This window comes from Bacillus sp. hwrm1, assembly GCF_040207805.1.
Lineage (GTDB): Bacteria > Bacillota > Bacilli > Bacillales > Bacillaceae > Bacillus > Bacillus velezensis.
Window position 1 is genome coordinate 575592 of sequence record NZ_CP157943.1, and the last position, 229177, is coordinate 804768.

Annotated in this window: 232 protein-coding genes, 1 tRNA gene, 1 other RNA gene, 3 pseudogenes, 1 riboswitch and 1 other annotated feature (2 of these 239 only partly in view); of the genes and pseudogenes, 165 read left to right on the forward strand and 72 right to left on the reverse strand. The window is 47.5% G+C overall.

Annotated features, from left to right (window positions below):
* Together ABK447_RS02955 and ABK447_RS02960 are read left to right on the forward strand one after the other, a co-directional pair.
* Positions 1 to 1206: the final stretch of a metallophosphoesterase gene (locus tag ABK447_RS02955; RefSeq protein WP_094031321.1), read on the forward strand. It extends 2664 nt beyond the left edge of the window; the window shows 1206 of its 3870 coding nt (coding positions 2665–3870); the start codon falls outside the window, past its left edge; the stop codon is at positions 1204 to 1206.
* Positions 1207 to 1362: 156 nt separating this feature from the next.
* Positions 1363 to 1938, forward strand: coding sequence for a TetR/AcrR family transcriptional regulator (locus tag ABK447_RS02960; protein ID WP_007614041.1), 576 nt, complete (start codon positions 1363 to 1365; stop codon positions 1936 to 1938).
* 144 nt (positions 1939 to 2082) lie between these two features.
* On the opposite strand, the gene ABK447_RS02965 is transcribed toward ABK447_RS02960, so the two are convergent.
* The 3 genes from ABK447_RS02965 to nagA are packed head-to-tail and all read right to left on the reverse strand — an operon-like array spanning position 2083 to position 4740.
* Positions 2083 to 2814: a GntR family transcriptional regulator gene (locus ABK447_RS02965; protein WP_012118554.1), complete on the reverse strand. Its 732-nt coding sequence runs from the start codon at positions 2812 to 2814 to the stop codon at positions 2083 to 2085.
* A 13-nt stretch (positions 2815 to 2827) separates the two neighbouring features.
* On the reverse strand, positions 2828 to 3553 hold the full coding sequence (nagB, locus tag ABK447_RS02970) for a glucosamine-6-phosphate deaminase (RefSeq protein WP_007407442.1): 726 nt from the start codon (positions 3551 to 3553) through the stop codon (positions 2828 to 2830).
* On the reverse strand, positions 3550 to 4740 hold the full coding sequence (nagA, locus tag ABK447_RS02975) for an N-acetylglucosamine-6-phosphate deacetylase (RefSeq protein WP_094031320.1): 1191 nt from the start codon (positions 4738 to 4740) through the stop codon (positions 3550 to 3552). The genes nagB and nagA overlap by 4 nt, the downstream gene beginning before the upstream one ends.
* A 169-nt stretch (positions 4741 to 4909) precedes the next feature.
* On the opposite strand from nagA, the gene hprK reads away from it, so the two are divergent.
* From hprK to ABK447_RS02995, 4 genes are read left to right on the forward strand one after another with little or no spacing between them, the layout of a single operon-like run.
* Positions 4910 to 5842: an HPr(Ser) kinase/phosphatase gene (hprK, locus tag ABK447_RS02980; RefSeq protein ID WP_013353746.1), complete on the forward strand. Its 933-nt coding sequence runs from the start codon at positions 4910 to 4912 to the stop codon at positions 5840 to 5842.
* Between the two features lie 14 nt (positions 5843 to 5856).
* Positions 5857 to 6672 carry a prolipoprotein diacylglyceryl transferase gene (gene lgt, locus ABK447_RS02985; protein ID WP_007407440.1) on the forward strand — a complete coding sequence of 272 codons (816 nt, stop codon included), beginning with the start codon at positions 5857 to 5859 and terminating at the stop codon, positions 6670 to 6672.
* A gap of 25 nt (positions 6673 to 6697) precedes the next feature.
* Positions 6698 to 7348, forward strand: a complete 651-nt coding sequence (gene ppaX, locus ABK447_RS02990) for a pyrophosphatase PpaX (RefSeq protein WP_007407439.1) — start codon at positions 6698 to 6700, stop codon at positions 7346 to 7348.
* Positions 7349 to 7351: 3 nt separating this feature from the next.
* A complete protein-coding gene (locus tag ABK447_RS02995) occupies positions 7352 to 7870 on the forward strand; it encodes a DapH/DapD/GlmU-related protein (RefSeq protein WP_007407438.1) in 519 nt (172 codons plus the stop codon).
* 16 nt (positions 7871 to 7886) lie between these two features.
* Here ABK447_RS02995 and ABK447_RS03000 read toward each other — a convergent pair whose 3' ends face one another.
* Positions 7887 to 8612: a C39 family peptidase gene (locus ABK447_RS03000; RefSeq protein WP_039063704.1), complete on the reverse strand. Its 726-nt coding sequence runs from the start codon at positions 8610 to 8612 to the stop codon at positions 7887 to 7889.
* 237 nt (positions 8613 to 8849) lie between these two features.
* Between ABK447_RS03000 and ABK447_RS03005 the strand changes: the two genes are divergently transcribed.
* From ABK447_RS03005 to ABK447_RS03100, 20 genes are all read left to right on the forward strand, one after another.
* Positions 8850 to 10022 carry an ATP phosphoribosyltransferase regulatory subunit gene (locus ABK447_RS03005; RefSeq protein WP_007407436.1) on the forward strand — a complete coding sequence of 391 codons (1173 nt, stop codon included), beginning with the start codon at positions 8850 to 8852 and terminating at the stop codon, positions 10020 to 10022.
* Positions 10015 to 10656: an ATP phosphoribosyltransferase gene (gene hisG / locus ABK447_RS03010; protein ID WP_012118547.1), complete on the forward strand. Its 642-nt coding sequence runs from the start codon at positions 10015 to 10017 to the stop codon at positions 10654 to 10656. The genes ABK447_RS03005 and hisG overlap by 8 nt, the downstream gene beginning before the upstream one ends.
* Positions 10653 to 11936, forward strand: a complete 1284-nt coding sequence (hisD, locus tag ABK447_RS03015) for a histidinol dehydrogenase (protein WP_094031319.1) — start codon at positions 10653 to 10655, stop codon at positions 11934 to 11936. The genes hisG and hisD overlap by 4 nt, the downstream gene beginning before the upstream one ends.
* Positions 11933 to 12517, forward strand: a complete 585-nt coding sequence (hisB, locus tag ABK447_RS03020; protein ID WP_007614023.1) for an imidazoleglycerol-phosphate dehydratase HisB — start codon at positions 11933 to 11935, stop codon at positions 12515 to 12517. Before hisD ends, hisB begins: the two co-directional genes overlap by 4 nt.
* Complete coding sequence (gene hisH, locus ABK447_RS03025; RefSeq protein ID WP_038464311.1) at positions 12518 to 13156, forward strand: imidazole glycerol phosphate synthase subunit HisH; 639 nt, start codon at positions 12518 to 12520, stop codon at positions 13154 to 13156. It abuts the gene before it with no gap.
* Positions 13153 to 13890 (forward strand): 1-(5-phosphoribosyl)-5-[(5-phosphoribosylamino)methylideneamino]imidazole-4-carboxamide isomerase, encoded by a 738-nt coding sequence (hisA, locus tag ABK447_RS03030; protein ID WP_012118544.1) that lies wholly within the window; start codon positions 13153 to 13155, stop codon positions 13888 to 13890. The genes hisH and hisA overlap by 4 nt, the downstream gene beginning before the upstream one ends.
* Positions 13887 to 14645 (forward strand): imidazole glycerol phosphate synthase subunit HisF, encoded by a 759-nt coding sequence (gene hisF / locus ABK447_RS03035; protein WP_007407430.1) that lies wholly within the window; start codon positions 13887 to 13889, stop codon positions 14643 to 14645. Before hisA ends, hisF begins: the two co-directional genes overlap by 4 nt.
* Complete coding sequence (gene hisIE / locus ABK447_RS03040; RefSeq protein ID WP_032876234.1) at positions 14642 to 15262, forward strand: bifunctional phosphoribosyl-AMP cyclohydrolase/phosphoribosyl-ATP diphosphatase HisIE; 621 nt, start codon at positions 14642 to 14644, stop codon at positions 15260 to 15262. The genes hisF and hisIE overlap by 4 nt, the downstream gene beginning before the upstream one ends.
* Positions 15263 to 15473: 211 nt before the next feature.
* On the forward strand, positions 15474 to 17243 hold the full coding sequence (locus ABK447_RS03045; RefSeq protein WP_007407428.1) for an ABC transporter ATP-binding protein: 1770 nt from the start codon (positions 15474 to 15476) through the stop codon (positions 17241 to 17243).
* A gap of 201 nt (positions 17244 to 17444) precedes the next feature.
* Complete coding sequence (locus ABK447_RS03050; RefSeq protein WP_012118540.1) at positions 17445 to 18122, forward strand: response regulator transcription factor; 678 nt, start codon at positions 17445 to 17447, stop codon at positions 18120 to 18122.
* Positions 18119 to 19180: a cell wall metabolism sensor histidine kinase WalK gene (locus ABK447_RS03055; RefSeq protein WP_007614006.1), complete on the forward strand. Its 1062-nt coding sequence runs from the start codon at positions 18119 to 18121 to the stop codon at positions 19178 to 19180. The genes ABK447_RS03050 and ABK447_RS03055 overlap by 4 nt, the downstream gene beginning before the upstream one ends.
* 115 nt (positions 19181 to 19295) lie before the next feature.
* Positions 19296 to 20750 carry a lipopolysaccharide assembly protein LapB gene (locus ABK447_RS03060; RefSeq protein WP_007407425.1) on the forward strand — a complete coding sequence of 485 codons (1455 nt, stop codon included), beginning with the start codon at positions 19296 to 19298 and terminating at the stop codon, positions 20748 to 20750.
* A gap of 397 nt (positions 20751 to 21147) precedes the next feature.
* The gene (locus ABK447_RS03065) at positions 21148 to 22560 is read left to right on the forward strand and encodes an NlpC/P60 family protein (RefSeq protein ID WP_007407424.1); all 1413 of its coding nucleotides are present in this window, start codon (positions 21148 to 21150) and stop codon (positions 22558 to 22560) included.
* 206 nt (positions 22561 to 22766) lie between these two features.
* The gene (trxB, locus tag ABK447_RS03070) at positions 22767 to 23717 is read left to right on the forward strand and encodes a thioredoxin-disulfide reductase (protein WP_007407423.1); all 951 of its coding nucleotides are present in this window, start codon (positions 22767 to 22769) and stop codon (positions 23715 to 23717) included.
* A 273-nt stretch (positions 23718 to 23990) separates the two neighbouring features.
* Entirely contained in the window at positions 23991 to 24458 is a 468-nt protein-coding gene (locus ABK447_RS03075; RefSeq protein ID WP_003151491.1) for an 8-oxo-dGTP diphosphatase, read from the forward strand.
* Between the two features lie 25 nt (positions 24459 to 24483).
* Positions 24484 to 25371 carry an RNase adapter RapZ gene (gene rapZ, locus ABK447_RS03080; RefSeq protein ID WP_012118535.1) on the forward strand — a complete coding sequence of 296 codons (888 nt, stop codon included), beginning with the start codon at positions 24484 to 24486 and terminating at the stop codon, positions 25369 to 25371.
* The gene (gene yvcK / locus ABK447_RS03085; protein ID WP_020956396.1) at positions 25368 to 26321 is read left to right on the forward strand and encodes a YvcK family protein; all 954 of its coding nucleotides are present in this window, start codon (positions 25368 to 25370) and stop codon (positions 26319 to 26321) included. The genes rapZ and yvcK overlap by 4 nt, the downstream gene beginning before the upstream one ends.
* Positions 26322 to 26347: 26 nt before the next feature.
* The gene (whiA, locus tag ABK447_RS03090; RefSeq protein WP_007407421.1) at positions 26348 to 27298 is read left to right on the forward strand and encodes a DNA-binding protein WhiA; all 951 of its coding nucleotides are present in this window, start codon (positions 26348 to 26350) and stop codon (positions 27296 to 27298) included.
* A 23-nt stretch (positions 27299 to 27321) separates the two neighbouring features.
* Positions 27322 to 27579: an HPr family phosphocarrier protein gene (locus ABK447_RS03095; RefSeq protein ID WP_003151495.1), complete on the forward strand. Its 258-nt coding sequence runs from the start codon at positions 27322 to 27324 to the stop codon at positions 27577 to 27579.
* Positions 27580 to 27603: 24 nt separating this feature from the next.
* Positions 27604 to 28350 (forward strand): arylamine N-acetyltransferase, encoded by a 747-nt coding sequence (locus ABK447_RS03100; protein ID WP_007407420.1) that lies wholly within the window; start codon positions 27604 to 27606, stop codon positions 28348 to 28350.
* Between the two features lie 61 nt (positions 28351 to 28411).
* Here ABK447_RS03100 and ABK447_RS03105 read toward each other — a convergent pair whose 3' ends face one another.
* Together ABK447_RS03105 and ABK447_RS03110 are read right to left on the reverse strand one after the other, a co-directional pair.
* Positions 28412 to 28801 (reverse strand): ribonuclease, encoded by a 390-nt coding sequence (locus ABK447_RS03105; protein WP_223204413.1) that lies wholly within the window; start codon positions 28799 to 28801, stop codon positions 28412 to 28414.
* 204 nt (positions 28802 to 29005) lie between these two features.
* Positions 29006 to 29971 (reverse strand): D-glycerate dehydrogenase, encoded by a 966-nt coding sequence (locus tag ABK447_RS03110; RefSeq protein ID WP_038464305.1) that lies wholly within the window; start codon positions 29969 to 29971, stop codon positions 29006 to 29008.
* Positions 29972 to 30371: 400 nt separating this feature from the next.
* On the opposite strand from ABK447_RS03110, the gene ABK447_RS03115 reads away from it, so the two are divergent.
* Complete coding sequence (locus ABK447_RS03115) at positions 30372 to 30953, forward strand: carbonic anhydrase (RefSeq protein ID WP_038464302.1); 582 nt, start codon at positions 30372 to 30374, stop codon at positions 30951 to 30953.
* A gap of 2 nt (positions 30954 to 30955) precedes the next feature.
* Positions 30956 to 32545, forward strand: coding sequence for a SulP family inorganic anion transporter (locus tag ABK447_RS03120; RefSeq protein WP_015240658.1), 1590 nt, complete (start codon positions 30956 to 30958; stop codon positions 32543 to 32545).
* 44 nt (positions 32546 to 32589) lie between these two features.
* Here the strand turns inward: ABK447_RS03120 and ABK447_RS03125 are convergent, their stop codons facing one another.
* Positions 32590 to 32910, reverse strand: a complete 321-nt coding sequence (locus tag ABK447_RS03125) for a MazG nucleotide pyrophosphohydrolase domain-containing protein (protein ID WP_003151506.1) — start codon at positions 32908 to 32910, stop codon at positions 32590 to 32592.
* Between the two features lie 115 nt (positions 32911 to 33025).
* Between ABK447_RS03125 and ABK447_RS03130 the strand changes: the two genes are divergently transcribed.
* Entirely contained in the window at positions 33026 to 33601 is a 576-nt protein-coding gene (locus ABK447_RS03130) for a TIGR00730 family Rossman fold protein (protein ID WP_015240657.1), read from the forward strand.
* Positions 33602 to 33843: 242 nt separating this feature from the next.
* Here ABK447_RS03130 and ABK447_RS03135 read toward each other — a convergent pair whose 3' ends face one another.
* Positions 33844 to 35220: an MFS transporter gene (locus ABK447_RS03135; RefSeq protein ID WP_025285334.1), complete on the reverse strand. Its 1377-nt coding sequence runs from the start codon at positions 35218 to 35220 to the stop codon at positions 33844 to 33846.
* A gap of 43 nt (positions 35221 to 35263) precedes the next feature.
* A complete protein-coding gene (locus tag ABK447_RS03140; protein WP_015418286.1) occupies positions 35264 to 36394 on the reverse strand; it encodes a 2-methylaconitate cis-trans isomerase PrpF family protein in 1131 nt (376 codons plus the stop codon).
* A 173-nt stretch (positions 36395 to 36567) separates the two neighbouring features.
* Here ABK447_RS03140 and ABK447_RS03145 point away from each other — a divergent pair, with 173 nt between their 5' ends.
* A complete protein-coding gene (locus tag ABK447_RS03145) occupies positions 36568 to 37428 on the forward strand; it encodes a LysR family transcriptional regulator (RefSeq protein WP_003151510.1) in 861 nt (286 codons plus the stop codon).
* Positions 37429 to 37471: 43 nt separating this feature from the next.
* On the opposite strand, the gene clpP is transcribed toward ABK447_RS03145, so the two are convergent.
* On the reverse strand, positions 37472 to 38068 hold the full coding sequence (gene clpP / locus ABK447_RS03150; RefSeq protein WP_003151513.1) for an ATP-dependent Clp endopeptidase proteolytic subunit ClpP: 597 nt from the start codon (positions 38066 to 38068) through the stop codon (positions 37472 to 37474).
* Between the two features lie 251 nt (positions 38069 to 38319).
* Positions 38320 to 39294 (reverse strand): LacI family DNA-binding transcriptional regulator, encoded by a 975-nt coding sequence (locus tag ABK447_RS03155; protein ID WP_038464299.1) that lies wholly within the window; start codon positions 39292 to 39294, stop codon positions 38320 to 38322.
* Positions 39295 to 39684: 390 nt separating this feature from the next.
* On the opposite strand from ABK447_RS03155, the gene ABK447_RS03160 reads away from it, so the two are divergent.
* The 3 genes from ABK447_RS03160 (at position 39685) to ABK447_RS03170 (ending at position 42692) form a co-directional block, all read left to right on the forward strand.
* Positions 39685 to 40917, forward strand: a complete 1233-nt coding sequence (locus ABK447_RS03160; RefSeq protein WP_038464296.1) for an MFS transporter — start codon at positions 39685 to 39687, stop codon at positions 40915 to 40917.
* Positions 40918 to 40931: 14 nt separating this feature from the next.
* Positions 40932 to 42401: a glycoside hydrolase family 32 protein gene (locus ABK447_RS03165; protein ID WP_038464293.1), complete on the forward strand. Its 1470-nt coding sequence runs from the start codon at positions 40932 to 40934 to the stop codon at positions 42399 to 42401.
* Between the two features lie 215 nt (positions 42402 to 42616).
* Positions 42617 to 42692 (forward strand) — tRNA-Arg (locus tag ABK447_RS03170).
* Positions 42693 to 42751: 59 nt separating this feature from the next.
* Here ABK447_RS03170 and ABK447_RS03175 read toward each other — a convergent pair.
* Positions 42752 to 43063, reverse strand: a complete 312-nt coding sequence (locus ABK447_RS03175) for a hypothetical protein (protein ID WP_025649315.1) — start codon at positions 43061 to 43063, stop codon at positions 42752 to 42754.
* Positions 43064 to 43079: 16 nt separating this feature from the next.
* On the reverse strand, positions 43080 to 44498 hold the full coding sequence (locus ABK447_RS03180) for a lipase (RefSeq protein ID WP_099320007.1): 1419 nt from the start codon (positions 44496 to 44498) through the stop codon (positions 43080 to 43082).
* 110 nt (positions 44499 to 44608) lie between these two features.
* Between ABK447_RS03180 and ABK447_RS03185 the strand changes: the two genes are divergently transcribed.
* Complete coding sequence (locus ABK447_RS03185) at positions 44609 to 44896, forward strand: DUF1433 domain-containing protein (RefSeq protein ID WP_017418857.1); 288 nt, start codon at positions 44609 to 44611, stop codon at positions 44894 to 44896.
* A gap of 272 nt (positions 44897 to 45168) precedes the next feature.
* Here the strand turns inward: ABK447_RS03185 and ABK447_RS03190 are convergent.
* Positions 45169 to 45570: pseudogene (locus ABK447_RS03190) on the reverse strand (lipase); the annotation flags it as partial.
* A 21-nt stretch (positions 45571 to 45591) separates the two neighbouring features.
* On the opposite strand from ABK447_RS03190, the gene ABK447_RS03195 reads away from it, so the two are divergent.
* Positions 45592 to 45906, forward strand: a complete 315-nt coding sequence (locus ABK447_RS03195) for a DUF1433 domain-containing protein (RefSeq protein WP_020954330.1) — start codon at positions 45592 to 45594, stop codon at positions 45904 to 45906.
* A gap of 180 nt (positions 45907 to 46086) precedes the next feature.
* Here ABK447_RS03195 and ABK447_RS03200 read toward each other — a convergent pair.
* Positions 46087 to 46197, reverse strand: a pseudogene (locus tag ABK447_RS03200) (sporulation transcription factor Spo0A); the annotation flags it as partial.
* A gap of 66 nt (positions 46198 to 46263) precedes the next feature.
* On the opposite strand from ABK447_RS03200, the gene ABK447_RS03205 reads away from it, so the two are divergent.
* The 3 genes from ABK447_RS03205 (at position 46264) to ABK447_RS03215 (ending at position 47871) form a co-directional block, all read left to right on the forward strand.
* The gene (locus ABK447_RS03205) at positions 46264 to 46614 is read left to right on the forward strand and encodes a DUF1433 domain-containing protein (protein WP_063636474.1); all 351 of its coding nucleotides are present in this window, start codon (positions 46264 to 46266) and stop codon (positions 46612 to 46614) included.
* 291 nt (positions 46615 to 46905) lie between these two features.
* Complete coding sequence (locus ABK447_RS03210; RefSeq protein ID WP_094031316.1) at positions 46906 to 47361, forward strand: DUF3237 domain-containing protein; 456 nt, start codon at positions 46906 to 46908, stop codon at positions 47359 to 47361.
* Positions 47362 to 47382: 21 nt separating this feature from the next.
* Positions 47383 to 47871: a phenolic acid decarboxylase gene (locus ABK447_RS03215; protein WP_033575180.1), complete on the forward strand. Its 489-nt coding sequence runs from the start codon at positions 47383 to 47385 to the stop codon at positions 47869 to 47871.
* A 41-nt stretch (positions 47872 to 47912) separates the two neighbouring features.
* Here the strand turns inward: ABK447_RS03215 and ABK447_RS03220 are convergent, their stop codons facing one another.
* Positions 47913 to 48431 carry a GNAT family N-acetyltransferase gene (locus ABK447_RS03220; protein WP_031378298.1) on the reverse strand — a complete coding sequence of 173 codons (519 nt, stop codon included), beginning with the start codon at positions 48429 to 48431 and terminating at the stop codon, positions 47913 to 47915.
* 133 nt (positions 48432 to 48564) lie between these two features.
* Between ABK447_RS03220 and ABK447_RS03225 the strand changes: the two genes are divergently transcribed.
* Together ABK447_RS03225 and ABK447_RS03230 are read left to right on the forward strand one after the other, a co-directional pair.
* On the forward strand, positions 48565 to 49194 hold the full coding sequence (locus tag ABK447_RS03225; protein ID WP_015418276.1) for a YitT family protein: 630 nt from the start codon (positions 48565 to 48567) through the stop codon (positions 49192 to 49194).
* Positions 49195 to 49273: 79 nt separating this feature from the next.
* Positions 49274 to 49804: a dihydrofolate reductase family protein gene (locus ABK447_RS03230; RefSeq protein WP_063636472.1), complete on the forward strand. Its 531-nt coding sequence runs from the start codon at positions 49274 to 49276 to the stop codon at positions 49802 to 49804.
* Positions 49805 to 49835: 31 nt separating this feature from the next.
* Here ABK447_RS03230 and ABK447_RS03235 read toward each other — a convergent pair whose 3' ends face one another.
* The 3 genes from ABK447_RS03235 to slrR form a co-directional block, all read right to left on the reverse strand.
* On the reverse strand, positions 49836 to 50036 hold the full coding sequence (locus tag ABK447_RS03235) for a hypothetical protein (RefSeq protein ID WP_063636471.1): 201 nt from the start codon (positions 50034 to 50036) through the stop codon (positions 49836 to 49838).
* A gap of 140 nt (positions 50037 to 50176) precedes the next feature.
* Positions 50177 to 51625 (reverse strand): carboxylesterase/lipase family protein, encoded by a 1449-nt coding sequence (locus ABK447_RS03240; protein WP_094031315.1) that lies wholly within the window; start codon positions 51623 to 51625, stop codon positions 50177 to 50179.
* 80 nt (positions 51626 to 51705) lie between these two features.
* Positions 51706 to 52161, reverse strand: coding sequence for an HTH-type transcriptional regulator SlrR (slrR, locus tag ABK447_RS03245; protein ID WP_003151541.1), 456 nt, complete (start codon positions 52159 to 52161; stop codon positions 51706 to 51708).
* A 243-nt stretch (positions 52162 to 52404) separates the two neighbouring features.
* On the opposite strand from slrR, the gene ABK447_RS03250 reads away from it, so the two are divergent.
* The 15 genes from ABK447_RS03250 (at position 52405) to ABK447_RS03320 (ending at position 68119) form a co-directional block, all read left to right on the forward strand.
* Positions 52405 to 53112 (forward strand): YveK family protein, encoded by a 708-nt coding sequence (locus ABK447_RS03250; protein WP_031378299.1) that lies wholly within the window; start codon positions 52405 to 52407, stop codon positions 53110 to 53112.
* Positions 53113 to 53117: 5 nt separating this feature from the next.
* Entirely contained in the window at positions 53118 to 53798 is a 681-nt protein-coding gene (locus tag ABK447_RS03255; protein WP_007407393.1) for a CpsD/CapB family tyrosine-protein kinase, read from the forward strand.
* A gap of 221 nt (positions 53799 to 54019) precedes the next feature.
* Positions 54020 to 55837, forward strand: coding sequence for a nucleoside-diphosphate sugar epimerase/dehydratase (locus ABK447_RS03260; RefSeq protein ID WP_172645820.1), 1818 nt, complete (start codon positions 54020 to 54022; stop codon positions 55835 to 55837).
* Between the two features lie 15 nt (positions 55838 to 55852).
* Positions 55853 to 56992, forward strand: coding sequence for a glycosyltransferase family 4 protein (locus tag ABK447_RS03265; protein WP_025285318.1), 1140 nt, complete (start codon positions 55853 to 55855; stop codon positions 56990 to 56992).
* A complete protein-coding gene (locus ABK447_RS03270) occupies positions 56989 to 57831 on the forward strand; it encodes a glycosyltransferase family 2 protein (RefSeq protein ID WP_012118512.1) in 843 nt (280 codons plus the stop codon). The genes ABK447_RS03265 and ABK447_RS03270 overlap by 4 nt, the downstream gene beginning before the upstream one ends.
* Positions 57824 to 58960 carry a glycosyltransferase family 1 protein gene (locus ABK447_RS03275; protein WP_094031314.1) on the forward strand — a complete coding sequence of 379 codons (1137 nt, stop codon included), beginning with the start codon at positions 57824 to 57826 and terminating at the stop codon, positions 58958 to 58960. The genes ABK447_RS03270 and ABK447_RS03275 overlap by 8 nt, the downstream gene beginning before the upstream one ends.
* A gap of 3 nt (positions 58961 to 58963) precedes the next feature.
* Positions 58964 to 60067 carry an EpsG family protein gene (locus tag ABK447_RS03280; RefSeq protein WP_032867035.1) on the forward strand — a complete coding sequence of 368 codons (1104 nt, stop codon included), beginning with the start codon at positions 58964 to 58966 and terminating at the stop codon, positions 60065 to 60067.
* Between the two features lie 18 nt (positions 60068 to 60085).
* On the forward strand, positions 60086 to 61123 hold the full coding sequence (locus ABK447_RS03285; RefSeq protein WP_025285316.1) for a glycosyltransferase family 2 protein: 1038 nt from the start codon (positions 60086 to 60088) through the stop codon (positions 61121 to 61123).
* 4 nt (positions 61124 to 61127) lie between these two features.
* Positions 61128 to 62204, forward strand: coding sequence for a polysaccharide pyruvyl transferase family protein (locus ABK447_RS03290; protein ID WP_017418869.1), 1077 nt, complete (start codon positions 61128 to 61130; stop codon positions 62202 to 62204).
* Positions 62201 to 63235, forward strand: coding sequence for a glycosyltransferase (locus ABK447_RS03295; protein ID WP_094031313.1), 1035 nt, complete (start codon positions 62201 to 62203; stop codon positions 63233 to 63235). Before ABK447_RS03290 ends, ABK447_RS03295 begins: the two co-directional genes overlap by 4 nt.
* Entirely contained in the window at positions 63232 to 64749 is a 1518-nt protein-coding gene (locus ABK447_RS03300) for an MATE family efflux transporter (protein ID WP_094031312.1), read from the forward strand. The genes ABK447_RS03295 and ABK447_RS03300 overlap by 4 nt, the downstream gene beginning before the upstream one ends.
* Positions 64746 to 65354, forward strand: a complete 609-nt coding sequence (locus ABK447_RS03305; RefSeq protein ID WP_094031311.1) for a sugar transferase — start codon at positions 64746 to 64748, stop codon at positions 65352 to 65354. The genes ABK447_RS03300 and ABK447_RS03305 overlap by 4 nt, the downstream gene beginning before the upstream one ends.
* Positions 65351 to 65998 carry an acetyltransferase gene (locus ABK447_RS03310; RefSeq protein WP_094031310.1) on the forward strand — a complete coding sequence of 216 codons (648 nt, stop codon included), beginning with the start codon at positions 65351 to 65353 and terminating at the stop codon, positions 65996 to 65998. Before ABK447_RS03305 ends, ABK447_RS03310 begins: the two co-directional genes overlap by 4 nt.
* A gap of 4 nt (positions 65999 to 66002) precedes the next feature.
* Positions 66003 to 67175 carry a DegT/DnrJ/EryC1/StrS aminotransferase family protein gene (locus tag ABK447_RS03315; RefSeq protein ID WP_100001624.1) on the forward strand — a complete coding sequence of 391 codons (1173 nt, stop codon included), beginning with the start codon at positions 66003 to 66005 and terminating at the stop codon, positions 67173 to 67175.
* Complete coding sequence (locus tag ABK447_RS03320) at positions 67154 to 68119, forward strand: polysaccharide pyruvyl transferase family protein (RefSeq protein WP_094032510.1); 966 nt, start codon at positions 67154 to 67156, stop codon at positions 68117 to 68119. The genes ABK447_RS03315 and ABK447_RS03320 overlap by 22 nt, the downstream gene beginning before the upstream one ends.
* Before the next feature lie 13 nt (positions 68120 to 68132).
* On the opposite strand, the gene yvfG is transcribed toward ABK447_RS03320, so the two are convergent.
* On the reverse strand, positions 68133 to 68351 hold the full coding sequence (yvfG, locus tag ABK447_RS03325) for a protein YvfG (RefSeq protein ID WP_003151570.1): 219 nt from the start codon (positions 68349 to 68351) through the stop codon (positions 68133 to 68135).
* 77 nt (positions 68352 to 68428) lie between these two features.
* Between yvfG and rpoN the strand changes: the two genes are divergently transcribed.
* The gene (rpoN, locus tag ABK447_RS03330) at positions 68429 to 69739 is read left to right on the forward strand and encodes an RNA polymerase factor sigma-54 (protein WP_232528642.1); all 1311 of its coding nucleotides are present in this window, start codon (positions 68429 to 68431) and stop codon (positions 69737 to 69739) included.
* A gap of 37 nt (positions 69740 to 69776) precedes the next feature.
* Here the strand turns inward: rpoN and lutP are convergent, their stop codons facing one another.
* The gene (lutP, locus tag ABK447_RS03335; RefSeq protein ID WP_015240628.1) at positions 69777 to 71453 is read right to left on the reverse strand and encodes an L-lactate permease LutP; all 1677 of its coding nucleotides are present in this window, start codon (positions 71451 to 71453) and stop codon (positions 69777 to 69779) included.
* Positions 71454 to 71658: 205 nt separating this feature from the next.
* Here lutP and ABK447_RS03340 point away from each other — a divergent pair, with 205 nt between their 5' ends.
* From ABK447_RS03340 to ABK447_RS03360, 5 genes are all read left to right on the forward strand, one after another.
* Positions 71659 to 72378 carry a FadR/GntR family transcriptional regulator gene (locus ABK447_RS03340; protein WP_015240627.1) on the forward strand — a complete coding sequence of 240 codons (720 nt, stop codon included), beginning with the start codon at positions 71659 to 71661 and terminating at the stop codon, positions 72376 to 72378.
* A gap of 30 nt (positions 72379 to 72408) precedes the next feature.
* Positions 72409 to 73599 carry a PLP-dependent aminotransferase family protein gene (locus ABK447_RS03345; protein ID WP_085342334.1) on the forward strand — a complete coding sequence of 397 codons (1191 nt, stop codon included), beginning with the start codon at positions 72409 to 72411 and terminating at the stop codon, positions 73597 to 73599.
* 183 nt (positions 73600 to 73782) lie between these two features.
* Positions 73783 to 74499 (forward strand): (Fe-S)-binding protein, encoded by a 717-nt coding sequence (locus ABK447_RS03350; protein WP_100001619.1) that lies wholly within the window; start codon positions 73783 to 73785, stop codon positions 74497 to 74499.
* A 27-nt stretch (positions 74500 to 74526) separates the two neighbouring features.
* Positions 74527 to 75957: a LutB/LldF family L-lactate oxidation iron-sulfur protein gene (locus ABK447_RS03355; RefSeq protein ID WP_349909488.1), complete on the forward strand. Its 1431-nt coding sequence runs from the start codon at positions 74527 to 74529 to the stop codon at positions 75955 to 75957.
* On the forward strand, positions 75957 to 76679 hold the full coding sequence (locus ABK447_RS03360) for a lactate utilization protein C (protein WP_015240625.1): 723 nt from the start codon (positions 75957 to 75959) through the stop codon (positions 76677 to 76679). The genes ABK447_RS03355 and ABK447_RS03360 overlap by 1 nt, the downstream gene beginning before the upstream one ends.
* A gap of 35 nt (positions 76680 to 76714) precedes the next feature.
* Here ABK447_RS03360 and ABK447_RS03365 read toward each other — a convergent pair whose 3' ends face one another.
* The 3 genes from ABK447_RS03365 to ABK447_RS03375 all read right to left on the reverse strand — a co-directional run bounded on the left by ABK447_RS03365 (position 76715) and on the right by ABK447_RS03375 (position 80644).
* Positions 76715 to 78043 carry a GntP family permease gene (locus ABK447_RS03365; protein ID WP_007407373.1) on the reverse strand — a complete coding sequence of 443 codons (1329 nt, stop codon included), beginning with the start codon at positions 78041 to 78043 and terminating at the stop codon, positions 76715 to 76717.
* 26 nt (positions 78044 to 78069) lie between these two features.
* Positions 78070 to 79614 (reverse strand): gluconokinase, encoded by a 1545-nt coding sequence (gntK, locus tag ABK447_RS03370; protein ID WP_094031307.1) that lies wholly within the window; start codon positions 79612 to 79614, stop codon positions 78070 to 78072.
* A 172-nt stretch (positions 79615 to 79786) separates the two neighbouring features.
* The gene (locus tag ABK447_RS03375) at positions 79787 to 80644 is read right to left on the reverse strand and encodes a MurR/RpiR family transcriptional regulator (protein WP_025285307.1); all 858 of its coding nucleotides are present in this window, start codon (positions 80642 to 80644) and stop codon (positions 79787 to 79789) included.
* Positions 80645 to 80718: 74 nt separating this feature from the next.
* Here ABK447_RS03375 and ABK447_RS03380 point away from each other — a divergent pair, with 74 nt between their 5' ends.
* From ABK447_RS03380 to ABK447_RS03395, 4 genes are all read left to right on the forward strand, one after another.
* Positions 80719 to 81072, forward strand: coding sequence for a hypothetical protein (locus tag ABK447_RS03380; RefSeq protein WP_124935044.1), 354 nt, complete (start codon positions 80719 to 80721; stop codon positions 81070 to 81072).
* A 74-nt stretch (positions 81073 to 81146) separates the two neighbouring features.
* A complete protein-coding gene (locus ABK447_RS03385) occupies positions 81147 to 82034 on the forward strand; it encodes a Cof-type HAD-IIB family hydrolase (protein ID WP_094031306.1) in 888 nt (295 codons plus the stop codon).
* Entirely contained in the window at positions 82031 to 82699 is a 669-nt protein-coding gene (locus ABK447_RS03390; protein ID WP_063094168.1) for a YitT family protein, read from the forward strand. The genes ABK447_RS03385 and ABK447_RS03390 overlap by 4 nt, the downstream gene beginning before the upstream one ends.
* A gap of 69 nt (positions 82700 to 82768) precedes the next feature.
* A complete protein-coding gene (locus tag ABK447_RS03395; protein WP_015240621.1) occupies positions 82769 to 83743 on the forward strand; it encodes a LacI family DNA-binding transcriptional regulator in 975 nt (324 codons plus the stop codon).
* 29 nt (positions 83744 to 83772) lie between these two features.
* Here the strand turns inward: ABK447_RS03395 and ABK447_RS03400 are convergent, their stop codons facing one another.
* A complete protein-coding gene (locus tag ABK447_RS03400; protein ID WP_094031305.1) occupies positions 83773 to 85080 on the reverse strand; it encodes an N-acetylglucosamine-6-phosphate deacetylase in 1308 nt (435 codons plus the stop codon).
* 632 nt (positions 85081 to 85712) lie between these two features.
* Positions 85713 to 85952 (forward strand) — a binding site (T-box leader).
* 62 nt (positions 85953 to 86014) lie between these two features.
* Between ABK447_RS03400 and ABK447_RS03405 the strand changes: the two genes are divergently transcribed.
* Entirely contained in the window at positions 86015 to 87355 is a 1341-nt protein-coding gene (locus ABK447_RS03405; protein WP_094031304.1) for an amino acid permease, read from the forward strand.
* A gap of 60 nt (positions 87356 to 87415) precedes the next feature.
* Here the strand turns inward: ABK447_RS03405 and ABK447_RS03410 are convergent.
* Together ABK447_RS03410 and ABK447_RS03415 are read right to left on the reverse strand one after the other, a co-directional pair.
* A protein-coding gene (locus tag ABK447_RS03410; RefSeq protein WP_094031235.1) for an IS3 family transposase occupies positions 87416 to 88566 on the reverse strand; the annotation gives its coding sequence in 2 pieces (ribosomal slippage) (positions 87416 to 88293 and positions 88293 to 88566; 1152 coding nt in all).
* A gap of 86 nt (positions 88567 to 88652) precedes the next feature.
* Complete coding sequence (locus tag ABK447_RS03415; protein ID WP_094031303.1) at positions 88653 to 89558, reverse strand: DMT family transporter; 906 nt, start codon at positions 89556 to 89558, stop codon at positions 88653 to 88655.
* Positions 89559 to 89655: 97 nt separating this feature from the next.
* Here ABK447_RS03415 and ABK447_RS03420 point away from each other — a divergent pair, with 97 nt between their 5' ends.
* Complete coding sequence (locus tag ABK447_RS03420; protein ID WP_094031302.1) at positions 89656 to 90534, forward strand: LysR family transcriptional regulator; 879 nt, start codon at positions 89656 to 89658, stop codon at positions 90532 to 90534.
* Positions 90535 to 90565: 31 nt separating this feature from the next.
* Here ABK447_RS03420 and ABK447_RS03425 read toward each other — a convergent pair whose 3' ends face one another.
* A complete protein-coding gene (locus ABK447_RS03425) occupies positions 90566 to 90955 on the reverse strand; it encodes a hypothetical protein (RefSeq protein ID WP_349909494.1) in 390 nt (129 codons plus the stop codon).
* Positions 90956 to 91249: 294 nt separating this feature from the next.
* Between ABK447_RS03425 and ABK447_RS03430 the strand changes: the two genes are divergently transcribed.
* The gene (locus tag ABK447_RS03430; protein WP_007409952.1) at positions 91250 to 92257 is read left to right on the forward strand and encodes an LLM class flavin-dependent oxidoreductase; all 1008 of its coding nucleotides are present in this window, start codon (positions 91250 to 91252) and stop codon (positions 92255 to 92257) included.
* Between the two features lie 35 nt (positions 92258 to 92292).
* On the opposite strand, the gene ABK447_RS03435 is transcribed toward ABK447_RS03430, so the two are convergent.
* Positions 92293 to 93381: a GntR family transcriptional regulator gene (locus ABK447_RS03435; RefSeq protein ID WP_007409953.1), complete on the reverse strand. Its 1089-nt coding sequence runs from the start codon at positions 93379 to 93381 to the stop codon at positions 92293 to 92295.
* A gap of 256 nt (positions 93382 to 93637) precedes the next feature.
* On the opposite strand from ABK447_RS03435, the gene ABK447_RS03440 reads away from it, so the two are divergent.
* From ABK447_RS03440 to ABK447_RS03520, 17 genes are all read left to right on the forward strand, one after another.
* On the forward strand, positions 93638 to 95032 hold the full coding sequence (locus ABK447_RS03440) for a sugar porter family MFS transporter (protein ID WP_003151605.1): 1395 nt from the start codon (positions 93638 to 93640) through the stop codon (positions 95030 to 95032).
* Positions 95033 to 95296: 264 nt separating this feature from the next.
* Positions 95297 to 96331 carry a gapA transcriptional regulator CggR gene (gene cggR, locus ABK447_RS03445; RefSeq protein ID WP_003151607.1) on the forward strand — a complete coding sequence of 345 codons (1035 nt, stop codon included), beginning with the start codon at positions 95297 to 95299 and terminating at the stop codon, positions 96329 to 96331.
* A gap of 33 nt (positions 96332 to 96364) precedes the next feature.
* A complete protein-coding gene (gene gap, locus ABK447_RS03450; protein ID WP_003151611.1) occupies positions 96365 to 97372 on the forward strand; it encodes a type I glyceraldehyde-3-phosphate dehydrogenase in 1008 nt (335 codons plus the stop codon).
* A gap of 321 nt (positions 97373 to 97693) precedes the next feature.
* Complete coding sequence (pgk, locus tag ABK447_RS03455) at positions 97694 to 98878, forward strand: phosphoglycerate kinase (protein WP_094031299.1); 1185 nt, start codon at positions 97694 to 97696, stop codon at positions 98876 to 98878.
* Positions 98879 to 98903: 25 nt separating this feature from the next.
* The gene (gene tpiA / locus ABK447_RS03460) at positions 98904 to 99665 is read left to right on the forward strand and encodes a triose-phosphate isomerase (RefSeq protein ID WP_003151618.1); all 762 of its coding nucleotides are present in this window, start codon (positions 98904 to 98906) and stop codon (positions 99663 to 99665) included.
* Positions 99658 to 101193: a 2,3-bisphosphoglycerate-independent phosphoglycerate mutase gene (gene gpmI / locus ABK447_RS03465; RefSeq protein WP_003151620.1), complete on the forward strand. Its 1536-nt coding sequence runs from the start codon at positions 99658 to 99660 to the stop codon at positions 101191 to 101193. Before tpiA ends, gpmI begins: the two co-directional genes overlap by 8 nt.
* Positions 101194 to 101220: 27 nt before the next feature.
* The gene (gene eno, locus ABK447_RS03470) at positions 101221 to 102513 is read left to right on the forward strand and encodes a phosphopyruvate hydratase (protein ID WP_007409956.1); all 1293 of its coding nucleotides are present in this window, start codon (positions 101221 to 101223) and stop codon (positions 102511 to 102513) included.
* 168 nt (positions 102514 to 102681) lie between these two features.
* Positions 102682 to 103962 (forward strand): M28 family peptidase, encoded by a 1281-nt coding sequence (locus ABK447_RS03475; protein ID WP_094031298.1) that lies wholly within the window; start codon positions 102682 to 102684, stop codon positions 103960 to 103962.
* Between the two features lie 265 nt (positions 103963 to 104227).
* Entirely contained in the window at positions 104228 to 105562 is a 1335-nt protein-coding gene (locus tag ABK447_RS03480; RefSeq protein WP_015240615.1) for a nucleotide sugar dehydrogenase, read from the forward strand.
* A gap of 48 nt (positions 105563 to 105610) precedes the next feature.
* On the forward strand, positions 105611 to 106741 hold the full coding sequence (locus ABK447_RS03485; protein ID WP_099320006.1) for a DegT/DnrJ/EryC1/StrS aminotransferase family protein: 1131 nt from the start codon (positions 105611 to 105613) through the stop codon (positions 106739 to 106741).
* Positions 106738 to 107667 (forward strand): NAD(P)-dependent oxidoreductase, encoded by a 930-nt coding sequence (locus tag ABK447_RS03490; protein ID WP_025285295.1) that lies wholly within the window; start codon positions 106738 to 106740, stop codon positions 107665 to 107667. Before ABK447_RS03485 ends, ABK447_RS03490 begins: the two co-directional genes overlap by 4 nt.
* Complete coding sequence (locus ABK447_RS03495; RefSeq protein ID WP_094031297.1) at positions 107633 to 108889, forward strand: aminotransferase class V-fold PLP-dependent enzyme; 1257 nt, start codon at positions 107633 to 107635, stop codon at positions 108887 to 108889. The genes ABK447_RS03490 and ABK447_RS03495 overlap by 35 nt, the downstream gene beginning before the upstream one ends.
* Positions 108890 to 108900: 11 nt before the next feature.
* Positions 108901 to 109782, forward strand: a complete 882-nt coding sequence (locus tag ABK447_RS03500) for a GNAT family N-acetyltransferase (protein ID WP_094031296.1) — start codon at positions 108901 to 108903, stop codon at positions 109780 to 109782.
* Positions 109755 to 110513 (forward strand): WbqC family protein, encoded by a 759-nt coding sequence (locus ABK447_RS03505; protein WP_094031295.1) that lies wholly within the window; start codon positions 109755 to 109757, stop codon positions 110511 to 110513. Before ABK447_RS03500 ends, ABK447_RS03505 begins: the two co-directional genes overlap by 28 nt.
* Positions 110476 to 111153 (forward strand): PIG-L deacetylase family protein, encoded by a 678-nt coding sequence (locus ABK447_RS03510; RefSeq protein ID WP_053574060.1) that lies wholly within the window; start codon positions 110476 to 110478, stop codon positions 111151 to 111153. The genes ABK447_RS03505 and ABK447_RS03510 overlap by 38 nt, the downstream gene beginning before the upstream one ends.
* 7 nt (positions 111154 to 111160) lie before the next feature.
* A complete protein-coding gene (locus ABK447_RS03515; protein ID WP_094031294.1) occupies positions 111161 to 112081 on the forward strand; it encodes a sugar phosphate isomerase/epimerase in 921 nt (306 codons plus the stop codon).
* Positions 112056 to 113291 carry an MFS transporter gene (locus tag ABK447_RS03520; RefSeq protein ID WP_094031293.1) on the forward strand — a complete coding sequence of 412 codons (1236 nt, stop codon included), beginning with the start codon at positions 112056 to 112058 and terminating at the stop codon, positions 113289 to 113291. The genes ABK447_RS03515 and ABK447_RS03520 overlap by 26 nt, the downstream gene beginning before the upstream one ends.
* Positions 113292 to 113334: 43 nt before the next feature.
* Here the strand turns inward: ABK447_RS03520 and ABK447_RS03525 are convergent, their stop codons facing one another.
* Positions 113335 to 113796, reverse strand: coding sequence for an N-acetyltransferase (locus ABK447_RS03525; protein ID WP_007409969.1), 462 nt, complete (start codon positions 113794 to 113796; stop codon positions 113335 to 113337).
* A 131-nt stretch (positions 113797 to 113927) separates the two neighbouring features.
* On the opposite strand from ABK447_RS03525, the gene ABK447_RS03530 reads away from it, so the two are divergent.
* On the forward strand, positions 113928 to 115718 hold the full coding sequence (locus ABK447_RS03530) for a zinc ribbon domain-containing protein (protein WP_052827860.1): 1791 nt from the start codon (positions 113928 to 113930) through the stop codon (positions 115716 to 115718).
* Between the two features lie 41 nt (positions 115719 to 115759).
* On the opposite strand, the gene ABK447_RS03535 is transcribed toward ABK447_RS03530, so the two are convergent.
* Positions 115760 to 116470: a hypothetical protein gene (locus ABK447_RS03535; protein WP_100001615.1), complete on the reverse strand. Its 711-nt coding sequence runs from the start codon at positions 116468 to 116470 to the stop codon at positions 115760 to 115762.
* A gap of 437 nt (positions 116471 to 116907) precedes the next feature.
* On the opposite strand from ABK447_RS03535, the gene ABK447_RS03540 reads away from it, so the two are divergent.
* The gene (locus ABK447_RS03540) at positions 116908 to 117540 is read left to right on the forward strand and encodes an NAAT family transporter (protein ID WP_007409973.1); all 633 of its coding nucleotides are present in this window, start codon (positions 116908 to 116910) and stop codon (positions 117538 to 117540) included.
* Between the two features lie 20 nt (positions 117541 to 117560).
* Here ABK447_RS03540 and ABK447_RS03545 read toward each other — a convergent pair whose 3' ends face one another.
* Positions 117561 to 118118, reverse strand: coding sequence for a GbsR/MarR family transcriptional regulator (locus ABK447_RS03545; protein WP_007409974.1), 558 nt, complete (start codon positions 118116 to 118118; stop codon positions 117561 to 117563).
* 260 nt (positions 118119 to 118378) lie between these two features.
* Between ABK447_RS03545 and opuCA the strand changes: the two genes are divergently transcribed.
* The 4 genes from opuCA to opuCD are packed head-to-tail and all read left to right on the forward strand — an operon-like array spanning position 118379 to position 121815.
* Entirely contained in the window at positions 118379 to 119518 is a 1140-nt protein-coding gene (gene opuCA / locus ABK447_RS03550) for an osmoprotectant ABC transporter ATP-binding protein OpuCA (protein ID WP_003151651.1), read from the forward strand.
* A 20-nt stretch (positions 119519 to 119538) separates the two neighbouring features.
* Complete coding sequence (locus ABK447_RS03555; RefSeq protein ID WP_003151654.1) at positions 119539 to 120192, forward strand: ABC transporter permease; 654 nt, start codon at positions 119539 to 119541, stop codon at positions 120190 to 120192.
* A 37-nt stretch (positions 120193 to 120229) separates the two neighbouring features.
* Complete coding sequence (gene opuCC, locus ABK447_RS03560; protein ID WP_094031897.1) at positions 120230 to 121123, forward strand: osmoprotectant ABC transporter substrate-binding lipoprotein OpuCC; 894 nt, start codon at positions 120230 to 120232, stop codon at positions 121121 to 121123.
* Between the two features lie 17 nt (positions 121124 to 121140).
* Positions 121141 to 121815 carry a glycine betaine/carnitine/choline/choline sulfate ABC transporter permease OpuCD gene (gene opuCD / locus ABK447_RS03565; RefSeq protein WP_012118473.1) on the forward strand — a complete coding sequence of 225 codons (675 nt, stop codon included), beginning with the start codon at positions 121141 to 121143 and terminating at the stop codon, positions 121813 to 121815.
* A gap of 33 nt (positions 121816 to 121848) precedes the next feature.
* On the opposite strand, the gene ABK447_RS03570 is transcribed toward opuCD, so the two are convergent.
* Positions 121849 to 122382: a GbsR/MarR family transcriptional regulator gene (locus tag ABK447_RS03570; protein WP_003151660.1), complete on the reverse strand. Its 534-nt coding sequence runs from the start codon at positions 122380 to 122382 to the stop codon at positions 121849 to 121851.
* A 285-nt stretch (positions 122383 to 122667) separates the two neighbouring features.
* On the opposite strand from ABK447_RS03570, the gene ABK447_RS03575 reads away from it, so the two are divergent.
* The 9 genes from ABK447_RS03575 (at position 122668) to ABK447_RS03615 (ending at position 130514) form a co-directional block, all read left to right on the forward strand.
* Positions 122668 to 123813 (forward strand): betaine/proline/choline family ABC transporter ATP-binding protein, encoded by a 1146-nt coding sequence (locus tag ABK447_RS03575; RefSeq protein ID WP_100001613.1) that lies wholly within the window; start codon positions 122668 to 122670, stop codon positions 123811 to 123813.
* 16 nt (positions 123814 to 123829) lie between these two features.
* The gene (locus tag ABK447_RS03580) at positions 123830 to 124483 is read left to right on the forward strand and encodes an ABC transporter permease (protein ID WP_007409977.1); all 654 of its coding nucleotides are present in this window, start codon (positions 123830 to 123832) and stop codon (positions 124481 to 124483) included.
* Between the two features lie 14 nt (positions 124484 to 124497).
* Positions 124498 to 125415, forward strand: coding sequence for an osmoprotectant ABC transporter substrate-binding protein (locus ABK447_RS03585; protein WP_015240602.1), 918 nt, complete (start codon positions 124498 to 124500; stop codon positions 125413 to 125415).
* Between the two features lie 18 nt (positions 125416 to 125433).
* The gene (locus tag ABK447_RS03590) at positions 125434 to 126111 is read left to right on the forward strand and encodes an ABC transporter permease (RefSeq protein ID WP_040238875.1); all 678 of its coding nucleotides are present in this window, start codon (positions 125434 to 125436) and stop codon (positions 126109 to 126111) included.
* A gap of 110 nt (positions 126112 to 126221) precedes the next feature.
* The gene (locus tag ABK447_RS03595) at positions 126222 to 126935 is read left to right on the forward strand and encodes a lantibiotic protection ABC transporter ATP-binding protein (RefSeq protein WP_003151665.1); all 714 of its coding nucleotides are present in this window, start codon (positions 126222 to 126224) and stop codon (positions 126933 to 126935) included.
* Positions 126932 to 127666 (forward strand): lantibiotic immunity ABC transporter MutE/EpiE family permease subunit, encoded by a 735-nt coding sequence (locus ABK447_RS03600; RefSeq protein ID WP_007409981.1) that lies wholly within the window; start codon positions 126932 to 126934, stop codon positions 127664 to 127666. The genes ABK447_RS03595 and ABK447_RS03600 overlap by 4 nt, the downstream gene beginning before the upstream one ends.
* A complete protein-coding gene (locus ABK447_RS03605) occupies positions 127663 to 128436 on the forward strand; it encodes a lantibiotic immunity ABC transporter MutG family permease subunit (RefSeq protein ID WP_060562562.1) in 774 nt (257 codons plus the stop codon). Before ABK447_RS03600 ends, ABK447_RS03605 begins: the two co-directional genes overlap by 4 nt.
* Before the next feature lie 21 nt (positions 128437 to 128457).
* Complete coding sequence (locus ABK447_RS03610; RefSeq protein WP_007613820.1) at positions 128458 to 129120, forward strand: response regulator transcription factor; 663 nt, start codon at positions 128458 to 128460, stop codon at positions 129118 to 129120.
* The gene (locus ABK447_RS03615; RefSeq protein WP_015387701.1) at positions 129111 to 130514 is read left to right on the forward strand and encodes a HAMP domain-containing sensor histidine kinase; all 1404 of its coding nucleotides are present in this window, start codon (positions 129111 to 129113) and stop codon (positions 130512 to 130514) included. The genes ABK447_RS03610 and ABK447_RS03615 overlap by 10 nt, the downstream gene beginning before the upstream one ends.
* 84 nt (positions 130515 to 130598) lie before the next feature.
* On the opposite strand, the gene ABK447_RS03620 is transcribed toward ABK447_RS03615, so the two are convergent.
* From ABK447_RS03620 to ABK447_RS03630, 3 genes are all read right to left on the reverse strand, one after another.
* Positions 130599 to 130916: a winged helix-turn-helix transcriptional regulator gene (locus ABK447_RS03620; RefSeq protein WP_003151672.1), complete on the reverse strand. Its 318-nt coding sequence runs from the start codon at positions 130914 to 130916 to the stop codon at positions 130599 to 130601.
* An 81-nt stretch (positions 130917 to 130997) separates the two neighbouring features.
* A complete protein-coding gene (locus tag ABK447_RS03625; RefSeq protein ID WP_069007388.1) occupies positions 130998 to 131429 on the reverse strand; it encodes a helix-turn-helix domain-containing protein in 432 nt (143 codons plus the stop codon).
* 24 nt (positions 131430 to 131453) lie between these two features.
* The gene (locus ABK447_RS03630) at positions 131454 to 131864 is read right to left on the reverse strand and encodes a helix-turn-helix domain-containing protein (protein WP_003151677.1); all 411 of its coding nucleotides are present in this window, start codon (positions 131862 to 131864) and stop codon (positions 131454 to 131456) included.
* Positions 131865 to 132059: 195 nt separating this feature from the next.
* Between ABK447_RS03630 and ABK447_RS03635 the strand changes: the two genes are divergently transcribed.
* The 8 genes from ABK447_RS03635 (at position 132060) to ABK447_RS03670 (ending at position 138242) form a co-directional block, all read left to right on the forward strand.
* Positions 132060 to 132245, forward strand: a complete 186-nt coding sequence (locus ABK447_RS03635; protein ID WP_087920807.1) for a helix-turn-helix transcriptional regulator — start codon at positions 132060 to 132062, stop codon at positions 132243 to 132245.
* Positions 132246 to 132368: 123 nt separating this feature from the next.
* A complete protein-coding gene (gene secG, locus ABK447_RS03640; protein WP_003151681.1) occupies positions 132369 to 132599 on the forward strand; it encodes a preprotein translocase subunit SecG in 231 nt (76 codons plus the stop codon).
* 118 nt (positions 132600 to 132717) lie between these two features.
* Positions 132718 to 133458, forward strand: coding sequence for a carboxylesterase (locus tag ABK447_RS03645; protein WP_007409986.1), 741 nt, complete (start codon positions 132718 to 132720; stop codon positions 133456 to 133458).
* An 18-nt stretch (positions 133459 to 133476) separates the two neighbouring features.
* Positions 133477 to 135810, forward strand: a complete 2334-nt coding sequence (gene rnr, locus ABK447_RS03650; RefSeq protein ID WP_025285276.1) for a ribonuclease R — start codon at positions 133477 to 133479, stop codon at positions 135808 to 135810.
* A 139-nt stretch (positions 135811 to 135949) separates the two neighbouring features.
* Positions 135950 to 136420 carry an SsrA-binding protein gene (gene smpB, locus ABK447_RS03655; RefSeq protein WP_003151688.1) on the forward strand — a complete coding sequence of 157 codons (471 nt, stop codon included), beginning with the start codon at positions 135950 to 135952 and terminating at the stop codon, positions 136418 to 136420.
* Positions 136421 to 136587: 167 nt separating this feature from the next.
* Positions 136588 to 136950, forward strand: a transfer-messenger RNA (tmRNA) gene (ssrA, locus tag ABK447_RS03660).
* Positions 136951 to 137027: 77 nt separating this feature from the next.
* Entirely contained in the window at positions 137028 to 137333 is a 306-nt protein-coding gene (locus ABK447_RS03665; RefSeq protein WP_100001611.1) for a barstar family protein, read from the forward strand.
* Positions 137334 to 137447: 114 nt separating this feature from the next.
* On the forward strand, positions 137448 to 138242 hold the full coding sequence (locus tag ABK447_RS03670; RefSeq protein ID WP_015418226.1) for an SDR family NAD(P)-dependent oxidoreductase: 795 nt from the start codon (positions 137448 to 137450) through the stop codon (positions 138240 to 138242).
* 51 nt (positions 138243 to 138293) lie between these two features.
* Here ABK447_RS03670 and ABK447_RS03675 read toward each other — a convergent pair whose 3' ends face one another.
* On the reverse strand, positions 138294 to 139175 hold the full coding sequence (locus tag ABK447_RS03675) for a LysR family transcriptional regulator (RefSeq protein WP_023357134.1): 882 nt from the start codon (positions 139173 to 139175) through the stop codon (positions 138294 to 138296).
* A gap of 151 nt (positions 139176 to 139326) precedes the next feature.
* On the opposite strand from ABK447_RS03675, the gene ABK447_RS03680 reads away from it, so the two are divergent.
* From ABK447_RS03680 to ABK447_RS03720, 9 genes are read left to right on the forward strand one after another with little or no spacing between them, the layout of a single operon-like run.
* Entirely contained in the window at positions 139327 to 139866 is a 540-nt protein-coding gene (locus tag ABK447_RS03680) for a GNAT family N-acetyltransferase (RefSeq protein ID WP_003151702.1), read from the forward strand.
* Positions 139863 to 140675 (forward strand): amino acid ABC transporter substrate-binding protein, encoded by an 813-nt coding sequence (locus ABK447_RS03685; RefSeq protein WP_069007348.1) that lies wholly within the window; start codon positions 139863 to 139865, stop codon positions 140673 to 140675. The genes ABK447_RS03680 and ABK447_RS03685 overlap by 4 nt, the downstream gene beginning before the upstream one ends.
* A gap of 25 nt (positions 140676 to 140700) precedes the next feature.
* Positions 140701 to 141513, forward strand: a complete 813-nt coding sequence (locus ABK447_RS03690) for an amino acid ABC transporter substrate-binding protein (protein ID WP_025285272.1) — start codon at positions 140701 to 140703, stop codon at positions 141511 to 141513.
* A gap of 22 nt (positions 141514 to 141535) precedes the next feature.
* A complete protein-coding gene (locus ABK447_RS03695) occupies positions 141536 to 142258 on the forward strand; it encodes an amino acid ABC transporter permease (RefSeq protein WP_007409997.1) in 723 nt (240 codons plus the stop codon).
* Positions 142259 to 142273: 15 nt separating this feature from the next.
* Entirely contained in the window at positions 142274 to 142981 is a 708-nt protein-coding gene (locus ABK447_RS03700; protein WP_094031287.1) for an amino acid ABC transporter permease, read from the forward strand.
* Entirely contained in the window at positions 142978 to 143757 is a 780-nt protein-coding gene (locus ABK447_RS03705; protein ID WP_094031286.1) for an amino acid ABC transporter ATP-binding protein, read from the forward strand. Before ABK447_RS03700 ends, ABK447_RS03705 begins: the two co-directional genes overlap by 4 nt.
* A complete protein-coding gene (locus tag ABK447_RS03710; RefSeq protein ID WP_012118455.1) occupies positions 143754 to 144761 on the forward strand; it encodes an LLM class flavin-dependent oxidoreductase in 1008 nt (335 codons plus the stop codon). The genes ABK447_RS03705 and ABK447_RS03710 overlap by 4 nt, the downstream gene beginning before the upstream one ends.
* An 11-nt stretch (positions 144762 to 144772) precedes the next feature.
* Positions 144773 to 145060 carry a glutaredoxin family protein gene (locus tag ABK447_RS03715; protein WP_012118454.1) on the forward strand — a complete coding sequence of 96 codons (288 nt, stop codon included), beginning with the start codon at positions 144773 to 144775 and terminating at the stop codon, positions 145058 to 145060.
* The gene (locus ABK447_RS03720; protein ID WP_094031285.1) at positions 145057 to 146385 is read left to right on the forward strand and encodes an LLM class flavin-dependent oxidoreductase; all 1329 of its coding nucleotides are present in this window, start codon (positions 145057 to 145059) and stop codon (positions 146383 to 146385) included. The genes ABK447_RS03715 and ABK447_RS03720 overlap by 4 nt, the downstream gene beginning before the upstream one ends.
* A 201-nt stretch (positions 146386 to 146586) precedes the next feature.
* On the opposite strand, the gene ABK447_RS03725 is transcribed toward ABK447_RS03720, so the two are convergent.
* The 3 genes from ABK447_RS03725 to ABK447_RS03735 are packed head-to-tail and all read right to left on the reverse strand — an operon-like array spanning position 146587 to position 149009.
* Positions 146587 to 147372: an amidohydrolase family protein gene (locus tag ABK447_RS03725; RefSeq protein WP_094031284.1), complete on the reverse strand. Its 786-nt coding sequence runs from the start codon at positions 147370 to 147372 to the stop codon at positions 146587 to 146589.
* Positions 147373 to 147375: 3 nt separating this feature from the next.
* Entirely contained in the window at positions 147376 to 147792 is a 417-nt protein-coding gene (locus ABK447_RS03730; protein ID WP_094031283.1) for a carboxymuconolactone decarboxylase family protein, read from the reverse strand.
* Entirely contained in the window at positions 147792 to 149009 is a 1218-nt protein-coding gene (locus ABK447_RS03735) for an MFS transporter (RefSeq protein ID WP_100001609.1), read from the reverse strand. The genes ABK447_RS03730 and ABK447_RS03735 overlap by 1 nt, the downstream gene beginning before the upstream one ends.
* Positions 149010 to 149112: 103 nt before the next feature.
* On the opposite strand from ABK447_RS03735, the gene ABK447_RS03740 reads away from it, so the two are divergent.
* Together ABK447_RS03740 and ABK447_RS03745 are read left to right on the forward strand one after the other, a co-directional pair.
* Entirely contained in the window at positions 149113 to 149964 is an 852-nt protein-coding gene (locus tag ABK447_RS03740) for a helix-turn-helix transcriptional regulator (RefSeq protein WP_094031281.1), read from the forward strand.
* A 303-nt stretch (positions 149965 to 150267) separates the two neighbouring features.
* Positions 150268 to 150903 (forward strand): FMN-dependent NADH-azoreductase, encoded by a 636-nt coding sequence (locus ABK447_RS03745; RefSeq protein WP_015240584.1) that lies wholly within the window; start codon positions 150268 to 150270, stop codon positions 150901 to 150903.
* A 44-nt stretch (positions 150904 to 150947) separates the two neighbouring features.
* On the opposite strand, the gene ABK447_RS03750 is transcribed toward ABK447_RS03745, so the two are convergent.
* Positions 150948 to 151988 (reverse strand): oxidoreductase, encoded by a 1041-nt coding sequence (locus ABK447_RS03750; RefSeq protein ID WP_059367827.1) that lies wholly within the window; start codon positions 151986 to 151988, stop codon positions 150948 to 150950.
* Positions 151989 to 152126: 138 nt separating this feature from the next.
* Here ABK447_RS03750 and csoR point away from each other — a divergent pair, with 138 nt between their 5' ends.
* The 6 genes from csoR (at position 152127) to ABK447_RS03780 (ending at position 158686) form a co-directional block, all read left to right on the forward strand.
* Entirely contained in the window at positions 152127 to 152432 is a 306-nt protein-coding gene (gene csoR / locus ABK447_RS03755) for a copper-sensing transcriptional repressor CsoR (protein WP_025285265.1), read from the forward strand.
* Positions 152433 to 152507: 75 nt separating this feature from the next.
* The gene (gene copZ / locus ABK447_RS03760) at positions 152508 to 152714 is read left to right on the forward strand and encodes a copper chaperone CopZ (protein ID WP_015240581.1); all 207 of its coding nucleotides are present in this window, start codon (positions 152508 to 152510) and stop codon (positions 152712 to 152714) included.
* Between the two features lie 83 nt (positions 152715 to 152797).
* Positions 152798 to 155227 carry a heavy metal translocating P-type ATPase gene (locus ABK447_RS03765; RefSeq protein ID WP_094031280.1) on the forward strand — a complete coding sequence of 810 codons (2430 nt, stop codon included), beginning with the start codon at positions 152798 to 152800 and terminating at the stop codon, positions 155225 to 155227.
* A 149-nt stretch (positions 155228 to 155376) separates the two neighbouring features.
* Positions 155377 to 157488 carry a heavy metal translocating P-type ATPase gene (locus tag ABK447_RS03770; RefSeq protein ID WP_094031279.1) on the forward strand — a complete coding sequence of 704 codons (2112 nt, stop codon included), beginning with the start codon at positions 155377 to 155379 and terminating at the stop codon, positions 157486 to 157488.
* 117 nt (positions 157489 to 157605) lie between these two features.
* Positions 157606 to 158277, forward strand: coding sequence for a DsbA family protein (locus ABK447_RS03775; protein WP_094031278.1), 672 nt, complete (start codon positions 157606 to 157608; stop codon positions 158275 to 158277).
* Complete coding sequence (locus tag ABK447_RS03780) at positions 158267 to 158686, forward strand: disulfide oxidoreductase (protein WP_007410015.1); 420 nt, start codon at positions 158267 to 158269, stop codon at positions 158684 to 158686. The genes ABK447_RS03775 and ABK447_RS03780 overlap by 11 nt, the downstream gene beginning before the upstream one ends.
* Before the next feature lie 33 nt (positions 158687 to 158719).
* Here the strand turns inward: ABK447_RS03780 and ABK447_RS03785 are convergent, their stop codons facing one another.
* Positions 158720 to 159520: a zinc-dependent metalloprotease gene (locus tag ABK447_RS03785; RefSeq protein WP_015418210.1), complete on the reverse strand. Its 801-nt coding sequence runs from the start codon at positions 159518 to 159520 to the stop codon at positions 158720 to 158722.
* A gap of 222 nt (positions 159521 to 159742) precedes the next feature.
* Between ABK447_RS03785 and ABK447_RS03790 the strand changes: the two genes are divergently transcribed.
* The 5 genes from ABK447_RS03790 (at position 159743) to ABK447_RS03810 (ending at position 168928) form a co-directional block, all read left to right on the forward strand.
* Positions 159743 to 160351, forward strand: a complete 609-nt coding sequence (locus tag ABK447_RS03790) for a trimeric intracellular cation channel family protein (protein WP_007410017.1) — start codon at positions 159743 to 159745, stop codon at positions 160349 to 160351.
* Positions 160352 to 160522: 171 nt separating this feature from the next.
* Complete coding sequence (gene helD, locus ABK447_RS03795; protein ID WP_025285261.1) at positions 160523 to 162838, forward strand: RNA polymerase recycling motor HelD; 2316 nt, start codon at positions 160523 to 160525, stop codon at positions 162836 to 162838.
* 174 nt (positions 162839 to 163012) lie between these two features.
* Complete coding sequence (locus ABK447_RS03800) at positions 163013 to 164821, forward strand: assimilatory sulfite reductase (NADPH) flavoprotein subunit (protein ID WP_007410019.1); 1809 nt, start codon at positions 163013 to 163015, stop codon at positions 164819 to 164821.
* Between the two features lie 27 nt (positions 164822 to 164848).
* On the forward strand, positions 164849 to 166564 hold the full coding sequence (gene cysI, locus ABK447_RS03805; RefSeq protein WP_094031277.1) for an assimilatory sulfite reductase (NADPH) hemoprotein subunit: 1716 nt from the start codon (positions 164849 to 164851) through the stop codon (positions 166562 to 166564).
* A 348-nt stretch (positions 166565 to 166912) separates the two neighbouring features.
* A complete protein-coding gene (locus tag ABK447_RS03810) occupies positions 166913 to 168928 on the forward strand; it encodes a Na+/H+ antiporter (protein ID WP_039253862.1) in 2016 nt (671 codons plus the stop codon).
* Between the two features lie 39 nt (positions 168929 to 168967).
* On the opposite strand, the gene ABK447_RS03815 is transcribed toward ABK447_RS03810, so the two are convergent.
* Positions 168968 to 169453 (reverse strand): hypothetical protein, encoded by a 486-nt coding sequence (locus ABK447_RS03815; protein ID WP_012118436.1) that lies wholly within the window; start codon positions 169451 to 169453, stop codon positions 168968 to 168970.
* 221 nt (positions 169454 to 169674) lie between these two features.
* On the opposite strand from ABK447_RS03815, the gene ABK447_RS03820 reads away from it, so the two are divergent.
* Positions 169675 to 170505: an aldo/keto reductase gene (locus tag ABK447_RS03820; protein WP_007410023.1), complete on the forward strand. Its 831-nt coding sequence runs from the start codon at positions 169675 to 169677 to the stop codon at positions 170503 to 170505.
* Between the two features lie 32 nt (positions 170506 to 170537).
* Here ABK447_RS03820 and ABK447_RS03825 read toward each other — a convergent pair whose 3' ends face one another.
* The 7 genes from ABK447_RS03825 to modA form a co-directional block, all read right to left on the reverse strand.
* Positions 170538 to 171683, reverse strand: coding sequence for an ABC transporter permease (locus ABK447_RS03825; protein ID WP_094031276.1), 1146 nt, complete (start codon positions 171681 to 171683; stop codon positions 170538 to 170540).
* A 1-nt stretch (position 171684) separates the two neighbouring features.
* On the reverse strand, positions 171685 to 172779 hold the full coding sequence (locus tag ABK447_RS03830; RefSeq protein ID WP_094031275.1) for an ABC transporter permease: 1095 nt from the start codon (positions 172777 to 172779) through the stop codon (positions 171685 to 171687).
* A gap of 23 nt (positions 172780 to 172802) precedes the next feature.
* Positions 172803 to 173738, reverse strand: a complete 936-nt coding sequence (locus ABK447_RS03835; protein ID WP_025285256.1) for an ABC transporter ATP-binding protein — start codon at positions 173736 to 173738, stop codon at positions 172803 to 172805.
* Positions 173739 to 173857: 119 nt separating this feature from the next.
* Positions 173858 to 174961 carry a sensor histidine kinase gene (locus ABK447_RS03840; RefSeq protein WP_179946982.1) on the reverse strand — a complete coding sequence of 368 codons (1104 nt, stop codon included), beginning with the start codon at positions 174959 to 174961 and terminating at the stop codon, positions 173858 to 173860.
* 5 nt (positions 174962 to 174966) lie between these two features.
* Positions 174967 to 175614 carry a response regulator transcription factor gene (locus ABK447_RS03845; RefSeq protein ID WP_012118431.1) on the reverse strand — a complete coding sequence of 216 codons (648 nt, stop codon included), beginning with the start codon at positions 175612 to 175614 and terminating at the stop codon, positions 174967 to 174969.
* A gap of 94 nt (positions 175615 to 175708) precedes the next feature.
* Positions 175709 to 176392, reverse strand: a complete 684-nt coding sequence (gene modB / locus ABK447_RS03850; protein WP_039063632.1) for a molybdate ABC transporter permease subunit — start codon at positions 176390 to 176392, stop codon at positions 175709 to 175711.
* Positions 176373 to 177170: a molybdate ABC transporter substrate-binding protein gene (modA, locus tag ABK447_RS03855; protein WP_025285253.1), complete on the reverse strand. Its 798-nt coding sequence runs from the start codon at positions 177168 to 177170 to the stop codon at positions 176373 to 176375. The genes modB and modA overlap by 20 nt, the downstream gene beginning before the upstream one ends.
* Before the next feature lie 117 nt (positions 177171 to 177287).
* On the opposite strand from modA, the gene ABK447_RS03860 reads away from it, so the two are divergent.
* The gene (locus ABK447_RS03860) at positions 177288 to 178214 is read left to right on the forward strand and encodes a substrate-binding domain-containing protein (RefSeq protein WP_043020702.1); all 927 of its coding nucleotides are present in this window, start codon (positions 177288 to 177290) and stop codon (positions 178212 to 178214) included.
* A 30-nt stretch (positions 178215 to 178244) separates the two neighbouring features.
* On the opposite strand, the gene ABK447_RS03865 is transcribed toward ABK447_RS03860, so the two are convergent.
* Positions 178245 to 180101 carry an LTA synthase family protein gene (locus ABK447_RS03865; protein ID WP_012118427.1) on the reverse strand — a complete coding sequence of 619 codons (1857 nt, stop codon included), beginning with the start codon at positions 180099 to 180101 and terminating at the stop codon, positions 178245 to 178247.
* Positions 180102 to 180142: 41 nt separating this feature from the next.
* Positions 180143 to 180625 (reverse strand): metal-dependent hydrolase, encoded by a 483-nt coding sequence (locus ABK447_RS03870; protein WP_003151759.1) that lies wholly within the window; start codon positions 180623 to 180625, stop codon positions 180143 to 180145.
* 183 nt (positions 180626 to 180808) lie between these two features.
* On the opposite strand from ABK447_RS03870, the gene sspJ reads away from it, so the two are divergent.
* Together sspJ and ABK447_RS03880 are read left to right on the forward strand one after the other, a co-directional pair.
* The gene (gene sspJ, locus ABK447_RS03875) at positions 180809 to 180949 is read left to right on the forward strand and encodes a small acid-soluble spore protein SspJ (RefSeq protein ID WP_007410034.1); all 141 of its coding nucleotides are present in this window, start codon (positions 180809 to 180811) and stop codon (positions 180947 to 180949) included.
* Positions 180950 to 181070: 121 nt separating this feature from the next.
* A riboswitch (Lysine riboswitch) is annotated at positions 181071 to 181251 on the forward strand.
* Positions 181252 to 181361: 110 nt separating this feature from the next.
* Positions 181362 to 182774 carry an amino acid permease gene (locus tag ABK447_RS03880; protein ID WP_007613722.1) on the forward strand — a complete coding sequence of 471 codons (1413 nt, stop codon included), beginning with the start codon at positions 181362 to 181364 and terminating at the stop codon, positions 182772 to 182774.
* A 173-nt stretch (positions 182775 to 182947) separates the two neighbouring features.
* Here ABK447_RS03880 and ABK447_RS03885 read toward each other — a convergent pair whose 3' ends face one another.
* A complete protein-coding gene (locus tag ABK447_RS03885; RefSeq protein ID WP_061890818.1) occupies positions 182948 to 183886 on the reverse strand; it encodes an iron-hydroxamate ABC transporter substrate-binding protein in 939 nt (312 codons plus the stop codon).
* A gap of 247 nt (positions 183887 to 184133) precedes the next feature.
* Here ABK447_RS03885 and ABK447_RS03890 point away from each other — a divergent pair, with 247 nt between their 5' ends.
* The 4 genes from ABK447_RS03890 to ABK447_RS03905 all read left to right on the forward strand — a co-directional run bounded on the left by ABK447_RS03890 (position 184134) and on the right by ABK447_RS03905 (position 188271).
* On the forward strand, positions 184134 to 185171 hold the full coding sequence (locus ABK447_RS03890; protein ID WP_029973587.1) for an iron ABC transporter permease: 1038 nt from the start codon (positions 184134 to 184136) through the stop codon (positions 185169 to 185171).
* A complete protein-coding gene (locus ABK447_RS03895; protein ID WP_020956329.1) occupies positions 185171 to 186181 on the forward strand; it encodes an iron ABC transporter permease in 1011 nt (336 codons plus the stop codon). The genes ABK447_RS03890 and ABK447_RS03895 overlap by 1 nt, the downstream gene beginning before the upstream one ends.
* 18 nt (positions 186182 to 186199) lie before the next feature.
* Complete coding sequence (locus ABK447_RS03900; RefSeq protein WP_007613715.1) at positions 186200 to 187003, forward strand: ABC transporter ATP-binding protein; 804 nt, start codon at positions 186200 to 186202, stop codon at positions 187001 to 187003.
* A gap of 117 nt (positions 187004 to 187120) precedes the next feature.
* A protein-coding gene (locus ABK447_RS03905) for an IS3 family transposase (RefSeq protein ID WP_094031235.1) occupies positions 187121 to 188271 on the forward strand; the annotation gives its coding sequence in 2 pieces (ribosomal slippage) (positions 187121 to 187394 and positions 187394 to 188271; 1152 coding nt in all).
* Between the two features lie 58 nt (positions 188272 to 188329).
* On the opposite strand, the gene ABK447_RS03910 is transcribed toward ABK447_RS03905, so the two are convergent.
* From ABK447_RS03910 to ABK447_RS03920, 3 genes are all read right to left on the reverse strand, one after another.
* Complete coding sequence (locus tag ABK447_RS03910; protein ID WP_012118421.1) at positions 188330 to 188752, reverse strand: regulatory YrvL family protein; 423 nt, start codon at positions 188750 to 188752, stop codon at positions 188330 to 188332.
* Positions 188753 to 188821: 69 nt separating this feature from the next.
* Entirely contained in the window at positions 188822 to 189982 is a 1161-nt protein-coding gene (locus ABK447_RS03915; RefSeq protein WP_069007335.1) for an oxalate decarboxylase family bicupin, read from the reverse strand.
* A gap of 117 nt (positions 189983 to 190099) precedes the next feature.
* Positions 190100 to 190255 (reverse strand): YvrJ family protein, encoded by a 156-nt coding sequence (locus ABK447_RS03920; RefSeq protein WP_012118419.1) that lies wholly within the window; start codon positions 190253 to 190255, stop codon positions 190100 to 190102.
* Positions 190256 to 190497: 242 nt separating this feature from the next.
* Here ABK447_RS03920 and ABK447_RS03925 point away from each other — a divergent pair, with 242 nt between their 5' ends.
* The 5 genes from ABK447_RS03925 (at position 190498) to ABK447_RS03945 (ending at position 194841) form a co-directional block, all read left to right on the forward strand.
* Positions 190498 to 191034 (forward strand): sigma-70 family RNA polymerase sigma factor, encoded by a 537-nt coding sequence (locus ABK447_RS03925; RefSeq protein WP_087920805.1) that lies wholly within the window; start codon positions 190498 to 190500, stop codon positions 191032 to 191034.
* Between the two features lie 44 nt (positions 191035 to 191078).
* Positions 191079 to 191267: a sigma-O factor regulator RsoA gene (gene rsoA, locus ABK447_RS03930; protein ID WP_178092050.1), complete on the forward strand. Its 189-nt coding sequence runs from the start codon at positions 191079 to 191081 to the stop codon at positions 191265 to 191267.
* Positions 191268 to 191440: 173 nt separating this feature from the next.
* A complete protein-coding gene (locus tag ABK447_RS03935) occupies positions 191441 to 192160 on the forward strand; it encodes a response regulator transcription factor (RefSeq protein WP_031378359.1) in 720 nt (239 codons plus the stop codon).
* Complete coding sequence (locus tag ABK447_RS03940) at positions 192157 to 193899, forward strand: HAMP domain-containing sensor histidine kinase (RefSeq protein ID WP_015418193.1); 1743 nt, start codon at positions 192157 to 192159, stop codon at positions 193897 to 193899. Before ABK447_RS03935 ends, ABK447_RS03940 begins: the two co-directional genes overlap by 4 nt.
* Before the next feature lie 63 nt (positions 193900 to 193962).
* A complete protein-coding gene (locus ABK447_RS03945; protein ID WP_094031270.1) occupies positions 193963 to 194841 on the forward strand; it encodes an SMP-30/gluconolactonase/LRE family protein in 879 nt (292 codons plus the stop codon).
* Positions 194842 to 194892: 51 nt separating this feature from the next.
* Here the strand turns inward: ABK447_RS03945 and ABK447_RS03950 are convergent, their stop codons facing one another.
* Positions 194893 to 195684 (reverse strand): SDR family NAD(P)-dependent oxidoreductase, encoded by a 792-nt coding sequence (locus ABK447_RS03950; protein WP_094031269.1) that lies wholly within the window; start codon positions 195682 to 195684, stop codon positions 194893 to 194895.
* A gap of 187 nt (positions 195685 to 195871) precedes the next feature.
* On the opposite strand from ABK447_RS03950, the gene ABK447_RS03955 reads away from it, so the two are divergent.
* The 11 genes from ABK447_RS03955 to ABK447_RS04005 all read left to right on the forward strand — a co-directional run bounded on the left by ABK447_RS03955 (position 195872) and on the right by ABK447_RS04005 (position 205707).
* On the forward strand, positions 195872 to 196816 hold the full coding sequence (locus tag ABK447_RS03955; RefSeq protein WP_012118415.1) for an ABC transporter substrate-binding protein: 945 nt from the start codon (positions 195872 to 195874) through the stop codon (positions 196814 to 196816).
* Complete coding sequence (locus tag ABK447_RS03960) at positions 196779 to 197825, forward strand: iron ABC transporter permease (protein WP_094031268.1); 1047 nt, start codon at positions 196779 to 196781, stop codon at positions 197823 to 197825. The genes ABK447_RS03955 and ABK447_RS03960 overlap by 38 nt, the downstream gene beginning before the upstream one ends.
* Positions 197822 to 199048, forward strand: coding sequence for an ATP-binding cassette domain-containing protein (locus tag ABK447_RS03965; protein WP_221664068.1), 1227 nt, complete (start codon positions 197822 to 197824; stop codon positions 199046 to 199048). Before ABK447_RS03960 ends, ABK447_RS03965 begins: the two co-directional genes overlap by 4 nt.
* Positions 199045 to 199614 carry a cob(I)yrinic acid a,c-diamide adenosyltransferase gene (locus ABK447_RS03970; RefSeq protein WP_007613687.1) on the forward strand — a complete coding sequence of 190 codons (570 nt, stop codon included), beginning with the start codon at positions 199045 to 199047 and terminating at the stop codon, positions 199612 to 199614. Before ABK447_RS03965 ends, ABK447_RS03970 begins: the two co-directional genes overlap by 4 nt.
* 164 nt (positions 199615 to 199778) lie before the next feature.
* Entirely contained in the window at positions 199779 to 201047 is a 1269-nt protein-coding gene (locus tag ABK447_RS03975) for an MFS transporter (RefSeq protein ID WP_094031266.1), read from the forward strand.
* 166 nt (positions 201048 to 201213) lie between these two features.
* Positions 201214 to 201594: a protein liaI gene (locus tag ABK447_RS03980; RefSeq protein WP_007410056.1), complete on the forward strand. Its 381-nt coding sequence runs from the start codon at positions 201214 to 201216 to the stop codon at positions 201592 to 201594.
* A 13-nt stretch (positions 201595 to 201607) separates the two neighbouring features.
* Complete coding sequence (liaH, locus tag ABK447_RS03985) at positions 201608 to 202285, forward strand: stress responsive protein LiaH (protein WP_053574092.1); 678 nt, start codon at positions 201608 to 201610, stop codon at positions 202283 to 202285.
* A 105-nt stretch (positions 202286 to 202390) separates the two neighbouring features.
* Entirely contained in the window at positions 202391 to 203260 is an 870-nt protein-coding gene (locus tag ABK447_RS03990; protein ID WP_060674109.1) for a DUF4097 domain-containing protein, read from the forward strand.
* Between the two features lie 26 nt (positions 203261 to 203286).
* Entirely contained in the window at positions 203287 to 204018 is a 732-nt protein-coding gene (gene liaF / locus ABK447_RS03995; protein ID WP_003151794.1) for a cell wall-active antibiotics response protein LiaF, read from the forward strand.
* A complete protein-coding gene (liaS, locus tag ABK447_RS04000; RefSeq protein WP_015418185.1) occupies positions 204015 to 205097 on the forward strand; it encodes a two-component system sensor histidine kinase LiaS in 1083 nt (360 codons plus the stop codon). The genes liaF and liaS overlap by 4 nt, the downstream gene beginning before the upstream one ends.
* On the forward strand, positions 205075 to 205707 hold the full coding sequence (locus ABK447_RS04005) for a response regulator transcription factor (RefSeq protein WP_007410060.1): 633 nt from the start codon (positions 205075 to 205077) through the stop codon (positions 205705 to 205707). Before liaS ends, ABK447_RS04005 begins: the two co-directional genes overlap by 23 nt.
* Before the next feature lie 42 nt (positions 205708 to 205749).
* Here the strand turns inward: ABK447_RS04005 and ABK447_RS04010 are convergent, their stop codons facing one another.
* The 3 genes from ABK447_RS04010 to ABK447_RS04020 are packed head-to-tail and all read right to left on the reverse strand — an operon-like array spanning position 205750 to position 209376.
* Positions 205750 to 206862 (reverse strand): Ger(x)C family spore germination protein, encoded by a 1113-nt coding sequence (locus tag ABK447_RS04010; RefSeq protein WP_040238897.1) that lies wholly within the window; start codon positions 206860 to 206862, stop codon positions 205750 to 205752.
* A complete protein-coding gene (locus ABK447_RS04015) occupies positions 206859 to 207959 on the reverse strand; it encodes a spore germination protein (protein ID WP_040238898.1) in 1101 nt (366 codons plus the stop codon). Before ABK447_RS04015 ends, ABK447_RS04010 begins: the two co-directional genes overlap by 4 nt.
* Positions 207934 to 209376: a spore germination protein gene (locus ABK447_RS04020; RefSeq protein ID WP_012118404.1), complete on the reverse strand. Its 1443-nt coding sequence runs from the start codon at positions 209374 to 209376 to the stop codon at positions 207934 to 207936. The genes ABK447_RS04015 and ABK447_RS04020 overlap by 26 nt, the downstream gene beginning before the upstream one ends.
* A gap of 116 nt (positions 209377 to 209492) precedes the next feature.
* On the opposite strand from ABK447_RS04020, the gene ABK447_RS04025 reads away from it, so the two are divergent.
* Both ABK447_RS04025 and fumC read left to right on the forward strand, forming a co-directional pair.
* Positions 209493 to 209678 (forward strand): YvzF family protein, encoded by a 186-nt coding sequence (locus tag ABK447_RS04025; RefSeq protein ID WP_003151806.1) that lies wholly within the window; start codon positions 209493 to 209495, stop codon positions 209676 to 209678.
* A 67-nt stretch (positions 209679 to 209745) separates the two neighbouring features.
* The gene (gene fumC, locus ABK447_RS04030; protein WP_007410064.1) at positions 209746 to 211134 is read left to right on the forward strand and encodes a class II fumarate hydratase; all 1389 of its coding nucleotides are present in this window, start codon (positions 209746 to 209748) and stop codon (positions 211132 to 211134) included.
* 36 nt (positions 211135 to 211170) lie between these two features.
* Here the strand turns inward: fumC and ABK447_RS04035 are convergent, their stop codons facing one another.
* On the reverse strand, positions 211171 to 212046 hold the full coding sequence (locus tag ABK447_RS04035; protein WP_025285243.1) for a TetR/AcrR family transcriptional regulator: 876 nt from the start codon (positions 212044 to 212046) through the stop codon (positions 211171 to 211173).
* 178 nt (positions 212047 to 212224) lie between these two features.
* On the opposite strand from ABK447_RS04035, the gene spxO reads away from it, so the two are divergent.
* Positions 212225 to 212389 (forward strand): anti-adapter protein SpxO, encoded by a 165-nt coding sequence (spxO, locus tag ABK447_RS04040; RefSeq protein WP_003151811.1) that lies wholly within the window; start codon positions 212225 to 212227, stop codon positions 212387 to 212389.
* 26 nt (positions 212390 to 212415) lie between these two features.
* On the opposite strand, the gene ABK447_RS04045 is transcribed toward spxO, so the two are convergent.
* Together ABK447_RS04045 and ABK447_RS04050 are read right to left on the reverse strand one after the other, a co-directional pair.
* Complete coding sequence (locus ABK447_RS04045) at positions 212416 to 213771, reverse strand: cell wall metabolism sensor histidine kinase WalK (RefSeq protein ID WP_007410068.1); 1356 nt, start codon at positions 213769 to 213771, stop codon at positions 212416 to 212418.
* Entirely contained in the window at positions 213768 to 214445 is a 678-nt protein-coding gene (locus ABK447_RS04050) for a response regulator transcription factor (protein WP_015240551.1), read from the reverse strand. The genes ABK447_RS04045 and ABK447_RS04050 overlap by 4 nt, the downstream gene beginning before the upstream one ends.
* A 276-nt stretch (positions 214446 to 214721) precedes the next feature.
* Between ABK447_RS04050 and ABK447_RS04055 the strand changes: the two genes are divergently transcribed.
* The gene (locus ABK447_RS04055; protein WP_038464264.1) at positions 214722 to 216083 is read left to right on the forward strand and encodes a S1C family serine protease; all 1362 of its coding nucleotides are present in this window, start codon (positions 214722 to 214724) and stop codon (positions 216081 to 216083) included.
* Between the two features lie 46 nt (positions 216084 to 216129).
* Here ABK447_RS04055 and ABK447_RS04060 read toward each other — a convergent pair whose 3' ends face one another.
* Positions 216130 to 216594: a Dps family protein gene (locus tag ABK447_RS04060; RefSeq protein WP_007410071.1), complete on the reverse strand. Its 465-nt coding sequence runs from the start codon at positions 216592 to 216594 to the stop codon at positions 216130 to 216132.
* An 89-nt stretch (positions 216595 to 216683) separates the two neighbouring features.
* On the reverse strand, positions 216684 to 217526 hold the full coding sequence (locus ABK447_RS04065; RefSeq protein ID WP_012118400.1) for an oxidoreductase: 843 nt from the start codon (positions 217524 to 217526) through the stop codon (positions 216684 to 216686).
* Positions 217527 to 217656: 130 nt separating this feature from the next.
* Between ABK447_RS04065 and ABK447_RS04070 the strand changes: the two genes are divergently transcribed.
* The 4 genes and pseudogenes from ABK447_RS04070 to ABK447_RS04085 all read left to right on the forward strand — a co-directional run bounded on the left by ABK447_RS04070 (position 217657) and on the right by ABK447_RS04085 (position 221243).
* Entirely contained in the window at positions 217657 to 219438 is a 1782-nt protein-coding gene (locus ABK447_RS04070) for a M3 family oligoendopeptidase (protein WP_038464261.1), read from the forward strand.
* Positions 219439 to 219556: 118 nt separating this feature from the next.
* The gene (locus ABK447_RS04075) at positions 219557 to 219994 is read left to right on the forward strand and encodes a YusW family protein (protein WP_012118398.1); all 438 of its coding nucleotides are present in this window, start codon (positions 219557 to 219559) and stop codon (positions 219992 to 219994) included.
* A gap of 154 nt (positions 219995 to 220148) precedes the next feature.
* On the forward strand, positions 220149 to 220973 hold the full coding sequence (locus tag ABK447_RS04080) for an ABC transporter ATP-binding protein (protein WP_012118397.1): 825 nt from the start codon (positions 220149 to 220151) through the stop codon (positions 220971 to 220973).
* A gap of 2 nt (positions 220974 to 220975) precedes the next feature.
* A pseudogene (locus tag ABK447_RS04085) lies at positions 220976 to 221243 on the forward strand (YusU family protein).
* Positions 221244 to 221436: 193 nt separating this feature from the next.
* On the opposite strand, the gene ABK447_RS04090 reads toward ABK447_RS04085, so the two are convergent.
* Both ABK447_RS04090 and ABK447_RS04095 read right to left on the reverse strand, forming a co-directional pair.
* Positions 221437 to 222477 (reverse strand): ketopantoate reductase family protein, encoded by a 1041-nt coding sequence (locus ABK447_RS04090; protein ID WP_025285238.1) that lies wholly within the window; start codon positions 222475 to 222477, stop codon positions 221437 to 221439.
* A 13-nt stretch (positions 222478 to 222490) separates the two neighbouring features.
* On the reverse strand, positions 222491 to 223237 hold the full coding sequence (locus ABK447_RS04095) for an acetoacetate decarboxylase (protein WP_012118395.1): 747 nt from the start codon (positions 223235 to 223237) through the stop codon (positions 222491 to 222493).
* 121 nt (positions 223238 to 223358) lie between these two features.
* Between ABK447_RS04095 and ABK447_RS04100 the strand changes: the two genes are divergently transcribed.
* Positions 223359 to 224246 carry a LysR family transcriptional regulator gene (locus tag ABK447_RS04100; RefSeq protein ID WP_015240544.1) on the forward strand — a complete coding sequence of 296 codons (888 nt, stop codon included), beginning with the start codon at positions 223359 to 223361 and terminating at the stop codon, positions 224244 to 224246.
* A gap of 115 nt (positions 224247 to 224361) precedes the next feature.
* Here ABK447_RS04100 and ABK447_RS04105 read toward each other — a convergent pair whose 3' ends face one another.
* From ABK447_RS04105 to ABK447_RS04120, 4 genes are all read right to left on the reverse strand, one after another.
* Positions 224362 to 225957 (reverse strand): MDR family MFS transporter, encoded by a 1596-nt coding sequence (locus tag ABK447_RS04105; RefSeq protein WP_007410079.1) that lies wholly within the window; start codon positions 225955 to 225957, stop codon positions 224362 to 224364.
* 20 nt (positions 225958 to 225977) lie between these two features.
* Positions 225978 to 226439 carry a MarR family winged helix-turn-helix transcriptional regulator gene (locus ABK447_RS04110; protein WP_003151828.1) on the reverse strand — a complete coding sequence of 154 codons (462 nt, stop codon included), beginning with the start codon at positions 226437 to 226439 and terminating at the stop codon, positions 225978 to 225980.
* Between the two features lie 138 nt (positions 226440 to 226577).
* A complete protein-coding gene (locus tag ABK447_RS04115) occupies positions 226578 to 226910 on the reverse strand; it encodes a spore coat protein (RefSeq protein WP_003151830.1) in 333 nt (110 codons plus the stop codon).
* Positions 226911 to 226921: 11 nt separating this feature from the next.
* Positions 226922 to 227179: a hypothetical protein gene (locus ABK447_RS04120; RefSeq protein WP_015418171.1), complete on the reverse strand. Its 258-nt coding sequence runs from the start codon at positions 227177 to 227179 to the stop codon at positions 226922 to 226924.
* Positions 227180 to 227268: 89 nt separating this feature from the next.
* Here ABK447_RS04120 and ABK447_RS04125 point away from each other — a divergent pair, with 89 nt between their 5' ends.
* On the forward strand, positions 227269 to 228177 hold the full coding sequence (locus ABK447_RS04125) for a proline dehydrogenase family protein (protein ID WP_038459767.1): 909 nt from the start codon (positions 227269 to 227271) through the stop codon (positions 228175 to 228177).
* A gap of 29 nt (positions 228178 to 228206) precedes the next feature.
* On the opposite strand, the gene ABK447_RS04130 is transcribed toward ABK447_RS04125, so the two are convergent.
* A complete protein-coding gene (locus ABK447_RS04130) occupies positions 228207 to 228347 on the reverse strand; it encodes a YuzL family protein (RefSeq protein ID WP_003151836.1) in 141 nt (46 codons plus the stop codon).
* 190 nt (positions 228348 to 228537) lie between these two features.
* Between ABK447_RS04130 and ABK447_RS04135 the strand changes: the two genes are divergently transcribed.
* Positions 228538 to 229177: the beginning of a 3-hydroxyacyl-CoA dehydrogenase/enoyl-CoA hydratase family protein gene (locus ABK447_RS04135; protein WP_038464257.1), read on the forward strand. 1730 nt of this gene lie beyond the right edge of the window; only the first 640 of its 2370 coding nucleotides appear in the window; the start codon lies at positions 228538 to 228540; its stop codon lies beyond the right edge, outside the window.

Here is a 229177-nt window from a genome sequence, read left to right on the forward strand (position 1 = left end):
TTTACATTAAAAGCCGCCGTTTCCGCAGCGGATGTGGTGAAGAACTCAAAAATGAATGTCATTGTACAGGATCAAATACCGGCTAAAGGCAATTACACGTTTGTCTGGATGTCGGATACACAGTATTACGCACAGGGGCACCCGCACATTTTTGACAAAATGACGGAGTGGATCAAAGAAAATAAGGAAAAGCACAATATTAAATATGTCTTTCATACCGGTGATATTGTCGATGATTCAATGGTGATGAAACAGTGGAAAAACGCCGATCACTCCATGCGGACGCTTGACAAGGCGGGGATTCCGTACGGAGTGCTTGCAGGCAATCATGACGTCGGTCATAAAGACGGCACATACCGAACCTTCGGGGATTTCTTCGGGAGCCGCCGGTTTGAACAGAACATGCATTACGGCGGATCATACAAAAATAACCGCGGGCATTATGATCTGCTGTCGGCAAGCGGGAACGATTTTATTATGATTTATATGGGCTGGGGCATTGCGGAACAAGAGATTGACTGGATCAATCAAGTGCTGAAGCGGTATCCGGACCGAACCGCCATCTTATGCTTTCATGAGTACTTGCTTGTGAGCGGAAATCGAAGCCCGATCGGGGAGACGATCTATCGAAAAGTCGTCAAGCCGAATCGCAATGTGGCGATGGTATTAAGCGGCCATTACCATAACGCCATGAAAAAAACCGATGCGCTTGACGATGACGGAGACGGAAAACCGGACCGCCTCGTCCACCAAATTCTGACCGACTACCAGGACGGTCCGGAAGGGGGGCAGGGCTTTATGCGCATGATGCAATTCGATCAGGCCGCCAATCAGGTTCACATGTTCTCCTACTCGCCGTACACGGATGACATCAATTACTATGACACCGATCTGTTCGCTGATAAAGACGAATTCTCAGCAGAAATGGATTTACAGCCGAAGAGGAAAAGGGTAGCGACCGATTATTTTGAATGCAACGTCTATACGAACGAACTGCTCGGTCATAAAAAACACGTAAAAAGCGGAAAAACCGCAAATTGGGTCTGGGACGGCCTGCAGCCTGATTCCGTTTATTACTGGTACACCGTCGTGAAGGACCCGTACAACGGCAAAACAATATCACCGCTGTGGATGTTCAAAACGGGAAATACGCCGTATCGCCCGGCTCCGGATCAGTTTGATTTCAGGCATGCCTCAAACCCATAACGAAAACATACAGCCTGCTGATCGTCAGAAGAAAATCTGACGGTCAGCAGGTTTTTTTCTGTAACATGCATGGCGGTACTAAGTGCTTTTGACTTTTTTATGTCCCTTTTCTATACTAAAATCGATTGGTTTTCGTAATATGCAGGAGGAAACATAATGAACAGTAAAACCGGGACAAAAGAAAGAATTATTCAAACCTCTGCATATCTTTTTCAGATTCAGGGATATCATGCGACTGGTTTGAATCAAATTATAAAAGAGAGCGGAGCACCCAGAGGGTCTGTGTATCATCACTTTCCAAACGGAAAAGCAGAACTCGCCATTGCGGCGATCAAATATACGGGAAGATGCGTTGAAAAGCAAATACAGAATAGTATGTCTCAATTCGCGGACCCTATAGAAGCGATTCAGCACTTTATTCATGTAACGGCTGAACAGTTTAATGACCCGCAGAATATTGAGGGCGTGCCGGTTGGATTGCTGGCGGGTGAGACCGCTCTGATCAATGAAACGTTAAGATGCACATGTGTTGAGGTGTTCAAGAAGTGGACGGATGTGTTTGCGGCAAAATTTCTTGAGCATGGGTTTGAACAAGAGGAAGCGGAGAAGCTCGGGGTGACAATCAACTCGATGATTGAAGGCGCAATCATGTTTTCGCTGGCTCATAAAAACAAAGAACCGCTGCTGCTGATTTCAAAGCAGGTTCCGTATATTGTCCAAAACAGAGGGTAGCATTTTATTACTCTTTCCTTTATAAAAATAGATACCAGAACCCCAGCCTCTCCGTTTTGACAGAGTCATAGAGAATATTCCCCGGCTTGATTTGAAAATGGCAGATCAAAAAAACATCTCCAACCCGTAACGGTTGGAGATGTTTCATTTCACCCTGTCCATATAGTGCACGAATGTGTAGCGGTCGCCTCTGTAGGCGGATTTGACGTGCTCAAAGGCAGTGCCGTCCTGCAGATAAGTGGTCCGCTTGATATAGAGGACGGGGGCGCCGGGCTGGATACCGAGCAGCTCAGCTTCTTCCTCGGAAGCGGCTCCCGGTTCAAGCTCTTGTTTTGCCCGTGAGATCGGCATCTGATTGTACGCTTCAATATGCTCATACATGGATGATTGAAAATGGGAGGCGTCCAGTTTTCCCGCCTTGTCAAACGGGATGTACGAGGCCTCGATCGCCATCGGGATATCATTTGCCAGCCGGACGCGGATGATTTTATGAAGCGTTGCCGGATAGCCGCATCCCAGGATAGAAGATAATTCTTCCGTCGCCTGAATCAGCTGGTATTCGGCAAGTCTGCTCCCCGGCTTCATGCCCCGGCTTCTCATATCTTCCGTAAAGCTTGTCAGCCCTTGAAGCGGCTGTTCCATCTTCAGTTTGCTGACGAACGTTCCCCGGCCTTTCTGCCTGTATAAAAATCCTTCATTCACCAGATTGGAAAGCGCCTGGCGGACCGTCATTCGGCTGATGCCGAATTGTTCGGCGTATTCCCGCTCCGACGGAAGCAGCGCATCCGCTTTCAGCTCGCCGTTTTTGATTTGTGTTTTTAATTGTTCCATAATCTGAAAGTAAATCGGAATCGGAGATTGTTTATCAATCTGCATAGGTCAAATCCTTTCAATCGCCGCCCGCAGCCTTTTCATCAATCAAGACCGTCACATCCGGATGCGCGTGCAGGGCGGAGGCGGGGAATGCTTCGCTGATGCGCCCGTCCAGAAGCTGCTTCACCGCTTGGGCCTTGCTTTTTCCGGATGCCATGATCAAAATCCGTTTGCCGGACAAAATCGTCCCGATCCCCATTGTCAGGGCTTTTACAGGGACTTGATCAATTGACGGAAAGTACCGCGCATTCGCCTGTCTTGTCTCTTCATTCAGCTCAACGACATGGGTTCGGGATTCAAATGGCGTCCCGGGTTCATTAAAGCCGATATGGCCGTTGTGTCCGATGCCTAAAAGCTGTATATCCGCTCCGCCGAGTGTTTGAATCAATCGGTCATATCGTCCGCATTCGGCATCAAGATCGTCTGCCCGTCCGTCAGGGAGAAAGTGGCGGTCCTTTCGGCTGTCGATATGTGCAAAAAAATGTGTATTCATATAATAATGATAGCTGTTTTTGTCCTCGGGAGAAAGCCCGGCGTATTCATCAAGGTTGATCGTCGTGACATTCCGGAATGACAAGTCTTCTGAGCGGTGCATCCGCACAAGTTCTTTGTATACGCCTTCAGGAGTGCCTCCCGTCGCAAGGCCGAGAACGGCATCCGGCTTTTGTTTCACTGTTTCAGCGATAATCGATGCGGCTTTTTCACTTAATTCTTCATAATGTCTGCATGTGATAACGTTCATGTCCAATCAGCCTCCCTTGAGATATATGCGGTGTTTCCGCGGCAAATCGTGGCCAGCACGCCGCACTGTCCGTCCGTCAGAACAACGTCGGCGTCTTTTCCTTCGGCGATGCTTCCTTTACGGTCGAATATGCCGAGGCGGCGGGCCGCATTTGCCGATGTCATATTTGCTATATCCAGCCATGAGCAGTTTGTAAACCTGCGCATGAGCGCCGCGCCTTCATTCATTTTTAAAATGGAACCGGCCAGCGTCCCGTCAGAGAGAAGCGCCGTGTCCCCGCGAACGGTGACTTTTTGTCCGCCGAATTCGTATTCTCCGTCCTTAAGCCCTTTTGCCCGCATGGAGTCTGTAATCATGATCAGGTTTTTGCTTCCTTTCGCCAAATAGGCAAGCTTAACGGCCAAAGGATGGGAATGAATGCCGTCAGTGATCAGCTCCGCCGTGATGCGGCCGCAGGCGAGAGCCGTACCGATGCCCCCCGGCTCACGATGATGAAAGGAGCTCATGGCGTTGAAGAGGTGCGTCATATGCACCGCCCCGGCATCCGCCGCTTTTTGTAAAAGCTCGGCTCCCGCGTCTGTGTGTCCCATTGACGGGATGATGTTTTGGTCTTTTAAATAACGGATCAGGCTGAAATCAGGATCTTCTTCCGGCGCAAGCGTCACGATTTTGATCAGCCCTCCCGAGAGCCGCTCCCATTTCTGAAAGAGCCCGGCATCAGCAGGAGTAATCCATTGTTTCGGCTGTGCTCCCGCCTTTCTCGGAGAGACAAACGGTCCTTCTAAATGAATGCCGATCAACTCAGCGCCTTTTTGGGCCTGCGGTGAGGAAGACGCCCATTTTTTGGCGTTGACGAGCGCTTTTTCAATGTTTTCGTGCTGCTGTGTGATCGTTGTCGCTAAAAAAGAGGTTGTTCCTTCTTCGGGCAGCCGGGCGGACATTGTATCAAGAGCTGCAACATCAGCATCCATCGTATCCGCGCCGTATCCGCCGTGAATATGAATATCAATCATTCCGGGAAGCGCATACGAGCCCGCGGGCGCCTTCCATTCCTTCTCATACGTTTCTTGCGGTCTTGTTTTCCCCGCGTAAGAAATGATGCCGTCCTTTATACCGAGAAAACCGTTTCGGATGATTTCTTCTTCTGTTACGATGTCCGCACCGCTGATTAACAAGCTTTCAGCCACTTTAAAACACGCCTTTCTTGTTAGTTGTTAGTTTTATTTTACTCTTTTTCAGACTAGTTATCTAGACCAGTTATGCCGGAATTGTATAAATCTGTTTTGGTTCAGACGGTAAAGTGATAAAATATAACTGTTCAAAGCTCGGAACATCCCAGAACAGGAGGAACATATCTTGGCAAAGGTTCGGACCAAAGACGTAATGGAGCAGTTCCATTTAGAATTGATCAGCGGAGAAGAAGGGATTAACCGCCCGATTACGATGAGTGATTTATCACGGCCCGGTATTGAAATCGCCGGCTATTTTACATATTACCCGAGAGAACGGGTGCAGCTTTTAGGAAAAACGGAGCTGTCATTTTTCGATCAGCTTCCTGAGGAGGATAAAAAACAGCGGATGGAATCGCTGTGCACCGATGTGACGCCGGCTATCATACTTTCCAGAGATATGCCGATCCCGCCGGAGCTTGTAGAAGCATCCGAGAAAAACGGCGTGCCTGTGCTCAGATCCCCTCTGAAAACAACCAGACTGTCAAGCCGGCTGACGAATTTTCTTGAGAGCCGTCTCGCGCCGACAACCGCCATTCACGGCGTGCTTGTGGATATATACGGCGTCGGTGTGCTCATAACGGGAAAAAGCGGCGTCGGTAAAAGTGAAACGGCGCTGGAGCTTGTCAAACGCGGCCATCGTCTTGTCGCGGATGACTGCGTCGAAATCCGGCAGGAGGATCAGGATACGCTCGTCGGGAATGCGCCTGATCTGATTGAGCATCTGCTTGAAATCAGGGGTCTCGGCATTATAAATGTCATGACGCTGTTCGGAGCGGGCGCCGTCAGAAGCAATAAAAGAATTACAATCGTCATGGACCTTGAGCTTTGGGAGCAAGGGAAGCAATACGACCGTCTCGGACTTGAAGAAGAAAAAATGAAAATCATTGATACGGAAATTACAAAACTGACCATTCCAGTCCGCCCTGGGCGAAATCTCGCCGTTATTATCGAAGTTGCGGCGATGAACTTCAGATTGAAGCGGATGGGCTTAAATGCTGCCGAGCAATTTACGAATAAGCTGGCGGATGTCATTGAAGACGGCGAACAAGACGAATAGGAGTTGGCAATAATATGAACGAAGCAGGAACACCAATCAATCCGATTGCCTTGCAGCTCGGGCCTTTATCCGTGCACTGGTACGGGATCATTATCGGCGCGGGTGCGTTATTAGGGCTTTGGATGGCCATGAGGGAGAGTGAAAAGCGGGGGCTGAAAAAGGACATTTTTATTGATCTTGTTCTTTTCGCCATCCCGATCGCAATCATATGCGCACGGGCATACTATGTGCTTTTCGAGTGGAGCTATTACTCGGAACACCCCGGGGAAATCATTAAAACCTGGAAAGGCGGCATCGCGATTCACGGCGGATTGATCGGCGCGATCGCGACGGGAATCGTCTTTTCAAAAGTAAGAGGCATCTCATTCTGGAAGCTGGCGGATATTGCCGCGCCGAGTATTCTGCTCGGCCAGGCCATCGGGCGCTGGGGAAACTTTATCAACCAGGAGGCTCACGGTGAAGCGGTCAGCCGGTCATTTTTGGAAAGTCTGCATCTTCCGGATTTCATCATTAATCAGATGTACATAGACGGACAATATTATCACCCGACGTTTTTGTATGAATCGCTGTGGAGTTTTGCGGGCGTCGTGATTCTGCTTCTGCTCCGCCGCGTGAACCTGCGCAGGGGCAATCTGTTTTTGACGTATGTGATCTGGTATTCGATCGGCAGATACTTTATTGAGGGAATGCGGACGGACAGCCTGATGCTTACGAGCCAGCTTCGGATCGCGCAGGTCATTTCCATTGTGCTGATTGTACTTGCGATTATTTTAATGATTTTCAGACGCATGAAGGGGTATGCCGATAAGCGGTATGCTGATACGGACTGACGCCTGAAATCGGAAAGGACATAAGATGACTGATAAACGTGTAACCGCCATTTTATTTGATCTCGACGGCACGCTGATTGACACGAATGAACTGATTATCGCTTCTTACCTTCATACGCTTGATCATTATTGCCCGGGGCAGTTTAAAAGGGAAGATGTGCTTCCATTTATCGGCCCGCCTCTGTATGAAACGTTTTCAGGCATTAATGCTGAAAAGTGCGATGAGATGATCTGCATGTACAGAGCATTCAACCATGAAAAGCACGATGAACTCGTCACGGAGTACGAAACGGTTTATGAAACGCTGGATGAATTGAAAAAAGCGGGCTATCAGCTTGGTATTGTCACCACAAAGCTGAGGGATACAGTCAATATGGGATTGAAGCTGACAGGCATCGGGGCGTTTTTCGATACTGTCGTCACGCTTGATGATGTTAAGCACCCGAAGCCTGACCCCGAACCTGTGCGGCTTGCTCTCAGCCGGCTTGGGTGCGATCCGTCGGAAGCCATAATGGTCGGTGACAATTATCACGATGTCATGGCGGGAAAAAACGCCGGCACGAAAACAGCCGGCGTCGCGTGGACGATTAAAGGCGCACAGACGCTTTCCGCCTATGAACCCGATTATATGCTCGAGAAAATGAGTGATTTATTGCACATCACCGGAGTGAAGTAATCCGTGAGAAAAACAGACCGCCATCCGGTTTCAGGTGCAAATTCATTGTGGCATGTTTATCAGACGGTTCCCTTTCTGAAGGTGATGAAAAATTTCATCATCATTCAGATCGCAAGGTATACGCCGTTTTTAAGCGTGAAAAACTGGCTGTACCGAACCTTTTTGAAAATGAATGTCGGAAAACAGACGTCATTCGCGCTGATGGTGATGCCGGATATCATGTTTCCCGAAAAAATCACTGTCGGAAAAAACAGCATCATCGGCTACAATACGACGATTTTGGCTCATGAATATTTAATACATGAGTACCGGACCGGTTTTGTCACAATCGGTGACGAGGTGATGATCGGGGCAAACACAACGATTCTGCCCGGCGTCACCATCGGGAGCGGAGCCGTTGTATCAGCCGGCACACTGGTGCACAAAGATGTCCCGGCCGGGGCGTTTGTCGGAGGAAATCCGATGCAGGTGATCTATACGGACGAAGAAATGAAAAAACGAATGGAAAACCCCGCTGATTAACGTCAGCGGGGTTTTTTTATGACTTGATCACAATGGCCTGGCTGCCCATCTGCTTCCAGGCTTTTTCGAATTCAGTCCGGTCTGTTTTTCTGTTTTTATAGCCGTAAGGATCATTGACGTATACATAATCGTGATCATAACCGGTGACGGCTACGCTATGCATGCTGAACGTAATGTCGATCTTTCCGTTCGGCGTATTCCAAGTCTGCATATTATCAACCGGCTTAAAGGATGTGGTGGTAATCACCCAGACCGGCCGCCCTTTTTCAAGCTGGCGGTACACTGAAGAAATGTCTTTTCCTGTCAGGTCATATACTTTGTTTCCCGCATATTCTTTGGCAAGTTTATCAATCGGCTCATGATAAACGCCTAAACCCGGGCCGTTTTCCATATCTCCGGCAAATCCTTCATTCGGATCTCCCTTCAGCCCGCTGCTGTATGTGAGCGGAACTTTATTGATTTTATCCGCCAATGTATTTTTTGATACATGATATCCGGCATTGTTCAAAATCATAGCAAGGCTTGTCACCTCACAGCCATTGTACAGTCTGGGAGAATCCATCTGTCTGTACAGAACGACATTCAGCGGTGACGCGCTCCCTTTTAACGGTGTTTTCTCATCAGGCTCGTCGGACTGCTGATTAAAAAAATTCAAATGAATATCGTTTGTATAGATGTTATACCCGAGATAGACAAGGATGGCTGTCAGAATCACCACACATAATGTTCCAAGCGTCTTCATTATTACTCTCCCTTGTTTCTGATGAAGCTATTCTATGTATTATAGCACTTCTGCTCAATATGATTCGATCGTTCCGATATGTTTACAGGTTTGTTCATTCTTTAGCCATGTTTATGGAAAAGAATAGGCGGACATTGGGCGTTGCAATTCATTCTTTTATCTGCTAACATATTATCATATTAGCGAACTAAAGGATTCGGAATTTTCCTTCAGACAAAGCGGAGGTGTAAAAGGCAAATGTTTATGTTTGAGAAACCGCATGGCATGAGAGATACGCTGCCCGGTTTATACGAAGCCAAGAAAAAAGTCCGTTCCACACTGACGGATTTAATTGATAAATGGGGTTATCAGTTTATGGAGACGCCGACCCTTGAATTTTATGAAACAGTAGGCGTCCAGTCAGCCATTGAAGAACAGCAGCTGTTTAAGCTTCTCGATCAGGACGGGAAAACGCTTGTGCTTCGGCCTGATATGACCGGACCGATTGCCAGGGTGGCGGCGTCTAAGCTGCACAAACACAATCATCCGCTCAGAGCGGGGTACGCGGCAAGCGTCTATCGCGCTCAAGAGCGGGAAGGCGGACGTCCGGCCGAATTCGAACAGGTCGGCGCGGAGCTGATCGGCGACGGATCAACAAGCGCGGACGCCGAGGTGATTGCGCTGGCGGCCGGCGCTTTGAAAAACGCGGGATTGCACCGGTTTAAAATCGCGATCGGCCATGCCGGACTCGCTGATGAGCTGTTTGTCGAGGTTCTGGGCAATGCTGAGCGGGCGGATGTTCTGCGGCGCTTTCTCTTTGAAAAGAATTACGTGGGATACAGGGAACATGTCAAATCGCTTCCGCTCTCTTCAATAGACAAAAGCCGGCTGCTCGCACTTCTGGAATTGCGAGGCGGGAAAGAGATCTGCGCCAAGGCGGAGGAGATCATCGGCATCTCCGGACAAAGCTTGATTCAGGAGCTGGAAGACCTGTGGGACATTCTTGAGGATTACGGATGTGCCGAGCATATTCGCCTTGATCTGAATATGGTAAGCCATATGAGTTATTACACGGGAATTTTATTCGAAGTGTATGCGGCAAATGTCGGTTTTGTCATCGGAAGCGGCGGACGCTATAACAATCTTCTCGGCCATTTCGGCAGTCCCGCTCCCGCCACGGGTTTCGGGCTCCGTATCGACAGGCTGATTGAAGCGCTCGGCATCCAGGAAGAAACTAGTGAAGCGGACGCCGTGATTTTCAGCAAGGAGCAGCGGGCGCAGGCCATTTTATTCGCGGAGGAAGAAAGGGCGAGAGGCAGAAAAGTCGTCCTGCAGGATCTGGCGGGCATTGAAAATATCGATCATATGACAAAATCATTTGCAAACGTCACATACTTTATCGGTGCCAGAAAGGAAGAGCAGAATGGGTAAGGTACTCACAATGGCAATGCCAAAAGGACGGATATTCGAAGAAGCGGCCGGGTTGCTGCGGCAGGCCGGGTACAGGCTGCCCGAGGAGTTTGAAGAATCGAGAAAGCTGATCATTGACGTTCCTGAAGAAAATCTCCGCTTTATTCTGGCAAAGCCGATGGATGTGACGACTTATGTCGAGCATGGCGTCGCTGATGCCGGTATTGCCGGAAAGGATGTCATGCTTGAGGAAGAGCGTGACGTGTATGAGGTGCTCGATCTGAAAATCAGCAAATGCCATCTCGCCGTTGCGGGGCTTCCCGGAGCGGATTGGAACGGAGTCGCCCCGAGGATTGCGACGAAATATCCGAATGTTGCGTCAAGTTATTTCAGAGAGCAGGGCGAGCAGGTGGAAATCATTAAGCTGAACGGTTCGATTGAATTGGCGCCTTTAATCGGGCTTGCTGACAGAATCGTAGATATCGTATCAACCGGGCGGACATTAAAAGAAAACGGTCTCGTTGAATCAGAACATATTTGTGACATCACATCGCGTTTTATCGTCAATCCGGTCAGCTACCGCATGAAGGATGATGTAATCGACGAAATGGCGGCCAGGCTGGCCAGGGTTGTGGAAGGAGAAACGGCACAATGAAAATAACCGCAGTAAATAGAAGCGAGCGGTTTTCACTGAAGCGTTCCATCGACAGCGGAACCGAAGAGCAGCGGAAAACCGTCAGGGGGATTATTGAAGACGTCAGACAAAACGGTGACAAAGCCGTTTTGGCCTATACAAAAACATTTGACGGCATCAGCCTGAACCAAATGGCCGTGAGTGCAGAGGAAGTCACCGAGGCGTACCGTCTGCTTGATGATCAGCTGCTGGAAGTGATCAGACAGGCGATTGCCAATATTAAAGAATATCACGAACGCCAGCTGCAATCTTCTTGGTTTTACCATCGCAAAGATGGCTCGATGCTCGGGCAGAAAATAACGGCGCTCGATTCCGCGGGCGTATACGTGCCGGGCGGGACGGCCGCTTATCCGTCTTCCGTTTTAATGAATGTCATCCCCGCTCTCGCTGCGGGAGTGGAACGGATCGTACTCGTCAGTCCTCCGGGAAAAGACGGCCGTCTTTCGCCGGGCGTTCTGGCGGCGGCGTCTGAGCTCGGCATAAAGGAAATTTACAAAGCGGGAGGCGCGCAGGCGATTGCCGCGCTCGCTTACGGAACCGAAACGATACAGCCTGTTGATAAGATCACGGGCCCCGGCAATATATTTGTAGCACTCGCGAAGCGCGAAGTCTTCGGCGTTGTGGATATTGACATGATTGCCGGGCCCAGTGAAATCGTGGTCCTGGCAGACGATACGGCGGTGCCCAAAGAAGTAGCCGCTGACCTGCTTTCACAGGCAGAACACGATACGCTCAGCTCAAGCGTGCTTGTCACCGACTCACGGAAGCTTGCCGAAGCCGTATCAGATGAGGTGAATAAACAGCTTCAGACGCTGCCGCGCAAAGAAATCGCCGAAGCGTCGATCAGGGATCACGGCCGCATTTATATTACGGAATCGATGGAAGAGGCAGTGGACACGGTGAATGCGCTGGCACCCGAGCATTTAGAAATCATGACGCATTCGCCGGAGGCTTTGCTTGGAAGCATCAGACACGCGGGGGCGATTTTCTTAGGGCGATACAGCGCTGAACCGGTCGGCGATTATTTTGCCGGACCGAATCACGTTTTGCCGACAAACGGAACGGCGCGGTTTTCAAGCCCGTTGAATGTAACAGATTTTCAAAAGAAATCGAGCATCATCTCATACAGCCGGAAGGCATTTGAAACGCACGCGGACAGCATTTCCGCCTTCGCGAGACTGGAAGGGCTTGAAGCGCACGCAAGATCGATTGAAGCGAGAAAACGGAGGAATGACCGATGAGAAAAGCGGAACGCGCCAGAACAACAAATGAGACCGATATTAAGCTGGCTTTCGAAATAGACGGAGAAGGAAAAGCCGACATCAGCACGGATGTGCCGTTTATGACTCATATGCTTGATTTGTTCACAAAGCACGGGCAATTCAATTTAACTGTTGACGCAAAAGGCGATACGGAGATAGATGATCACCATACGACTGAAGATATCGGCATCTGCTTAGGGCAGGCTTTTTTAGAGGCGCTCGGTGATAAAAAAGGCATCAAACGGTACGGATCAGCGCTGGTACCGATGGACGAAGCGCTCGCCCAAGTCGCCGTAGACCTGAGCAACCGGCCGCACCTTGAGATGCGCGCTGCATTTCCGCAAGCGAAAGTCGGAACGTTTGATACCGAGCTGGTACATGAATTCTTATGGAAACTGGCGCTGGAAGCGAGAATGAATCTGCACGTCATCGTTCATTACGGCACGAATACGCATCATATGATAGAAGCCGTGTTTAAGGCGCTTGGCAGAGCGCTGGACGAAGCGTCATCCATTGATCCGCGCGTCAAGGGTGTGCCGTCTACGAAAGGAATGCTGTAAATGATCGGTGTAATTGATTACGGTATGGGCAATTTATTCAGCGTGTCGAAGGCGCTGGAACGCGTCGGTGTCCCGTATGTCGTATCAGACCGGCCGGAAGAGCTTGAAAAAGCGGATGCTTTTATTCTCCCCGGTGTCGGATCATTCAGTGACGCCATGGACAATTTACGCCGCGCGAAGCTTGATCAATTCATACACCGTATGGTTGACGAGGGTAAGCTGCTCCTCGGCATCTGCCTCGGCATGCAGCTCATTTTCGAAGAAAGCACCGAAAACGGCTCTGCAAAAGGACTCGGTTTATTAGCCGGAAAAGCTGTGAGACTCAAAGACAGAGATGCCGAAGGAAACAAGCTGAAGGTGCCGCATATGGGCTGGAACCGGCTGACGTTTCACCAAACGTCTCCTTTGCTTTCGGAAGCGGAAGAAGGCTTCGTTTACTTTGTCCATTCCTATTATATAGACGGGATGGAAGACGGCGATCTTCTGGCAAGCGCTGAGTACGGCGTTCGTGTTCCGGCCGTCGTCGGGAAACGCAATGTCTTCGGTGCACAGTTTCACCCGGAAAAAAGCGGTACGGCCGGAATGGCGATCTTAACGCAATTTACAAAAATGGCAGCGGAACAGAAGGTGAAGAAATGAACGCTTTTACATTATATCCGGCAATCGATATGAGAAACGGCAAATGCGTCCGCCTCATCCAAGGCGATTACGGCAAGGAAACGATATACGGTGACTCTCCTTTAGACATGGCAGCGCAATTTGCACAAGAAGGTGCCGAATGGATTCATCTCGTGGACCTTGACGGCGCGAAAGCAGGCAGGAAAGTAAACGACAGGCATGTTCTTGACATTGCGCGGCAGCTTGATGCCAAAGTCGAGATCGGCGGCGGGATCCGTTCTGAAGCGGATGTATACGGTTATTTATCACAAGGTGTTGATCGCGTTATTCTCGGCAGCTCGGCCGTTTCCGATCCGGCATTTGTGAAGAGCATGCTGAAACAATACGGCGGCAAAATCGCGATCGGTCTTGATGCAAGGAACGGATATGTCTCGACGGAAGGCTGGCTGGAAACATCCTCGGTAAGAGCGGCCGATCTGGGCCGTGAATTGGCGGCCGAAGGAGCGGAAACCTTCATTTTCACGGATATTGCAACTGACGGCATGCTGTCAGGACCGAACATCGAAAGCACCGTTCAGCTCGCAAAAGCAACGGGAAAAACCGTCATCGCTTCAGGCGGAGTCAGCTCAGTCGCCGACCTCAAAGCACTGGCCCGCTTCAAAGACGCCGGCGTATCGGGAGCGATTATCGGAAAAGCGCTGTATACAAAACAATTTACATTGGCTGAAGCGCTCAGCGGGGTGAAGGACGCATGATCACGAAACGAATCATTCCGTGTCTCGATGTGAAAGAAGGCCGCGTCGTCAAAGGCATTCAATTTCTCGGGCTGAAAGATGCGGGCGATCCTGTCGAGCTGGCCGAAGCCTACGACAGGGAGGGTGCTGACGAACTTGTTTTTCTCGACATTTCCGCCTCTCACGAAGGCCGCAAGACGATGACAGACGTCGTAGAACAGGTTGCGGCAAAACTGGCGATTCCGTTTACGGTCGGCGGCGGAATCAATCAATTAAGCGATATGAAACGAATGCTTCGCGCCGGCGCTGATAAAGTATCCGTTAATACAGCGGCCGTCCTCCGCCCCGAGCTGATTACGGAAGGAGCGGATTTTTTCGGCTCGCAATGCATCGTCGCGGCGATTGACGCAAAGTATGATGAAGATTCGGATTGCTATAAAGTGTACACACACGGCGGCAGAAAGAAAACCGAGTGGGAAGTCACGGCCTGGGCAAAAGAAGCCGTCAGCCGGGGAGCGGGTGAAATCCTGCTGACAAGCATGGACGCAGACGGTGAGAAAACAGGCTTTAATCATACGCTCACACAGCTTGTCACACGTGCCGTCCCGGTGCCTGTCATTGCGTCAGGGGGAGCCGGCAGCGCGCGCCATATGCTTGAAGCCTTCACGATCGGTGAAGCGGACGCCGCGCTTGCAGCTTCCATTTTCCATTACAAAGAGACATCTATAAAAGAAGTGAAAGATTATATGAAGAAACACGGGGTGAATGTGAGATGAAACGGGCAGATGAACTGCGGTTTGACGAGGCCGGACTGATTCCCGCCATCGTGCAGGATGCGGCAAGCAAAGAAGTACTGACACTGGCTTATATGAATCGTGAATCCTACGAAAAAACGATAGAAACGAAAGAAACCTGGTTTTACAGCCGTTCACGCGGGGAGCTGTGGCATAAAGGAGCGACGTCGGGGAATACCCAAAAGGTGAAAGCCATCCGCTATGATTGCGATCAAGATGCCCTCATCGTGCTTGCGGAGCCCTCAGGACCCGCATGCCATAAGGGAAGTTACAGCTGCTTTTCTCCGGAAAAAGCGGATGCGCAGGATCGTTTCGGCATCTTAAATGAACTGGAAAGCGTAATCGCCAAACGGCAGGCGGAGATGCCTGACGGAGCCTACACAACGTATCTGTTTCGGGAAGGCGTCGATAAAATCCTCAAAAAAGTCGGCGAAGAAGCCGCAGAGGTTATTATCGCCGCGAAAAACCGGGACCATGAAGAATTAAAATGGGAAGCGGCGGATTTGCTGTATCATTTGCTCGTTCTTCTGCGTGAGCAGTCGCTTCCTTTGGACGATGTGCTTGACGTTCTTGCAAAACGCCATTCAGCATCTGAGTAAAACAAACCTCACGGAGAGATCCGTGAGGTTTTTAATCTGTCAAACTTAAACATTCAATTAAATATTCCTTATTTCCGCAACCGGAGGCAGATGAATTTGATAATATTGACTAATAGAGTTTATTTTGGTTTTTATCAAAAATATACGTTTTGTTCATATTCCGTTCATGCACATCCGTTATAGTATAAACAGTGATATAGGAGGAAAACATATGCCGAATAAACAACCAAAACCTAAAGGGAAATTCAGCTCATTCTTTTCATTAGTCAAAAAAACAAAACCATCATACGGTATGCTGGCCTTCGCGCTGTCTCTCAGTATTGTGACAACGCTTGTCAGCCTGCTGATTCCGCTGTTGACAAAGCAGCTCGTTGACGGCTTTTCCATGTCGTCGCTGTCAGGCGTGCAAATCGGAATCATCGCAGCCGTGTTTATCGTACAGGCCGCATTAAGCGCCTACGCCACCTACGCCCTGAACTACAGCGGCCAGAAAATCATCTCGGGACTGCGTGATTTGTTGTGGCAGAAATTAATTAAACTGCCCGTCTCTTATTTTGACAAAAACGCCACGGGAGAAACGATCAGCCGTGTCACCAATGACACAATGGTGGTAAAAGAGCTGATCACAAACAATATCAGCGGATTTATTACCGGAATCATTTCCGTTATCGGGTCACTGACGATCTTATTTTTCATGAACTGGAAGCTCACATTGCTCGTGCTGATCGTCGTGCCGCTGGCTGCGGTGATTTTAGTGCCGATCGGCCGGAAAATGTTTAAAATTTCTCGGGAAACACAGGATGAAACGGCGAGATTCACCGGATTATTAAACCACATCCTCCCGGAAATCAGGCTTGTAAAAGCGTCAAACGCTGAGGAAGCGGAATACGGACGCGGAAAAGCAGGCATCATGGCACTCTTTAAACTCGGGCTGCGTGAAGCGAAGGTGCAGTCGCTCGTAGGCCCGCTTATTACACTTGTATTAATGGCGGCGCTGGTCGCTGTCATCGGGTACGGCGGGATGCAGGTGTCATCCGGTGAATTGACAGCCGGCGCACTCGTTGCCTTTATCCTGTATTTGTTTCAGATCATTATGCCGATGGGCCAGATCACTTCATTTTTCACACAGCTTCAAAAATCCGTCGGTGCAACGGAACGGATGATTCATATTCTTGCAGAAAAAGAAGAAGATATCCAAACCGGAAAAGCCATTGAAAACGCAGATCAGCCGATTAAGCTTGAACAAGTCTCATTCGGCTACAAAACAGATCAAACCATCTTAAAAGACATTACGGCTACGATTGAAGCCGGCAAAGTCACCGCGATCGTCGGACCGAGCGGCGGCGGAAAAACAACGTTATTTAAGCTGCTTGAACGATTCTACAATCCGACTGCGGGCAGCATCCTGCTCGGAAATGAACCGATTGATGCGTATTCCCTTGAGTCATGGCGGGAGCATATCGGCTACGTGTCGCAAGAAAGCCCGTTAATGTCAGGCACCATCCGCGACAATATCTGCTACGGATTAAAACGCGAGGTGACCGATGAGGAACTGAGGCAAGCGGCTGACATGGCCTACGCTCTGCAATTTATTGAAGACTTACCGAAGAAATTTGAAACAGAGGTCGGTGAGCGGGGAATTATGCTGTCAGGCGGACAGCGCCAGCGCATCGCCATTGCCAGAGCGCTCCTTCGCAACCCGAGCATTCTGATGCTTGATGAAGCGACATCAAGTCTGGACAGCCAATCTGAAAAATGGGTGCAGCAGGCGCTGGAAGTTCTAATGGAAGGCCGCACCACCATCGTGATTGCCCACCGTTTATCCACGGTTGTGGATGCAGATCAGCTTCTCTTTGTCGAACAGGGTGAAATCACCGGACGGGGCACACACCATGAATTAATGGCATCCCATTCGCTGTACCGCGATTTTGCGGAGCAGCAGCTGAAGCTGAATGCCGACTTAGAAAACAAAGCTGTGTAAAGCAAGACTTTATGAATCAAAAGCAGCTGAAAAAGCTGCTTTTTATTTTGCAGCCGGAGTTCTGTTCATACGGGTGTACGGTCGGTAACGATGAAGAGCCAAGCCATAAGCGTGTATGCCGGTACAGGAGACAATGAAAAAATTCGTTTTATAGACATCATGTCGATTCATGAAAAGAAAAAAGCAGAAGGAGGGATTTTCATGGCTGTCATATTGGTTGCGGATGATGACCGCCATATCCGTGAGCTTGTCCGCCTTATGATGGAGCAGAGCGGTTTTGACGTCGCAGAAGCGGAAGACGGGGAAGCGGCGGTGCGGCTGATCGAATCAGCACCTATAGATCTCATCATACTGGATGTGATGATGCCGAAAATGGACGGGTTTGAAGTCAGTGAAGCCGTCCGCAGCTTTACGGACATTCCGATTTTGATGCTGACGGCAAAAGGCGAAACGCTGGACAAAGTGCAAGGTTTTACTTCAGGAGCGGATGATTATCTCGTCAAACCGTTTGAGCCGCTTGAGCTGGAAGCAAGGGTCAAAGCATTGCTGAAACGGTACCGGATCACCGCTGAAAAACTGCTGACCATCGGAACGGTCACATTAGATAAGCAATCCCGCACTGTAACGCGCGGCGGCGGAGCGGGATTGACATTGCCCCGGCGGGAATTTGAGCTTTTATTTAAGCTCGCCGGTTATCCGAATAAGACGTTTTCAAGAGAACAATTAATAGAAGATATTTGGGGCTTTGATTATGAAGGTGACGAGCGTACCGTTGATGTGCATATTAAAAGGCTGAGAGAACGGTTTCCGGAAAAAGACTATCCGTTTGCCATCCATACGGTGCGGGGGCTCGGGTATCGGTTTGTGGTGACAGGATGAAACGGATCTTCAGAACGGCTGGAAAAATCATCATCCTTCTCACCGTCACCGCATTCTTATGGCTGGCGGCTCACCTGATTGTTCAGGGATTCGGTCTCATATGGCCGATTTTGCTTGTGCCGTACGCCGAGCAGATTCTGACGCTTTGGCTTGTTTTCGGCCTGCTGTTCGTAACAATGTTTATTTTTTCAAAGTCAGCACGTGAAAGGCATCATGCGATCTGGGATTCGCTGACCGCCACGATCAAGCAAATGTCGAGCGGCAACTTCACAGCGGCCGCTTCCCGGAAAATGGAGAAGATTGAGCGGAACCATCCCGTGACGAAATTGGCTGATGAACTGTCGACACTCGCCGCGGAACTGAGTGAAATGGAAAAACTGAAACAAGAATTTATTTCGAACGTTTCCCATGAAATCCAAACCCCGCTCACTTCATTAAAGGGCTACGCGCATCTTCTGAAAAAACCGGATTTATCATATGAGGAGCGGGGGCGCTACTTACACATCATCGAAACAGAAACAGAACGATTATCAAAAATCAGTGAAAATCTGCTGAAGCTCACTGCGCTCGAACGCCAAACCGAACCGATACAAAAAAAACCGTTCCGCATTGACAAACAGCTGCGGCGCACCATATTGACCTGTGAGCCTGAATGGTCCGCCAAACAGATTGAGTTTCTCATTGATTTACAGGAGTCGTATGTGTACGGAGATGAAGCACTGCTCAGCCAAGTATGGATGAATCTGATTCACAATGCCGTAAAATTTACCGGTGAAGGCGGCCGCATTTCCGTTAAAATTGCAGATCTGCCGGGAGCGGCGGCTGTCGAAATCGCCGACGACGGAATCGGAATGGAGCCTGAACAGGCGGAGCGTGTATTTGAACGGTTTTATAAAGCGGACAAGGCGAGAAACGAAGGAGGAAGCGGGCTCGGCCTGTCCATCGCCCAAAAAATCGCAGAGCTGCACGGCGGTTCGATAGAGGTTGAGAGCAAGCGGGGCGAAGGAACCCTTTTCCGCGTCATTCTTCCAGCCGAGCCTCGTGAAAAAAACAGCTAAAATCTGGTCGAACCAGCCAGTAAAAAACGAAGTCGATCCTGTCTTTTGAACTATTGAGGTGAAACCGTTTTATGGTATACTACTGACGGTAATACGTATAAAACGGAGGATATTTGTGGGAAAACACACTTCTGAACAGAAAAAGCACGCGCAAATTGTCCAGCTGCTTCAGGATGGACAATATTTTTTTCATAAAGGCTTAAAAGCATATAAAGAGCGGAATTTAAAGCGGGCCAGCAAACTGATTCAGCGGGCCGTCCACCTCGAGCCGAATGATTCCGAAATGCTGTCCCGGCTGGCCGTCATTTATTCTGAAATGGGCCACTACCAGCAGTCAAATGAGCTGTTCGACTTTATTTTGGTGAACCTGAAAGAAGAAATGCCCGAGTGTCATTACTTTAAAGCGAATAATTTCGCGCATTTGGGGCTCTTTCAGGAAGCATACAAAGAAGCGGCGGCTTATTCAGATGCCGATCCGGACGGTGAATTCAGCGAAGAAATTGAAAATCTGATGGAGCTATTGGATTTCGGCGAAGCGGGTGAAAACGAATCGCTCTATGACCAGGATGAACTGCTGATCAGGCAGGATCGGGCAAAAACGCTTCTTGAGAGCGGCCAGCTTCATGAAGCGGTTGTCATGCTTGAAGAGATTACGGCCGATTACCCCGAGCTTTGGTCTGCATACAACAACCTGGCGCTCGCTTACTTTTACTCAGGCAATGTCACAAAAGCGAAACAAACGGTATTCGAAGTGCTTGAGAAAAATGAAGGCAATCTCCATGCCCTGTGCAACCTCCTTGTATTCTGCTATTACGAGAGGGAAGATGAAAAAGTCGGAGAATTGAGCGGAAAACTCGCCAATGTGTATCCGATTTTATTCGAACAGCGCTATAAGCTGGGGGCGACGCTTGCGCTTGTCGGCAGACATGATCTCGGTTATAAATGGCTCCGTTCTCTTTACAAAAGCGGGTTTGAAGGCGACGAAACGTTTTATTACTGGCTTGCCGCCTCAGCCTACGGGACAGGCCGCACAGAATTTGCGGAAACCATTTGGAAAAAGGCCGAAGCCGAATTTCCCGAATCAGATCGGCCCGCGCCTTGGGCGGAGCGGCAGGAACCGCTGCCTGCTTCACTTGAACAGCGGCTTGCCGCCTATTATATCAGCAGCGCTGAAGGAGAGCGGAACCAGCTTGAAAAAGTTCTGACGGCAAAACGCGCCGTTTCACCGTTTGAACAAGATTTCGTCAGACTGCTGCTTTCCGGTGAAAAAGGCGCTTCAGGCGTCTCCGGTGATGCGCTGTTCACGTATCGGACGGTCAAGCTTCTGGAGAAAGCGGAAGCCGACAGTTTAAAAACTGACGTCATGAGCTGCTGGGTTTTTCACGTCATTCAGCACATCCGCGCCGCCGCTGCCGTACAGAATGAGCGGGCGTGGGCCGCAGCCATCGCATATGTATGGAAAGAAGCAAACGGCGAAAAAACGACGAAAAAAGAAACGGCCGCCGTTTACGGTATAACCCCGGCAACACTTTCGAAATACATCAGACAAATAGATGATATATTAGAATAAAACCGATTCTTTCTATATAAAGAGTCGGTTCTTTTTTTTATCAGAAAGTCGCAAAACAGAACTTTACCGCCGAAAAAAGGAGTATTCATACGTATTTTTTTGCTTTTCGAATCGAAATCAGGCTGTAATCACCGTTTATTTTGCAAAATATGAGATTTGCAATCACATTGAAATATAACTGTAATAAAAATTGTCGAAACATGATGGTATAATGAGTCTCGTACATAAGAGATTAGTTTATTTTACATGTGCTGTATAATCTATACCAATTTAAAAGATTTAAAGATTCATACATAAAAATCATCAGCCTCACGGGTATGTGAGGGAGCGTAACTTTGATGTTCATAATAGAATTCCAAATGAGAACAGGTTTAAAGTAAAAGGGAGGAAAGAAAAAGTGAAAAAGAGTTTATTAACACTTGGTTTGGCTTCCGTCATCGGGACAAGCAGTTTTTTGATCCCGTTTACAAAAACTGCATCGGCGGAAACATTAGACAGCAAAAAAGCAAAAATTGAAAGCAAGCAATCTGAGGTGGCTTCAAGCCTTGAAGCAAAAGAAAGAGAATTGTCTAAGCTTCAGGACAAGCAGGCTAAGATTGAAAAAGAACTGAAAGACATTAACGCTAAAGCGTTGGATACAAGCAATAAAATCGAAGATAAAAAAGCTGAAAACGAAAAAACGAAAAAGCAGATCGCTGATTTGAAAAAAGAAATCAAAGAAACAGAAGCGCGTATTGAAAAACGCAATGAAATCCTGAAAAAACGCGTTCGTTCTTTACAGGAAAACGGCGGTTCTCAAGGATACATAGATGTTCTTTTAGGGGCGACAAGCTTCGGAGACTTCATTTCCCGTGCGACTGCGGTATCTTCTATCGTTGATGCGGATAAAGAGCTGATCAAACAGCAGGAGCAGGATAAAGCGAAACTCGAAGACGCAGAAGCTGAACTTAACGTGAAGCTGAAAAAAGTTCAAGATGATCTTGCGAAACTCGAGTCTATGCAAAAAGACCTGAACAAACAGCTTGATCAGAAAGACAAGCTTTTCGACGAAGCGAAAAACGGTCAGAAAAAAGCGGCTTCCGCTATCTCTGATCTGAAAAAAGAAGCATCAAAGCTTGCAAACGAAAAAGCTGACACTGAAAAAGAACAGAAGCGCATTAAAGCTGAGCAGGCTGCAGCGGCTGCCCTGATCAAAAAACAGGAAGAAGCGCAAAAAGCTTCTGAAGACCAAAACCAAAAAGATGACAGCCAGCCGGCACCGGCGGTTAAAACTGTGAAAAAAGCGGCTGTTTCAACATCATCTGATTCATCTGACAGCTCAAGCAAACCGAAGAGCACTTCAGGCGGATCATCTCATAACAGCGGCGGTTCAGATGATTCTGACGGCGGATCTGTTATTTCAAATTCAGGCGGTATTGAAGGCGCGATCAGCGTAGGATCAAGCCTTGTGGGTCAATCCCCGTACAAATTCGGCGGCGGACGCACTCAATCTGATATTAACAACCGTATTTTTGACTGCTCTTCATTCGTACGCTGGGCTTATGCTAACGCAGGCGTTAATCTCGGACCTGCAAGCGGCACAAACACAGATACATTAATCGGAAGAGGTAAGGCAGTAAGCGCGTCTGACATGAAACGCGGAGACTTAGTATTCTTCAACACGTATAAAACAAACGGCCACGTCGGCATCTACTTAGGTAACGGAACGTTCCTGAACGATAATACATCACACGGTGTATCCATTGATTCTATGAGCAACCCTTACTGGAAGAAAGCATTCAACGGCAATGTAAGACGTGTCGTGCAATAATGAATAAGACAAGGGCCTTCTATCCCGGAGGGCTCTTTCTTTATTTGTATACCCGCTCAGGAGCTGCCTAATCACGGTTTTTCAGAAAAATGAGCAAAAAAATAGCGAATTGCCTTTAGATTTAATAGGATATGGGTAAGGAATACGATTGATGGGGATTCTTAGTCATATAGGGTGCGCCCCATTTCGAAAAGGAGTGAATCATGGTGTCAGAAGAAAAAATTTATGATGTGATCATTATCGGCGCGGGTCCGGCGGGGATGACCGCTGCTGTTTACACATCACGAGCGAACTTATCCACATTAATGATCGAAAGAGGAATTCCGGGCGGCCAGATGGCCAACACGGAGGATGTTGAAAACTATCCGGGTTTTGAAAGCATTCTCGGCCCTGAACTTTCTAATAAAATGTTTGAACATGCGAAAAAATTCGGTGCGGAATATGCGTACGGCGATATTAAAGAAATCGTTGACGGCAAAGAATATAAAACGGTCAAAGCCGGTTCAAAAGAATATAAAGCGCGTGCCATCGTCATTTCTGCCGGAGCGGAATACAAAAAGATCGGTGTTCCCGGCGAAAAAGAACTGGGCGGCCGCGGCGTATCGTACTGCGCGGTTTGTGACGGCGCGTTCTTTAAAAATAAAGAGCTTGTCGTTGTCGGCGGCGGAGACTCCGCCGTTGAAGAAGGCGTCTATCTGACACGCTTCGCTTCAAAAGTCACCATCGTCCACAGACGTGACAAATTGCGGGCGCAAAGCATTCTTCAGGCGCGTGCCTTTGACAATGAGAAAATTGACTTCAAATGGAACAAAACCGTAAAAGAAATCCATGAGGAAAACGGAAAAGTCGGCAGACTTACTCTTGTGGATACCGTGACGGGAGAAGAGGAAGAATTCAAAGCTGACGGCGTCTTTATTTATATCGGTATGCTCCCGCTTTCTAAACCGTTCGAAAACTTGGGCATCACAAATGAAGAAGGCTACATTGAAACAAACGCTCAAATGGAGACAAAAGTTCCAGGCATTTTCGCCGCGGGAGACATCCGTGAAAAAACGCTCCGCCAGATCGTAACGGCGACAGGCGACGGAAGTATTGCGGCTCAAAGCGTTCAGCATTATGTGGAAGAGCTTGAGGAAACGCTCAAAACCGTTAAATAATCACTGTAATGTTCAGTTTTTGAATCGTTACTGTGTTTTAATTACGCTGTAACACGGGTGAAACACTGATGTCTTAAGATGAATGTAGTAATTGACCCCCTTTTTAATGAATACACTTTGGCACGGATTCCAGTATCCGTGCCCTTTTTTTGCGATTTTCTGTTTTCTGTCAAATAAAAGAAAAGGATGTCGGTGTCTCTGCATTGTGAGAGACATGCCGAAACGGTATAATGAAGAGACGATGATTTGTTGAGAAGGTTAGGTGACGTACTTGTGCAAAGAGTGACAAATTGTGTGCTGCAGACAGATGATCAGGTTCTCCTTCTCCAAAAGCCGAGACGGGGCTGGTGGGTCGCGCCCGGCGGGAAGATGGAAAGCGGCGAATCCGTCAGAGATTCCGTCATCAGAGAGTACAGAGAAGAGACGGGCATTTATATACTAAATCCGCAGTTAAAAGGCGTGTTTACCTTTATTATTAAGGAACAGGAACAAATCGTGTCAGAGTGGATGATGTTTACTTTCGTCGCCGACTCGTACACGGGGCGGAATGTCGCTGAATCAGAGGAAGGCGTTCTGAAGTGGCATGACGTAAAAGATATCCACAGCCTTCCGATGGCCCCCGGAGACGGGCATATCCTTGATTTTATGATCAAGGGCCAAGGGCTTTTGCACGGCACCTTTACGTATACGCCGGACTTCGAGCTGCTCAGCTATCGTTTAGATCCGCAGCTTATCAAATAAAAGAAAGACCGCAGGGGGGAGAAAGATGAGTATGAATGAAAACCATGATATTCAGCTCGTCATCATTACGGGAATGTCTGGAGCGGGGAAAACCGTCGCCATTCAAAGCTTTGAGGATCTCGGCTATTTTTGCGTCGACAATCTGCCGCCTTCCTTGCTGCCGAAATTTTTGGAGCTGATGAAAGAATCAAGTTCAAAAATGAGCAAGGTCGCGCTTGTCATGGATCTGCGGGGACGTGAATTTTTTGACAGGCTGATTGAGGCGCTGGACGAAATGGCGGAAAATCCGTGGATTACACCGCGCATTCTCTTTTTAGACGCTAAGGATTCCATCCTTGTGACGAGATACAAAGAAACGAGGCGTTCTCACCCGCTGGCCGCTACCGGGCTTCCTCTCGAAGGAATCGCGCTGGAACGCCAGCTGCTTGAAGAATTGAAAGGGCGCTCTCAGCTGATCTATGACACATCGGATATGAAACCGCGTGATCTGCGTGAAAAAATCGTGGCGCATTTCGCCACGAACCAAGGTGAAACATTTACAGTGAACGTAATGTCATTCGGTTTCAAATACGGGCTTCCGATAGATGCCGACCTCGTGTTTGATGTAAGGTTTCTGCCGAATCCGTTCTACATTGAAAGCATGAGGCCGCTTACGGGGAAAGATGAGGAAGTGTCATCCTATGTGATGAAGTGGAACGAAACACAAAAGTTTATTGAAAAGCTTGTTGATCTGCTCGGCTTTATGCTTCCGTCTTATAAGCGGGAAGGTAAAAGCCAGCTTGTCATCGCGATCGGCTGTACGGGCGGCCAGCACCGCTCCGTCACGCTCGCTGAGTATTTGGCTGACTATTTTAAAAAAGATTTCTATACTCATGTCACTCACCGGGACATTGAAAAGAGAAGCCGGAAATGAATAAGAAGCCGAAAATCGCAATCTTCGGCGGCGGAACGGGTCTGTCCGTGCTGCTTCGGGGGTTAAAGCAAAAGCCCGTTGATATTACGGCGATTGTGACAGTTGCTGATGACGGCGGAAGTTCAGGCCGTCTGCGGGATGAACTTCAAATTCCGCCGCCGGGTGACATCCGTAACGTACTGGCTGCTTTGTCAGATGTTGAGCCGCTCGTTGAAAATCTGTTTCAGCACCGTTTCAACAAAGGAAGCGACTTAACCGGACATTCGCTCGGCAATTTGATTTTGGCAGCGATGACAAATATAACCGGTGATTTCTTTCACGCTGTCACCGAAATGAGCAAGGTGCTGAATGTCCGCGGCAGAGTGCTGCCGGCTGCCAACACCAGTGTCGTTCTTCACGCTGAAATGGAGGACGGGCAGGTCGTCTCCGGAGAATCGACAATCCCTTCTTACGGCCAGCGGATTAAACGGGTGTTTCTTACGCCTGAAAAAATTGATCCGCTTCCGGAAACGATTGACGTCATCCGTCAGGCCGATTTAATCATTATCGGTCCGGGAAGCCTGTACACAAGCATTCTTCCGAATCTGCTCGTACCGAAAATCGGAGAGGAAGTCGTCAAGGCTGCGGCCAAAAAAGTATATATATGCAACGTCATGACGCAGCCCGGAGAGACGCTGCAATACAGTGCGGCCGACCATGTCAAGGCGCTGAACGATCATATGGAGCAGCCGTTTATCGACACGATCTTAATCAACAATGAGGAGATCCCTGACGAAATCAAAAGCAAATATGCGAAAGAGCTGGCCCGGCCCGTCGACTTCAATGTTGAAAAGCTGAAATCCATGGGGCTTGAGGTCATCAGGGATCAGATTATCACGTATAAAAATGGCGTAATCCGTCACGATACACATAAAGTGGCTTCTCTTCTTGTCGATTTATTAAGGGACTAGAGGCCTTTTGAAATGAGGTGGCTAATATGTCATTTGCATCGGAAACAAAAAAAGAACTGACGAACCTGGAAGTGAAGGACTGCTGCGCCAAGGCGGAGCTGTCCGCGCTGATTCGGATGAACGGTTCACTGTCATTTTCAAACCGCCATCTCGTGCTTGACGTTCAAACCGAAAATGCGGCGATTGCCCGCCGTATTTATACATTGCTGAAGAAACAATATGATGTATCGGTCGAACTGTTAGTCAGAAAAAAAATGCGGCTGAAAAAAAACAATGTTTATATTGTGCGCTTTTCTGAAAATGCAAAGCTGATTTTAGAGGAATTGAAAATCCTCGGAGAGAACTTTGTATTTGAACGGAATATTTCTGAGGAACTGGTGGCGAAACGCTGCTGCAAACGTTCTTATATGAGAGGGGCGTTTTTGGCGGGGGGATCTGTGAATAATCCCGAAACATCGTCGTACCACTTGGAAATCTTCTCGCTTTATAAGGAACATAACGATTCATTATGCGCGCTGCTGAATGAATTTCATCTGAACAGCAAAACGCTTGAACGGAAAAAAGGCTATATTACGTATTTAAAAGAGGCGGAAAAAATCACTGAATTTCTGAATGTCATCGGCGCTCACAATTCACTGCTGCGTTTTGAAGATGTGCGGATTGTCAGAGACATGAGAAACTCAGTGAACCGCCTCGTCAATTGTGAAACAGCAAACTTAAACAAAACCATCGGTGCTTCTCTCAGACAGGTGGAAAATATTAAATACATTGATGAACGGATCGGTCTTGAAGCGCTGCCGGAAAAGCTTCGCGAAATTGCGCAGCTGCGGATTGATTATCAGGAGGTCACGCTGAAAGAACTGGGGGAAATGGTTGCAAGCGGGAAAATCAGCAAATCCGGCATCAATCACAGGCTGAGAAAGCTCGATGAAATCGCAGAACAGCTGCGTACAGGACAAAGCATCACTTTGAAATAACCGTACAGAAAAGGGGAGATCTTATGGTTCAGGGGAAAGTGGAAGTGCGTTTAAAGACGGGATTGCAGGCGCGTCCCGCTGCATTGTTTGTACAGGAGGCAAATCGTTTTGCATCAGATGTGTTTCTTGAGAAAAACGGCAAGAAAGTGAATGCCAAAAGCATTATGGGATTAATGAGTCTGGCGGTCAGCACGGGGACGGAAGTCACTCTGATCGCTGAAGGCGACGATGAAAAGGAAGCGCTGGAAAAGTTGTCCGCTTATGTGCAGGAAGAAGTGTAAACACTTTGTAAGGGGGACGGAACGATGAATGAGTTTCTGAAAGATTGTTATCAAACGATAGGCTGGGAAAAGGATTCCCTCGATTTCAGCAACCTGCCGGAGTTTTTAAAGGCGCTCGCATATCGGTTTCCGTTTGAAAATCGCGCGGTTTTGTCCAAAAAAGAATATGACGTCACGAAAGAAGGACTGTGGCGGCACATGGTGAAGGAACCTCATGGCGGCCTTTGTTATGACTTGAACGGACTGCTTTATTTCATCCTGAAAGATGCCGGATTTGATGTCAAATTGATCCGCGGAACGGTCTGGAAAAACGGCTGGGCGCTGCCCGGCACACATGCGGCCGTACTTCTTTCCGCCGGGGGGAATGAGTACATCGCTGATGCAGGCTTCGGCCTCAATCTCGCCATGCAGCCTGTGCCGATGTCGGGAGACGAGACGGTATCAGCGGCCGGAGCGTTCCGCGTGAGGATAGAAGAGACGGAATTCGGAACATACCTGCTTGAAATGAACAAAGGGGACGGCTGGCAGACAGGTTACGCATTTTCGCTTGAAGAAATCGATGAAAAGGACCTCAAGTCTATGAAACAAACAATCTTTGAACATGAACGCTCTCCTTTCAACAAACGCCTGCTTGCTTCTAAGCGGACACCGGAAGGGCACATGGTTCTGTCTGAACGCAATATAACAATAAAAAAACACGATGGCACGGCGGAAAACAGCAGAATAGACCGGTCAGAGTTTGAAGAAAAATTTACTGCTCATTTTATATGAAGCTCGCAGGTTCTCTGCAAAAAAAAACGGCCTCCGCAGGGAAGCCGTTTTTTGTATGTGTTTATCTCATTTTTGTAAAGGTTTTATAATGATCTGTCGTCTTATAAATCAGCCAGTCGCTTGAGTAAAGAATCCGGTCTGAATTTCTGAAGCCTGATGTATAGTTAATATCCGCTTCACGCCACGTCCGTCCGCTTTTGGCAGGGAGTTTGCCTTCCCTGTTTGAGAAGATGTCTCCGCCGATGCTTTTCCCCGGAGCGACGTCTGCAAGATTCCCCTTTGATGCAACCCAGCCGAGGGCCTGTGCTTCTGATTTTGTAATGTAATTATCAGGAAGCTTATGATAGGTCTGAAGATAATCCGCAACCCCGTCAAACGTGTTGATAACCTGTGCTTCAGTGTGCGCCTTGTGAGAAGATGTATCCGTCTTGGCAGCCGTTGAAAACAGCATCCCCGCCGCGGAGAACAGCACCAGCAAACAAACGGAAATCCACGATAATCGTTTTTTCAAAGCAATACCTCCCATTTTTATCATGTGAAGCTGATTCCTTTTCATTGTATCAGCATCGAGAGAAAGGAATAGAAAGAATTTAAAAATAGTTCTTTTGATCTAGCAAAAAATAAACCCCGGCTGAAACGGCCGGGATTTTTCATCTCATTGAAATTCCTTCGTGAGGTTTTTCGGCGTTTTTCCGTATACGGCGTCAATCATGTTTTGTGCGGCTTGCTTGAACATATTCAAACGGATTTTTGCCGTTGCTGACCCGATATGCGGAAGCAATGTGACGTTTTCCAGCTGCAGGAGCGGATTGTCTTCGGCGATCGGCTCTTTTTCAAACACATCTAAACCGGCGCCTTTTATCCAGCCCTCCTGCAATGCGCGGATGAGCGCTTTCTCATCAACCGTCTTTCCCCGGGAAATATTGACGAAACATGCCGTATCTTTCATCAATTTAAATTCCCGCTCTCCCATCATATGATACGTTTCGTCAGTAAGCGGCGTAATTAACAGCACAAAGTCTGATGTTTTCAGCAGTGTATCTAAGTCGGCATATGTAACCCCGAGTTCCTTCTCAGCATCCGGTTTTCTGCTGCGATTATAATACAGCACGTCCATATCGAAGCCGAATTTTGCCCGTTTGGCAGCTTGTTCACCGATTCTGCCCATGCCGATAATTCCTAATGTCTGATGGTGGACATCCATACCGAAAAGAGATTCTTCCTCAACGGTTCCCCATTTGCCGGCGCGGACGAATCGATCCAATTCGGCAACCCGTCTGGCGGAAGACAGGATTAATGAAAAAGCCAGATCAGCGACAGTGTCATCTAAGGTGTACGGCGTATGCGTGCCGACAACCCCGCGTCTTTTCATTTCTTCAATATTAAAATTATCATAGCCGACAGAATTATTGCTGACGACCTTCAGCTTCGGCGCGTGATCCAGTAAATCACTGTCAATCGCCGTTCCGGATGTCAGCAGCCCTTCAGCATCTTTCATTTTTTCGTACAGTTCTTCTTTTGGAATGGTATCTTCTTTCCAGATGTCATACCGGCAATGCTCGCCTATCATTTGTTCGACTTCCGGCGGTATCGATTTCGCGATGAATACATAGGGTTTCAACGGGCTTCTCCTCCTTTGTCTTTCTTCTCTATTTTATTATATAAGAGAAGCGGTAACGTGAGAAATATTCAAACGCATCACGATAAATTTCTGGTTCTTTTGAACTTAAAATGAAAGAAAAAGAAATGTACATGCTTGGTTTCTCCAAACAATAACAGAATCCGCCTATATTTCTGAAGGCAAAATGAGCGGAACCGCTGTTTTCAAAAGCTTTATAGGTTGGTGTAAAGATAAATTTTATTATTTTTGAAAGATATAAATGAACATAATCTGAATTTACAGTCAAATTATCGTGTCTTTTTTTGAAAGCGCTTTTGAGGCCTTTTTCTGTGCTATAATTCCTTACTGTAAGCTGGGTAAGAAGGCTTGCAATACAATCGGATGGGAGATGAATAGAAAAATGGTTTCTTTATCAAGCATTTTGGAGCACAACCAGCAGTTTGTCCAAGAAAGGAAATATGAACCTTACCAAACGACAAAATTCCCGAAAAAAAAGCTTGTCATCGTATCCTGTATGGATACAAGGCTGACGGAGCTTCTGCCGCAGGCGATGGGACTCAGAAACGGCGATGCCAAAATCATAAAAAACGCGGGAGCCATTGTTTCTCACCCATTTGGAAGTGTCATGCGGAGCATTTTGGTTGCCGTTTATGAACTGCAGGCAGAGGAAGTCTGCATCATAGGTCACCGCGAGTGCGGAATGTCGGGATTAAATGCGGCTTCCATATTAAATAAAGCAAAAGAGCGCGGCGTTGAGGACAAATGTCTCAGCCTTCTGCAGCATGCGGGAGTCGATTTGGAAACATGGCTGACCGGTTTTCACAGCGTCGAAGAAAGCGTGGCCCACAGCGTGAATATGGTCAGGCATCATCCGCTCTTGCCTGAAGAGGTGCCGGTGCACGGGCTGGTGATTGATCCGGGGACGGGGATGCTGGATGTTGTCGTTGACGGTTATGAAACAGTCAAAGGAGGATGCAGCTGACGATGCAATTTACCGGCAGATATCAGGGATACAATTTGCAGAAATTTCAGAAAGACCTAGTCGCGGGAATTGTGGTCGGAATTGTAGCGATTCCACTGGGAATGGCCTTTGCCATCGCCTCGGGGGTCGGTCCGGAATACGGGCTTTACACCGTTATTGTGGCCGGAATTCTGATTTCGCTGTTGGGCGGCTCTAAATATCAGATCGGCGGGCCTACGGGGGCGTTTGTTCCCATTTTGTTTGCCATTGTGATGCAGTATGGTTTTGAGAATTTACTCGTAGCCGGTTTTATGGCAGGCGTCATGCTCGTCCTGTTTGGCGTATTTAAGCTCGGAAAGATTATGAAATTCGTGCCGAAGCCGGTGATCGTCGGATTTACGGCCGGAATCGCGGTGCTGATTTTCTCGGAGCAGATTGCCCATTTTCTCGGTCTGCGCGATATCCAAAAGCATGAAAGCTTTATCCTCAACATTGCGGAAATAGGCAAGAAGATCGGAACCCTTAATTTATACAGCATCCTCATCGCGGGAATTGCTTTGGCCATTTTGCTGTTATCAGCCAGGCTGATGCCGAAGATTCCGGGCGCGCTTGTGGCGCTGCTTGTCTCTACAGCCGCGGCGGTCGTGTTTTTTCCTGACAAAATGGCGACAATCGGTTCTGCTTACGGGGAAATCCCGCGGCAGCTTCCGGCTTTCCAGCTTCCTGATTTCTCAATCGATAACATGATCATGATGTTTCCGTCGGCTCTGATCATTGCGCTTCTCGGCGGACTTGAGTCCATATTATCGGCGATGGTCGCGGACAATATGAAAGGATCAAGGCATGACAGCAATAGGGAGCTTGTCGGGCAGGGCATCGCCAATATGGCAGCGCCGCTTTTCGGCGGTATACCGGCAACGGGAGCGATTGCGCGGACCGCAACAAATATTAAAAACGGCGCAGTTTCTCCGATTTCCGGTGTTGTCCACGGAGTCACCGTCCTCCTCGTCCTGCTCGTCTTCGCCCCGCTTGCCGTTCACGTACCGCTGGCAAGCATGGCGCCGGTATTGATGGTTGTGGCTTGGAACATGAGTGAGCGGAGGGAAGTCGCCAATATGATGCGGCTGAAAAACACTGATTCATTCGTACTGGCGGCAACCTTTTTGCTGACGGTTCTGTTTGATTTAATCATCGGCGTTTCTGCCGGTCTCGTGCTCGCTTTTGTTTTCTTTATCAGAAAAATGAGCGAATCAACACGTATCAAAACACCGCATGCCGCTGTCAAATCGGTTAAAAATGATTCGTCCGTCAGCACATATTCCATTGAAGGGCCGCTGTTTTTCGGTTCAATTGATTCACTGGAAACATCGCTGCTGGAGAGGCTTCAGGAAAAGCCGAAGACGCTTATTCTGCTGATGAATAATGTACATTACATGGATACCTCCGCAGAAGCGGTGCTGGGGAATGTGATGAACCGGATCAAACGGCATAACGGGAGATTGATGATCGTCGGATTGCAATCACAGCCGAGAGAGCTCATCCGGAAGACGGGGCTGTTTCATAAAATCGGGAAACAGCATTTCTTTGAGCATCAGGACGAGATAACGGGATAAATTCAGATACGGCCTGTCCATGAAAAAGCGGACAGGCCGTGTTTTTATTCGGTTTCAAAGCGCTTGATCAGTTTTTCCTGATGGGCTTTCATCGCATCTTCTAACGTGATGCCGTACTTATCAGCAAGGATGGCCAGATTTCCGAGGACGTCACCCATTTCTTCAATCAGCTCCTGCCTGCGTTCAGCCTGGGTCGCGTCTTTTTCATCCGGCCGGTCTCTGCCGATTTCATATGCTCTTACCGCCCGGGCGAGCTCACCCGCCTCTTCCATTAAAAAACCGATTCTGATAAATGGCCCGTACGCCGTCCATCCTCGTTTTTCATAAAAATCTTTCGTCCATTGTTCTGCTTCAGCCATCTGCATGTGAAACACTCCTTATGTCCTGTATGATTCTTATTGATATTATCATATAGAGATGGGACAATATATAGTGTATTTTGATTTATTGATGTACATATATAGATATGGAGATGAAAAAATGAAAACCATTTGTGTATTTGCGGGGTCAAACCCGGGGGTAAATGAAGAGTACAAACGCAAAGCGGCCGAACTGGGTGAATATATGGCGGAGCAGGGAATCGGCCTTGTTTACGGCGGTTCACGGGTCGGTCTGATGGGAACCGTCGCCGACGCGTTAATGGCAGGCGGCGGAAAAGCTGTCGGCGTCATGCCGAGCGGACTGTTCAGCGGAGAGGTTGTTCATCAGAATCTGACGGAGCTGATTGAAGTCAGCGGCATGCATGAGCGGAAAGCGAAAATGAGTGAACTTGCCGATGGGTACATTGCCATGCCCGGCGGCTTCGGAACATATGAAGAGTTATTTGAAGTGCTATGCTGGGCGCAAATCGGCATTCATCAAAAACCGATCGGACTGTACAATGTGAACGGGTATTTTGAGCCGATGATGAAAATGGTCAAGTACAGCATTCAGGAAGGATTTTCGAATGAGTCTCATTTGAAGCTGATACACAGTTCCTCCCGGCCGGATGAGCTGATTGAGCAGATGAATCGGTATACATACCCGATTTTAGATAAGAAATGGCGGGAATTGTAAGGAAGAGGTCTGAAATATGTTTCGACGGTTGCATCTAACCATTCTGATGGAAAATTCTCCGCCTATAGAATACCTTTTCTTTCTGGAAATCGTTTTCTCTTTCTCATGCGTATCACACCTTTCTTCATGATAAGACATATGTATGAGAATAAGATGAGAAAGAGAATGCTGTTGGGGTTGAAAGAAGAACATCCATTTCCTCAGAGGAGATGGATGTTTTGCGGTTTGCAGACTGTATGCGTTTACAACTTTTGTTGCACGAATGTTTCCTCCGATATGAAATCATCCTGCTGCATCTTTTGTTTTTTGGAACTGATTCCAAATATACCGACTGTCAGTGCACAAAGAAACCAGCAGCCTGTAAAAAACAAGAAAACACTTAAAAATCCGTAGCCTGAATACAGGAAACTGACGACAAAGGGACCGGCTACATTCGCAAGACGTCCTACGCCGTAAGTGAGGCCATTTCCAGACGCCCTGGCTTCAACCGGATATAATTCCGGCGTATAGGCATATGCGATCGAACTGAAAGTACGCTCAAACATATGCATGAGAAATCCGCATATGACAATGACCATCGGCAAAGGATTGATGCCGTAAAAGAATCCAAGCGCCATAATAATTAACGATAAAACAGAAATGGCCCACTTTCGATCCACACGGTCAGAGATTTGCGACGCAATGAGAGCGCCCAGCGGGGCACCGATCGTTCCCAGAGTGACGTATACGATAGACTCATTCATTGATACGCCTTCTTTTACCAAAAGGGTGGGAACCCATGTGCCAAAGCCTTGAATTGCAATCGTGGAAGCAGCCCACATCGTCATTAAAACAAAAGTTCTTCCTGCCAAAGGCTTTTGAAATAACGTCCGATATGGAACGGATTTTACAGCGGTTTGTCTGCTTCGCAGAGCCGGAGCTGGTTCAGGCAGTTCACCCTTTTCTTTTTCTGCTTTTGCCTCCAGTTCAAGCAGAATGCGGTGTGCTTGTTCGCTTTTTCCTTTCGTGTCCAGCCATTTCGGTGATTCTTCCAGTTTTCTGGCGATCAGCGGAAAAAAAATACCGACCGCGCCGAATAGAAAGATAAACCGCCAGCCGTAAGAGGCGGACGGCACGACCAATTTAGCCACCCAGCCGGCTGCAGGAATTCCGCATATGCCGATTGTAATACAGATTGCCTGGTATTTACCCTTAGTTGCGGATGGGAAAAATTCGCTGATATACGTACTTGCCACAATCGTTGTGGCGCCGATACCTAAACTCGTAAGAAATCTAAAAACACCGAGTATTTCTGGGCTCCAAGCCAGAGAAGAGAGGAGGGAGAAGAAAGAGAAAAAGGTGACAACCAGAATTAAACCTTTTTTCCTTCCGAAACGGTCTGAAAACCATCCTCCGGCAGAGGCGCCGATAAACATTCCGAAATAGGAGACAGACGTAATAAAAGCGATGGTATGAGTAGAAATGTTCCATTCCTTTAAAAGTGAAGGCGCCGCATATGAAAACGTATTTAAATCGATAAAATCAAAAAAGTAAGCGAATGAAAGGATAACGAGCACTGCTTGATGGGCCCTTGAAAAAGGCAGTCTGTTTAATCGATTAGACGCATTTACATTGATCATCTCGTATTCCTCCGTTTATCTTTGACTTGTCTGAAGACTGGTATTAACCAATGTGATTCAGCGTATTCAGGTTGTAACTTTGCTTTGTAAACACATAGCCTTCAGAGATTTTTCTTGCTGTGCGTACTACTTTAATCGTTGTTCCATCCGGATCAGCATCTGCCTCGGTTTCTAAAATGCCGCTTGGATGTCCCAATCGAATTGTTCTGCCATAGAATGAAAATTCAGATAATATTGTATCCTGCAATAGCATGCCGGCAGTCGTACAAACCGCCCCTGTAATGGCTAAAGCTTGATGCGGTTTTTGCATGGACATCATACGAATGACAAGATCCATCTCTTCTGCGTGTCTCTTTATCCCTTTTGTATCGATATAATCCGCTGGAGATGAGATTAATGTTAGTTTTGGTACGGCCGGTGATTTTGCAGCAGCCTCATGTCTCGGAGCGAATCTGCATTTCTCGGCTGCAATCGATCGGATCATTTCGAGCTTTTCCAATATATCCGGAGTATATTCATCCGGAAGTTCTAAGCCGGTAAGCCCCGTGTCCTCTGCTTTTACAAAGACAAGCGGATTAGCGTAATCAATAATCGAGACCGAGATATTTCCATACGGTGTATCGAGAACATCAATAGGCTGACCAGTGGGAAACAGCTTACCGGTCACCGCTCCTTCAGCCTGGTGAAATGAAAGATAAATAGGAGAAGCTGTACCTGGAACCCCGGGGATAGAGCAGTCCCCCTGGTAATGAAATGTTCCATTTCTGACTTCAACTTCTGCTACGATCACTTTTTGAGTGTTTGTATTTAACATTCTGACTTTTGTAACCGGCTCTTCAGCTTGAACGAGCCCTTTCTCAATAGCATAAGGGCCTACGGCAGAAGAGATATTTCCGCAATTGCCTTTGAAGTCGGTAAAATGGTCAGTCAAACTGACCTGAGCAAACGTATACTCAACATCTGCATCCTTTCTGGCGGATTTCTTAATAATGGCTGCCTTGCTTGTGAGAGAATGGCCGCCGCCGAGACCGTCAATTTGTCTCTCGTCAGGGCTCCCCATAATGTCTAAAAGAAAATCGCTCCATAGGTTTGTATCGTCTGGCATGTCTTTTTGATGAATAAAAACGCCTTTGCTGGTGCCGCCTCTCATGACGGTTACAGGAACTTTTTCCATGCTGTCTCATCCTTACATCATTTTGTGTGGATAAAAAGGTACCGGTCCCTTTGGAAAATATCGTATGATAAATAAGGATTATAAGTAAAACATATAATTTTTATAAAGTTGAATAAAAAACTTTTATAATAGGAGGAAATTTTATAGCAGAAAAATATTTTGGGGGATTTCATATGGATGAAAAGGATTGGATTGTGCTCATTACATTATTCGAAGAAAAAAATATGACGAAGGCGGCAGAGCGATTATATATGACACAGCCGGCGTTAAGTTATCGGCTCAAAAACCTGGAAGCACAATTCGGAGTGCGCCTTTTTTATAAAAGAAAAAAAGGGATGGAGTTCACTTCAGAAGGTGAACATCTGGTTGATTATTCGAAAGAGATGCTGCAGGAATTCAGAAGAGTGAAGGATGATATGCTCAATATGAGCCATGAAGTCAGCGGGGTTCTCAGATTAGGAGTCTCAAGCAATTTTGCTCAGTATAAGCTCCCGGCGATTCTAAAACGGTTTTCTGATCAGTATCCGTCTGTTCAATTCCACGTCAATACGGGATGGAGTGCGAAGGTGATGGATCTGCTTCATCATTCGGGGGTACACCTTGGGATTATGAGGGGAAATTATGATTGGCAAGGGGAAAAACAACTGCTAAATGAAGAGCGGCTGTACCTTATTTCAAAAACTGAAATCAACAGTGAGGACCTTCCTAAATTGCCGATGATTTATTATCAAACTGATGCTTCTTTGAAAAGTTTGATTCAAAAATGGTGGAATAACCAATTTACTGAACCGCCTTTCATTGCGATGGAGGTAGACAGGCAGGAAACCTGTAAAGAGATGGTGAAAAACGGTCTCGGTTATTCTGTTGTGCCGGAAATCTGTCTTCAGCCTTCTGATGAATTATACACATTGGCGCTATCCTATAAAAATAACGAGCCTGTGATACGCGATACTTGGCTTATGTATGATTCTTCAGCGTTAGAATTATCTGTCGTCAAAGCATTCATTACTTTTTTGAATGGGAATAAAGCATAAAAAAACCTGCAAGAGACATCAGCTCTTGCAGGTTTTTTGGGCATTACTTCTGGTCTTCTGTATTGCGTGTCAGCACTTTATCGATTAAGCCGTATTCTAAGGCTTCATCAGCTGATTTGAAGTTGTCGCGGTCTGTATCGCGCTCAATGACTTCAAGCGGCTGGCCGGTACGTTCAGCAAGCACTTTGTTTAATTTGTCGCGAAGCAAGAGAATGCGTTTTGCCGCGATTTCAATTTCTGTCGCCTGTCCTTGCGCTCCGCCAAGCGGCTGGTGAATCATAACTTCACTGTTAGGAAGCGCGTAACGTTTGCCTTTTTCTCCGGCTGCAAGTAAAAATGCTCCCATAGAAGCGGCCATACCGATGCAGATCGTGGATACTTTCGGTTTAATGAACTGCATTGTATCATAGATTGCCATACCGGCAGTGATTGATCCGCCAGGGCTGTTAATATAAATGGAAATATCTTTTTCAGGGTCTTCCGCTTCAAGGAATAAAAGCTGTGACACGATGGAGTTCGCAACGTTGTCATCAATCGCAGATCCAAGCATGATAATACGGTCCTTCAAAAGACGGGAGTAAATGTCATAAGCTCTTTCTCCGCGGTTCGTTTGTTCAATGACTGTAGGTATTAAATTCATAATGCTCCTCCTTCACCTTTTAGGTAAGTATGTATTTACATGATACATTTTTGGTCAATAAAGGTCAAACAAAACGCTGACCAAAATGCCAACCTTTTCTTCTAACACCATTTTTCCCATAAAACAAAAAGTTCAAACAGCAAAGTGGAAATGAGGATGATCAGCGCCGGAGCCTTGAGAAAATGATATGGCCGGAGCGCTCAAAATAGACCGCAATCGCGTCGCTACGTACGGCTTTTGGAAGGGTCTGACTACGTTGTCCGTCCTTCCAAAAGCCGTACCGGCAAATATGTTTCCAGCGGCAAATCATCAAATTCGCCTTCAATTTCTTTTGCTAAAATCTCGATGGCTGTTTTGGAAATCAATTCAATCGGCTGCTGGATGGTCGTTAAGTCCGGCAGAACCGATTGAACGGTTTCAGTGCCGTCATAACCGATCACTTTTAATTGATTCGGGATGTCTATTCCCCGTTTTTTGGCCTCGGTCATCACTGCAGCCGCCATGATATCATCGCTGGCAAAAATTCCGTCGGTGTCAGGCTGTTCATCGAATAATGTTGAAATAATGTCATGGTAATGCTGATAAAAGGGTACTTCATATGTAATAGGCTTCCGTCCGTGTTCATGCATAACGTCTTCGTATGCTTTTCTTCTGAGGTTTGCCGGTGTTTCGAGTTCAATCGGGCCGTTGATATGGACGATGTGCCGGCACCCTTTTTCAATCAGCAGTTCTGCCGCCTTTTTTCCGCCGTCATAGTTGTCTGAGCCGACGACGGGAATCGTGTCCGATAAGTAATGATCAATGGCGACAATCGGCAGATTTTGCTTGTGATCATTGAGAATTCCCCGGTTGTAAGTCACGGCGATCACGCCGTCCACTTGGTTTCTTATCAGCATCTCCAAATACTTTTCTTCCTTATCCTTTCGATGTAAACTGTTGCAAAGCAGCAGTTTGTAGCCCATGGACGTACAAATGCTTTCAATATGAAAGGCGAGTTCGCCGAAAAACGGATTGCTGGAGTTTGGGATGATAAGCCCTATTAAATTGGTTCGTTTTCGGAATAAAGAGCGGGCCAGATCGTTTGGAAAGTAATTGAGTTCTTCCATCGCCTTGTACACTTTTTCTTTTGTTTTTTCGCTGATATAGCCGCGGTTATTTAATACCCGCGAAACGGTTGTAGATGAAACTCCCGCTATTTTCGCAACATCATGAATGTTAGGCTTCATTCCCGTGCCCTCCTGCTTACTGAAATGGCTTACAATTTCCGTCACGCACTTATTTTAGAGAATCAGGCTGACATGTGCAAGGACATTCCGTGTTTCTGTTTTCATATAAAGAGGGTGCGTTTTGTTTGATTAAAATAATCAGAAAATAATATGTCAACCGATTGACATGTGGAACCGGTTGACATACAATTCTTTTTGAAAGCGCTTTATTCGCAGAGTGAAGGGAAGTGACGGGTATGGAGAGATGGCTGGCGGCAATAAAGTGAAAGAATCGAGCAACGGTGTAAAGTAAGCGCTTACTCAGAGCTCGCATGTATGTGATGAAAATGAAGAAGGAAGTATGCGGCTCTAAAACGGCTATTAAAAGGTCCTATTAAAGGAGCGGTGCAAATGAAAAGCTCAAAAAGTCTGTATTGGAAACTGAGTGCTTATTTCTTCTTTTTCTTTTTTACTTGGTCTTCCAGCTATTCTTTATTTGCGATTTGGTTAGGACAGGAAATCAATTTAAACGGATCAGCGACAGGCATTATCTTTTCTGTAAACGCCGTATTTGCTCTCTGCATGCAGCCTCTTTACGGTTTTATCTCTGACAAATTGGGGCTGAAGAAAAAGATATTGTTTATGATCAGCTGTCTTCTCATATTCACGGGTCCGTTTTATATCTTCGTCTATGGGCCGCTTTTACAATACAACGTCTTTCTTGGCGCCGTTGTCGGAGGCTTATATTTGGGAGCCGCTTTTTTGGCGGGGATAGGCGCGATTGAAACGTACATTGAAAAGGTCAGCCGTAAGTATGATTTCGAGTATGGAAAATCAAGAATGTGGGGCTCGCTGGGCTGGGCGGCGGCTGCATTTTTTGCAGGGCAGCTTTTCAATATCAATCCCAATATCAACTTCTGGATCGCGTCTGTTTCAGCCGTCATATTAACGGCCATTATCATGTCTGTGAAAATAGAAATGACCGATCATGAGAAAAACAGAGCGGATTCGGTCCGGTTAAAAGATGTGGGGCGGCTCTTTTTACTAAGAGATTTCTGGTTTTTTATGCTGTACATTATCGGGGTGACTTGCATTTACGGCGTATATGATCAGCAGTTCCCGATCTACTATGCGTCTTTGTTTCCTTCAGTGTCGATGGGTAACCAAGTATTCGGCTATCTTAATTCATTCCAGGTGTTTTTGGAGGCTGGCATGATGTTTCTTGCGCCTTTTATCGTCAATAAGTTCGGGGCGAAAAACAGTTTGATTTTAGCGGGGTTTTTAATGGCTTTCCGCATCGTCGGGTCCGGAATTGCAGTTGGGCCTGTAGGCATTTCATCAATGAAACTCATCCACGCACTGGAATTGCCGATTATGCTGATCGCCGTTTTTAAATATTTGGCTGCCAATTTTGATACGCGTCTGTCGTCCGTCCTTTATCTCGTCGGTTTTCAATTCGCATCTCAGGCAGGCGCGTCGATTCTGTCGCCGCTTGCGGGAGGATTATATGACAGTGCGGGGTTCCGTCAAACCTATCTCATCATGGGAATCGTCGTCTTTGGTTTTACCGTCATCTCCATATTTACTTTATTGGGCCCGAAACAAAACAGCAGGCGTGTCCAGCGTCTGCAAAAAATCGGATAGAGAGGATGTTACAAATGGATAGAATTCAGCAGGCGGAAGAAGCTTTGAAGGAAGCCGAGGGTAAAGTGAAACAAAGATATCGATTGGGGTACCATATTATGCCCCGGGCGAATTGGATCAATGATCCGAACGGTCTTATTCAGTTTAAAGGAGAATACCACGTCTTTTTTCAGCATCATCCGTATGATGAGCATTGGGGGCCGATGCATTGGGGACATGTAAAAAGTAAAGATCTCATTCATTGGGAGCACCTGCCGGTTGCCTTAGCTCCGGGCGATGCATTCGACCAAAGCGGCTGTTTTTCGGGAAGCGCGGTCGATGATCATGGAAGATTAGCCCTCATCTATACAGGACATAATATAATTGATCAAGAGAAAGACCTATTCTATCAAACTCAAAATATCGCTGTCAGCCAAGATGGAACCGTGTTTGAAAAGCTTCAGGAAAACCCTGTTATTGCGGAACCGCCGGAAGACAGCGCCCGTCATTTCCGCGATCCGAAAGTATGGAAGCATCGCGATGTTTGGTATATGGTCATCGGCAACTCTTCAAAAGAAAACGTCGGACGGGTCGTTTTATACCGTTCACCTGATTTGCGTGATTGGGAATACGCGGGGGTTCTCGCCCAAAGTGACGGTAATCTCGGCTATATGTGGGAATGTCCTGATTTCTTTGAATTAGGCGGCAAGCATGTCCTGCTGATTTCGCCCCAGGGGATCGAGGCGGACGGTGATTCATATCAAAATTTACATCAAACCGGTTATTTAATCGGTGACTATCATGATGAAACAAACAAATTTACACACGGCGCTTTTAAAGAACTGGATCACGGCCATGACTTTTACGCCGTGCAAACATTATTAGATGATAAAGGACGCAGAATTGCTATCGGGTGGATGGATATGTGGGAATCTGAGATGCCGACAAAAGCGGACGGATGGTGCGGTGCACTGACTTTGCCGCGAGAACTGACTTTGCGTGATGATCATAAACTTTTGATGAATCCCGTGGAAGAAACCAAGCAGCTGCGGAAAATGGAATATCGGGAATGTGCCGGACGATCGGTTTCAGGGAGTTACTTGACAAAGACATCCGAAGACCTGCTTGAAGTCCGAGCCGTGTTTGATGTAAACGATTCCGATGCCGAAGCGGCAGGCTTTAAGATTCGCGGCCTTGACGAAGAAGAACTTGTGCTGACATACAATCTAACGGATAAAAAGCTGACACTTGATTGCACCAAGATGGGGAAAGCGAAAGACGGTGTGAGAAGGGTGCAGACGGATACAAACGGCAAGCTGGCGCTGCGTATCTTTATTGACAGATCCTCAATTGAAGTATTCGCCAATCATGGAGAAACGACGATGACAAGCCGTATCTATCCGAATGAAGGCAGATTGGGGATTGAGCTGTTTTCTGAGAAAGGCGCCGTAAAGGTTGAGGAATTCACCTATTGGACGTTAAAGGACATTTGGAAAAGAAGCTGAAACGGGTGATTACCGCTTTTTTTGCAGTGTTTGAAAATGTACTGAGCCGGGGGCAGTCCGCCTGAAATGGGTTTTTTGTGAAAATCAATGCCGGTAAACGATGCAGGATTATGCTGCATGAGGACGCTGCATAATCCTGTTGTGCATTATCAAAAAAGAGTTGCTTTCTGCGCGTTTCTTTATTATAATATAAAGGTATCTGATTGAAAAAACGTGCGCTCGTAGCTCAGTTGGATAGAGCGGTGGTTTCCGGTACCACGTCTGTCGGGGGTTCGAATCCCTCCGAGCGCGTCTCAGTTAAGACGATAGGAAAAACCTCGCAGATGATAAATCTGCGAGGTTTTTTTATTTTATCTTGTTTTGAAACTGTTAACAAATGTGTCTCTGTTATGTTCGGTGCCGGCAATCAGCCGCGCACTTTCGCTGATCCGCTGTGCGAGAGCTTTTTGCGCCTTGCCTTCAAAGCTGTTCAAGAGTGCTGAATACACTTCATATAATTCATCTTTCAACGTATCCATTTCGAATGTCGGTTTCAGCGTTCGGCGGACTGTTTCCAGTTTCATCCCCGCTGCCTGCGTCATCCCTGTTTTCAGCATTTGCCGCTGCAGCCTTTTCTTCATCGGGTCGTCCTTGTGTTCTAAAAGTTCGTCTAATGTCGGCATTATGTATACACCTCTATCATCTTAACCAGTTTGCGAGCATCTGGTCTTTTTCCTGAAATTCGTCTGCTATTTTATGTAAGAATCCGCCGATCTCTTCAAGATCCGTGATCGCCGCCTGCAAAGAATCAATAAACGCCTGCTCAGCCTGAGTGTCATAAAAAATCGGGCCTTTATCGTAAGATAGCGCAATATCTTCAATGGTATTGGTCACGTCCTGTGCTTGAAGCTGATCATACAAGCCGTATCCGACTTGACCGTAGAATTCCGTTTTCAGCTCGGCGATTTTTTCATCGTGCTCCTGATAGGCGTTCTGCGCTTCTTTTTTCATCGTCCGCAAATCCTCAGCCATGGCCTGCACCTTTTCAGCCAGCTTCTTTGCGTTTGTCGGCGTTACTTTTATCGCGTCGCCGCTTCCGATCGCACCGGCCGGCAGAAGAGCGCCGAGGTTTTTGTCAAAGACTAATTCATCTCCGTTCGGATTTGCGATAGTTCCGTTTCTGTCGAACACGAAATTTGCTTCGTTTAAGCCGTGTGTATCCGGATTTCTCAGAATGACAGTAGTGAAGAAATAAGCGAGATTTTTTCCGATCTGCTCGCTCAATTTCCCATCAAGCCGCTGGTTTCGGCTGAACTGTGAGAGCGAGGGGTTTTTCGTATAAATTGTTGTCCCGTTGTGGCGGTCATATTCGTTCCAATAACCTGCCCCGACCATGTCGTCCGGATTGATAATTGACCGGATGTAAGGATCGTAAATGCCGCTGTTGATCTCTTTCTGTGTTTCCTCATCGTGCAGTTTCACGACGGAAGGACTGTTAAACGCGACGGCATACACATTATTATTCACCGCGCTGTATTCGGCCTCAGCGCCGCCAAGTGAATGGCCGGTTGTTGAAATAATCGTTGACGTTCCGGCATACTTTTTCTTTACGCTGCGTACCAGCTGATCGGCTTGATCGATTTGCGAAGTTTTCGTTATCAGCTTATACTTTCCGGTTGTGAGCATGGCGTCTTGAGAGGGCGTTCCGTGATAGGTTCCAAGTGTTTTCGAGGTATCCTTTGCGTCTTTTTTTACAATATAATGTACTTCTGTTTTCGGATCATTTCCGAAAACAATATTGCCGCCGTCCGCTTTTACGCCGTCATTAATCGGGTCTTTTCCGATATCGGTTCCCGCAAAGGCGACGACCACGTTTTCAGGGTTTTTTGATTTTGTCCAGTTACCGTTGTTCTTTTCAGCTTGTGACAGAACAACCGCGTCAAGTCCGGTATCGTTGTCCGATTTTATTTGATCGACGTACCATCTGGTGGAAGATTTAAATTTTAATGGCTTTTGTGTTTCTAAGTGATTCTTAAGAGTTTCATAATCATAAGATACTTGGCTTAAATAAAAGTATTCTCGGTCACTGATATTTGTTACATTGATGTTTTTAGACATGTACAACACCCCGGAGTTGATGTAAGATTAATCTAAGAAAGGATGAGTTTATGAAGAAATACATAATTATCCTAATCTCTGTAATAATTATAGCATTAGGAGGTATTTACATGAAGTACCAACATGATAAAAAAGAAGCAGAACAAGAACTTTTTATCCAAGCGAAAAATAAAATGAAAAGCTATATAAAAGCTAATTACAAAAATATAAAGCAAATTACATACATTAACGATTATAAAATAAATCCTATGGGTGGTATTTCCGTGAAGGGGTACTTGAATGGTAATAAGGAAAAAGAATTTTTCGGGCTTTATGACAAAACGAATGATGAAATAGGAGTTTCGTCAGTCGATGCGGAAGAGAAACCTGAGTGTCAGGAAAAAGAATGTGAATACTAAAAAGACGTTGGAATAGAGAAGAATTCTTTATGTTTATTTTATTGATTTAGCTGGCGAAATTACAGTTTAGTGATATTTGAATAATGTAATACCAAACGAATTTGCCGGTTTATATGATCCTCCAGATGACAAAATAGGGAGCTCCTCTGTGGATGCGGAAGAAAAATCTTAAGACGCCTAACTGGCGTCTTTATTTTTGTATTGGCTGGCCTCAAAAACTCTAACGGATAAATCCCTTTCCTTAAAGAGTAGCCATTCTTGTTTTTCTCCTTGTAATACACTTCTTTTTTCGGATCATTTCCGAAAACAATATTGCTGCCGTCCGCTTTTGCGCCGTCATTGATCGGATCTTTTGCGATATCGGTTCCCGCAAAGGCGACGACCACGTTCTCGGGGTTTTTTGATTTGATCCATTTTCTGCTTTTTGTCTTGATGCCTTTTGAGAATACAAAGGCATCAAGCCCCGTATCAGAACCCTGCTGCGCTTTCTCAACGTACCAATATGACGCTTACTTATTTTGTAAGGAGTTTTATATTTCATATGCAGGGCTAACATTTTATAATTGTAAGCTGCTTGACTCAAACAAACGGTAATATTCTTTATCTGTGACATCAGAGACGGTTATTTCTTTTCCTTTTGTGAAATATACATCACCTTTCTTATATTGTAAAATAGTTCCGAAAGGATGATACGCATGAGAAAATACATTATTATCCTAATTGTTATAATTATAGCAGTGGGAGTTTTTTTCGTGAAGCATCAATATGATAAACATAAAAACGAAGAAAAACTTGTGATTGAGGCGCAAGAGCACATGAAGAATTACTTGAAAAAAGACTATAAAAATGTAAAGGAAGTTCATTTTTCAAAAGACTACAATATCGATCCGACAGGCGGAGTTGAAGTTTCAGGCTACATAAATAATAATAAAGAAAAAGAATTTTCCGGTATATATGATCCAACGAATAAGGAGATAGGGATTTCAGTGGTCAATGCCGAAGAAAGGTAAAATACCCACCTCAGGATGAGTGGGTATTTATTTTGTTTAATTATCTTACAAGATTCGAGATATGTTTCTCATACAGTTCAAACCTATTCCTGAGATCAATCGCCTCTACCGTCTCATTTGTCGAGGTATCCCCGATATTAACGGTACAAATATCATGACAACTCAACGATAGGAAAAACGTCAGATCAGCATTTCACTCGCTTTAAGTTCCAATCTTAACTTGTCAGCAACAATCGCGATGAATTCTGAATTGGTTAGCTTTGCTTTTGACATGCTGAAAGTATATTCATATCGAGTTTTCGCTCATTTCGTTTACTTAAGAACGACAGTTATTTATAGGAAGGGGTTGATTTCCAAATGAAGAAAAAGTACATAATTATCCTTATTTTAATAATTATAGCAGTTGGGGGACTTTTTATGAAGCATTGGTATGATCAAAAGGAAAAAGAGTTTGCTCTACTCGAAGAAGCCCAGAATCATATGGAAAAGTTTTTAACAACGAACTATAAAAATGCGGATGATATCCATTTTTCTGAGAATTATTATATTAATCCAATGGATGGTATTAGTGTTAAGGGTTATACTAACGGAGAAAAAGAGTTTGAAGGTCTGTATGATCCAGGCAATAAAGAAATATTATCATATACGGTTGATGCCGAACCAAAAGAAGAATGTAAAGATAAGCTTTCTTTGTACAAGATAAATTAGCCTGCTCACTTGAGCTGGGCTAATTTTGTTTTATTGCTAGGATATCGCGAACCATCTTTCTAGTCCGCGAGCTGCATATGGTGCATGAAGCGGTAATGAATTTACACTAAACGAAAAAGACAAGGGTTTCGGCATTTGCCGCCCTTGTCTTTTTTGTTGAACACCTCTTTTTCCGGGTAAACTTTATCAGAGGCAGCTCATTATTTGACAGTCCATTTTAACAGCGTTACAATTAAACGTGTAAATAGTTACATGTTTAAGTGAACATAATACCTCGGGAGGTGATACGTCTTGAAGGAACCTTCTTTAAAAAAAGTGATGTCTCTGCAGATTGAAGTGGATGAACCGATCGTTGCGGGGCAGACTGGATTAGGGAAAAGGCAGTTGATTCCGATACGGGGCGGAACGGTCAGCGGCGCCGTAAAGGGACGTGTGCTTCCGGGCGGGGCAGATGCCCAGATCATTCGTCCGAACGGCCGGGTCGATCTTTCTGCCAGATATGCGCTGGAGACGGAGGAGCAAGAGGTCATCTATGTAGAGAACAACGGCATCCGCCAAGTCAGTGAACCGTTCCGCCAACAGGCTGCAGAGGGGCGCATCATTGATCCCGAGCACACGTATTTCCGCACTGTGCCTGTGTTTGAAACAAGCAGCGAGGCATATCAGCATCTGCAGGACCGGCTGTTTATCGGGGCTGCGGTCCGATTGCCGGATGACATTCGGTTAGATATTTATGAAGTTCAATAATAAGATGGAGAGTGAGTCAACATGGAAAACTTTATCGGAAGCCATATGATTTACACGTATGAAAACGGCTGGGAGTATGAAATCTATATTAAAAATGATCATACGATCGACTATCGGATTCATAGCGGAATGGTAGGCGGCCGCTGGGTGCGCGACCAGGAAGTGAATATCGTCAAGCTGACAGAAGGCGTATACAAAGTGTCATGGACTGAACCGACAGGCACAGATGTTTCCTTAAACTTTATGCCGAATGAAAAACGGATGCACGGAATTATTTTCTTCCCGAAATGGGTGCATGAGCATCCGGAAATCACGGTGTGCTACCAAAATGATTACATTGACGTGATGAAAGAATCACGTGAGAAATATGAAACGTACCCGAAATATGTCGTTCCCGAGTTTGCGGATATTACGTATCTCAACAATGCGGGAATCAATAACGAAACATTGATTTCAGAAGCGCCGTACGAAGGAATGACCGATGAAATCCGTGCGGGAAAATTAAAATAAGAGAAAAAACCCGGCAGCTTGGCCGGGTTTTTTGTATCCTTTTACGACAGGGTTTTGGTCATGATAAAGTCGACTTGTTTATCATCCCCCATATAAAAAGAGTGTTCTCCGGTTTGGACAAACCCCATTTTTTGATAAAAGGCGATTGCATTTTCGTTTTTTTCCCATACGCCCAGCCAGATGTTCTTTTTATTGTGTGCTGTTGCGATTTTCACAGCTTCATTCAGCAGATATTTGCCAAGCCCGTGTTTCTGATGGCTTTTTCTTATATAAATTCTCTCAATCTCAAGAGAATCATCCCCCATTTTTTCTGACTGTGCTTCGTTCATGTTGACTTTTACATACCCCGCAAGGTCATTATGATAATAAATAAAATAAAATTGAGAAGACGGATTGGATAATTCCTTTTTCAGCTGTTCAGAGCGGAATGCATTTTCCAAATAAGCTTTCATATTTTCTGTTGAATTTTGATCCTTAAATGTATCATTGAATGTTTCAATGCTTATCTCCCGGAGCTCTGTTATATCGTTAAGGCTGCACTTTTTTAATTGAATACTCATGGTCATACAGCTCCTTTCTTCATTTATCATATCAGCTGTTTTTTTGTTGTATTTGCAATGAAAATACCGTATAGTAAACATACCGTATTTTTGTTGTATTTGCAACATAAAATAAGAAAATGAGGACGATAAAGTGAAATATGTTTTTTATGTTTTAGGAATCATGATCTTGACCTTTGGTATTTCTGTCACGATTCAATCAGATCTTGGAACGTCTCCTTTTGATGCGCTTATTGTGGGATTATCCGTCCATGCAGGGCTTACCGTGGGAAGCTGGGAAATCATCATCGCTTTCCTGTTAATTTGCTGTAATTCAATGTTAAAAAGACAAAGACCGGAATTTACAGGGATGATTACGGCGTTTATAACGGGAATCGGGATTGATATGTGGCTTTTTTTCCTGCACCGAATCATAACGCCTGAACTATGGTACGGAAAGGCGGGCTGTTTTGCAATCGGTTTAGTTGTGATAGGGATAGGAACCGCAACCTACCTGCACACAAATTTCGCCCCGATCCCGGTTGATCGGTTAACGCTAATTGTCCGCGAATTAACCGGGAGAAGCATCTTTTTTTCAAGAACGGTCATTTACTTCATATTTTTCATACTGGCCGTGATGCTAAAAGGTCCGGTAGGCATCGGAACGTTATTAACCGTTTGTTTAGGAGGGGTCATTCTCCATTTCTTTATGCCGATTACCGGAAGATGGATAGACGGCATATTAACAGCATCTCCAAAGCAGGAAGAAACGAAAACCCGGTAACGGCGGTTTTTACCCGATTCTATTATTTTTCATTTCACCCGCATGTTTAAGGTATAATAAAAAAGGGGGAGGGATTTTTATGAGCGGTCAAAGAAAGCTCGTTTTTTACGGAGCTGTCAGCGCAGATGGCTATCTTGCGCGGGAAAATCATTCTTTAGATTGGTTAATCGGAACTGAAGGTGAAGACAGCACCGATTATGAAGCTTTCTATGAATCTGTCGATACGATCATCATGGGCAGAAAAACATACGAGGACATATTGGTTTTATTGCCTGAGGAATTTCCGTACAAAGGTAAAGAATGCTATGTGTTTTCGCGGACATTGACCGGGGGCACTGAACATGTGCGGTTTATTCATGAAGAGCCTGCCGATTTTATAAAAGCATTGAAACGCCAAGAAGGCAAGCGGATTTGGATTGTCGGCGGGAGTGATCTGCTGCACCCGGTTTTGGAGGAAAAACTTGTCGATGAGTTTATCATTCAGATCGCCCCCGTTCTGCTCGGCCGCGGAATTTCTTTGTTCAAACCCGGAGACCGGGAGACAGGGCTGAAGCTGACTGATGTCAGGCGCTATAAGCAATTTGCGGAGTTGCATTATGAAGTGAGATAAAATGAAGTGTATGAAAGAAACCCAGTAAAGGTTACCGGGTTTCTTTTTCATGTTTGTTTTTATGTTTTGAAATGGAGTGGGCCGGCCCGCATGAAAATCCTGCAACCATGATAACAACCCCTATCCACCTCACGGCATAGAAATCAGTGTCGCGCAGGAATATTAATGAAACTAAGGTCATAAGCGCCCCGATTATAACGGCAGCTGTGCCGATAATACTTGATTTCTCCATATAAAAACTCCTTTATGAATGTTTGGTTAACGTATTGGGTTAGAATATAACATATCAGGGTAATGCGGAAATGGATTTTCTGCGATGTCTGAAGTAAGATGAAAACGAAACGCCAAGGGAGCCGGCTCCCTTGGCGTTTTTTATGCTTGAAACAAGATGCGGCGTTTTGCTGAATCGGGATCACTTTCGACAGCGGTATCCGTGTTGAAAAGCAAAGTTTCGCGTGAATCGGTATCATATTCAGGCCAATTGAAGTGAGAGGTGTTCGGGTTTCCGGTTTTTGCAAAAGCGAGCCATGCGGATTGGATTTGTTTGGAAAGCTGTTCTGCGTCATCACCGAGCGGTTCTTGCAGCGTCTTTCTCAAAGAATCAAAGTTTCCGAACACAAACGGCAATTCCAGAGCGTGAACGGCTTTATGAAACGGCGGTGTTTCGCCATGCCAATCAAAGCGGTACATCCAGACCGGTGCGTGCTGCGACTGTCCTTGTGCGAAAGCGACAGCCGGCCGCCAGAAAATCAGATCCGTCATCATATCGATTTGTCCCTTTAATGAATGCGGATATAAATCTGCTGCTTGCTCGGTGCAGTTCTCTCCGAGGTAATAATGCAAATAATCTTGCTGCTTTTTCTCGGAATGAATGTCTGTATCAGGGGTGAAAAACAAATATGCTTCATCACGATTGGTTCCGATGATCATAGGTATGCCTTCTGCGGCCCCGTCTGCTATGGCTTTCACCGATTCCGCAGGCAATGTGGCCGGATCGATGGCGGGCTGAAACAAAAGCTGAAAAATGTTTTGATCTAGTGAGCGCCGCACTTTATCCGCAGTCTTAAGCAGGTCATTAACGGAAAGCTCCTGCAATTGATCAGTGCCGGCTTCATGAATAAATGCCGCCGCGATGTCTTTTGCCATGTCCGCCGGGATCGTATGAGAGGCGCCGCTTTCTAAAATGGCTTTATGAAACAGGCCTTTTGCGTCAGGCATTGCCATAAGGGAGGCGATGCTCATGCCGCCTGCCGATTCACCAAATATCGTGACGTTATCCGGGTCTCCTCCGAATTCAGAGATATTGTCCTTCACCCAGCGCAGCGCGGCGATCTGATCGAGCAGCCCGATATTGGCGGAATACGCGTCATGAATAGAAGACAAATGTAAAAAGCCTAACGGTCCGAGCCTGTAATTGAGTGTGACTACAATGACATCTCCGTCAGCGGCAAGGGCAGATCCGTCGTAAAGCGGTTCGCTTCCGGCACCTAAATAAAATGCCCCGCCGTGTATCCATACCATGACAGGCTTTTTTTCGCCCTCTGAATCGGGGGCGAAAACATTGAGGTAAAGGCAATCTTCAGATTGAGCCGGTATATCTCCGGAAAACGATATAGACAGCATATCATCCGGCTGCGGACAAACCGGTCCGAACGAATCGGCATGTTTTACGCCGTCCCAAGGTGCGGGCGGCTCCGGCGCTTTAAATCTGAGCTCTCCGACGGGCGGCTTCGCGTACGGTATGCCCTTCCATATGCGGGCACCGCGGCCGGCAGTTCCTTTCAGTGCGCCGGAGCGGGTTTGAACGGTAAGTTTTGTCATGATTTCATCCCCTTTTTTCTTTTCATTATAAACAGAGATGAAGACATGAAGCGAATAAAAGCCTTTTCATCAGCATATCATCAGTAACGCTTCCGTTCTAAAAATGATCTGACTTCCTGAACGGACAAGCCGAGTTCTTTGGCTTCCTGCATCAGCGCTTTCCATTCCTCAATGTTGGATTCAGTCAGTTTTCTGTTGCGGTAGGGTGCGGGCTCCGGGCGTTTTTCAGTCAGTTTGTTCGTAAAGGTGAACAGTTCTTCTTTCGGCATGCCTGACTGCACGGCCTGCACAAGGTGGATGCGCCACTCATCTTCCGTGCCTCCCATGTGATGCAGCATCGTTTCGGCATCAAAAAGCTCCGTCAGATCGACCTGCAGGGTGGCGGATACTTTTTTCAGAAATTGGATGGACGGATTTGAGTGAACCCCCCGTTCTATCTTGCTTAAATAAGATTTAGAGACACCTGCTTCAACTGCTAGCTGATTAATAGAGTAGCCTTTTCTTCTGCGGTATAAACGAATTATTCTTCCAATCATTGTGCTGAATTCTCCCCTGTATACTGGCATTTTTTGTTCATTATAAGAAATTTTTCGTTCTTTATAAAATTTAAAATTATAAGGTAAGTGCAGTAAATAAGAGGAAAATCATGATAATGTTCTTTAAAAAGAACTAAATGGCTTAATTTGAAATTTTCAAATTTCGACCTTTTCTTTTATAATCCAATCATTAACAGAAGGGGGCGTTTAAGCCTGATGCAATAAGGATGAGGCTGTAATTACATGAATGAGAATATGAGTTTTAAAGAATTATTTGACATTATTAAACACAGATTTTTACTGATTTTTATCATGACAGCAGTTGTAACGCTGGTGACGGGATACATCCAATTCCGGGTGATTTCGCCCGTTTATCAGTCATCGACCCAAGTGCTCATTCATGAAACAAGCGGTGAAAAAAATTCTAATCTCAGCGACGTTCAGCTGAATCTTCATTACAACAATACGTTTCAAACGATAATGAAAAGCCCGGTTGTGCTTGAGAAAGTGAAGCAGACGCTGCATCTTTCTGAGACGGCATCCGCTTTAAAAGCAAAGATCACGACAAGCAGCGAAACCGATTCAGAGATCATTACCGTAGCGGTGCAGGACGAGAATCCGAAACAGGCCGCCGCTATAGCGAACACGCTGATGAAGACATTTAAAAAAGAAGTCCGTGACAGGATGAATATAAAAGGCGTCATTGTTTTGTCTGAGGCAAAAGCATCGGAAAGCCCGATGGTCAAGCCTTCGCGCATCCGAAATATCATGATGGCGTTCGGTGCGGCTCTCATGGCGGGTGTGACGCTTGCGTTTTTTCTCCACTTTCTTGATGAAACCGTTAAAAGCGAGCGGCAGCTCAGCGAAAAAACAGACTTGCCTGTTTTAGGGGTTGTGTATGACATCAAAAATCAGCAGACACGGTCTGATGAAAAACATTTCGGGGAGTGAGGCGTTTGGGATTCAGAAAAAAGAAATCAAGAAGGGGACTGGCTCAAATATCCGTTTTACATCACAAATCATTGGTGGCTGAACAATACCGCACCATTCGGACAAATATTGAGTTCTCCTCTGTTCAGACCCATTTGCGCTCTATTCTCGTCACTTCTTCCGTTCCGGGAGAAGGAAAATCATTCAGCGCCGCCAACCTTGCCGCGGTATTTGCGCAGCAGGAAAAAAAGGTGCTGCTCGTCGATGCGGATTTACGAAAACCGACGATACACGAGACCTATCAGCTTGAAAATGTACAAGGCCTTACGAATGTGTTAGTCGGAAACGCTTCCCTCGGCGAAACGGTGCAAAAAACGCTGATTGATAACCTTTACGTCTTAACGAGCGGGCCGACGCCGCCGAATCCGGCTGAGCTTTTATCTTCAAAGGCGATGGGAGAGCTGATTCAGGAGATGTACAGCCGGTACAGTCTGGTTATTTTCGATTCACCTCCGCTTTTGGCTGTGGCGGACGGACAGATTTTAGCGAACCAGACAGATGGAAGCGTTCTCGTCGTCTTGAGCGGAAAAACGAAAATGGATACCGTCCAAAAGGCGAGAGACGCTCTCCAGCAGTCAAAGGCAAAGCTTTTGGGGGCGCTGCTGAATAAAAAGAAAATCAAAAAAACGGAGCACTACTCTTATTGAGCGGTGCAGGTGATGTCTCCTTACCTTTATCAACGGAGGCACTCGGCTCTGCTGTGGGCGGCGTTTTTCGCCGCCTTAGATGCTGGTCGTCGGTGGCGGGGTGTGAGGACGGGTTAAATGCCCAATTTTATCTTAAGATGATGCATTGTTATCGGCTTAGCTGTTATGTCTGTTTTTACGAAAACCGTATCAGCTAAACCGATAAATGAGGAGGGGAAAGATTGACTTACCGGAGAAGACTTTCAATGATTTTTGCATTGGATACGTATCTCGTTTTACTTTCCGTTGTTATAGGATATCAATTTTTTGAGGATTCTTATCACTTTTATGACTCCGGAGCGTTGCTGCTGACTGCCGTGAGCATGCTGATCAGCCATCATGTATGCGCTTTTATGTTTCACCAGTATAAGCAGGTATGGACGTACACGGGAATAGGCGAGCTGCTTGCCTTGATGAAGGGGATCACGCTGTCAGCAGCCGTAACAGCGGCCGTCCAATACGGGGTGTTCCACACGATTTTGTTCCGGCTGTTGGCCGTCAGCTGGATGGTTCAGCTATTGTTCATCGGAGGAAGCCGGATGATTTCACGGGTGCTGAAAGAAACGATCGGCAGGAAGCAAAATGACTCTTCCCGGGCGCTGATCATCGGCGCAGGTTCGGGGGGGACGCTGCTCGTCCGTCAGCTTACCCAGAAAAACGATCTCGGAATCATGCCTGTGGCTTTTATTGATGATGATCAGACAAAGCATAAGCTTGAAATCATGGGCCTGCCCGTCATCGGCGGAAAAGAAAGCATTATGCCGGCGGTGCAGAGGCTGAGAATTCACCATATCATCATTGCCATTCCGTCTCTTTGCACCCATGAGCTTCAGACGTTATACAAAGAATGTGTGCAGACGGGCGCCCATATTAAAATCATGCCGCAATTTGACGAGATCCTGCTCGGAACGCAGGCTGCCGGACACATCAGAGATGTAAAAGCCGAAGATCTGCTCGGCAGAAAGCCGGTCACCCTTGATACAAGCAAAATTTCTGACAGCATCAAGGGAAAAACGATTCTGGTCACGGGCGCCGGCGGCTCAATCGGTTCTGAGATCTGCCGCCAGATCAGCGCGTTTCTTCCGCGGGAAATCGTCCTTCTCGGCCACGGGGAGAACAGCATTCATTCCGTACATACCGAGCTGTCCGCACGCTTCGGCAAAGAGGTGCTCTTTCACGCGGAGATCGCCGATATTCAGGACAGAGATAAAATCTTTACTTTGATGAAAAAATACGAGCCGCACGTCGTCTATCATGCGGCTGCCCATAAACATGTGCCGTTAATGGAACATAATCCCGAAGAAGCCGTTAAAAACAACATTATCGGCACGAAAAATGTCGCCGAAGCCGCCGACATGTGCGGAACGGAAACCTTCGTGCTGATTTCTTCTGACAAAGCGGTCAATCCGGCCAATGTCATGGGGGCGACGAAACGGTTTGCAGAAATGGTCATCATGAACCTCGGAAAGGTCAGCCGCACCAAATTCGCCGCCGTCCGTTTCGGAAATGTGCTCGGAAGCCGCGGCAGCGTCATTCCGATTTTCAAAAAGCAGATTGAAAAAGGCGGACCCGTCACCGTCACGCACCCGGCGATGACAAGATATTTTATGACGATTCCCGAAGCGTCAAGACTCGTCATTCAGGCCGGGGCGCTTGCAAAAGGGCGGCAGATTTTCGTTCTGGATATGGGAGAACCCGTCAAAATCGTCGATCTGGCAAAAAACCTGATTCATTTATCAGGCTATACGACAGAACAGATTCCCATCGAATTCTCCGGCATCCGCCCGGGAGAAAAGATGTATGAAGAATTGCTGAATCATAATGAAGTACATACGGAGCAGATTTTTCCGAAAATCCATATCGGGAAAGCGGTGGACGGGAATTGGGCCGTGCTCATCCGTTTTATGGAGGAATTCAGCCGTCTGCCTGAAGAAGAGCTGAGAAAAAGGCTGTTTGAGGCGATCGAATCAGTACATGAAGAAGCGGCCGCAGGCGTGTGATGGGAGGACAGAAAGATGACGAAAAAAGTATTATTCTGCGCCACTGTCGATTATCATTTTAAAGCCTTTCATCTTCCGTATTTTCAATGGTTTCAGGATATGGGCTGGGAGGTGCACGTCGCGGCAGGCGGCAATATGAATCTTCCGTTCGTTGATGAAAAGTTTTCCATTCCGATCCGGCGCTCGCCGTTTCATCCCGAAAATCTTTCTGTTTACAGGCGGCTGAAACGGCTTATTCAGGACAACGGCTACGACATGATTCACTGTCATACGCCGGTCGGCGGCGTGCTGGCACGCCTTGCGGCGAGACAAGCGCGCCAAAAAGGGACAAAGGTGCTGTACACCGCGCACGGCTTTCACTTCTGCGACGGAGCGCCCCTGAAAAACTGGCTTCTTTATTACCCGATCGAAAAATTTCTTTCTTCTTATACGGATTGTTTAATTACGATTAATGAAGAGGATTACGAACGGGCCAAGCAAATGAAAAAAACAGATTACGGCGCGAAGAAAATACACGGCATCGGCGTGAATACAGACAGGTTTCGCCCTGTGAGCCGGGAAGAGAGTGAACGTCTGAGAGAAAAACACGGCTTCAGCGCCGGGGAATTTATTCTCGTATATCCCGCTGAATTAAACGGCAATAAAAACCAGGGACTTCTCATTGAGACTGCGGCACTGCTGAAGAACCGCATCCCGGAGCTGAAACTCGTATTTGCCGGAGAAGGCGCGATGGAAGAGCCGTACAGAAAAAAGGCTGAATCACTCGGTGTATCTGACATTGTGCGGTTTTACGGTTTTTGCCGCGATATTCATGAACTGATTCAGCTTGCTAATCTGTCTGTCGCCTCAAGCATCCGCGAAGGGCTCGGCATGAATCTGCTTGAAGGAATGGCTGCCGAAAAGCCGGCCGTTGCCGCGGACAACAGGGGGCACCGTGAGATCATCGAAGACGGCGTGAACGGTTTTCTCGTGCCGGCAGGGGACAGCGCGGCATTTGCCGATCGGATTGAAAAGCTGTACCGCTCCCCGGGTCTGCGAAAAGCAATGGGACAAGAAGGGCGCAGGACGGCGGAATGTTTTTCGGAAACACGTACGGTAAAGGAAATGGCGCACATTTACGCCGGTTATATGGATAAAAAGGAGAAAAGCGTATGAATGCAGGAGCACAACCGAAAATTTCCGTCATCATGGGAATTTATAATTGCGAAGAGACTTTAGCGGAGAGTATTGAATCCATCCTGAGCCAATCTTATAAGAATTGGGAACTGATTATGTGTGATGACGCGTCAACTGACGGAACGTATCAGATTGCGCGCCGTTACGCGGATCATTACGGCGACCGGATTACGCTGATTCAAAATAAGACAAATCAACGGCTTGCCGCTTCGCTTAACCGCTGTCTGACATACGCAACGGGGGATTATATCGCCAGGCAGGACGGTGATGACATCTCCAACCCGAGGAGACTGGAAAAACAGGCCGCTTTCTTAAACAAGCACGCCCACTATCAAGTCGTAGGCACGGGGATGCTCGTATTTGACGAATTCGGTGTAAGGGGCGCCCGGCTTTTGCCGCCCGTGCCGAAACCGGGAATTATGGCGAAAGGCACACCATTCTGCCACGGCACCATTATGATGCGGGCCGAAGCGTACAAAGCGCTTGGCGGCTACCGGTCAGTCAGGCGGACGCGGCGGATGGAGGATATCGATTTGTGGCTGCGCTTTTTTGAAGCGGGTTTCCGGGGGTACAATCTCCAAGAAACGCTGTATAAAGTCAGAGAGGACAGTGATGCGTTTAAAAGAAGATCGTTTACGTATTCCATTGATAACGCGGTCCTCGTTTTTCAGGCATGCAGACGGCTGAAGCTGCCGCTTTCCCATTACGCGTATATCGCAAAACCGCTCATCCGCGCCATTACGCCGCCCGCGGTCATGAACCGTTATCATAAAAACAGGGACATCCGCCAAAAAGAAGGGCTTGCCGAACATGACTGACAAACCGATGCGGGTGCTGCACATCTTCAGCGGGATGAACAGGGGCGGCGCAGAAACGATGATGATGAATTTGTACCGGAAGATGGACAGAACGAAGGTGCAGTTTGATTTTTTAACCCATAGGAACGATCCGTGCGCTTATGATGAGGAAATTCTCGCTCTCGGCGGACGGCTTTTTTATGTGCCGAGCATCGGCAGCACAAACCCGATTACATTTGTGAAACAGGTCAAGCGGGTGATTCAGGAAAAAGGCCCGTTTGCCGCCGTGCACGCCCATACCGATTTTCAGTCGGGATTCATCGCGCTTGCCGCTCGTTTAGCCGGCGTCCCGGTGCGGATCTGCCATTCGCACAGTACGTCGTGGCGGGGGCGGGCGTCGCGGCTTGCCGGGATGCAGCTGTTTGTTTTCAGACGGCTGATCACGGCAAACGCCACGGCACTGTGCGCCTGCGGAAAAGACGCGGGCCGTTTCTTATTCGGGAAAGAAAAAGACGTGCATCTTTTGCCGAACGGCATTGATCTCGGCTTATTTGCCGGCGGGGGCGCGGACACAGAAGCTGAAAAAAGGAAGCGGGGCATTGCAGACGGCCGTTTGGTGATCGGCCATATCGGCCGCTTTACAGAAGAAAAAAACCATGAATTTCTGCTCCGGCTGGCAGCTGATATGAAAGAGCGGGGCATCGGTTTACAGCTGATTCTCGCCGGAGACGGTCCGCTTCGCACCGACATGGAAAATCTGGCGGCGAAGCTGGGGCTTGATGATGATGTGCGTTTTATCGGCATAGAAGACCGCGTTCATGCCCTGCTGAAAACGCTGGATGTATTTGTCATGCCGTCTCTTTATGAAGGGCTGCCCGTCACGCTCGTTGAAGCGCAGGCCTCCGGGGTGCCGTGCGTGATATCAGACGGCATAACGGAAGAAGCCGATGCAGGGCTCGGGCTGGTCAAAAGGCTCAGCCTCAAAGAACCGCCCGGACAATGGGCATCCGCGGTGTTACGGGCAGCAGAGGCGGCAAAGCCTGACGGGGCGCGCATTAAAGAAACCCTCAGACGGCAGGGATATGACGCGGGAGAAAATGCGGGGGCTGTTATGAAGCTTTACAATATGAATTGGAAAAAGGAACAGTAACGAATGATTGTATATGTAGTCAATATGGGAATTGTGTATATTTGGTCATGGTTCGCGAAAATGTGCGGCGGGCGTGATCAATCGCTTTCGACCGGATACCGGCCGAATCAGCTCGTCATGATCGTTCCGTTGCTATCGCTCGTATTGGTCTCCGGTTTGCGCTACAGAGTCGGGACGGATTTTCAGACGTACGCGCTGATGTACAAGCTGGCGGGAAATTACGGCAGCATTTGGGAGATCTTCGGGTTCGGAGCGAAAAAAGCAGCCGTTGATCCGGGGTTTACGGCTCTCATCTGGCTCATGAATTTTATCACGAAAGATCCGCAAATCATGTATTTCACCGTGGCGGTCGTGACGTGCAGCTTTATTTTAAAGGGGCTCGTTGAGTTCGGCCGTCCGTTTGAGCTGAGTGTGTTTTTGTTTTTGGGCACGTATCACTATTACGCTTCCTTTAACGGGATCAGGCAGTATATGGTGGCGGCCGTTTTGTTTTGGGCCGTCCGCTACGTGATCAGCGGAAGCTGGAAGCGTTATATGTCAATCGTGCTGCTGTGTTCGCTTTTTCATTCCTCAGCGCTGATTATGATTCCGGTTTATTTTCTCGTCAGAAAAAAAGCCTGGTCGCCTGCGATTTTCGGACTGTCGGCATTGTTTCTTCTTATGACGTTTCTGTATCAGAAGTTCATTTCGCTTTTTGTCGTCGTGCTGGAAAACAGCTCATACGGCCATTATGAGAAATGGCTGATGACCAATACGAACGGGATGAACGTCGTAAAAATCGCGGTGCTGCTTCTGCCGCTGTTTTTGGCTTTCTGCTATCGGGAGCGGTTGCGGAAGCTCTGGCCTGACATTGATGTCATCGTGAATTTCTGTCTGCTCGGCCTGCTCTTCGGTCTTTTGGCGACAAAGGATGTTATTTTCGCCCGGTTTAATATATATTTCGGCCTGTACCAAATGATCTTGATCCCTTATTTTGTGAGAATTTTTGATGAAAAATCAAATGCGCTGATTTATATCGCCATTATTGTCTGTTATTTTCTTTACAGTTACTTGCTTATGCCGGTCGATTCGTCTGTGCTTCCGTACAGAACGATTTTTTCCCGGTAATGGACATTGGAGGTTTATATGGAAACACCCGCGGTCAGTTTATTAATTGCTGTGTATAATACGGAAACTTATTTAGAAAGATGCTTAGATTCATTGCTCAATCAGTCGCTCGCCAATATCGAAATCGTGGCCGTTAATGACGGGTCAACGGATCAAAGCCCGGCGATTCTTGAAACCTATCAGAAGCGGGATGAGAGAATCCGGGTCATTCATCAGCAAAACCGTGGGCTCGGCGCGGTCCGCAACAAGGGGATCGCGGCGGCGCGCGGCGAATTTATCGCTTTTATTGATGCGGACGACTGGGTTGAACCTGATTATTGCCTGCGCATGTATGAAAAAGCGAAGGCTGATCAGGCTGATCTCGTGATTTGCGAATATGCGGCCGAATTTGCGGATACGGGGAAAACCGCCGTTTCAACGATCGCTTCAGCGTACGCGGGGCGCCCGAAACAACTGTACCTGAAAGATTTATTTGAAGGAAGGGTCAGCGGTTTTTCATGGAACAAGCTGTACAAAAGAACCATGATCGAGCATCATCAGCTGCGCTTTCCGCTTCGTGATGAGCTGGAGCACGTGGAGGATCAGTACTTCAGCCTCCGGGCGCATGTTTTCGCAGGTGCGGTCTCGTACGTGGATCAGCCGCTCTATCATTATCGGATTCACTTGACTTCCATTGTGCAAAGCTATCAGAAAAAGCTGTTTGACTCAGGTCTCGTTCTCTATCGGCTGAACGAGGCTTTTTTGCGTGAAAACGGCTGCTTACAGGAATACCGGCAGGAGCTGGATTTTTTCATCGTTCAGCACGGAACAGTCTGCCTGCTGAATGAATGGAAGCGGAATAACGGCGGCCGGTTTTCTGAGAAGTGGAAGAATATCAGCCGGATATGCGCTGATCCCGTGTTTCGCCTGAGCCTTTCCAAAACCGGAACGGCGCCGTTTGACGCCAAACGCTCATGCCTTCTGCTTTTGGCGAAGCTGAAGCTGATTCCGTTCGTGTCGCTGGCATCAGCCGCGTATCAGCGGGCAATCGAGTACAAAATGAAAATCAGAGGGTGAAGACATGTCGATACAATCTTTAAAAATCAATCTCGCGGAATGGCTGTTGCTTAAGGTCAAATACCCGTCCCAATTTCATTTCGGAACGGCAGCGGATGGGGCGGGGCTTACAGCGGCAAGAAAAAAGATCATTCTGACGCTGCTCCCGTCCCACGATAATCTCGGCGATCACGCCATCGCCTACGCAAGCAAAACGTTTCTTGAACGGGAGTATCCCGATTTTGACATTGTCGAGGTGGATATGAAGGATATATACAGATCCGCAAAAGCGCTGATCAAAAAGCGCCACCCCGATGATATGGTATTCATCATCGGCGGCGGGAACATGGGGGATTTGTACCGGTATGAGGAATGGACGCGCCGCTTTATCATAAAAACATTCCGGCAATATCGGATCGTTCAGCTTCCGGCGACGGCTCACTTTTCTGAATCAAAAAAGGGACGGAAGGAATTGAAGCGCGCCCGAAAAGTGTACAATGCGCATCCCGACCTTTTGTTAATGGCGAGAGATGAGACGACGTATCAATGGATGAAGCGTCATTTTCCCGGAAAAAAAGTGCTCAAACAGCCTGACATGGTCTTATATTTGGATAAAAGCGAGCGGCGCATCCCGCGGGAAGGGATCTACCTCTGTTTACGGGAGGATAAGGAGAGTGCGCTGACGGCAGAGGACAGAACGATGGTAAAAGAAGCTTTGGCAAAAGAGTACGGAGAGCTGTATTCCTTTACGACGACGGTCGGCCGGAGGGTCAGCCGCCATACGCGTGAAAAGGAGCTGGAGGCGCTTTGGAATACGCTGAAAGGCGCGGAAGCCGTCGTCACTGACAGGCTTCACGGGATGATTTTTTGTGCGCTGACGAAAACGCCTTGTGTCGTCATTCGTTCGTTTGATCATAAGGTGATGGAAGGCTATCAATGGCTGAAAAACATACCGAACATGACATTGCTTGAACGTCCAGACCCTGAAGCTGTAACGGCCGCCGTAAACCGGCTGCTCAGCGGCAAGCATGAGGAAGGCGGTTCTTTGCGCAGTGTTTATTTTGCCGGGCTGCGCTCGAAAATCAGCGGTGATGCCCAATGACCGCGCCGCTTGTGAGCGTGATCGTGCCGATGTATAAGACAGAGCCTTTTATGAAAGAATGCGCGGTTTCTTTAACAAAACAGACGCTGAGAGACATCGAAATCATTTTCGTCAATGACGGTTCACCGGATCAGTCAGGGCGGATTGCTGAACAATTCGCCGCAGAAGATGCGAGAATCCGGGTGATTCATAAAGAAAACGGCGGCCTCAGCTCGGCCCGCAATGCCGGAATAAAAGCCGCCCGCGGCCGTTATATCGGTTTTGCGGACGGCGATGACTATGTGACGGAAACGATGTTCGAGCGGCTTTATGAAGAAGCGGAGAAGAACCGGCTGGATATCGCCGGATGCGGCTATTATAAAGAAACGCCGTCTAAGAAAAGAACATATATGCCGCCGTCCCTTCCGCCGGGCCGCGTCTTCACAGCGGATGAAATGACTGCATTGCTGACCCGCGCGCACGAACATCGGTTTATTTGGTATGTGTGGCGCTATATATACCGGAGAGAAGCATTGCAAGGGCTGTTGTTCCATGAAGATATCCGGTTTGCCGAAGACTCTCCGTTTAATTTGGCAGCGTTCCGCCAAGCCGCACGTATCAAAGTGATAGACGAAGGGCTGTATATCTACCGGGAAAATCCGCAAAGTCTTACAGAAACCCCGTTTAAGCCCCACTTAGATCACGAACTGCAAAAGCAATATAAAGCGAAAATGGCTTTTTATGAGGAAAACGGGCTGACGGACGCCTGCCGGAGCGATATCGATACATATTTGTGCAAGCATCAGATTCCGATGCTGATCGCCAACGCATGCGCCGCCCCGCAGCCGTCACATCAGATTACGGCGCACATCGGCAGAATCTTAACGTATGACATGGTAAAAACGGCGGTGCGCAGGACGCCGTGCCGCCATAAACAGCTGCTGGCGGGGGAGCGCGTGGTGCTCGGTCTGTGCAAAATGCGCCTTCCTCTTCTTCTGCATGCGTTTTTCGAACGGAAATCGAAAGAGAAAGGCAGTGCGGAAGGAGCATGAAATTTGCCATTAATTTCGGCGCCAATGTGACGGCGTTTTTACTATCGGTGTTTTTATCAGTGTGGATGACGCCCTTTATTGTGAAAACATTAGGTGTGGAGGCTTTTGGGTTTGTCCATCTGACACAGAATATCATTAACTATTTCTCTATTATTACCGTTGCACTGAGCTCTGTCGTTGTGAGGTTTTTCTCCGTCGCCGCCCACAGGGGGAACAGGGACGAGGCCAATGCGTATGTAAGCAATTATTTAGCCGCGTCAGTCGTGATATCTCTATTACTCGCTGTGCCGCTCGCCGGGACGGCTTTTTTTATTGACAAGATTATGAATGTGCCGGCCGGCCTCTTAACGGATGTGAGGCTCTCTATCGTGATCGGCAGCGTGCTGTTTATGCTGACGTTTTTTATGGCGGGTTTCGCGACGGGGCCGTTTTTTGCCAACAAGCTTTATATCACAAGCTCCATTCAGGCCGTGCAAATGCTGGTCAGGGTGCTGTGTGTGCTCGCTCTGTTTACGTGCCTGCCGCCGAAAATCTGGCAGATCCAGCTTTCGGCATTAGCGGGGGCCGTCTGTGCGGCCGTGCTGACTTTTTTCTTTTTTAAGAAATTGATTCCGTGGTTTTCTTTCAGCCGTAAAACCTTGTCATTACAGACGAGCAAAGTGCTGTTTTCAGCCGGTGCCTGGAGCTCTGTCAACCAGATCGGCGTGCTGCTGTTTCTGCAGATTGACCTCATGACGGCCAACCTCGTGCTGGGGCCGTCTGAGGCGGGTGTCTATGCGGCGATTATTCAATTCCCGCTCCTGCTCAGAAGTCTTGCCGGGACGCTTGCTTCCCTGTTTGCGCCGGTTTTGACTTCCTATTACTCAAAAGGGGATATGGAAGGTCTCCTGTCTTACGCCAATAAGGCTGTGCGGATGAACGGGCTTCTGCTCGCGCTTCCCGCCGCATTATTAGGAGGGCTTGCCGAACCGTTTCTGGCAATTTGGCTGGGCCCGTCGTTTGTGCAGACGGCGCCGCTTTTATATATTCACGCCGCGTATTTGGCGGTCAGTCTCTCTGTCATGCCGCTTTTTTACGTATGGACGGCTTTTAATAAACAAAAAACGCCCGCCGTCGTTACTTTATGTTTAGGCGGACTGAATGTCATATTGGCCGTGGTTCTCAGCGGACCGGCACATCTCGGGCTGTACGGCATCACCATCGCCGGTGCAGTCTCTCTCATTTTGAAAAATGCCGTCTTCACGCCGCTGTATGTTTCGCATATTACGGGCTTTCAGAAAACCGCGTTTTACAAAGGCATGTTCGGCCCGTTGGCGGCGGCCGTATTTGCCTGGGCTGTCTGCCGGGGTATCCGGCTGTTTTCACCGCTTGACAGCTGGGCCGGCCTGATCACCGCGGGGCTTGCCGTATGCATGAGCTATGCCGCATTCGCTTTTTTCTTCATTTGTACGAAAGAAGAAAGGCGGCTTGCTTTACAGAAATGCCGAAAAGTGAAAGGAGCTGTTCAGATTTGAAGGCGAAACGTGTATTTGATATAGCGGCCGCGATGTTGTTATTGTGCGGCGCGAGCGTCATCCTTCTCTTCGCCATGGCAGCCGTCAGATGCGCCATCGGGTCTCCGGTATTGTTCAAACAGACGAGACCGGGGCATAACGGGCGTCCGTTTACGTTGTATAAACTCAGAACGATGACGGATGCGCGTGATGAAAACGGTGTGCTGCTTCCGGATCATCTCCGTCTGACCAAAACGGGAAGGCTGATCAGAAAACTGAGCATCGATGAGCTTCCCCAGCTTTTTAATGTGCTCAAAGGAGATATCAGTCTTGTCGGCCCCCGCCCTTTGCTGATGGATTATCTGCCGCTTTACACGGCGGAGCAGGCGCGGCGCCACGAGGTGAAGCCGGGGATTACGGGCTGGGCGCAGATTAACGGGAGAAACGCGATTTCATGGGAGGAAAAATTCAAGCTTGACGTGTGGTATGTCGACAACCGCTCATTCCTTCTCGACTTAAAGATTCTGCTTTTAACGGTGAAAAAAGTTCTCGTATCAGAAGGCATACACCAAGACGGCCAAGTGACGGCAAAGCGCTTCACAGGCAACGGAGATATGTCATCGTGAAAAAGGTCGTGCTGATCGGAAACGGCGGACACGGAAAAGTGGTGAAGGAAATCGTGCAGGCCCGTTCCGATATGGAGCTTGCGGGCGTATTGGACGACGGATTCAGCGGTTTTGCCGTTCGGAACGGTTTATATACGGGCCGGACGAAAGACGTGCACATGCTTCTGCAACTCGTCCCCGAAGCCGTGTTCACGATATGTATCGGCCGCAACGGCGTCAGAAAGCAGTTCGCTGAAACGCTTGGGCTTGAAGATGACGATTATGCCGCACTCATTCACCCCGGGGCGATCGTCAGTGAAACGGCTTCCGTCGGACACGGAACGGTTGTGATGGCGGGCGCCGTCATTCAGGCGGGCGCTGACATCGGCGCCCATTGCATCATCAATACGGGGGCGGTTGCCGATCATGACAATGCAATCGGAGATTACGTCCATCTTTCACCGCGCGCGGCGCTTGCCGGCGGAGTGAAAGTAGGGGAAGGAACGCACCTCGGAATCGGCGCGTCCGTCATACCGCAGATTGACATCGGCCCTTGGTCCGTTATCGGCGCGGGGGCTGCGGTCATCAGCCGGATTCCCGGCCATGTGACGGCGGTCGGCGTTCCGGCCCGCGTCATCTCCCCTATCCATAATGAAAAAGGATGATTTCATGCAAACAAACAAACGGATTTATTTGTCTCCGCCTCATATGAGCGGAAAAGAACAGGAATACATCGCAGAAGCCTTCCGTTCCAATTGGATTGCCCCGCTCGGTCCGCTCGTCAATTCGTTTGAAGCGCGGCTCGCGGAATATGCGGGAGTGAAAAGCGCGGCGGCCGTAAGCTCGGGAACGGCCGCCATCCATCTTGCCCTGCGGCTTGCGGGTGTGAAAAAAGGAGACGTTGTATTTTGTCCTTCCTTTACGTTTGTCGCCACGGCGAATCCGATTGTGTATGAGCAGGCTGAGCCCGTTTTTATTGATTCGGAATGGGAGACGTGGAATATGTCGCCCGATGCGCTTGAGCGGGCGCTGCGGGATGCAAAGCGGCGCGGCAGACTCCCGAAAGCGGTGATCGCCGTCAATCTTTACGGCCAAAGCGCGAAAATGGATGAATTAATGAGCCTTTGTGACGCATACGGCGTCTGTCTGATTGAAGACGCTGCCGAGTCCTTAGGATCAACATATAAAGGCAGGCAGAGCGGCACGTTCGGCCGTTTCGGCATTTATTCCTTTAACGGCAACAAAATCATTACAACATCGGGAGGCGGCATGCTCGTGTCTGACGATGAAGCCGCGATTGAAAAAGCGAGGTTTCTTGCGTCCCAGGCGAGAGATGCCGCCGTTCATTACCAGCACAGCGAGCTCGGGTATAACTACAGGCTCAGCAACATTCTCGCGGGCGTGGGGATATCGCAGCTGGAAGTGCTCGAAGATCGCGTCCGGGCGAGGAGAGAAATCTTTCACAGGTATCGGGAAGCGCTGGAAACATATCCGGGCATCCGCATGATGCCGGAGCTTGAAGGAACGGTTTCAAACCGCTGGCTGACGGCTCTGACGCTTGATAACGGCGTGACGCCGGAAGAAGCCGTCGCCTGTCTTGCGGAACAGAACATTGAGGCCCGGCCGCTGTGGAAACCGCTGCATACGCAGCCGCTTTTCCCATCTTCCGTCTTTTATCCTCACAGCGAACATGAGCGGGTCTCTGAGAACCTTTTCAGCCGGGGTATCTGTCTGCCGTCCGGGTCTGACTTGTCTTCTGAGGAGCAGCAGCGTGTCATTGACGCACTTGCGCAATTGTTTGAAACGAAAGGGGAGAAAACATGGACAGCCGCCATGTTATGAGCCGATTAAAAGAGACGCTGACGGGTCTGCTCAGCGTTATACCGCCGCAATCTGACATCATTTATGCCGACTATCCCCTCTACGGAAATGTAGGGGATTTATTGATTATGAAAGGGACGGAGGCGTTTTTTAAAGCGCACGGCATCCGCGTCAGACAGCGCTGGAATCCCGACAATTTTCCATTCGGGCGCCGGGCGGACAAAAAGACGATCATCGTCTGTCAGGGTGGCGGGAATTTCGGGGATCTCTATCCGTACTATCAGACGTTCAGGGAAAAAATCGTCAAATCCTTTCCGGAAAACAGGATCGTCATCCTGCCGCAATCCATCTATTATCAGGATGAGACACGGCTTGAGAAGACAGCGGCGCTTTTTGCGGAGCACAAGGATCTCCACCTGTTTACGAGAGATCATGTGTCATACGAGACTGCGAAACGCTTTTTTTCGGCGAATCATATCGGGCTTATGCCTGATATGGCCCATCAGCTGTATCCGATGGCGGCGTCAGCGGCTCCGTCACGCGGCAGGCTTCATTTTATCCGCACGGATGGGGAAATCAATCCGAAGCTGCAAAACAATTCTTCCGTTAAAAGCTGCGACTGGCAGGATGTGCTGTCAGCAAGCGACCGCAGGGGAATCGCTTTTTTCCAAACGCTGAATGTTTTGAATAAAAAAGCGGGAAACCCGCTGCCGATTGCGCGGTTTTGGAAACGCTATTCCGATTTCTTAACGAAGAAATCGGTCCTGTTTTTCAGCAGGTACGAATCGGTGGAAACGTCAAGGCTTCACGGCCACATTCTGTCCTCGCTTCTCGGGAAACCGAATACCGTCATTGATAATTCATACGGGAAAAACGCCAACTATTATTACACCTGGATGCACGAAGCGCCGGATGTCCGTCTGATCGGGGAAACCGCCGGCACGAAGGAAAACCTTCCGCTGTGAATGAGCGGAAGGTTTATTTTGTTTCTCCGCGTTTTACTTTGTTGTACGCCTCATCCAAATGCTGAATTCTTTTGAGCACAACCGAGTTTTTCGTCAGCTGATCCTGAACAAGGGTTGAGACGACGGAGCGGTAATAGCTGTTCATCGCATGAATTCGGTCTTCATTCGGATTCATTTCAATGTGCTGTGTAAAGTTTTCAATAAAATAAGGAACAGAAAAAAGTTCTGACATCTATAAAGCAACTCCTTTTAATAAGTATATACGGTATGAAACCAATCATGTACAATGAAAAAAGGGGAGTGAGCATGATGGATATCAAACTTCAGCAAACACAAATGTTAAAGCCTCAATTAACGCAAGAGCTTAAACAGGCTATCACATTACTCGGATACAATTCCGCGGAACTGGCCGGATATATTGATGAGCTCTCACTGGAAAACCCTCTGATTGAACGAAAGGAAACAGACACGCCGCCACCATCTTACCATAAAACAAATAAAAACAGGATGAAAGAACGGGACGGAAGCCAGCAGATCAGACTTACCCGCAAAACGCTGCAGGATTCGCTCAAACAACAAGCCTTAGATATGAAGCTGTCCGATGATGAGAAAAAGATTTTCAATTATCTGATACATTCATTGGACTCAAACGGATATTTAAAAGAGGACATACCAGCTGCCGCCGACCATGTATCCGCTTCACAAGAGGAGACGGAAGCGGTTCTGAAAAAGCTTCAGTCCCTTGAGCCCGCGGGAATCGGCGCCAGGTCTTTGCAGGAATGCATCCTTCTTCAGCTCCGCCGTCTTCCCGAGCGGAACGAACAGGCGGAATGGATTGCCGACGCCTATTTTGAGCTATTTGCAAGAAAGAACTGGAAAGCGCTTACACTAAAAACGGGCATTCCGCTTAAAGACATTCAGGACATCGCTGACATGATCAGCGCGCTTGATCCGAGGCCGGGGCTCCGTTATGCGCATGAGGAGCCGGGTTTTTACGTGGAACCGGATATTTTCATCACAGTGAAAAACGGCATCATTCAAGCGCGGCTCAACAGCCGTTCGTTTCCTGACATCCAGCTTCATACCCATTATCAGCCGCTGCTGTCAGCTGCCGGGTGCCGTGACACGAAAAATTATCTGTCGGCAAAATATCAGGAATGGCGCTGGCTGAACCGGGCTTTGTCGCAAAGAAAACAAACGATCACGAGAATTATCGGCGTCCTGACTGAACGGCAGGAATCCTTTTTTCTCACAGGAAAAAGCGGAATGCAGCCGCTGACCTTAAGAGAGGTGGCGGAAACGCTGGAGCTCCACGAATCAACGATCAGCCGGGCCATCAAAGGGAAGTACGTTCAGACGCCGTACGGACTGTATGAAATGAAAACATTTTTCTCGGCGAAAGCTGAATCGTCGGGGGACGGCGGCGCCTCCAATTATGCCGTAAAAGCGCATCTGGAGGCATTGGTCGGTAAAGAAGATAAAAAGAAACCTTTTTCAGACCAAAAGCTTGCCGATCTGCTGCATGAACAATATGACATCCGAATCTCAAGGCGAACCGTCGCCAAATACCGTGACCAATTAAATATTCCGCCGTCATCGGCGAGAAAACGGTACAGCTGAAACCTCCCCGAGCCAAACCCCGGGGAGGTTCTCCGTGTTACGGGATCATCCATGAAAACAGATGATGCTGTAAAAATGTAATGAGACAGACGAGCAGAAGCAAAAACAGACTGTGCTTAATCGTAAAACGGAAAAGGTCGGCTTCCTTGCCCGCCAGACCGACAGCGGCACAGGCAACCGCAATGGATTGCGGAGAAATCATTTTTCCGGTGACACCGCCTGATGAATTGGCGGCAACGGAGAGAACCGGGTCCATCCCGACAGAGAGCGCCGTCACCTTTTGCAATCCGCCGAACAATAGATTGGCCGACGTATCAGAGCCGGTAATAAACACGCCGAGCCAGCCGAGCACCGGCGAAAAAAAGGTAAACATCGCGCCCGTCATGGCAAGCGCAAGACCGAGTGTCGTGCTCATGCCGGAAGCATTCGTCACATAAGCAAAGCCGACAACAGAAACAATGGTCACGACCGGAAGCGTTAATTCCTTCACCGTTTCTATAAACGCTTCGCCCCATGTCTTCCACGACATGCCGAGGGCGAACTTGGAGATGACGGCGGCAATCAGAATCGCCGTCCCCGCTGAACCGAAAAGCTCAAGTTTGTACACGGCTTCAATCGGCGTGCCGTCCGCCTGAAGAATCTGCTGATTTACAAATGGGACGGGAGGCGTGAAGGTCAATGCACGCCCGGCTGCATTCAGCCAGGAAAGCCACATTGACGTTCCTTCATAATGACCGGTTAAGGCAGCCTTCACGCCGGGAATCCCCCAAACGGATATCATGGCCGTCAGAAGAAGGAAAGGAGACCACGCTTTAAACACCGCGGCGCCCCCGTACTTGATCGGCGCCCGGTCAGCGGCCGCTGCTGATTCCCGTTCTGCCGCGAAACGAAAGGCCGTTTTCGGTTTCCAAAATTTCAAAAACAGAGCGAGCGCGGCCATGGAAACAAGCGCCGACAGCACATCCGGAAGCTCAGGCCCTAAAAAATTCGAGCTTGCGTACTGCACGGCCGCAAAGGAGACGCCGGAAACAAGAATGGCCGGCCATATCTCAAAAGCCTTTTTAAACCCGCTCATCAAAATGATTAAGTACAGCGGAATAAAGACGGATAAAAACGGAAGCTGCCGGCCGACCATTTGAGAAATTTCCATTGCCGGTATCCCGGTCGGACCTTCGACGGCGGTAATCGGAATGCCGATCGCGCCGAAGGCAACGGGCGCCGTATTGGCAATCAGGCAAATTCCCGCCGCATACAGCGGCTGAAAACCAAGTCCGACGAGCAAAGCGGCCGAGATCGCGACGGGAGCGCCGAAACCGGCGGCGCCTTCTAAAAACGCCCCGAATGAAAAGGCGATGAGCAGCGCCTGCAAACGCCGGTCATCTGTAATTGAGAGCACCGAACTCCGGATAATCTCAAACTGTCCCGTTTTCACGGTGATTTTATACAGAAAGACCGATGTGACGATAATCCAGCCGATCGGAAGCAGCCCGTACACCGCTCCCTGAGAAGCGGACATCACCGCTTTTTCCGCCGGCATGCCGTAAACAAATACAGCGATTAAAAGTGAAACGGCTAACGTTAAAAGCCCCGCGATGTACCCCTTCATCCGTTTCACCGCAAGCGCCCAAAAAAAGAAGATAATCGGCACGAGCGCGCAAGCTGCCGATAAAAGCAAATTTCCCCCTAAAGGAGCGTACCCCTGTGTCCATTGCATCCCTAAAAAACCCCTCCTTATGTCATGTAAGCGATTACTTTTTATGATAAGGTCATCTGATGACCGGGTTAATTAGCATTATATTTTGAAAGTTTTGAAAGTACAATACTTTTCTTGAACAAATTGTCTGAACCTGTCGGCAATACAAAAAAAGAAGTATAATAGACGATAAACATCAAGATTCACAAGTGACGGGGTGATCGCGTTGAAATATAAACAAATTAAAACGAAAAAAATCTACGAGGAAGTCGCTGACGCATTGCTGGAGAAGATAAAAGCGGGCGAGCTTAAGCCGGGTGAAAAGCTTGATTCCGTTCAGGCGCTTTCTGAGAGTTTTCAGGTCAGCCGCTCGGCGGTCAGAGAAGCGCTGTCGGCTTTGAAAGCGATGGGGCTCGTCGACATGAAGCAGGGAGAAGGCACATACATAAGAGAATTTGAGCCGTCTCATGTTTCCCAGCCGCTTTCTTCCGCCCTCTTGATGAAAAAAGAGGACGTCAAACAGCTGCTCGAAGTCAGAAAGCTGCTTGAACTCGGCGTCGCCGCCATGGCCGCTGAAAAACGCACGGAAGACGATTTACAAAAAATCCGCCAAGCTCTCCTGGAGATGAAAGACATTGACGGAGACGAAGAATTGGGCGAAAAAGCGGATTTCTCCTTTCACATGGCGCTGGCGGAAGCATCACAAAACGGGCTGCTCAAGCATCTCATGAATCATGTCTCCGCGCTCCTTTTGGAAACAATGAGAGAAACGAGAAAAATTTGGCTGTTTTCTAAACGAACGAGCGTGCAGCGATTGTATGAAGAGCATGAACGCATTTACAGCGCCGTCGCCGCCAAAGACGCGGATGAAGCGGAAGCCGCGATGACCGCGCACCTGACGAATGTGGAAGAAGTGCTGGGGGCTTATTTTGAAGAAAATGTATAGAAGCTGACTTGTGAAAGGGGATAACATCACATGCAGGCCGAATCTTTTTTTTCTGACCATGTAAAGAAAGCTCTGACAAACGATCCTCCCGGGGAATGGATGCCGGCAGTTCCGAAAGCGTGCATCCCCCTGCATTCCGGCTATCCCGATCCCGCACTCGTTCCTGATAAGGAGCTGAAAGAAGCCGCCGCCCGCCTTCTGGATGAGGAGCGCGATCTGCCGCTGCATTATATGGGAAGCCCGAGGACGGCCGTATTAAAAAAGCAGATTCAAGAACGGGTAGCCATCCGCGGCATTCACTGTCGGGACGATGAGCTGCTCGTGACGTCAGGCGCCTGTCAGGCGATAGATCTGGCTGCACGGGTTTTCCTCGATGAACAAACCGCCGCTGCCGTTGAAGCTCCGGTCTACATGGAAGCGCTCGAGATTTTTAAAAATTACACACCGCATATCATGAGCGTTCCGACAGATCAAGAGGGCCTGCAAACAGAAACATTAGCGTTCATGCTTGAGGAAAGAAAACGAAAAGGGCTTCTGCTTCCCCGTCTTCTCTACACGATACCCGCTTTTCAGAATCCTGCGGGAACCGTAATGTCAGCGAAGCGGAGAACCCGCCTGCTTCAGCTTGCCGAAACGTATGATTTTCTCATCTTGGAGGATGATGCATACGGCGAGCTCGGATTCACCGATATTCCGCCGCCCTTGAAAGCCATGGATCAAAACGGCCGGGTGCTGTACGCCGGTTCATTATCAAAAGTCATCGCCCCGGGTATGAGGATCGGCTGGATTGCAGGGAACGCTGCATTCATCACGGCATTGTCATGGTTAAAAAAAGACTTAGGCCACCCGTTTTCCCAAGCGGTGACCGCCGTCTATCTGGAACAAACGAATGTTGAAGAACGGCTCGCCGCCTTGCAGGAAGCATATCAAAGCAAACGTGACGTTTTGCTCGCCGCATCAGCGCGATATCTTCCGGAATCCGCATCCTGGCACGTGCCTGAAGGCGGTTACTTTGTATGGGTGAAAGTGCCGGGAGCGGATACATCCGCAATGCTGGCGAAGGCTCTGTCTCACGGCGTTTCCTATGTACCCGGTAAATATTTTTTTCTGCATCAGGAAGACGGTGCGGAATATCTTCGCCTGTCGTTCAGTTATGCCGGTAAAGCCGCGATAAAAGAGGGTGTGCAAAAACTGGGACGTCTGCTGGAAAACGGGATGTAGAGCAGCTTGAGGAGCTTTCGGGCTTCTCTTTTTTTTTGTCCCCTTCAGCGCATCGGACGAAAGGATTTTTCAGAAAAACCTTCCAATCCATATTCAGAATAGTGTAGGATATTCATAGAGCTTTCCCAAAAACAGGTCATCAGATGACCGGATCACATATTGAGGATGAAAGAGGGGTTCATCATGAAAGTCTCATTATTTGTCACGTGCCTTGTGGATATGTTCCAGACCAATGTCGGAAAGGCGACGGTTGAGGTGCTGGAACGGCTCGGGTGTGAGGTGGATTTTCCCGAGGGGCAGATTTGCTGCGGGCAGCCCGCATACAACAGCGGGTATGTGACGGATGCGAAAAAAGCGATGAAGCGGATGATTGCCGCGTTTGAAGAAGCGGAGTACGTCGTCAGTCCGTCAGGTTCCTGTACGACGATGTTCCGTGAATATCCGCATCTGTTTCAGGACGATCCGAAGTGGGCGGCAAAAGCGCAGCAGCTTGCGGACAAAACATATGAGTTAACGGATTTTATCGTCAACGTTCTCGGGGTGGAGGATGTCGGGGCGGTGCTGCATAAAAAAGCGACAGTCCATACATCATGCCACATGACGAGGCTGCTCGGCGTGTCGGAGGAGCCGATGAAGCTTTTGCGCCATGTCAAGGGGCTTGAGCTGACCATGCTTCCCGGAAAGCACCAATGCTGCGGATTCGGAGGAACGTTTTCTGTGAAAATGGCGCAAATCTCTGAACAAATGGTGGATGAGAAGGTCGCCTGCGTGGAAGACACGGAGGCCGAGGTGCTGATCGGAGCGGATTGCGGATGTCTGATGAATATCGGCGGGCGTCTTGACCGTAAGGATAAAAACGTCAGAGTCATGCACATCGCCGAAGTGCTGAACAGCAGATAACACGAGAAACAACAAGGGGGGAAAATCATGGCGATGAAAATCGGTACCGCCGCTTTTAAAGAGCGGGTATCAGAAGGAATAGATAATGAGTTTATGAGAGGAGCCGTCTCCGGAGCGCAGGAACGGCTCAGGACAAGAAGGCTTCAGGCGGCCGAAGAATTGGGAAACTGGGAGGATTGGCGTTCCCATGCGGAAGAAATCAGACAGCATGTGCTGGACAATCTTGATTTCTATTTGGAACAGCTCGCCGAAAATGTCGCCAGCAGAGGCGGACACGTCTTTTTCGCCGAAACGGCGGAAGAAGCGTCCTCCTATATCCGCGATGTCATCCGGCAGAAAAACGCTAAAAAAATCGTAAAATCCAAATCCATGGTGACAGAAGAAATCAATATGAACGAAGTGCTTGAGGAAGAGGGCTGTGAAGTCACAGAAACGGATCTCGGCGAATACATTCTCCAGATTGACGATCACGATCCGCCGTCACATATCGTTGCTCCCGCTCTTCACAAAAACAAAGAGCAGATCCGTGACGTGTTTAAAGAGAGACTCGAATACAAACAGACGGAAAAACCGGAAGAGCTCGTCATGCACGCGCGCAGCGTTCTCCGGAAAAAATTTCTCGAAGCGGATGTCGGCATTACAGGCTGCAACTTTGCAATCGCGGATACCGGATCGGTCAGTCTCGTGACGAACGAAGGGAACGGCCGCCTTGTGTCCGCGCTGCCGAAGACGCAGATCACCGTGATGGGAATGGAGCGGATCGTTCCGTCATTTTCTGAGTTTGAAGTGCTTGTCAGCTTGCTGACGAGAAGCGCGGTCGGTCAGCGGCTTACAAGTTACATTACGGCGCTGACGGGACCCCGGCAGCAAGGAGAAGCGGACGGGCCTGAGGAATTCCACCTTGTGGTTGTGGACAACGGGCGTTCCCGCATACTCGGCACGGAATTTCAATCAGTGCTGCAATGTATCCGCTGCGCCGCCTGCATCAACGTCTGTCCCGTGTACCGGCATGTCGGCGGACACTCGTACGGGTCCATCTATTCGGGTCCGATCGGCGCCGTCTTATCGCCTCTTCTCGGCGGATATGACGAATACAAGGAGCTCCCGTACGCATCTTCCTTATGCGCGGCCTGTACGGAAGCGTGTCCCGTTAAAATTCCGCTGCACGAGCTGCTGCTCAAGCATCGGCAGAACATCGTGGAAAAAGAGGGCAAAGCGCCGATCAGCGAAAAACTGGCGATGAAAGCCTTCGGGCTCGGCTCGTCATCCCCGTCCCTTTATAAAATGGGATCGAAATGGGCGCCTGCCGCCATGACGCCGTTTACGGAAGATGACAAAATATCAAAAGGGCCGGGGCCGTTAAAAGAATGGACGGCAATACGGGACTTCCCGGCGCCGCATAAATCGAGATTCAGAGATTGGTTTAAAGACCGGGAAAAACAAAAGGGGGAAGAATGATGATGAAAGGGACGGTTACACATCAGGAATCCTTTTTAAACCGGATCGCCGAACGTCTGGGCAGAGAGCGCAGGAAATCAGGCGTGTCCCTGCCTGAATGGAAGTATCAGCCTCAATATCAAACGCATGCGGGCTGTACGGAAGACGATCTTGTCACGATGCTGAAAGACCACTGCGTCAACATTCATACCGAACTGATCGAAACGGATGCAGCCGGGCTTTACGACGCTTTGCGCACGCAGGTGAACCGCTTTGAAGGAGGGCCTGTCATCATTCCGAAGGACAGCCGCTTTGAAACGTACGGCTTGCAGACCCTTATGACAGAAGAGTGGCCGGATGAAGGGATTCCCGTTTGGGAATGGGACGCGGAACAAGGAGCGAAAAATATTGAAAAAGCGGAACAAGCGAATGTGGGCATTACATTCAGCGAGATCACGCTTGCGGAATCAGCCACCGTCGTTTTGTATGCGTCAGAGCATGCCGGCCGTTCTGTCAGCCTGCTTCCGACCACCTATATCGCAATCATCCCGAAATCTTCCATTGTGCCGAGAATGACACAGGCCAGCGATATACTGAAACAGCAGATCAGAGACGGCGTCACCGTTCCTTCCTGCATTAACTATATTACTGGGCCGAGCAACTCGGCCGATATCGAAATGGATTTGGTTGTCGGCGTCCACGGACCCGTTAAAGCCGCTTATATCCTCGTGAATGACCGATAAAAAAACAAACCCCGGTTTGCGGCCGGGGTTTGTTTTTATATAAACGCGTTAATGATCATGATAAAACAGATCGCACTGACAGAAATAATCGTTTCCATCGCCGTCCATGTCAGGAACGTTTCTTTGACCGTCATTCCGAAATACTCTTTAATGAGCCAGAAACCGGAGTCATTGACATGTGACAGAATCAAAGAGCCCGCTCCCGTTGCCAATACGAGAAGCTCACTGCTGACGCCCGGCATGACAGATGCAATCGGTGCAACAATGCCGGCCGCCGTCATCATGGCGACAGTCGCTGAACCTGTGGCGACACGGATGACCGCCGCGATCGTCCAGCTTAAAAGAACGGGAGAGAAGCTTGAGTGCTTCGCCATGTCAGCGATATACGTGCCGACGCCTGAATCAATCAGGACGTTGTTAAAAGCGCCGCCGGCTCCGATCACAAGCAGAATGGAAGCAATCGGTCCCAGACAGTCATTGCTGAATTTTAAAATGCTTTCTCTGTCAAAGCCCTGATAAAAACCAAGGCTGAAAAAGGAGTAAACCGTGGCGATCAAAAGCGCCGTGACAGGGTCGCCGATAAATTTAAAAGTTTCATAGAGCGTGCTTTTTTCCGGAAGCGCAATTTCGGCAAGCGTTGCCATAAGCATCAGGATCACCGGTACCAATATCGTAAACAATGTATTTGCGAATCCCGGAAGCTTGCGTTTTTCATTCCGTTCAATAAATTGTTTTTTCAACAGTTCGGGAACGGGTTTGTGAATGCGCTTACCAATCCATTTTCCGTAAAGCGGCCCCGCGATGATGGCAGTCGGAATCCCAACGATTAAAGAAAACAAAATCGTTTTTCCGACATTGGCGTGATAAATGCCGACAGCCGCCATCGCCGCCGGGTGGGGCGGAACCAATCCGTGCACGACGGAAAGTCCCGCAAGGAGCGGAATTCCGATCGTCACTAATGAAACCCCGGTTTCAATCGCAATCGTAAACAAAAGCGGCACGAGCAGGACGAAGCCGACCTGGAAAAAGACCGGGATGCCGACAATAAAAGCGACGGCCATCATCGCCCAATGCACTTTCTTTTTGCCGAAGCGGCCGATCAGGGTGTGGGCGATACGCTCCGCACCGCCTGATTCAGCCATCATTTTTCCGAGCATCGTACCGAGGGCCAGCACGATCGCAAGCAGCGACAGCGTATTGCCGAGCCCGGTTTTCATCGAAGCGATAATGTCCGGCAGATTCATGCCCGTTGCGAAACCGACAAGGATGGATGTAATCAAAAGACTGATAAACGGATTTAATTTAGCGACCGTAATCAATAAGAGTAAAACGATAATAGCGGCAATGACAATAAACAGTAACATGACCTTTTCACCCTTTCAAAGAAGAATTAACGGCTTTGTTTGAGCTGAAATTCACTGATGACGTCAAATTCATCTTTGAGCTTGTCATACAGCCGCTCGTATAAGTAAAACAGCTCAATATATGTTTCGCTGTTTTTGACGTTCGGTTCATGGCGGTGAGAAATTCTGATCCAGTCCTGAACATCCTCGATCCGTTCCATTTCGCCAAGGCTGTGCAAAGCGAGAACGGCCGCTCCGAGCGCCGAGGCTTCGTAACTTTCCGGAACGAGGACTTCCCGTCCCATCGTATCGGACAAAATCTGCCTCCACAGCGGCGACCTCGCAAATCCTCCCGAAGCCCGCACGTCTTTTGCGGGGCCCGCCAAATCTCTCAGTGCGACACCGATTGAAAAGACGCTCATGATGACGCCTTCCAGCACCGCTCTGATAAAATGCTCCTGTTTATGGCGGAGGCTGATGCCGAAAAACGTTCCGCGGGCATTCGGATTCCAAAACGGCGCGCGCTCCCCTGATAAAAACGGCAGAAACAGCAATCCCTCAGAGCCTGCGGGCACTTTATCAGCGATATCAATCATTAAATCATACGGATCAATGCCGAGCCGCTTCGCCGTTTCGACTTCCGGAGAAGCGAATTCGTCTCGAAGCCAGCGCAGCATAATGCCTCCGTTATTCGTCGGGCCTCCGATGACCCAATGCTTGTCAGTCAGCGCGTAACAGAATGTCCGCGCTTTTTCATCCGTAATCGGCGCATCCGTCACCGAACGCACGGCTCCGCTTGTTCCGATCGTAACGGCCACTTCGCCTTTGCCGATCGCGCCGACTCCAAGGTTGGCGAGCACGCCGTCATTTGCGCCGATAATAAACGGTGTATCCGCATGAATGCCCATCCGTGCAGCGATTTCCGGCGCAAGGCCGCGCAGCTGATGAGTGGTCGGCACGATGTCCGACAGCTGATCTTCCCGGATTCCGGCAATCCGGAGCGCTTCTTCATCCCAGGAAAGCGTATCTAAACGGAACAGCCCTGTTGCCGAAGCGATCGAATAATCGACGACATAAGTCCCGAAAAACTCGTGCAGAATATATTCTTTAATACTGATGAATTTGGCGGTTTTCGCGAATGTCTCCTTGTCCTGTTCTTTCATCCACACAATTTTGGAAAGCGGAGACATCGGGTGAATCGGCGTACCCGTTCTTTTATAAATATCAAATCCGTTCATCTCTTTTAAAATCCGTTTTGATTGCTCGGCGCTGCGGTTGTCCGCCCAAATGATGCTTTTGGTCAGCAGGCCGCCGTTTTGATCGACAGCTATCAATGAGTGCATGGCGGTGCTGATGCCGATTGCAAGCAGATTGTCAGGGCTCAGTCCGGCCTTTGTGACGGCGCCCCTGATGCTTCCGATAACCGCTTCCAGAATGTGCTCAGGATCCTGCTCGGCCCATGCCGGCTTTGGCTGTATTAAATCATAGTGAACCGAATGCTTGGCTAATACTTTGCCTCTTGGTCCGAACAGAACGGCTTTCGTACTGGTCGTGCCGATATCCAGACCGATAACAGCTTGGGTTTCCTTCATAATATATCCCGCCTAATCTGATTGAATAATAAGATAGATTAATAATGTATGCCCTTACAAAGTCAATTATAGGAATAATTTTTTTATAAATCAACGATGAAGAAGAAAATTTTTTTCATAAAATTGCCTCAATTCCCGCTGTATCGGCATTCTCTCTTTTGAAAAATAAATATTACAAACGTTTGTGCGCGATCATTTTTCTGATTTGCTGCAAGTTGGCGAGCGTTTTCTCCTGCCGCAGCCGGGCCGTGGCGAAATACAGTGTATCAATGACCGACAGCTGGGCAAGCCTTGCGGACATTGCTTCCGTTCTGAAAGCCGTCTCCCTTGTTGATGTATACAGCACCACGTCGGAAATCTGGGTGAGCGGCGACTTTTGGTAGCTTGTAATGCCGATCGTGCCGGCGCCGAGCGATTTGGCCGTTTTCACCGCGTCGAGCACGTCCTTGTTGCTTCCCGAATGAGAAATGCCGATGACTGCGCTTTCGGGACCGAGAAGACCCGCTGACATCGCCTGAAAGTGAGAATCCGTGTGCGCGATGCAATTTATACCCGTACGCATAAATTTATGATACGCGTCAGTGGCGATCAGCCCGGAACCGCCGTTTCCGTAAAATTCAATTCTGTCTGCGCGGTGGATCATTTCTACCGCTTTTTCAACGTCGGCCGGATCTAATAAATGAAAGGTATCGGTCAGACCGGAAATGTTTGTGCGGAAAACTTTCCGGATGATGACTTCGATATCGTCGTCGGGGTTCATTTCTTCATGAATGTGCTGCACCGGCTCCTGAACGATCTCCTGAGCAAGCGCGATTTTTAAATCCTGATAGCCGGAAAAACCGAGCCGTTTGCACAGCCTGAAAATCGTCGCTTCAGAGCTTTTCGTTTTTTCCGCCAGCTGAATGATGGAAAGGTGAATCACGTCTTTCGGTTCCTTCACGATATGGTCTGCAATCGCTCTTAATTTTGGCGACAAACCTTTGCTGGCCGCCTGAATCTTCCCGATGCTGCTTGAATTCACAGGGGTCATGCTATAACCTCCCTACTCGAATGTAAACGCATACTTTTATGATAAAGCAAGTTCTGCCATAAGGGAATCAGGTTTTGCTTTCTTTACCGCAAATGAAAGAAAAGAGAAAAGTATATCGGGGACATCGCCTCAATGACACTTCATACATCCGATTTTTACAAAAAGTGATCGTTCTCTGGAAAGTGCCGGTGCCCAAGTCGCCGGCCATAAGTCAAACTCATGATGGAAAGCTGTCCTGCTACAGTCCGGTTTCTAGTGAGTTGCCAGCGCTTGAAATTCCAGATGAATTTCTTCAAATTAGTGTTCCGCCATTAGCAGTCAGTTCTTTATTAACTGGATTGAGCAAAAGAGAAGGATCATTAAGCAGGAGAACACTTGAGAAGCACAGGTCTAATCAGCTTCTGGAGAAAAACTTCAAATTAATATAATAATCTAATTGCTCTGAAACGCGTACCATACATTATACTTTCAATGATTTTTAAACTCTGAGGAGGAAATTCACATGAAAGTAATTGCAATTGACTTAGATGGCACGCTGTTATCAGAGAACTTAACTATCCAAGAACAAGATGTAAGAGCTTTAAAGCTTGGACAAAAACAAGGTCATCTTGTAACAATCGCTACAGGGAGAGCTTTATTTGATGCAAAACACATCATCAATAAATATGATTTGGATTTTCCGATTATTGCTTCAAACGGCGCTCAAATTGATGTGGGAAATCAGGTAATATTCGAACATTTTATGGATTCAGATGTAATCCAACCTATCATAACATGGTTAAATAAAGAGGAAATCTATTATCAGCTTTACTTATCTGACAAAATTGCCGTATCAAATCAAGGAATTCAGCAGCTTGAAAAAGAACTTTACAATACGGTAATGGAAGAACCTCATTTTAATCAAGAAGTATTTTGGAGTTCTATTAAAGCTCAAATCCATCAATACGGGTTAGAGGAAATACCGGGTACAATTGACCCTATCGATTATCGGTATGTCATAAAATGTATGATCGTTTCGCCAAACCAAAGAAAATTAAAAAAAGCTAAAGAATATTTTGGACAACTGAAGGAGTGTGCCGTAACGAGTTCAGGAGCATTCAATCTTGAAATCACAAGTGCAGGAGTAGATAAAGGAGCGTCATTAAATAAACTTTGTGAACATTATGGAACGGATGCGCAGAATGCAATCGCAATAGGTGATAATTTAAATGATCTGCCTATGTTTCATGCAGCAGGAATAGGGATAGCCATGGGAAATGCAGATAAGAAGCTTATTCAATTGGCTGCTTTTAAAACGTTATCGAATGATGAGTGTGGTGTATCTTATGCTTTTGATCATTACATTCTGACGAAAGAAGAAGACCCTAAACCGCGGAGTATACAGCCATGAGCCATTTTGTGAAAAGATGTTTAATCTATATTGTCGGATTGTTTATTTTATCCGTAGGGGTTGTATGTATGATTAAATCTAATACCGGGATTGCCCCCTGGGATGCTCTAAACGTGGCTTTATCAGAACTCATTGGCCTTACAATCGGGTCATGGGTTTTCATTGTCGGAGGAATCCTTATCTTTATAAACAGCCTCATAAAAATGCGGTTTCCTAATCTAGCCGGTTTTATTCCGATTGTTATTATTGGAAGTTTTGTTGACCTTTTAAACTTAAAGGTTCTTTCGTTCTTAAAAACAGATTCTGTAATTCTTCAATGGAGTTTATTTTTGATAGGGTTGTGTATATTGGCTATGGGAATCGCTATTTATTTAAGAGCATCTTTTCCTTCGATACCGAATGATGAATTAATGTTGGCTATTACTGAACGCACAGGTTGGGGTATTAATATTACAAAGACGATAGGGGAAGCTTTAGCTTTTGTGCTTGCAATCATTCTTCAGGGGCCGATTGGGATAGGAACCATCATTGTGTTGCTATGTCTGGGGATATTAGTAGGTTTATTTGACAAACTATTACACAAGATGGGGAAGCCCCGTTCTATTTATAGTGTGGGACATGAAGGCGCACATATTCATGCAGGCCATGATAAAACTATTCATTAAATGCTTTTTTTCCCCTTGTGTTATTCAGTGTGAAATCCTGATAACGCTGTCTAAGAAGGAGTAACAGTAATGACAAACATTACAGAGATAGCAAAGAAAGCGAACGTTTCTCGGACAACAGTTTCCAGAGTTCTCAATAATCATCCTTATGTAAAACCTGAGAAGCGGGACGCTGTGTTAAAAGCTATGAAGGAATTAAATTATGTACCAAATTTCAACGCGATTAACCTATCCAGGGGGAAGACAAATGTATTCGGAGTCATTGTTCCTAAAATCAACCATCCGTTTTTCAGTAAACTGATTGCCGGAATAGGCGAAGAGTGTAATAAACATAATTACAGTTTACTTGTGCACCAATCAAATAACGATCCTGAACAAGAAATGGAGTTTTTTAACAGATTGAAATACAAACTGATTGACGGTCTTATTTTGGGATCCTGTGTAAGCCCCCATCACGTACTCGACGAGATATCTGGGTTTGGCAATATTGTTTCCTGTGAAGCTTCTGCAAGCAAACAGGTTGCACATATATTTATTAATCATGAGTCAGGAATCAAAATGGCAATTGATCATCTGCGAAATCAAGGACATCAATCCATTGGTCTATGTATAGGAAATCCTAAGAGCGGTGTTGGCATAAGCAGAAAAAAATCATTTTTTCACTTTCGAAATGAATACGGATTGAAATGGAGTGATAATTGGTACTTTGAGGAACAGTACACTATTGAGAATGGTATAGAAATAGCAAAATTATTACTAAATAAGTCACCTCGTCCTGCGGCAATGGTTGTAGGAAGTGATTATGTTGCGGCAGGGATCATTTATGAAGCGAAAAGACAGGGAATACGAATACCTGAAGAACTGGCGGTTATAGGATTTGATAATCAGCCGATATCTAAGGTAATAGAACTTTCAACGATACATCAACCTATTAAAGAGTTGGGACAAACAGCAGCAAATTTATTATATAACTTAATGAATAACAAAGATGTCCCCAATATAAATAAGTTGAACCTAAAACTTATTAAAAGAAAGTCAACTTAAAAAAACCACTTTATGGTGGTCTTTTTTGCTTAGCGCAGAATCAGTTCTGGGGCAGGCGCTTTGAAATGAGTTCTTTTTTTCGTTTCATCTATAAAACTGAAGGGCTTCATGGAAAGGTTTTCAAGTTCATTTAGGAAGTGACAAGCTTTTAATGGTACAAATGATGTCATATTCCATACAACTTTCTCATTAAAACCTATAGCACGAATATTATGCATAAGCCGATCAATTGTGTAAGACCCTGCTGCTACATACCCTTTCCCTTGATACCACAGATTATTCCCTTCAATTTTCTCCAGTGATTGGCCGCACATGGAATCTGTGTCAATGCGATCTGTCATTGCTATAATACCCTTAGAGCCAACAAGTTCTACAACCCGCCGTGCAACTTCTAAGTCTACATGTTCACTATCAAAATTCATACAAATGGTTAATAAACCTTCTTTCGCGGCTCTCATCAAAGTACCGGGAACTTCTCCGACAAGTGTGTTTATATTATCTATGTTCCATTTATCTAACCGAGCATCTTTTAACCCCTCTAATCTATGTACTCTTTCTTGGGGTGTTCTCCAGGTGTGTTTAAAATTGTTTGGCATATCATTAAACAAATGATCTGTTAAAACGGCATCTGATCCAGTGTAATTGCTGCGTTTTTGCGCTGTATCTATAACTTTCATTATAAGTTCAGAGGTTTCCTCCGGGTATGCTTTTTGGAAGTGACCCAGCGTCGGTTTAACTCCAGCCTCCACAAGTGTATCCACAATCCATTCTAAACTCGGATGTTCTTCGGTGATATATTTCTTTAGATAGGAGTTTTCAGTCATAGCATCTGGGGACAGTACAGTATAAATAAGACCGTATTCTCCGCAAGAAGCGATCTTTTCCCATTCTTCTTTTAAGGGTGCCCAATTTCCTTTTTCCGGTGTGCCTGCAAAGCTGGCCAATAATGGTCCTTCTAGTGAAATACCTAAAATATTACGGTAACGTCCCTTTCTCTTTTGTGTATGGAACTCTTTCATAAAGGCTGCAAATTGATCTAATTGATTATGAGGAAGAAAAATAGAGGGTACACAGAAAATCCCTTCTATTTCAGCTAGTGTATTGATCTTTTCAATATCTAATTGATCTAAATTGCTAAAATCATAGTGACCGATTCCATGACAATGAAATTCTACTGGAAGAGATGGAACTAAATAAGAACCTGATTTCTTAAAAATTCCTTCTCCTCCAATGTCGAAGTTCAGCCATTCGTTATCACTATAAGTTATATCAGCGATTTTCATTACTCCATTTGTTTCAAGGTAAGCTGGGCTGTTAAATGATGTGCTAGACTGCATAGGAAACGCCTCCTGGAAATGTTTATTTAGTATTCAGTGAAGACACATCATCATCTTAAAGTATGAAACCCGCACCATATCAACCTTTTATTATCAATTTTTGTAAAAATATAGGTTTTTTATTCAGCTTTCTACACCTGATGTTGCTCGTTATTGTTATTTGTATCCTGAAAATCTCCTTTAAACACTCAAAAACACTAGCTGTAACGCCACAAATGCTTCTATACTGTTTCGTGTTACGCCAACTAGTGTTCTCCACGAGTTTAATTTGTGGAATTGGTTTCATGTCAATAGCTTTAATAAATGGAATATGACTTCCGGGTATAGAACCTTGTGGAGTCATTGGAGTTGAACGATTAGAAATGAAATGTGTACAGTTACTAAGCTGGGATACCAGCATAAGAGTAAAACCTTTCGTCGGAATTTTTGTTTGAACAATATATATAAAGTGCTGATTACGCTATATTAGGGGTCGGCTCACCCCGCATATGAATATAAACATGTTCAGTCAAAATGTCTTATATAGGTGATAAGAAAACCAGCGGCAAAAATTAGTATTGACTTTGAAAATAGAAGACTGTATATTATGTTACTATATTCAGAAAATAAAAACTCAAGAGATTCATTTAACATAAAACACTGTGAACGGGAGCAGTAAAAGAATCCAGTCAGAAAAAGAGAGCCGCGGGTTGGTGCAACGCGGACTGATTGTTCTTTGAACTCGCCCGGAAGTGGCAGGGCGGAACGGAATTGTCGGAATATTCCCTATGTCCTAACGGCTGACCTTCGTTAAAAGGTTTTTAAGCTGGATTCCGGACATTCGGGATCAACAAGAGTGGTACCGCGGCTGCCTGAGGCACGCCGTCTCTTTTCTAAAAAGAGGCGGCGTGCTTTTTTATGTGATGAACACTTTTTGCGAGAGGGCGTGTGATAGATGGAAAAGGACAAGCAAACGTTAAAACGGACGATGTCGTCCAGACACATTATGATGATGGCGCTTGGAGGCGCAATCGGGGCCGGGCTCTTTAAAGGCAGCAGCACGGCGATTGATGAAGCGGGGCCGTCCGTGCTGCTGGCCTACCTCCTCGGCGGAATCATTCTGCTGTTTATTATGCAGGGGCTGGCCGAAATGGCAGTCAGAAACAAACATGCAAGGACGTTCCGTGATTTGGTTCAGCAGTCTCTCGGGTCGTACGCTGCATACTTTTTAGACTGGATCTATTGGAAAATGTGGGTGCTCAATATTGCCGCTGAGGCGGTCGTAGCCGCCATTTTCATTCAATATTGGCTGCCGGAATGTCCGATATGGATATTGGCTTTGATCATTTCCATTGTGGTGACGGTCGTAAACATGCTTTCTGTGAAACTGTTTGCCGAGACGGAGTACTGGCTCGCGCTCATTAAAATTACAGTGATTGTCATCTTTATTTTATGCGGGATTCTGCTATTATTTTTCTCATTCGGCAATCACACGGCGCCGGGGCTGTCTCATTTAACGGATCACGGAGGGTTTTCCCCGCATGGAGCGGGGGGTGTCATTACGGCGATGCTCGTCGTGATCTACTCATACGGCGGAACGGAAATCATCGGCGTCACGCTGGCGGAGACAAAAAACCCCGAAAAGGTGATCCCGAAAGCTGTCCGAAGCACGTTAACGCGGATTGTCGCTTTTTACTTGCTGCCGTTTTTCATCATCGTCAGCCTGATTCCTTGGAATCAAGTTAACAGCGTTCCCGAAAGCCCGTTTGTCATAGTATTTAAGATGATCGGAATTCCGGGTGCCGACCATATTATGAATGCCGTCATTCTTCTTGCGATTATCTCGTCTATGAACTCGGGACTGTACGGGTCATCCCGCGTCTTGTTTACGCAGGCTTCTGACGGCCGGCTGCCGAAAATCTTTTCAAAACTATCGAAGAAAAAGGTTCCCGTCTATGCGATTCTGACTTGTACGTCATTTTTATATGTAGGCGTCCTGATTTCTTTATTCGCAGGAAGCCAGACGTTTAATTATTTGATGGGTTCCCTCGGCTATACCGTGCTGTTCATCTGGCTGATTATCGGATTCGCCCATTTGAAATCAAGAAAACATTCAACAGAACAGCCGGCTTATTACGTCAAATGGTTCCCGTACACGACATGGTTTGCGGTGCTTGCGCTTTTGGCCATCCTGATCGGCGTAATTGCGACGACATCCATCGTCATCACATGCATCACTGCGGCCATCTATCTCCTCATTACGGCTGCGTATCTCGTGAAAGGGAGACGTCAATAAATAAAAAAACTCTTGCCCCGGGGACTGACCCCCGTTTTTGAGACAGGGATCAAAACACCTTTAAGCAGCCAGCTGTCGGTATGTGACCGGCGGCTGGTTGTTTAGTTTCGTTTGAATACGAATGTTGTTATAATAGTGTATATAGGTTTCGACAGTTTGTTCTACGATGGTCGTCGTAGTGCTTTCCAACCTGTCGAGGTAGAACGTTTCAGACTTTAGTGAGGAATGAAACGATTCGATGGAGGCATTATCAGCGGGCGTCCCTTTGCGGGACATGCTCATGGTAATGCCTTTTGTTTTAACAGCTTTCTGATACTCATAAGATGTATAAACAGAACCTTGGTCACTATGTAACACACAGTTCTCTGGCAGTGCGGGCAGCTGATCAAGTGTGTGTAAGACAAAGTCTGTGTCCTGTCTATCGCCAATCGTAAAAGCAATCACTTCTCCATTGTATAAATCCAATATACTGGAAAGATACAATTGTTTCTGCCCATAAGGCAAATATGTGATATCCGTTACTAGCTTTTCCAGAGGGCGATCAGACTGAAAGTTCCGATCCAATATATTCTCGGCCACGGCATATGGCTGCCCATTCTTCTTACGCTTTTTCACCTTAACCCGGCATTGCCACTGATTCTTCTGCATAATGCGCTGAACCGTTTTATGATTCATACGCATTCCCTTTTTTAATATGGCTGTGATTTTCCGATAGCCATATCGATACTTGTGTTCTCGGCACAACGTGCCGATTTGTTTTTCTAAATGGTATTTAGGGTTATCTTTCATCAGATTCTTCTTCCAACGATAATAAGATGCTCGTGAGATACCTAAATGAATACAGATATCCTTTATGGTCATTGTGCTGCGCAATGCTTCTACAAGCTCGACTGGCGTTTCGCTATCAGCTTCCTTTCCAATTCGTTGTACTTTTTTAACACTTCATTCTGTTGTCTCAGATAACGATTTTCTGCCTGCAGTTTCTCTAATTCGGAAGAATACTCTGGACCTTTTCCATAAGAATATTGCTTTCCGACAGGTTGTTCGAATCGATGTGTGTCCCCAGCTTTATACCACCTGACCCATGTCTGCACCTGCGTCTTATTCTTTATATTCAATTCCTGCATGATCTCCTTCACAGGCACGCCCGCCAATCTCATTTCTACAGCCTTCTGTTTGACTTCAACCGGATAACTCACTCTTGCCCTCATAGAAAAACACCTCCAAGTCTAATTTCGGATAACAACGATCCGTTTTCAAACTTGAAGGTGTTTTTTGTTTGTCTCATATTATGGGGTCAGTCCCCCGCGGCAAGAGCAGGTGTTTTCAGTTTCTTCGGTGTTATATTCACAAAACAAATGCTTGTGACGATCAGAAGCAGTCCGGCTAAAAGGCTGACGGTCAGCGGCTCATGCAGGAATATCGAGCTGACGGTAATGGATATGAGCGGGATCAGGAAGGTGTAAGAGGCAACCTTGCTTGCTTCCCCTGAACCGACAAGCGTAAAAAAGGCGAGCCAGCCGAGCGCGATAACAAAAACTGAAATGAACAGAAGGCTGAGAATGAACGGAGCTTTCCATTGAATCGCTGAAAAGCTTTCTGAAAAATGGCCGGAGCTGACAAGCAGCACGCCGCCGATCAGAAGCTGAAGAGCGACCATCCAGATAGAGTCCGCGCGTCCGCCCGTTCTTTTCACATATACCGTGCCGAGCGCCCAGCTGACCGCGGAGCCTAAGGCCAAAAGAATGCCGGCGATGGAAATATGGCCTCCGAAACCGGCTGCGCTGATGACGGCGACACCGGCAAAGCCCAGAATAAGACCGGCTATTTTTAAAGGATACATCGATTCCCCGAGCCACAGCCAAGAAAAAACGCCCATTAAAACCGGCTGGAAAAACACGATGGCTGAAAATAAGCCGGCAGGCAGGTAATTCAAGCCGACCGTTTGCAGGCCGTAAAATAAAGTAATATTTAAAATGGCAGAAATAAGATAGATCGGCCACGTTTCTTTAAAACGCAGCTTTTTAAAACGGGGCAGCGCCACCATTAATAATAGAAGTCCGCCGATCAGCGTGCGGATTCCGGCAAACAGAAGAGGCGGCGAATAGGCAAGCGCGGCCTTTGTCAGCGGCCAGTTAATTCCCCACACCGTGACTAGAAACGCCAGCATAAGAGCCGTCTGTATTTTCGAAAGCTGTTTCACGTCGTTCACTCCTTGTAGAACAATTCCATCATATGATACGGTAATCAGTAAGATAAATAAAATGAATCTTTTTTATAAGGAGCATAAGTAAAACGTTATGACGATTACACAACTGCGGGTTTTTGTTCAAATCGCTGAAACGGGAAGCTTTACAAAAGCGGGGCAGGCGCTGAATATGACGCAGCCCGCTGTCAGCCATGCCATTTCTGCGCTTGAGTCAGAGCTCGGCATCAAGCTGATCATCCGCGAGCGCCGCAACGGCGTAAGGCTCACGGACACGGGCGGAAAAATTCTCGTCCATATCAGAGAGGTGCTCAAAGGCATAGAAAAAGCCGAGCAGCTGGCGGCCGCGGAAAGAGGGCTTGAACAGGGAACAATTCACATCGGCACATTTCCGGCCGCTTCCGCTTATTTCATTCCAAAGCTGATCAGCATGTTTAAAAAGCGGTATCCGAAGCTTGAATTGGTGCTTCATGAAGGAACGGTCAACGAAGTAAAGGAATGGCTCCGCTCCCGGGTAATAGATGTGGGTATCACTCTTTTTCCTACGGAAGACATGGAATATCTGCCGCTGAAAAAAGATAAAATGGCCGTCGTGCTTAGAAATGATCATCCGCTTTGCAGCTGTGAGTCAATCACTCTGAAAGATCTTGACCGCCAGCCGATGATCATCTGTGACGGAGGATACGAATCACCGTTTATTGATATGTTTAAGGAGGCAGGATCTGTGCTGACTGCCGCATTCACTGTTTACAACGTCAATACGTCCATCAGCATGATCAAAGAAGGGCTGGGGATTGCGATATTATCACAAATGTCTATGTCGGGAATATCGCTGCCGGACAATGTCGTGACGAGAGACCTGAATCAGGCGGTGTACCGCGATGTTCTGCTTGCCGTTCCTTCCGTAAAGGAAGCTTCATTGGCGGCAAAACTTTTTATTCAAATCGCGCAGGAACTCACAAAGAATGAATAAAAAGACCCTAATCATCTTAGGGCCCTGAATCTTATCGGTTAATTTTAAAAGAGTTTGTCGTATTGACAAGTTTTGAACCGCTGAACGTGGCTTTGACACGATAATAACCTGTCTTGCATCCTTTTAAAGGGAATGACTTAGTTACGTGATATTTGAAAGTGAAGCTTGTCTTTTTGCAAGTCGTCCATTTCTTTCCTGACTTTCGCTGTAAGTATAGGTTTCCTTTAAAGGTTCGATTTGACGGATACGCTGTACTGAGAGTAAAATCGACACTTTTCGCTTTTTTCGTGTAGTAGGAGGCATCGGTAGATCCGCTTACATTTAAATTCTGCTCAGTGCCGGAATAAAAGTCTGCGGCATATGCCTTATCGGTGTTTCCGGTAAAGAAGATAGCTGCCAGTAAAGCTGTTGTGAGTGCCATTAAGATTTTTTTTACGCATATAGACTATGACTTCCTTCCTATTCAATATCATACATATCTTAACATTATTGGGTTTGTTCTTTCAACGATAGATTTTCACTTTTATAGGATGAAAAGCTCATCATATCTGAATGTAATAGATTCATTCATACAAAGTTCACTAGTGACGACCGATGACTGATTGTTCGAATATCATCGAATCAAATTGTTTAACTCACGGGAAAAGCTGTGGTAAGGTGTGTGGTAGAGACCTTGTTTAAGATCTGCTTACACTAAACCATAAAGGAGAAAACGATGGCTGAACATACATTGAAAGATACTGCGTTTTCCGTATTGAATTTATCGCCGGTCGTACAGGGGGGAACGGTTGCTGAATCGTTCCGCAACAGCATGGATTTAGCGCGCCGCGCCGAGGAGTGGGGCTATAACCGCTATTGGCTTGCGGAGCATCATAATATAGAAGGAGTTGCCAGCTCGGCAACGGCGGTGCTGATCGGCCACATCGCCGGCGGCACGAAAAAAATCCGCGTCGGTTCTGGGGGTATTATGCTGCCGAATCATTCTTCACTTGTGATCGCGGAGCAATTCGGAACCCTTGAAACGTTGTATCCGGGCCGGATTGACCTGGGGCTCGGACGCGCGCCGGGGACCGACCAATTAACGGCGAGAGCCTTACGAAGAAACATAAACAGCGGGGAAGATTTTCCGGAGCAGCTTGAAGAATTGAGAAATTACTTCAAACCGACAGGCAATGTGCGCAATCAAGTCCGCGCCATTCCGGGCGAAGGGCTGGACGTGCCGATCTGGCTTTTGGGCTCAAGCGGCTTCAGCGCGCGTCTTGCGGGAGAGCTCGGGCTTCCGTTCGCCTTTGCGGCTCACTTTTCACCGAAAAACACCGTGCCCGCCCTTGAGCTGTACCGCAGCTCCTTCCGTCCGTCAGACGTACTGGATCAACCGTACGCGATGGTCGGCGTCACCGTCATTGCCGCCGATACGGACGAAAAGGCGGAGCATCTGGCAACATCGCATTATCAAAGATTTTTAGACCTCGTCCGCGGCACGCCGAACCAGCTGAAGCCTCCTGTTGAAGACATGGATCAAATCTGGTCGCCGTATGAAAAAGCGATGGTCAATGAACAGCTCAGTTCAACGATCGTCGGCGGACCGGAGCGTGTGAAGGAAAAGCTGGAAAGCTTCATCCGGACAACACAGGCGGATGAAATTATGGTGAATTCAGAAAGCTTTGAGCATGCCGACAGAATGAGATCATTTGAGATCATCGCCGAATTAAAAAACAGCTGAGCAAAAAAAGCAATGTGCCGCGCACATTGCTTTTTTTATTCGCCGATCCGCTTGACTGAATTCCGGATGACGAGTTCCGGTTCATACACGACGTCATCCTTCTTCGGTTTTTTATGCTCTAAGCAGTCGATGACGTATTTTGCCGCCGCTTTCCCCATAATGGATTTCGGATGCTTGACAGAGGTGAGCTTCACCTCGGAAATCTGGGCGAAATGTGAATCGTCATAGCCCATGACCGATACGTCATCAGGCACCTTTAACCCGAATTCCCTTAGAAGATTAATCGTCTTCAGCGCAATTTCGTCATTGTAGCAAAGAATGGCCGTCGGGTGTGATCCGCTGTTTTGCTCAAGGGTATGCTTAATTTTTTGGAGAAGCACGGTTTCTTTTTCTTCAGTCGTGTAAGTGACGATCATGTCCGGAGACGGGAAAATCCCGCGCTCCCGATGCGCCTGCAGATAGCCGTTCATCCGTTTGACGCCCTGCGTGTCATCCGCTTTAAAGATTCCCATAATGTGCGTGTGGCCGAGGGACATGACGTATTCGCAAGCCATCATGCCGCCTTTGACATCATTGACGGAAAAGCTTGGTGCGGCCAGCTCCGCATAAGAGGCGTTAATCATGGCAAACGGAATGCCGTTTTTCTCCAGATTGAGATAGTAGCCGATGTTGGGCGTCTGCAACGCGCTTTTCGTAGGCTCGACAATCAGCCCGTCTATATTTTTGGACAGCAGGTTTTCAAGACCGCGCCGCTCACTTTCTGTATTGTTGTTGGTGCTCGTCAGCAGCATGGAATAGCCCTGTTCGCTTAAATAAGATTCAATTCCCCTGATGATGCTCGGGAAAATATAGTCTGATATGTACGTTGTAATGACGCCGATCGTTTTGTTTGAATGCATGGCTGATTTCGCCGTGCGTGAAGCGACAAAGGTGCCTCCGCCCTGAACGCTGTACAGCAGCCCCTGCGAGACCAAATCTCCGATCGCCTTTCTGATGGTATGGCGGCTGACGCCGAACTGCTGCATCAGCTCATTTTCCGTAGGCAGCTTTTCGTCCGGCTGTATTTTTCCCTGATTCAGCCATGAACAAATTTCTTCTTTTACTTGAGCATATTTCGGTAGCATATCAATTCCTCCAAAATGTATACGGACAAATTCCAGTATAACATAGTAAGCCCTTTCATCAAGCTGTAAAAATAATTGACAGATTATGAAAAACTGCTTATTCTTTATTTGTACGTACTAATTTCTCTTATTTTTAGATAAAATTCTTTATAAGTACGTACAAATGTGGCGATTCTGAAGAAAACAAAGCAACATCAAGCGTCGCACTCAGATTTGTAAGCGTTTTTATTCTATTATTCGCGGGAGGGTAAAATTCATGAAGAATCACCCGGCACCAATTGGCTCAAATGTACCTGTCACTCGGCAGCATTCCAAGTGGTTTGTCATTCTCATCTCATGCGCGGCCGGACTGGGAGGGCTTTTGTACGGTTATGACACGGCGGTGATTTCCGGCGCTATCGGTTTCCTGAAAGATTTGTACCGCTTAAGTCCTTTTATGGAAGGGCTCGTGATTTCAAGCATTATGATCGGCGGTGTTTTCGGCGTCGGGATTTCCGGATTTTTGAGTGACCGTTTCGGACGGAGAAAGATTTTGATGGCAGCGGCGCTGTTGTTTGCGGTGTCAGCGGTTGTCTCTGCGCTTTCTCAAAGTGTGTCTTCCTTAGTGATCGCCAGAGTCATCGGCGGTCTGGGAATCGGCATGGGCTCCTCGCTTTCTGTCACGTATATTACCGAAGCCGCTCCGCCGGCCATACGCGGCAGTCTGTCTTCCCTGTATCAGCTGTTTACGATATTAGGGATATCCGGCACTTATTTTATTAACCTCGCCGTCCAGCAGTCCGGCTCGTATGAATGGGGAGTGCACACCGGCTGGCGGTGGATGCTCGCTTACGGCATGATTCCGTCCGTCATCTTTTTTATCGTGCTGCTTATCGTGCCGGAAAGTCCGCGCTGGCTTGCGAAAGCAGGGCGCCGGAATGAAGCCCTCGCCGTGCTGACGCGCATTAACGGCGAGCAGACCGCGAAAGAAGAAATCAAACAAATCGAAACGTCTTTACAATTAGAAAAAATGGGTTCATTGTCTCAGCTGTTTAAGCCGGGGCTGAGAAAAGCGCTTGTGATCGGGATTCTGCTGGCTTTATTCAATCAGGTCATCGGCATGAACGCAATTACGTATTACGGGCCGGAAATTTTCAAAATGATGGGCTTCGGACAGAATGCGGGGTTTATCACGACATGCATCGTCGGTGTCGTCGAAGTGATTTTCACCATTATCGCGGTTCTTTTAGTCGATAAGGTAGGCCGGAAAAAGCTGATGGGGGTCGGATCTGCCTTTATGGCGCTGTTCATGATCTTAATCGGGGCATCCTTTTATTTTCAGCTGGCGAGCGGTCCGGCTTTAGTCGTCATCATATTGGGATTCGTCGCCGCTTTCTGCGTATCAGTCGGGCCGATTACATGGATCATGATTTCGGAGATCTTTCCGAACCACCTCCGCGCACGCGCCGCCGGTATTGCGACGATATTCTTATGGGGGGCGAACTGGGCGATCGGCCAGTTCGTGCCGATGATGATCAGCGGGTTAGGGCTTGCGTACACCTTCTGGATATTCGCCGTCATTAATATTCTCTGTTTCTTGTTTGTCGTGACGATCTGTCCTGAGACGAAAAATAAATCATTAGAAGAAATAGAAAAACTCTGGATAAAATGAAAGCGTTTTACGACAAAAGTCCGCTCCGGCGGGCTTTTGTCTGTCACCTTCATTCCGTTTCTGTATATAATGACTGTATCAAGGAGATACTGGAAAATCCTGCGAAGAATGTCGAGGAATTGACCTTTAACAGTTGAATTAACAATGTCATCCTGTTAAAATAATTAAAGAAAGCAGACATAATTTTTTTTGGCTATGATGGGACGTTTTTTGTCATAGCGGGACATTTTCTGTCCAGTATGAATAGGAAGGAACGTTTGAGTCATGAACCAGTTAATACAAGCTCAAAAAAAATTATTGCCTGATCTTTTGCTTGTGATGCAGAAAAGATTTGAAATCTTGCAGTATATCAGGCTTACCGAACCGATCGGCCGCAGAAGTCTTGCAGCCAGTCTCGGATTGACCGAGCGCGTTCTCAGAAGCGAGGTTCAGTTTTTGAAAGAACAGAATCTCATCGATATTAAAACAAACGGCATGACAATGACGGAAGAGGGCTATTCACTGCTTTCGATTCTGGAAGATACGATGAAGGATGTTTTAGGGTTGACGCTTTTGGAAAAGACATTAAAAGAGCGGCTTAATCTGAAAGACGCCATTATCGTTTCCGGAGACAGCGACCAATCTCCTTGGGTCAAAAAAGAATTAGGGAGAGCGGCCGTTGCATGTATGAAAAAGAGATTTTCAGGCAAAAATATCGTCGCTGTAACCGGCGGTACGACAATTGAAGCCGTCGCCGATATGATGACGCCGGATTCAAAAAACCGCGAGCTCCTGTTTGTGCCCGCAAGAGGCGGTTTAGGCGAAGATGTGAAAAACCAGGCGAACACCATATGCGCGCATATGGCGGAAAAGGCTTCAGGCACTTACCGGCTTTTGTTCGTTCCCGGGCAGCTGTCACAAGGCGCCTACTCATCTATTATTGAAGAACCTTCCGTAAAAGAGGTGCTTCACACGATTAAATCAGCGAGTATGCTCGTTCACGGAATCGGCGAAGCTAGAACAATGGCGGAGCGAAGAAACACGCCTTTGGAAGATTTGAAGAAAATAGATGACAATCATGCGGTGACAGAGGCATTCGGCTACTACTTTAATGCGGACGGAGAAGTCGTTCACAAGGTGCATTCAGTCGGAATGCAGCTTGATGACCTCGATGCCATTCCCGACATTATCGCGGTAGCGGGCGGATCATCAAAAGCAGAAGCAATCGAAGCTTATTTTAAAAAGCAGCGAAACACGGTTCTCGTCACGGACGAAGGAGCCGCAAAGAAGTTATTAAGGGATAACAGTCCCTCAATATAAATATCTCTCACTTATTTAAAGGAGGAAATAATCATGGCAGTAAAAGTCGGTATTAACGGTTTTGGTCGTATTGGACGTAACGTATTCCGCGCAGCATTAAACAATCCTGAAGTTGAGGTAGTAGCGGTTAACGATTTAACAGACGCTAACATGCTTGCTCATCTTTTACAATATGATTCCGTACACGGAAAATTAGATGCAGAAGTTAAAGTTGACGGCAGCAACCTTGTTGTTAACGGCAAAACAATCGAAGTTTCTGCTGAGCGCGATCCTGCGAAACTCAGCTGGGGCAAACAAGGCGTTGAAATCGTAGTTGAATCTACTGGTTTCTTCACAAAACGCGCAGACGCTGCGAAACACTTAGAAGCAGGCGCGAAAAAAGTTATCATCTCTGCACCTGCTAACGAAGAAGATATCACAATCGTTATGGGTGTTAACGAAGACAAATACGATGCAGCTAACCACCATGTTATCTCTAACGCATCTTGCACAACAAACTGCCTTGCGCCGTTTGCAAAAGTACTTAACGACAAATTCGGCATCAAACGCGGTATGATGACAACTGTTCACTCTTACACAAACGATCAGCAAATTCTTGATCTTCCGCACAAAGACTACCGTCGTGCGCGTGCAGCAGCTGAAAACATCATTCCTACATCAACTGGTGCTGCTAAAGCAGTTTCCCTTGTTCTTCCTGAACTGAAAGGCAAACTGAACGGCGGAGCTATGCGTGTGCCGACTCCAAACGTTTCTCTTGTTGATCTAGTTGCTGAACTGAACAAAGACGTAACGGCTGAAGACGTAAACGCAGCTCTTAAAGAAGCGGCTGAAGGCGATCTTAAAGGAATCCTTGGCTACAGCGAAGAGCCATTAGTATCCGGAGACTACAACGGCAATGCTAACTCTTCTACAATCGATGCTCTTTCTACAATGGTTATGGAAGGCAGCATGGTAAAAGTAATCTCTTGGTACGATAACGAAAGCGGCTACTCTAACCGCGTTGTTGACCTTGCAGCTTACATCGCAAAACAAGGTCTTTAATTCATAGCTCCCGGAAAGGGCCGGACTTGGTTCTTTCGGACAGAAACGCTATAATGAAAGCGGACAAGGGAAGGGGACGGACTCCCTTTCCCTTTTTCCATGAGAACCGGCTTTCAGAAAGCGCCGGATTGCTGCAGAACGTCCGCGTTTTGAAGTTTCCGCGGCACTTTCGTTTTCTGAGCCGCCTGCCCTGGCTCAGAAGACGATCTGCCCCGTGCCCGGAAGCTGCAATCTGCCCCGCGGCGGAAGCATCATGAGGCGGTTTCACGTTTCACGTTTTTCGTGCTATGCAAACCATTTTGAAGGAGGATCTCCTAAGGCATGAATAAAAAAACAGTAAAAGACATCGACGTAAAAGGCAAAGTCGTATTCTGCCGCGTTGACTTTAACGTTCCAATGAAAGACGGGGAAGTAACAGACGATACTCGTATCCGCGCTGCGCTTCCAACAATCAAACACCTTGCAGACCAAGGCGCGAAAGTCCTTCTTGCGAGCCACTTAGGCCGCCCGAAAGGCGAAGTGGTTGAGGAGCTTCGTTTAACTCCTGTCGCTGCACGCTTAGGCGAACTGCTCGGCAAAGAAGTGAAAAAAGCGGATGAAGCTTACGGCGATGCTGTAAAAGCACAAATTTCTGATATGAAGGACGGAGACGTTCTTGTATTGGAAAACGTACGTTTCTACCCTGGTGAAGAGAAAAACGATCCTGAGCTTGCTAAAGCATTTGCTGAGCTTGCGGATGTATATGTCAATGACGCATTCGGTGCTGCCCACCGTGCTCACGCATCTACAGCCGGAATTGCTGAGCACCTGCCGGCGGTTGCAGGATTCCTGATGGAAAAAGAGCTTGACGTTCTCGGCAAAGCCGTGACAAATCCTGAGCGCCCGTTTACGGCAATCATCGGCGGCGCGAAAGTAAAAGACAAAATCGGTGTAATCGAAAGTCTGCTTGATAAAGTGGACAACTTGATCATCGGCGGAGGTCTTGCTTACACATTCGTAAAAGCGCTTGGTTATGAAGTCGGTAAATCTCTTCTTGAAGAAGATAAAATCGAACTTGCAAAATCATTCATGGACCGCGCGAAAGAAAAAGGCGTTAAATTCTATATGCCGGAAGACGTTCTCGTTGCTGATGATTTCTCTAACGATGCAAACGTTCAAATCGTGCCGGTCTCTGAGATCCCAAGTGATTTAGAAGCGATCGACATCGGAACGAAAACCCGCAAAACGTATGCTGAAGTTATCAAAAACAGCAAACTTGTCGTATGGAACGGACCGATGGGCGTATTCGAAATCGACTTGTTCGCTCAAGGCACAAAAGCAGTGGCTGAAGCATTGGCAGAGGCAAACGATACATACTCTGTCATCGGCGGAGGAGACTCTGCGGCAGCCGTTGAAAAATTCGGCCTTGCTGACAAAATGAGCCATATCTCAACAGGCGGCGGCGCATCCCTTGAATTCATGGAAGGCAAAGAGCTTCCAGGTGTAGCTGCGCTGAACGATAAATAAAAACTGCTATAAGGAAGTGGAACAGATGAGAAAACCAATTATAGCCGGTAACTGGAAAATGAACAAAACACTCGGCGAGGCTGTCAGCTTCGTTGAAGAAGTGAAATCTTCCATTCCAGCAGCAGACAAAGCGGAAGCCGTTGTTTGCGCACCAGCTCTTTTCTTAGAAAAGCTGACTTCTGCTGTTAAAGGAACTGACCTGAAAGTCGGCGCCCAAAACATGCATTTTGAAGAAAACGGTGCGTTCACAGGTGAAATCAGCCCGGTCGCTCTGAAAGACCTTGGCGTGGATTACTGCGTCATCGGCCACTCTGAGCGCCGTGAAATGTTCGCTGAAACTGATGAAACAGTTAACAAAAAAGCGCATGCCGCTTTCAAACACGGCATTGTGCCGATCATTTGCGTAGGTGAAACGCTTGAAGAGCGCGAAGCCGGAAAAACAAATGATCTTGTTGCCGATCAAGTGAAAAAAGGTCTTGCGGGTCTTTCTGAAGAGCAAGTTGCCGCTTCCGTTATTGCGTACGAGCCAATCTGGGCAATCGGAACAGGCAAATCTTCTACAGCGAAAGATGCTAACGACGTCTGCGCGCATATCCGTAAAGTCGTTGCTGAAAGCTTCAGCCAGGAAACTGCTGACAAGCTCCGCATTCAATACGGCGGCAGCGTAAAACCTGCAAATATTAAAGAATATATGGCAGAGTCCGATATTGACGGTGCTTTGGTCGGCGGCGCAAGCCTTGAACCGCAGTCATTCGTTCAATTATTGGAGGAAGGTCAATATGAGTAAAAAACCAGCTGCACTCATCATTCTTGATGGGTTCGGATTACGCAATGAAACAGTCGGAAACGCAGTCGCACAAGCGAAAAAACCGAATTTCGACCGTTATTGGAACCAATACCCTCATCAGACGCTGACGGCATCAGGCGAAGCAGTCGGACTGCCTGAAGGACAGATGGGGAACTCTGAAGTCGGTCATTTGAATATCGGCGCAGGACGTATTGTGTACCAAAGCTTAACACGCGTGAACGTTGCCATCCGCGAAGGCGAATTCGAACGCAATCAAACGTTCCTTGACGCCATCAAAAACGCGAAAGACAACGACAAAGCGCTTCACCTGTTCGGCCTTCTTTCTGACGGAGGCGTACACAGTCATATCAATCATTTATTCGCGCTGCTGAAGCTTGCGAAAAGTGAAGGACTGACGAAGGTGTATATTCACGGTTTCCTCGACGGCCGCGATGTAGGTCCGCAAACAGCGAAAACTTACATTCAGCAGCTGAATGAGCAGATCGAAGAAATCGGTGTCGGCGAAATCGCCAGCATTTCCGGACGCTACTACTCCATGGACCGCGACAAACGCTGGGACCGTGTGGAAAAAGCGTACCGCGCAATGGCTTACGGCGAAGGCCCGTCTTACCGCAGCGCGATGGATGTAGTCGACGATTCATATGCGAACGGCATTCATGATGAATTCGTCATTCCGTCCGTCATCACAAAAGAAAACGGTGAACCCGTTGCGAAAATTCATGACGGCGATTCTGTGATTTTCTATAATTTCAGACCAGACCGCGCCATCCAGATTTCAAACACGTTTACCAACAAAGATTTCCGCGATTTCGACCGCGGTGAAAATCATCCGAAAAACCTGTATTTCGTCTGCCTGACTCACTTCAGTGAATCTGTTGACGGATATGTGGCTTTTAAACCGGTAAACCTTGACAATACGGTCGGTGAAGTATTGGCACAGCACGGGTTAAAACAGCTTCGCATTGCAGAAACTGAAAAGTATCCGCACGTTACGTTCTTTATGAGCGGCGGCCGCGAAGAAGAATTCCCGGGCGAAGAGCGCATCCTCATTAACTCGCCGAAGGTCGCGACATATGACCTGAAGCCTGAAATGAGCGCGTATGAAGTGAAGGATGCTCTTGTAAAAGAAATCGCGGCTGACAAGCACGACGCGATCATCCTGAACTTTGCAAACCCTGACATGGTCGGCCACTCCGGAATGGTTGAACCGACGATTAAAGCAATTGAAGCAGTGGACGAATGCTTAGGCGAAGTGGTTGACGCCATCATCGCTAAAGGCGGACATGCCATCATTACCGCTGATCACGGTAATGCAGACATTCTGATTACAGAAACAGGCGAACCGCACACTGCCCATACGACAAACCCAGTCCCTGTCATTGTGACGAAAGAAGGCGTGACGCTGCGCGAAGGCGGAATCCTAGGCGACCTCGCACCAACGTTATTAGACCTTCTCGGTGTTGAAAAACCGAAAGAAATGACCGGAACATCTTTAATTCAAAAATAAGCGTAAATCAAAAGGAGAGACAAACTCATGCCATACATTGTTGATGTTTATGCACGCGAAGTCCTTGACTCCCGCGGCAACCCAACAGTTGAAGTTGAAGTATATACAGAAACAGGAGCTTTCGGCCGCGCATTAGTGCCAAGCGGAGCTTCTACAGGTGAATACGAAGCGGTTGAGCTTCGTGACGGCGACAAAGACCGTTACCTTGGAAAAGGCGTGTTAACTGCTGTTAACAACGTAAACGAAATCATTTCTCCAGAGCTTCTCGGCTTTGACGTAACTGAACAAAACGCAATCGATCAGCTTTTAATCGAGCTTGACGGAACTGAAAACAAAGGCAAACTCGGTGCGAACGCAATCCTTGGCGTATCTATGGCTTGTGCGCGCGCAGCTGCTGATTTCTTACAGATTCCTCTTTACCAATACCTTGGAGGATTCAACTCAAAAACGCTTCCTGTACCGATGATGAACATCGTAAACGGCGGAGAGCATGCTGACAACAACGTAGACATTCAAGAATTCATGATCATGCCTGTAGGCGCGCCTAACTTCCGTGAAGCGCTTCGCATGGGCGCTCAAATCTTCCACAGCCTGAAATCAGTTCTTTCTGCTAAAGGAATGAACACAGCTGTAGGTGACGAAGGCGGATTCGCTCCGAACCTTGGTTCTAACGAAGAAGCGCTTCAAACAATCGTTGAAGCGATCGAAAAAGCCGGCTTCAAACCTGGCGAAGAAGTGAAACTTGCGATGGATGCTGCATCTTCTGAGTTCTACAACAAAGAAGACGGCAAATACCATCTGTCTGGCGAAGGCGTTGTGAAAACATCTGCTGAAATGGTTGACTGGTACGAAGAAATGGTTTCTAAATACCCAATCATCTCTATCGAAGACGGACTTGACGAGAACGACTGGGAAGGCCACAAACTTCTTACAGAGCGTCTTGGCAAAAAAGTTCAGCTTGTCGGTGACGACCTTTTCGTTACAAACACGAAAAAGCTTGCTGAAGGTATCAAAAACGGCGTAGGCAACTCTATCCTGATCAAAGTAAACCAAATCGGTACATTGACTGAAACATTCGATGCGATCGAAATGGCGAAACGCGCGGGCTACACTGCCGTTATCTCTCACCGTTCAGGTGAAACTGAAGACAGCACAATCGCTGACATCGCTGTGGCAACTAATGCAGGACAAATCAAAACAGGTGCTCCGTCCCGTACGGACCGTGTTGCGAAATACAACCAGCTTCTTCGCATCGAAGATCAGTTGGCCGAAACTGCTCAATACCACGGTATCAACTCTTTCTATAACTTGAATAAGTAATGGAATGGACGCCGGGAGATATTCTCCCGGCGTTTTTTTATGCTCCCGGGCTTTTCCCTCCTTTTTCATCATCTTCATTTGGTCAATAATATTCATTTTTCCCCTTTTTAAAGGAATCAGTGTTCTTCAATCGAAAGGGAAGAGGTGTTAATAAGAGGAGGGATTATGATGAAATTTTCATTTATGTCAGCCGCGGTGGCAGCAAGCGTCATATGGGGCGCGTCTGCCGGGCCGCTGTCCGAAACTCATGCTTATTCAGCCGTGACCGCGCCGGTTTTTGATGCTGATGAGGCATTGGACACTATGCATGATCTGAGTGAAACCATCGGACCGCGGGAAACCGGAACTGCGAAAGAAAAGGAAGCGGCTGAATACATATCGAATCGCCTGCGGGCTCAGGGCGCCAGTGTCAAAGTACAGTCATTTCCATTGAAAAAGTACTTTTCAGGTTCAGTCACAGCGGGAGATCATGAATTCCCGCTCCGCTCCGCTGATCAATCCGCTGTTGAAAAAGAGCTGAGAATTGAGGGAGGGATTTTTGACGGCGGCTGCGGATCACGCGATGACGTAACAGGAGCCAAAGGAAAGATTGCAGTGATACGCGAAGGAAAGATCCCCGTTTCTCAAAAGATCAAACATGCCGAACAAGCGGGAGCCAAAGCAGTCATTATTTATAATCAGACAACAAAACCGCTCGCCGTCCGTCCGCATACCGATAAAGGAATCACGATACCGGCGGCGGGTATGAAAAAAGAAGACGGTGAAGCACTGCTGCAGGAAAAGCAGGCAGTCATTCAATTTAAAAACTATAAAAACCGCACCTCACAAAATATTATAGGAACGCGCAAAGCGGCACAGGCCAACTCTTCTGATGCTGATATTATTTATGTCACAGCGCATTATGACAGCGTAAAAGGCGCGCCCGGAGCGGATGATAACGCCTCAGGCACATCTGCCGTTCTGGAAATCAGCAAGCAATTCACACACATACCGAAAGACAAAGAGATCCGCTTTATCCTGTTCGGTGCAGAAGAATTATGGTCTGCGGGTTCATCTTATTACGTCAGTACACTCACGAACAATGAAAGAAAGCACAGCCAGGCCAATTTTAATGCCGATATGATTGCGACTGACTGGGAAGAAGCGAGTCAAATGTGTGTCACGACTCCTGACGGCAAGGAAAACCCGAGCGTCCGGTATGCTGAAAAAGCCGCTGAAAAATCCCGCTTGGTCAAGCCAAACCTGATTCAGCTCGGTTACTCAGACCATGTCTCTTTTTATGAAGCAGGGATTCCGTCGGCTAACTGGATTTGGCTCAGCCCCGATACACAGGAGCCGGGGCCTTGGTATCACACCGAGAATGATAATATGAAACACATCAGCAAAGAAAGATTAGAGAAAGCGGGATCACTCGTTTCCGCGGCTGTAACTGAGGCAGTGAAAGAATAAAAAACAGGCTTCGGCCTGTTTTTTTATATTGTTTTCTGTATATTCCCTCAATTAAGGGAGATTTTCTCACTTGTTACCAGATATATACCATTTGACAGGATTTTATTTTACAAATAAAAGAAAAATAAATAGATAATACCTAATTTATAAAAGGATGTAAAACTCATTTATCAAATTTTAACTTTTGTTATAATTGCGATATCGATCGATATTTGTTTTAAATTGTAAAAAACAATACTCTTTTCTATCTATTAGGGGGCGAAAAATGAATACTGTCACAAAAGAAGCCAGCAACCTTGGTCAAAAACGGCTGTTACATCTGATTGAAACGAAGCAGGCGATTGTAGGCGTGTTAGGCATGGGATATGTGGGATTTCCTCTTGCGCTGGAATGTGTCGATAAAGGATACAATGTTATCGGATTCGACAAAAACAGTGAAAAGGTTTCCTTGTTAGCCGCCGGAAGCAGCCATATTCAAGATATAGAGGACGACAGACTGAACTCGGCTTTACAAACAAAACGCTTTCAAATCAGCGCCGACATGTCGCTCATCCAAAAATGCGACATCATTGTGATATGTGTGCCGACACCCCTGAACAAAAAAGACAAGATCCCCGATTTAACCTACATCGACAGTGCAGTTGACAGCATGATCGCTTATGGAAGGCAGCATCAGCTTTTAATTTTAGAAAGCACCACCTATCCCGGAACAACGAAAAAAAAGATTGCCGACAGAATGGCATCAAGCCGCGGCATGAAAATAGGAACAGACTTTTTTACGGCTTATTCTCCGGAAAGAATCGATCCGGGCAACAGGCAATATGAAGTTTCAGATATTCCTAAAGTAGTCGGCGGAACCACACAGACTTGCACAGAACTTGCCTCAGCGTTTTACAGCACCATTGTTACAAGCATTCACCCGGTGACCTCACCCGAAGTAGCTGAAACAGCTAAACTCCTAGAGAATACTTATCGTTATGTCAATATAGCTCTTATCAATGAAATGGCGCTTAATTGCCGTGAACTTGATATTGATATATGGGAAGTCATCTGCGCGGCGGACACGAAGCCGTTCGGCTTTCAAAAATTTATCCCGGGCCCCGGAGTCGGAGGCCATTGTATCCCGATTGATCCTTTTTACTTCAAATGGATCGCGAATGAAAAAGGGCTGCAGACAAAATTAATTGATCTCGCGGACGAAATCAATTCCAACATGCCGATTTCTGTCTCTGAGTATGCTTTGAAACTGGCGGGCAAAGACAAATGCAGCATCTTAATAATAGGGGCAGCTTATAAAAAAAATACAAATGACCCACGTGAATCCTCAGTGTTTACGATAATGGAAGAATTGATGGACAAGGGATGCGCGATTGATTATCATGATCCGTTTATCAGCGAGATCCGCTTGAATGACGGAAGCCGCAAACAATCTGTCCCTTTCACAAAAGAACAAATCAATCAGTACGACGTCATCATCATTCATACAGATCACGATGTAATCGACTACAGTATTTTGAAGGATGCCTCACCGATTATCTTTGACACAAGAAATGTATGCAAGGAAAAATCAGCCGACAATTGCAGAGTTGTCACTTTATAGGAGGGAACGGTCATTAGTAATCGATTTATCTCTTTTCACAGACCTGATATGACAAACGAAGAAATCGCAAGCGTAACCGAAACGATTCAATCGGGCTGGATTTCGAAAGGCCCGAAGGTAATCGATTTTGAAAAAAAGCTGGGAGAATGTATAGGAGCCGAACACGTCATCAGCTGTAATTCAGGCACCGCTGCATTACATATGGCTTTATTGGCGCTCGGTGTGGGAGAAGGCGATGAAGTCATCGTGCCGAGCTTCACGTTCTGTTCCAGTGTCAATGTCATCCTGCACGCCGGAGCCGTTCCGGTGTTTGCGGATATATGCGAGAAAAGTCTATGTGCCGATCCTGAAGATGTCAGGAAGAAAATAACGCCGCGCACAAAAGCGGTAATTGCGGTTCATTTTGCCGGCTATCCGGCTGATCTGGAAAACTTGCAATCCATTTGTAAAGAAAACGGATTGTATCTGATTGAAGACGCCGCTCATGCGCTCGGTACAAAATATAACGGAAGCATGATCGGCACTCACGGCGATGCCGTGTGCTTCAGCTTTTATGCCACCAAAAATATTACAACGGGGGAAGGCGGAGCCCTCGTCATGAAAGACGAACAGGCCGCAGAAAGAGCGAGGCTGTACGGATGGCACGGCATCACAAAAAATGCCTGGAACCGGTACGGTGAAAAAGGCAGCTGGAGATACGACGTTTTACTGCCGGGCTTTAAATATAATATGACGGATATTCAGGCCGCGCTCGGTCTGGTTCAATTGAAGCGCGCAAACGACATTCAAGAAAAACGGGAACAGATTGCTCAATTTTATGTACGTGAACTGTCAGGCCAATCTGCCAAAGCGGCGCTTCCGCTTTCTGACATTCCAAGCGGCATAACGCACTCATGGCATTTATTTATTTTGCGGATTCGAGAAAACGGCGGTATGGACAGAGATCTGTTTATTGAGAAAATGAAAGAAAAACAAATCGGGCTGAGCGTGCACTTTATTCCCGTGCATTTGCATCCTTACTATAAAAAACATTTTCCTGCCGAGCTTCCGGTAACTGAACGTGTTTTCCGGGAGATCGTATCACTGCCTCTTTACAGCCAGTTATCAGATGAGGATTGCAGCTATATTGTCAAGTCTATAAAAGAAGTGTTGACTATCAGCCAGGAGGTTGGATCATGAAACATATTGCGATTATCGGAGGAGCCGGTTTTATCGGAAGCGAACTGGCGGCATTATTACAGGCTAAAGGTTATCACACCATCATTGCAGACCAAAAGGAGCCGGCTTTTGACACTGAATACCGCCAAACGGATATTCTTGACCGGACGTCCCTCCGCGAATCATTGCGGGGAGCGGATGCGGTTGTCCATTTGGCGGCAATGGTCGGAGTGGACAGCTGCCGAAGCAATGAAGAAGACGTCATACGGGTCAATTTTGAAGGAACGAAAAACGTAACTGAGGTATGCGGTGAATTGGGAATCAGCACACTTCTTTTCTCATCGAGTTCAGAAGTGTTCGGAGATTCACCGGATTTTCCTTATACCGAGACAAGCAGAAAGCTTCCGAAATCGGCTTACGGAAAAGCCAAACTGCAATCAGAGGAATATTTGAGAGAACAGGCTTCCGACGAACTTCATATTCGGGTCGTCCGGTACTTTAATGTATACGGGCCGAAACAGCGCGAGGATTTTGTCATCAACAAGTTTTTCAGCCTGGCCGAGAATGGCTCTGAGCTGCCTCTTTACGGGGACGGCGGACAAATACGCTGCTTCAGCTACATCAGTGATATCGTCACCGGAACTTATCTCGCTCTCACTCATGAAGGAGCCGTCTTTGAAGACTTCAATATCGGGAACGACCAGCCGATCACGATAAAAGAACTGGCTGAAAAAGTCAATGTGCTCTCAGGCAGAGAGAAGGATAACTATCTGTTTAAAAAGCTGGGCGAAGACGGCGTGAGGGGAAAAGACATCGAGATTTTTAAACGGGCGCCGTCAATCGAGAAGGCGAAACGTTTGCTCGGTTACGCTCCGAAAGTAAGTCTGAATGAAGGCCTGGAGATCATAAAAGATGAAAGACAAAAGCACAAACTTTCACTTTCCTAAAAACCCGGAAGAGATCAAGTATCCCATTTATCCGGGTCAGTTTTCAGTCAGCGGCCGTCTGCGCGCAGTGAAACACTTGCTTACTGCCGGACAAAGCGGACTGACTGAAAAACTGGAAAAACGTTACGGAAAAGGGGTTGTGCTGACCTCCAGCGGCAGTGCGGCACTGGTGCTCGCATTAACTTATTCGGGGGCCGGGCCGGGGAAAGAAGTGATTTTCTCATCCTTCAGCTGCCCGAATGTCATTGATGCCGTGCTGCAATCCGGTGCGACGCCTGTGTTTGCGCAGCTGGATGAGCATCTATCCTTATCTTTTGAGGATGTCAAAAAAAAAGCGACGAGGCGTACGTGTGCGGTTATCCTCACACATGTATACGGCCGGAGAGAAAATATCGCTATCATTAACTGGGCGAAGGAAAACGGAATTGCTGTCATTGATGATGCCGCTCAAGCCATGTTTACAAAACAAGCGGATACATTTGCCGGCGGTTTGGGCGATTTCGGCATTTTAAGCTTCGGCCCCTCAAAGCCGCTTGCGAGTATCGGAGGCGGCGCGTTAATCGCGCCGAAAGAATGGCTTCGGCAAAAAACAAATCTCCCGATGGAACAGCGCAGCCAAGTGGCAGCTGACTATCGAATCTATATCAGAAATCAAAGAATCCAAGCTGTAATGAAACGGAAACGGCATCATCCTATTTCATATATGTTTAGAAAAGCGGGCGCCATGCCTTCCATGAAAGCCACAAAGCTCGAAGCTCTGCCGGATAAACCGGCTGTTGTACCCGTGCTTCGCATGCATCCGGCAAGGGAAGCCATTATTGATGATCAGCTTTCACGTATGGATCAGCTTGTAACAGCTTCGCTCCGAAACATAGAGACGGCGGGAGAAATCTTTGCAAAGGCGGGAGAAACAAACGGCATAAGAATGATCCAGCCCCAAGAAGGAGAACATCTGAATTATTTAACAATTGTATTTCCCCGGGATGAAGAGCGGTACGGGTGTTCCGTTTATTTAGCTGAAAGAGGCATCCAAACATGCTGGAACTACCTTCCCCTCGGACGTATTCCGATTTATGAAACATACGCGGGGGAAGGCGGGGAAGACCCGCTTTGGAAGAGAGTTCTTTCCCTGCCGTTTAAACCTCCTCTTCAAAAGGAGCAAGTCAGATATATAGCCGAATCCGTTTTATCATATTGTGAGCAACAGAATAAGACTGAATAGTGGTGATAAATATGCAAAAAACAGCAGTATGCACGACCCGCCAGGCATGGGATCGGGCCGCTGACATGTATCAGGCGGGATTGTTTCAAAGCTATGATTGGGGAATCCTCATGGAAGAGCTTCCCGGCACGTCATTTCACCCTGTCAGACTGACAACGGACGGAGGACAGGTCATCTATCTTCCGCTTTTTGAACAGAAGGGCGTATTATCCGGCAATATGATCGGATACGGCGGCGTTATTTCAGATCGCCCCATCTCATTTGAATGGCTTCAAAGTGAAATCCAGGCCATATTCGGCCGGAACATATCCCGGATGCTGCTGCCGTACGGTCAGACTTCTTTTACAGAAGAAATCGGGGAAGGGTGGACGGAAAAGGTGACACGGATCCTTACGCTTCCGGACACGTTTGACGAACTTTGGACGGGCATTTCCGGAAAAGCCCGGACGGCAGTCAGATACGCTGAAAAAGAGAATATTGTCACCCGGCTGATCGGGCGAAAAGAACTTGGCGCGTTTTATGACCTCTACAAAGAGCATACGGCGGCAATCGGCGCGGCTTATGTGCTGAGCCAGGGCTTTTTCCAAAAGCTGCTTGACACGTTTGCGGACCGGATGTTTTGGATCGGAGCATATCAGGATGAGACGCTGATCAGCAGCAGTATTTTTCTCTATGACCGCTCTCATTTCTATTATTGGCAGAATGTAAACAGTCTGGCGGGAAAAAAAGCGCAGGCCTCTTACTTATTGATGCGTGACGCCCTGCAATTCGCCATTTGCCGCAAGCTTCAATGGGCTGATTTTGGCTATTCACACAGTAAAGAAATCGCGAGACCGAAACGATATTGGGGAGCTGAAGAAAAACAATGCCGACTTTTTACGAAACCGGAATGAAAACAATAAGCGGCCATCAATCCAGTTATCTGCCGTGGTACGGTTTTTTTGAAAAAATGTATAAGTCGGATCTGTTTGCCATTCATGACACAGCCCAATTTGAGAAAAAAGGATTTCTCAACCGCAACAGAATCAAAACGCCGCAAGGCCCCAGATGGCTGACAGTGCCTTTGCAGATGAAACAATATAAAGACATAGAGCTTCGGCATATGAAAATCGACCAGACACAGGATTGGCGGAAAAAACATTGGATGGCGATTAAGATGAACTATGCGAAAGCTCCCTATTTTGAGCGATACCAGCATTTTTTTCAAGATGTCTATCAGCGGGAGTGGGGATATCTCCATGATTTGAATATGCACATCATTGAATTTTTCCGAAAAGAGCTCCGAATTGAAACGCCGCTCTGTTATGTCTCTGAGCTTGAATGCCGGAAGGAGAAAAAAAGCGATTTTGTTTTAGCGCTTTGTCAGGAGCTGGGGGCGGACCGTTATTATTCAGGCAGTCAGGGTTCCGACTATTTAATAGAAAGCGATTTTGAAAGAAACGGAATTGTCATTGAGTATCAGCAGATCCGACATTTTGGCTATCCTCAATTATTCGGGGAGCATATCCCTCACCTCTCCATGCTCGATATGCTGATGAACTGCGGAGCGGATACAGCTGAAATGTTAGTTAAAGGAGGGCAATATGATGAAAGTAATGGTATTTGCAGCGCATCCCGACGATGAAATTATCGGCGTCGGCGGCACGCTCGCCAAACATGTCCGCCAAGGTGACAGCGTGTCGGCAGTCATTATGGCGGAAGGCAAATCATCAAGAAAAACGGATTACAAAAAGCCTGAAGATTCCGTTATGGAGCATTCTAATCAAGAAACGGAGCAGGCGCTCAGCACTTTGGGCATCCATGATTTTGTCAGGCTGAACCTTCCTGATAACAGAATGGATTCAATGGATTTGCTGGATGTCGTGAAGGAAGCGGAGAAACAAATCAATCGTTTTCAGCCTGACATTGTGTATACCCAGTACGGCGGTGACATTAATATTGACCACTCCGTCGTATTCAGAGCGGTCATGACGGCAACCCGTCCGCTTCCCGGTCATACGGTAAAACGGGTTTTTGCCTATGAAACATTGTCTTCGACGGAATGGAATTACTGTCAGAAGGATCAGTTTCATGCCAATTTCTTCGTTAATATTGAAGACGAGCTTGAAACGAAATTGAAATCGATGGCGTGTTACGGCTCCGAGCTCAGAGACTTCCCTCATCCCCGCTCTTTGCAGGCGATCGAACATAATGCCCGTGTGTGGGGAGCAAAAGCGGGTTTTTCGGCTGCGGAAGCGTTTATGCTGGTGAGAGGAACATGGTGACTGTCCTATGATTGCTCAAATTCCGTTTTTCGGACTTGATCCGAAGCAAATCGATGAGAAATGGGTGGAAGCGGGATACGGTCTGGAAGCGAATATTTTTGACGGCCATTCCTTTGAGGAAGCGGATTATCTCAAAACATTTAATCAGACGCTGGAATATGCGAAACAGCTTGATCCTTCATTATTAACGCTGCATTTTCCGACAGATCATGCCGATTATGTGAATGAAGATCACATCAAAAAACAGCTTTATCACTTTGCGGAGCTCGCTGTGAAATACGGCGCCAAAGGCATAACCGTTCATGCCAATCAATTTATGACGGTTGAGGAATTTCAAGTCTATGACCTGGAAGGAAACCGTAAAAAAATCGTTGAGTTTTTCGCGGAGTTTGATGAGCGGCTGAAAGGGACGGACATTTGGATCGGTGTGGAAAACCTTCCGATCATCGGGAATCTGGGAGAGGATTTTGATCCGATTTTCATTTATCCTGAGGATTTTACAGAGCTGGTGCAGCTGGATCTGAAGCATGTCGGTATTACGTGGGATCTGTGCCATTGGGCGATTACCTATCAGACTCACTTGTCTTCCGCCCTTATGTTCAGAAATGATCAGCTGAAATATCCCGATTTCTTTCAGTTTCTTTCGATAAAAGAGAGCATTAAGCATTATCACTTCAGCTCATTTCGCCAGCTTGCGTTCCCGCATGGCGGCGTCCGCTGTTTTGAGGGCCGCCATCCGAGTGAAGGGACGATCGCTGAGGAGCTGCTGAGACGGGCTGCAGATACTTTGCAGGAGCTTTATCGGAATCAAGATACCGGCATTGTATTTGAGGTGATGGAAGAGGATTATACGGAAAGACGGGAATCATGGAGAACGCTGGAATGGTTCGGCGGTGTTTCTGATGACGAGGATCAAAAAAGGGTCTGATATGACATATCGAACACCGAACTATGCAAAGCTTTGGTGTGCACAGGTGTTTTCTTCAGCAGCGGACGGGGTCTGGCTCATTGCTCTGCCGCTGTTAGTGCTGGAATTGACCGGCAGCAAAATTCTAGTCGGCGTTATTTCTTTTATCGAACTCGTGCCGTTGACATTTGGCGTGCTGGCGGGTCCGCTGATTGATTTATTCCGAAAAAAGTCGATCTTGTATTTGTGCAATACGGGCCGGGCCGCCATTATGATCCTCTTGGCGGTGCTCAGTGCGAACGATTTATTAACCGTGTGGATAGCCGGGGTGTGCGCCTTTTGTCTATCTCTGCAATCGATGCTGTTTGCGCCGGCGAAAGTCGCGATCATTCCGCTGCTCGTCCGCAAACAGCATCTTGATCAGGCGACATCTCTGATCAATACGAGTGACTTGATCGGACTCATCGTCGGAAAATTGATCAGCGGGATCATGATTGCGGCTATTCCGTTCGGGCTGCTGTTTGCCATAAACGGAACTGCTTTTTTTATCTCTGCGGCATTTATCGCGTTCATTCGTATTTCAGAACAGCCCGATGAAAAAAGCAACGGAACTGAAGATGTAAAAGCCGGTTACAGAATGCTGAAAGGAAATGCGGCATGGCTGACATCGGTCGGATACTTTTTCGTCGTAAATCTCGTCATTGCCGGCCTTATTTCAGTAATGGGGCCGATTCTTGCTGTGGAGCGTTTTCAGCAGAACTATTCTGTATGGTTTGCCGTCATGTATTCAATGTTTCAGGCGGGGATGCTTTTGGGCAATCTGGCCGTATTTTTCAAATGGAATACAAAACGCTTGAACCGGCTGTACCCGCGGACGTTAACGGCAGCGGGACTGCTCATTATGCTCCTGTTTTTTCCCCTTCATGGGTTTGAGTGCATCATTTTCCTGGTGCTTGGCATCATCATCTCGTATATTGATGTGCAAACGGTGCTGTATTTCCAAAAGACGGTTCCGGCTGCATATTTCGGAAGGGTCTTTGCACTGATTTTTTCCATTGTCAAAATGGGTGAACCGCTGTCGGCCGCTGTCTACACAGGGCTTCTGCTGTTGATGAATGCGGATTATATTTTTGCGGCGGTCGGACTGACCCTTACGATCGTTTTTGCTATTTTTTCAGTCAGACAAGGGAGTCAAAGAAATACAGAGAAACAAGCGGATCAATCCGTCTGAATGGTAAACGAAGGGGCGCCGATGTCAGCCGGCGCCCTTTTTATCATAAATCCAAATAAAGCCTTATCATATCCCGGCATTGAATGCCGTTTTCAAAAATGTCTTCATCATAATGCCTGATAAAAAAATCATGGTCGACAGCCTGAATACGGAATCCGCATTTTTGATAGAGTGACAGCTGATGAATACTGGAATTCCCGGTGCCGATTTCAATCGTGTCAGCCCCCGATTGTCTCGCTTTTTCAATGGCATCCCGCACCAGCTGTTTCCCGAATCCCCTGTTCTGCAGCGATTCTTTTACCGCGATGTTTACGATTTCTATCGTTTTAGGCCTTGTTTGCAATAAAACGTAAACCCCTGCAAGCTCGTCTGATGTCCAAGCCGTATAGCATTCTCCTCTTACAAGATAATCATCGACAATCTCTTTCGACGGATCGGCCAGCAGTAATAGTTCATACAGCGCTTCATCCGGCTCCGCGGCTTTTCGGATGCTCAGTTTTTGCATGTCCGTTTTTCCTCCTCTGTTATGATCGACAGCTATTTTTGAAAATAACTCCAAAATCATTCTACTTTATTATAAAATATGAAACATAGGAAAAGTTATACAAGTTTTGCAGATTGAATAGGAGGAAAGTCATGTTTTTTTGTAAGCATTGCGGCCAGCAGAACAATGAAGAAGCGCATTTCTGTAAAGAATGCGGAAAACCGATCGGGAAAGGAAGCCGGCTGGAGCGGCAGGCGGCTGTAAAAGCGGCTGAACCTGCTTCACAAATGAGAAAGCCGATCCCTAAAAAAACGCTCTTCATGTGGGGCGGCATTGCCGCAGCGCTGATCTTATTGATTGCCGCATATAAAACCGGAGCCTGGCTGACATCTGAAAAAAGGCTCACGGATCAATTCGAACAGGCGGTTCATGACGGGGACACGAAAAAGCTCGCAGCCCTGCTCACTCCTTCAGACAAAAAACTGAAGCTGAATGAGACCAATGTCAAACCGCTCCTTGCATACGCAAAGAAACACGATGAACTGCTGGCATCGCTTCGCGGCAATTCATCAGAAACAGATGCGGTATACGTCAAAAAAGAGGGTAAAACCCTTCTTTTGTTTGACCATTACGAACTGAAAGTCGATCCGGTTTATTTCCGGGTCACAAGCAATTATAAAGGCGCCGATCTTTATATCAACAGCGAGAAAACAGGTACGGTCAAAAAAGCCGATGAAACCCAAATCTTCGGCCCGTATGCACCCGGTGTCTACACGGCGGAAGCCAAGCTTAAAAATGAGACGGTTGACGTTGTCAAAAAACAAGAGGCAGAGGCGGCCGGCAGCCGGAATGTTGAGTTTGACCTGCCGTTAGACGCCGAGGATGTGACATTCACTCCGGCAGACAGCTTCAAAAGCGCGAAAGGCGATCTGCTGATAAACGGCAAGTCCGTCCATAAAGATCCGTTTACATCCGTTACATATGGTCCGCTCTTAACTGACGGTTCCATGACAGCCGCCGTGGAGGCTGATTTTCCTTGGGGTAAAATGAAAACTGCCGATGTCCCGATCAACAGTACTGATGTGGACTTAACGCTTATCCCGGATCAAGATACACAACAAACAATCATGGACACGATTGTCAAAACAACGAAGCAGTATACAAAAGCGATGGCAGACGGAAATACCGATCAGATGACCGAGGCTGGTTCCGCCTGGAAAGAGCAGACGAAAGAAGTGGTATCCGGCATGAAGAGTTCCGGCACCTTTTTGAAGGATCAGTATAAAGAGACAAGCTTTGATCTGGATTCATTTGCGATTTCTCAAGAGAACGGCCGCTGGCAAGTAACTGTTACGGGTAAAGAGCTTCATGAGTCTGCTTATTTCGACGGGAATACGAAGCCTGATATGGAAGAGGCTGAGCCGAGCTTTCACTATGTACTCTCATATGATACAAAACATAAAAAATGGGTTTTCGAAAAAGCTGACCCTGCCTCAGATTCTTCTGGGACAAATGTAAAAAAAATAAAAAACGACCAGCCGAAAACCTATACATCCGCATGGGCATCATCCAAAGGAAATACAGCTTCAGGCAGCCTCACGAATGAACAAGTCACATCGTTTATGACTGATTACCTGACAAATCAATCAAGCGCCGTCAGCCTTAACAATTTTGCCATCATGGCGGGTAATTTAGAAGAGGGAAGCCCTTTGTATGCTGATCAGCAGAAACTGGTCAAAAAACTGCACAGCGAGGGGACGACCGAAGTATTTAATGAAGTGAATGTCAAAAGCTTTTCACAGAAAGGCTCTCATCTGACGATTCATACGTACGAGGAGTTTTATATTACGAAAGCCGGCGGCAGTCCGAAGCTCAGAACATACAATTGGACGTATGGCGGCATTGTTAAAGACGGAAGAATTTATTTAACATCCATTCAATAAAATAAACCCCCGCGCCAATCAGGCGGCGGGGGTTTCCGTTTTTAAAAGAAGAAATAATTCATGAGTTCTTTTATATAATGCTTGATCGTGAATTGAAACGTTACGCAAATGATCAAATAGATGACGATAACAGAATAAATGATATCCGCCTTAGTAGTGAGCTGATGCTGATAGCTCGCCAGCATGAGCGGAGGCACGGCAAACGCCGCTCCTAAAAGACCGACAGCCAGAATGGTGAAGCAAACGGTTGTATGAAGCAGCATAAAAATGAGGGCAAGAAGCAAAATAGCTGTAAACGGAATCAAAAATGCCCCGAATCTGGACAGCGAATCTTTAAATGACACCTGCGCGCCGCCGGCCTTCAAAGCGATAAAAGTCAAGAGATACAGGCAAAAAACGCATAATGCAAAGGTAAGCGCCGGTTTGACCACAATCGCGGTAAAACTGACGTCACGAAAGCCGTCTGATAAGAGAATATAAAACATAATCGGCGTCACCAGGCAGAAAAGCACCATGTTGATGATGCTGCTGACAAGCTGTTCGCCTCCTGTCGTTTTACATGTTTGATACGGTCGCTTTAACACATCAAGCACGAATAAGGCAAATTGCTTTGAAGCCTGCTTAGCCGCGGCGCCGGCCTGAGCGGCCTGGCCCTGCGTTTGGCCTGCGCCTCCCTGCCCGGGCTGGGGCGCCCCGCACTTTTCACAAAACTTTCCGCCATCAGTATGATGGCCGCATTGAGAACAATACATTCTAAAACTCCTTTTACAAGTAATATAGGGATTTTGTTCAATATTTACATTATAAAAGAAAATAGGACGGATGTAACGGAGTTTTCTAAAGATATACAAATCACCTTCTCTATGAATTGATAATAGAGAAAAAGTACCCTTTATGGTAGAATTTTATTGGAGCTGATAGATATCATGTCTCTCGGCGCATTGATTCAGAGTGAAAAAGGAAATTAACGCATGCTAAAAAAATTGAAAATGCTTTATCGGCTGTTGAAATTCGGAAAAGGCTTATGGAGATAGCAAACAGAAAAAACCGTCCTTACAAGGACGGTTTTTTCTGTTTCCGGATTGTCCGGCTGAGGTTATAAAAAGCAGACCCCGGGGTAAAAACCATGCATAAGAAACAGCGGAGAACAAAACATAACTCAATAACGGCAAGTCATAAGGAGGTACGCATGTTTTCATTCATCATTCATGTCTTCATTTCACTGTTTGCAGTCTCCAATCCCATCGGAAACGTGCCGATTTTTCTTTCACTGACGGAAGGGTACTCGGAGAAAGAACGGACAGCGATCGCGCGCAAGGCTTCCGTGCTGTCGTTTATCATCTTGGCGGCTTTTTTAATCTTCGGCCATCTGATCTTTAAACTGTTTGACATTAACATTCATGCCTTACGTATCGCGGGCGGCATTTTTATTTTCGGCATCGCTTATAATCTTCTGAACGCGAAGAAATCTCATGTACAGTCTCTCCATCATGAAGAGAAAGGGGAGAGCAAGGAGAAAGCCGATATATCTGTGACGCCTTTGTCGATTCCGATTATCGCCGGACCCGGTACGATCGCGACGGTGATGAGTCTGTCGGCCGGTCATGGCGGCATCTTCCATTACATCAGCGTGCTTATCGGCATTGCGGCCGTCATCGCGATGACGTTCATCTTCTTTCACTATTCATCTTTCATCAGCAATAAGCTCGGGAAAACCGAAATGAACGTCATTACCCGACTGATGGGGCTGATTTTGGCGGTGGTCGCGATCGGCATGATCGGCGCCGGTCTGAAAGGCATGTTCCCGATATTGGTTTCCTGACTTAAAAAAGCAGCGCCCGGTTATCTTCGGGTGCTGCTTTTTTCTATTTTCGGCACATGCTGAAACACTTCTTCACTCTCAAAAAATTCTATCAAACGGCTCAGCCAGTCATAATAATGGAGCCAATCCGTCAGTTCATCCAAAAGCTGACGGGCTTTTTCTTCAATATCGGGACTGAGATTTTCCGATTCCAGAAGCTCAGTCAGCTCGCGGTTCAGTTTTTTATAGAGCATTTTGTTTTTGCTGACCGCCTTTGTCCAGTTTGCCGTAAACAGGGAGATAAACGTCTGGTAATAATCACGCTCCACGTCATAAAGGTCTTTGCGAACGCCTTTTTCAAACACTTTTTCAGCCAGATTGACATCGGTCATTTCGCGGACCACCTGGCTCATCCTCGTTTTGCTCATCCCGGTCGCCTCTGACAGCTCATTTAACGTCATCGGCTTGCGGTTCATATAAATAATACCGAGCACACGTCCCAATGTGGCCGGCATTCCGAATGTATGCATATTCTCGGCGATTCTCTCAATGAGATGCTCTTCAGCATGCCCGATGATATCAAGAGCGTTTTTTTCCACGGCTGATCATCCCTTCACTGGCTTTTCATGCTGACAATATATCATATTTTTTACAGTTGATGAAAAAGATGATGCGGCAGGATATGCGAGCTATCGGGAGCGATTGTAAGAACATCCGCATTGTCAGCGGGATAACATGAAAAAATACGTATATTGTATATAATTTCAACACATTGTAAACTTTTTATTTTACAAATTTCATCTTATAATAAAGATTATACTTTTCAGAAAAATAACGGAACCCTTCGGAGGTGCACGGATTGCTGAGATTAGAAAATGTATCAAAAGTCTATAAAGGCGGAAAAAAAGCTGTCAACAGCATTGATTTAAATATCGAAAAAGGCGAGTTTATTTGTTTTATCGGGCCGAGCGGCTGCGGAAAAACGACGACGATGAAAATGATTAACAGACTGATTGAGCCGTCATCCGGAAAGATTTTTATCGATGGCGAAAACATTATGGAGCAGGACCCGGTGGAGCTGAGACGGAAAATCGGCTACGTCATTCAGCAGATCGGACTTTTCCCTCATATGACCATTCAGCAGAACATTTCCCTCGTGCCGAAACTGCTGAAATGGCCGGAACAAAAGCGGAAGGAACGGGCGCGGGAGCTTTTGAAGCTCGTCGATATGGGCCCGGAATATTTAGACCGCTATCCTCACGAGCTGAGCGGGGGACAGCAGCAGAGAATCGGCGTGCTGCGCGCCCTTGCAGCGGAACCTCCCCTTATTCTCATGGATGAACCGTTCGGAGCGCTTGACCCGATTACGCGGGATTCCCTTCAGGAAGAATTCAAAAAACTGCAAAGAACATTGAATAAAACGATTGTGTTTGTAACCCACGATATGGATGAAGCCATTAAGCTGGCTGACCGGATCGTCATTTTAAAAGCGGGAGAGATCGTTCAGGCCGGCACTCCTGATGACATTCTCCGGAATCCGGCTAATGAGTTTGTCGAAGAATTTATCGGCAAAGAACGGTTATTGCAATCAAGACCGGATATTGAACGCGTCGAGCAGATGATGAATAAAAAGCCTGTCACCGTTACGGCGGACAAAACGCTTTCGCAGGCGATACAGGTGATGCGGGAACACCGTGTCGATTCCCTGCTTGTCGTTGATGACCTGAATGTGCTGCAAGGATATGTGGATGTCGAAATCATTGATCAGAACCGGAAAAAAGCGAGCCTCGTCGGCGACGTGCTCCGCTCTGATCTGTATACAGTCGAGCAGGGGACACTGCTGCGCGATACCGTACGCAAAATTTTAAAGCGCGGAATGAAATATGTACCCGTCGTTGATGAACAAAGGCATTTAGTCGGAATTGTCACGAGAGCGAGCCTTGTCGACATCGTTTACGATTCAATCTGGGGCGAGGAAGACCAGCTGGTGACAGGCTGACAAGGGGAGGAACGCTTACAATGAATGAAATGATCAAGTTTTTGCAGACGAACGGCGGAGAACTGTTATATAAAACGTGGGAGCATTTATACATTTCGATCATCGCCGTCATATTAGGCATTGTCGTCGCCGTTCCGCTCGGAGTGGCGCTGACGAGAATGAAAAAGGGCGCAGGCGCCGTCATCGGCGCCGTCAACATTGTGCAGACCTTGCCGAGTCTCGCGATACTGGCGTTTTTTATCCCGCTGTTAGGCGTGGGAAAGGTGCCCGCGATCGTCGCGCTGTTTTTCTATTCGGTGCTGCCGATTCTCAGGAACACGTATACCGGCATTCAAGGCGTAAACAAAAATCTGCTGGAATCGGGAAAAGGCATCGGCATGACGGTCTGGGAGCAGATCAGGCTTGTGGAACTGCCGCTTGCGGTTCCGGTGATCATGGCGGGCATCCGCACATCCACCATTTATCTGATCGGCTGGGCGACGCTTGCTTCCTTTATCGGGGGCGGCGGGCTCGGAGACTATATTTTTATCGGCCTGAATCTCTATCAGCCTGAATATATTATCGGCGGCGCCGTGCCGGTCACCATTTTAGCCATTATCATTGATTATCTGCTAGCGGCGACGGAACGGAAGGTGACGCCGAAAGGGCTGAAAGGACTGAAGGAAGTATCATAAGGAGTTGGCTGTTTTGAAAAAAAACCAAAAGAGATGGATGTGCGCACTGGCGCTGTCAGCTGCTCTGCTTCTAGGCGGCTGTTCCCTTCCCGGCCTGAGCGGGGCTTCCGATGATACGATTAAAATCGGGGCGCAAAGCATGACGGAATCAGAAATTATCGCCAATATGATCGCACAGATGATTGAGCACAATACAGACTTGAATACGGCATTAATTAAAAACCTCGGATCGAACTATGTCCAGCAGCAAGCGATGCTCGGCGGTGAAATCGATATCGCCGCGACGCGCTACTCGGGAACGGATTTAACGAGCACCCTCGGCATGGAAGCGGAAAAAGATCCGAAAAAAGCATTATCCATCGTACAGAAAGAATTTGAGAAACGCTTCCATTACAAATGGTTTGATTCTTACGGATTTGAGAACACATACGCTTTTACCGTCACGAAAGAGCTTGCGGAAAAAGACCATTTAGACAAAGTGTCCGATATTAAGAAGCATGCGGATCAATTTAAGCTCGGTGTAGACAATGCGTGGCTGAAAAGAAAAGGTGACGGCTATAAAGGCTTTACCGACACGTACGGTTTTGAATTCGGCACAACCTATCCGATGCAGATCGGACTTGTATACGATGCCGTGAAAAACGGGAAAATGGACGCCGTCCTCGCTTATTCAACGGACGGACGGATTAAAGCGTACGATCTGAAAATTTTAAAAGACGACAAGCGGTTTTTCCCGCCGTATGACTGTTCGCCGGTCATTCCCGACAGCGTGCTGAAGCAGCATCCTGAACTGAAGGGCATTGTGAATAAACTGATCGGCAAAATCGATACGGAAACGATGCAGGAATTGAATTACGAGGTGGATGGCAAGCTGAAAGAACCGTCCGTCGTCGCTAAAGAATTTTTGGAGAAACATCATTATTTTGAATAAGAAATGAGGTGGGGCAAATGGAAGTGCTGCAGCAGCTCGGCACTTATTATTCTCAAAACGGCGCCTATGTGCTTCAGGAGTTTTACCGCCATTTTCTCATGTCGGTATACGGCGTTTTATTTGCGGCGATCGTTGGGGTTCCGCTCGGCATCTTCATTGCCAGGCACAGAACATTAAGCGGCTGGGTATTCGCGGTGACAAACGTGATTCAGACCGTGCCGGCGCTTGCGATGCTTGCGGTGCTGATGCTCGTCATGGGGCTCGGCGCCAATACGGTGATATTGTCGCTGTTTTTATATTCGCTTCTTCCGATCATCCGGAATACGTACACGGGAATCGCCAGCATTGAACACGCTTATCTTGAATCGGGAAAAGCGATGGGCATGACCAAATTTCAGGTGCTCCGCATGGTGGAGCTGCCGCTTGCGCTTTCCGTCATCATGGCGGGGCTGCGGACGGCGCTCGTCATCGCGATCGGCATTACGGCAATCGGTACGTTTGTCGGCGCGGGCGGACTCGGTGACATTATTGTCAGGGGCTCAAACGCCACGAACGGAACCGCGATTATTTTGGCCGGCGCCATTCCGACAGCGCTGATGGCCGTTATCGCAGATCTTGTGATGGCATGGCTGGAGCGGGCGCTGAGTCCGGTGAGAAAGAAAAAACGAACCAAAGCGCCGAATGCGGCATGAAAAAAACGCCTTGCGGATCAGGGCGTTTTTTTCTTATGGCTTCGGAACATGCTTGAAAATTTCTTCGCTTTCAAAAAACTCGATCAGACGGCTGATCCAGTTGTAGTAATCTAGCCAATCCTTTAATTCTTTCAGCAGTTCGTTGATTTTTTCCTCAGCTTCTTCCGGCACGCCGTTTTCAAGGACGGCCGTCAGTTCGCGGTTCAGCTTTTTATGCATCATTTTATTTTTGCTGACGACCTTGCTCCATGTGGCCGTAAACAGCGTAATAAAGGTTTGGTAATAATCCTGCTCGACGTCGTATAAATCTTTGCGGACGCCTTTTTCAAACACTTTTTCCGCCAGATTGACGTCAAGCATTTCACGGACCGCCTGGCTCATTCTCGTCTTGCTCATGCCGGTCGCTTCTGATAATTCAGTTAAGGTCATCGGCTTGCGGTTCATATAAATAATGCCTAAAATGCGCCCCACCGTCGCGGGCATTCCGAATGTATGCATATTTTCAGCGATTCGTTCTATCAAATGATCTTCAGCTTGTTCGATTACGTGTAACGGATCTTTCTCCAACAGTTTCAATCCTTTCAGTCAGCAATTCCGATGTCAATATACCACATTTTTAAACCGGCGGAAATGCTCTTCCGAGAGAATTTGGCAGTAATCCGGAGCAATAAGAAGAACTTTGCCGGTCAATACGGGTTAATCAGTGCTTACACAACCTTTATATATAATATGGACAAATTGTAAACTTTTTAATTTACAAAGTTTAATTTATAATGGAAAACGTTCAATTGTCTGAAAAGTTAAATTTGAATTTAACGAATTGAATAAACTTAATCGTGGAGGTGTGAGTGTTTGCTGACATTAGAAAATGTCTCGAAAATGTATAAAGGCGGGAAAAAAGCCGTCAACAGCATCAACCTGAATATCGCCAAAGGCGAATTTATTTGTTTTATCGGGCCGAGCGGCTGCGGCAAAACGACGACGATGAAAATGATCAACCGCTTAATTGAACCGACAGAAGGCAGAATCCTGATAGAAGGCCGAAACATTATGGAACAAGACCCGGTGGAACTCAGAAGAAGCATCGGCTATGTCATCCAGCAGATCGGGCTGTTTCCGCATATGACCATTCAGCAGAACATTACGCTCGTTCCGAAGCTTTTAAAGCATCCTGCCGAAAAATGGAAGGAACGGGCGCGGGAGCTTTTAAAGCTCGTTGATATGGGGCCTGAATATTTAGACCGTTACCCTCATGAACTGAGCGGAGGACAGCAGCAGCGAATAGGTGTATTACGGGCACTTGCCGCAGAGCCGCCGCTCATCTTAATGGATGAACCGTTCGGGGCGCTTGACCCGATTACGAGAGATTCCCTTCAGGAAGAATTTAAAAAACTGCAAAAAACCTTACATAAAACCATCGTATTTGTTACCCATGATATGGACGAAGCCATCAAGCTTGCGGACAGAATCGTCATTCTGAAAGCGGGAGAAATCGTCCAGGCCGGAACGCCTGATGAGATTCTCAGATTTCCGGCGAATGAATTTGTTGAGGAGTTTATCGGCAAGGAACGGCTGATCCAATCATCCAGCCCTGATATTGAACGGGTGGAGCAGATCATGAATCCCGATCCCGTGACGGTAACACCTGAGAAAACACTGTCAGCCGCCATTCAGCTGATGCGTGCCGAGCGGGTGGATTCGCTGCTCGTCATTGATGAAAAGAACGTTCTCCAAGGTTATGTCGATGTGGAGATGATTGACCGCAAACGAAGACAAGCGGTAACCGTCGCGGAAGTGCTTGACCGGGATCTGTACACGGTCAGAAGCGGCACTCTGCTCCGCGACGCCGTCCATAAAATTTTAAAAAGAGGCATGAAATTTGTGCCGGTCCTTGATGAAGCCGGCCGGCTAACGGGAATCGTGACAAGGGCAAGCCTCGTTGACATCGTCTATGACTCCATCTGGGGAGAAGAGAATCAGCTCGCGGTGATGTCATGAGGAGGCTTCAATTGATATGAATCAGACCGTGCAATTTTTACAGGCAAATGGAGGAGAGATGCTTTATAAAACATGGGAGCATCTGTACATCTCATTAATCGCCGTCATGGCGGGCATTCTCGCCGCCGTTCCGCTCGGCGTCCTGCTGACGAGGATGAAAAGAGGAGCCGGCGCCGTCATCGGCATCGTCAACATCATTCAAACTTTGCCGAGCCTTGCCATTCTTGCGTTTTTTATTCCGCTTTTAGGCGTAGGAAAGATCCCGGCCGTTGCGGCGCTGTTTTTCTATTCGATGCTGCCGATTCTCAGAAACACGTATACGGGGATTCTCGGCGTCAATCGGCATCTTTTGGAATCGGGAAAAGGAATCGGCATGACGGCATGGGAGCAGATCAGGCTTGTAGAGCTCCCGCTTGCCGCTCCGGTCATCATGGCGGGCATCAGGACGTCTTCGATTTATTTAATCGGCTGGGCGACGCTCGCCTCCTTTATCGGCGGAGGCGGGCTGGGAGATTACATTTTTATCGGCTTAAACCTTTATCAGCCGGAGTATATTATCGCAGGCGCCGTTCCGGTCACAGTGCTGGCGGCAGCCGTCGATTACATGCTGGGGATGACAGAACGGAAAGTCACGCCTGACGGGCTGAAAAGCATAAAGGACGCTTCATAAGGAGGAGGTCTCTCATGGGGAATAGATGCAAAAAACGGCTGCTCGCAATCGCCTGTATCGGCATGCTGCTCCTTGGCGGCTGTTCGCTCCCGGGATTGAGCGCCGCGTCGGAGGATACCATCAAAATCGGTGCGCAAAGCATGACCGAATCAGAAATCATCGCGAGCATGCTCGGACAGATGATCGAACATCACAGCGGGTTGAAGACAACGGTTATTAAAAATCTCGGCTCCAATGCCGTACAGCAGCAATCCTTGATAAACGGTGATATTGATATCGCCGCGACGCGCTATACAGGAGACGCGCTGACCGGGACGCTTCGCATGGAGCCGGAAAAAGACCCGGACAAAGCGCTGCGGCTCGTTCAGCGTGAATTTCAAAACAGATATGACATGAAATGGTTTGATTCTTACGGCTTTGATAATACATACGTCTTTACCGTTTCCGGACAGCTTGCCCGCAAGTACCATTTAGAATCGGTATCCGATGTCAAAAAAGAAGCGTCTCATCTGAAATTCGGCGTCGATAACTATTGGATGAAGCTGAGAGGCAACGGATATCAGGATTTTATGAACACATACGGAATGTCATTTGAAGGCACGTATCCGATGCAGATCGGCCTTGTTTACGACGCGCTGAAAAGCAGAAAGATGGATATCGCGCTCGCTTATTCCACCGACGGAAGAATCATCGCTTACGGACTGAAAACGTTGAAGGATGATAAGCGGTTCTTTCCTCCGTATGACTGTTCACCCGTCGTTCCGGATCAAGTATTAAAAGAGCATCCCGAACTGGAGGGTGTGATCAATAAAATGATCGGCGCGATTGATACAAAGATGATGCAGAAAATGAATTACGAAGTTGACGGCCGATTAAAAGAGCCGTCCGTCGTGGCCAAGGAATATTTAGAAAAACATCATTACTTTGAATAACGGAAAGGAGATGTGCGGATGGACACGATGAAGGAGCTGTTTACGTATTATGCTCAAAACGGCAGTTATGTTCTGTATGAGTGCTGGCGGCACTTTCTCATGTCGGCGTACGGCGTCGTTTTCGCCGCCATTCTCGCCATTCCGGCCGGAATTGTGACAGCAAGGCACGGGCGTCTCGCCGGCTGGGTGTTTGCTGTGGCGAACGTGATTCAAACCGTTCCGGCGCTTGCGATGCTCGCCGTCCTGATGCTCGTCATGGGACTCGGCGCCAATACGGTCATCACGGCTTTGTTTTTGTATTCACTGCTGCCGATTCTCAGAAATACGCACACGGGCATTATCAATATCGAGCACGCTTATCTCGAGTCGGGAAAAGCGATGGGCATGACGAAATACCAAATCCTTCGTATGGTGGAGCTGCCGCTTGCGCTTTCCGTCATTATGGCGGGTCTCCGAACGGCGCTCGTCATTGCCATCGGCATCACGGCGATCGGCACCTTCGTCGGGGCGGGCGGCCTCGGCGATATGATCGTCAGAGGGTCGAACGCGACAAACGGAACCGCCATTATTTTGGCGGGCGCCATCCCGACCGCGCTGATGGCGGTAGCCGCAGACCTGCTGATGGCGTGGCTGGAACGAGCCCTCAGCCCGGTGAAAAAACAAAAAAGAAAGCTGATCGTACGCTCAGCCTCATGAAAAAAGCATTCTTCCGCGTGAAGGATGCTTTTTTTTGATTTCTTGATTAAATTTTGATAACTGCGCTGTAAAGTCTTACTTATCAAATAACAAAGCAGAGGGGTAATCAAATGAGCAACATCATAGAAACGAGACAGCTGCAAAAATCATTCGGCAGACAACAGGCAGTGGCTGATGTGTCTCTATCAGTAAAACGCAACAGTATATACGGCCTGCTCGGTCCGAACGGCGCGGGAAAATCAACGACACTTAAAATATTGACCGGCATGCTGCAGCAAACATCCGGCGAGGTTCTGTTCGACGGACATACATGGAAGCGCGAAGATTTGAAAAGCATCGGTTCCCTGATTGAAGCGCCGCCGCTTTACAGCAACCTGACAGCCGCTGAAAATCTGAAAGTCCGCTGCGTGATGCTCGGACTGCCTGATTCAAGAATTGCGGAAGTGCTGGAAATCACGGGATTAACGGGAACCGGAAAAAAGCGCGCCGGACAATTTTCTATGGGAATGAAGCAGCGTCTCGGCATTGCGTTAGCATTATTAAACCGTCCGTCGCTCTTAATTCTTGATGAGCCGACAAACGGATTGGACCCGATGGGAATTCAGGATTTGCGGGAATTTATCCGCTCTCTGCCCGGACAGGGAATGACGGTTATTTTATCTAGCCACCTGTTATCAGAAGTCGAGCAGATCGCAGACCATATCGGAATCATCAGTGACGGCGTTTTAGGATATCAGGGAGAAATCAGCCGGGAAGACGATCTGGAGCGGCTGTTTCTGGAGGTAGTCAAATCAACACGGGAGAAAGCGGGGACAGGGAAATGATTCAGTACATGCAGGCGGAACATCTTACATCTAAAAGAACATTTATCAGAAAGCTGATCATTCTGATTCCGCTTCTGAACACGGCTTTTTCTTTTCTGCTGAATGCCGCCTATTTTATGACGGGCACGTTCAATTGGTGGGCGGTTATTTTCATGCCGCTCATGATTGCTCTAATGTGCGGTTTATCTGTTAAAAAAGAGAAAAAATCTGCGAATGACCGTGCGGTGTACTCACTGCCGGCTGACTTGAAGAGCATATGGTTCTCAAAAATAAGCTTGATCGCGCTGTATTCACTCCTGTCGCAAATCGTCTTTTTAGTCATCATGTTTTTGCTTGGCCTTATGTTTCCGGCAATTGCTGCGGTTCAGCTGAAAGGTATTGAAGCAAGCTCCCTTTTGTGGCTGTCTACGCTTTGGGAAATTCCGTTCTGCTTATGGATTGCCAGACAGTTCGGGTTTACGGCAGTCATCCTCATGAATATGATCGCCGCCTTTGTTTTAGGCATTGTGCCGGCGTCAGGTTCATTGTGGTGGCTGAGTCCATGGAGCTGGTCAGTCCGGGTGATGTCACCGATTCTCGGGATCCATCCGAACGGAATTCCGCTTCCTGCAAACAGCGGCTTATTAAACGGAAACGTGATCATTCCGGCTATTATTCTTTCTATTCTTTCTTTTATCGCGGTAAGTTTTGTTTCCGCCGTGTCTTTTTCAAAAGGGGGAAACCGGTCATGACCGTGCTTTTACGATATATATGGGCCGATGTATTAAAAATGAAGCGCACGCCGCTCATATGGATGCATGCTGCGGCGCCGGTTTTATGCGCGGGATTTTTCCTGTTATATATGATGTATGGAAGGATTCAGGAGCCTTATGTGCTGTACAGCGTCTTCTTCAGCGCGATTGCCGTTTTATACCCTTTCATCATCAGTATTGTCTGCGGCATGTCTGCCTCCGTCGAGGAACAGGCGGGTCATTTTCAGATGATGCTGGCGGTTCCGTATTCTAAAATTATCAGTTTTGCGGGAAAGCTGCTTTTGCTGCTCCTATTGAATGTGTTATCGGCAGGTCTTGCCATCTGTCTTTATTTGGCGGGGATGAAATTTGTTCTTCACATCAATGATCTCCCGTATCTTCTCTTTTTAAAAGGAGGGGCGTGGCTGATTGCCGGCAGTATACCGCTTTATATGATGTCTTTTTTTGTCGGCATAAAGTACGGCATGGGACCGTCCGGGCTTTTAGGGGGAGCGGGTTTATTAATGGCGGCGCTCATGAATACGGGACTTGGCGATACCATCTGGCGTTTTTTCCCGTGGGCATGGAGCGTGCGGCTTTCGGGCCTTGCAGGACTGCTGCATTTTGACAAAGTCAAAAAAGAGTTCCTCCCTTATGTAAGATACGATATGAGATTCGGAGAAATAATGTTATATTTTTCTATAGTGATATTATGTCTGGCCGGCCTCTATTGGTGCAGAAGATGGGAAGGGCGGCGTTCATATGAATAAAGGCAAGGAGCGATTCGGCCGGTGGCAAACATTTTAGCAATTGATGATGAAAAAGATATTCTCGTTCTGATCAGAAACATTTTACAGCGTGATCAGCATACAGTAACGATTCTGGAAAAAGCGGAGGATCAGTCATTGGATTTTTTTCAAGGCTATGATTTGATTCTTCTTGATGTCATGATGCCCGGAACAGACGGGATTGAACTCTGCCGGCGGATTCGGCCGCTGGTGGACAGCCCGATCCTGTTTTTAACGGCAAAGTCTGACGAAGAATCCATTGTGAAAGGCCTCATGACAGGCGCTGATGATTACATCACAAAGCCGTTCGGCGTACAGGAATTGATGGCAAGGGTAAACGCGCATGTCAGAAGGGAACGGCGGGAAAAGCATCAGACGAAACGGCTGATATCAGGCTTCATGTTTGATTTTGACAATAAAGAAGTATGGATTGATGACCGGAAACTGCCTCTTACGAAAAACGAATATAAAATCGTTGAATGTCTGGCACAGCATAAAAACAGAACATTCTCACGGGAGCAGATTTACGAGGAAGTGTACGGCTTGGACGGCGATGCGCTCTATTCAACCATTACGGAGTTTATCAGAACCATCCGGAAAAAATGTAAAGAACACGGGGCTGATCCGATCAAAACGGTGTGGGGTGTCGGATACAAATGGGAATAGCAAAAGGAAAATCCAGCATCCGCAAAGAGCTTGTCAAATTTACGATCACACTGTGTCTGAGCACGATGGGGGTGGCGGCATTATGTGTCGCCTTAAATGCCATTGCTATGAATGCCGGAGCGATCCTGCCCGCAAACTACAGCGAGCATGAGGCGGAACAGATCAAACCCCGCCTGAAATCAGCGGAAAAGATAACAGAAGACATGATCCCCGCAGGTATGACATACGCCGTTTTTGATAAAAAAACAAAGCGGATGACAAAAGGAACGATGACGGAACAAGATGCGGCCAACGCGAGAAAAAAGATTCAGCATCAGCCGTATTTTAATTATGCTCAAAAAGGATTCATGGTGATAAATCGGAAAGATGAATACGGCGTTCTCCAATATTCACTCAGGTCGGAATTTCAGTCGCCGCTGTTAAGGCGCTATCTGCCGAATTATGAATGGACGGGTCTTACGATTCTGATCACTTTGCTTCTTTTGACCGTTTTTATTGTGACGACGCGTTTCGCCAATCAGCTGAGACGGCATTTCAGCACACTCAGCTCCATTACGGCAAGCATTCAAAAACAGAATTTAAATATCAATCCAAAAAGGTCGCGTATAAAAGAATTTGACGATGTCATTGACTCTCTGCTGAAAATGAAAGACGCGCTTCAGGCATCTCTGGCGGCGCAATGGGAGGCGGAGCGGATTAAGAAAGAACAAATCGGCGCGCTTGCGCATGATATTAAAATTCCGGCAACGATCATTAAAGGAAATGCCGAGCTGCTTCAGTTAACAGAACCTGATGAGGAGCAGGCGGAATATGCGCAGTATATTCTGGATGCCGGAAACAAAATCGAGCATTATGTCGGGCAGCTGATCCAGCTTTCTAAAGCGGAGGAGGCAGTTGCCGTTCATGTGGAATATACCGACCTCAAAGAGTGGATTCAAAACATATATCGTGACGCGGCGGCGCTTGCGGGGCCGAAACAGATTGATCTCGTCCTCAGCGAACGGGGAATTGACCGAATAGAAGCGCCGATCGATCATGAGCTGCTCCACAGGGCGGTCATGAATATCGCGGCAAATGCCGTCGACTATACGCCGGAAGGAGGGGAAATCCGTGTGGACGTCCTGTGCACCGATTCCGCCCTCCATCTCGCCGTATCCGACAGCGGAAGCGGGTTCTCGCCGGAAGCGCTGAAAAGAGCGACACAGCTTTTTTACACGGAAGATAAAAGCAGACATTCGGCGGGGCATCACGGCATGGGGCTTACATTCGCCCATCATGTCGTACATCTTCACCACGGCGAATTAATACTTGAAAATCAGGAGTCTGGAGGAGCCCGGGCGGAGATTCGAATTCCGCTGGAAGGCGTCAGACAAAAACAAGCCCTGCACGCCTGAGGGCTTGTTTTTCTGTTTAAGAAAAGCAAAAATAAAAACGGCTGTCCGTTTGAGAGATCAGCCGCTTATGCGGAAAAGAGTTTATCAGGAAGGATCAATCCATGTTGAAGACCACTTGGAAATTTCCTCTAAAATAGGGGCTAATGCGCAGCCTTTTTCCGTTAAAGAATACTCAATGCGGACAGGCGTTTCGGGGATAACATCCCGTTTGATGACACCTTCTGTTTCAAGTTCTTTCAGACGTTCTGACAAGACTCTTCCGCTTAAATTCGGAAGCGCCGCTTCAATTTCGCTAAATCGCTGCTGTCCGTTCAATAACTGAAAGACGATTAGAGCCACCCAGCGTTTACTTAGGATGTCGACCGCTTTTTCGAATCTGGGGCACATTTCTGATTGGTTCATGCTTTTTCACCTCGTCTTCTGCTATTATACCGCAAAATCGGAGGGAACGTACGTCTGGCGCTTGTTAAGTTGAGGAGAGGATCAAAAAGAGGATGAGGAATCCGGGGAGCGCTTTTTCGCTTCAGCCGCGATAAAATCAAAGTATTTGCTGACGCTTTCAATATCTTCTTTTGTGAAATGCTGCCACTTTTTGCTGTCAAACAGCGGCAGATGGTCCGCGCCTCTGTCAACGGCGGTCTGATAGATGGCGCAGATGGATTGATAGCTTTCGGAGGTTTCGCGGATTTCTTCCTGAAATGCCTTGATGTGTCCGGCCCGCGCCATTAACTCCTCGTACGGAATTTTTAATGTGTCCGCCAATTTTCGGATGGTCGCGGGTTTAGGAATGCCGCGGTGCCCGTTTTCAATTCTGGAAATGGTCGCCGAGCTGACGCCGGAATAGACGGCAAGCTGATTGACGGTAAGCTTCCGGGCGCGGCGCAGCTCTCTTAATTGCTTTCCGAATGTGTTCAATAAGATCGCCTCACATGTGCAAAGTCATGAGTCTTCATTTGTTCTTTTTTTGGCTTCAGCCGATAAGAACGCAAAGTATTTATCAAGCAGAACCAAGTCTTCTTTCGACAGGTGCCGCCAGTTCTCCCGCTCCAATAGGGATAAATCATGCAGCTCATACGTTTCGGCTTTTTCCAGCAAGGTGCAGCCCGTGTCGTACGGGGCTCTCGTTTCCTGAACGGTCTCTATGTATCCCGCCGTCTGCATCAGTTCCTCATACGGGATTTTTAACGCATCTGCGAGCTTTTTAATGGTTGCAGGTTTCGGCACCCCGCGTTTGCCGTTTTCAATCCGCGAGATTCCCGCGGCGCTGACGCCTGAATACGTTGCCAGCTGGTTCACTGTCAGATGCCTTTTTTCCCGCAATGTCCGCAATTGTTTCCCGAAGCTTTCCACAGTCTCTCCCCCTCCCGCGGTCTATTTATATTCTAGTATGTTTATTGACTAAAGGGAATAGCCAGGCTGGAAAAGTATTGACAAAAGTTAACAAAAGCCGTATCTTATGTATAAGAAAGAAAGTATTTGACAGAACGGAAGGTGAAGAAAGTGGTCGAAAAGATACAGATCAGAAGAGATTATGTGCTGCAGTATATGGTCAATAATGACTACTCGTTAAACCAGCTCGCCCTGGAGATCGGAATATCTCCCGCCACACTGAGCCGTGTACTGAATGGAGAGCGGAGGCCGGGCCAGCTGGTCATCGGAAAAATGCTCTATTACTTTGACATGAAATTTGAAGATCTTTTTTACTACGACTTTGTTGACAAAAGTCAATGATGATGGAAGACTCAAACGCATTTCCGTTTTTCTGACATGATGTGCACCGATACGGCGTGACATGCCTTTGTTTTTCATGTAAAATAGAAGCAATGTAGGCCAGTCAGTCTGGAGGTGTATGGGATGCACACATTATTGATTACCTTATTGGTCATCGTCAGTATTGCACTTATTATTGTCGTATTGCTTCAAACCAGCAAAAGCGCCGGTTTATCGGGTGCAATTTCAGGCGGGGCGGAGCAGCTTTTCGGAAAACAGAAAGCAAGGGGCCTTGATCTGATTCTTCACCGCACAACCGTTGTGCTGGCAGTCTTGTTTTTCGTGTTGACGATTTCGCTGGCGTATATCGTATAAGGCAATGTTTGTATAAGGTCTGATTTAATATCAGGCCTTTTTCTTGTTGAGAGACGGCGTTTGTTTCTCGCAAAACTGTGGAAAACTAAATTGAATGTGCAAAAAAGGGGTTATGAGCATGAAAATTGTGACACCAAAACCATTTACATTTAAAGGCGGAGACAAAGCGGTGCTTCTGCTGCACGGATTTACGGGAAATACGGCAGACGTCAGAATGCTCGGCCGCTACTTGAATGAGCGCGGCTACACTTGTCACGCGCCTCAATATAAAGGGCACGGCGTTCCGCCGGAAGAGCTGGTACATACAGGGCCTGAAGATTGGTGGAAAGACGTCATGGACGGTTATGAATATTTACGGTCTGAAGGCTATGAAAACATTGCGGCCTGCGGACTGTCGCTTGGCGGGGTTTTTTCATTGAAATTGGGTTACACTGTACCCATAAAGGGAATTGTTCCTATGTGTGCGCCGATGCACATTAAAAGTGAAGAGGTTATGTACGAAGGAGTTCTCTCCTACGCGCGCAATTATAAAAAATTCGAAGGAAAACAGCCGGAGCAGATTGAAAAGGAAATGAAGGAGTTTGAAAAAACACCGATGAATACGCTCAAATCGCTTCAGGAGCTGATTGCCGATGTGCGCAAAAACGTCGACATGATCTATTCCCCGACATTTGTGGTTCAGGCACGGCATGACCATATGATTAATACAGAAAGTGCGAACATCATTTACAACGAGGTGGAAACGGACGACAAACAGCTGAAATGGTATGAAGAATCAGGTCATGTCATTACGCTCGATAAAGAACGGGACCTCGTTCATCAGGATGTGTACGAATTTTTAGAGAAACTCGATTGGTAACAAACAGGAGGTCGAATAATGGAAAAAGAAGCGTTTATGGACCGTCTTCTCGCGTTTATGAAGGAAGAGGCGTACAAGCCCCTTACCGTACAGGAACTCGAGGAGATGCTGAACATCACGGAAGCAGATGAATTTAAAGAGCTGGTAAAAGCGCTGGTGGCGCTCGAGGAGACGGGACAGATCGTCCGCACCAGAAGCAACCGCTACGGGCTTCCGGAAAAAATGAATTTAGTAAAAGGAAAAATTTCCGCGCATGCAAAGGGATTCGCGTTTCTATTGCCGGAGGATACCTCTTTAAGCGACGTGTTTATTCCGCCGAATGAGCTGAATACGGCCATGAACGGCGATATCGTCATGGTGCGGCTCAATTCCCAGTCAAGCGGATCGAGACAGGAAGGCACGGTCATCCGCATCTTGGAAAGAAGCATCGATCGCGTCGTGGGCACATACACAGAAACGAAAAGTTTCGGTTTTGTCATCCCGGATGATAAGAAAATCACGAGTGATATTTTTATTCCGAAACATGCCAATAACGGCGCTGCGGAAGGCCATAAAGTCGTCGTCAAACTGACAAGCTACCCTGAAGGCAGAATGAACGCCGAAGGAGAAATCGTTGAAATACTCGGCCATAAAAATGATCCGGGCATCGATATTTTATCAATCATCCATAAGCACGGCCTGCCGGGAGATTTTCCGGCTGAAGCGATGGAGCAGGCAACAAGTACGCCGGATACCATCGATGAAAAAGACATCAAAGACCGCCGTGATCTCCGCGATCAGGTCATTGTCACCATTGACGGCGCGGATGCGAAGGATCTGGATGACGCCGTCACCGTGACAAAGCTTGATAACGGCAGCTACAAGCTCGGCGTCCATATTGCGGACGTCAGCCATTACGTCACGGAGAATTCCCCGATTGACAAAGAAGCGCTGGAAAGAGGGACAAGCGTGTACTTGGTTGACCGGGTCATTCCGATGATTCCGCACAGACTGTCTAACGGAATCTGTTCTTTAAATCCGAAGGTCGACCGGCTGACGCTTTCCTGCGAAATGACAATCAACCAGCAGGGGCAGGTAACAGAGCACGAGATCTTCCAAAGCGTCATTAAAACGACGGAAAGAATGACCTATTCAGATGTCAACCGGATCCTCACAGAAGACGACGCCGAGCTGAAAGAAAGATATGAGCCGCTCGTCCCGATGTTTAAAGACATGGAACGTCTGGCCGAAATTCTCCGAGCGAAACGGATGGACCGCGGCGCCGTGGATTTTGATTTCAAAGAGGCGAAAGTGCTCGTCGATGAGGAAGGCGCCGTTAAAGACGTCGTCATCAGAGAGCGCTCAGTAGCGGAAAAGCTGATTGAAGAATTCATGCTTGTCGCAAACGAAACGGTGGCCGAGCACTTCCATTGGATGAACGTGCCGTTTATTTACCGGATTCACGAAGAGCCGAACGCCGAAAAACTGCAAAAGTTCTTGGAGTTCGTCACGACATTCGGTTATATCGTTAAAGGAAAAGCCGGAGACATTCATCCGCGCGCGCTGCAAAGCATTCTTGATGAAGTGCGGGACCGTCCGGAAGAAACGGTGATTTCAACCGTCATGCTCCGTTCCATGAAGCAGGCGAAATACGACCCGCACAGCTTGGGCCATTTCGGGCTGGCGACTGAATTTTATACGCACTTCACATCGCCGATCCGCCGCTATCCTGACTTAATCGTTCACAGGCTGATCAGAACGTATTTGATCAACGGACAATCGGACGAAGCGACTCAAGAAAAGTGGGCCGAACGCCTTCCGGAAATCGCTGACCATACGTCAACGATGGAACGGCGCGCCGTTGATGCAGAGCGGGAAACGGACGATCTGAAAAAAGCGGAATATATGCTTGATAAAATCGGCGAGGAATTTGACGGCATGATCAGTTCCGTCACGAATTTCGGAATGTTTGTCGAGCTGCCGAATACGATTGAAGGTCTTGTGCACGTCAGCTTTATGACGGATGATTATTACCGTTTTGACGAGCAGCATTTCGCCATGATCGGCGAACGCACGGGCAACGTTTACCGGATCGGAGATGAAATCACGGTCAAAGTCGTCGACGTCAATAAAGATGAGAGAAACATCGACTTTGAAATTGTCGGCATGAAAGGCACCCGCCGTCCGAGAGAAACGACAGGCGACCGCAGAAAACGCGGCAGACCGGCGCGGAAACGTGTGTTAAACAGCAATACCCCGGCTTCACCGCCGAAATCGGAGGAAAAAGGGGAATGGTTTACAAAACCGAAGAAGAAAAAGAAAAAACGCGGTTTCCAAAACGCGCCGAAACAAAAACGCAAAAAGAAGAAGTAAATGCGAAAAGCAAATGGGGCAAAATGCTCTGTTTGCTTTCTTTCGCAAGCCGCATTTTCATTGTCGCGGAACGCTCCATTTGCTAAAATAAAGCGTATCGCACACATGAACGGTTTTTGCGGAGAGAGGAGGATAAGGCATGCCAAAAGGATCAGGCAAAGTACTATCGCAAAACAAAAAAGCAAACCATGATTACTTTATAGAAGAAACCTATGAAACAGGCATCGTGCTGCAGGGAACGGAGATTAAGTCCATCCGCGCCGGCCGCGTAAACATGAAGGATTCCTTTGCGAAAATCGAGCGAGGCGAAGTGTTCCTCCACAATATGCACATCAGCCCGTACGAGCAGGGAAACCGCTATAACCACGACCCGCTCCGGACGAGAAAGCTTTTGATGCACAGGAAAGAAATCAATAAGCTGATCGGCCTGACGAAAGAGAAAGGCTATTCCCTCGTGCCGCTGAAGCTGTATTTGAAAAACGGCTTCGCCAAAGTGTTAATCGGCCTCGGAAAAGGGAAGAAAACATACGATAAACGCGAAGATTTAAAACGAAAAGACGCCAAAAGAGAAATCGAAAGAGCGTTCAGAGACAGACAAAAAGGCTTCTGATGCCTGAGCCTTGATGTGATAACTGCCGTATGCTATACTGTTCACACATCAGATTCACAGGCTGTTTATTGAAGACATTCCCAATTGAATTTGCCTGTGATCATGGTATAATAACAGTACAGCCAGTTGAGCAAGAGCTTGATAGATCTCCCGTATACCCTTAACAAGGGGACGTTACGGATTCGACAGGGATGGATCGAGCTTGAGCTGCGAGCCGAGAGGCGATCTCGTTAACACGCACCTAAATATAACTGGCAAAACTAAAAGTTTTAACCAAAACTTAGCACTAGCTGCCTAATAAACGCAGCGAGCTCTTCCTGACATTGCCTATGTGTCCGTGAAGAGCACATCCAAGTAGGCTACGCTTGCGTTCCCGTCTGAGAACGTAAGAAGAGACTGACAGACTAGCTCTCGGAAGGCCCGCCCGCAGGCACGAAGACGAGTGAAACACGAAATATGCAGGCTACGCTCGTAGACGCTTAAGTAATCGATGTTTCTGGACGTGGGTTCGACTCCCACCGTCTCCATACATAACAGAGGAACCGCAGTGCTGTCACATGACGCACTGCGGTTTTTTTCATGCCGAAAAATCAAGGAGTGAATGTAAATGGAAATCGTCATCATAGACGGAAAAGATGTTACAAGCACAGAAGCTTTACACCGAATCTTAAAAGATCAATTAGATTTCCCGGACTTTTATGGTGAAAATCTGAATGCCTTGTGGGATTGTCTGACAGGCTGGATAGAACTTCCGCTGACTTTGGTGTGGAAGAATTTTGAGATCAGTCAGAAGGAATTGGGTTTGGATGCTGATGATGTCTTGGAGCTGTTTCAAGAGGCTCAAGAAGAGTTAGGTAATCGGTTTGTCATTCAAATCGATCAGCCGTCAGCCGGGACAACGGACAGGCACTAAAAGGTGCGTACTTCCCCTCATCCATTTTTCTATCCGATAATAGGGACGGAAGGTTTCAGGCTTTCGATTTCTGTCCATATATAAGAAGAGACTTGCGATAGGGAGGAATGGATGATGGATTTGCAGTTGAAAGGAAAGACGGCGCTTGTGACGGGATCTACGTCAGGCATCGGGAAGGCGATTGCGGCTTCGCTGATTGCAGAAGGTGCGGCTGTGATCATTAACGGACGCCGTGAAGAAAAGGTGAACGAAACGATCCGGGAACTAGAGAAACAGACGCCGGATGCCCGTCTCTATCCGGCCGCATTTGATTTAGGCACGGCGGAAGGATGCGGCGCGATTTTTCAGCAGTACCCTGATGTGGATATTCTCGTCAACAATTTAGGAATCTTTGAACCTGCGGAATACTTTGATATTCCTGACGAAGAGTGGCTCCGGTTTTTCGAGGTGAATATCATGAGCGGCGTGAGGCTGACACGCCGGTATGCAAAGCGGATGATTGAACGGAAGGAAGGGCGGGTGATTTTTATCGCGAGTGAAGCGGCCGTCATGCCTTCTCAGGAAATGGCCCATTACAGCGCTACGAAAACAACGCAGCTGTCGCTGTCACGCAGTCTGGCCGAGCTCACGGAAGGGACGAATGTGACGGTGAATACGGTCATGCCCGGCTCCACGAAAACAGAGGGCGTCGAAACAATGCTCGAGTCGCTTTATCCCGGTGAAAACCTGACCGCGGCGGAGGCGGAGAGACGATTTATGAAGGAGAATCGTCCGACGTCGATCATTCAGCGATTGATCCGTCCGGAAGAAATCGCCCACTTTGTCGCCTTTTTAAGCAGCCCGCTGTCGTCTGCCATTAACGGATCTGCATTGCGGATCGACGGCGGCTTGGTGCGGAGCATTATATAAGATGAATATACAAAAACCCCCGCAAAGTGGCGGGGGTTTTTGTAATGCGGATCACGCTGAAAACCGGCCGATGATCCTGCTGATTAAATCTTTTGTGGCACAGTCAAAATGCTCTTCTTTCTGGTTTGTCAACAGCCCGACCGGCGGTGAAATTGTTAAGTTATGGATCGGAATGACCTTCGTGCCCTCGATCGGTTCTGAGTGCGCCGTCGCCGTAAAGATTGAGACGCCGATATTTTCCCTGACATAGTATTGGTGAGCCATGCTGCTGGTCAGCTCCATTTTTCGATAGCGGCTGCCGATGGACCGCTGCAGGTGCTGTTCAATTTGAATCCGGATCGGGCAATTGGCGGGCGTAAAAATCAGGCATTCATTTTCTAAGTCTTCGAGATTGATGCTTGCTTTGGCGGCAAGGGGATGTCTGTCGGACACGATGACATTGAGCGAGTCATGGAAAAACGGATCGAAATAATTCTCCAGAATCAGCTCCGGCTCGCCGCATACGGCAAAATCAATGGCGCCCTCCAGCAGTTTGCGGCTGCATGTATTGGCATCATCCACGCTGACATTGACCGACATGTCAGGATAATCATCTAAAAACCCCCGCAGTACGGCAGGGAAGATCAGGCTTGCCGTCGGTTCGGATATGCCGATGTGAATAAGGCCGGCCTGCCCCTGTCTGATGTCGGCCAGAGTATGGTCAAGCACCTCGTATTGCGCGAGAAGCTGCCCGGCCCGCTCATGAAACAGCCGCCCCGCCCTTGTCAGCTTCAGCTTCTTTCCCCGTTCAAACAGCTGCGCGCCTACATCCTGTTCCAGCTGTTTAATCCGCATTGAAATCGTCGGCTGTGAGTAGTTCAGAATTTCGGCGGCTTTATAAAAGCTGCCTGACTGTACGATCGTATGGAACGTTTTAATGGTGCGTAATTCCAACGAAATCCCCTCCCGGCTGTTCATTAATTTTCTTGAACCTTTCCTTTACTTTTTTTGATTAGTCAAATAAATCAGTTTGCTTTATAGTATAAACAATCAAAGCTTAGTAAACAAATTGGAATTATATATTTTTGCGGGGAGAGTGACCGGAATGAGTGAAGACATATTTCGATTGGCTGAGAAAAAGGATGCGCCGGAGTTTTTAGAGCTGCTGTACAGCGCGTTTCAGCCGATCCGCAATTTGGAGATTGACTGGCCGTCGGCGCGGGCCGACATCGATATGGTAACAGAAAATATTGAAAATCATTCAGCCGTCGTGCTCGAACGGGACGGACGGCTTCTTTCAACCATTACGATCCGTTTTCCGTGGGAGAGTGACACGCCTCCGTCAAAATATCCGTTCGTCTGGTGGTTTGCGACGCTTCCTGAGCTGAAGGGGCAGGGCATCGGCAGCAAACTTTTGACTTATGTGGAGGAACACGTGCTGCGGGATACGCTGAAGGCCCCGGCCATCACGCTCGGCACTTCGGCGCGCAAGCATCCCTGGCTTGTAGATATGTACAGACGGAGGGGGTATGAAGTGTATTTTGAGCAGGAGAAAGACGGAGACATCGGAGTCATGATGAGAAAGGTGCTCATACCGGAGCGGTTTGACGCGTCGCTGTTAGGCACACCGAGCTGGGCGCAATGATAAAAAAACGGATCAGAGCCGGCTGTCTGCTTCTGCTGCTCGGCGTGCTGGCCGGGTGCGGGCAAGGAGAAAGCACAAAAGCGGGGAGCGGCGTGCAGACCGTCATTGTCGGCACGGGAACTGATTTTCCGAACATTGCTTTTATGGATGAAAAAGGCGAGCTGACCGGCTATGACATTGAAGTGATGAAAGCCATTGATAAACAGCTGCCGCAATACAAATTTGTCTTTAAGACGATGGATTTTTCGAATCTGCTTACAAGTCTCGGAAACCGGAAAATTGACGTGATCGCGCACAATATGGCGAAAAATAAGGAACGGGAGAAACGCTTTTTGTATCACAAAATCCCGTATAACTACTCGCCGATGTACATCACGGTGAAGGCGGATAATGACGCGATACACACGCTCCGGGATTTAAAAGGGAAAACCGTCATCGTCGGCGCGACGTCAAACGCGGCGGATTATATGACGGCATACAACAAAACCCACGGCAGCCCGATACATTTGAAATACGCCGGGCAGGGCAGCAGTGATACAGCAAACCAAATGGAGACAGGACGCGCTGACGCCACCGTATCCACGCCGTTTGCCGTCGATTTTCAAAATAAGACGCACGCGTTCAAACAAAAGACGGTCGGTGATGTGCTGCTGGATACCGAGGTGTATTTTATGTTCAATAAAAACAGCCAAACCCTGGCGGACGATACGGATCGGGCGATTCAAAAGCTGGAGAAGGACGGCACATTGAAAAGGCTGAGTGAAAAATGGCTCGGCGCGGATTATTCAAAATCAAGTTTCACGAAATAATTGAAGCAGAAAACGGGGCGATCACATGAAAATAAGACTGGCGGTCATGTCATTAACAATTGCCGCAACGGCGGCGTTATCAGCCTGCGGCGCGGGCGGGGAGGCGGCATCAGGCAATCAGAAAAACGTGAAGAACATTACGGTCGGCACGGGAACTCAATTTCCGAATATTTGCTTTATTGACGATAAAGGCAAATTGACGGGCTACGACGTTGAGCTGGTGAAAGAGCTTGACAGGCGCCTGCCGGACTATCGTTTCACTTTTAAAACGATGGATTTCTCCAACCTGCTTGTCAGCCTCGGCCAGCATAAAGTCGATATCGTAGCCCATCAAATGGAGAAAAGCGCCGAACGGGAGAAAAAATTTCTGTTCAATCAAGTCGCGTATAACAACTTCCCGCTGAAAATCACGGTGCTTCAAGAAAACGGGAACATTCACGGCATTGATGACTTGAAAGGAAAGCGGGTCATTACGAGTCCGACGTCAAACGGCGCGCTTGTGCTGAAAAAATGGAATGAAAAACACGGCAGTCCGTTTGAAATTTCTTATGCCGGCCAAGGCTCCAACGATGCGGCCAATCAGCTGAAATCCGGCCGCGCCGATGCGACGATTTCTACGCCGTTTGCCGTCGATTTCCAAAACAAAACGAGCGCGATCAAAGAAAAAACGGTCGGCGGGGTGCTGTCAAATGCCAAAGTGTTCTTTATGTTTAACAAAAATGAACAAACGCTGAGCGATGACATTGATAAAGCCCTGCAGGAAATCATTGATGACGGCACGCTTAAAAAGCTGAGTGAAAAGTGGCTCGGTGCGGATTATTCAAAGGAGCAATATTAAGTGAAAAAGAGAGGGATCGGCAATGGAAAAAGCGTTTGATATCAGTATGATCGCGTCCTTTGTGCCGACATTGCTCGGGTATTTGCCCGTCACGCTGTATATATTGGCGGTGTCTCTGCTGTTCGGCTTTCTATTGGGGCTGCTTTTGGCGCTGCCCCGCATCTATCGCATTCCCGTTTTGAATCAGTTTGCGAAGCTGTATATCTCTTTTTTCAGAGGAACGCCCATCATGGTGCAGCTGTTCATTGTATTTTACGGTATTCCGGCGCTCACGGCGCTCGCCGGAATTGATACCTCCAAAATGGACCCTTTGTATGCGGCCATCGCCACGTACGCGCTGAGCAGCGCGGCAAGAGCGGCCGAAATCATCAGGGGAGGTGTGAACAGCGTCGACCGCGGGCAGGCGGAGGCTGCTTTCAGCATCGGGCTGAACGGGGGGCAGACATTCCGGCGCATCATTCTGCCGCAGGCGCTTGTGCAGGCCTTTCCCAACATCGGAAATATGGTGATCGGTTTCTTAAAAGATACATCACTCGCTTTTTCGATCGGGGTGATGGATATGTCGGGCAGAGGACAGACCTTGATTACATCGAGCAATCATTCTTTAGAAGTGTATATCTCGCTTTCTGTTCTGTATTATGCGGCCGCCCTTTTATTTGAATGTGTCTTCAGATGGGCCGAAAAACGAATCAAGAAAGATGAGACGCGCCTTGTGACGGTTTTTGACATGAGCGCGCACGGCTGAAAAGGAGGGAGAACAGTGGAGCTGGATATTCCATTTATCGGCACTGCGATCAAACAAATGATGAAAACCGTTCCGCTTACATTGGCAATGACGGTCATTCCGATTATTGCCGGATTTTTCATAGCTCTCGGCAATATCACGGTGCGTATATTCCGCATCAAATGGCTGCTGGCCTGCTCATCGTTTTACGTGTCTTTTTTTCGCAGCACCCCGGCGATTCTCCATATTATGCTGATTTATTTAGGGGTTCCGCTGATTGCCGATCAATTCAGCCGCGCGTTTCATCTCGGCTGGTCGGCCAATCAGATTCCGGTCGCCGTGTTTGTCATCATGGCACTGTCATTAACGGCAGGCGCTTATATGACGGAAATTCTCCGTTCCGGGATCATGGCCGTCGATACGGGGCAGGCGGAGGCGGCATATTCAATCGGCTTGACGCGGGGCCAGATGATTTGGCGCGTGGTTCTGCCGCAGGCGTTCATGATATCGCTGCCGAACTTCACCAACATAGGCATCGGCTTTTTGCATACCACTTCCATCGCGACCATTGTTGCGGTGCCTGAAATTACAGGAACGGCGACGATTGCGGCATCCGATAACTATGCATTTCTGGAAGCATTTATCGGGGCTGCCGTGATTTATTGGGGATTAACGCTGATTCTCGAAGCTGTAAACAGTCTGGCGGAAAAAAGGGCAGCCAGATATCAAGGAGGCGCATTATGATCGAAATTCGAAACATTCAGAAACATTTTGGCGGTCATCACGTGCTAAAGGGGATCAATTTAAGTGTCCGGAAAGGAGAAGTCGTGACCATCATCGGCCCGAGCGGTTCCGGGAAAACCACTTTTCTGCGCTGCCTTAATTTACTTGAGCGGCCGGATGAGGGCGCCATTTCGCTGCACGGTGAAGTCATTAACTGCAAAAAGCCTGCCAAAAAAGACATTCTCAGACTGAGGAAACAGACGGCGATGGTTTTTCAGCAATATCATTTGTTTTCGCATAAAACGGCGATTCAAAATGTTATGGAAGGCCTGACGATCGCAAGGAAAATGAAAAAAACAGATGCGTACGCCATTGCCGAGCGGGAACTGGCCAAGGTGGGGCTTCAGGATAAATTGCACGCCTATCCGAATCAGCTGTCGGGAGGACAAAAGCAGCGGGTCGGAATTGCCAGGGCGCTTGCCATTCATCCTGATGTGATGCTGTTTGATGAACCGACCGCAGCCCTCGATCCGGAGCTTGTCGGCGAGGTGCTCGAGGTGATGCTTAACATTGTGCGGACCGGCGCCACCATGATCATTGTTACTCATGAAATGGAATTCGCCAGAAGAGTGTCCGACCAAATTGTGTTTATGGATGAAGGAGCAATCGTGGAACAAGGAACGCCTGAGGAAGTCTTTTACAAGACGAAAAAAGAAAGAACGAAGAAGTTCCTCCGCCGCGTGCTGCCTGATTACGGTTATGACATAAAAGAGCGCATAAAGGAGCCTGTCGTATGATTCGTTTAAGCATTTTAGACCAAAGTGTCACCGCGGAAAACCAAACCGCAGAAGAAGCCTTGCGGCAAACGGTGAGATTGGCTCAGGAGGCCGAACAATACGGATATGACCGTTTCTGGGCGGCGGAGCATCATAACAATGAAGAGATAGCGGGATCAGCGCCGGAAATTGTTCTGGGGTATCTTGCCGCAAGCACGAAAAAAATCCGTCTCGCGTCCGGCGGGGTGATGCTGCAGCATTACAGTCCTTATAAAGTGGCAGAGCAGTTCCGGGTTCTGTCCGCTCTTGCTCCCGGCCGTGTGGCGCTTGGTGTCGGCAAAGCGCCCGGCGGATTTCAGCTGTCAACCGATGCGCTGCAGCGGGAGCTTATCCAGCCCGCCCGTTTATTTGAAGAAAAGCTTGAGGAGCTGACTCATTTCATCCGAAATGATTTTCCGGACTCGCACCGCTACGCGTCATTGCGGCCGGCGCCGCATACTGAGTATGCGCCTGACCTCTTTTTGCTCGGCGGCAGCGCGGAAAGCGCGATATCCGCGGCCAAACTCGGCATTTCCTTCGTTTTCGCCTATTTCATAAACGGTGAAGAGGCTGCGTTAGAAAAAGCGCGCCACGCCTTTGACGAGCATCTGCCGAAAGGATCGAAGGCGGAGTTTCACCTTGCGCCGATGGTCTTTACCGCGCATACAAAAGCAGAAGCGGAAAAACACGTGGTATCGCGTGAGTCGGTCAAAATCATTCTCGAAGACGGCAAAAAGGTGAATGTCGGTTCCCGGGAACAAGCGGAAGCGTTTCTTGAACAAGTCACGCAGCCGTATAAGCTGATTACACAAAAGACGGGTGTGATTGCCGGGACAAAAGAAGAGACTGCCGCCGAGCTGCGACGATTATCCGTTCAATACAGCATTACTGATTTTGTGATTTTGTCGCCTATCAAAAACGCTGAGGAAAAACGATTGTCTTACCGGCTGTTAAGCGAAGCGGTGCAGCCGGCCCCGCAATTATAGGAGGGATGAACATGAGTTATGAAGTAAACGTTGTGGTCTGGAGCAAACAGGGCTGCTCCTATTGCGATGAAGTGAAAGGATATTTGCGGGAAAATGCCGTTGCATACGAAACAATTGATGTGACAGAACGGGACGAATTGCGTGACGTGCTGCAGACGAAGTACGGCATCCGTCATGTTCCCGTCGTTGAAATCGGCAGCGGTGACAGCCGTGTGTATCAGGCCGTTACTCAAGTCGGCATTGAACATGTAGAACGGGCGCTTGCCGATTACGAGGGGAAAAAGGGGGAGAGAAAATGAGCCGGACGGATCTTATTCAATTCGGAGCCATGATTCACGGTATCGGCGGCACAACGGACGGCTGGCGTCATCCCGACGCCGATCCGACAGCAAGCACGAATGCGGCGTTTTACAGGCAAAAAGCGCAGACTGCTGAAAGAGGGCTGTTCAGCTTTGCTTTTATTGCGGACGGCTTGTTCATTTCTGAAAAGTCCATCCCGCATTTCTTAAATCGGTTTGAGCCGATCACTATCTTATCGGCGCTTGCCGCCTCTACAACCCATCTTGGTTTAATCGGCACATTTTCCACATCGTTCACTGAGCCGTTCACCATCGCAAGACAGCTGATGTCTCTTGACCATATCAGCGGCGGCCGGGCGGGCTGGAATCTCGTCACCTCTCCGCAGGCGGGAGCCGCGCGCAATCACAGCAAAGAAAGCCTTCCCGACCACAGCCGGCGCTACGCCATCGCCCAGGAACATGTGGACGTGGTGCGCGGTCTGTGGAATTCCTGGGAAGAAGATGCCTTCGTCCGCAACAAAGAAACCGGGCAGTTTTTTGACCCTGACAAACTGCATCGCCTGTATCACAAAGGCGAGTATTTTCAAGTGGAGGGTCCGCTGAATATCGGCCGATCCAAACAGGGAGAGCCGGTCGTTTTCCAAGCGGGGTCTTCAGAAACCGGCCGGTCGTTTGCCGCGAGGAATGCAGATGCAGTCTTTACGCACTCCAATTCACTTGAGGAAACGAAGGCTTTTTATGATGATGTGAAGAAGCGGGCGGCGGATTACGGCCGGGACGCTTCCAAGCTGCGGATTTTTCCGGGAATCAGTCCGATTATAGCCGGCTCACAAGAAGAAGCGGAAGCGAAATACCAAGAATTCGCCGAGCTGATTCCGATAGAGAACGCCGTTAAATATGTGGCCAGATTTTTTGACGATTATGATCTGAGCCGTTTTCCGCTGGATGAGCCGTTTCCTGATTTGGGCGACGTCGGGAAAAACGCGTTTCAAAGCACGACAGACCGTATCAAAAGGGAGGCGAAAGCCCGGAATCTTACGTTGCGTCAAGTGGCGCGCGAAGCCGCGTTTCCGCGAACCCATTTTATCGGCACACCTGAACGTGTAGCGTCATTAATTGAAACATGGTTTCAGCGGGAAGCGGCGGACGGGTTTATCATTCACTCTGACATCCCGGGCATGCTTGAAGCCTTTGTGGATCATGTCATACCAATCCTCCAGGAAAAGGGGCTGTACCGAAAAAGCTATCCGGCCGATACACTGCGGGGGAATCTCGGGTTGGATATTCCGGTCTGTAAATCAAACCCGATTTTGAGCAGAAACTAAATGTTTCTGCTTTTTCTGCTGCTTGCCATTCCCGTCATTAAAGGGATCCCGCCAGCATTTTGGATAAGAAAAGAGCCGATTTACCCCGTTAACCGTTAAGAGTAAATCGGCTCTTTATTATTTAAAAGACGTAAGGAATGAAAACCTGCTGAATGCAATCCTTCAAACTTATATTCCCTAAGAAATTGTTATAAAAATAAGTTAAATCTTTAAGAGGTTAGCAATATTTCCGCCTAGTACTCGTTGTACGACTTCTTCACTTGAAGCATGGCGTTCAACTGCCAACTTATTTAGGAATGGATCACCATATGGAAAATCAGAACTAAATAAAGTTTTCTCTGGGAGTTCTTTTATAGCCAAAGATAATGCATAGGTTGTATAAAATGCAGAAATATCTAGGTAGGCGTTCTTTGTTTCTTTTGTTAATGCAATAACTTGCTGCCAATGAATCCCTCCCAAATGGCCATAGATTACAGGGACAGTGGGATATTTACGAGTTAAAGCGAACAATTCCTGAATATCATTTAAATTGAGTGGATGGAATGTATGCACCCAAATCGGAAAGGAATTATAATCACTAGCTGCCTGGAATACAGGCTCAAGCATTTTAATTTGGCCTGAACCAAGGGTGAATTCTCCAAGTCCCTTCATTTTATAATCTTTTACAATCTTCTCAACCCAATCATGCAGTTCTCCGGAGGAACTTAAAAGGGGAACTGATCCAAATCCAATAAAACGGTCAGGATATTTTGCGATAGCATCCCTCAATTCTTCTAAAGCTTTTGATCGTGCTTCTAGGGGATTTATTTCGTTATTTAAAATTTGATTCAGTACATCCATTTCCTGAATAAATTCATCGTAGCTTTCACTTTTTTCTGGATGAACAAGCGTAGAGAATAAAATAGTTTTATCTATCCCGCTTGAATCCATCATTTCAATGTGTTTTTCTACAGGTAGAACTACGTGGGCATGACTATCAATAATCATTTTTTACTCTCCTTCCAATAAATTGGATGACAGCTGATTTCGTCTTTTAGAAAATACTTCAGTAGCTATTGTTAAAATGGTATTTAATGCGACAGGAAAGCCTGCATAAATTAACATTTGCATCATAGCTTCCACAATTTCTTCTTCGGTCCATCCGACATTTAAAGCTCCGTTAATATAAAATTTTAATTGTTCCGTATTACCTAAAGCAGTCAGACCAGCAACTGCTGCAAGAAGGCGGGATTTTAAATCTAATCCCGGTCTGGAAAAAATTTGACCGTAATTAAATTCCACAGCCAAAGTTCCCAAGTCAGGTGCTGCTGAATCTTTAAAACTGTTTACGATATTTTGATAGTTGTGCGGATCAATTTTTGATAGAACTTCCAATCCCTTTTTGTAGTTTTCTATATTTTCAGACATTAGATATGACTTCCTTTCTCGAATTCTCTATTTTTTACTGTTCTTTTTTTAGGTAAGCTAAATAAGGAACTAAAAGCAATACCTATCATGAGTATCCCAACTGTACATACTCCATTCCAATGCCATTTGCTCCAAGCAAGTACACCTAGATATGATCCTAAAGATCCGCCTAAGAATGTAGATACCATGTATAAACCATTTAATCTGCTTCTCTTTTCAGGAGATAGTTGAAAGATAGCAGCTTGACAAGCAACTTGATTTGCTTGCGTGCCAACTGTTACTAATAGTGCGCCAAGAATTAATCCCGGTAACCAATATCCTAAGAATATTAAGGTCAGAAAAGCGATTAAAGAAATAAACATACATAAGGTATTAGCAAATTTTGATCCTTTTTTATCGATCACCCGGCCAATCATGGGAGTTGCAAAGGCTCCAGCTATTCCCACTAAACCTATTAAACCTGCCGCGGTGCTCCCATAAGAATAAGGAGAAGTATTTAATAAAAAAATAAGAGTTGTCCAGAAGGCACTAAAGGAACCAAACATCATTCCTTGACTCAGGCAAGCTTTTTGCAACACTTTTTCTTTTTTAAATAACGGGCCTAAAGATGCAAGTAATGTTTTATACTGCATTGCATGATTTCCTTTGCTTTTTGGAAGATACATTGCCATTAAAATGATCATTATCATTGTGCCAGCAAAAGAAGCCCAATACATTGATCTCCATCCAAAATGGGAATCTGCAAAACCACTGATAAATCGAGCGCCTAAAATCCCACACACTAAGCCAATGGCAACATTCCCTAACACTTTTCCTCTGTTCTCTTCTGAAGCTAAATTAGCAGCAAGAGGAACAATAATTTGAGGGACTATGGTAACAAATCCAAGAATTAAGTTTGCTGCAATCAGCCACGTTACATTCATTGATAAAGCAGTTGCGGCTAAAATTATACATACAATAGATAATAAACTTAGGATCAATTTTCTCCGTTCAAAAATGTCACCTAATGGTACCAATAAAAGATTTCCCAATGCATATCCCACTTGAGTTAAAGTTGCTACAATTCCTATATAGTTTTCAGAAACGTGAAAAGTATTTGCCATACTGACTAAGAGCGTTTGATTTAAATAGACATTAGCTACTGTAAAACCACATGCTGCAGCCATGAGGAGAACTAATCCTTTTGGGAAAGGCTCAGCCCTATTTTTGAAAACCATAAAACTCACCTCCTTCATTTATTAGAATAGATGAAGGTTTATAATGGGAATAGGAGTGTGTTTATCCTATTATTAAAACTACTACTTATAAGGGGAGATGTTCATGTTAAGTGACAAAGAAAGAAGGAAAGAACTAGGGGATTTCTTAAAAACACGACGGGCGCGATTATCTCCTCAAGACTTTGGTTTACCTATTGGTCCGCGCAGAAAAACAGAAGGACTGCGCCGAGAAGAAGCAGCTCAGCTGGCAGGAATAGGAGTAACCTGGTATACATGGTTAGAGCAAGGGCGTGATATACAGGTATCTTCAGACGTATTGGAGGCTATTTCGCGTGTATTCAGGTTAAATGAAGAGGAAAAAGAGCATCTATTTTTATTAGCAAATCGGCCATTGGTATCTAAGGTGGGAAGACCTCTCGTTGAAAGTGTAAATAGCGTCCTGAAAAATGTATTGAGTCAATTAGAATACTGCCCTACATATGTAACCGACGAAAAATTGAACATAGTAAGCTGGAATAAAGCTGCTGCCGTGGTTTTTGGTGACTTTAATAAAATGAATGATCGAGATCGTAATGCAGTCTGGCGTTGTTTTACGTCTAAAGAATACCGAGACCTCTTTCTTAATTGGGAAGATCATGCGCAACGCTTGATTGCTCAATTTCGTTTAGCCTATACACGTTTTGTCGGTGATGAGTGGTTTAAAGATATCATTAAAGAACTTACCAATAAGAGCCCTGAGTTTCGTAATTGGTGGTCCAAACATGAAGTTCTAGGTACTCCTTGCGGCAAAAAAACACTGCTGCATCCTTTAGTTGGAGAAATGATTATGGATCATATTACTCTTCAAGTGTACGATGCCCCTGAACTAAAATTAACCATTTACCAACCTCGCCAAGAAGGTGAAACAGAACAGAAAATGAAGCATTTGTTAAACTGGCAAGCAGACCTGCAATAAAAGAGTGTGATAAATTCGAACGTATGAAGCGGAATTCGTTTGTCTCTAATATAAGAGCAGGAACATTTTGCATGGATAAATTCCACACAACTGTCTGAAATGAAACAGCCGATTTAGGCTTAACATGGTCAAAATCGGTCTTTTCTTTGTCGAAATTTGAAAAAAATATACTGATTTCGAGATATTATTGTTGCGAAAAGATTTTTTTGTAACTATAATTATTACAGAACTGATCAGTATAAAAAAACATTCATATTTCATAATAAATGTGTGTGTAATCTGAAAACGAAAGGGCTGTTTACAATGGCAAAAGTACTTTATATCACTGCTCATCCTCATGATGAAAAGACATCTTACAGCATGGCGACAGGAAAAGCGTTTATCGATTCTTATAAAGAATCAAACCCGAATGATGAGGTTGTACATATCGACCTTTACAAAGAGAACATTCCTCATATCGACGCGGATGTATTCAGCGGCTGGGGGAAACTTCAATCCGGCACAGGTTTTGAAGAGCTTTCTGAAAACGAAAAAGCGAAAGTCAGCCGTCTGAACGAGCTGAGCGATCAATTCGCGGCAGCTGACAAATACGTATTCGTCACACCGCTTTGGAACTTCTCATTCCCGCCTGTTATGAAAGCGTACCTTGATTCTGTGGCTGTAGCCGGAAAATCATTCAAATATACAGAGCAAGGCCCGATCGGTCTGTTGACAGACAAAAAAGCGCTCCACATTCAGGCGCGCGGAGGCTATTACTCTGAAGGACCGGCGGCTGACATGGAAATGGGCCACCGTTACATCGGCATCATGATGAACTTCTTCGGCGTTCCTTCTTTTGACGGATTAATCGTTGAAGGCCATAATGCTGAACCGAATAAAGCACAGCAAATTAAAGAAGATGCGATTGCCCGCGCGAAAGAAGCCGGAAAATCATTCTGATCTTAAAAAAACCTCCCCGCCGTACGGCTGGGAGGTTTTTCATATTAAAGGGCAATCGTCCGTTTTTGTTCGCTGCTTTTCATCGCCGCTTCAATGACACGGATGACATCGATGCCTTCTTTTGCCGTAACGGGAAGCGGTTTTCCGTTTAAGATGCTGTCTGCCAGCAGTTTGTAGTACGTAAGGTAAGAGCCGTTCTCAGAGGGGATTGTTTCTGTATGCCGTTTTTCATCCGCTGCGATTGTCAGCTCTCCGAAGTTGTCAGGATCATCGGCGCCCCAGCTGTCGTCAATCGGCTTTTTGCCCGCTGAAAGCGCATCTTCCTGTCCATCCATTCCGTATTTGATAAAGCTTGCATTCCGTCCGTGAATCTGATAGCGCGGGCCGCTTGCCGCATTCATGGAGCCGGATTGAAGAATGACCTGAAGTTTGCCGTAATGGAGCGCGGCCAGAAAATTATCAACGGTTTCACTGTTGTCCCGCTGTTTCATCACATGTGCGGTGACGGATTCCGGCATTCCGAAAAGCAGAAGTGTCTGGTCAATAATATGTGAACCGAGATCATACAGCGTTCCCGTGGCGGGTCCGTTCTTTTCGCGCCATTTTTCCTGTACAACCGGGTTGTATAGATCGTAGCTGACTTGATATGTATGAATGTCTTGAAGCGCCCCGTCCCGAATCAGCTTTTGTATTGTTAAAAAGTCATTGTCCCAGCGCCGGTTGTGGTACACGCTCAGCAAGACGCCTTTATTTTCAGCCGTTCTTCTCAGCTCCTCCGCTTCTGCTGAAGTCGCCGTCATCGGTTTTTCCACGACGGTGTGTTTTCCCGCCAGGAGACATTTCATCGCTGATTCATAATGCATTCCGCTCGGTGTCGTGACGATGACGAGATCAATGTCAGGATCACCGGTAATGTCTTCAATCGCGCGCACGGCTTCAGCCCCCGGCAGATCACGTTTGACCTCATCCGTTCTGGACGTCATGACTTTTTTGATCTGATAATCATCAAGGACGTCCAAAAGCGGCGCATGAAAAACTTTACCCGACAAACCATATCCCAATATGCCGACTTGTATCGTTTTCAATGAGTTTCCCCCTCTTGATAAGTGATAACATTATATACCCCGCGGGTGTACTGGTAAAACTTGTGTGTTGAAAATTTTTTACACCGGATTTTCAAGTCTGTATAATGAAGATAACGAAGAAAAAAACCGAGGTGGAAAATGGACAAACATACCGAGCATCAATCGTTAAATCATAAAAGCACCAAAGAAAAAGACCAGATCCTGAACCGGCTGAAACGGATTGAAGGCCAAGTCAGGGGCATTCAGAATATGGTGGATAACGAACGATACTGCGTGGATATTCTCGTGCAGATTTCAGCCGTACAGGCGGCCATGCAGAAAGTCGCGTTTCATCTGCTGGAAGATCACGCCCATCACTGCGTAGCCGGCGCCATTGAGAGCGGAAACGGGGAGCAGGCGATTGCCGAGCTGCTTGATGTTGTGAAAAAAATCGCAAAATCGTAAAATAAAATGTTTTGAAATACCCTACAGGGGTATGGTAACATGAAGAAGAAAAAACAAGACGTGGAGGGAATTATCATGGAACAAAAAACACTGCAAGTCGAAGGCATGTCATGTCAGCACTGCGTCAAAGCAGTAGAGACCGGAGTAGGAGAACTGAACGGAGTGACGGCGGTTCAGGTGAAATTGGAAGCCGGACAGGTGGATGTGACGTTTGATGAGAACAAAGTCTCCGTATCAGATATAAAAGACGCGATTGAAGATCAAGGGTATGACGTCGTATAGGGTTTATCGCGCTTCGGGAACGGGCGCGGTTTTCTTTTATGAAAATGATACCCCCTGGGGGTTTGTGAGAAGAGGTGAGGGCATTGAGTGAACCGAAAGAGATGACCATTCAAGTGGGAGGCATGACATGCGCCGCCTGCGCTTCAAGAATTGAAAAAGGGCTGAAACGGATGGACGGCGTCAATGACGCTTCCGTCAATCTTGCGCTTGAGACCTCAAATATTTCCTATCAGCCTGACAAAATCGAAGCTGGCGCCATAAAGGATAAAATTGAAAAACTCGGCTACCATGTTGTGACGGAAAAAGCCGAGTTTCAGATTGAAGGCATGACGTGCGCCGCTTGCGCCAATCGGATTGAAAAGCGCCTGAACAAAGTAGGGGGAGTTGACAGCGCACCGGTGAATTTCGCTTTGGAAACGGTCACCGTTGAATACAATCCGAAAGAGGTGACACCGAAAGAGCTGAAAGAGACCGTGGCAAAACTCGGCTACAGATTAGACGAGAAGCAAGCGGTTGATGGAGATGGCGGATTATCCCAAAAGGAGAAAGAGCAGCGAAAGCAGCTGATCAGGCTGATATTTTCTGCCGTTCTCTCCTTTCCGCTTCTATGGTCGATGGTCAGCCATTTTTCTTTTACTTCTTTTATCTGGATGCCGGATATCCTGATGAATCCGTGGCTGCAATTCGCGCTTGCCACCCCGGTGCAGCTCGTCATCGGCTGGCCTTTTTATATGGGAGCGTACAAGGCGCTGAGAAACAAAAGCGCCAATATGGATGTTCTCGTTGCGCTCGGAACGACGGCCGCTTACGCATACAGCCTGTACATGACGATTGCGTCTCTCGGACGAGACGGACATGTAGAGGGGCTTTATTATGAAACGAGCGCCATTTTGCTGACTTTGATTTTGCTTGGAAAGCTTTTAGAGATGAAAGCGAAAGGCCGCTCATCAGAAGCGATTAAAAAGTTAATGAAGCTTCAGGCGAAGACGGCGGCGGTTGAGCGGGAAGGGAAGGTACAGGTGATTCCGATTGACGAGGTCCGGACGGGGGATATCGTATATGTGAAACCGGGAGAACGTGTTCCTGTCGATGGCGAAGTGATTGAAGGCCATTCCGCAATTGATGAATCGATGATTACGGGGGAGAGCATGCCTGTCGATAAGTCTCCCGGAAGCACTGTCACCGGGGCGACGATCAATGCAAACGGCTTTCTCAAAATCAGAGCGGTGAATGTCGGGAAAGATACCGCGCTTGCACACATTATTAAAATCGTGGAAGAAGCCCAAGGATCAAAAGCCCCCATTCAGCGGCTCGCGGATCACATTTCAGGCATTTTCGTCCCTATTGTGCTGGGGCTGGCCGTGCTGACTTTTCTCATTTGGTATGTATGGGCGGCGCCGGGACAGTTTTCTGAAGCGATCGGCAAATTCATCGCCGTGCTTGTCATTGCCTGTCCGTGCGCACTCGGGCTCGCCACTCCGACGAGCATTATGGCGGGCTCCGGACGCGCAGCTGAATTCGGCATTCTCTTTAAAGGCGGAGAGCATTTAGAAAAAACACAGCGTCTGACGACCATCGTACTGGATAAAACAGGAACGGTGACAAACGGCAGACCGGTTCTGACAGACGCCGTACCGGCAGAGGGAATGAACGAAGAGGAACTCCTGCGGCTGGCGGCGGCCGCCGAAACGGGATCAGAGCACCCGCTTGGAGAAGCCATCGTGTCAGGAGCCGAAAAACGGGGGATTGCCATCCCGAAAATCACCCGGTTCCAAGCCCGGATCGGTTCCGGAATATACGCCGAGGCTGACGGCAGAACGATTCTAGCCGGATCAAGACGGCTGATGGAATCGGAACACATCGAACATGAGGCGCTGCTTCCGCACATGGCCCGCTTGGAGGCGGAAGGGAAAACGGTGATGATTATTGCGGCAGACGGCAAAGCGGCGGGGCTTATCGCAGTCGCCGATACAATCAAAGACACATCTCCGGCCGCGGTGAAACGCCTGAATGATATGGGGCTTGACGTCATCATGATGACCGGTGACAACAAAAAGACCGCGGAAGCCATTGCAAAAGCCGCGGGCATCGGCAGCGTGATCGCCGAAGTGCTTCCCGAACAAAAGGCGGCGGAAATTTCCCGGCTGCAAAAAGAAGGCCGGCGCGTGGCGATGGTCGGTGACGGCATCAATGATGCTCCGGCGCTGGCTGTGGCCGATATCGGAATGGCCATCGGCACCGGCACAGATATCGCAATGGAAGCGGCGGATATTACGCTGATCCGCGGTGACCTGAACGGCATTGCCGACGCCATCGGCATGAGCAGGCTGACCATGAGAAACATCAAGCAGAATTTAGGCTGGGCATTGGGATACAACAGCATCGGCATTCCGATTGCGGCGTCCGGCTTTCTGGCCCCGTGGGTAGCAGGCGCTGCCATGGCGTTCAGCTCAGTATCGGTCGTGCTTAATGCTTTGCGTTTACAGAAGGTGAAAAAAGACAAAATGGGCTGAGGCCTGTTTTGTCTTTTTTATTGACACTTTATTCAAAGCCTGCATATAATAGAGAAAACACATATATGAGTATATGTTCATATATATAAATTCGTTTAGCTGTATTGATGTTATGGGAATCCTATTACGGAAAGTAGGGTGAGTCGAAAATGAAAGCAGCCAAAGGTGAATTTGTATTAGACGGACTTGATTGCAGCAACTGTGCAAAAAAAATAGAAAACGGCGTAAAAGCCATTGACGGCATAGACGGCTGTGCTGTCAATTTTGCGGCAAGCACCATCACGGTCTCAGCCGGCGGCAAAAACGAGCAATGGATGAAAGACGAAGTCGCGAAAAAAGTAAAGTCCATTGATCCTCATGTGACCGTTCGTTCGAAGCACGAAGACAAACCCGGCGAGGATGAATACCGCAAAAAGCTGCAGCTGATGTTAGTGAGGTTGGCTGCGGGAGCCGTTTTGGCCGTCATCGCTTACTTCGCGCACACGGGCGCCGTCCTTGAGTTTCTGCTCTTTTTTGCTTCGTATTTGATTATCGGCGGCGATATCGTAGCCAGAGCGGGAAAAAACATTGTCCGCGGCCAGGTATTTGATGAGCATTTTCTGATGGCGCTTGCCACGATCGGCGCATTTATGATTCATCAGTATCCGGAAGGCGTCGCGGTCATGCTGTTCTACCAAATCGGTGAATTGTTTCAGGGAGCGGCCGTCAGCCGATCCAGAAAATCGATCAGCGCGTTATTGGACATCCGTCCTGAGTACGCCAATGTGAAAACGGAAAACGGCATGACTGCCGTTCCGCCGCAGGACGTCAAAGTCGGACAGGTCATCGTCGTGAATCCCGGAGAACGGATTCCGTTGGACGGAAAGGTGCTGAGCGGTTCTTCGATGGTTGATACATCCGCTTTAACGGGCGAATCCGTGCCGAGAAAAGCGGAGCTGGGGCAAGATGTGATGGCCGGATTTATGAATCAGAACGGCGTGCTTCATATTGAAACCTCTAAAGGATATGAAGACTCTGCCGTGTCAAAAATATTGGATCTGGTCGAAAATGCGGCCGGACGCAAAGCGAAAACGGAAAACTTTATTACGAAGTTTGCCAAGTACTATACACCGGCCGTTGTCATTGTTGCGGTGCTTCTCGCCTTTTTACCGCCGCTTCTCGTGCCTTCAGCCGCGCTATCCGACTGGGTGTACCGCGCGCTGATTTTCCTTGTGATTTCTTGTCCGTGCGCACTCGTCGTCTCCATTCCGCTCGGGTTTTTCGGCGGTATCGGAGCTGCGTCTAAAGCAGGGGTGCTCGTGAAAGGAAGCAACTATTTAGAAGCGCTCAATCAGGTGGCATACGCCGTGTTTGATAAAACGGGAACCTTAACGAAAGGCAATTTCGCCGTTACTGATATCAAACCGGCGGCGGGATTTACGAAAGACAGCCTGCTTCATGCGGCTGCGCTTGCGGAAGTCCATTCCAATCATCCGATAGCTTCTTCCATCCGTGAAGCTTACAATCAACCGCTCTCGGCTGAGAAGATTGAAGAATATGAAGAAATGCCCGGACACGGCATTCGGGTGAAAACCGGCGGATCAACGATTTTAGCCGGAAATCAAAAACTGATGGCAAAAGAACAAATCGCTTCCGGCACAGCTGAAAACAACGGAACCGTTGTCTATGTCGCCGTTGATCAGCAGTATGCGGGGGCGATCGTGATCGCCGATGAAATCAAAGAGGACGCCAAACAGGCCATTGCCAATTTAAAAGCGCTCGGCGTGAAGCGGACAGTGATGCTGACGGGTGATTCAAAGCAGACCGGAGAAGCTGTCGGCCGAGAGCTCGGTATTGATGACGTGTACACAGAGCTTTTGCCGGGTGACAAGGTAGACCGCGTCGAAGAACTTGAAGCGGCGCTTTCACCGAATGAAAAACTGATGTTTGTCGGCGATGGGATTAATGATACGCCTGTGCTTGCCAGAGCTGACATTGGAGCTGCCATGGGGGCTCTCGGCTCTGATGCCGCCGTCGAAGCGGCCGATGTCGTCCTGATGACAGACCAGCCGTCAAAAGCAGCCGAAGCCATCCGGATTGCACGCCGAACACGCCGGATCGTCTGGCAGAACATCGGATTTGCTTTAGGCGTAAAAATCATTTTTCTCCTGCTTGGCGCATTCGGATTCGCCACCATGTGGGAAGCGGTCTTTTCAGATGTAGGCGTCACGCTGATCGCCGTTGCCAACGCGATGCGCGTCATGAGAGTGAAAGCGGAATAATTGTCAAAGATAATTCGTTTTTCAGGGTTTTCTTAAACAAGGTTGTCTTGGTAAAATAGAGAAGCGGGCCATCCGGCATCCGCTTCTTTTTTATTTTAAAAACAATGAGGTGTCTGAGTGAAAAAGAAACAATCGTCTGCAAAATTTGCGGTGATTCTGACGTTAATCGTTGTCGTTTTATTTGCGGCCATCGTAATTATTAACAACCAAACGGAAAAAGCGGGCGAAACAGTCGCCGAACAGCCTTCCATTAAAGGACAGCCCGTGCTCGGCAAAGACAGCGCCCCTGTTACGGTAGTTGAATTCGGAGATTACAAGTGTCCGTCATGCAAAGTATTTAACAGCGATATCTTTCCGAAAATCAAAAAAGGTTTTATCGATAAAGGCGACGTGAAATTTTCATTTGTGAACGTCATGTACCACGGAAGCGGCTCGCGTCTGGCGGCTCTTGCTTCAGAAGAGGTGTGGAAGGAAGACCCGGCATCATTCTGGGCATTCCATGAAAAGCTGTTTGAACAGCAGCCGTCAAGCGAACAGGAATGGGTCACGCCTGCATTGCTTGAAAAAACGGTCAAAAGCACCGCGAAAAAGGTTGATCCTGACAAGCTGAAGGAAAACCTTGATAAAGAGACATTTGCAAAAGAGCTGAAAGCTGACACTGACCTGAATGATAAATTAAACATTACGGCGACACCGACAATTTACGTAAATGACAAAGTGATTAAAGAATTCTCTGATTATGATGAGATTTCAAAAACGATTAAGAAAGAGCTGAAAAATGAAAAATAGAATCGTATTTTTATATGCTTCTTGGGTGATAGCTCTTGCTGCCATGCTCGGCAGCCTATATTTCAGCGAGATCAGAAAATTCATACCGTGCGAGCTGTGCTGGTATCAAAGAATTCTCATGTACCCGCTTGTCCTGATTTTAGGAATCGCCACCTTCCAGGGTGACACACGCGTAAAAAAATACGTGCTGCCGATGGCCGTCATCGGCGCGTTTATATCGATCATGCATTACCTTGAGCAGAAGGTGCCCGGTTTCAGCGGCATCAAGCCGTGTGTCTACGGCGTGCCTTGCTCATCTGAATATATTAACTGGTTCGGTTTCATTACCATTCCTTTCCTGGCATTGACGGCATTTATTCTCATTATTATCTGCATGTGTTTTGTCAAAACGGAACGCACGGCAAAATAAAGAGCCTGCTCCATGGGAGCGGCTCTTTTTCTATTATTTGTACCAAGCTTTGTTTGTCTCAATCTGTCTGTTATGGGAGCTGTCCCAAATATCCACGGAATAGGCATAATCATAATTCATGACGCAGCGGATGCCGCTGCCTTGGGCGTCATGCTGAAGTCCGAAGTTATGGGAAAACTCGTGCTGTGCCGCTTTCGCCGTGTTGGCCGTTCCTTGATCAAGGTTCACGCTGAAAGCCGGGCCGCTCGGTTTGCCGTTATATACATACGCGATACCGCCGGCGTCAAAACTTGATTTTGCGGTAAAACCGACGACAAAATGATAATTTTGATTTCTGAAGCTGCCTTGGAGATTCGATAAAATCTGAGAACTGTTTGAGCCCGAGGAATTCCAAGCCTGCACGGCCTGTACGACGAAATCAATGTTGTGATCACGGTTAAAAGCAACATCCGCCTGCTCCACGATCTGGACGATTCGCGTTTGCCAGTCGCTGTATTTGGCGCGGTATTCAGCGTCCGCCACCGCCAGCACTCTGACCTTCTGGCTGCCCGTGCTGGCTTTAGTCGAGGCTTTATCCTGACTGACATTGGCATTGAATCGTTTCGTGCCGACCTGCTTGCCGTTTTCATCCAGAATTTTTGTGTCAACCGTCTGTTCGACTTGGACCGGGCCCTTCAGATCTTTAAAATGATCGGCTTTCGGAAGCGGGTCCGTATACACCGTTTTCGCCGGCTCCGCATGAGTGTGCGAATGCGTATGGCTTTCGGCTGACGGCAGGCCGGGAATTAATCCGGCGGCCAATAAAACAGGAAAAACAAGTGAACTGATTTTCATCTCATAACCCCCTTTTTGTTAGAGAAAGTATTCAATGAAACTTCCAATAAACCTCCCAAAATAGTATAAAATAGGTAAATGTTCTTGCTCCCAGCCGTTGCGAGTGAGGTTGTCCCGGGTTAGGAATCAGAATCTTTCAAAAATAAGGTTGATTTTAAGAGAAAGCGATTATAAAATCTAATGGTCGTCAGAAAATTTAACAAATAAAAAGGAGCATATGGAATGGCCTGGGAGCTGCTTAGTGTAATCGGCATCATTGCGTTTGCGGTCAGCGGAGCGATTGTTGCGATGGAAGAGGAGTATGATATTTTAGGCGTGTACATCTTGGGGATTGTAACGGCGTTCGGCGGAGGAGCGATCCGAAATCTGCTGATCGGTGTTCCGGTCTCCGCCTTGTGGGAGCAAGGCGCGTTTTTTCAAATCGCTCTCGCATCAGTTACGATTGTCTTTTTGTTTCCGAAGCTGCTGTTAAGACATTGGAGTAAATGGGGCAACCTATCCGATGCCATCGGGCTTTCGGCGTTTGCCATCCAAGGCGCTTTATATGCCGTGAAAATGGGCCATCCGCTCAGTGCGGTGATTGCGGCAGCGGTCCTCACCGGCAGCGGGGGCGGCATCATACGGGATTTGCTCGCGGGCAGGAAGCCGCTTGTGCTCAAGGCGGAAATTTATGCAGTCTGGGCCGCGCTCGGAGGGTTAATCGTGGGCCTCGGCTGGGCCGGGGATGCCGCCGGTTTGTATGTGCTGTTTCTTGTGCTTGTGGCATGCCGCATCTGCAGTTATGTGTTCAGGTGGCGCCTGCCGAATCGTTCCTATCATATAGATCAGTAAAAAACCGATTTCACAAACGAAATCGGTTTTTTTTCATAACGGCTTCTGATAAAAAAAGACGCCCGATATGATAAGAAAAAGGGTATTTGACCATAATGCTGAATAATATGTTGCATATATGTTTGTATGATGAAAGCCGGATTTGTCAGCTTGATGTCGGAGGTGCCGCTGATGGCAAAACGTGATAAAGAGTGGAAAGAAGAGCAGGAAAGAATCAATTTTGTCATGAAGGAACTGGAACAGAAACAAACTCATCTTGAAGCCTCATCGGGCGGATTGAAGCAGGATATTGTCGGGCTGAGAAAAACGTTTTGGGATGATGTCACCGTGAATATGGATGACGCCCACGAAGCGGCTGAGACATTTTCAAGCATTAAACAGCAGGCAGAAATGCTTTCAGAACGTGAACGGACGCATCGGCTTCAATACCGGCAGCTTCAAAAAATCCAAAAGCTGAAAACCTCTCCTTACTTCGGCCGTGTCGATTTTACGGAAAAAGGGGAGTCCTCTTCCGAGCGGATTTATATCGGGCTGACTTCTTTGATGGATGAAAACAACGAGCAATTTCTCATTTATGATTGGCGCGCGCCCATCTCATCTCTTTACTATCAATATTCCCCGGGAAAAGCCCGCTATGAAGTTCCCGAAGAAACGATAGAAGGAGACATCACACTGAAGCGGCAGTTTATCATTAAAAACGGGACGCTTAAAGCGATGTTTAACACGGATATGACGATTGGTGACGAAATGCTGCAAGAGGTGCTGAGCGGGCATTCCGGACAGCATATGAAAAACATCGTGTCAACCATCCAAAAAGAACAGAACGAAATCATCCGGGATGAAAAAAGCAAATATCTCATCGTTCAGGGAGCCGCCGGAAGCGGGAAAACATCCGCGGCGCTTCAGCGGGCCGCTTACTTGCTGTACCGCGGGCGCGGGGTGCTTGATGCCCGTCAGATTGTATTGTTTTCCCCGAACATTTTGTTCAACAGTTATGTTTCCGCCGTATTGCCGGAATTGGGAGAAGAGAATATGGAGCAGGCCACCTTTCAGGAATATATCATCCGCCGGCTCGGACGAAAGTTTGATTGTGAAAGCCCGTACGAGCAGCTTGAATATTGCCTGACTGAACAAAATCAGGACGCACTTTCCGTAAGGCTCGCAGCCATTGCTTACAAAGCGTCATCAGCTTTCCAGGCCATGATTGACCGCTACGCCTGCTCGCTTTCCGGCTCGGGCCTGATGTGTAAACAGATCAGCTTCCGGGGAGACATCCTGATTTCAAAAGAACGGATTGAAGCCTATTTTTATTCGCTTGATCAGCAGCTGCCGATTCCGAACAGAGCGGAGCTGACAGCGGAATGGCTTCTCGCGGAAATCAGCGCTCTCGAAAAAAAGGAGCGTAAGAAGGAATGGGTCTTGCAGGAGAGCGAGCTGCTTGATAAGGAAGACTATGCTGAGGTTTATCAAACACTCAAGAAGCAGGCGGCAGATGATGAACCTGCATTTGACGACCATCAGCGCGAACAGCGGCTGCTTGGCGCCATTATTGTCGGCAAAGCCTTTAAACCGATTAAGCAGGCCGTCAGACGGCTCGGCTTTCTCGATATAAAACGGATGTATCTCCGGCTGTTTTCAGACTGGGGAGCTGATGAAAAGCCCGATCATTGGGAGAGCATCGGCGCTTTGACCAGAAACGCATTTGCAGAACGGTCACTTCCGTATGAAGATGCCGCTCCGTATCTGTATTTGCAGGATCTGTTAGAAGGAAAAAGAAAAAACACACAAATGAAGCACGTCTTCATTGATGAAGCGCAGGATTATTCCCCATTTCAGCTCACGTATATTCAAAGCATCTTCCCAGCGGCAAAGATGACGGTGCTCGGTGATGTCAGCCAGTCGATTTATGCCCACACCATTACGGGCCCTTCTTCCCTCGCCGGCTGCTTTCGCAATGGTGCAGAAAAGTATGTCAGCCTGAAGCGGACTTACAGATCGACGCGGCAGATTGTTGAATTTACGAAAGCGCTGCTGGCTGACGGCGATGACATTGAGCCTTTTAACCGGAACGGGGAAAAACCGCGTGTTTTGCGGACGGATACAGAAAATGCGCGGCAGGAACAATTGGCGGATACAATCCGGGAGCTCAGACAAAAAGGCTGGGAGACGGTCGCCGTCATCTGCAAAACGGCCGCGGAAGCCAAAAAAGTGTTTCAGGCGGTCAGCGCCGAGAGCGGTGTCCGCTTGATCAATAAAGAAAACCAGCCTTTTCAAAAAGGGGTATGCGTCATTCCCGTTTATTTGGCAAAAGGCATTGAGTTTGACGCCGTCATTGCCGCTGACGCCTCTGCTGCCCAGTACAAAAGCGAACATGACCGTAAGCTGTTATATACGGCCTGTACGCGGGCGATGCATCATCTGACCGTATTGTCTCCGGGAGAACACTCTCCTTTTATTAAAGAAGTGCCCGCCGGCTTATTCGTGTAAGCCCTTTGCCAAGTGCAAAGGGCTTTTTATCATTAGTAATCTTAATCGTTGTCATCATGATTATATATTTTACTTACATACAAACTTTCGGTAAAGTTTCAATTAGAATATTATTTTGACAATTCCTATAGAAATAACGTACGTTACGTTTAATTCCTTGTGAGGTGGATATCGTTGCAACTTCAGGTCATGAACAGTCCGTTTAATCAGGAGCAGGCAGAGCTCCTTAACCGCCTTCTGCCGACCTTGACAGAATCACAGAAAATCTGGCTGAGCGGTTATTTGGCTGCGGCCCGGTCCGAATCCGGTGAAACAGCCGCGCCGGCTGCTCCGGCTCCTGCAGAAAGCCCGGCAGTTTCAAGAGAAGTGACCGTATTATACGGATCGCAAACGGGAAATGCGGAAGGTCTTGCGAAACAGACGGTAAAGACGCTTGAGGAACGGGGATTCCAGGTCACCGTCGCGTCGATGAACGATTTTAAGCCGAATAATCTGAAAAAAATAAACAATTTACTGATCGTTGTGAGCACGCACGGAGAAGGCGATCCGCCGGATAACGCGCTGGCCTTTCATGAATTTCTTCACGGCAGACGCGCGCCGAAGCTTGAAGCGCTCCGTTACTCCGTTTTGGCGCTCGGGGACAGCTCGTATGAATTTTTCTGCCAGACCGGCAAAGAGTTTGACGAGCGTCTTCAAGAGCTCGGCGGCACACAGCTTGCGCCGCGGGTTGATTGCGATCTTGATTATGATGAGCCGTTTTCTGAATGGCTTGACGCGGTCATCGGCGGTTTGAACGAAGGAGCGGGAAATCAAACAGCCGAAGCGCCTGCCGAGACGCCGGCTCTCGGTGAATCCGTTTATTCCAGAACGAATCCGTTTCGGGCGGAGGTTCTTGAGAACATCAATCTGAACGGACGCGGTTCGAATAAAGAAACACGCCATCTCGAGCTTTCGCTTGAAGGATCGGGCCTCGCGTATCAGCCCGGAGACAGCCTCGGCATCTATCCGGAAAATGATCCGGCGCTCGTTGATGAGCTGATCAATGAGCTGAAATGGGACCCAAAACAGGAAGTGGCGGTGAATAAACAAGGAGAGCGCCTCCCGCTGAAAGATGCGCTTACTTCTCATTTTGAAATAACCGTTTTAACAAAACCGTTCCTGCAAAAGGCCGCACAGTTTACGGCTGACCAAAAGCTGAGTGAACTTCTGGCCGAAGGAAACGAAGAGCAGCTGAAAGCGTACATCAACGGCCGTGATCTGCTTGATCTCGTCCGGGATTTCGGTCCGTGGGAAGCGACAGCGGAAGACTTTCTTTCCATCCTGCGTAAAATGCCGGCCCGGCTCTATTCGATCGCAAGCAGTTTAGAAGCGAATCCGGAAGAGGTGCATCTGACAATCGGAGCGGTCAGATATGACGCGCACGGCAGAGAACGAAAAGGCGTCTGCAGCATTCTGTGCGCGGAAAGACTCCAGCCGGGAGATACGCTTCCGATTTACATTCAGCACAACCAAAACTTCAAGCTGCCGGAAAACCCGGATACACCGATCATTATGGTCGGGCCGGGGACAGGCATCGCGCCGTTCCGTTCCTTTATGCAGGAGCGTGAAGAAACCGGAGCTGAAGGGAAAACATGGCTGTTTTTCGGGGATCAGCACTTTGTCACTGATTTTCTGTACCAGACGGAATGGCAAAAATGGCTGCAAAACGGTGTTCTCACAAAAATGGACGTCGCTTTTTCCCGGGATTCGGAGGAAAAAGTATATGTGCAGCACCGCATGAAAGAACAAAGCAAAGAGCTGTATGAATGGCTGCAGCAGGGAGCCGCCGTATACATCTGCGGTGATGAACAGCATATGGCGCATGACGTGCACCAGGCGCTTCTCGATATCATTCAGGAAGAAGGCGGCATGAGCCGTGAAAAAGCGGAAAGCTTCCTGGCAGACATGCAGCAGAAAAAACGCTATCAGCGTGACGTATATTGATTTTGGTTTGAAAGGAGCTTATTCAGCATGGTGAACAACATTTTAAAAGCGCCGGAAGGCCCTCCAAGTGATGTTGAGGAAATTAAAGAAAAAAGTGATTATTTGCGCGGCACATTGAAAGAAGTCATGCTCGACCGGATTTCAGCCGGCATCCCGGACGATGACAACCGGCTGATGAAGCATCACGGAAGCTACTTGCAGGATGACCGCGATCTTCGTAATGAACGTCAAAAACAAAAGCTTGAACCGGCTTATCAGTTCATGCTGCGCGTTCGGATGCCAGGCGGCGTGTCAACTCCGGAACAATGGCTTGTCATGGATGAACTGGCGCAAAAATACGGAAACAATACATTGAAGCTGACAACGCGTGAAACGTTCCAAATGCACGGAATTTTAAAATGGAACATGAAAAAAACGATTCAGAAAATCAATGCGGCGCTGCTTGATACCATTGCGGCCTGCGGAGATGTCAACCGAAACGTCATGTGCGCTTCAAATCCGCACCAGTCTGAAATTCATGCGGAAGTATACGAATGGTCGAAGAAATTGAGCGATGACCTTCTTCCGCGCACGAGAGCCTATCATGAAATCTGGCTTGATGAGGAACGTGTGGCGGGCACTCCTGACACGGAAACGGAACCGATGTACGGGCCGCTGTACCTGCCGCGGAAATTCAAAATCGGAATCGCCGTGCCTCCGTCCAATGATATCGATGTCTATTCTCAAGATCTCGGCTTCATTGCCATCGTGGAGGAAGGCCGTCTTATCGGATTCAACGTTGCAATCGGCGGCGGTATGGGAATGACGCACGGCGATACGGCCACTTATCCGCAGCTTTCAAAAGTCATCGGCTTCTGCAAACCGGAGCAGCTGTATGATGTAGCGGAAAAAACCATTACGATTCAGCGCGATTACGGAAACCGTTCCGTCAGAAAGAATGCCAGATTCAAGTACACTGTTGACCGTCTCGGGCTGGAAAACGTAAAAGCCGAGCTGGAAAACCGCCTCGGCTGGCAGCTGGATGAAGCGAAACCTTATCATTTTGACCATAACGGCGACCGTTACGGATGGGTGAAGGGTGTAAAAGGTAAATGGCACTTTACGATGTTTATCGAAGGCGGCCGCGTCACGGACTATGAGAATTATAAGCTGATGACGGGATTGCGTGAAATCGCCAAAGTCCATACGGGAGATTTCCGTCTCACCTCTAATCAAAACCTGATTATCGGCAATGTCTCGAGCCAGAAAAAGAAACAAATCAGCGCATTAATCGAACAATACGGTCTGACAGACGGCCGGCAGCATTCCGCCCTCCGCCGCAGTTCAATGGCTTGCGTCGCGCTTCCGACATGCGGGCTCGCCATGGCCGAAGCCGAGCGCTATCTGCCGAAATTGATTGATAAGATTGAAGACATTGTTGACGAAAACGGGCTGCGGGATGAAGAAATCACCATCCGTATGACCGGATGCCCGAATGGCTGCGCCCGCCATGCGCTCGGCGAAATCGGATTTATCGGAAAGGCGCCCGGAAAATATAATATGTATTTAGGAGCGGCGTTTGACGGCAGCCGTTTGAGCAAAATGTACCGGGAAAATATCGGTGAAGAAGAAATTCTGAATGAGCTTCGCACCATTCTCCCGCGCTACGCGAAAGAGCGTGAGGAAGGCGAACACTTCGGCGATTTCGTCATCCGCGCCGGCATCATTAAAGCGACGACAGACGGCACGAATTTTCACGAATAAGATGAGCACTTAAAACCAAGGATAGAGACACACTGACGGTGCGTTCTCTATCCTTTACTAAGAAGCATAAACGCTGCACCGCGTCATGAAACAGATGACGCAGCTTGCGAAAAAGCCTGTTTTCAGAGAAAACAGGCTTTTTCTTTTTTCGGAAAAAATGTAGCTGAAGGCAAAAAAAGTTCCCCGTGAGCACGTTATGAGAAATTTTAAATAAAAACGGGTAAAATAAAAGAAGAATGGTTGCGTGCGGAAAATATATTGAATCTGCCCGATCATCGGCTCCGGCCTTTGGCAAAGGCAGAGATCAGGCAATAATGATATGATGCAGCAGATGAAGGAGGTCATGCTTTGGACATATTTTTAGTCGTACTCGTACTTTTAACCATCATCGCGATCTCAAATATCGTAAATCGGTTTGTCCCCTTTATCCCGGTGCCTTTGATTCAGGTGGCGCTCGGTATCATTGCGGCGTCATTTCCGCAGGGGCTTCATTTTGAACTGAATACCGAATTGTTTTTTGTTTTGTTTATCGCTCCGCTGCTTTTTAACGATGGAAAACGGACGCCGCGTGCGGAACTTTGGAATTTAAGAGCGCCGATTCTGCTGCTTGCGCTCGGGCTCGTGTTTGCCACGGTGATTGTCGGCGGTTACACAATTCATTGGATGATTCCGAGCATTCCGCTGGCTGCCGCGTTCGGGCTGGCGGCGATATTGTCACCGACTGACGTTGTCGCGGTCAGCGCGCTGTCAGGGCGAGTGAAGATGCCAAAAGGCATTCTGCGTCTCCTTGAAGGAGAAGGACTGATGAATGACGCATCCGGCCTGGTCGCTTTTAAATTTGCGATTGCGGCTGCCGTGACGGGCGCATTTTCGCTGGCGCAGGCCGCCTTCAGTTTCGTTCTGATTTCAGCCGGCGGTTTACTCAGCGGTGTCGTCATTTCTTTTTTGATTATCCGTTTCCGGCTGTTTTTGCGCCGCCTCGGCATGCAGGATGTCACGATGCATATGCTGATTCAAATTCTGACGCCGTTCGTCATCTATCTCGCGGCTGAAGAAATCGGCGTTTCCGGCATTTTAGCTGTTGTGGCCGGCGGCATCACGCATGCGGTGGAGCAGGACCGTCTTGAATCAACGATGGTCAAACTGCAAATCGTCTCTTCAAGTACGTGGAATATTATTTTGTTCATTCTGAACGGTCTTGTTTTCGTTATTTTAGGGGCGCAAATACCGGATGTGGTCTCCGTCATCTTTAATGATACCGCGTTTAACAATATGATGGTCATCGGGTACATTATCGTCATTACGCTGACGTTAATGATTCTCAGGTTTTTGTGGGTGCTGTTTTTTTGGAACGGCAAGTGGTTTTTTAACAAGGATCAGAGCATTTATAAACCCGGCCTGCGCTCGACCCTGCTGATTTCGGTTTCAGGCGTCAGGGGAGCGGTCACGCTTGCGGGTTCCTTTTCCATTCCTTACGTGCTCTCTGACGGCTCACCGTTTCCTGAACGGAATTTGATTCTCTTTTTAGCCGCGGGTGTTATTATGTGCACATTGGTGCTGGCGACAATCGTACTGCCGATTTTGACAGATAAGCCGGAAGACAATGTGAAAGAGAAGAAAGTCAAATTGCTGACAGCGAGACGGAAGCTGATAAAGGCAGCCTTAACGGCCATTAAAGAAAATATGAATGAGACAAACAAAACGGCTTCTTTTGCGGTTATTGCCGAATACAATGAGAAAATGAAAAATCTCAGATTTCAGCAGTTCACCGTCAAAAACCGCACGAAAAAAGATGAGCGGAAAGTCCGCGCCCAAGGGATACAGGCTGAACAGGAAGAATTGCTGCGGCTGATTGAGCGGGGCGACATACCGGAAGAAACGGCTGACAGCCTTCAGGAACGGTTTGATGAACTGGAAGTGCTGTATACGAATCCGTTTAAAGTCGGCTTATCTAAGAAAAAGCTGAAACGCCTGATGTACTGGATCTTTTTCGGTGAACAAAAAAAGCCGGAAATGACGATTTTAAATGAAGAAGGCCTCATCCGCGCCACAAGGGTTAAAACGGCAAAAGCGGCCATTGAAAGCCTGAAAAAACACATGACTGAAGAAAATAAAGATGTGACGCTTGCCGTCATTTCCTTTTACAATCACTTGATTTTCAGGCTGGGGCACTCGTATCACGAACAGAGTCCGAGCCGCCGTTTTGAAAATCAAAAACTCGAAATCAAACTGCGGGCCGTGCAGGCCATCCGCAACGAAATCCAAACATTGTTCGAAGAGCGGGAAATTTCCCGCGATATGTCACATGAGCTTCGCCAATACATCAATGATGTAGAAGCGGCCATGCTTGACGGAGATGAATAAATCAAAAAAGTCCGGCATCTGTCGCCGGACTTTTTTTGATTACGGACGATGGAATTCGACGTGATCGCCGTCGCGGTCAAACCAGCCTCTGAAGGCCCAGTTGATCCAGCCGCCATCACCTTTATTGGTGAAGCTTCCGTCTTCAAACACCCAAATGCCGTACGTGATGCCGTCATAAACAGCGGAACCGTAAAACTGAACACCGTTAAAATGATCTTCATATTCCTGGCTTAAATTAAACACCATGACGTTATATTTTTGTCCGGAAGCGTAGAATGAAGATTCCATTAAGTTTTTGACGAAGCCGTCACGGTTTTGCGCCGACTTAATCGCGTCAGCAATCGAATTGCCGATGCCGAGCAGGTCAACGTCAATGTTTAATCCGACATCTTTTGCTGAGGCATCTGATGATTGCTGTGCCATGTTTTGAGGGACCGGGGTTTCTTTTGCGGATACAAAGGACAGAGGAGTCAGAGACAAAGCGGCGCCAAGGGCAACGGACATCGGGATACGCATACGTTTCATATGATTTCCTCCTTCAATTGTGTGGTGGCTACAGTAGCGATTTACCCGGACAGTTACCCGGTTAACCGGAATTTTTGAAAAATAGGAAAATAATAACGGAAGTGGTGCTTGGGCACTAAAGATGGTTTTTGTGATGACGATGAGCGTATAATTGGTTTCTTACGGCGGAAATGTGAGATAATAATAACCGTTTACATAATGACTAGAAAGGATGGTTCAACGTGGCAAAAAGCTTAAAAGATACTGTAAAGCTTCATAATGGCGTTGAAATGCCGTGGTTCGGCCTTGGCGTCTTCAAGGTGGAAAACGGAAGCGTAGCGGCGGACTCCGTCGAAGCGGCAATCAGAAACGGCTACCGCAGCATTGATACGGCGGCTATTTACAAAAATGAAGAGGGTGTCGGCGAAGGCATCAGAGCTGCGGGTGTTGCCAGAGAAGAGCTGTTCATCACGTCAAAAGTGTGGAATGAAGATCAAGGATACGAAACGACACTTGACGCGTTTGAGAAAAGCCTTGAGCGCCTCGGCCTCGATTACCTCGACCTTTACCTGATTCACTGGCCGGGCAAGGATAAATATAAAGACACATGGCGCGCTCTTGAAAAGCTGTACAAAGACGGCAAAATCCGCGCCATCGGCGTCAGCAACTTCCAAGTGCATCATTTAGAAGAGCTGCTGAAAGATGCTGAAATCAAGCCGATGGTCAACCAGATTGAATTCCACCCGCGCCTGACTCAAAAAGAAGTAAGAGATTTCTGCAAAGCGCAGGGCATTCAAGTGGAAGCTTGGTCTCCATTGATGCAGGGACAGCTCCTCGATAACGAAGTGCTGTCACAAATTGCGGAAAAACATAACAAATCGGTTGCTCAAGTGATTTTGCGCTGGGATCTTCAGAACGAAGTCGTTACCATTCCGAAATCGATTAAAGAACACCGCATCATAGAAAATGCCGATATTTTTGATTTCGAACTGTCACAGGAAGAAATGGAAAAGATCAGCGCATTGAACAAAGACGAGCGTGTCGGCCCGAATCCGGACGAGCTTCTGTTCTAAGAAAAAACAGCCCTTTACGGGGCTGTTTTTCTTTACATAAATGTCTGTGTCTGACGTTTTACGCTGAACCTGTATGCGGCTATTAATAACAGGGCGGCGGCGAAGGCTCCCAAAATGATGATGTTCAGCATCAGGCTTTGGAACGTGCGGCCGTGCTGCAATTGATCCACCGTATCGAGCACCCAGCGCTGAGGCAGAAATTCGGCGATTGTCTGCACCGTTTTCGGCATAATATTGCCCGGAAAGAAGCAGCCGGCCAGCAAGCATGTCGGCACGACGATCAAATTCAAAAGCGCCGATGCCGAAGCGCTGCTATTGGAAAAACCGACGGCAATAAAGGCGACCCCGATCGCGCTTAATGCAAACAGCATCATCAGGACGAACAGCTGCCACAGCGGGAATGACGTATGAATATGAAAAGCGGCGCCCATAAAGAGAACGGCGAATAGAATTTGGACGGCCATGATAATGATATTCACCGCCGCGTTCGCCAATACATACTGCTTTGATGTGATCGGCGTTGACAGAAGCCTGTAGTATGTCCTGTTTTCTCTCTCTTTAATCATTAGTTCCGTCAGGTTGCCTGCGGAATAGAGCATAATGATAATGAGATACCCGATGACTGAGTAAGTCATTTCTTTATGGTTCGATGTATCTTGTAAAACAGCGGACTCCGTTTGAATGGGAGAATGCTTGAAATCGGCGTACATCGCCTGAAAGGCCTTTGCGTCTCCGCCGGAGGATTTGCCGATTGAGGCGATGCTGTTCATATAATTGTACAAATAAGAGCTGACATATCCGGTGACCTGGGCGCCTTTCAGCGAGGTCATGCCGATGTGAGACGGTTTCCCGTCTTTTATGCTTTGGGAGAAGCCTTTTTCAAACGTAATGAGCGCCTCCATTTTTCCTGAAGCGATCTTTGATGTGGCGGACGCAGCCGTTTCCTTCGAAATCTTCACATGATCCAGTCCTTTTAAAAACGCGGCCGTATCCTGCGCCACTTCTCCGCCGTCTTGATCGAGAATGCCGATATTGAGCGTTTCGGCTCCGCCGTTGGCATTGGTCATGAAGGAGAGGAAGACGCCGATCAGCGGAGCCCCGATATAAAGAATGAGCTGTTTTTTGCTTTTTGTAATCCCTTTGAGAGTGTGCGCAAACAGCCACCAGAAGTTTTTCATATTACAGTCCCTCCCGTCTTTGAAACGTAAATGCGGCGATCAGCAAAAAGAGTGCCGCCAATGCTGTATTTAAACCGAGTGCAGGCCATGCCGCTGATACATCATTTGCGTAAATGATGCTGTTAATCGCCTTATTGATCCAGGATAAGGGCGACAGGGCGGAAATTCCTCCGCCTTCATATTTGTAATAGGCGCCGCCGATAATGGACATCACCTGAACGATGATGACGGTGATTAATCTGGCGCTTTCGGGTTTTCTGGTCAAATAGCTCAGGCTGAGTCCGAAGCTGACGGCCAAAAGAATTTCAGAAACGAGAATCAAAAGCACAAGTCCCATGTGGCTGCCCCAATTCGCTTTTAAGATAAATTTGCTGAAGGCGACAACGGCAAGAATCGTCAGAACATTCACAGCCAAAATGCCGAGCATCTTTCCGAGAAAGATATCGCTTTTCCGGAGCGGGGCGGCGATCAGGCGATCTGCGGTGTGCCGTATTCTTTCCCCGCGGAATAAGCTGCTTGCAAAAATCGAGGCGTACAGCCCGATCATCGTCGTCATGGATATCGCGTAAAAATCTTTCGCTTTCGGTTCTTTCGCTTTGTGTAAAGACGTCTGCTTCATATAATCGCTTTTGATTTGTCCGGCGGAAGGCGCCTTATGCGCCTTGTAAGCGGCGGCGCCTGCTTTGTATTGATTGGTAAAAGCGGTCAGCATGCCTTGGACGATCGTGCCGTTTATGCCGCTCCGGTCATTTGTATAGACTTGAAAACCGGTGTTTTTTACAGTGACGAAAGCATCCGCCTGATTTTCTCGAACCACGTTTTTGCCTTTTGCCTCCGTGTCCGCTTTTTGAAAATAGACATGCTCTTTTTTGGCGTTTTTCATAAACTCAGTAAAATCATGAGAAAGAGGGCCGTTTGACTGGTCCGTATATACCACCTTGATGTTTCCGACCGTCACCTCTGAATCAAAGGCGTTTGATAATGCCGCAGTGAAAATCAGCATGAAGACGATCGGAAAAGCAAGCATGAAAATAAAAGTTCGTCTGTCGCGGAAACTGATTTTGATTTCTTTCACGGCGATGTGCAGAATATTCATTTGCAATCCTCCTTTCAATGGGGTCAGTCGCGCAGGCTTCTGCCTGTCAGCGTGAGAAATACCGTTTCTAAGTCAGGGGCCTGTTCCTGCAAGGAGCGGATTTCAATGCCTTTGTCCATGAAGTACCGGATCAGGCGGTTTAAATTGTTGACCCCTGTGTCAGAGCTGATTTTCACGCTGTTTTCTTCCAGCGCGGCGGCTCTGACGCCGGGCAGCTCCTGAATATCGCCGAGGCTGATGCCGTTTCCGGATGACAGCTCAATCACGACGTCCTTCGTGTCGGTAATGATGGAGGTCAGCTGTTCTTTTGTGCCTTCTGCGATGACTTTTCCATGGTCGATAATGGCGATGCGCGTGCATATTTCTTCCACTTCCTCCATGTAGTGGCTCGTGTAGATGATCGTGCAGCCCATTTCATTCAGCTTTTTCACTGATTGCAGAATATAATTTCTTGATTGCGGGTCAATGCCGACCGTCGGTTCATCCATGATGATCAGTTTCGGCCGGTGGGCAAGAGCGCACGCAATATTGAGCCTGCGCTTCATTCCGCCGGAAAAATGCTTCGGCAAATATTTGTGTTTATCGCTCAAGCCGACGAATGTCAGGGCTTCCTCAACCCGTTCTTTCAGAGCCGCCCCTCTCAGGCCGTACAGCCCGGCGAAGAACTTCACATTTTCATAGGCGTTTAATTCTTCGTAAATCGCGAGGTCCTGAGGGACGATGCCGATATTCATTTTCGCTGCTTTGCTATATTTGAAAATATCTTTTCCGAGAAACAGAATGTCTCCGCCTGAAGGTTTTAAAAGGCCTGAGATCATATTGATCGTCGTGCTTTTTCCGGCTCCGTTTGCGCCGAGAAACCCGAAAATCTCACCTTCTTTTACGGCAAGCGACATCTGGTCAACGGCGGCATAATCACCGAATTTCTTACTCAGCTGTTTGAGCTCCAAAATGTTCATGTTTCCACCTCTATGTCTTATGATGCTCTTATTATAAAAAAAAGAATGAACGGCCGTTAGTGCAGCTGTTCATTCCTTTGACATGAGAATCTTCATATTTTTCACATGAAAACATTCACTTATTCAACCGGAAGCAATGTCGTGACGGAAAAACCGGCCGTGCCGTCAAAAATAACGGTTCCGTGCAAGACGGCCGCCCGTTCTTCCATACCGAGCATGCCGAGGCCTTTTTTAAAGCGGACGGCGCCGTTTCCGTTATCTTTCACTTCCGCTTTCACGGCTTTGTTCAGCACATGGATATCAATGAAGATCTGTGTGGCATCGGCGTATTTCATTGCATTGGTCAAGGCTTCGGTTACGTTTTCCTGAATGACTCTCCAATGCATTTGCGTCAGCTTGTCCAAATCGCCTTGATGCGTAAACGGAACCGGCATCCCGTTTTTGGCCGAAAATTCATCAATAAACGTTCTTAATCTGTGAATGCCCATTTGTTCAGCGGGCGGTTTCATATTTTTCAGCGTAATGCGGATATCCTCTATGCCCTCTTTGGAAATGGTAATGGCGTTTTGGAGCAGTTCAGCCGCTTTGTCCGGATGGGAGCCGAGCATCCGTTTCGCCGCTTCCATCTGAATGAGCGCGCCTGTCATGGAATGGCCGATTTTGTCATGGATGGCTTGGGACAATCTGTTTCTTTCTTCGAGTTTGCCGGTATACTCCGATTGTTTGATATATTCTGTGCTGCTGTGCAGCTGTTTCGTCAGTTTTTCAATGCTTGAGCGCATGTTGTCTGACTGCTCTTCATATTTTTTCAGCCGGTCGCTGGAACGGGCGGCCAAAACGAATATCGCCAAGCAGAACAAGGTCATGACGATATAAGTCGGAAGGTCGCCGTACGGGATAAATAAAAACGGCACAAACACGAGCAGGCAGAACACATAGCGGTGAACCGGATATTCGGCAAGAACGGCAAAAATGGCGGGCGGCAAAAGAAACAGAAACGCCGGATGGCCTAAGGCGGAAAGCCAAGCGGTCAATGCCAGCGCCATGAGGGTGATCCCGCGCCTCCAAGGGGGCAGCCTGATCATGCAGACCGCAATGCCCAAAGATAGATAAAGCAGCAGAAACAAGACGGCGTACGGTGTGTAAAGGCGGTCTGCCGATACGAACAAAAAAGCCGTATAAAAAATGGCGATCAGTCTGCTCATCAGCATCCAAAAATCCATACCGTTCAACGCCCGTTATCCACCTTCCCGGTGATATAATAAATCGCGATCTGCGTTCTGTGCTCAAGCCCCGTTTTCCCTAAAATAGAGGAAATATAATTGGCCGTCGTCCCTTCAGAAATGAAAAGCTGTTTTGAAATTTCCCTGTTCGAGAATCCTTTCGCAATAAGCGACATGATGCTGAGCTCTCTTTCAGTAAACTGGCTTTCATCAATCTGATGCGCGGCTTCCGCCGGCCGGGAAAGGCTGTCTTTTATTTTATCCAGTACGGTGTCCTGAAGAATGCTGTGCCCGTTGAAAACGCTTTTGATCGCATCGCGGATCCGTTCCGGTTCGGTATTTTTTAATAAATATCCTTTCGCGCCGTTTTTAATCGCTTCTAAAATATACTCATCGTCGTCAAATGTCGTCAGGATCATCGGCTTCGTATCCGTTTCCTCCGCGATCCGTTTTGCGGCTTCGACGCCGTTCATCACCGGCATGCGGACGTCCAGCAAGGCGATATCGACGGAATTGTGTTTACAATACTCTGCCGCCTCGAGGCCGTTTTCCAACGTTGCCGATACAGTAAATTCCTCATATGTATGTAAAATGATTTTCATTCCTTCTCTGATGAAAGAATTATCATCCGCGATAATGACATTAATCTTCATGGCCGCACCCTTTGTGTGTTTTTTGTTTCATTATATACCATCCGATTTTAAATCAAAAAGCCTCCCGGCGAAAGGTGCGCGGAAGGCGGATCGGTCAAGCGGGTTTTTTCAATTGGATGAAAAACAGCATCAGGAAAGAAATGATCACAATACAGATCACCCACACCCAGGCGAGTGTTTCATTGCCGGAGTCCATCGCGACGTAAATCGCTGTCGGCAGCGTTTGGGTGACACCGGGAATATTTCCCGCAAACATTAAAGTCGCCCCGAATTCACCTAGCGCACGTGCAATACTGAGAATGCTTCCGGTCAAGAGGGAGGGAAAGGCAAGCGGGACGGAAATACGGGTGAAAACCTGCCACCTGCCGGCTCCGTCTACTTTCGCCGCTCCCTCAATGTCGGCATCAACCGCGGCGAAGCCCGTTTTAGCGGACTGATACATAAGCGGGAAGGCGACAATGGCCGAAGCGATCACCGCGGCCGACCACGTGAAAATGACGGGCTGGTGAAAAATCCGCTCGATCGTCCGGCCGATAAAGCTGTGTTTCCCGAAAATAATAATGAGAATGAAGCCGACAACGGTAGGCGGAAGAACGAGCGGGAGCATAAACAGGGTCTCCACAGCCGTTTTTCCGGGAAATCGCGCTTTCGCCATCCAGGCGCCGGCAAGCGTCCCGAGAATGATGACGGCGATGCCCGATGCCAAAGCCACCTGAAACGACAGTACGACGGGAGTGAAAAACTCCGAAGCCGTAATGTTACTTGGCAGTAAATCCATATTTCTTAAACACTTTCATCGCTTTATCTGACTGCAGATACTGATAAAACGCTTCTGCTTCTTTACGGTGCTTTGTATCCTTGACGATGCCGAGCGGATAAACGATCGGATCGTGCGTTTTCGCCGGCGCTTCATCGGTGATTTTCACCTTTTTCGAAATCAGCGCGTCTGTTTTATAGACAAGCCCGGCATCGACATTTCCGGTTTCAACATAAGAAAGCACCTGGCGAACGTCTTTTGCATAGACGACTTTATCTTTTACCTTGTCCCACAGGGATAATGCCGTCAATGACTGTTTGGCGTATTGTCCGGCTGGAACGGATTCAGGCGTGCCGAGCGCAATTTTTTCCGCGCTGTCTTTTTTCAGGTCATTCAGATGTGTCAGGTGTGCGCTGTTTTTCTCAGGTACGATCATGACGAGATCATTTTTCAAAAGATCCGTGCTGTCCTTTTTGTCGATATCTCCGTCATGAACGAGCTTTTCGAATTTATCTTCGGCTGCCGAGAAGAATAAATCAGCTCCCGCGCCTTGTGAAATTTGTTTTTGCAATGTGCCTGATGATCCGAAGTTGTCTTGAATGGTTACGTTTGAATGTGATTTTTCGTAGTTGGTCTGGATTTCTTCAAGTGCATCCTGAGCGCTGGCTGCCGCAGAAACGGTCAGCGTGACTTTTTCGTTTTGTCCGCCTTTGGACGATTGTCCGGATGAGCAGCCCGCAGTTGCGAGGAAAACGGCCATAGCCGCAGTTGTGAGTAGTGTCGCTTTCTTTTTCAACATTGTGCACCCCTTATAGCTAAATATCATTAGATCAAACTAATTATAACGCAATTGTACGTGATGGTGCGGTTTTTTTTCAATATCTGAACAGTTATAATAAAAACGGAGCGTGATAATATGACAGAAGCCACTTCCTATACAATAGAAGAAGTTGCGGGCCTTTTGAAGGTCTCCAAACTGACAGTATATGATTTGATAAAAAAAGGACTCATTCCGGCGTACAGGGTCGGAAGACAGATGAGAGTCGATGAAGAGGACTTAAAACAATATAAAGCAAACATGAGAATGTCAAAAAAGCCATCCGCAGCAGAAGCGCCTGACCCGTCCCGCGGGCGGGAGCCGGAAAAAAGGCAGTCCGTTATCATCAGCGGGCAGGATGTGTCGATGGACCTCCTCAGCAAACAGCTGGAACAAACAATACAGGCGGCTCCGCTCCGCAAGTACAGCGGCAGTTTGAACAGCCTGATCGAGATGTACCGCGGAGCTTGTGACATCGTCAGTCTGCATTTGTACGATGGGGAGACGGGGCAGTATAACATCCCGTATGTGAAGCGCATTCTTTCAGGGGAGCCGTTTGCGCTTTTTCATGTCGTGCTGCGGCAAGCCGGATTATATGTGAAAAAGGGCAATCCGCTGAACATTCAGGGCTTTCAGGATTTGAGCCGAAAGGATGTCCGCATCGTCAATCGCGAAAAAGGATCAGGCGCGAGGGTGCTGCTGGATGAACAGCTCAGATCTTTCGGCATTACGCCGTCTGATGTCGCCGGCTATCATGACATTGTCACGGATCATCTGTCAGCGGCTTCACAAGTATCAAGCGGAAAGGCGGATATCGGAGTCGGGTCGCAGCATGCGGCGCATATGGCGGGCACGGACTTTATCCCGGTGATCAGTGAGCAGTACGATGTGGTCGTCTTAAAACAAAACCGGGAGCTTGTTCAAAGCGTGCAGGACATTCTTAATTCTGAGGAATTCAAGTCCCAGCTTTCTCAATTATCCGGATATGATACGAAAATGACCGGACGGCTCATATATGAAACATGAAAAATCCCTCCATATAACGGAGGGATTTTTTTATTGCTTATAAAACCGCAGCAGGTCGCCGTTTAATATTTTATCGGAAAGCATCAGCTCTTGTTCCGCTTTTTCTTTCTCATCGCTGCACGCGCTCATGTCAGAAAGCGGTTCACCCGTTTTACGGCTGTAACACGTATTTTTCGTATAAATATGATCATCCGTGATAAAGCTGCCGTTTCTCAGCACCGCAAACGGCGTCCGCTCTCCGGAAAACAGATCATTGCCGAACTGAATGCTGCCTTTCGTTTCAATGCCGAGCAGGTGAAGCAGCGTCGGTCTTACATCAACCTGTCCCGCGGCCGAAGCAATCGTTTCCGGCGCACGGTCGGTCACCCCGGGAATATGAATGATAAACGGCACGCGCTGAAGCTGAACCGTATCAAACGGAGTGATTTCCTCTTTCCCTAAGAATTCGGCAAGTCCTTGATTATGGGCTTCGGATATACCGTAATGATCTCCCATCAGGACGATCATCGCGTTGTCATACAGTCCTTCTTTTTTCAGCTTCTTGAAAAAGTGTTTCAGGGCCTCATCTTCATAGCGGACCGTCGTCACATAGCGGTTTAATAACTCGCTGCTTGTGTCCGGTTCCTCAATGAGCTGATCCTGTTTATCAATTTCAAAAGGAAAATGGTTGGTCAAAGTCAGCAGGCTCGCGTAAAACGGCTGCGGAAGCTTCTTTAATTTTTCCGCTGACTGTTCGAGAAATTCCTTATCCTTCAGGCCCCAGCCTGTTGAATTTTCCTGTGTCACCTTAAATTCATCCGCGTCGAAAAAACGGTCGATTCCGAATGCCCCGTACATCTCATCCCGGTTCCAAAAGGCTTTATGATTGGCATGCAGAACGGCTGAATAGTATTGACGGTCTTTTAACATATGGTACATCGTATTGAACCGGTGGCCGCTTTTTGTAAAAAAAACGGCGCCGCTTGAAGACGGATACAGCGAATTCGCAGTAATGAATTCTGAATCTGAGGTTTTTCCCTGTTCAGTCTGCTGATAAAAATGAGTGAAGTCATAACTTTTTTTCCGCAGTTTATTTAAAAACGGGGTAATCTCCCGCCCGTTGACCCGCTCATCCATTACAAAACGCTGTGTTGATTCGAGCGTAACAAAAATCACATTGCGCCCCTTCGCCAGCCCGAACTTTGATTCGGACGGCCTGCTGTAGTCGGCTTGAGTGTAATTCGCGACCGCCGCAAGGCTGTCTTCGTCGGCAAACGCTTTAGCCCCTGCATTCAGCGTCTGCGAAATGGTGTCATACAAATGAAAGTGGAACAGGCCGATTCCTTTTACGAGCGCTTCACGATCAAAAGGGTGCTTGAACAGCTTCGGCTGCTCAGCCTCAGACAGCGCAAGGTTGCACAGCATGAGGCCGGCTGATGCCCACGCATACGCTTTAACGGTACGGGTGCTGGCTTTTCCTTTACCAGCTTTATGCCTTTTACCAAGATAAAACAAAACCGCAATATCCAAAAATAAAGCGATATAAAGCGGGTGAAACAGCTCTTGGACGCTGCTTCCCATATCGCCCATATTGCTCGCCTGAAACAAAACCGGTATGGTGATAAAATCAATATAAAACCCGTAAAACACCGTATTCGCGATTAAAATCCCCGTCAGCATCACATTCGCCGAAAGCAGAAAGATCCGCTGTTTTTTTTCCGTCAGCAGCAGGGCGATGCCGAACAGCGGCACAATGAAGCTCAGCGGATTAATGAGAAGCAGACATTCCTCAAGAACCGAATTGTTCTGCAGATCAAAACCGAGCTTATAAACGGCATAGGTTTTCATCCACATGAACAGGATGGACAGGCATAAAAACCGATGATTGCTGAAAAAGGTTTTCTTCATATGTATGACTCCTCACCCTAAAAGCGAAAGATGCTTTTTGTTTAAGAGATGCGGCCGTGAACCAGTTCGTATAAATAATAGCAGGATACAATCGTTAAGCCGGCCAGCACAAGCTGCTCCGAAAAGCTCCCCGTTCTCATATAAAGGGGAAGACGGAAGCGGATGGCGGACGGAAACAGCAGTTTAATGCCGTTGACGGTCCATGCGTCAAGCACAAGATGGCTCGCCATTCCGATCATCAGTCCGGCGGAAATGCTCGGATTCGGAATATAAGTTGCCGTAATGAAAAACATAATAAGCATAAACAGCAGGCTGTGTGTAAACGTTCTGTGGCCGAACACCGTGCTTACGATTTTGGACAGAACGGGCAGCGTTCTGCCGATTTTGCTTTTCGTATGGCATATGTCGGGAATCAGCGCCCCGAGGGCACCCGCTGAGGTCATAAGGACCGGATCATACCCGTAATAATACGCAATTGCGGAACAAGAAGCGATGCCTCCCATGATGTGTGTTTTTCCTGTCATTTTTCGCTTCTCCTTTTTATTTTTGCCAAAATCCCCTGAATTACAAATATATCAAGAGAATGCATGTTTGATCAACAAACTTTACCTGTTCCGCCAAAAGGAAGGAGACGCGGATTCCGCATATTCTGCCGCGGAAAAAGACACATTATAGGTGTACCTATATTTGATAAAGAGGTGATACAGATGGCTTTCTTTAACAAAGAAAAAGGAAAAAACAGCGATAAAAACAAAAACGTCATTCAAGGCGCGCTTGAAGACGCCGGTGCAGCTCTGAAAGACGATCCGCTTCAAGAAGCTGTTCAAAAGAAAAAAAACAACCGCTGACCATATAAGACGGGTAGGGCGAACGCTCTATCCGTTTTCATCTAATTTTTCCCTTTGACAGATCTTTTTATCTCTGATAACCTCTGAGTAGAATTGAATGATAAAAATCCTCACTCTTTCTCGGTGAGGTAGAGGTTGCGCTTGATGATGAGTCGCACATGCCAGGCTGATAGGGGCCGCAAAACATGTGTTAAAGGCATCAGCGCCGAAGTGTAAAGAAAGCCGATCCTTCTTTATGCTGGGACTGTATCTGAATAAGTGCAGGACTGCCGCGTGCTTTTTCGCGGAGGGCTATCCGGAGATCAAGGGTGTGTGTGTTTCTTTAAGCATGGACTTTTGTTCAGGCTTTTTTTGCGTGTAAATATGATCTCGGGGTCTGGTCCGTACGAATGAACAACCAGGAGGTACAGGAATGGAACAGACGAAAAAATGGGGTTTTTGGTTATTAACGGCGTTTGTCGTAGGAAATATGGTAGGCTCGGGCATCTTTTCGCTTCCGAGTTCGCTCGCAAAAATCGCGAGCCCGTTCGGCGCCACATCGGCATGGCTTTTAACGGGAGCCGGTGTGTTAATGATCGCGCTGGTCTTCGGCCACTTATCCATCCGCAAGCCTGAGCTGACGGCGGGGCCGCAAAGCTATGCGCGTGCGCTGTTCAGCGATCGGAAAAAAGGGAATGCAGCGGGCTTCACGATGGTGTGGGGCTACTGGGTGGCGAGCTGGATCAGCAACGTGGCGATCATCACGAGCCTTGCCGGATATTTAACATCATTTTTCCCGATTTTAACGGATAAGCGTGAAATGTTTTCGATCGGCGGTCAGGCGGTTACGCTCGGCCAGCTGCTGACGTTTGCCGTATGTACGGTTTTATTATGGGGCACTCACACGATTCTCGTCACCAGCATTAACGGTGCGAGTAAATTAAATTTCGTCACGACGTTTTCAAAAGTATTAGGATTTATCTTCTTTATCATTGCAGGTTTATTTGTGTTTCAAACGTCGTTTTTCGATCATTTTTATTTTCCGGTTCAAACAGGTCCTCACACAGTTGAGGGAATCGGCGGGCAGATCCACAATGCGGCGATTTCAACATTATGGGCGTTCGTCGGAATTGAATCGGCAGTCATCTTATCCGGGCGCGCCCGTTCGCAGCGCGACGTGAAACGCGCCACCATTACCGGATTATTGATCGCGCTTGGCATCTATATCATCGTAACATTGATTACGATGGGCGTGCTTCCGCATGGTAAGCTTGTCGGCTCGGAAAAACCGTTTGTTGACGTATTGTACGCGATCGTCGGCAATGCGGGAAGCGTCATCATGGCGATTCTGGCGATTTTGTGTCTGTTCGGAACGATGCTCGGCTGGATTCTTCTCGGCTCTGAAGTTCCGTATCAAGCGGCGAAATCAGGAGACTTTCCCGCTGCTTTTGCAAAAACGAATAAACAGGGCAGCCCGGTTGTGTCGTTAATCGTAACGAACGTGATGTCACAGATCTTTATCTTTTCAGTTATTTCCCGGACGATCAGTGACGCGTTTACGTTTTTAACGACGGCGGCGACGCTCGCTTATCTGATTCCGTATCTCGTGTCAGCGTTTTACAGCCTGAAGCTCATTTTTACGGGTGAAACGTATGACGAGATAAAGGGTTCAAGAGTAAGAGACGGTATCATCGCCATCCTTGCCTGCATTTATTCTTTTTATGTCATTATTACCGGAACGGCCGATTTAACGACCTTTATTCTCGGTATCGGGCTGTTCTTCGTCGGTTTGCTGTTATATCCTTTCGTCTCAAAGAAATTTGCAAACAACAGACAATCGGTATGACAAAAAGACATCTCACGTCTGTGAGATGTCTTTTTTATTTGCGGCAGCGGGTTACGTTTTGACGGCGTGTATATAATGAATGGTCTCGAATGCGGTTAAATGGTCAGTGCGTCCGCTGAAAAAACGGTCAGTGTAAAGCGTAATAAAAAGCCGCTGTGACAGCGGCTTCGGGGTTACTTCGTTAAGCTTTTTGTGATGTAGTCGAGCTGGCCTTCAAGTGAGATCGGGTCTGAGAAATAGAAGCCGATCGGATCAATGCGGTAGACATGGTTTTGTTTGACGGCATCGAGGTTCTTCCAGATTGAGCTGTCAAGCACGCCTTTGTCGTCACCGCCGGCCTGCCATGGCCCCATAAAGATGTAGTCTCCCGCGAAGTCAGGCAGTTTCTCGAGTGAAATGCTGGCGTAGCCCGGCCCTTGATTAATGGCTTTTTCCTGCGTCAGTTTTGTGGCCTTCAGCCCGAGTTTGTCATAAATGATGCTTCCGCCGCGGCCGAAGTCTTTACCGAATACATAGATGTCTTTTCCGTTTGTCTGCATGATGGAGATGGTTTTTGAGCCGACCGCTTTTTGAACCTTTGTTTTAGCGGCAGCGGTTTTCTTATCCCATTCAGCCAGCCATTTGTCTGCTTTATCTTCAGTGCCTGTCATTTTCGCAAACTCTTTGAATTGATCAATGTTGCTGAGCTTGTCATATTTAATAGCGATGGTCGGCGCAATTTTTTCCAGTTTTTCAATATCGGCGCCTTGTGTCGTCCAGACCACGATTAAATCCGGCTTTAAGTCAATGATTTTTTCAACGGACGTGCCGTCGCCGATGTTTGTCACTCCTTTTGTTTTCCCTTTGTAATAAGGGTTTTTAAATACGTTTTGCGGCGCGCCGACAACATTGATGCCGAGCTGTTTAAAGTCGCCGTAGTAGCCGTCAGCCATGACGACGACCCGTTTCGGGTGCTTCGGAATTTTAATATTGCCGTTTTCGGCTTTATACGTGATGGTTTCTTCTTTTTCAGAAGAACCTTTCGTGTCTGAAGAATTGCCGCATGCGGCCAAAGCGGCGATGAGCAGCATGGCAATCAGCGTTGCGCCGATTTTCTTGTATGTATGGAACATCTGACATTCCTTCTTTCATGAAAATTAGTGATAAAGAGAATCATTATCAGTGTGATTATATCACTGCTTTCATAGAGAAGCACGCTCTTTTTTAAGAAAAACTTTCTTTTTTTATATGAAATTAGGTCTATTAAAAGAGAAGATAAAAGTGCTATACTGAAACAAGTCATTGATAATCATTATCATTACCATTCTTGTTTTGAGAAAGGAAGAACGAGTGTTGGGTCTATTGAAAAAGAAACAGACAATGACGGCTCAAGGGGCATCAGGGAGTGAAATCCAGTGGACGGCGCGTTCATTCCGGGCGGCTGTGCTGCTGTGTGCCGGTATTGCGGTTTTATTGATCGGCGCGGCTCTGTCTGTTTCCATCGGAGCTGCCGATATTCATCTGCGGACGGTGTGGGATGCTCTCTTTCACTTTCAGCCGCAAAATACATCTCATCAAATCATACGCGATCTGAGGCTGCCGAGAACTGCCGCCGCCGCGCTCGTCGGGGCTTTTTTAGCTGTGTCCGGGGCGATTATGCAGGGGCTGACGCGGAACCCGCTTGCTGAGCCTTCAATTATGGGCGTGACGTCGGGGTCAGGATTTGCGATCGCATTGGCATTTGCTTTTTTTCCGGGTCTGTCTGCGGCGGGACTTGTTTTGTGGTCCTTCGCGGGAGCGGGAATCGGAGCGCTTATTGTGTTTGGCATCGGCCTGTTTTCAAAAGGCGGTCTGACACCGGTGAAGCTCGCGCTGGCCGGTACGGCAGTCGGCTATTTCTTAACGGGGCTTTCAAGCGCGATTGCGATCCGTTTTGATGTCGCCCAGGATGTGAAGTTCTGGTACGCCGGAGGAGTCGCTTCCGTGAAATGGGAAGGCGTGCAGCTGCTTTTGGCGGTCGGGGTTATCGGACTTTTGCTGGCATTTCTGATTGCGCGCTCAGTGACGGTGCTGAGCTTGGGTGAGGAGCTGGCCAAAGGGCTCGGGCAGTACACATCGCTTGTAAAAGTAATCGGAATGTTTGTCGTTGTCCTCTTGACGGGGGCTTCAGTCTCAGTCGCCGGAGCCATTTCTTTTATCGGCTTGGTGATTCCGCATATCACCCGATTTTTAGTCGGGGTAGATTACAGGTGGATCATTCCCTGTTCGGCGGTATTCGGCGCCGTTCTGTTAGTCTTCAGTGATATTGCCGCAAGACTCGTCAATGCGCCGTTTGAAACACCGGTCGGCGCTTTAACCGCCCTTATCGGCGTTCCCTTTTTCTTTTATTTGGCGCGCAGGGAAAGGAGAGGGCTGTAATGAATGTAAAATCGAAAAAACCGCTGGCGGTCATGGCCGTTACGTTTTTGCTCATATGCATCGTCTTTTTTATCAGCTTAAACATGGGTGTGATCCGGATTGCGCCTCTTGATACGCTACGTGTCTTTTTCGGACAGGGGGATGCCCGGGATCAGCTCGTTTTATTTGAATTCAGACTGCCGCGCATGGTGCTGTCATTGCTGGTCGGCGCCGGAATCGCGGTTTCAGGCGCGATTTTTCAAAGCGTGTCTCAAAATGACTTGGCGGAGCCGGGCATTCTCGGTATTAACGCCGGGGCGTCTTTGGCGGTCGTTCTGTTTATCTTCTTTTTTCAAGGATCAGCTGTTGATTTAAGTATGGCCGGTACATGGCTGCTTCCGGTGAGCGCTTTGGCGGGGGCTTTTCTGGCTGCGCTGCTCATCTATGTGCTGGCTTGGAAAAAAGGCGTTTCACCTGTCCGGCTCGTTTTGGTCGGGATCGGCGTCAATGCGGGGTTTAATGCGCTTCTCTTGATTTTTCAGCTGAAAATGGACCCGCGGGATTTCATGCAGGCGCTTGTATGGATTTCCGGTTCGATTTGGAACGCCAATTGGAAAATGGTGCTGTCTATTTTGCCGTGGCTGCTGGTTCTTTTACCGTTCAGCCTCTATAAAGCCAGGTATTTAAATGTGCTTCAGCTCGGTGATCAGCTGGCGGCGGGGCTTGGCACCCGGGTTGAAAAGGAGCGGCGCGTTCTGCTGATGTGCGCCGTTGCCCTGACCGCGTCATGTGTTGCGGCAGCCGGCGGAATCGCTTTTCTCGGACTCATTGCGCCGCATTTGGCCAGAAGGCTTACCGGGCCGCGCCACCAGACGCTTATCCCGGTTTCGGCTTTAATCGGCGCATTTTTATTTCTGCTTGCCGATACGCTGGCGAGAAATGTGCTTGCGCCGTCCGAAGTTCCCGTCGGCCTGGTGATTTCCGTGCTCGGAGCGCCGTATTTTGTATATTTGCTGATGAAAACGAAATAGAGGAAGGAGACTGCCGCGATGAACTCATTATCGGCGGAACAGCTTACTGTCGGTTATGGCGACCGTTTGATAGCGAAAGAATTGGATATCGCCATCCCGAAAGGAAAAATTACAACGCTGATCGGTCCGAACGGCTGCGGAAAATCGACGGTTCTCAAAACGATGTCAAGAATCATGAAACCGAAATCCGGCGCCGTCTATTTAAACGGACAGGCGATCATGCAAAAATCCACGAAAGACATCGCCAAGGAAATGGCAATTCTTCCGCAGACGCCTGAAGCGCCGAGCGGGCTGACGGTGTACGAACTTGTTTCTTACGGCAGGTTTCCGCATCAGTCCGGAATGGGCCGTTTGAGTGATAAAGACCGTGACATGATCAAATGGGCGCTGGAAGAGACGGGGATGGCCGAATTTTACGACCGGCCGATCGAAGCGCTTTCCGGGGGGCAGCGGCAGCGTGTGTGGATCGCCATGGCGCTCGCTCAAGAAACGGAGCTGCTGCTTCTTGATGAACCGACCACTTATTTAGATCTCGCCCATCAGCTTGAAATTTTGCAGCTGCTGGACAAATTAAACAAGGAGCAGGGCCGTACCATTTTAATGGTCATTCATGATCTGAACCATGCCGCCCGTTTTTCCCATTACATGATCGCCCTGAAAAAAGGGCGCGTCATCAAGGAAGGAACGGCGGAGGAAGTCATGACTCCCGGCATATTGGAAGACGTTTTCCAAATTGACGCACAGATTGTAAAAGATCCGCGCACGAACAAACCGGTCTGCTTAACCTACGATTTAATCCGGCATGAAAACGCAACGGTATGATGAAAAAAAACGCAGAGCCATTCGGGACTGACCCCATAATATGAGACAAACAAAAAACACCTTCAAGTTTGAAAACGGATCGTTGTTATCCGAAATTAGACTTGGAGGTGTTTTTCTATGAGGGCAAGAGTGAGTTATCCGGTTGAAGTCAAACAGAAGGCTGTAGAAATGAGATTGGCGGGCGTGCCTGTGAAGGAGATCATGCAGGAATTGAATATAAAGAATAAGACGCAGGTGCAGACATGGGTCAGGTGGTATAAAGCTGGGGACACACATCGATTCGAACAACCTGTCGGAAAGCAATATTCTTATGGAAAAGGTCCAGAGTATTCTTCCGAATTAGAGAAACTGCAGGCAGAAAATCGTTATCTGAGACAACAGAATGAAGTGTTAAAAAAGTACAACGAATTGGAAAGGAAGCTGATAGCGAAACGCCAGTCGAGCTTGTAGAAGCATTGCGCAGCACAATGACCATAAAGGATATCTGTATTCATTTAGGTATCTCACGAGCATCTTATTATCGTTGGAAGAAGAATCTGATGAAAGATAACCCTAAATACCATTTAGAAAAACAAATCGGCACGTTGTGCCGAGAACACAAGTATCGATATGGCTATCGGAAAATCACAGCCATATTAAAAAAGGGAATGCGTATGAATCATAAAACGGTTCAGCGCATTATGCAGAAGAATCAGTGGCAATGCCGGGTTAAGGTGAAAAAGCGTAAGAAGAATGGGCAGCCATATGCCGTGGCCGAGAATATATTGGATCGGAACTTTCAGTCTGATCGCCCTCTGGAAAAGCTAGTAACGGATATCACATATTTGCCTTATGGGCAGAAACAATTGTATCTTTCCAGTATATTGGATTTATACAATGGAGAAGTGATTGCTTTTACGATTGGCGATAGACAGGACACAGACTTTGTCTTACACACACTTGATCAGCTGCCCGCACTGCCAGAGAACTGTGTGTTACATAGTGACCAAGGTTCTGTTTATACATCTTATGAGTATCAGAAAGCTGTTAAAACAAAAGGCATTACCATGAGCATGTCCCGCAAAGGGACGCCCGCTGATAATGCCTCCATCGAATCGTTTCATTCCTCACTAAAGTCTGAAACGTTCTACCTCGACAGGTTGGAAAGCACTACGACGACCATCGTAGAACAAACTGTCGAAACCTATATACACTATTATAACAACATTCGTATTCAAACGAAACTAAACAACCAGCCGCCGGTCACATACCGACAGCTGGCTGCTTAAAGGTGTTTTGATCCCTGTCTCAAAAACGGGGGTCAGTCCCATTCCGGCCTGCGTTTTTTTATTGCGCCCGGGGCTGCTTTTCTCCGGAGACGCATTTATCCAAAACGAAAAAAACCCCCGCCACAATCAGCTCCTCCGTCGTTGACAGCCAAATCTTTTCAATCAGTTTATCCGTCGTATACGCGGTCATCCAGAGGAACAGCAGCTGAACGGTGCTGGCTAAAAGGAGAAAAGGCAGCCTGCCCGTCCCAAAAAAGGTAAAGCTATGTATCATCAGCCGCTCAAGCGGTTCAAAACATAAACCGAGAAAAATAAAAAGTACGGAAAAAAGCAGGACGTACGCCATCGATCCGTAGCTCGTCCCGGCTAATGAAAATACGGCCATCATCACGATAAAATACCCGAATAATACGGCAGCGGCTGCCAGGGCATACCGGAGCACCTGAAGAATAAACATTTTCGTCCCGTTTTGATTGATCATCTGTTCAGCTCCTTTTCACACAGAGGAGACTTGCAGAGACGGAACTCTGCAAGCCGGTGTGTATCTTCTTCAGCATTTCTTTTTGACGACAGGGTGTTTCTCTTTCGAAAGAATATCCGTAAAGTCTTTGCCCAGATCCAGATGCTGCTGGACAAATTTCTCAGGAAGCATGGCAAGCCATTGGTTCAGGGACACATCGGCATAGTGGTCATCCTTGAAGATTTCCAGGAAGACGAGCGGCTCATCTCCCAAATTCTCCACATAGTGGCCCATTGCGAACGGAACGTAACCGACATCCCCGGCCTGATAGTTAAATGTTCTTGCATGGCCGTCTGATGCAAAAACCGTCATCCGCCCTTTACCGGAAATATAATACTGCCATTCATGCGTGTTCGGATGCCAGTGCAGCTCTCTCATTGCGCCCGGTTCGACCACGACAAGCGCTGAAGCGATCGTTTTGGACACTTTGAAGTTTGTGGAATCCGCGATATATACTTTGCCGCCATCCGTCTCAGCAGTCGGGCCTTCATCCAGCAGGCGGTAAGTGAACGGATAAGGCACTTCACCGTTCGGGCCTTCCACAATGTCATCTTTCAGCTTCCCGGGAACCGGCTCTTCAAAGATATATTTTTCTTTCCCGGGCAGGCCGGCGAGGTCTTTTTCTGAAACCCCGAAGTTGCTGGCGATGACATCAAGCGGTGTGTGGGCAAGCCAGTCAGTCACTTGGAATGTGCTGTTTTCTGAGAAAGAACCGTCATCAAAAACCAAGAGGAATTCACAGCCTTCTTTCAGCGCCTGAATGGAGTGCGGCAGGCCTGACGGGAAGTACCACAGATCTCCTTCCTTCACGTCATCGATAAAACTGCGTCCCTGTTCATCAACAATCGTGACCCGCGCTTTGCCCGTCAGCATATATGCCCATTCCGCTTCTTTATGCCAGTGCAGCTCACGGATGGCGCCCGGTTTTAAACGCATGTTGACAGATGCCAGATTTTCAGAGATCGGCAGCTCGCGAACGGTCACCTCACGCGCGTATCCGCCCTTTTCCAGCCGGTTGTGCACATCTGAGAAAGAGAATTTCATATTATTCACTGTGCCGTGATCCGTTTCCGGCGGCGTCAGCATATCCGGATTTTGGCGGTCTCTTTCAAGGTTGCGCGGAATCGTGACGGTCGCCCCTTTGTCTCCTCTGATCGGCTGCGGGATATTGCAGTTGTTTTCTTTTGACATGTAAATCGTCTCCTCTCAAGCTTTGTTTTTTCAGAAAGAGAATGTGAAAGGCCTTTCGTTTTCCCTTCTGCTTTGTTAAGTGATGCGTTCCGATGAAAAGTCAACTTCGTGTGAAAATTAATTTTTCATTTTTTGATCTTTCAGTTCCGTCATCAGTTCGATCAGGGCGTCAAACTTCTTCTCAAACCGTGTGAGAAGATACATGGCAATCAGAGCCGGAAAGCCGAGATTGCCGATCTGTCTGACCGCTTCTTCTATAAAAACCTGATCCATTATCAGCCACCTCCTGACTTGACCTGCAGTCATGTATATAAGTGAAAGAAAGAGCGGCTCCTGTAAACCTGATATCGCAGTTGAGGGTCTTTTTTTTGTTCCGGCAAAACCGGGACATAAGGAGTGCGGAATCTTAGTCGGAAAGGAGTAGTTTACTTTTTTTTGCTTTCTTTCATTTAATTTAAATAGGGGGCGGTTTTATGGACTATCAAGTTCTTTTACGGTCAAAATGCAAGGAAATTATGAAACATCCGATCGTTAAACATTTTTTAAGTGACCCAAAGCATTACGAGAAATTTAAAAATGTGCTGGAACATTCAGACGAGAAGGATGCAAAATCACTGGACGACCATTTTAAACAGTTTTATAAGGAAATCCGGATCATCAAATATATGAACTCTATGATCCGGATTTTCTCCATCGATTTTGACAAGCGCATCCGTAAAAATCAGAAGCGCTATCCGCTGACGGTGGATCAGCCGGAGGGAGGTGAAGCGCTTCCCTATGAAATGGGAAAAGACGCGTATGAAGAGTTTCTGCGGAAGCAGGGGGATTTGAGCCAGCATGTCCAAAACCGTGATTTATACGAAGCGCTTCAGACGTTAACCGATAAACAAAAAAGCGTGCTGACGAATATTTATCTTCACGGAGCGACGATGAAGGAGATTGCCGAGTCGCTGGGTGAATCACGGCAGAACATTTCCAATATTCATAAAAAAGGGCTCGACAATCTCAGAAAGCAGCTGGACAAGCAAAAAAAGGGGGAAAATAAGCAGTGAACGGGCCATTTGACTTCAACAAAGAGAACACAGATACCGACGTAATGGAACTTTTGATTTCACGTTTTTCGCCAATGATAAAAAAAAAACTGAGCAATACATCATACCAGGAAAGAGAAGATCTTGAACAAGAATTGAAGATTAAAATAGTTGAAAAAGCGGACATGCTGTTATGCCAGGAAGTGCCGGGTTTTTGGGAATTTATTCTTCATCTTATAAATGAAAGCTCCTGACAAAAGCGGCGGAATGATGGATATTCCGCTCTGACAACGTGAGAAAAACGAGAAGAGATGTCCGGTCTCGTTTTTCTTTTCTGTTTCCCCGCAAGACCTCCGCACTAAAAAGGTACCAAATCTTATCCATATAATGATATGATGAAAAAAACAAAGAGAAAGGAACGTCCAAGGTGGAAAATGCGTCAATTTTAATTGTAGACGATGAGAAGGCGATCGTTGATATGGTCAAACGCGTTCTCGTCAAAGAAGGCTATCACAACATTAAGACAGCCGGAAGCGCTGAGGAAGCGATCGAGTTTGTTAAACATGAAACCGCGGATCTGCTCGTGCTGGATGTGATGATGGAAGGCATGTCCGGTTTTGAAGCATGCACCGAAATCCGGAACTATACCGACGCTCCGATCTTTTTTCTGACCGCCCGTTCTTCTGATGCGGATAAGCTGTCAGGATTTGCATTGGGAGCTGACGATTATATAACAAAGCCGTTTAATCCGCTCGAATTGGCGGCGCGGATCAGAGCGACGTTAAAGAGAACCTATAAGCGCGAAGAGAAAACGGCGGTAAAGACGTATTCATACAGCCATTTTTCCTATTCACCGCAAAACGCCGAGCTGATCGTCGGGGGAGAGCCCGTCAGCTGCTCCGCACAGCTTCTGCAATTGCTTCAATATTTCTGTGAACACCCTGATGTGGTGCTCTCAAAAGATCAGATCTATGAAAAAGTATGGGGATATCCGTCTTACGGCGACAACAACACCGTCATGGTGCATATCCGCAAGCTCAGAGAAAAAATTGAAAAAGACCCCAGCAATCCGTCTTATATTGTAACGGTGCGCGGCCTCGGTTATCGGTTTATTCCCGATCAAGGAGACAAAGGAACCCGCTCATGAGAATGCGCGGAAAATTTCTGCTCCACTTTTTCGGACAGCTGCTGCTTGTCATCCTGCTGATGTCCGTTTTGGCCGTCGCTTCTTTCTTCTATTTGGATTGGCGTTTCAGCGAAGCGGAAGCCAATGCGGGACTGACCAAAGCGACGGCAGACTCGTTTGAAGCGTGGCTTGATAAAAATGAAGACGGCACATGGGATGTCGATGAGTTTTTAAAGATGTCGGTCCGAAAGCAGAAGGGCTGGCTGCAGATCATTAATGACAATGAAAAAACGGACTACGCGTACAGAGTGCCGAAAGACGTCCCGAGCCATTACAGCAGAAAAGATCTCTTATCCATTTACCAGTACCGGAATTTTGACAACTACAAGCTGAATTACTGGACGGTCACGATAAATGATGAGACCTATTTGATTCTGTTCGGCTGGAAATCCGCCAGTGAGCAGCTTCTCACTTACATCGAATCACAGGAGCCATCCCTTGCTTCCCTTTCTCAATATAAAAAAAGCACGGTTGATTATATTAAACGGGAAAAAGGGGCGGTCTACCTTCTCGAAGACAGAGGCAGACTGCTCGGGGATATCAACAGCACGAAAAAAGAACGGAACACCGTCAATGAGCTTGAATTGCTGAAATACAGTTCCAAGCCGTGGAATTACAAACGGGAAATTTCTTTTAAAAGACTCGATAAAACGAAATGGATGGTCGCGTCGGTGCCGAACCCCGTGTACATCCCCGATCACGAGTTTAACAAATCATTTTTGAGAAATGTGATGAAAACCCTCTTCCTCTTGATCGGAATCTTAGTATTTATGATCTGCATCTTGACCATCTGGTACTCTTTCCGTTTCGGCTGGCCGCTGTTTCATACCATCAAATGGCTCGTCAATTTATCAAAGGGCCGGCTTGAAGAGCCGAAGAACCGCAAAGGACAGCCGGTCAGCAAAAACAAAAAAGGCAAAACAAAACAGCCGTTCCGCTTTTTCGCCGAGATTTTCGAATCGATGGATCAGCTGACCGACACGCTGAAGCGGGATAAGAAAAACAGAGAAAAAATCCAGGCGACAAGGGAAGAATGGATCGCCGGGCTGAGCCATGACTTAAAAACCCCGCTGAGCACGATTTACGGCTACAGCATGATGCTCGAATCGAAGCAATACGACTGGACCCCGGAAGAAGTCAAAGAAATGGGACAGATCGTCCGGGAAAAATCAGAATATATGTCGAAGCTGATTGAGGACTTAAACTTAACATACCGCCTCAAAAACGCGGCCCTCCCGATCGAACGGCGGCTGATCAACGTCGTGCCGTTTATCAGAAACGTCACGAACGATTTCACGAAAAACACGTTCTCGGAAGGATATGACATCGCCTTTGAAACCAAAAAGGAAGACATTCTTTTCGCCATTGATGAAGCGTGGTTCCGCCGTATTCTGGAGAATCTGCTGGCAAACGCGGTTAAGCATAATAAGAAAGGGACCGCCATTCGGGTCGTGCTTGAGGAATCAGCCGAACAGCTCATTCTGAAGGTGAAAGATAACGGAAGAGGAATGGACGATGAAACGATTCACCAGCTGTTTAACCGTTATTATCGGGGAACGAATACGAAGGGACCGTCAGAAGGAACGGGACTCGGGCTCGCCATTGCCAAGGAGCTGGTTCACCTTCATAACGGAACCATCCATGTCAACAGCAGAATCAGCGCCGGAACGGTGATTACGATTCTTTTTAAAAAAGATTGAGTTTGGACGCCGCTTTGTCGGGAATAACAATAGAAGACTGACAAGCAAAAGAGGTGTTCACACATGGAAGCAGCATTACGAGCAGATACGAGAGCAGTTATCGGAGAAGGCCCTTTATGGGACAAGGATAAGCAATGCCTGTACTGGGTGGATATACTGGGCAGCCAGCTGCATATCTTCACTCCGGCTGACGGAATCAACCGTTCCGTTAAATTCAAATCATTTGTCACGGCTCTGGCCTTGTATTCAAAGGAAGAGCTGGTGATGACGATGAAAGACGGTTTTTACCTGTACAATCTTCGGGAAGACACATTGACGAAGATGAAGCAGCCGAAAGACATGCGGGAAGATATCCGTTTCAATGACGCAAAATGCGATCCGTCCGGCAGATTATGGGCGGGAACGACGAGCATGGAAGGCAAAGAAGAGGAGGCTTCGCTGTACCGTCTGAATACGGACGGCAGCCTTGCCAAAATAAAAGACCAGGTCTCCACCTCTAACGGTTTGGATTGGGATCGGGACCGAAACCTGATGTACTATATCGACACTCCGACGCAGGAAATCGTCTGTTATGCATACGATCCTGAAACCGGAGCCGTATCAGATCCGAAAACGGTCTACCGCTTTCCAGAGTCGCAAGGATCTCCCGACGGAATGACCATTGACCGTGACGGAATGCTGTGGGTGGCTCTGTTCGGAGGCGGCCGTGCCGTCCGGATTGACCCGTTTTTGCATAAGGAAATTGCATCTATCGAAGTTCCGGCGAAATACGTCACCTGCTGCGCGTTCGGAGGCAGAGACTTGAACACGTTATACATTACGACCGCGACGGAAAAATTGACGGAAGCCGAAAGACTTGAGCAGCCGCATGCGGGCGGCCTGTTTTCAGCAGAGCTTGAGACGGGCGGCTGGGAGCCGGTTCCGTTTGCAGGCATGGTGTAAAAAAAAGCCCTGGCATATGGGGAAGTTCCCATTGTGCCGGGCTTTTTTGTGTTAAATGGAGCGGATGATGCCGCCTTCAACCCGCTGTGCGGTGCCATTAATGGCAGAAGCCGCTGATGAAGCGAGAAATACAATCGTATTGGCGACTTCTTCCGGGGTTGCATAGCGCTGAATCAAAGATGTCGGCTCATTCACTTTAAAATAATCCCGGACGAAGCTGTCTGTGTCTTCTCCGGCAGCCTTTGCGGCTCCTTCCATGTAAGAAGCGACGCCTTCGGTCCATGTCGGTCCCGGCAGCACGGAGTTGACCGTGACATTTGTGCCTTTCGTCATTTCCGCCATTCCCCGGGACAAGCTGATTAACGCCGTTTTCGTCATTGAATACGGAATCATTTGCGCAAGCGGTTTGACACCGGCTTCACTGGAGATGTTCAGAATCCGTCCGCTGTTTCTCTCGAGCATTTGCGGCAGAAAACGCCGGCACAGGCGCACGGCGCTCATAACATTCACTTCAAAATACCGAGTCCATTCGTCATCAGACACCTCAGCGAAGTCTTTTACTTCAAAAAAACCGAGATTATTGACGAGAATATCGACTTCCCCGATTCCGCCGGCGCGCTTTATCAAGTCATCCGCCTCATCCTGACGCGATAAATCCGCAGCGATGCCGTGAACCGTTCCGTAAGCGGAAAGCTCCTCAACCGTCTGTTCCACAGTTTCTTTTTTTCTTCCGTTTATAATCACCTCGGCGCCTTCGGCTATAAAGCTTTTTGCCGCAGCTTTTCCGATGCCTGAGGTTGATCCTGTAATCAACACGAGCTTTCGTTCAAGCTGTAATTCCATAATAATCCTCCTTTTTACACCATTGTGTAACAGTATACATGATGAATTTTAGTGTGTACGAACAATTTGCTTTCATGCAAAAAGGCCGGATATACAAGCCTTAAAGACTTATAGTATAATTACTGCGAAAAAAGGATACGAATGTCAAAGAGACAATCGTTTACCATAATCAGGGGGAGTTAAAAGAATGAAGAAGATCACTGCCGTCTGGGCGGCGCTTTTGGTCACCGCCTTTGTGATCGCCGGCTGTTCCGGCGCACAGGAAGAAGGAAGCGCGGCCAAACAAAAAGCCGTCTCAACCGAAGCATTCCCGGTAACCATTAAGGATGCCGCGAACGAAAAAGTAACCATAAAGCAGGCACCGGAAAAAATCGTTTCCCTCATGCCGAGCAATACGGAAATTACATACGCGCTCGGACTGGGAGATAAGGTCGCAGGCGTCACGACAAATGATACATATCCGAAAGAAGCGGTAAAAAAACCGAAAGTCGGAGATATGAATGTGAACGCTGAAAAAGTCATCGCGCTGAAGCCGGATCTCGTGCTTGCCCACGCGTCCTCTATGTCCGCTTCCGCCGATGCGATGAAGCAACTGAAAGATGCGGGCATCACCGTCTTAACGGTCAATGATGCGCAATCGTTCCAAGATGTGTACAAATCAATCAGCATGATCGGAAAAGCGGCCGGCAAAGAAAAGCAGGCGGATAAGCTGATCAAATCGATGAAATCCGACCTTTCCGGCATAGAAAAGAAAGCGGCGGCCATTTCTGAAAAAGACGAAAAGAAAGTATTCGTCGAAGTGTCTCCTGACGGCTACACGACGGGGAAAGGCACGTTTATGAACGAAATGCTTGAAGATATACACGCGAAAAACGCCGCCGGCAGCCAGACCGGCTGGGTTCAGCTGACGGATGAAGCGATTGTCAAAATGAATCCGGACGTCATCATTACGACAGACGGCGTAAAGGCCGCTGAAGTGGAAAAACGCGCCGGCTGGGGTGCCGTCAATGCGGTCAAACACCACAATGTCTATTCTGTTGATCCCGACCTTGTCACACGCTCAGGCCCGCGCCTTGTCAAAGGGGTCGAGAAGCTTGCAGAAAGCGTTTATCCTGAAACGTTTAAAAAGTAACCGCCCGCTGGCCTACACGGTCAGCCTGCTGTTTTTAGCCGTTTGTACGGCACTCGGCATTTCAATCGGCAGTCTGCATATTCCTTTATCCGACGTTTTTTGGATCGGGATCGGCCGGACATCCTCGGCTGATCCTATGAATGTAAATATTATGATGAATATCCGCCTGCCGAGAGTCGTTCTGGCTGCCCTTGTCGGAGCCGCGTTATCCATTGCGGGAGCGGCGTTTCAGGGACTTCTGAAAAATCCGCTCGCCGACCCTTATACACTCGGGGTATCTTCGGGAGCCTCGGCGGGAGCCGTTATCACCTTGTTTTTCGGCATTCAGATTCCCGTCATCGGCCGGTTCACACTACCGGTTGTCAGCATTGCCGCAGCGATTGCGGTCATGGCGGCGGTTCTGTTTTTCAGCCGCCTCGTTCATGCGTCGATGTCGGTTTCGACGCTCATTTTGACAGGCATCATCATGAATTCTTTTCTCGGAGCTCTCATATCGCTTGTGATCGCTTTAACGGGCAATGATCTGCTCCCGATTGTCCGCTGGCTGTTAGGAAGCGTGTCAATGAGGGGCTGGGGCTATGTCGCGCTGTTTCTGCCTTTTTTTCTGGCCGGGACGGCGCTTCTGCTTATCAATGGCACAGAATTAAACATTATGACTTATGGAGAAGAAAAGGCAAGGCTGTTAGGCGTCAGTACGGGAAAAAGAAAATGGCTGATGATCGCCGCCGGATCTCTGCTGACGGGAGGAGCGGTTGCCGTCTCGGGGACGATCGGATTTGTCGGTCTTGTCATTCCCCACGTGACACGGCTTTTGTGGGGGACGGATCATCGCCATTTACTGCCGCTGTCAGCATTGACGGGCGCCGGGTTTCTCATTTTGGCGGATTTGTTTTCCCGCACCGTCATTGAGCCTGTCGAATTGCCGATCGGCATTATGACGGCTTTGGCGGGAGCGCCTGTGTTTGCCTTGATTCTGCTTCGCCAGCATCATGGAGGGAAACGCTTATGATCAGGGTGAGCAGCCTGTCCGGCGGGTACGGAGGCCGGATGATTGTGGAAGATGTCAGCTTTACCGCCGGAAAAGGTGAATTTGTCGGCATACTCGGTCCGAACGGCTCGGGAAAAACAACGCTGTTGAAATTGCTGACGGGAATGCTCTCTCCGTCAAAAGGCGAGGCGCTCGTAGCAGGCAGGCCCGTCGGCGGATACAAGCCGCGGGAACTTGCGAAAATCATGGCCGTTTTGCCGCAGCATACGGAGCAGGCTTTTACATTTACCGTTAAGGAAACAGTGTCCTTCGGCAGATACCCGTATCAAAAAGGACTCTTCAGACAGATGGATCAACATGACGAAGACATTGTCCGGGAAGCGATGGAAATGACGGGCATCGACCGATATGCGCAGCAATCCGTCCGCAATCTGAGCGGCGGAGAGCGGCAGCGCGTCTATCTGGCGCAGGCGCTGGCTCAGCAGCCTGAGGTGCTGTGTCTGGATGAGCCGACGACCTTTCTTGATCTCAAATATCAAAAAGACCTGCTTGATACGGTGAAGCGGCTGACGAGAGAAAGAGGCCTGACGGTCATCAGTATTTTTCACGACCTAAACGCCGCAGGCCAATATTGTGATCAGCTCCTGATGATGAAAGACGGACGCGCTTTTCCGAAGCAGACGCCGGATCAGGCTTTGAAAAAAGAGACGATTGAAGACATTTACGGCATCACCGTCAGAGCTGTTGCCCAGCAATCGTCGCCGAAACCGCTGATCGCTTTCATGCCGGAAGCGCAGGAGGAAAGAGAGCCCGCCGGCGTTCCGTTCGCCTCTTTGATAAACAAAAGCGGAAATACCGTAACGCTTCATACAGAACGGCCGTTCAGAATGTTGTCAACCGCATCTGACGGCCCGGGCTTTTCGTGGAGCCGCCGGCTTTCCGGCTCAGCGGCCGCTGGTTTGATCTGCCGTACGTTTGATTCGGTCACAATTGCCGTGACTGCGCAGCATACCGTTTGGGTGCTGATCAGCGGACGTTTATCGGAACAGGGATTTGTACGGCTGTTAACGGCAGCGGCTGAAGCGAGAATGCAGGCTCTTTCCGGCAGACTGGCAAAAGGCGACATTGTCATTTGTGCCTTGCAGACAGGAGAGGCAATAGACGTCCCTCACGCGGAAAGAGCCGTCAGAAGAGGAACCGCGGCATGTGTAAAAGCGGCGGAAGAAGGAGGAATACAACGATGAAGCTGTATACGAAAACCGGTGATAAAGGACAGACAAGCCTGATCGGCGGCAGAACGGATAAAGACAGTCTGCGGGTTGAAAGCTACGGGACGATTGATGAGCTGAACAGCTTTATCGGGCTTGCGCTTGCGGAGCTTGATGATTGTGAGAATTGCGGTGATGTGAAAGCCGAACTCCGAAACATTCAGCATGAGCTGTTTGACTGCGGCGGCGACTTGGCGACGGTCACTGAACATAGAAGCTATACATTAAGAGAGACATCTATTTCCGCATTGGAAGACTGCATAGACCGTTACACGGCTGAAGCGCCTCCGCTTGAGAAATTTATTCTTCCGGGCGGGCATAAGGCGGCTGCTCAGCTTCACATCGCGCGGACCGTCACGAGACGGGCTGAGCGTCTCGTCGTCAAACTCGGCAAAACAGAAGAGATAAATGATACGGTGATGCGTTACTTGAACCGCCTGTCTGATTATTTTTTCGCGGCGGCAAGAGCGGTCAACGCAAGACAAGGCGTTCAGGATATAGAGTATGAAAGAAGCGCCGCGGTATTCCGTGATGATGAATAACGTTTTGTTCAGCCGGCAGCTGCAAGCCGGCTGTTTTTTTATAGAGATATCCATCAATTGAACCTTTATTGACAAGAGGAAAATGTATCTTATGCATTATTGACTGAAAAATTAAAAAATGAGATATTATAAGAAACATTGTAAAATAATGGGGGATTTGATAGATGGATACATATAATAAGAGCGAGAGCATCTGGAATAAAAATTTCACCCTTCTGTTTATCTCAAGGCTGGTTAAATTGTCAGGCGACGGTTTTGCCTTTAATTCCATTCTGTGGTTTTTGATTTTTGACGGGGAAGGCGCGATCGGCACGTCCCTGCTCATTGCGGTCACGTTCCTTCCGGAGGCGATGCTGGCGCCGATTACCGGGCCTTTTATGAAGCAGCATACGCTGAAATTCTGGATGTATTTCTCCGACCTGACGCGCGCGGCGGTCGTGTTGATCATTCCGGTCTGTTACTTTAACGGTTTTTCTCCTTTATGGTTTGTCATGCTTCTCATGATTGTGCATTCAGCCACGGGAGCCGCTTATAATCCTGCATCTATCTCATTAATCCCCAATATTGTCGGAGAAAGCAGCCTGCAGAAAGCGAATGCGGTCATCCAGTCATCAGGCCAGATCGTCAGGCTTGCCGCCATTACGCTGAGCGGGGTGTTCTTAACATTTATCAGTCCCGCTTATTCTTTGTTTATCGCTCTTATATTCTATCTTCTATCAGGTTTTCTCGTACTCTTTATGTCATACCAAGTCCAGCATGCCAAACAGGATACAGTCGCCGTCAGACAGCGCGGGACGTATTTCGGAAGGCTCAAACGGGGTTTCGTTCTTGTCAGGAAACACCAGATTTTATACCCGCTCGCCATCTATTGTATCTTCATGAATTTTGCGGCCGCTCCGTGGGAGGCGCTCTCTGCCGTTTATGTCGCCGAAGATTTAAACATGCCGCCGATTATCTACTCGCTTTTGAAAGCGACAGGCACGGGCGGAGCCTTTTTAATGGGTTTTATTTTGGCTAAGGTGAAGGTGAACAAATACGGTCTCCTGTTTGTGTCAGCGGGAATCATAGAAGGAGCGGCATTTTTCATCACCGGCCTCAACACTTTTCTGCCGCTCGTCTTCCTCGCCGCGTTTGCGTTCGGATCTGCCGTCAGCGCGATTAATGTGCCGGAATATACGATTATTCAGACGTCTGTGGACCATGATGACCAGCCGCAAGTCTATGCCGTCATCCATATGATCTCAAACATATCCATTCCGCTCGGCGCGGTTCTTTGCGGATACGCGGCTAACGCCTTCGGTCCCGGAAAAGTCATTGCCGCCGGCGGTCTCGTTGAAGTCCTGTCCGGTCTCGGAATATTGTTCTTTACGAAGCTCGCCAAAGCCGAACGCTCAGATCTCATCAGGGAAAAAGAAGCGAGCATCAGAATATAGATTTTTCGTAAAACGCCCTGCGCCGTCCGGTGCAGCGGCGTTTTTTTATGCGAAGGTCCGGGGGCTTATACGACTCCGGTCTGATATGAAAATCAATCTCTGACTCGTTTTGCCGGCCGCGGGATTTGTTTATAGTAAAGACAAGGAAAACGAAAGGAGGATCTGCATGAATATAAATGGCAAAACGGCAGGCGGCTTTCTGCTGATTGTGTTCGGACTTTCTGTCTTTTTCGGAGGAGGCCATTTCGCATTTATCATCCCGCTGGCGATCGGAGGCCTGATGCTTTACTGGGGAATCAAACGTTTTTCAAAAGGCCGGGCGGTATCGGGTATCATCGCGGGCGTCATCGGGGCTATGATTCTCGTCGGTTCTCTTCCATTTATCGTTGCGATCGGACTGGCCGGCGCCATGGTGTATTTCGGGTGGAAGATGATGAAGCAGGGCGGCTCAGATACCGCTTCCCGCCAGTATGAACCGGAAGCGGCATCACCGGGCTATCAATCCGGATTTGACTCTGAATGGGAAGAATTTCTGAAGAAAAAATAAGGAGGAAGACAAAATGGTCTTAAAAAGAATAAGAAATATGTTCGTCGCATCTGTTAACGAAGGGCTTGATAAATTAGAAAATCCGAAAGTCATGCTGAATCAATATGTGCGTGATATGGAAAGTGACATCGCTAAGGCGAAACAAACGATTGTCAAACAGCATACGATCGTCCATCAGTTTAAGAAAAAACAGGAAGACGCCTCCGAAACGGCGGCAAAACGGAAAAACCAGGCTCAGCTTGCATTTGACGCCGGGGAAGAGGAGCTGGCGAAAAAGGCCCTCTCTGAAATGAAATACCTTGAGGGAAAAGCGGCCGAACATGAAAAAGCGTATGAGCAGGCGAAAACACAGCTGGCAGAGCTGAAAGAGCAGCTGGAAACTTTAGAAACGCGCCTCCGCGACGTAAAGGATAAAAAACAGGCGCTCATCGCCCGCGCGAACGCGGCAAATGCGAAGGAACATATGAACGCTTCTTTCGACAAAATTGACAGCGAAAGCGCCTACAGAGAGTTCCTTCGAATGGAAAGCCGCATTGAAGAAATGGAAGTCCGCGTCAAATACGGCACTTCAGCTGAGGCGAACACAGAATACAGCCGCTCCCAATATTCAGACGAGGTGGAAGCTGAGATTGAAAAAATGCGCTCGCTTTCTCTGGAAAAAACGGAGCGTCAAAAAGCGGCTCATGAATAATGTGCACAAGGGAAGATCGGCGCGTTTACGCCTCTTCCCTATACGCACGTATCAATTCTCCGGCTTTTCCTTTATAATAAAATGAATGAAAAAGGATGGAACGTAATGAAGCGTAAGATTGCCAAAGGACTGATGGCGGCGTCCGTTCTGATCTGCTGTCTGTTTTTGGTGAAAGAAGTGTTTGCCGGGCGTTTTTTTCCGCTGTACGAAACAGAAGCGGAATCGGCAAGCATACCGCCGCGTGCCGTCAACAGCCTGTCGGTTTCATCGGAACAGACGGATGTAAAAATCATCGCGGAAGCGCGGAATGATATCGCGGCAAACATGACGGGACCGGCGGGGAAAATGTTTGTCCAAAGCAGGGGAAAGACCCTCAATCTTAAAGCGAAGGAGAAAGGGTTCCAATTTCTGAATCTCTTTCAGCGCCCTCTGCTGATTGTCCGCATTCCGTATGATTATCATCGGGACATCACCGTCCATACATCAAGCGGCAGCATTGCCGTCGACGGAAACAAGGGGCTGTCTCTTGCGCACCTCGGCGTCCGTTCTGTAAGCGGGAACATGTCGCTGAAGCACGTGAAGACGGATGTGTTTGAAGCGAAGGGGCTGTCGGGCAATCTCACAGCAGCAGGCCTTGCGGCAAAAACGGGGGCTGTCCGCTTATCCTCGGGACATGTCGGGCTTCAACATGTGTCGGGCGCCCTTGACGTGCGGGTCGCTTCCGGCAGTGTCGACGCCTCGCTTGAGACGGCGGATGCTCCCGTATCCGTCAGGCTTGCGAGCGGCAGCGCAGCGATCACCCTGCCGAAAGACGGAAGTTTTACGGTGAACGCCGAGACGGCAAGCGGAAGGATCCGGCCGTCTTATTCCTTTGAGAAAACGAGTAAGGAAGGCGGGGCATTTACCGGCATGAAAGGCAGCGGCGCCAGGCCGATTGATATAAAAGTGACGAGCGGCAATATTGCACTGCAATAGTCAAGGAAAGGAGGGGCAAGCAGCTGATGGCAAAAAAACAGATTCTCGGACTTATCATCGCCTTATTAGGCGTCAGCATGTTTTTGCGTATTATCGGCATCGGCGACTTCTTGTTTTGGCCGCTCTTTTTTCTGATCACAGGTTATATTTTTAATAAATATTCCCGCGGCTGGCTCGGCTCCGTCCTGTATATCTTCGCCGCTTTTTTATTTTTGAGGAACCTGTTCAGCGCCACCTTTAACCTGTTCGGCTATGCCTTCGCCGCCTTTCTCATATACGCGGGCTACAGGCTCCTGAAAGGAAAGCGCGTGTATGAACATAAAGAGAAGAAAATCAATCTTGAAAAAGAAGAGCAGCCAAAGCCTTCCGCCCAGACGGAAAGCAGACAGCCGGACCTCCGCAGCTTTTTTATCGGCGAGCTCCGGATGATGAAGGACCCGTTTGAGCTGAATGATTTAAATGTTTCCGGATTCATCGGCGATGTGAAAATTGATTTGTCAAAAGCGATGATTCCCGAAGGAGAAAGCACGATGACCATCAGCGGTGTCATCGGCAATGTCGATGTGTACGTCCCGCCGGATATCGAAGTGTCCGTCAGTTCATCGGCTTTTATCGGCGATATGAACCTGCTCGGCTCTAAGAAAAGCGGCATGAGCCCGAATCTGTATAAAGTATCGTCTGAGTACGGCGACTCGCCGCGGCGGATTAAAATTTCAATTTCGTTATTCATCGGCGATGTGGATGTGAAGTATTTATGAGGAAAAAATTACTCGCCAATATTCAGTGGCGCGCCATGCGGATGACTGCGGGACTCAGTCTGCTGCTTTGCGCGGTGTTTATTACGCTGATGCTGCTGTATTACGGGCTTGACCCGATGCTGCTGTTTTCTTCCGGCTGGTTCGGTATTCCGTTTGTGGTCATCCTGCTTTTGGCGTCTCTTTCGGCGGGGTTGATTTCCGGTTATGTATATGGCGGCCGCCTTAAAACAAGAATGGATACACTGATTGAAGCGGTTTTGAAATTTGAAAACGGTAATTTTGCTTATCGGGTGCCGCCGCTCGGCGATGATGAAATCGGTCTGGCGGCAGACCAGCTCAACGAAATGGCCAAGCGGGTCGAGCTCCAGGTCACATCGCTGCAAAAGCTCTCCAACGAACGGGCGGAATGGCAGGATCAAATGAAAAAATCGGTCATCACTGAAGAACGCCAGCGGCTGGCGCGCGATCTGCACGATGCCGTCAGCCAGCAGCTCTTTGCCATTTCTATGATGACATCCGCCGTCTTAGAGCAGGTGAAAGATGCGGATGACAAAATCGTCAAACGGATTCGCATGGTTGAACATATGGCGGGGGAAGCGCAAAACGAGATGAGAGCGCTGCTATTGCATTTGCGGCCCGTCACTTTAGAAGGAAAAGGCTTAAAAGAAGGGCTGATTGAGCTGTTAAAAGAGTTCAAAGCGAAGCAGCCGCTGGATATTGACTGGGACATCAGCGATACGGGTGTGTCAAAAGGCGTTGAAGACCATCTGTTCCGGATCGTGCAGGAGGCGCTTTCCAACGTTTTCAGACATTCAAAGGCGACCAAGGTCACCGTCAGGCTCGGCGCGAAACATCAAAAACTGCAGCTTAAAGTCATTGATAACGGGGCGGGTTTTACGATGGATCAAGTGAAAGCATCCTCATACGGCCTGCATTCCATCAAGGAAAGAGCGAGTGAAATCGGCGGCATAGCGGAAATTATCTCCGTAAAGGGAAAAGGCACGCAGATCGACGTGAAAGTCCCGATTTATCAGAAAACAAAAGGAGAGAACGACAGTGATTCGAGTGTTACTGATTGATGATCATGAAATGGTCAGGATGGGTCTGGCCGCATTTTTAGAAGCACAGCCGGACATTGAAGTCGCCGGTGAAGCATCAGACGGGCAGCAGGGCGTCGATCTGGCCGCAAAGCTTTTGCCGGATGTGATTTTAATGGACCTTGTCATGGACGGCATGGACGGCATCGAAGCGACAAAACAGATCTGCGCGACACTCAATGATCCGAAAATCATCGTGCTGACGAGCTTCATTGATGACGACAAAGTGTATCCGGTGATCGAAGCGGGAGCGCTCAGCTATTTGCTGAAAACGTCCAAGGCGGCAGAAATAGCCGAAGCCATCAGAGCGGCTGCCAAGGGCGAACCGAAGCTTGAATCGAAGGTGGCGGGAAAAGTGCTGTCAAGGCTGCGCCATTCAGAGAATCAGCTTCCGCATGAAACGCTGACAAAAAGAGAACTGGAAATCCTCTGTCTCGTCGCGGAAGGCAAGACGAATAAAGAGATTGGTGAAGAGCTGTTCATTACGATTAAAACGGTGAAAACCCACATTACGAATATATTGTCAAAGCTTGATGTCAGTGACCGCACGCAGGCAGCCGTATATGCCCACCGCAATCATCTCGTGACATAAGAAAAGGAGAGCGGCGCCAGCACACTCTCCCGAGGGACGGGGTCATTGGGACATTCCCTTTGTTCCGAAATCCCTGATGGCGACTTTGACTTTGTATTCAATATCCGATTCACTGAAGTGATGATCCCAGTCAGAGGATATCTTTTTCCATTTATCGGGATAATGAATCCGGACTTGATCGCCTAACCCGGTAATATCCACTTTCAACTCATGCTGCATGTAATCAATGAATGCCATGACATCTGAATGAATGCTGCGTTTTACCGCGTTTTTGATTTCATTTATATAGGACTCTTTGAAGGAATCTTCTTTCGGGTTCCAATCCTCAGACAGACGGCCTTCAACAAACCGGGTAACGATAAACTTGAATTTTCCGTGTTTATATATTGTTTTTACATTATATTTGCTGGAAAATACTTCGAAGGATAAATAATGATTGTCATGCTTTGCAAACGTGACGCCTCCCTTTACCGTGCCTGTGAACAGGTTCATATTCTGGACTTGTAAAGGCGTTAAATTCGCATACCAGAATTTATTTTTAATAATGGTAGCGCCCCAGATTTCCAGTCTGCTGCCCACTTGGCGCACTTGAGGAAGGGCAAAGGTCTCGCCCTTGGCGATTTTCTCTGATATTTCCCCCAATGTCACGGGCTCCATCATCCGGATGGTGACCGCATTATTCTCCGTTAAGTCATAGATCGTATTTGACGCAGGTTCTCCCTGGTCACTGATTTTGAAAATATCTTTCGTTTTATCCGGCACCGTCATCACATTGCAGCTTCTTCTTGTACCGTTGTCCCTGATAAATTGGTTCATCAATGCGTCAAGCGGGATGTGATCCTTTAACAGCGCTTCGGAAAACAGCATGATGCGCAAGTGCTGGGAGAATGCGGGGTGATTTTTTAACGATGCCGTCCTTAAAGCTTGATGGACGGTTTCCCCGGGAGTGGAAGTCACCTTTGTCGTATCGCCTGACGACGACTGCTGGGAACTTGCTTTTTGCGGAACCAGAATCTGCTGTGTCACTTCCACATTTTCTTCCTCGGGTTTATCGAGCCCGACTCCGATAACGAGGCTCAAGTCTTCTAAATTGCGGCTGTCCCAGCAGCCGGCCAAAAGCAATGTGCAAAGGATGATTACGATGTATGTCCTCATTGCGCTTTTTTCACCTTCCTTTTCACAGCGACGACTCCAAACATCAGTAAAGGCAGCAAAAAGAAAACCAAGAAGATATAGCCGAGAATATCACTGAACAGCATCAGCTTGTTCGCATCCTTTGGCATCAATGACCCCAAGAATGTCGCGATGCCTACGAAGATGACGCCCTTTTTCTGCTTCAGCCCGAAAATTTTATTCAGGCCTGATGTCGCGAAATACCCGTACGAGACATAGGTGGCGAAAAATTGGATGATCCAGACAACAAGCAAAAAGGACTCGAACCTTTCAATAAAAAGCCCTTTGATTTCAAATGATTGAAAGAGCGCGATCGTTGGCCAGATCATTGTTTTGACATCCTGTGTGGTTAAGGCGCCGACGACGAGAACGTACGTAATGATGTATAAAATAATCGGGATGCCAAAGCCCATGGCCGACATGCGGAATGTGTGCTTTTTATTTTTGAGGTACTCGGGGAGAAACAGCATAATCTCAATTCCCAAGAAGGAAACTGAAACGACGGTCAAGGAGGCGATAACGGGAGAAAACCCCTGTCCGAGCACCGGCCGCAGGTTGTCCAGATCAAATATTTTAAAGCTGAAAGAAAACACCACCAGCAAAATAATGATCGTAATCGTTAAATAGAAAGGAAAGAGCCTGCCGAGATCGCTCATGCCGCCGATAATTAAATAAACGGAACAGGCGATAAAGATAAACAGCGTAACCGGCACGGGCGTTCTTTCCAATAAAAAGAACTTGACCATTTCCGCCATCGCCCGGGCTTCGAAGCTGGCGACTCCTATAAAATAGAGACAGATCATAAGATTGACGATATTTCCCGCCCATTTGCCGAGTCCTTCATTCATATAATCAAATAATGATCCGTACTGATGCTTTTTCATAATGAGCGTATTGAGATAAATCAAAAAGATAAAGATGACGCCTTCCAGACATAACGCGATCCAGCCGTCCGGCGAATTTGCCCTTGATGACAGCGCCCGCGGCATGGTGAGGAGTCCCGCGCCGAGCATCGTGTTTGAAATCAATGCTGTCCCTTGATAGCTTGTAAGCTTATTGTGAGTTGTTTTCTGGCTCATTTACGTTTTTCGCCTCTTTTGGTTGATTTTTAATAGGGAGACGGAGAATAGAGTCGTTTGCGTTTTTTAAGCTGAAAAATCCATTCGGCGAGAAATACGGAGAACCGAAGCTTCGCTGTCTCGATAAATGAGTGTAGATCGCCAGCATAAATAAAATCATGCCGTACAGCCCGAAAGCTGCCGCGGTAAACATCGAAATGAAACGGAGCACACGGAACGACAGACCCATCCCGTACTGCGGCACCGTAAATGAAGCGAGCGCGACAATGCTGACCACGATGACCATGATGGAGCTGACAATATTCGCTTCAACGGCCGCCTGGCCGATGACGACTCCGCCCACCAATCCGATCGTCTGGCCGAGCGGGCTGGGAAGCCTCAAGCCCGCTTCTCTCAGTAGCTCTATCGTAATTTCCATTACCATCGCTTCAATGATAGGCGGGAAGGGAACGTTTTCTCTGTTCGCCGCGATGGTGACTGCAAGCGATGTCGGCAGCAGCCCTTGGTGAAACGAAACGAGGGCGATATAAATGGACGAAAAAAACAGCGTAATAAAAATAGACGTAAACCGCAGCACCCGGATGAGCGAGGCGGAAATCCACCGTTCATAATAATCATCGGGAGACTGCATTAAAATTCCTAAAGAAGCCGGAACCACCAGCGCAAACGGCGAGTTGTCGACAAGGATGGCGACGCGGCCGTTGAACAAGGCGGAAGAGACTTTATCAGGCCGTTCCGTATTTTGTATTTGCGGAAAGGGCGAATACTTATTATCCTCAATAAGCTCCTCAAGCGTTCCGGAATCCTGGATGTCGTCCATCTTCACTTCGCTGAGGCGCTTTACAACATCGCTGACGACAGACGGGTCCGCCTTATCATCTATGTACATGACCGTGGCGTATTTTAACTTATTTTCTCCGATCGGAACCTTTTTCGTTTTCAGCTTCGGATGGTTCGTGCGCTGCCTGATCATGGCGACGTTTGTGTCAGAATCTTCTATGAAGGCGATTTTCGGACCTCTTACGACCTTTTCGGATGTGGGTTCATTCACGCTTCTTTTTTCTCTTTTTCCCGTGGACAAAATGTATACGCTGTCAAGTCCGTTAATAAACACGGCGCATTTTCCCCGCAGAATGGAGATGACGGCTTCCTTCGACGTAAAGACGGGACGGGCGTCGATCTTATCAAGACGTTTCGTCACCGTATCCAGCGTCAGAGTGTCTTCCTCCTGAAGCAGCGTTTCAATCGCCTCTTTTATTTTGTCTTCGTCGTTCATTTCACTCAGATACATATAATAAAAAACAAGCCCGTTCGGAAGCATCTTTTTATTTTGAACCAGGTCATCATTCTGCTCTACGTGGGGAAGCACCAGTGCCAGATTAACGTGTATGTATTCCTTGAATTCCGATTGCGCCATCGACAGTCACCCGCCTTCCAATCCTTAATTGAGGTTATCTTTTCCTGTTAAAAAAATGATATACTATGATAAAGTATTTAATGGTACAAGTTTTTTTATGAAAGCGGAGGAGAGATGTGGCACAAGTCAGACTGGCAGGAAATGCCGAAGAAATTGAACAGCTCATCAAATCATTTGAAGCGCATTACGAAGTGGCTTACACGTCGAAAGAATACCGTAAAACAAATCCGAAGTATAAATACTCAAAGGATTCGCGCGTCTATCTTGAGCTGAAATTAAAAACGGCCAAGGCCGAAAAATAAAAAGGGTTTCATCTGTTACTGGCGAATAATACTCAGGGTGAAGCAACTGTTATGGAGGGATACATAAATGGACTACAGAATTGAAAAAGACACCATGGGAGAAGTTAAAGTTCCGGCAGATAAATTTTGGGGCGCTCAGACACAGCGCAGCAAAGAGAACTTCAAAATCGGTTCGGAAAAAATGCCTCAGCGTGTTGTGAAGGCGTTTGCAATATTGAAAAGAAGCACAGCGATCGCCAACGAACGCCTCGGCAACTTAGAGTCTGAAAAAGCACAGGCGATTGCCGCTGTATGTGACGATGTTTTAAACGGCAAATACGACGATAACTTTCCGCTCGTTGTCTGGCAGACGGGAAGCGGCACGCAAAGCAACATGAACATGAATGAAGTGGTGGCCAACCGTGCGACTGCTTTATTGAAAGAAAAAAATTCCGAGCTGAAGATTCATCCGAATGATGACGTCAACCGCAGCCAAAGCTCAAACGATACATTCCCGACGGCGATGCACGTTGCGGCGGTTCTTGCCGTATATGAGCAGCTCGTTCCGGCGCTTGATCAGCTGCGCGCGACGCTTGATGAAAAAGCGAAAGCTTATCAGGATATTGTGAAAATCGGACGCACGCATTTGCAGGACGCCACTCCGCTGACGCTCGGACAGGAAATCAGCGGCTGGGTATACATGCTTGACCGTTCGAAAGAAATGATTCTTGAGTCAACGGAAAAAATCCGCGCGCTTGCCATCGGAGGCACGGCAGTCGGCACGGGAATCAACGCCCATCCGCAGTTCGGTGAATTCGTCGCGGAAGAAATCACAAAAGTAACGGGGCAGACATTCAAGAGTTCGCCTAACAAATTCCACGCGCTCACAAGTCATGATGAAATCACTCACGTTCACGGCGCGTTAAAAGCATTGGCTGCCGACCTGATGAAGATTGCCAACGATGTCAGATGGCTGGCAAGCGGCCCGCGCTGCGGAATCGGCGAAATCGTCATTCCTGAAAATGAGCCGGGAAGCTCTATCATGCCGGGCAAAGTCAACCCGACGCAAAGTGAGGCGCTGACAATGATCGCCGCGCAAGTGATGGGAAATGACGCGACAATCGGATTTGCGGCCAGCCAAGGAAACTTCGAGCTGAATGTCTTCAAACCGGTTATCATTTATAACTTCCTGCAGACCGTGCAGCTGCTCAGTGACGGAATGAATTCCTTCCATGACAAATGCGCTGTCGGTATTGAGCCGAACCAAGAGACGATTCAGGAAAATCTCTCTAACTCATTAATGCTTGTTACGGCGCTTAACCCGCACATCGGTTATGAAAACGCCGCGAAAATCGCCAAGCTTGCCCACAAAGAAGGCTTGACGCTGAAAGAAGCGGCATTACAGCTGAACCTTCTGACAGAAGAACAATTTAATGAAATGGTGCGTCCGGAAGATATGGTGCACCCGAAAGCATAAAAAGAAAGAACGGCTGCAGTCATTGCGGCCGTTATTCTAAATAAACTGCTGTTTCAGTAAAAATCTGAGCTGTTCTGCATCTTCAGCCAGCAGGTCGGATTCCTTCAAATTCAAAATCATTCCTTTGATGATTGCCGGTTTCGGCGACTTTTTCTTCATTTCCGCTTCCAGAATATCCAAGCTCTCGGTGAATTCAGATGCTTGCGTCTTGTCCATCGTGCCGATGCGCGTGCGGAGGGTCTGCAAGATCGATTGGCTTAAAGGATCGGGCTGCCCGTTATGAAGGGGGCCAAACAGTGAGCTTGCCTCATCAAGAGAAATAAACGCTTCATCATGTCTGTCCGCCATTCCGTTTACGATGTCATCAATTCTGTGAATCACGGTATTTGCCAAAAGCGAAGGCTGTACGGACCGGCCGGTCAGAATGAGATATTCAAGATACATCTGACTGATTCCTTCTATTAAAAAACAAAGCTCGGCTGTGTATGGTTCAACTTTTTCTCCGTAAATCGCAAGAAGACTGTCGATATGAAACTGCAGGATCGACCGGCGGATTCTCTTTCCGCACTGCGCCGCTTCTTCGGTATAAGGAAGTGAACCGTCTTTCATCTGCACGGTTATAAAATCCTGATGGGCGAGAATCGATTCGTAAAACACCGCAAGCTGTTTTTGGTAAGCGGCTCTCGGACTGTCACCCTCCGTTTGGATCGTCGTGATTCGGGTAAACGTTTTATCATAGTAGTAATTCAGCATGGATAGAAGCAGTGCTTCTTTGGAAGGAAAGTTTAGATAAAAAGCGCCTTTTGAGATTTTGCATTCATCGGCGATTTCCTGAACCGATGTAGATTTGTACCCTTTTCGGGCAAACAGTTTAATTGCTGCTTCAATGATCAGCTTTTCTTTTTCCTTCAATGGTTCCACCCTTTCGGAGCCAGGAGGCTGGCTTGTGCTTCTCATGTATGACTATATGGTCATATTGATATTCCGTAAATTTAACCTGATTGTAACTTGTTTTTTTGTTTTGTTTTATTTATATTATAAAGTGAGCTGACCGAATGGTCAAAGTTCTGGCGAAAGGGTGAATCTGAAAATGAAAGAATTAGATGAAATGATCAGCCGCTTGCGAAACAGAGGAATTAAAGTCGAAAAGGTGAAATATCCGAAAAAGACAATTTGTGAAAAGAAATGGGTTCATCAATGCCAAAAACCGCTGAAAGCAAACTACAGAGATTTTAACGGCTATTCCTTCACATAAAAAAGACTGCAATGAAACACTACAGTCTACTTTGGTATGATAATTCGGTAGATTACACCCGATTGGTCATTTTCAATTGAAATTGATGCTTTATGCAGGGTTAAAATCCGTTTTACGATGCTGAGTCCTATGCCGAACTCGCCTTTCTTCCCTTTATTAAAAGGCTCGTACAAGCTGGATAGCATCTCATCCTCAATCGGAGGCCCGTCATTTTTAACCGTCATGACAATCTGCTGCTGATTTTGGCTGATCCGAATGTGAATCGCCGTTTCTGCATAGCGGATTTGATTTTCGAGAATGTTTTCAAGAAGTTTGCTCCATTGCTCCGGATCACCGGGCATCATTAATGCATCTTCTGTTTCAACGGTCCACGATAATTCCTTCCGGGCCCATTTGAGCCGTTCAATGACTTCTTCCGTGACCTTCACAATGTCAAATGTCTCATGGTGCACCCGCTGCTTCATTAAATAATCAAGCTTCGTTAAATATAATAAATCCTTAATTTTCTTCTCAAGTTTTTCTGCTTCGCCTTCAATGACATCAATTGTGGTTTCCAGATCCCCCTTAGGAAAAATCCCGTCCTTTATTGATTGAGTATAGCCCCTTATCACCATGACAGGCGTTTTTAAATCATGAGAGATATTTTGCAGGAGCGTTCTTTCCGTTTCATCTTTTTGCACCAGCTTGCTCCGCATGTCTTCAATGGTATGGCCTAATTTTCCGATTTCGTCTTTTCTGTCGACGATGACCGGATCATCCCAATCCTGTTTTGAAATCCGTTTGACATGCTTCTCTAAGGAAACGAGCGGGCGCGAGAGATATTTGGCAAGCCAAATCGCCGGAATCCAGCTTAACAAAATCACGCCGGCAATGATAAAGAGCAGCTGCTTGAACAGGGTGAATGCCAGATCATCACGATAAGAATCAAGGGCGTAAGACAGCATCATCGCATCCTGGCCGTTAATGGTGAGGCCTTTTTTAATGACGAAAAATACTTTTTCACCGCTGATGTCCGCGCTGTATCGTTTCGTGACGCTGTGCTGGCGGCCCGCGAGCTTGTACACCTTATGGATAAAGGAAGAAGAAAAGTAGTTCAAGTCTTTGTCACTGGCCGATTCCTCCCGTTCCGGCAGAAGAACGTGCTGAACGGATCGGAAAGTCGTCGGCGCGGTCGCATCCTCGCTGTAATATCCCCGCTCGATCGATCCGGGCAGCCGGTACTCCGTCAGTACATGCTGTTCATTTTCAATGGTCGTATACGTTTCATCCGTGAAAAAATTACGCAGCGTATTTGAGAACAGCACGAGAAGCAGAATCGAAATGGCTAAGAGGATGCCTGAGATGACCACCCATATTTGAAAAGCAAGCGGCTTATTTTTCATGACGTCATCATCCTGTAGCCGAATCCGTAAATGGTTTCAACCTTTAACCCGGGCATTTTTTTTCTCAGCCTCCGCACAAGATCATCGACCACCCGGTCAGTGCCGAAATAATCATGGCCCCATATTTTCAGCAGGATATCTTCTCTGGAAAAGGGGTGTCCTTTATGGTGAAGAAATAAAAGCAGCAGATCAAATTCCTTAGACGTCAAATTGACCAGGCAGCCGGTTTCATCATAAACCTCTCGGGCATCTTCGATCACATTGTAGGAAGAAACGGTGATGCCGGTTTTCTTTGCGGCGGGCTGTTCTTTATACACGAGCTCGAGCAGCTTCTGGACCCGTATAATAAGTTCTCTCGGCAAAAAAGGCTTGGCGATATAATCATTGCTTCCAAGCTCCAACCCGAGGACTCTGTCAATATCGGCATCCCGCGCGGAAATAAAAATGACCGGCACATCGGGATCTTTTTCTTTTATTTCTTTTATCAATGTATAGCCGTCCGTATCCGGAAGCATGATGTCAAGAATCCACAAGTGGGGAGACGGCTGCATCTGCTTTCTGGCATCTTCGCCTTTTGTGAAAGATGTAATGTTCCAGCCTTCATTCTCTAAATATTTTGTGAGCAGTTCATTCAGGTTATCCTCATCTTCAACTAGATAAATGGTGTATGACAAGGCATTTCACATCCTTTCAACGTCATTATACTAGTTTTAACACACTCAAGCCGCATTTTCATAATTTCACATATTCTTTTCATTTTTATCCCACAATGTTTGTTTATGATGTGTATAAGGGAAGAAAGGAAGAAAAAAAGCGGGGAAGATAACATGTTCAAACACATTTTGTTTTGGAGCTTTGCTTTTCTCCTTATTATTGGGACAATAGAACTTGTACATGCGATGAATATGTAATCGATAGAATGAAAACATGCTGAAGGAGTGTGCGTGAATATGAATGATCATCGAGATGACGGCAGAAGCCGCGATCAGTCAGATCTTTCACATACGGAACAAAACAGAAATGAACAGCAGCAGATCAGCCATCAGGAGCCCGAGCTGCTCGAAGAGCCCGTCTCGAAAGAAGCGGAAAACGAGACGGCGGCCGGTACGGAATTTGAAAAAACGGCTGCCGTGAAAAAAGAAAAAAAACGGAGAGCCGCTTGGCTGAGCCCGATTTTAGGCGGCATTATCGGCGGCGGCCTCGTGCTTGGCATTGTGCCAAACCTGCCGGGTGAGCAGCATAAGACAGAAGCCGTTTCTGATACGAAACAAGTTCAGTCTTCGAATTTTACGTCAACGCCTTTGAAAAATACCTCAAGTGTAGCGGATATGGTAGAAGATTTGGAGCCTGCGATTGTCGGAGTGTCCAACTACCAAGCTTCGCAAAGCAGCCAGTTCGGACTTGACGGCGGTTCAAGCTCTGAAACGGAAAGCGGCACGGGGTCAGGCGTCATCTTCAAAAAAGACGGCGAAAAAGCGTACATCATTACAAACAATCATGTCGTAGAAGGTGCGAACAAACTGTCGGTCACTCTTTACAATGGGAAAACCGAAACGGCAAAGCTTGTCGGAAAGGATGCCATCAGTGACTTGGCTGTATTGGAAATCAGCTCGTCCAATGTCAAAAAAGCGGCCAGCTTCGGGGATTCCTCCAAGCTCCGCATTGCCGATAAAGTGATTGCCATCGGCAACCCGCTCGGCCAGCAGTTTTCCGGCACCGTCACACAAGGTGTCATCAGCGGGCTGAACAGAACGGTAGACGCCGATACATCCCAAGGCACAGTGGAAATGAACGTGATTCAGACGGATGCGGCGATTAACCCCGGAAACAGCGGCGGCCCGTTAATCAACTCAAGCGGCCAAGTTATCGGGATCAACAGCATGAAAGTCAGTGAAAACGGCGTGGAGTCACTCGGCTTTGCCATTCCGAGCAATGATGTAGAACCGATAGTCGACCAGCTGCTTGCAAAAGGAAAAGTCGAGCGCCCATTTTTAGGTGTGCAGATGATTGACATGGCGCAAGTGCCGGAAACTTATCAGGAAAACACGCTCGGACTGTTCGGCGACCAGCTGTCTAAGGGTGTTTACGTAAAAGAAGTGCAATCCGGCTCACCGGCTGCGAAAGCGGGCATCAAATCAAATGACGTCATTGTACAATTGAACGGCAAAGATGTCGGCAGCAGCGCCGATATCAGACAGATCTTATATAACCAGCTGAAAATCGGCGATAAAACGACTGTTCAAGTTCTCAGAAACGGAAGCAAAAAGACGCTGAACGTCACATTAACGAAACAAACCGAAAGCGCAAGCTGAACGCATAAAAAAAGCTGAACCTGCAACTGAGGTTCAGCTTTTTTCGTTATTCTCCCAAGTAGGCTGACAGCATCCACACATGCTTGTCCGCTTCTTCAACTAATCCGACAAACAGGTCGGCAGTTGACGGGTCATTTTGTTCCTCGGCGATGCCGATGACAAATTTTGATTCGCGGCTGATTTGTTTATAGTCTTGAACCAGTGATTCCACCATTTCAGAAGCCGTTTTTTCCTGACCTTCATCCGTAATGGAAGCTTGTTCAAGGTAAGTGTGTAAAGTCGCCGCAGGCTGTCCGCCGATGGCCAGAAGTCGCTCTGCGATGGCATCCGCCGTTTCCGCCGCTTCGTTATACAGTTCTTCAAATTTTTCATGAAGCGTAAAGAAGTGCGGGCCTTTTACATACCAATGGAAGCGGTGCAGTTTAGAGTAAAGGATAAACCAGTTTGATAATTGTGTGTTCATTGATTTCTCAACAAGAGTTTCAGTTTTTTTCGCGTTTTGTGTATTCATATTCATCGTCCTCCCTGTGATCTGTTAATTTAATTATATCACATATCAAATAAAAATAAATACTAAATTATAATTATTATAATTTAGGTTTAAGTGAACAGCTTTTTCTTTATAATCGATTCCCAGGCGGACCACGGAAAGAGTGAGCGGAAAGCCAATGTCAGCTTAACGCCCCTGCCGATCGGATACCGCAGTTTCTTCAGCCGTTTCCTTTGTGCCAACTGATAAATCAGCTCCGCTACGTCATCAGGATCGCCGCTTTTGGATGCGTTGGCTTTGAAGTAAGCTTCTATTTGCTGATAATAGCGGTAATAAGGCGAATCTTTGCCGGGTGCCGTAAGATGATTGGAGAGAGACGTTTCCCATATAGATGTTTTGTAGGAGCCCGGTTCTATTAAAGCGGCATCAATTCCTAAAGGCAGCAGTTCGAGGCGCAGGCTCTCTGTAAACCCTTCAACCGCGAATTTGGAAGAGACATACGGAGATAGAGCCGGAAAACCGGTCAGTCCGCTGATACTGCTGATATTGAAGATTTTCGCCCCGCTATGTTTTCGCATATAAGGCAGCACGGTTTTTGTGACGTGAATCAGACCGAATACATTTGATTCATACTGCTGTCTGTAATGTTCCATCAGCACATCGTCAATAAACCCCCCGTACGCAGTGCCGGCGTTATTGACGAGCAGGTCAATCGGTCCGAAACCGCTGATGGTGTTCCCGAAGTCAGACACCGACTGCTCATTTGTCACATCTAAAGAAACGACCGTAACATGTTCGGATGCACCCGCTTGAGCGGCGGCCTCTTTCAGTATTTCAGCTTTCTCCGGCTGTCTGGCTGTTGCGATGACGTGATAAGACCGGGCGAGCTTCAGCGCTGTCAGCAGCCCGAATCCGCTCGTCGCGCCGGTTACAATGGCAATTTTTCTGTTCATAATAATCCTCCCCGTTTGTTCTTATCTCATAGTGTATAACATCTCGCAGAAAGAAGGAGAAATCGTTCGGAAATATGTCAGAATTGTTTTATAATGGAGTCAGCTTCGGATAGAAAGGGGTAAAGAAAAGATGGCATTAGAGGGATTGAAGGAAACATGGGATTTAAACTCCATTTTTGAGGGCGGGAGCCGGTCGGAAGAGTTTCAGCAATACATACAAGAGCTCAAAAATCATCTAAGCGCTTTTCAACATGCGGTTGAAGCGTTTACGGTTCCAACGCATGCGGATGAAAGCCGGGAGCTGATCAATCTGATTGATAGGTTTGAACGGTCGGCGATCATGATCAGGCAGGCGGGAGCGTTCGTCGGCTGTCTTCAGGCTCAGAACACTCATGATCAGAAAGCGAATGAATGGAGGGCGCGGATCAATCAGCTGAGCAGTGATTTTAAATCCGCTCTGGTCACCCTTGACGATACACTTGCCCGGATTGACGAGCGGGTCTGGGAGGAGCTGCTGCAAAAACCGGAACTTCAGGATCTCACATATGTTTTAAATGAGAGAAGAGACCGTGTCAAAGAGAAGCTCAGCGCTTCAGAAGAAAGGCTGATTGAAGGCCTGGCCGTTGACGGCTATCACGCATGGGGCGACCTGTATAATGCGGCTGTCGGCAGAATGAAGATTCCGTTTGAGGATAAAGAGCTGTCGGTCGGCCAAGCAGAAAATATGATGGCGCACCCGGACCGGCGGATCAGACGTCAAGTGTTCAAAGAGCTTAATGAAGCGTGGAAAGGAGAAGAGGAGCTTTTCGGCAGCACGCTGAACCATCTGGCCGGCTTCCGTACGGAAATCTATAAAGCGCGGGGCTGGAAAAGCGCTTTGGAAGAACCGCTTGCGATCAACCGGATGAAAAAAGAAACGCTGGATGTCATGTGGCAGGTCATTACCGATCATAAAAAGCCTTTTGCCGAATACCTGAATCGAAAGGCGTCTCTTTTAGGGCTTGAGCGGCTGAACTGGTATGATGTGGACGCGCCGATCGGCGAGGCTCCGAAAGAATACACATATGATGAAGCGGCCAATCTGATCGTCAGCCAATTTTCGACGTTTGGCAAAAAGCTGTCCGCATTTACGGAAAAAGCGTTCCGTGATCGGTGGATAGAAGCGGAAGACCGCAGCGGCAAACGGGTCGGCGGTTTCTGCACCAGCTTTCCCGACAGCGGAGAATCCCGGATTTTTATGACGTTTTCCGGAAGCGCTTCGAATGTATCGACGCTGGCGCATGAGCTCGGTCACGCGTTCCATCAGGAGGCCATGCTTCAAGTGCGGCAGCTGAACAGAGCCTACGCTATGAATGTGGCTGAAACAGCCTCGACCTTTGCGGAAATGATCGTCGCCGACGCCGCTTTGAAACAAGCGGAGACAAAGGATGAAAAGGTGTTCTTGCTTGAAGATAAAATTCAAAGAAGCGTAGCCATGTTTATGAATATTCATGCGAGATTTTTATTTGAAACGCGTTTTTATGAAGAGCGCAAGCAGGGCGTCGTTCCGGCTGAGAAACTGAATGAACTGATGGAAGCGGCGCAGAAAGAAGCATTTTGCGATTCATTAGGGGAATACCACCCTCATTTCTGGGCGTCAAAACTGCATTTTCATATTACGGGAGTGCCGTTTTACAACTTTCCGTATACGTTCGGTTATTTATTTTCGCTTGGAATATATGCAAGAGCTCTTCGGGAAAAAGCGGATTTTGAAGAAAAATATATCGCGCTTTTGTGTGACACGGCTTCGATGACTGTTGAGGATTTGGCGATGAAGCACCTTGGAGCGGATCTGACGGAACGGTCGTTTTGGGAAGACGCGGTCCGCCTTGCCGTACAGGATGTGCAGGAATTTTTAGAGCTGACTGAATGATAATCTTGAGATGAACCGGCCGGAGTGTTATCGCTCCGGTTCTTTTTTGTTTAATGAATGACAGCCGCCTCCCTTGGAAATACCTAAAAACGATCGGAATGGAATGGGAGTGAACCGCATGAAATGGATCAGAACGGCGGGCGTTTTATGTCTTACGCTGATGCTGATTGCCGGCTGCCGATTGAATGAAGAAAAACGGGAAGCGGAACAAGACAGCACACCCGTATCATCCGCGAAGCCGGTTCCTTACAGCAGCTTTTCCCTTCGCGTCAGCTACGGAGCCGGAGAGCATAACCGCTATGAAGGTTTGTATGAAAGAAAAGACGGTCATGAAAAGGCTGACATCCGGGACAAGCTCTCAGGGGTTCACAGAGAGGGCGAGGAAGCGCTTGATGAAATGAAGATGATCCTTGGAGAACTTGCCGTAAACAGCCGGATGCAGGAAAGCGAGGTCGTCCGGCAGGTGCTCTCGGCTTTTAATTTGGACAGCCGCTATGACCATTTTTATCTGAAACTGAAAAAGAATGATGGAGAAATGACAGAAATAAAAAAATAACCGCCGTCCGCTGTTTTTTGCCCAAAACTAATTGATAATGATATTCAGAGTCATTAATTTCTGTTACAATATAATCATGATCTCACGTTGAATGTTTAGGCAATTTGTTTATATACATAGTGTTGGGAAACTCAAAAAAGGAGCGGTTAGCGGTATGAGTGCAATTTCTACAGAGACGCTGAGCTTAGGGTACGGAGAAACTGTTATCATTGACGAATTGGATGTCGCGATTCCAAAAGGCGAAATCACTGTATTGATCGGAAGCAACGGCTGCGGAAAATCGACGCTTTTACGTTCATTGGCCCGGCTGATGAAACCGAGGGGCGGTTCTGTGCTTTTAGAAGGAAAAGCCATCGCTAAGCTTCCGACGAAGGAAGTGGCAAGAGAGCTCGCTATTTTGCCGCAGAGTCCGTCAGCTCCCGAAGGCCTGACGGTGCATCAGCTTGTGAAGCAGGGAAGATACCCTTATCAAAGCTGGCTGAAGCAATGGTCCAAAGAGGACGAAGACGCAGTGGCAAAAGCGCTTAAAGCGACGAAGCTTGAGGAAATGGCCGACCGTCCGGTGGATTCCTTGTCAGGCGGACAGCGCCAGCGCGCATGGATTGCGATGACACTCGCTCAGGATACGGATATCATTCTGCTTGACGAGCCGACAACCTATCTCGACATGACGCATCAAATTGAAATTCTTGATTTGCTGTTTGAATTAAATGAAAAAGAAAAACGCACAATCGTCATGGTGCTGCACGACCTGAATCTGGCATGCCGTTATGCCCATTATCTGGTCGCCATTAAGGATAAACAGATTTACGCAGAGGGCCGTCCCGAAGAAGTCATCACTTGCGAGCTTGTACAGCAGGTCTTTGCGATGAACTGCCAGGTAACGCAAGACCCGCTGTTCGGCACGCCGCTTTGCATTCCGCACGGACGCGGCAGATGTATCGTGCAGGAAGCGGCCCTCACCGCCCGATTGTCATAATCATGAAAAAGGGAAGGGAACGGTATGGAAGAAAAACTGCAGCAGCAGCTGGACGGCCTGCTTGAGAAATACACGGAACTATTGCTTGGCGAAACAAACCCGGATGTAAAGGAAGAAGTCAGGCAGTGGATTTTGTATACACATATCGCAAAAAGCATGCCTCCGCTCGTCAAACATTGGAATCAATCCTACCCGGACGCCAAAGAGGGCATCAAAGCTGCGATACAGCATATTAAACAGCTCAATGAAGCACACAGAAAAAAACAATAAAAAAGCTTTCGGCATCAAAGAGAGGTGCCGGAAGCTTTTTTTGCTGAAAAGGAATCAATAAAGGCTTCGTTCAATTCATAGGCGAAGAACTTTAATATAACTAATGCACCCGTTTGTTTACGTATATTTCTTCCGCTTGCTGAACCAAGAAAAAAGGACCGCCGCAGCAATCCCTTTCTCTCTTTCCTATATATCACATTTCCTTTCGGATACGTAATAACTCTTCAAATGCTTTTATATTTGTATCAAAATTGGGCACTGTTTGAGATTCCTCGGCACATTTGACTTGTGCTACAACCAAATCATGAAAAGGTGTTGAAATGCCAGTACCTTCTGCCATTTTGGGAATAACTCCATTAATATAATCAATTTCAGTTTTGCGTTTTTTCTCAAGATCCTGGAGCATACTTGCTCTTAGCAGCCTAGATGGTTCCATGGCTGACCTAAATGTTTGGATACGTTCAGGAATATCATTTTCACTTCTTAATTCCAAAGATTCTAAATCAAGGCCGCCCATTTTCGCAAATTTGACACCATTGGCGTGTCCAACCTTAATCGTCTCATCTGCGATATGAACTGCACTAACAATGCCGATTTCATGGTCAAGAATGTCTCCGTATTCTCCGTTTAATGCAGCCGATAAACCACTGAATGCATTATTGATAAGTAATTTTGACCACTTCGTTCCAACTAAATTATCGGAAATATGTGTTCCGCCGATAAGGTCTAAAACCGATTTAATACGCTGGATTCTTTCTGTTGTTTCACCATGTAATTCTCCAATTTGAAAAGCGTACTCTTTAAATTGAGTATACTCAGTTGTAAGTCTGGATACGCCTGGTTCAATAAATGTAGCACCAAATTCAACAGAACCTGCAATAACACGTTCATCACCAACGATCGAAGCAACTTTCTGTTCAGGTATACCGTTTTGCAAGGAACATACTACACTGTCATCCTTTAAAAAAGGCAGTAACTCTTTAAGGATGGAGTCATTATATAATTGTTTCGTCAGAAGTAATATTAAATCATACTTGCCTGATTTGTTTTCAGGGGTGATGGCTTTCACCTTTGCTTGAAATTCCGTTGTACCAACTACTTTAGCACCAATTTGATTTAGAGTATCTACATGTTCTTTGTACGAATCAATCAATTCGACATCCATTCCGCCAGCAGACAGATATGCTCCAACTATGGTTCCTAAAGAACCTGCTCCTAAAACTGCAATTCTCATTGTAAACGTCTCCTTATTTTTCCTCTAAGTAGTTATAAACCGGCTGTGCTGCATTTAAGGTTAAATCTGTAAGGATATGAGATGCTGAAACGACTTCTAATACAGGCAAATCTGCAAGAGGTGCCAGAGCATGTTCAAATAATTGAAGCCGCGCCGGTCCAGTCCAGGCACCTTTAACTTCTATATTCGTTATTTGCGTCCGCACCAAATCACAAACCCTTAAATCACCATTGTAATCAGTAGCAATCTTAACCATAAAATTAGGTCGGCAAATTTCCCTTTTCGCTTTTTCCTTGTCCATTTCGAAATGTTTATATCCCATAGTGGCAGTTGCCACACGAAGACTGCCATAATCCAATGTGCCAACAAGAGTATCAGAGTCTATATACAGCTTAGGGGCACCCAATTTCTTTGGATATGCAGTAAGTTCCCGTCCGCTTGCAATAGCCGGGAAATTGTCAACATACATAGAATGTACATAATCTCCTTCTTCACCATTAAAGCTGACAGGGATGACTTGTCCTGCCTCTGTATAGGCACCAAGTCCGGAAACATCGGGCATCCACATCACTTCGAATTTCACTAAAGGTTCAGTAATTTCAAGAGGTTCCGGCACTGCTGCACGTAAAGCTTTTTCATCCGTTCGGTAAATAATATTTAAATATTCACGGTTAACAAATTTATAATTTGGGATAGGATAAGCAGGGGCTGTTAGTGGCGTATTTAAATTTTTTGCTATATCTTTCACATCAATTTTCATTGAATGACACCCTTTCCTTTTCTTTAACTATGCTATTATCTTACATTCGCATTTACATTTAATCCAATACATAATAAGGTATATATATATTTATTGAAATAAATGAGGGGGGTGCAGACAGATGGAATTGCTGCAGCTAAAATACTTTCAGACGGTTGCCTATACTGAACATATCTCTAAAGCAGCAGAACAATTAAAGATTGCCCAGCCTTCTTTAAGTCTCACTATAAAAAGACTTGAGAATGAACTGGGAACAACCTTGTTTGAGAGAAAAGGCAGAAATATTAAGCTGAGTTCAGCAGGGAAAATTCTTTTAAAACGTGTAAACAGGATTTTTACTGAGATTGAAAATGCACAAACGGAAATTCAATTGGAGGAACATCGAATTTCTGACACCATCAGAATATCTATTTCCAATCCAAGATTCCTTGCAGGACTGATGAGTGAATATATCAACCGCTCTCCTCAATCAAAAATTCTCCAAGCAATCGGAGTTAAAAGCGAGATCATAACAAGTTTAAAAAAAGGGGACATTGATTTAGGAATAACAGGTCATCCGATTCAAGATGAAGAGATAGAGAGTAGTGTGCTGGTAAATGAAGATATTGTTCTGGCTTTGCCCTCAAACCACCGATTTACGGGTAAAACAGAAATTTCTTTACGCCTTGTCGCCGATGAACCATTTATTACCCTTGCTAATAATGAAGAGTATAGCGGTTTTACAGCCTCGCTTTGTGAGAAAGCTGGTTTCACCCCAAATATTGCATTTGAGGCAGATTCTCATTTACTGGTCGAGATTATAAAGCTGGATCAAGGTGTGGCGTTGCTTCCTATTTCAGTTTGCAGAACATTGGGGCTGAATTTTATAAAAGTGACTGATCACTCTGCTTCATATCCAGTCGGCTTATCTTGGATGAGACATAAGCTGTTATCTTCTTCGGTAAGAAATTTTCGTGACTTTATTATGTCGTACTATAAAGATAACTATGAAATGTTTAAGGTTTATTGAAGGATTTCATCACTATTTTTTTGAAATTTTCACCCCCCATTTCCAATGAGGCGGAAGACTGGTCATTCCCAGATGATATAAAAAAATCCCGCGGCATCCGCGGGATTTTTCTTTGTTAAACGGCTTTCGCCTTTTCTTCTTGTTTGCCTGTCTTTTTGTTTGTCAGTTTAATTGATTTAACAAACAGCGTGAGGATCAATCCGGCAGCGATAAAGGCCAGGCCTGTGAAAAACACGCTGTGAAGCGAATCCATCAGTGACGTTTTCAAAACCGGCACGATATGGGAAGAAAATGCGGCCGGAATCTGCTTAATCGATTCCTGGCTGAACAAGGATTGAAGCAGCCCTTCAGGATTCTTGTCAATCATACCTTTAAACTGGGCGGCAAAGGCACTTGCCTGTTTCGGCAGTGAGTCTAAGTAAGGCACCAGTCTGTCGGTTAAAAGGCTTCCTGATCTGGCATTCATGACAGCGCCGAGCACCGTAATGCCGAACGTTCCCCCGATCATCCGGAAAAATTGGCTTGAAGAGGTCACAACACCCAGCTCTTCTTTTGAAAACGTTTCTTGCAGAGCGAGCGTGAGAAGCGGCATGACGAGCCCCATTCCCAGACCGATCACGGCCATATAGCATGTAGCCGCGAGCTTGCTTGTATCCAGCTGCAAAGTCGTTAATAAGAAGAAGCCGACGGCCATGATCAGCATGCCGATCATGATTTGCGGTTTAATACCGATCTTATAAACCAGCTGGCCTCCGATAATACTTGTGATAATCATAGATACCATCATCGGCGTCATAATCGTGCCGGACGCGGTGGCGCTGACTCCGATAATTCCCTGCATAAAGAAAGGAACGAACGTAACGGCGCCGAACATGCCGATACTCATGAAAAAGCCGATCAGATTCAGTACGGTAAACGTTCTGTTTTTAAACAGGTACATTGGCAGAATCGGTTCTTTTGCTTTGATTTCAGCGAAAATGAATCCGACAATCCCGGCAAGTGCAAGCGCAAAGAGACCGAGAATCTGCCAAGAGCCCCATGCGTAATCCTTTCCTCCGAAGCTGAGCGCGAGGAGGAGGCTGACGATTCCGACGATCATTGTGAAAATGCCGGCGATGTCAAAGTTAATCGGCCCGGTCTGTTTTCTGCCTTGAAGTCCTCTTGCGATAAAGATCACGGCTAAAATTCCGACAGGCAGGTTGATATAGAAAACCCATTTCCAATTTAATGAGTCAACAATCCAGCCCCCGATTTGCGGGCCGATCACGGAAGCAAGCCCGTAAATCGCTCCGAAAAGCCCTTGGAACTTGGCACGCTGTTTCCCTGTGAACAAATCCCCGATGACGATCATAGCCATCGGCATCATGACACCGCCGCCGATTCCCTGAAGTCCGCGGAAAATAATCAGTTCCGTCATGTTGCTGGCCATTCCGCACAGTGCGGAAGCTCCCATAAAAATCAATAAACCTGATACATAGACGACGCGGCGCCCCAATAAATCTGCAAGTTTCCCCGCAATCGGAACGATCGTCGTCGAAGTTAAAAGATATGCCGTGGTCAGCCACGTCATCATGCTTAATCCCCCGAGGTCACCCACGATTTTAGGAATCGCCGTTCCTACGATGGTGCCGTCAAGGGCTGAGAAAAACATGGCGATAATTAAGCCGGTTATTAATAATGTGCGTTTTGGATCTTTCTTTTCAATGCTCATGTTTCGGCAGCTCCTCTTTTCTATTCGTTTTCTTTTTGATCAGCCGCGTATTTCTCGGCTGCTTCCGCTACTTTGCGGATGATGTTCACGGACTGAATCAGTTCATCGTCAGTCAGAACGGATAGGTTTCGCGCCAGTATCGCTTTCCGTCCTTCCACAACATCTTCGAATTTTGTTTCGCCTTTTTTGGTGAGGCTGATGTCGATGACGCGTCTGTCCTGCTGGTTATGTTTGCGGACGATAAGTCCTTTTTGTTCGAGGCGGTCGGCCATCAGCGTCACTGCGCTCGGCTTTACCTCCATGCGTTCCGCAATTTCGGAAACTTTGCAGCTCCCGTGTTTTTTCAGGCTGGCTAAAACAAATAATTGGGCAGGCGTCACCTCGTGTTTTGCCATGCTTTCCACCATTTCGGGCTGTATGTTTTGCAGCAGCGTCTGAAGAGATTTCTGGATATCAGACACATATTGATCCGCGTTTTTCATAACTCCTCCTCATCTTGTTCCTCGAGAAAATAATTAACATTAGTTAAATATAAATAAGGATTAATGACAAGTCAATCTTTTTGTGCAAAAATAAAAAAAGGATTGATGCTTGTCGAAAACATCAAATCCTTCTTCGTTTTACTGCTGGTAGGGAGACTGCTGCTGAATGGTCTGCCGGAACTTCTGATACGATTGCTGAAGCTTTTGGGTATCGGCTGCTTCAATGGAATACCAGCCATTTTGAAACATCACATCGTATAATCTTCTTTGCGCTTTTTGTGACTCATCGAAAATCGCCTGAATATCTTGATAAAGAGACTCGTGGCTGAACTCGTGCAGGGCTGTGCAATATGAAGCCGTGATGTATTTTTCCGTCGTCAGCAGCTCATTCACCAAGTCTCTGTCATTCATTTGCGCCGTATTGGGCACGGGCGTTTGCGGATTCGTGATTTTTTGGTTTTGCTGTTCCATGTATTGTCCTCCTATTGCATATAGCCTGTTGTTGTCTGTCCGCCTTGATCGGGGTTCAAGCGGCCCAATATGTGCTGATAATGCTTCTGATGCATCCGGCCGATCTGATCAAGCTCTTGTTTTAACGTCTGATTCTGGCAGTGTTCCGCCATAAAATGCGCTTTTTTCATGGCAAGCAGATTCCAGTTCAGCATGTCCTCAAGATACAAATGGTCTTTCGTTGAGATGACGGCAGGCGGCAAGTTTCCGTGCTGCTCTTGGTTGTTCATATAAACGCCTCCTTCAATTCTGTTCTTTTTAGCTTTCTCTGCGACCGGAAATTCATACACGAATAAAAGAAAAAGGAGGGAGTTCATCCTTGCTGCGGAGCATATGTTTATTTTTGTCGAAAAATAAAATGCTTACAAAATTCGCCCAGGCTTACGGAATCCGCTTCGGTGCGGGAAGGTTCGTTGCAGGGGAAACACTCACGGAAGCTGTGAAAACGGTAAAGCGGCTGAACCAAAAAGGGCTGTCGGCTTCGATTGATTATCTAGGTGAATATGCGGGTTCAGAGAAGGATGCGAGAAGGACGGCGGAAGAATGTAAAAAAGCAATCAGGGCGATTGCCGAGAATCAACTGGATTGTGAGCTGTCGCTGAAATTAACATCCATCGGTCTGGATATTTCCGAGAAGCTCGCGGAACAGCATGTCAGAGACATATTGACGGAGGCAAAAGAACGCGGCGTGCCTGTAACGATTGATATGGAGGACTATTCAAGATGCGGCCGTACGCTTGAGCTGTATAAGCGGTGCAAGCCGGATTTCCCGATGCTCGGCACCGTCATTCAGGCTTATTTGTACCGCGCAGCTGAAGACATCAGCGGTCTGATGCCATACAAGCCGCGGCTCAGGCTTGTAAAAGGCGCTTATAAAGAATCGGCGGCCGTTGCATTCCCTGATAAAAGTGCAACCGATCTTCATTTTCAGCAGCTGATTAAGCTGCAGCTTTTGAGCGGCCATGAAACGGCGGTGGCGACACATGATGATGACATCATTTCTTTTACGAAAACACTCATCAGCGAACATCAGATTCCCCGGGAGCAGTTTGAATTCCAAATGCTGTACGGCATCAGAACGGAGCGCCAGAAGGAGCTTGCCGAAGAAGGATACAGGATGAGGGTGTATGTCCCGTACGGAACCGATTGGTACGGGTACCTGATGAGAAGAATTGCCGAGCGCCCGGCAAATGCGGCATTTGTGCTGAAAGGGATCTTCAAAAAATAACGGCTGCTCCAAAAAGCAGCCGCAGCATGTTATTCCATGTTGTCTTTTTTATATTGCTGATTTTGGCTCGTCCGTTTGCCGCCGCCGTATTTTTGCTTCGGTCCCGCATTTCCTTTCATGCTGGCCGCGCTCACTGCGGCAGAAGACGGATCTTTTCTCCCTCGCACCATTCCCTTCACCTCCGGGTTTAAGTTTCCCGCCCGCGCCATGGAACATGCGGAAGCAGAAAAATTTAAAAAAATTCCATATTTGCTATTGAAGTCATCCTGAAAATCTTTTAAGATGTAAGAAGAAAAGGGTTTCATTTTTTTTGCCGAAAAAATGAATGACTATTCATTCAAAGTTCAAGGGGGATGACTCATGCACAAGTTTATAAAGAAAGCAGCCGTTCTCGGATCAGGCGTCATGGGGTCCGGAATTGCCGCGCACTTGGCTAACATCGGAATTCCCGTCCTGCTGCTTGATATTGTGCCAAACGAGCTGACAAAGGATGAGATGAAAAAAGGGCTGACATTAGAAAGCCCGGAGGTCCGCAGCAGACTGAGCCGATCGGCCATGCAAAAGCTGCTGAAGCAAAAACCGGCGCCGCTGACTTCGGCTGCCAATCTCGACTATATAACGGCGGGGAATTTGGAAGATGACGCAGCTCAATTGAAGGATGCTGATTGGATTATTGAAGTCGTCGTCGAAAATCTTGACGTAAAAAAACAGATTTTCTCACTCGTTGATGAATACCGGAAACCGGGAAGCATCGTGTCGAGCAATACGTCCGGTATCTCCGTCACAAAAATGGCGGAAGGCCGATCTGCCGATTTTAAAGCTCATTTCTTAGGAACCCATTTCTTTAATCCGGCCCGCTACTTAAAGCTTCTGGAAATCATTCCGATTCAGGAAACAGATCCTGACGTGCTGGAGTTTATGACTTCATTTGCAGAAAACACGCTCGGGAAAGGGGTCGTCATCGCAAAAGACACGCCTAACTTTATCGCCAACCGCATCG

Excerpts from the sequence above, each read along its gene's own strand:
- ABK447_RS03845 (WP_012118431.1), bottom strand. The coding sequence starts at position 175,614 with ATGAAGATTAATGTCATTATCGCGGATGATAATTCTTTCATCAGAGAA.
- ABK447_RS03815 (WP_012118436.1), bottom strand. The coding sequence starts at position 169,453 with ATGAAACGTATGCGTATCCCGATGTCCGTTGCCCTTGGCGCCGCTTTG.
- ABK447_RS03205 (WP_063636474.1), top strand. The coding sequence starts at position 46,264 with ATGAAGAAAAAGTACATAATTATCCTTATTTTAATAATTATAGCAGTT.
- ABK447_RS03620 (WP_003151672.1), bottom strand. The coding sequence starts at position 130,916 with ATGAACCAATCAGAAATGTGCCCCAGATTCGAAAAAGCGGTCGACATC.
- ABK447_RS03555 (WP_003151654.1), top strand. The coding sequence starts at position 119,539 with ATGAATGAAATGATCAAGTTTTTGCAGACGAACGGCGGAGAACTGTTA.
- ABK447_RS03485 (WP_099320006.1), top strand. The coding sequence starts at position 105,611 with ATGACAAACGAAGAAATCGCAAGCGTAACCGAAACGATTCAATCGGGC.
- slrR (WP_003151541.1), bottom strand. The coding sequence starts at position 52,161 with ATGATTGGAAGAATAATTCGTTTATACCGCAGAAGAAAAGGCTACTCT.
- ABK447_RS03195 (WP_020954330.1), top strand. The coding sequence starts at position 45,592 with ATGAGAAAATACATTATTATCCTAATTGTTATAATTATAGCAGTGGGA.
- ABK447_RS04015 (WP_040238898.1), bottom strand. The coding sequence starts at position 207,959 with ATGAGCCAGAAAACAACTCACAATAAGCTTACAAGCTATCAAGGGACA.
- ABK447_RS03165 (WP_038464293.1), top strand. The coding sequence starts at position 40,932 with ATGGATAGAATTCAGCAGGCGGAAGAAGCTTTGAAGGAAGCCGAGGGT.
- ABK447_RS03240 (WP_094031315.1), bottom strand. The coding sequence starts at position 51,625 with ATGACAAAACTTACCGTTCAAACCCGCTCCGGCGCACTGAAAGGAACT.
- ABK447_RS03105 (WP_223204413.1), bottom strand. The coding sequence starts at position 28,801 with ATGCTGTTTTCAACGGCTGCCAAGACGGATACATCTTCTCACAAGGCG.
- hisA (WP_012118544.1), top strand. The coding sequence starts at position 13,153 with ATGAACGCTTTTACATTATATCCGGCAATCGATATGAGAAACGGCAAA.
- ABK447_RS03975 (WP_094031266.1), top strand. The coding sequence starts at position 199,779 with ATGGATACATATAATAAGAGCGAGAGCATCTGGAATAAAAATTTCACC.
- gntK (WP_094031307.1), bottom strand. The coding sequence starts at position 79,614 with ATGAAGGAAACCCAAGCTGTTATCGGTCTGGATATCGGCACGACCAGT.
- hisIE (WP_032876234.1), top strand. The coding sequence starts at position 14,642 with ATGAAACGGGCAGATGAACTGCGGTTTGACGAGGCCGGACTGATTCCC.
- ABK447_RS03685 (WP_069007348.1), top strand. The coding sequence starts at position 139,863 with ATGATAAAAAAACGGATCAGAGCCGGCTGTCTGCTTCTGCTGCTCGGC.
- ABK447_RS03185 (WP_017418857.1), top strand. The coding sequence starts at position 44,609 with ATGAAGTACCAACATGATAAAAAAGAAGCAGAACAAGAACTTTTTATC.
- ABK447_RS03835 (WP_025285256.1), bottom strand. The coding sequence starts at position 173,738 with ATGAACATTTTGGAGCTCAAACAGCTGAGTAAGAAATTCGGTGATTAT.
- ABK447_RS03770 (WP_094031279.1), top strand. The coding sequence starts at position 155,377 with ATGAAAGCAGCCAAAGGTGAATTTGTATTAGACGGACTTGATTGCAGC.
- ABK447_RS03430 (WP_007409952.1), top strand. The coding sequence starts at position 91,250 with ATGGCTGAACATACATTGAAAGATACTGCGTTTTCCGTATTGAATTTA.
- cggR (WP_003151607.1), top strand. The coding sequence starts at position 95,297 with ATGAACCAGTTAATACAAGCTCAAAAAAAATTATTGCCTGATCTTTTG.
- ABK447_RS03865 (WP_012118427.1), bottom strand. The coding sequence starts at position 180,101 with ATGAAGAAAACCTTTTTCAGCAATCATCGGTTTTTATGCCTGTCCATC.
- ABK447_RS03725 (WP_094031284.1), bottom strand. The coding sequence starts at position 147,372 with ATGATTATTGATAGTCATGCCCACGTAGTTCTACCTGTAGAAAAACAC.
- modB (WP_039063632.1), bottom strand. The coding sequence starts at position 176,392 with ATGGATTTACTGCCAAGTAACATTACGGCTTCGGAGTTTTTCACTCCC.
- yvfG (WP_003151570.1), bottom strand. The coding sequence starts at position 68,351 with ATGTCAGAACTTTTTTCTGTTCCTTATTTTATTGAAAACTTTACACAG.
- ABK447_RS03475 (WP_094031298.1), top strand. The coding sequence starts at position 102,682 with ATGAAATTTTCATTTATGTCAGCCGCGGTGGCAGCAAGCGTCATATGG.
- nagB (WP_007407442.1), bottom strand. The coding sequence starts at position 3,553 with ATGAACGTTATCACATGCAGACATTATGAAGAATTAAGTGAAAAAGCC.
- ABK447_RS03425 (WP_349909494.1), bottom strand. The coding sequence starts at position 90,955 with ATGGCACTCACAACAGCTTTACTGGCAGCTATCTTCTTTACCGGAAAC.
- ABK447_RS03510 (WP_053574060.1), top strand. The coding sequence starts at position 110,476 with ATGAAAGTAATGGTATTTGCAGCGCATCCCGACGATGAAATTATCGGC.
- ABK447_RS02960 (WP_007614041.1), top strand. The coding sequence starts at position 1,363 with ATGAACAGTAAAACCGGGACAAAAGAAAGAATTATTCAAACCTCTGCA.
- ABK447_RS03970 (WP_007613687.1), top strand. The coding sequence starts at position 199,045 with ATGAAGCTGTATACGAAAACCGGTGATAAAGGACAGACAAGCCTGATC.
- ABK447_RS03585 (WP_015240602.1), top strand. The coding sequence starts at position 124,498 with ATGGGGAATAGATGCAAAAAACGGCTGCTCGCAATCGCCTGTATCGGC.
- ABK447_RS04045 (WP_007410068.1), bottom strand. The coding sequence starts at position 213,771 with ATGAAAAATAAGCCGCTTGCTTTTCAAATATGGGTGGTCATCTCAGGC.
- ABK447_RS03895 (WP_020956329.1), top strand. The coding sequence starts at position 185,171 with ATGAATGTAAAATCGAAAAAACCGCTGGCGGTCATGGCCGTTACGTTT.
- ABK447_RS03115 (WP_038464302.1), top strand. The coding sequence starts at position 30,372 with ATGGTTTCTTTATCAAGCATTTTGGAGCACAACCAGCAGTTTGTCCAA.
- ABK447_RS03920 (WP_012118419.1), bottom strand. The coding sequence starts at position 190,255 with ATGGATCAGGTTTTTATAGAAGAAGCGGTCAGACAGATCGGCAATCTC.
- ABK447_RS03880 (WP_007613722.1), top strand. The coding sequence starts at position 181,362 with ATGGAACAGACGAAAAAATGGGGTTTTTGGTTATTAACGGCGTTTGTC.
- ABK447_RS04100 (WP_015240544.1), top strand. The coding sequence starts at position 223,359 with ATGGAATTGCTGCAGCTAAAATACTTTCAGACGGTTGCCTATACTGAA.
- ABK447_RS04075 (WP_012118398.1), top strand. The coding sequence starts at position 219,557 with ATGAAATGGATCAGAACGGCGGGCGTTTTATGTCTTACGCTGATGCTG.
- hisD (WP_094031319.1), top strand. The coding sequence starts at position 10,653 with ATGAAAATAACCGCAGTAAATAGAAGCGAGCGGTTTTCACTGAAGCGT.
- ABK447_RS03645 (WP_007409986.1), top strand. The coding sequence starts at position 132,718 with ATGAAAATTGTGACACCAAAACCATTTACATTTAAAGGCGGAGACAAA.
- ABK447_RS03155 (WP_038464299.1), bottom strand. The coding sequence starts at position 39,294 with ATGAAGCCTAACATTCATGATGTTGCGAAAATAGCGGGAGTTTCATCT.
- ABK447_RS03055 (WP_007614006.1), top strand. The coding sequence starts at position 18,119 with ATGAAACGGATCTTCAGAACGGCTGGAAAAATCATCATCCTTCTCACC.
- ABK447_RS03595 (WP_003151665.1), top strand. The coding sequence starts at position 126,222 with ATGAGCAACATCATAGAAACGAGACAGCTGCAAAAATCATTCGGCAGA.
- cysI (WP_094031277.1), top strand. The coding sequence starts at position 164,849 with ATGGTGAACAACATTTTAAAAGCGCCGGAAGGCCCTCCAAGTGATGTT.
- ABK447_RS03215 (WP_033575180.1), top strand. The coding sequence starts at position 47,383 with ATGGAAAACTTTATCGGAAGCCATATGATTTACACGTATGAAAACGGC.
- ABK447_RS03280 (WP_032867035.1), top strand. The coding sequence starts at position 58,964 with ATGATTGTATATGTAGTCAATATGGGAATTGTGTATATTTGGTCATGG.
- ABK447_RS03990 (WP_060674109.1), top strand. The coding sequence starts at position 202,391 with ATGAAGCGTAAGATTGCCAAAGGACTGATGGCGGCGTCCGTTCTGATC.
- ABK447_RS03230 (WP_063636472.1), top strand. The coding sequence starts at position 49,274 with ATGAGCGGTCAAAGAAAGCTCGTTTTTTACGGAGCTGTCAGCGCAGAT.
- ABK447_RS03495 (WP_094031297.1), top strand. The coding sequence starts at position 107,633 with ATGAAAGACAAAAGCACAAACTTTCACTTTCCTAAAAACCCGGAAGAG.
- ABK447_RS03480 (WP_015240615.1), top strand. The coding sequence starts at position 104,228 with ATGAATACTGTCACAAAAGAAGCCAGCAACCTTGGTCAAAAACGGCTG.
- ABK447_RS03915 (WP_069007335.1), bottom strand. The coding sequence starts at position 189,982 with ATGTCAAAAGAAAACAACTGCAATATCCCGCAGCCGATCAGAGGAGAC.
- liaH (WP_053574092.1), top strand. The coding sequence starts at position 201,608 with ATGGTCTTAAAAAGAATAAGAAATATGTTCGTCGCATCTGTTAACGAA.
- pgk (WP_094031299.1), top strand. The coding sequence starts at position 97,694 with ATGAATAAAAAAACAGTAAAAGACATCGACGTAAAAGGCAAAGTCGTA.
- ABK447_RS03290 (WP_017418869.1), top strand. The coding sequence starts at position 61,128 with ATGTCGATACAATCTTTAAAAATCAATCTCGCGGAATGGCTGTTGCTT.
- ABK447_RS03710 (WP_012118455.1), top strand. The coding sequence starts at position 143,754 with ATGATTCGTTTAAGCATTTTAGACCAAAGTGTCACCGCGGAAAACCAA.
- ABK447_RS03540 (WP_007409973.1), top strand. The coding sequence starts at position 116,908 with ATGTTTTCATTCATCATTCATGTCTTCATTTCACTGTTTGCAGTCTCC.
- ABK447_RS03785 (WP_015418210.1), bottom strand. The coding sequence starts at position 159,520 with ATGAAAATCAGTTCACTTGTTTTTCCTGTTTTATTGGCCGCCGGATTA.
- yvcK (WP_020956396.1), top strand. The coding sequence starts at position 25,368 with ATGAATAAGAAGCCGAAAATCGCAATCTTCGGCGGCGGAACGGGTCTG.
- hisH (WP_038464311.1), top strand. The coding sequence starts at position 12,518 with ATGATCGGTGTAATTGATTACGGTATGGGCAATTTATTCAGCGTGTCG.
- rnr (WP_025285276.1), top strand. The coding sequence starts at position 133,477 with ATGGAAAAAGAAGCGTTTATGGACCGTCTTCTCGCGTTTATGAAGGAA.
- ABK447_RS03870 (WP_003151759.1), bottom strand. The coding sequence starts at position 180,625 with ATGACAGGAAAAACACACATCATGGGAGGCATCGCTTCTTGTTCCGCA.
- ABK447_RS03500 (WP_094031296.1), top strand. The coding sequence starts at position 108,901 with ATGCAAAAAACAGCAGTATGCACGACCCGCCAGGCATGGGATCGGGCC.
- ABK447_RS03250 (WP_031378299.1), top strand. The coding sequence starts at position 52,405 with ATGAATGAGAATATGAGTTTTAAAGAATTATTTGACATTATTAAACAC.
- ABK447_RS03050 (WP_012118540.1), top strand. The coding sequence starts at position 17,445 with ATGGCTGTCATATTGGTTGCGGATGATGACCGCCATATCCGTGAGCTT.
- ABK447_RS03720 (WP_094031285.1), top strand. The coding sequence starts at position 145,057 with ATGAGCCGGACGGATCTTATTCAATTCGGAGCCATGATTCACGGTATC.
- ABK447_RS03690 (WP_025285272.1), top strand. The coding sequence starts at position 140,701 with ATGAAAATAAGACTGGCGGTCATGTCATTAACAATTGCCGCAACGGCG.
- ABK447_RS03355 (WP_349909488.1), top strand. The coding sequence starts at position 74,527 with ATGGCGATGAAAATCGGTACCGCCGCTTTTAAAGAGCGGGTATCAGAA.
- ABK447_RS03385 (WP_094031306.1), top strand. The coding sequence starts at position 81,147 with ATGAAAGTAATTGCAATTGACTTAGATGGCACGCTGTTATCAGAGAAC.
- ABK447_RS03680 (WP_003151702.1), top strand. The coding sequence starts at position 139,327 with ATGAGTGAAGACATATTTCGATTGGCTGAGAAAAAGGATGCGCCGGAG.
- ABK447_RS03530 (WP_052827860.1), top strand. The coding sequence starts at position 113,928 with ATGTTTTTTTGTAAGCATTGCGGCCAGCAGAACAATGAAGAAGCGCAT.
- ABK447_RS03980 (WP_007410056.1), top strand. The coding sequence starts at position 201,214 with ATGAATATAAATGGCAAAACGGCAGGCGGCTTTCTGCTGATTGTGTTC.
- ABK447_RS03350 (WP_100001619.1), top strand. The coding sequence starts at position 73,783 with ATGAAAGTCTCATTATTTGTCACGTGCCTTGTGGATATGTTCCAGACC.
- ABK447_RS03400 (WP_094031305.1), bottom strand. The coding sequence starts at position 85,080 with ATGCAGTCTAGCACATCATTTAACAGCCCAGCTTACCTTGAAACAAAT.
- liaS (WP_015418185.1), top strand. The coding sequence starts at position 204,015 with ATGAGGAAAAAATTACTCGCCAATATTCAGTGGCGCGCCATGCGGATG.
- ABK447_RS03420 (WP_094031302.1), top strand. The coding sequence starts at position 89,656 with ATGACGATTACACAACTGCGGGTTTTTGTTCAAATCGCTGAAACGGGA.
- ABK447_RS03515 (WP_094031294.1), top strand. The coding sequence starts at position 111,161 with ATGATTGCTCAAATTCCGTTTTTCGGACTTGATCCGAAGCAAATCGAT.
- ABK447_RS03345 (WP_085342334.1), top strand. The coding sequence starts at position 72,409 with ATGCAGGCCGAATCTTTTTTTTCTGACCATGTAAAGAAAGCTCTGACA.
- ABK447_RS03615 (WP_015387701.1), top strand. The coding sequence starts at position 129,111 with ATGGGAATAGCAAAAGGAAAATCCAGCATCCGCAAAGAGCTTGTCAAA.
- ABK447_RS03825 (WP_094031276.1), bottom strand. The coding sequence starts at position 171,683 with ATGAAAAACTTCTGGTGGCTGTTTGCGCACACTCTCAAAGGGATTACA.
- ABK447_RS03580 (WP_007409977.1), top strand. The coding sequence starts at position 123,830 with ATGAATCAGACCGTGCAATTTTTACAGGCAAATGGAGGAGAGATGCTT.
- ABK447_RS03005 (WP_007407436.1), top strand. The coding sequence starts at position 8,850 with ATGTTTATGTTTGAGAAACCGCATGGCATGAGAGATACGCTGCCCGGT.
- hisG (WP_012118547.1), top strand. The coding sequence starts at position 10,015 with ATGGGTAAGGTACTCACAATGGCAATGCCAAAAGGACGGATATTCGAA.
- helD (WP_025285261.1), top strand. The coding sequence starts at position 160,523 with ATGGCAAAACGTGATAAAGAGTGGAAAGAAGAGCAGGAAAGAATCAAT.
- smpB (WP_003151688.1), top strand. The coding sequence starts at position 135,950 with ATGCCAAAAGGATCAGGCAAAGTACTATCGCAAAACAAAAAAGCAAAC.
- ABK447_RS03235 (WP_063636471.1), bottom strand. The coding sequence starts at position 50,036 with ATGGAGAAATCAAGTATTATCGGCACAGCTGCCGTTATAATCGGGGCG.
- ABK447_RS03300 (WP_094031312.1), top strand. The coding sequence starts at position 63,232 with ATGAAATTTGCCATTAATTTCGGCGCCAATGTGACGGCGTTTTTACTA.
- ABK447_RS02965 (WP_012118554.1), bottom strand. The coding sequence starts at position 2,814 with ATGCAGATTGATAAACAATCTCCGATTCCGATTTACTTTCAGATTATG.
- gap (WP_003151611.1), top strand. The coding sequence starts at position 96,365 with ATGGCAGTAAAAGTCGGTATTAACGGTTTTGGTCGTATTGGACGTAAC.
- ABK447_RS03125 (WP_003151506.1), bottom strand. The coding sequence starts at position 32,910 with ATGCAGATGGCTGAAGCAGAACAATGGACGAAAGATTTTTATGAAAAA.
- ABK447_RS03885 (WP_061890818.1), bottom strand. The coding sequence starts at position 183,886 with ATGTTCCATACATACAAGAAAATCGGCGCAACGCTGATTGCCATGCTG.
- ABK447_RS04020 (WP_012118404.1), bottom strand. The coding sequence starts at position 209,376 with ATGGCGCAATCGGAATTCAAGGAATACATACACGTTAATCTGGCACTG.
- ABK447_RS03320 (WP_094032510.1), top strand. The coding sequence starts at position 67,154 with ATGGACAGCCGCCATGTTATGAGCCGATTAAAAGAGACGCTGACGGGT.
- ABK447_RS03275 (WP_094031314.1), top strand. The coding sequence starts at position 57,824 with ATGACTGACAAACCGATGCGGGTGCTGCACATCTTCAGCGGGATGAAC.
- ABK447_RS03745 (WP_015240584.1), top strand. The coding sequence starts at position 150,268 with ATGGCAAAAGTACTTTATATCACTGCTCATCCTCATGATGAAAAGACA.
- ABK447_RS03860 (WP_043020702.1), top strand. The coding sequence starts at position 177,288 with ATGACAGAAGCCACTTCCTATACAATAGAAGAAGTTGCGGGCCTTTTG.
- ABK447_RS03600 (WP_007409981.1), top strand. The coding sequence starts at position 126,932 with ATGATTCAGTACATGCAGGCGGAACATCTTACATCTAAAAGAACATTT.
- eno (WP_007409956.1), top strand. The coding sequence starts at position 101,221 with ATGCCATACATTGTTGATGTTTATGCACGCGAAGTCCTTGACTCCCGC.
- ABK447_RS03590 (WP_040238875.1), top strand. The coding sequence starts at position 125,434 with ATGGACACGATGAAGGAGCTGTTTACGTATTATGCTCAAAACGGCAGT.
- ABK447_RS03045 (WP_007407428.1), top strand. The coding sequence starts at position 15,474 with ATGCCGAATAAACAACCAAAACCTAAAGGGAAATTCAGCTCATTCTTT.
- ABK447_RS04120 (WP_015418171.1), bottom strand. The coding sequence starts at position 227,179 with ATGAACAACCAAGAGCAGCACGGAAACTTGCCGCCTGCCGTCATCTCA.
- ABK447_RS04105 (WP_007410079.1), bottom strand. The coding sequence starts at position 225,957 with ATGAGCATTGAAAAGAAAGATCCAAAACGCACATTATTAATAACCGGC.
- lutP (WP_015240628.1), bottom strand. The coding sequence starts at position 71,453 with ATGCAATGGACACAGGGGTACGCTCCTTTAGGGGGAAATTTGCTTTTA.
- ABK447_RS03945 (WP_094031270.1), top strand. The coding sequence starts at position 193,963 with ATGGAAGCAGCATTACGAGCAGATACGAGAGCAGTTATCGGAGAAGGC.
- ABK447_RS03395 (WP_015240621.1), top strand. The coding sequence starts at position 82,769 with ATGACAAACATTACAGAGATAGCAAAGAAAGCGAACGTTTCTCGGACA.
- ABK447_RS03740 (WP_094031281.1), top strand. The coding sequence starts at position 149,113 with ATGTTAAGTGACAAAGAAAGAAGGAAAGAACTAGGGGATTTCTTAAAA.
- ABK447_RS03220 (WP_031378298.1), bottom strand. The coding sequence starts at position 48,431 with ATGAGTATTCAATTAAAAAAGTGCAGCCTTAACGATATAACAGAGCTC.
- ABK447_RS03670 (WP_015418226.1), top strand. The coding sequence starts at position 137,448 with ATGGATTTGCAGTTGAAAGGAAAGACGGCGCTTGTGACGGGATCTACG.
- hisB (WP_007614023.1), top strand. The coding sequence starts at position 11,933 with ATGAGAAAAGCGGAACGCGCCAGAACAACAAATGAGACCGATATTAAG.
- lgt (WP_007407440.1), top strand. The coding sequence starts at position 5,857 with ATGAACGAAGCAGGAACACCAATCAATCCGATTGCCTTGCAGCTCGGG.
- ppaX (WP_007407439.1), top strand. The coding sequence starts at position 6,698 with ATGACTGATAAACGTGTAACCGCCATTTTATTTGATCTCGACGGCACG.
- rapZ (WP_012118535.1), top strand. The coding sequence starts at position 24,484 with ATGAGTATGAATGAAAACCATGATATTCAGCTCGTCATCATTACGGGA.
- ABK447_RS03505 (WP_094031295.1), top strand. The coding sequence starts at position 109,755 with ATGCCGACTTTTTACGAAACCGGAATGAAAACAATAAGCGGCCATCAA.
- opuCD (WP_012118473.1), top strand. The coding sequence starts at position 121,141 with ATGGAAGTGCTGCAGCAGCTCGGCACTTATTATTCTCAAAACGGCGCC.
- ABK447_RS03705 (WP_094031286.1), top strand. The coding sequence starts at position 142,978 with ATGATCGAAATTCGAAACATTCAGAAACATTTTGGCGGTCATCACGTG.
- ABK447_RS03715 (WP_012118454.1), top strand. The coding sequence starts at position 144,773 with ATGAGTTATGAAGTAAACGTTGTGGTCTGGAGCAAACAGGGCTGCTCC.
- ABK447_RS03365 (WP_007407373.1), bottom strand. The coding sequence starts at position 78,043 with ATGTTACTGTTTATTGTCATTGCCGCTATTATCGTTTTACTCTTATTG.
- ABK447_RS03145 (WP_003151510.1), top strand. The coding sequence starts at position 36,568 with ATGGATGAAAAGGATTGGATTGTGCTCATTACATTATTCGAAGAAAAA.
- ABK447_RS04080 (WP_012118397.1), top strand. The coding sequence starts at position 220,149 with ATGAGTGCAATTTCTACAGAGACGCTGAGCTTAGGGTACGGAGAAACT.
- clpP (WP_003151513.1), bottom strand. The coding sequence starts at position 38,068 with ATGAATTTAATACCTACAGTCATTGAACAAACGAACCGCGGAGAAAGA.
- gpmI (WP_003151620.1), top strand. The coding sequence starts at position 99,658 with ATGAGTAAAAAACCAGCTGCACTCATCATTCTTGATGGGTTCGGATTA.
- hisF (WP_007407430.1), top strand. The coding sequence starts at position 13,887 with ATGATCACGAAACGAATCATTCCGTGTCTCGATGTGAAAGAAGGCCGC.
- tpiA (WP_003151618.1), top strand. The coding sequence starts at position 98,904 with ATGAGAAAACCAATTATAGCCGGTAACTGGAAAATGAACAAAACACTC.
- ABK447_RS04115 (WP_003151830.1), bottom strand. The coding sequence starts at position 226,910 with ATGGAACAGCAAAACCAAAAAATCACGAATCCGCAAACGCCCGTGCCC.
- ABK447_RS04130 (WP_003151836.1), bottom strand. The coding sequence starts at position 228,347 with ATGGTGCGAGGGAGAAAAGATCCGTCTTCTGCCGCAGTGAGCGCGGCC.
- fumC (WP_007410064.1), top strand. The coding sequence starts at position 209,746 with ATGGACTACAGAATTGAAAAAGACACCATGGGAGAAGTTAAAGTTCCG.
- liaF (WP_003151794.1), top strand. The coding sequence starts at position 203,287 with ATGGCAAAAAAACAGATTCTCGGACTTATCATCGCCTTATTAGGCGTC.
- ABK447_RS03965 (WP_221664068.1), top strand. The coding sequence starts at position 197,822 with ATGATCAGGGTGAGCAGCCTGTCCGGCGGGTACGGAGGCCGGATGATT.
- ABK447_RS03135 (WP_025285334.1), bottom strand. The coding sequence starts at position 35,220 with ATGATCAATGTAAATGCGTCTAATCGATTAAACAGACTGCCTTTTTCA.
- ABK447_RS03270 (WP_012118512.1), top strand. The coding sequence starts at position 56,989 with ATGAATGCAGGAGCACAACCGAAAATTTCCGTCATCATGGGAATTTAT.
- ABK447_RS03525 (WP_007409969.1), bottom strand. The coding sequence starts at position 113,796 with ATGCAAAAACTGAGCATCCGAAAAGCCGCGGAGCCGGATGAAGCGCTG.
- ABK447_RS03315 (WP_100001624.1), top strand. The coding sequence starts at position 66,003 with ATGCAAACAAACAAACGGATTTATTTGTCTCCGCCTCATATGAGCGGA.
- rpoN (WP_232528642.1), top strand. The coding sequence starts at position 68,429 with ATGGATATCAAACTTCAGCAAACACAAATGTTAAAGCCTCAATTAACG.
- ABK447_RS03830 (WP_094031275.1), bottom strand. The coding sequence starts at position 172,779 with ATGAATATTCTGCACATCGCCGTGAAAGAAATCAAAATCAGTTTCCGC.
- ABK447_RS03360 (WP_015240625.1), top strand. The coding sequence starts at position 75,957 with ATGATGAAAGGGACGGTTACACATCAGGAATCCTTTTTAAACCGGATC.
- ABK447_RS03120 (WP_015240658.1), top strand. The coding sequence starts at position 30,956 with ATGCAATTTACCGGCAGATATCAGGGATACAATTTGCAGAAATTTCAG.
- ABK447_RS03140 (WP_015418286.1), bottom strand. The coding sequence starts at position 36,394 with ATGGAAAAAGTTCCTGTAACCGTCATGAGAGGCGGCACCAGCAAAGGC.
- ABK447_RS03635 (WP_087920807.1), top strand. The coding sequence starts at position 132,060 with ATGGTCAATAATGACTACTCGTTAAACCAGCTCGCCCTGGAGATCGGA.
- ABK447_RS03950 (WP_094031269.1), bottom strand. The coding sequence starts at position 195,684 with ATGGAATTACAGCTTGAACGAAAGCTCGTGTTGATTACAGGATCAACC.
- ABK447_RS03940 (WP_015418193.1), top strand. The coding sequence starts at position 192,157 with ATGAGAATGCGCGGAAAATTTCTGCTCCACTTTTTCGGACAGCTGCTG.
- ABK447_RS03175 (WP_025649315.1), bottom strand. The coding sequence starts at position 43,063 with ATGCCGACATTAGACGAACTTTTAGAACACAAGGACGACCCGATGAAG.
- opuCC (WP_094031897.1), top strand. The coding sequence starts at position 120,230 with ATGTGCGCACTGGCGCTGTCAGCTGCTCTGCTTCTAGGCGGCTGTTCC.
- ABK447_RS03790 (WP_007410017.1), top strand. The coding sequence starts at position 159,743 with ATGGCCTGGGAGCTGCTTAGTGTAATCGGCATCATTGCGTTTGCGGTC.
- ABK447_RS03130 (WP_015240657.1), top strand. The coding sequence starts at position 33,026 with ATGAAAACCATTTGTGTATTTGCGGGGTCAAACCCGGGGGTAAATGAA.
- spxO (WP_003151811.1), top strand. The coding sequence starts at position 212,225 with ATGAAAGAATTAGATGAAATGATCAGCCGCTTGCGAAACAGAGGAATT.
- ABK447_RS03265 (WP_025285318.1), top strand. The coding sequence starts at position 55,853 with ATGACGAAAAAAGTATTATTCTGCGCCACTGTCGATTATCATTTTAAA.
- ABK447_RS03605 (WP_060562562.1), top strand. The coding sequence starts at position 127,663 with ATGACCGTGCTTTTACGATATATATGGGCCGATGTATTAAAAATGAAG.
- ABK447_RS03910 (WP_012118421.1), bottom strand. The coding sequence starts at position 188,752 with ATGATCAATCAAAACGGGACGAAAATGTTTATTCTTCAGGTGCTCCGG.
- ABK447_RS03295 (WP_094031313.1), top strand. The coding sequence starts at position 62,201 with ATGACCGCGCCGCTTGTGAGCGTGATCGTGCCGATGTATAAGACAGAG.
- ABK447_RS03955 (WP_012118415.1), top strand. The coding sequence starts at position 195,872 with ATGAAGAAGATCACTGCCGTCTGGGCGGCGCTTTTGGTCACCGCCTTT.
- ABK447_RS03100 (WP_007407420.1), top strand. The coding sequence starts at position 27,604 with ATGAATGAGTTTCTGAAAGATTGTTATCAAACGATAGGCTGGGAAAAG.
- modA (WP_025285253.1), bottom strand. The coding sequence starts at position 177,170 with ATGTTGAAAAAGAAAGCGACACTACTCACAACTGCGGCTATGGCCGTT.
- ABK447_RS03695 (WP_007409997.1), top strand. The coding sequence starts at position 141,536 with ATGGAAAAAGCGTTTGATATCAGTATGATCGCGTCCTTTGTGCCGACA.
- ABK447_RS04090 (WP_025285238.1), bottom strand. The coding sequence starts at position 222,477 with ATGAGAATTGCAGTTTTAGGAGCAGGTTCTTTAGGAACCATAGTTGGA.
- ABK447_RS04060 (WP_007410071.1), bottom strand. The coding sequence starts at position 216,594 with ATGAATACACAAAACGCGAAAAAAACTGAAACTCTTGTTGAGAAATCA.
- ABK447_RS03925 (WP_087920805.1), top strand. The coding sequence starts at position 190,498 with ATGAAACATCCGATCGTTAAACATTTTTTAAGTGACCCAAAGCATTAC.
- whiA (WP_007407421.1), top strand. The coding sequence starts at position 26,348 with ATGTCATTTGCATCGGAAACAAAAAAAGAACTGACGAACCTGGAAGTG.
- ABK447_RS03375 (WP_025285307.1), bottom strand. The coding sequence starts at position 80,644 with ATGACCCCTGTGAATTCAAGCAGCATCGGGAAGATTCAGGCGGCCAGC.
- ABK447_RS04110 (WP_003151828.1), bottom strand. The coding sequence starts at position 226,439 with ATGAAAAACGCGGATCAATATGTGTCTGATATCCAGAAATCTCTTCAG.
- ABK447_RS04095 (WP_012118395.1), bottom strand. The coding sequence starts at position 223,237 with ATGAAAATTGATGTGAAAGATATAGCAAAAAATTTAAATACGCCACTA.
- secG (WP_003151681.1), top strand. The coding sequence starts at position 132,369 with ATGCACACATTATTGATTACCTTATTGGTCATCGTCAGTATTGCACTT.
- ABK447_RS03890 (WP_029973587.1), top strand. The coding sequence starts at position 184,134 with ATGACGGCTCAAGGGGCATCAGGGAGTGAAATCCAGTGGACGGCGCGT.
- ABK447_RS03665 (WP_100001611.1), top strand. The coding sequence starts at position 137,028 with ATGGAAATCGTCATCATAGACGGAAAAGATGTTACAAGCACAGAAGCT.
- ABK447_RS03490 (WP_025285295.1), top strand. The coding sequence starts at position 106,738 with ATGAAACATATTGCGATTATCGGAGGAGCCGGTTTTATCGGAAGCGAA.
- csoR (WP_025285265.1), top strand. The coding sequence starts at position 152,127 with ATGGACAAACATACCGAGCATCAATCGTTAAATCATAAAAGCACCAAA.
- sspJ (WP_007410034.1), top strand. The coding sequence starts at position 180,809 with ATGGCTTTCTTTAACAAAGAAAAAGGAAAAAACAGCGATAAAAACAAA.
- ABK447_RS04055 (WP_038464264.1), top strand. The coding sequence starts at position 214,722 with ATGAATGATCATCGAGATGACGGCAGAAGCCGCGATCAGTCAGATCTT.
- ABK447_RS04070 (WP_038464261.1), top strand. The coding sequence starts at position 217,657 with ATGGCATTAGAGGGATTGAAGGAAACATGGGATTTAAACTCCATTTTT.
- ABK447_RS03535 (WP_100001615.1), bottom strand. The coding sequence starts at position 116,470 with ATGTATTGTTCTCAATGCGGCCATCATACTGATGGCGGAAAGTTTTGT.
- ABK447_RS03095 (WP_003151495.1), top strand. The coding sequence starts at position 27,322 with ATGGTTCAGGGGAAAGTGGAAGTGCGTTTAAAGACGGGATTGCAGGCG.
- ABK447_RS03735 (WP_100001609.1), bottom strand. The coding sequence starts at position 149,009 with ATGGTTTTCAAAAATAGGGCTGAGCCTTTCCCAAAAGGATTAGTTCTC.
- ABK447_RS03180 (WP_099320007.1), bottom strand. The coding sequence starts at position 44,498 with ATGTCTAAAAACATCAATGTAACAAATATCAGTGACCGAGAATACTTT.
- ABK447_RS03285 (WP_025285316.1), top strand. The coding sequence starts at position 60,086 with ATGGAAACACCCGCGGTCAGTTTATTAATTGCTGTGTATAATACGGAA.
- ABK447_RS03440 (WP_003151605.1), top strand. The coding sequence starts at position 93,638 with ATGAAGAATCACCCGGCACCAATTGGCTCAAATGTACCTGTCACTCGG.
- ABK447_RS03840 (WP_179946982.1), bottom strand. The coding sequence starts at position 174,961 with ATGGATTTTTGGATGCTGATGAGCAGACTGATCGCCATTTTTTATACG.
- rsoA (WP_178092050.1), top strand. The coding sequence starts at position 191,079 with ATGGAACTTTTGATTTCACGTTTTTCGCCAATGATAAAAAAAAAACTG.
- ABK447_RS03435 (WP_007409953.1), bottom strand. The coding sequence starts at position 93,381 with ATGCTACCGAAATATGCTCAAGTAAAAGAAGAAATTTGTTCATGGCTG.
- ABK447_RS03160 (WP_038464296.1), top strand. The coding sequence starts at position 39,685 with ATGAAAAGCTCAAAAAGTCTGTATTGGAAACTGAGTGCTTATTTCTTC.
- ABK447_RS04065 (WP_012118400.1), bottom strand. The coding sequence starts at position 217,526 with ATGAACAGAAAAATTGCCATTGTAACCGGCGCGACGAGCGGATTCGGG.
- ABK447_RS04010 (WP_040238897.1), bottom strand. The coding sequence starts at position 206,862 with ATGAGGACATACATCGTAATCATCCTTTGCACATTGCTTTTGGCCGGC.
- ABK447_RS03520 (WP_094031293.1), top strand. The coding sequence starts at position 112,056 with ATGACGAGGATCAAAAAAGGGTCTGATATGACATATCGAACACCGAAC.
- copZ (WP_015240581.1), top strand. The coding sequence starts at position 152,508 with ATGGAACAAAAAACACTGCAAGTCGAAGGCATGTCATGTCAGCACTGC.
- ABK447_RS03900 (WP_007613715.1), top strand. The coding sequence starts at position 186,200 with ATGAACTCATTATCGGCGGAACAGCTTACTGTCGGTTATGGCGACCGT.
- ABK447_RS03730 (WP_094031283.1), bottom strand. The coding sequence starts at position 147,792 with ATGTCTGAAAATATAGAAAACTACAAAAAGGGATTGGAAGTTCTATCA.
- ABK447_RS03780 (WP_007410015.1), top strand. The coding sequence starts at position 158,267 with ATGAAAAATAGAATCGTATTTTTATATGCTTCTTGGGTGATAGCTCTT.
- ABK447_RS03000 (WP_039063704.1), bottom strand. The coding sequence starts at position 8,612 with ATGAAGACGCTTGGAACATTATGTGTGGTGATTCTGACAGCCATCCTT.
- ABK447_RS03390 (WP_063094168.1), top strand. The coding sequence starts at position 82,031 with ATGAGCCATTTTGTGAAAAGATGTTTAATCTATATTGTCGGATTGTTT.
- ABK447_RS03405 (WP_094031304.1), top strand. The coding sequence starts at position 86,015 with ATGGAAAAGGACAAGCAAACGTTAAAACGGACGATGTCGTCCAGACAC.